Source organism: Pseudomonas gorinensis (assembly GCF_042015035.1).
Taxonomy (GTDB): domain Bacteria; phylum Pseudomonadota; class Gammaproteobacteria; order Pseudomonadales; family Pseudomonadaceae; genus Aquipseudomonas; species Aquipseudomonas gorinensis.
In genome coordinates, this window is the sequence record NZ_CP167125.1 from 3,315,951 (window position 1) to 3,545,946 (window position 229,996).

Annotated in this window: 196 protein-coding genes, 2 pseudogenes and 2 riboswitches (1 of these 200 running past the window's edge); of the genes and pseudogenes, 89 read left to right on the forward strand and 109 right to left on the reverse strand. The window is 61.0% G+C overall.

Annotated elements, in window-relative coordinates; translation table 11 throughout:
• Positions 1 to 93: 93 nt before the first annotated feature.
• Positions 94 to 1,002: a sugar kinase gene (locus AB7933_RS15215; RefSeq protein WP_024075086.1), complete on the forward strand. Its 909-nt coding sequence runs from the start codon at positions 94 to 96 to the stop codon at positions 1,000 to 1,002.
• A gap of 305 nt (positions 1,003 to 1,307) precedes the next feature.
• Here the strand turns inward: AB7933_RS15215 and AB7933_RS15220 are convergent, their stop codons facing one another.
• The 19 genes and pseudogenes from AB7933_RS15220 to gloB form a co-directional block, all read right to left on the reverse strand.
• Positions 1,308 to 1,583, reverse strand: a complete 276-nt coding sequence (locus AB7933_RS15220; protein WP_010564624.1) for a peptidylprolyl isomerase — start codon at positions 1,581 to 1,583, stop codon at positions 1,308 to 1,310.
• A 43-nt stretch (positions 1,584 to 1,626) separates the two neighbouring features.
• The gene (locus AB7933_RS15225; protein ID WP_024075087.1) at positions 1,627 to 4,164 is read right to left on the reverse strand and encodes a PAS domain-containing hybrid sensor histidine kinase/response regulator; all 2,538 of its coding nucleotides are present in this window, start codon (positions 4,162 to 4,164) and stop codon (positions 1,627 to 1,629) included.
• Between the two features lie 143 nt (positions 4,165 to 4,307).
• Positions 4,308 to 6,260 (reverse strand): acetoacetate--CoA ligase, encoded by a 1,953-nt coding sequence (locus AB7933_RS15230; RefSeq protein WP_024075088.1) that lies wholly within the window; start codon positions 6,258 to 6,260, stop codon positions 4,308 to 4,310.
• 192 nt (positions 6,261 to 6,452) lie between these two features.
• Positions 6,453 to 7,226 (reverse strand): 3-hydroxybutyrate dehydrogenase, encoded by a 774-nt coding sequence (locus AB7933_RS15235; protein WP_024075089.1) that lies wholly within the window; start codon positions 7,224 to 7,226, stop codon positions 6,453 to 6,455.
• A gap of 7 nt (positions 7,227 to 7,233) precedes the next feature.
• Positions 7,234 to 8,625, reverse strand: coding sequence for a GntP family permease (locus tag AB7933_RS15240; protein WP_024075090.1), 1,392 nt, complete (start codon positions 8,623 to 8,625; stop codon positions 7,234 to 7,236).
• A gap of 459 nt (positions 8,626 to 9,084) precedes the next feature.
• The gene (locus AB7933_RS15245) at positions 9,085 to 10,482 is read right to left on the reverse strand and encodes a sigma-54 interaction domain-containing protein (protein WP_024075091.1); all 1,398 of its coding nucleotides are present in this window, start codon (positions 10,480 to 10,482) and stop codon (positions 9,085 to 9,087) included.
• Positions 10,483 to 10,604: 122 nt separating this feature from the next.
• Positions 10,605 to 12,176, reverse strand: coding sequence for an ABC transporter ATP-binding protein (locus AB7933_RS15250; RefSeq protein ID WP_024075092.1), 1,572 nt, complete (start codon positions 12,174 to 12,176; stop codon positions 10,605 to 10,607).
• A gap of 10 nt (positions 12,177 to 12,186) precedes the next feature.
• A complete protein-coding gene (locus AB7933_RS15255; RefSeq protein ID WP_024075093.1) occupies positions 12,187 to 13,209 on the reverse strand; it encodes an ABC transporter permease in 1,023 nt (340 codons plus the stop codon).
• Positions 13,209 to 14,270 (reverse strand): microcin C ABC transporter permease YejB, encoded by a 1,062-nt coding sequence (locus AB7933_RS15260; protein WP_024075094.1) that lies wholly within the window; start codon positions 14,268 to 14,270, stop codon positions 13,209 to 13,211. Before AB7933_RS15260 ends, AB7933_RS15255 begins: the two co-directional genes overlap by 1 nt.
• Complete coding sequence (locus AB7933_RS15265) at positions 14,270 to 16,129, reverse strand: extracellular solute-binding protein (protein ID WP_024075095.1); 1,860 nt, start codon at positions 16,127 to 16,129, stop codon at positions 14,270 to 14,272. The genes AB7933_RS15260 and AB7933_RS15265 overlap by 1 nt, the downstream gene beginning before the upstream one ends.
• A 131-nt stretch (positions 16,130 to 16,260) precedes the next feature.
• Complete coding sequence (locus tag AB7933_RS15270; RefSeq protein WP_024075096.1) at positions 16,261 to 16,542, reverse strand: peptidylprolyl isomerase; 282 nt, start codon at positions 16,540 to 16,542, stop codon at positions 16,261 to 16,263.
• Positions 16,543 to 16,798: 256 nt separating this feature from the next.
• Positions 16,799 to 18,169 (reverse strand): annotated as a pseudogene (locus tag AB7933_RS15275) (IS3 family transposase).
• A gap of 711 nt (positions 18,170 to 18,880) precedes the next feature.
• Positions 18,881 to 20,476 (reverse strand): ABC transporter ATP-binding protein, encoded by a 1,596-nt coding sequence (locus AB7933_RS15280; RefSeq protein ID WP_024075098.1) that lies wholly within the window; start codon positions 20,474 to 20,476, stop codon positions 18,881 to 18,883.
• A gap of 1 nt (position 20,477) precedes the next feature.
• The gene (locus tag AB7933_RS15285) at positions 20,478 to 21,497 is read right to left on the reverse strand and encodes an ABC transporter permease (protein WP_024075099.1); all 1,020 of its coding nucleotides are present in this window, start codon (positions 21,495 to 21,497) and stop codon (positions 20,478 to 20,480) included.
• A 1-nt stretch (position 21,498) separates the two neighbouring features.
• Positions 21,499 to 22,575, reverse strand: coding sequence for a microcin C ABC transporter permease YejB (locus AB7933_RS15290; RefSeq protein ID WP_024075100.1), 1,077 nt, complete (start codon positions 22,573 to 22,575; stop codon positions 21,499 to 21,501).
• Positions 22,576 to 24,408 carry an extracellular solute-binding protein gene (locus AB7933_RS15295; protein WP_024075101.1) on the reverse strand — a complete coding sequence of 611 codons (1,833 nt, stop codon included), beginning with the start codon at positions 24,406 to 24,408 and terminating at the stop codon, positions 22,576 to 22,578. It lies immediately after the preceding gene.
• Positions 24,405 to 26,234: an extracellular solute-binding protein gene (locus AB7933_RS15300; RefSeq protein ID WP_024075102.1), complete on the reverse strand. Its 1,830-nt coding sequence runs from the start codon at positions 26,232 to 26,234 to the stop codon at positions 24,405 to 24,407. The genes AB7933_RS15295 and AB7933_RS15300 overlap by 4 nt, the downstream gene beginning before the upstream one ends.
• Positions 26,235 to 26,445: 211 nt before the next feature.
• Positions 26,446 to 27,858: a lytic transglycosylase domain-containing protein gene (locus AB7933_RS15305; RefSeq protein ID WP_024075103.1), complete on the reverse strand. Its 1,413-nt coding sequence runs from the start codon at positions 27,856 to 27,858 to the stop codon at positions 26,446 to 26,448.
• A gap of 98 nt (positions 27,859 to 27,956) precedes the next feature.
• Positions 27,957 to 28,724: a hydroxyacylglutathione hydrolase gene (gene gloB / locus AB7933_RS15310; protein WP_024075104.1), complete on the reverse strand. Its 768-nt coding sequence runs from the start codon at positions 28,722 to 28,724 to the stop codon at positions 27,957 to 27,959.
• A 65-nt stretch (positions 28,725 to 28,789) separates the two neighbouring features.
• On the opposite strand from gloB, the gene AB7933_RS15315 reads away from it, so the two are divergent.
• From AB7933_RS15315 to AB7933_RS15335, 5 genes are all read left to right on the forward strand, one after another.
• On the forward strand, positions 28,790 to 29,548 hold the full coding sequence (locus AB7933_RS15315) for a class I SAM-dependent methyltransferase (protein WP_024075105.1): 759 nt from the start codon (positions 28,790 to 28,792) through the stop codon (positions 29,546 to 29,548).
• An 86-nt stretch (positions 29,549 to 29,634) separates the two neighbouring features.
• A complete protein-coding gene (gene rnhA, locus AB7933_RS15320) occupies positions 29,635 to 30,087 on the forward strand; it encodes a ribonuclease HI (RefSeq protein WP_024075106.1) in 453 nt (150 codons plus the stop codon).
• A gap of 82 nt (positions 30,088 to 30,169) precedes the next feature.
• Entirely contained in the window at positions 30,170 to 30,904 is a 735-nt protein-coding gene (dnaQ, locus tag AB7933_RS15325) for a DNA polymerase III subunit epsilon (RefSeq protein WP_168233117.1), read from the forward strand.
• Between the two features lie 92 nt (positions 30,905 to 30,996).
• On the forward strand, positions 30,997 to 33,252 hold the full coding sequence (locus AB7933_RS15330; protein WP_024075108.1) for an Orn/Lys/Arg decarboxylase N-terminal domain-containing protein: 2,256 nt from the start codon (positions 30,997 to 30,999) through the stop codon (positions 33,250 to 33,252).
• 20 nt (positions 33,253 to 33,272) lie between these two features.
• The gene (locus AB7933_RS15335) at positions 33,273 to 33,827 is read left to right on the forward strand and encodes a GNAT family N-acetyltransferase (RefSeq protein ID WP_041160917.1); all 555 of its coding nucleotides are present in this window, start codon (positions 33,273 to 33,275) and stop codon (positions 33,825 to 33,827) included.
• Between the two features lie 90 nt (positions 33,828 to 33,917).
• Here AB7933_RS15335 and AB7933_RS15340 read toward each other — a convergent pair whose 3' ends face one another.
• Entirely contained in the window at positions 33,918 to 34,826 is a 909-nt protein-coding gene (locus AB7933_RS15340) for a LysR substrate-binding domain-containing protein (RefSeq protein WP_024075110.1), read from the reverse strand.
• A 152-nt stretch (positions 34,827 to 34,978) separates the two neighbouring features.
• Here AB7933_RS15340 and gspG point away from each other — a divergent pair, with 152 nt between their 5' ends.
• Both gspG and AB7933_RS15350 read left to right on the forward strand, forming a co-directional pair.
• Entirely contained in the window at positions 34,979 to 35,425 is a 447-nt protein-coding gene (gene gspG, locus AB7933_RS15345) for a type II secretion system major pseudopilin GspG (protein ID WP_024075111.1), read from the forward strand.
• 103 nt (positions 35,426 to 35,528) lie between these two features.
• Positions 35,529 to 35,873, forward strand: coding sequence for a hypothetical protein (locus tag AB7933_RS15350; protein WP_041161183.1), 345 nt, complete (start codon positions 35,529 to 35,531; stop codon positions 35,871 to 35,873).
• A gap of 63 nt (positions 35,874 to 35,936) precedes the next feature.
• On the opposite strand, the gene AB7933_RS15355 is transcribed toward AB7933_RS15350, so the two are convergent.
• Positions 35,937 to 36,173, reverse strand: a complete 237-nt coding sequence (locus AB7933_RS15355; RefSeq protein WP_027606489.1) for a hypothetical protein — start codon at positions 36,171 to 36,173, stop codon at positions 35,937 to 35,939.
• A 227-nt stretch (positions 36,174 to 36,400) separates the two neighbouring features.
• On the opposite strand from AB7933_RS15355, the gene AB7933_RS15360 reads away from it, so the two are divergent.
• A complete protein-coding gene (locus AB7933_RS15360; protein ID WP_024075114.1) occupies positions 36,401 to 36,958 on the forward strand; it encodes an NADPH-dependent FMN reductase in 558 nt (185 codons plus the stop codon).
• A gap of 55 nt (positions 36,959 to 37,013) precedes the next feature.
• Here the strand turns inward: AB7933_RS15360 and poxB are convergent, their stop codons facing one another.
• Positions 37,014 to 38,738: a ubiquinone-dependent pyruvate dehydrogenase gene (gene poxB / locus AB7933_RS15365; protein WP_024075115.1), complete on the reverse strand. Its 1,725-nt coding sequence runs from the start codon at positions 38,736 to 38,738 to the stop codon at positions 37,014 to 37,016.
• A 77-nt stretch (positions 38,739 to 38,815) separates the two neighbouring features.
• On the reverse strand, positions 38,816 to 40,048 hold the full coding sequence (locus AB7933_RS15370) for an NADH:flavin oxidoreductase/NADH oxidase family protein (protein ID WP_024075116.1): 1,233 nt from the start codon (positions 40,046 to 40,048) through the stop codon (positions 38,816 to 38,818).
• Between the two features lie 71 nt (positions 40,049 to 40,119).
• Between AB7933_RS15370 and AB7933_RS15375 the strand changes: the two genes are divergently transcribed.
• The gene (locus AB7933_RS15375) at positions 40,120 to 40,524 is read left to right on the forward strand and encodes a MerR family transcriptional regulator (RefSeq protein ID WP_024075117.1); all 405 of its coding nucleotides are present in this window, start codon (positions 40,120 to 40,122) and stop codon (positions 40,522 to 40,524) included.
• A 331-nt stretch (positions 40,525 to 40,855) separates the two neighbouring features.
• Here the strand turns inward: AB7933_RS15375 and AB7933_RS15380 are convergent, their stop codons facing one another.
• Positions 40,856 to 41,350: a DUF934 domain-containing protein gene (locus AB7933_RS15380; protein WP_024075118.1), complete on the reverse strand. Its 495-nt coding sequence runs from the start codon at positions 41,348 to 41,350 to the stop codon at positions 40,856 to 40,858.
• On the reverse strand, positions 41,334 to 42,992 hold the full coding sequence (locus tag AB7933_RS15385) for a nitrite/sulfite reductase (RefSeq protein WP_024075119.1): 1,659 nt from the start codon (positions 42,990 to 42,992) through the stop codon (positions 41,334 to 41,336). Before AB7933_RS15385 ends, AB7933_RS15380 begins: the two co-directional genes overlap by 17 nt.
• Positions 42,993 to 43,414: 422 nt before the next feature.
• Between AB7933_RS15385 and AB7933_RS15390 the strand changes: the two genes are divergently transcribed.
• Positions 43,415 to 44,482 carry an ABC transporter substrate-binding protein gene (locus AB7933_RS15390; RefSeq protein WP_024075120.1) on the forward strand — a complete coding sequence of 356 codons (1,068 nt, stop codon included), beginning with the start codon at positions 43,415 to 43,417 and terminating at the stop codon, positions 44,480 to 44,482.
• Here AB7933_RS15390 and AB7933_RS15395 read toward each other — a convergent pair.
• Positions 44,479 to 44,694, reverse strand: coding sequence for a DUF2970 domain-containing protein (locus AB7933_RS15395; protein WP_024075121.1), 216 nt, complete (start codon positions 44,692 to 44,694; stop codon positions 44,479 to 44,481). The genes AB7933_RS15390 and AB7933_RS15395 overlap by 4 nt on opposite strands.
• Before the next feature lie 141 nt (positions 44,695 to 44,835).
• Here AB7933_RS15395 and AB7933_RS15400 point away from each other — a divergent pair, with 141 nt between their 5' ends.
• On the forward strand, positions 44,836 to 51,873 hold the full coding sequence (locus AB7933_RS15400; RefSeq protein ID WP_024075122.1) for an NEL-type E3 ubiquitin ligase domain-containing protein: 7,038 nt from the start codon (positions 44,836 to 44,838) through the stop codon (positions 51,871 to 51,873).
• Between the two features lie 24 nt (positions 51,874 to 51,897).
• On the opposite strand, the gene metH is transcribed toward AB7933_RS15400, so the two are convergent.
• On the reverse strand, positions 51,898 to 55,608 hold the full coding sequence (gene metH, locus AB7933_RS15405) for a methionine synthase (RefSeq protein WP_024075123.1): 3,711 nt from the start codon (positions 55,606 to 55,608) through the stop codon (positions 51,898 to 51,900).
• A gap of 164 nt (positions 55,609 to 55,772) precedes the next feature.
• Between metH and AB7933_RS15410 the strand changes: the two genes are divergently transcribed.
• Both AB7933_RS15410 and nfuA read left to right on the forward strand, forming a co-directional pair.
• A complete protein-coding gene (locus tag AB7933_RS15410; protein WP_024075124.1) occupies positions 55,773 to 58,067 on the forward strand; it encodes a fatty acid cis/trans isomerase in 2,295 nt (764 codons plus the stop codon).
• Between the two features lie 94 nt (positions 58,068 to 58,161).
• Positions 58,162 to 58,746: a Fe-S biogenesis protein NfuA gene (gene nfuA, locus AB7933_RS15415; protein ID WP_003190728.1), complete on the forward strand. Its 585-nt coding sequence runs from the start codon at positions 58,162 to 58,164 to the stop codon at positions 58,744 to 58,746.
• 442 nt (positions 58,747 to 59,188) lie between these two features.
• Here the strand turns inward: nfuA and cobM are convergent, their stop codons facing one another.
• The 4 genes from cobM to AB7933_RS15435 form a co-directional block, all read right to left on the reverse strand.
• Positions 59,189 to 59,935, reverse strand: a complete 747-nt coding sequence (gene cobM / locus AB7933_RS15420; protein WP_024075125.1) for a precorrin-4 C(11)-methyltransferase — start codon at positions 59,933 to 59,935, stop codon at positions 59,189 to 59,191.
• 70 nt (positions 59,936 to 60,005) lie between these two features.
• Positions 60,006 to 60,398 carry a cobalamin biosynthesis protein gene (locus AB7933_RS15425; protein WP_024075126.1) on the reverse strand — a complete coding sequence of 131 codons (393 nt, stop codon included), beginning with the start codon at positions 60,396 to 60,398 and terminating at the stop codon, positions 60,006 to 60,008.
• The gene (locus AB7933_RS15430) at positions 60,395 to 61,099 is read right to left on the reverse strand and encodes a CbtA family protein (RefSeq protein WP_041160918.1); all 705 of its coding nucleotides are present in this window, start codon (positions 61,097 to 61,099) and stop codon (positions 60,395 to 60,397) included. The genes AB7933_RS15425 and AB7933_RS15430 overlap by 4 nt, the downstream gene beginning before the upstream one ends.
• 11 nt (positions 61,100 to 61,110) lie before the next feature.
• Entirely contained in the window at positions 61,111 to 61,299 is a 189-nt protein-coding gene (locus tag AB7933_RS15435) for a CbtB domain-containing protein (protein ID WP_024075128.1), read from the reverse strand.
• Between the two features lie 96 nt (positions 61,300 to 61,395).
• Positions 61,396 to 61,600, reverse strand: a riboswitch (cobalamin riboswitch).
• A 41-nt stretch (positions 61,601 to 61,641) separates the two neighbouring features.
• A riboswitch (cobalamin riboswitch) is annotated at positions 61,642 to 61,841 on the forward strand.
• A gap of 92 nt (positions 61,842 to 61,933) precedes the next feature.
• Here AB7933_RS15435 and cobW point away from each other — a divergent pair.
• The 4 genes from cobW to AB7933_RS15455 all read left to right on the forward strand — a co-directional run bounded on the left by cobW (position 61,934) and on the right by AB7933_RS15455 (position 68,659).
• The gene (gene cobW, locus AB7933_RS15440; protein WP_024075129.1) at positions 61,934 to 62,995 is read left to right on the forward strand and encodes a cobalamin biosynthesis protein CobW; all 1,062 of its coding nucleotides are present in this window, start codon (positions 61,934 to 61,936) and stop codon (positions 62,993 to 62,995) included.
• A 3-nt stretch (positions 62,996 to 62,998) separates the two neighbouring features.
• Positions 62,999 to 66,760: a cobaltochelatase subunit CobN gene (cobN, locus tag AB7933_RS15445; protein WP_024075130.1), complete on the forward strand. Its 3,762-nt coding sequence runs from the start codon at positions 62,999 to 63,001 to the stop codon at positions 66,758 to 66,760.
• Between the two features lie 244 nt (positions 66,761 to 67,004).
• On the forward strand, positions 67,005 to 68,003 hold the full coding sequence (locus AB7933_RS15450; RefSeq protein WP_024075131.1) for an ATP-binding protein: 999 nt from the start codon (positions 67,005 to 67,007) through the stop codon (positions 68,001 to 68,003).
• A 53-nt stretch (positions 68,004 to 68,056) separates the two neighbouring features.
• Entirely contained in the window at positions 68,057 to 68,659 is a 603-nt protein-coding gene (locus AB7933_RS15455; RefSeq protein ID WP_041161184.1) for a vWA domain-containing protein, read from the forward strand.
• A 123-nt stretch (positions 68,660 to 68,782) separates the two neighbouring features.
• Here the strand turns inward: AB7933_RS15455 and AB7933_RS15460 are convergent, their stop codons facing one another.
• Complete coding sequence (locus AB7933_RS15460; RefSeq protein ID WP_024075133.1) at positions 68,783 to 69,733, reverse strand: DUF1853 family protein; 951 nt, start codon at positions 69,731 to 69,733, stop codon at positions 68,783 to 68,785.
• Positions 69,734 to 69,876: 143 nt separating this feature from the next.
• Here AB7933_RS15460 and AB7933_RS15465 point away from each other — a divergent pair, with 143 nt between their 5' ends.
• From AB7933_RS15465 to pepN, 6 genes are read left to right on the forward strand one after another with little or no spacing between them, the layout of a single operon-like run.
• Positions 69,877 to 70,767 carry an NAD(+) kinase gene (locus AB7933_RS15465; protein WP_003217892.1) on the forward strand — a complete coding sequence of 297 codons (891 nt, stop codon included), beginning with the start codon at positions 69,877 to 69,879 and terminating at the stop codon, positions 70,765 to 70,767.
• Complete coding sequence (locus tag AB7933_RS15470) at positions 70,764 to 71,738, forward strand: metallophosphoesterase (protein ID WP_162163607.1); 975 nt, start codon at positions 70,764 to 70,766, stop codon at positions 71,736 to 71,738. Before AB7933_RS15465 ends, AB7933_RS15470 begins: the two co-directional genes overlap by 4 nt.
• Positions 71,735 to 72,604, forward strand: a complete 870-nt coding sequence (locus AB7933_RS15475; RefSeq protein WP_024075135.1) for a rhomboid family intramembrane serine protease — start codon at positions 71,735 to 71,737, stop codon at positions 72,602 to 72,604. The genes AB7933_RS15470 and AB7933_RS15475 overlap by 4 nt, the downstream gene beginning before the upstream one ends.
• A gap of 14 nt (positions 72,605 to 72,618) precedes the next feature.
• Positions 72,619 to 72,879 carry a YeaC family protein gene (locus AB7933_RS15480; protein WP_017528545.1) on the forward strand — a complete coding sequence of 87 codons (261 nt, stop codon included), beginning with the start codon at positions 72,619 to 72,621 and terminating at the stop codon, positions 72,877 to 72,879.
• Positions 72,876 to 73,706 carry a DUF2797 domain-containing protein gene (locus AB7933_RS15485; RefSeq protein ID WP_024075136.1) on the forward strand — a complete coding sequence of 277 codons (831 nt, stop codon included), beginning with the start codon at positions 72,876 to 72,878 and terminating at the stop codon, positions 73,704 to 73,706. Before AB7933_RS15480 ends, AB7933_RS15485 begins: the two co-directional genes overlap by 4 nt.
• A 12-nt stretch (positions 73,707 to 73,718) precedes the next feature.
• Complete coding sequence (pepN, locus tag AB7933_RS15490) at positions 73,719 to 76,376, forward strand: aminopeptidase N (protein WP_024075137.1); 2,658 nt, start codon at positions 73,719 to 73,721, stop codon at positions 76,374 to 76,376.
• 151 nt (positions 76,377 to 76,527) lie between these two features.
• On the opposite strand, the gene map is transcribed toward pepN, so the two are convergent.
• Together map and AB7933_RS15500 are read right to left on the reverse strand one after the other, a co-directional pair.
• Positions 76,528 to 77,283, reverse strand: a complete 756-nt coding sequence (map, locus tag AB7933_RS15495) for a type I methionyl aminopeptidase (RefSeq protein WP_024075138.1) — start codon at positions 77,281 to 77,283, stop codon at positions 76,528 to 76,530.
• Positions 77,280 to 77,483, reverse strand: coding sequence for a ParD-like family protein (locus AB7933_RS15500; protein WP_024075139.1), 204 nt, complete (start codon positions 77,481 to 77,483; stop codon positions 77,280 to 77,282). The genes map and AB7933_RS15500 overlap by 4 nt, the downstream gene beginning before the upstream one ends.
• A gap of 272 nt (positions 77,484 to 77,755) precedes the next feature.
• Between AB7933_RS15500 and ilvA the strand changes: the two genes are divergently transcribed.
• Both ilvA and AB7933_RS15510 read left to right on the forward strand, forming a co-directional pair.
• The gene (gene ilvA / locus AB7933_RS15505) at positions 77,756 to 78,778 is read left to right on the forward strand and encodes a threonine ammonia-lyase, biosynthetic (RefSeq protein ID WP_024075140.1); all 1,023 of its coding nucleotides are present in this window, start codon (positions 77,756 to 77,758) and stop codon (positions 78,776 to 78,778) included.
• A gap of 245 nt (positions 78,779 to 79,023) precedes the next feature.
• Positions 79,024 to 79,293 (forward strand): DUF1652 domain-containing protein, encoded by a 270-nt coding sequence (locus tag AB7933_RS15510; RefSeq protein ID WP_024075141.1) that lies wholly within the window; start codon positions 79,024 to 79,026, stop codon positions 79,291 to 79,293.
• A gap of 61 nt (positions 79,294 to 79,354) precedes the next feature.
• On the opposite strand, the gene AB7933_RS15515 is transcribed toward AB7933_RS15510, so the two are convergent.
• The 10 genes from AB7933_RS15515 to AB7933_RS15560 all read right to left on the reverse strand — a co-directional run bounded on the left by AB7933_RS15515 (position 79,355) and on the right by AB7933_RS15560 (position 95,844).
• Entirely contained in the window at positions 79,355 to 79,624 is a 270-nt protein-coding gene (locus AB7933_RS15515; protein WP_024075142.1) for a DUF2790 domain-containing protein, read from the reverse strand.
• Between the two features lie 99 nt (positions 79,625 to 79,723).
• Positions 79,724 to 80,662 carry a carbohydrate kinase family protein gene (locus AB7933_RS15520; RefSeq protein WP_024075143.1) on the reverse strand — a complete coding sequence of 313 codons (939 nt, stop codon included), beginning with the start codon at positions 80,660 to 80,662 and terminating at the stop codon, positions 79,724 to 79,726.
• A gap of 12 nt (positions 80,663 to 80,674) precedes the next feature.
• Entirely contained in the window at positions 80,675 to 82,156 is a 1,482-nt protein-coding gene (gene xylB, locus AB7933_RS15525; protein ID WP_024075144.1) for a xylulokinase, read from the reverse strand.
• Between the two features lie 136 nt (positions 82,157 to 82,292).
• Positions 82,293 to 83,774 (reverse strand): mannitol dehydrogenase family protein, encoded by a 1,482-nt coding sequence (locus AB7933_RS15530; RefSeq protein ID WP_024075145.1) that lies wholly within the window; start codon positions 83,772 to 83,774, stop codon positions 82,293 to 82,295.
• Between the two features lie 18 nt (positions 83,775 to 83,792).
• Complete coding sequence (locus AB7933_RS15535; protein ID WP_024075146.1) at positions 83,793 to 84,896, reverse strand: ABC transporter ATP-binding protein; 1,104 nt, start codon at positions 84,894 to 84,896, stop codon at positions 83,793 to 83,795.
• 36 nt (positions 84,897 to 84,932) lie between these two features.
• Positions 84,933 to 85,763: a carbohydrate ABC transporter permease gene (locus AB7933_RS15540; protein ID WP_005788583.1), complete on the reverse strand. Its 831-nt coding sequence runs from the start codon at positions 85,761 to 85,763 to the stop codon at positions 84,933 to 84,935.
• A gap of 10 nt (positions 85,764 to 85,773) precedes the next feature.
• Entirely contained in the window at positions 85,774 to 86,664 is an 891-nt protein-coding gene (locus AB7933_RS15545; RefSeq protein WP_024075147.1) for a carbohydrate ABC transporter permease, read from the reverse strand.
• Between the two features lie 134 nt (positions 86,665 to 86,798).
• Positions 86,799 to 88,082 carry an ABC transporter substrate-binding protein gene (locus tag AB7933_RS15550; RefSeq protein WP_173860565.1) on the reverse strand — a complete coding sequence of 428 codons (1,284 nt, stop codon included), beginning with the start codon at positions 88,080 to 88,082 and terminating at the stop codon, positions 86,799 to 86,801.
• 284 nt (positions 88,083 to 88,366) lie between these two features.
• Positions 88,367 to 94,771: a hypothetical protein gene (locus AB7933_RS15555; protein ID WP_143036960.1), complete on the reverse strand. Its 6,405-nt coding sequence runs from the start codon at positions 94,769 to 94,771 to the stop codon at positions 88,367 to 88,369.
• A 167-nt stretch (positions 94,772 to 94,938) separates the two neighbouring features.
• The gene (locus AB7933_RS15560) at positions 94,939 to 95,844 is read right to left on the reverse strand and encodes an AraC family transcriptional regulator (RefSeq protein WP_024075150.1); all 906 of its coding nucleotides are present in this window, start codon (positions 95,842 to 95,844) and stop codon (positions 94,939 to 94,941) included.
• 245 nt (positions 95,845 to 96,089) lie between these two features.
• Between AB7933_RS15560 and AB7933_RS15565 the strand changes: the two genes are divergently transcribed.
• The gene (locus tag AB7933_RS15565; RefSeq protein WP_041161187.1) at positions 96,090 to 96,602 is read left to right on the forward strand and encodes a GNAT family N-acetyltransferase; all 513 of its coding nucleotides are present in this window, start codon (positions 96,090 to 96,092) and stop codon (positions 96,600 to 96,602) included.
• An 85-nt stretch (positions 96,603 to 96,687) separates the two neighbouring features.
• Here AB7933_RS15565 and AB7933_RS15570 read toward each other — a convergent pair whose 3' ends face one another.
• Positions 96,688 to 97,977, reverse strand: coding sequence for a glycosyltransferase (locus AB7933_RS15570; protein WP_024075152.1), 1,290 nt, complete (start codon positions 97,975 to 97,977; stop codon positions 96,688 to 96,690).
• Positions 97,978 to 98,135: 158 nt separating this feature from the next.
• Here AB7933_RS15570 and tpx point away from each other — a divergent pair, with 158 nt between their 5' ends.
• From tpx to AB7933_RS15605, 7 genes are all read left to right on the forward strand, one after another.
• Positions 98,136 to 98,636: a thiol peroxidase gene (tpx, locus tag AB7933_RS15575; protein ID WP_024075153.1), complete on the forward strand. Its 501-nt coding sequence runs from the start codon at positions 98,136 to 98,138 to the stop codon at positions 98,634 to 98,636.
• Between the two features lie 231 nt (positions 98,637 to 98,867).
• Positions 98,868 to 100,166, forward strand: coding sequence for an MdtA/MuxA family multidrug efflux RND transporter periplasmic adaptor subunit (locus AB7933_RS15580; protein ID WP_024075154.1), 1,299 nt, complete (start codon positions 98,868 to 98,870; stop codon positions 100,164 to 100,166).
• Entirely contained in the window at positions 100,163 to 103,264 is a 3,102-nt protein-coding gene (locus tag AB7933_RS15585) for an MdtB/MuxB family multidrug efflux RND transporter permease subunit (RefSeq protein WP_024075155.1), read from the forward strand. Before AB7933_RS15580 ends, AB7933_RS15585 begins: the two co-directional genes overlap by 4 nt.
• The gene (locus AB7933_RS15590; protein ID WP_024075156.1) at positions 103,261 to 106,368 is read left to right on the forward strand and encodes an efflux RND transporter permease subunit; all 3,108 of its coding nucleotides are present in this window, start codon (positions 103,261 to 103,263) and stop codon (positions 106,366 to 106,368) included. Before AB7933_RS15585 ends, AB7933_RS15590 begins: the two co-directional genes overlap by 4 nt.
• Positions 106,365 to 107,930 (forward strand): efflux transporter outer membrane subunit, encoded by a 1,566-nt coding sequence (locus tag AB7933_RS15595; protein WP_024075157.1) that lies wholly within the window; start codon positions 106,365 to 106,367, stop codon positions 107,928 to 107,930. The genes AB7933_RS15590 and AB7933_RS15595 overlap by 4 nt, the downstream gene beginning before the upstream one ends.
• Before the next feature lie 225 nt (positions 107,931 to 108,155).
• Positions 108,156 to 110,252, forward strand: coding sequence for a putative bifunctional diguanylate cyclase/phosphodiesterase (locus AB7933_RS15600; protein WP_024075158.1), 2,097 nt, complete (start codon positions 108,156 to 108,158; stop codon positions 110,250 to 110,252).
• 54 nt (positions 110,253 to 110,306) lie between these two features.
• Positions 110,307 to 111,053, forward strand: a complete 747-nt coding sequence (locus tag AB7933_RS15605; protein ID WP_024075159.1) for an SDR family oxidoreductase — start codon at positions 110,307 to 110,309, stop codon at positions 111,051 to 111,053.
• A 58-nt stretch (positions 111,054 to 111,111) separates the two neighbouring features.
• Here the strand turns inward: AB7933_RS15605 and mapR are convergent, their stop codons facing one another.
• The 3 genes from mapR to AB7933_RS15620 form a co-directional block, all read right to left on the reverse strand.
• Entirely contained in the window at positions 111,112 to 112,521 is a 1,410-nt protein-coding gene (mapR, locus tag AB7933_RS15610) for a GntR family transcriptional regulator MpaR (protein WP_024075160.1), read from the reverse strand.
• 236 nt (positions 112,522 to 112,757) lie between these two features.
• Positions 112,758 to 114,173, reverse strand: coding sequence for a cytochrome c oxidase accessory protein CcoG (ccoG, locus tag AB7933_RS15615; RefSeq protein ID WP_041161189.1), 1,416 nt, complete (start codon positions 114,171 to 114,173; stop codon positions 112,758 to 112,760).
• A gap of 184 nt (positions 114,174 to 114,357) precedes the next feature.
• A complete protein-coding gene (locus tag AB7933_RS15620) occupies positions 114,358 to 114,597 on the reverse strand; it encodes a DUF3203 family protein (protein WP_024075162.1) in 240 nt (79 codons plus the stop codon).
• A 120-nt stretch (positions 114,598 to 114,717) separates the two neighbouring features.
• Between AB7933_RS15620 and AB7933_RS15625 the strand changes: the two genes are divergently transcribed.
• Positions 114,718 to 115,215 (forward strand): MgtC/SapB family protein, encoded by a 498-nt coding sequence (locus AB7933_RS15625; RefSeq protein ID WP_024075163.1) that lies wholly within the window; start codon positions 114,718 to 114,720, stop codon positions 115,213 to 115,215.
• 7 nt (positions 115,216 to 115,222) lie between these two features.
• On the opposite strand, the gene AB7933_RS15630 is transcribed toward AB7933_RS15625, so the two are convergent.
• The gene (locus AB7933_RS15630) at positions 115,223 to 116,053 is read right to left on the reverse strand and encodes a M10 family metallopeptidase C-terminal domain-containing protein (protein WP_051448884.1); all 831 of its coding nucleotides are present in this window, start codon (positions 116,051 to 116,053) and stop codon (positions 115,223 to 115,225) included.
• A gap of 333 nt (positions 116,054 to 116,386) precedes the next feature.
• Complete coding sequence (locus tag AB7933_RS15635; protein ID WP_168233082.1) at positions 116,387 to 116,560, reverse strand: hypothetical protein; 174 nt, start codon at positions 116,558 to 116,560, stop codon at positions 116,387 to 116,389.
• Positions 116,561 to 116,764: 204 nt separating this feature from the next.
• Here AB7933_RS15635 and AB7933_RS15640 point away from each other — a divergent pair, with 204 nt between their 5' ends.
• From AB7933_RS15640 to AB7933_RS15655, 4 genes are all read left to right on the forward strand, one after another.
• A complete protein-coding gene (locus AB7933_RS15640; RefSeq protein WP_024075165.1) occupies positions 116,765 to 118,753 on the forward strand; it encodes an alpha-1,4-glucan--maltose-1-phosphate maltosyltransferase in 1,989 nt (662 codons plus the stop codon).
• Between the two features lie 92 nt (positions 118,754 to 118,845).
• On the forward strand, positions 118,846 to 122,193 hold the full coding sequence (gene treS, locus AB7933_RS15645) for a maltose alpha-D-glucosyltransferase (RefSeq protein WP_024075166.1): 3,348 nt from the start codon (positions 118,846 to 118,848) through the stop codon (positions 122,191 to 122,193).
• Positions 122,190 to 124,427 (forward strand): 1,4-alpha-glucan branching protein GlgB, encoded by a 2,238-nt coding sequence (gene glgB, locus AB7933_RS15650; RefSeq protein ID WP_024075167.1) that lies wholly within the window; start codon positions 122,190 to 122,192, stop codon positions 124,425 to 124,427. Before treS ends, glgB begins: the two co-directional genes overlap by 4 nt.
• Before the next feature lie 51 nt (positions 124,428 to 124,478).
• A complete protein-coding gene (locus tag AB7933_RS15655) occupies positions 124,479 to 125,645 on the forward strand; it encodes a GGDEF domain-containing protein (RefSeq protein WP_024075168.1) in 1,167 nt (388 codons plus the stop codon).
• 3 nt (positions 125,646 to 125,648) lie between these two features.
• Here AB7933_RS15655 and AB7933_RS15660 read toward each other — a convergent pair whose 3' ends face one another.
• The 6 genes from AB7933_RS15660 to AB7933_RS15685 form a co-directional block, all read right to left on the reverse strand.
• Positions 125,649 to 127,835 (reverse strand): GAF domain-containing hybrid sensor histidine kinase/response regulator, encoded by a 2,187-nt coding sequence (locus tag AB7933_RS15660; protein ID WP_024075169.1) that lies wholly within the window; start codon positions 127,833 to 127,835, stop codon positions 125,649 to 125,651.
• A gap of 172 nt (positions 127,836 to 128,007) precedes the next feature.
• Positions 128,008 to 128,859, reverse strand: a complete 852-nt coding sequence (locus AB7933_RS15665; RefSeq protein ID WP_024075170.1) for a CAP domain-containing protein — start codon at positions 128,857 to 128,859, stop codon at positions 128,008 to 128,010.
• 81 nt (positions 128,860 to 128,940) lie between these two features.
• Positions 128,941 to 130,266 carry an MFS transporter gene (locus AB7933_RS15670; RefSeq protein ID WP_024075171.1) on the reverse strand — a complete coding sequence of 442 codons (1,326 nt, stop codon included), beginning with the start codon at positions 130,264 to 130,266 and terminating at the stop codon, positions 128,941 to 128,943.
• A gap of 57 nt (positions 130,267 to 130,323) precedes the next feature.
• The gene (gene lhgO, locus AB7933_RS15675) at positions 130,324 to 131,517 is read right to left on the reverse strand and encodes an L-2-hydroxyglutarate oxidase (RefSeq protein WP_024075172.1); all 1,194 of its coding nucleotides are present in this window, start codon (positions 131,515 to 131,517) and stop codon (positions 130,324 to 130,326) included.
• Positions 131,518 to 131,629: 112 nt separating this feature from the next.
• The gene (locus AB7933_RS15680; RefSeq protein ID WP_024075173.1) at positions 131,630 to 132,340 is read right to left on the reverse strand and encodes a FadR/GntR family transcriptional regulator; all 711 of its coding nucleotides are present in this window, start codon (positions 132,338 to 132,340) and stop codon (positions 131,630 to 131,632) included.
• A gap of 46 nt (positions 132,341 to 132,386) precedes the next feature.
• A complete protein-coding gene (locus AB7933_RS15685; RefSeq protein WP_024075174.1) occupies positions 132,387 to 133,592 on the reverse strand; it encodes an MFS transporter in 1,206 nt (401 codons plus the stop codon).
• 112 nt (positions 133,593 to 133,704) lie between these two features.
• Here AB7933_RS15685 and AB7933_RS15690 point away from each other — a divergent pair, with 112 nt between their 5' ends.
• Positions 133,705 to 134,607, forward strand: a complete 903-nt coding sequence (locus AB7933_RS15690; protein ID WP_024075175.1) for a LysR family transcriptional regulator — start codon at positions 133,705 to 133,707, stop codon at positions 134,605 to 134,607.
• Positions 134,608 to 134,627: 20 nt separating this feature from the next.
• Positions 134,628 to 135,293: a GNAT family N-acetyltransferase gene (locus AB7933_RS15695; protein ID WP_024075176.1), complete on the forward strand. Its 666-nt coding sequence runs from the start codon at positions 134,628 to 134,630 to the stop codon at positions 135,291 to 135,293.
• 223 nt (positions 135,294 to 135,516) lie between these two features.
• Here AB7933_RS15695 and AB7933_RS15700 read toward each other — a convergent pair whose 3' ends face one another.
• Positions 135,517 to 136,110, reverse strand: a complete 594-nt coding sequence (locus tag AB7933_RS15700; RefSeq protein WP_024075177.1) for a TetR/AcrR family transcriptional regulator — start codon at positions 136,108 to 136,110, stop codon at positions 135,517 to 135,519.
• Positions 136,111 to 136,182: 72 nt separating this feature from the next.
• On the opposite strand from AB7933_RS15700, the gene AB7933_RS15705 reads away from it, so the two are divergent.
• Positions 136,183 to 136,782, forward strand: coding sequence for an NAD(P)H-dependent oxidoreductase (locus AB7933_RS15705; RefSeq protein ID WP_024075178.1), 600 nt, complete (start codon positions 136,183 to 136,185; stop codon positions 136,780 to 136,782).
• A 1-nt stretch (position 136,783) separates the two neighbouring features.
• Here AB7933_RS15705 and AB7933_RS15710 read toward each other — a convergent pair whose 3' ends face one another.
• The 4 genes from AB7933_RS15710 to AB7933_RS15725 form a co-directional block, all read right to left on the reverse strand.
• Positions 136,784 to 137,173 (reverse strand): hypothetical protein, encoded by a 390-nt coding sequence (locus AB7933_RS15710; RefSeq protein ID WP_041161191.1) that lies wholly within the window; start codon positions 137,171 to 137,173, stop codon positions 136,784 to 136,786.
• Between the two features lie 32 nt (positions 137,174 to 137,205).
• Positions 137,206 to 138,462: a 3-phosphoshikimate 1-carboxyvinyltransferase gene (gene aroA / locus AB7933_RS15715; protein ID WP_024075180.1), complete on the reverse strand. Its 1,257-nt coding sequence runs from the start codon at positions 138,460 to 138,462 to the stop codon at positions 137,206 to 137,208.
• A gap of 91 nt (positions 138,463 to 138,553) precedes the next feature.
• A complete protein-coding gene (locus AB7933_RS15720) occupies positions 138,554 to 139,108 on the reverse strand; it encodes a UPF0149 family protein (RefSeq protein WP_024075181.1) in 555 nt (184 codons plus the stop codon).
• Positions 139,109 to 139,148: 40 nt separating this feature from the next.
• Positions 139,149 to 140,438, reverse strand: coding sequence for a chloride channel protein (locus AB7933_RS15725; protein ID WP_024075182.1), 1,290 nt, complete (start codon positions 140,436 to 140,438; stop codon positions 139,149 to 139,151).
• 191 nt (positions 140,439 to 140,629) lie between these two features.
• On the opposite strand from AB7933_RS15725, the gene AB7933_RS15730 reads away from it, so the two are divergent.
• Positions 140,630 to 141,442 (forward strand): crotonase/enoyl-CoA hydratase family protein, encoded by an 813-nt coding sequence (locus AB7933_RS15730; RefSeq protein WP_024075183.1) that lies wholly within the window; start codon positions 140,630 to 140,632, stop codon positions 141,440 to 141,442.
• A gap of 5 nt (positions 141,443 to 141,447) precedes the next feature.
• On the forward strand, positions 141,448 to 142,281 hold the full coding sequence (gene nudC, locus AB7933_RS15735) for an NAD(+) diphosphatase (protein ID WP_024075184.1): 834 nt from the start codon (positions 141,448 to 141,450) through the stop codon (positions 142,279 to 142,281).
• Here the strand turns inward: nudC and AB7933_RS15740 are convergent.
• From AB7933_RS15740 to AB7933_RS15750, 3 genes are all read right to left on the reverse strand, one after another.
• Positions 142,249 to 143,028: a TSUP family transporter gene (locus AB7933_RS15740; protein ID WP_041161192.1), complete on the reverse strand. Its 780-nt coding sequence runs from the start codon at positions 143,026 to 143,028 to the stop codon at positions 142,249 to 142,251. The two genes, nudC and AB7933_RS15740, sit on opposite strands and share 33 nt — an antisense overlap.
• Positions 143,029 to 143,781: 753 nt before the next feature.
• Positions 143,782 to 144,498 carry a phosphatidylcholine synthase gene (gene pcsA / locus AB7933_RS15745; protein WP_024075186.1) on the reverse strand — a complete coding sequence of 239 codons (717 nt, stop codon included), beginning with the start codon at positions 144,496 to 144,498 and terminating at the stop codon, positions 143,782 to 143,784.
• Between the two features lie 148 nt (positions 144,499 to 144,646).
• The gene (locus AB7933_RS15750; RefSeq protein WP_024075187.1) at positions 144,647 to 145,573 is read right to left on the reverse strand and encodes a class I SAM-dependent methyltransferase; all 927 of its coding nucleotides are present in this window, start codon (positions 145,571 to 145,573) and stop codon (positions 144,647 to 144,649) included.
• Between the two features lie 204 nt (positions 145,574 to 145,777).
• On the opposite strand from AB7933_RS15750, the gene mdeB reads away from it, so the two are divergent.
• From mdeB to AB7933_RS15775, 5 genes and pseudogenes are all read left to right on the forward strand, one after another.
• Positions 145,778 to 148,456, forward strand: coding sequence for an alpha-ketoglutarate dehydrogenase (mdeB, locus tag AB7933_RS15755; protein ID WP_024075188.1), 2,679 nt, complete (start codon positions 145,778 to 145,780; stop codon positions 148,454 to 148,456).
• A gap of 398 nt (positions 148,457 to 148,854) precedes the next feature.
• Positions 148,855 to 149,214, forward strand: coding sequence for a response regulator (locus tag AB7933_RS15760; protein WP_024075189.1), 360 nt, complete (start codon positions 148,855 to 148,857; stop codon positions 149,212 to 149,214).
• Positions 149,214 to 149,825: a chemotaxis protein CheC gene (locus AB7933_RS15765; protein WP_024075190.1), complete on the forward strand. Its 612-nt coding sequence runs from the start codon at positions 149,214 to 149,216 to the stop codon at positions 149,823 to 149,825. The genes AB7933_RS15760 and AB7933_RS15765 overlap by 1 nt, the downstream gene beginning before the upstream one ends.
• Positions 149,826 to 149,836: 11 nt before the next feature.
• Positions 149,837 to 151,165 carry an ATP-binding protein gene (locus AB7933_RS15770; protein ID WP_024075191.1) on the forward strand — a complete coding sequence of 443 codons (1,329 nt, stop codon included), beginning with the start codon at positions 149,837 to 149,839 and terminating at the stop codon, positions 151,163 to 151,165.
• Between the two features lie 2 nt (positions 151,166 to 151,167).
• Positions 151,168 to 151,584 (forward strand): annotated as a pseudogene (locus AB7933_RS15775) (response regulator); the annotation flags it as partial.
• A gap of 85 nt (positions 151,585 to 151,669) precedes the next feature.
• Here AB7933_RS15775 and AB7933_RS15780 read toward each other — a convergent pair.
• On the reverse strand, positions 151,670 to 152,920 hold the full coding sequence (locus AB7933_RS15780) for a ribonucleotide-diphosphate reductase subunit beta (protein ID WP_024075193.1): 1,251 nt from the start codon (positions 152,918 to 152,920) through the stop codon (positions 151,670 to 151,672).
• A 298-nt stretch (positions 152,921 to 153,218) separates the two neighbouring features.
• Here AB7933_RS15780 and AB7933_RS15785 point away from each other — a divergent pair, with 298 nt between their 5' ends.
• Positions 153,219 to 153,845, forward strand: a complete 627-nt coding sequence (locus AB7933_RS15785; protein WP_024075194.1) for a helix-turn-helix transcriptional regulator — start codon at positions 153,219 to 153,221, stop codon at positions 153,843 to 153,845.
• Here the strand turns inward: AB7933_RS15785 and AB7933_RS15790 are convergent.
• Together AB7933_RS15790 and AB7933_RS15795 are read right to left on the reverse strand one after the other, a co-directional pair.
• Complete coding sequence (locus AB7933_RS15790; RefSeq protein ID WP_024075195.1) at positions 153,833 to 154,213, reverse strand: RidA family protein; 381 nt, start codon at positions 154,211 to 154,213, stop codon at positions 153,833 to 153,835. The two genes, AB7933_RS15785 and AB7933_RS15790, sit on opposite strands and share 13 nt — an antisense overlap.
• Positions 154,210 to 155,175 carry a threo-3-hydroxy-L-aspartate ammonia-lyase gene (locus tag AB7933_RS15795; protein WP_024075196.1) on the reverse strand — a complete coding sequence of 322 codons (966 nt, stop codon included), beginning with the start codon at positions 155,173 to 155,175 and terminating at the stop codon, positions 154,210 to 154,212. The genes AB7933_RS15790 and AB7933_RS15795 overlap by 4 nt, the downstream gene beginning before the upstream one ends.
• 266 nt (positions 155,176 to 155,441) lie before the next feature.
• On the opposite strand from AB7933_RS15795, the gene AB7933_RS15800 reads away from it, so the two are divergent.
• Together AB7933_RS15800 and AB7933_RS15805 are read left to right on the forward strand one after the other, a co-directional pair.
• Positions 155,442 to 155,960, forward strand: coding sequence for a sigma-70 family RNA polymerase sigma factor (locus tag AB7933_RS15800; protein WP_024075197.1), 519 nt, complete (start codon positions 155,442 to 155,444; stop codon positions 155,958 to 155,960).
• Positions 155,957 to 156,874 (forward strand): FecR domain-containing protein, encoded by a 918-nt coding sequence (locus AB7933_RS15805; RefSeq protein WP_024075198.1) that lies wholly within the window; start codon positions 155,957 to 155,959, stop codon positions 156,872 to 156,874. The genes AB7933_RS15800 and AB7933_RS15805 overlap by 4 nt, the downstream gene beginning before the upstream one ends.
• Here the strand turns inward: AB7933_RS15805 and AB7933_RS15810 are convergent.
• The 3 genes from AB7933_RS15810 to AB7933_RS15820 are packed head-to-tail and all read right to left on the reverse strand — an operon-like array spanning position 156,871 to position 159,378.
• Positions 156,871 to 157,581 carry an ABC transporter ATP-binding protein gene (locus AB7933_RS15810; RefSeq protein ID WP_024075199.1) on the reverse strand — a complete coding sequence of 237 codons (711 nt, stop codon included), beginning with the start codon at positions 157,579 to 157,581 and terminating at the stop codon, positions 156,871 to 156,873. The genes AB7933_RS15805 and AB7933_RS15810 overlap by 4 nt on opposite strands.
• Before the next feature lie 2 nt (positions 157,582 to 157,583).
• On the reverse strand, positions 157,584 to 158,411 hold the full coding sequence (locus AB7933_RS15815) for an ABC transporter permease (protein ID WP_024075200.1): 828 nt from the start codon (positions 158,409 to 158,411) through the stop codon (positions 157,584 to 157,586).
• 10 nt (positions 158,412 to 158,421) lie between these two features.
• Positions 158,422 to 159,378, reverse strand: a complete 957-nt coding sequence (locus AB7933_RS15820; protein ID WP_041160920.1) for an aliphatic sulfonate ABC transporter substrate-binding protein — start codon at positions 159,376 to 159,378, stop codon at positions 158,422 to 158,424.
• Between the two features lie 317 nt (positions 159,379 to 159,695).
• Here AB7933_RS15820 and AB7933_RS15825 point away from each other — a divergent pair, with 317 nt between their 5' ends.
• Complete coding sequence (locus tag AB7933_RS15825; RefSeq protein WP_003173733.1) at positions 159,696 to 159,911, forward strand: TOBE domain-containing protein; 216 nt, start codon at positions 159,696 to 159,698, stop codon at positions 159,909 to 159,911.
• A 71-nt stretch (positions 159,912 to 159,982) separates the two neighbouring features.
• Here the strand turns inward: AB7933_RS15825 and AB7933_RS15830 are convergent, their stop codons facing one another.
• The 7 genes from AB7933_RS15830 to AB7933_RS15860 all read right to left on the reverse strand — a co-directional run bounded on the left by AB7933_RS15830 (position 159,983) and on the right by AB7933_RS15860 (position 171,144).
• Positions 159,983 to 164,530, reverse strand: a complete 4,548-nt coding sequence (locus AB7933_RS15830) for a dermonecrotic toxin domain-containing protein (RefSeq protein WP_024075202.1) — start codon at positions 164,528 to 164,530, stop codon at positions 159,983 to 159,985.
• Between the two features lie 101 nt (positions 164,531 to 164,631).
• Entirely contained in the window at positions 164,632 to 165,777 is a 1,146-nt protein-coding gene (locus AB7933_RS15835) for a MalY/PatB family protein (protein ID WP_024075203.1), read from the reverse strand.
• A 153-nt stretch (positions 165,778 to 165,930) separates the two neighbouring features.
• Positions 165,931 to 167,241 carry an MFS transporter gene (locus tag AB7933_RS15840; protein ID WP_024075204.1) on the reverse strand — a complete coding sequence of 437 codons (1,311 nt, stop codon included), beginning with the start codon at positions 167,239 to 167,241 and terminating at the stop codon, positions 165,931 to 165,933.
• A 282-nt stretch (positions 167,242 to 167,523) separates the two neighbouring features.
• A complete protein-coding gene (locus AB7933_RS15845; RefSeq protein WP_024075205.1) occupies positions 167,524 to 168,156 on the reverse strand; it encodes an N-carbamoylsarcosine amidohydrolase in 633 nt (210 codons plus the stop codon).
• Between the two features lie 294 nt (positions 168,157 to 168,450).
• Positions 168,451 to 169,203: a maleate cis-trans isomerase family protein gene (locus tag AB7933_RS15850; protein WP_024075206.1), complete on the reverse strand. Its 753-nt coding sequence runs from the start codon at positions 169,201 to 169,203 to the stop codon at positions 168,451 to 168,453.
• Between the two features lie 10 nt (positions 169,204 to 169,213).
• Positions 169,214 to 170,014: an alpha/beta fold hydrolase gene (locus tag AB7933_RS15855; protein ID WP_024075207.1), complete on the reverse strand. Its 801-nt coding sequence runs from the start codon at positions 170,012 to 170,014 to the stop codon at positions 169,214 to 169,216.
• Positions 170,011 to 171,144, reverse strand: a complete 1,134-nt coding sequence (locus AB7933_RS15860) for an FAD-dependent monooxygenase (RefSeq protein ID WP_024075208.1) — start codon at positions 171,142 to 171,144, stop codon at positions 170,011 to 170,013. Before AB7933_RS15860 ends, AB7933_RS15855 begins: the two co-directional genes overlap by 4 nt.
• A 308-nt stretch (positions 171,145 to 171,452) precedes the next feature.
• On the opposite strand from AB7933_RS15860, the gene AB7933_RS15865 reads away from it, so the two are divergent.
• The 4 genes from AB7933_RS15865 (at position 171,453) to AB7933_RS15880 (ending at position 177,557) form a co-directional block, all read left to right on the forward strand.
• Positions 171,453 to 172,505 (forward strand): 2,5-dihydroxypyridine 5,6-dioxygenase, encoded by a 1,053-nt coding sequence (locus tag AB7933_RS15865; protein WP_024075209.1) that lies wholly within the window; start codon positions 171,453 to 171,455, stop codon positions 172,503 to 172,505.
• Between the two features lie 129 nt (positions 172,506 to 172,634).
• Entirely contained in the window at positions 172,635 to 173,069 is a 435-nt protein-coding gene (locus tag AB7933_RS15870; protein WP_041161193.1) for a MarR family winged helix-turn-helix transcriptional regulator, read from the forward strand.
• 478 nt (positions 173,070 to 173,547) lie between these two features.
• A complete protein-coding gene (locus AB7933_RS15875; RefSeq protein WP_024075211.1) occupies positions 173,548 to 174,033 on the forward strand; it encodes a (2Fe-2S)-binding protein in 486 nt (161 codons plus the stop codon).
• A gap of 2 nt (positions 174,034 to 174,035) precedes the next feature.
• A complete protein-coding gene (locus tag AB7933_RS15880) occupies positions 174,036 to 177,557 on the forward strand; it encodes a molybdopterin cofactor-binding domain-containing protein (RefSeq protein ID WP_041160921.1) in 3,522 nt (1,173 codons plus the stop codon).
• Between the two features lie 45 nt (positions 177,558 to 177,602).
• On the opposite strand, the gene AB7933_RS15885 is transcribed toward AB7933_RS15880, so the two are convergent.
• Positions 177,603 to 178,250: a TetR/AcrR family transcriptional regulator gene (locus tag AB7933_RS15885; protein WP_024075213.1), complete on the reverse strand. Its 648-nt coding sequence runs from the start codon at positions 178,248 to 178,250 to the stop codon at positions 177,603 to 177,605.
• 160 nt (positions 178,251 to 178,410) lie between these two features.
• On the opposite strand from AB7933_RS15885, the gene ggt reads away from it, so the two are divergent.
• Complete coding sequence (gene ggt, locus AB7933_RS15890; RefSeq protein ID WP_024075214.1) at positions 178,411 to 180,135, forward strand: gamma-glutamyltransferase; 1,725 nt, start codon at positions 178,411 to 178,413, stop codon at positions 180,133 to 180,135.
• 109 nt (positions 180,136 to 180,244) lie between these two features.
• Here the strand turns inward: ggt and AB7933_RS15895 are convergent, their stop codons facing one another.
• The 3 genes from AB7933_RS15895 to AB7933_RS15905 form a co-directional block, all read right to left on the reverse strand.
• Positions 180,245 to 180,763, reverse strand: coding sequence for an AAA family ATPase (locus tag AB7933_RS15895; RefSeq protein ID WP_024075215.1), 519 nt, complete (start codon positions 180,761 to 180,763; stop codon positions 180,245 to 180,247).
• Positions 180,760 to 181,323 carry a nicotinamide riboside transporter PnuC gene (pnuC, locus tag AB7933_RS15900; protein WP_024075216.1) on the reverse strand — a complete coding sequence of 188 codons (564 nt, stop codon included), beginning with the start codon at positions 181,321 to 181,323 and terminating at the stop codon, positions 180,760 to 180,762. Before pnuC ends, AB7933_RS15895 begins: the two co-directional genes overlap by 4 nt.
• A 132-nt stretch (positions 181,324 to 181,455) precedes the next feature.
• A complete protein-coding gene (locus tag AB7933_RS15905; RefSeq protein ID WP_024075217.1) occupies positions 181,456 to 183,090 on the reverse strand; it encodes a methyl-accepting chemotaxis protein in 1,635 nt (544 codons plus the stop codon).
• A 230-nt stretch (positions 183,091 to 183,320) separates the two neighbouring features.
• On the opposite strand from AB7933_RS15905, the gene AB7933_RS15910 reads away from it, so the two are divergent.
• Positions 183,321 to 184,151, forward strand: coding sequence for an undecaprenyl-diphosphate phosphatase (locus tag AB7933_RS15910; RefSeq protein ID WP_024075218.1), 831 nt, complete (start codon positions 183,321 to 183,323; stop codon positions 184,149 to 184,151).
• Positions 184,148 to 184,531 (forward strand): DUF1294 domain-containing protein, encoded by a 384-nt coding sequence (locus AB7933_RS15915; RefSeq protein WP_024075219.1) that lies wholly within the window; start codon positions 184,148 to 184,150, stop codon positions 184,529 to 184,531. Before AB7933_RS15910 ends, AB7933_RS15915 begins: the two co-directional genes overlap by 4 nt.
• Here AB7933_RS15915 and AB7933_RS15920 read toward each other — a convergent pair.
• Positions 184,520 to 184,876, reverse strand: coding sequence for an MmcQ/YjbR family DNA-binding protein (locus AB7933_RS15920; protein WP_024075220.1), 357 nt, complete (start codon positions 184,874 to 184,876; stop codon positions 184,520 to 184,522). The two genes, AB7933_RS15915 and AB7933_RS15920, sit on opposite strands and share 12 nt — an antisense overlap.
• Positions 184,873 to 185,781 (reverse strand): LysR substrate-binding domain-containing protein, encoded by a 909-nt coding sequence (locus AB7933_RS15925; protein ID WP_024075221.1) that lies wholly within the window; start codon positions 185,779 to 185,781, stop codon positions 184,873 to 184,875. Before AB7933_RS15925 ends, AB7933_RS15920 begins: the two co-directional genes overlap by 4 nt.
• Positions 185,782 to 185,905: 124 nt before the next feature.
• Here AB7933_RS15925 and AB7933_RS15930 point away from each other — a divergent pair, with 124 nt between their 5' ends.
• Both AB7933_RS15930 and AB7933_RS15935 read left to right on the forward strand, forming a co-directional pair.
• Positions 185,906 to 186,517 carry an FMN-dependent NADH-azoreductase gene (locus AB7933_RS15930; RefSeq protein ID WP_024075222.1) on the forward strand — a complete coding sequence of 204 codons (612 nt, stop codon included), beginning with the start codon at positions 185,906 to 185,908 and terminating at the stop codon, positions 186,515 to 186,517.
• A 241-nt stretch (positions 186,518 to 186,758) separates the two neighbouring features.
• On the forward strand, positions 186,759 to 187,796 hold the full coding sequence (locus tag AB7933_RS15935; RefSeq protein WP_024075223.1) for an alpha/beta hydrolase family protein: 1,038 nt from the start codon (positions 186,759 to 186,761) through the stop codon (positions 187,794 to 187,796).
• Here the strand turns inward: AB7933_RS15935 and AB7933_RS15940 are convergent.
• From AB7933_RS15940 to AB7933_RS15960, 5 genes are all read right to left on the reverse strand, one after another.
• Positions 187,790 to 188,965: an MFS transporter gene (locus AB7933_RS15940; RefSeq protein ID WP_024075224.1), complete on the reverse strand. Its 1,176-nt coding sequence runs from the start codon at positions 188,963 to 188,965 to the stop codon at positions 187,790 to 187,792. The genes AB7933_RS15935 and AB7933_RS15940 overlap by 7 nt on opposite strands.
• Positions 188,966 to 189,300: 335 nt before the next feature.
• On the reverse strand, positions 189,301 to 190,887 hold the full coding sequence (locus AB7933_RS15945; RefSeq protein WP_024075225.1) for an ABC-F family ATPase: 1,587 nt from the start codon (positions 190,885 to 190,887) through the stop codon (positions 189,301 to 189,303).
• Between the two features lie 20 nt (positions 190,888 to 190,907).
• The gene (locus tag AB7933_RS15950; protein ID WP_024075226.1) at positions 190,908 to 192,101 is read right to left on the reverse strand and encodes a tyrosine-type recombinase/integrase; all 1,194 of its coding nucleotides are present in this window, start codon (positions 192,099 to 192,101) and stop codon (positions 190,908 to 190,910) included.
• A gap of 230 nt (positions 192,102 to 192,331) precedes the next feature.
• Entirely contained in the window at positions 192,332 to 193,186 is an 855-nt protein-coding gene (locus AB7933_RS15955) for a DNA adenine methylase (protein WP_024075227.1), read from the reverse strand.
• 377 nt (positions 193,187 to 193,563) lie between these two features.
• Positions 193,564 to 194,430, reverse strand: a complete 867-nt coding sequence (locus AB7933_RS15960) for a hypothetical protein (protein ID WP_024075228.1) — start codon at positions 194,428 to 194,430, stop codon at positions 193,564 to 193,566.
• Between the two features lie 176 nt (positions 194,431 to 194,606).
• Here AB7933_RS15960 and AB7933_RS15965 point away from each other — a divergent pair, with 176 nt between their 5' ends.
• Positions 194,607 to 195,665: a GTP pyrophosphokinase gene (locus tag AB7933_RS15965; protein WP_024075229.1), complete on the forward strand. Its 1,059-nt coding sequence runs from the start codon at positions 194,607 to 194,609 to the stop codon at positions 195,663 to 195,665.
• A 182-nt stretch (positions 195,666 to 195,847) separates the two neighbouring features.
• Here AB7933_RS15965 and AB7933_RS15970 read toward each other — a convergent pair whose 3' ends face one another.
• A complete protein-coding gene (locus AB7933_RS15970) occupies positions 195,848 to 197,911 on the reverse strand; it encodes a DNA cytosine methyltransferase (protein ID WP_024075230.1) in 2,064 nt (687 codons plus the stop codon).
• 47 nt (positions 197,912 to 197,958) lie between these two features.
• Between AB7933_RS15970 and AB7933_RS15975 the strand changes: the two genes are divergently transcribed.
• The gene (locus AB7933_RS15975) at positions 197,959 to 198,516 is read left to right on the forward strand and encodes a hypothetical protein (protein WP_024075231.1); all 558 of its coding nucleotides are present in this window, start codon (positions 197,959 to 197,961) and stop codon (positions 198,514 to 198,516) included.
• Between the two features lie 350 nt (positions 198,517 to 198,866).
• Here the strand turns inward: AB7933_RS15975 and yejK are convergent, their stop codons facing one another.
• Complete coding sequence (gene yejK / locus AB7933_RS15980; RefSeq protein WP_024075233.1) at positions 198,867 to 199,874, reverse strand: nucleoid-associated protein YejK; 1,008 nt, start codon at positions 199,872 to 199,874, stop codon at positions 198,867 to 198,869.
• 120 nt (positions 199,875 to 199,994) lie between these two features.
• Here yejK and AB7933_RS15985 point away from each other — a divergent pair, with 120 nt between their 5' ends.
• Positions 199,995 to 200,633, forward strand: coding sequence for a hypothetical protein (locus tag AB7933_RS15985; RefSeq protein ID WP_144113504.1), 639 nt, complete (start codon positions 199,995 to 199,997; stop codon positions 200,631 to 200,633).
• Here AB7933_RS15985 and AB7933_RS15990 read toward each other — a convergent pair.
• Both AB7933_RS15990 and AB7933_RS15995 read right to left on the reverse strand, forming a co-directional pair.
• A complete protein-coding gene (locus AB7933_RS15990) occupies positions 200,617 to 200,946 on the reverse strand; it encodes a hypothetical protein (RefSeq protein ID WP_024075235.1) in 330 nt (109 codons plus the stop codon). The two genes, AB7933_RS15985 and AB7933_RS15990, sit on opposite strands and share 17 nt — an antisense overlap.
• A gap of 69 nt (positions 200,947 to 201,015) precedes the next feature.
• The gene (locus tag AB7933_RS15995) at positions 201,016 to 201,486 is read right to left on the reverse strand and encodes a hypothetical protein (protein WP_024075236.1); all 471 of its coding nucleotides are present in this window, start codon (positions 201,484 to 201,486) and stop codon (positions 201,016 to 201,018) included.
• Between the two features lie 261 nt (positions 201,487 to 201,747).
• Here AB7933_RS15995 and AB7933_RS16000 point away from each other — a divergent pair, with 261 nt between their 5' ends.
• Entirely contained in the window at positions 201,748 to 202,872 is a 1,125-nt protein-coding gene (locus tag AB7933_RS16000; RefSeq protein WP_024073683.1) for an IS481 family transposase, read from the forward strand.
• Between the two features lie 115 nt (positions 202,873 to 202,987).
• Here the strand turns inward: AB7933_RS16000 and AB7933_RS16005 are convergent, their stop codons facing one another.
• The 14 genes from AB7933_RS16005 to AB7933_RS16070 all read right to left on the reverse strand — a co-directional run bounded on the left by AB7933_RS16005 (position 202,988) and on the right by AB7933_RS16070 (position 212,910).
• On the reverse strand, positions 202,988 to 204,616 hold the full coding sequence (locus tag AB7933_RS16005; protein ID WP_024075237.1) for a YqaJ viral recombinase family protein: 1,629 nt from the start codon (positions 204,614 to 204,616) through the stop codon (positions 202,988 to 202,990).
• Positions 204,613 to 205,419: a phage recombination protein Bet gene (gene bet, locus AB7933_RS16010; protein WP_041160923.1), complete on the reverse strand. Its 807-nt coding sequence runs from the start codon at positions 205,417 to 205,419 to the stop codon at positions 204,613 to 204,615. Before bet ends, AB7933_RS16005 begins: the two co-directional genes overlap by 4 nt.
• A 168-nt stretch (positions 205,420 to 205,587) precedes the next feature.
• A complete protein-coding gene (locus AB7933_RS16015; protein ID WP_024075238.1) occupies positions 205,588 to 205,782 on the reverse strand; it encodes a hypothetical protein in 195 nt (64 codons plus the stop codon).
• The gene (locus tag AB7933_RS16020; protein WP_024075239.1) at positions 205,779 to 205,970 is read right to left on the reverse strand and encodes a hypothetical protein; all 192 of its coding nucleotides are present in this window, start codon (positions 205,968 to 205,970) and stop codon (positions 205,779 to 205,781) included. Before AB7933_RS16020 ends, AB7933_RS16015 begins: the two co-directional genes overlap by 4 nt.
• Positions 205,967 to 206,404 (reverse strand): hypothetical protein, encoded by a 438-nt coding sequence (locus AB7933_RS16025; RefSeq protein WP_041160924.1) that lies wholly within the window; start codon positions 206,402 to 206,404, stop codon positions 205,967 to 205,969. The genes AB7933_RS16020 and AB7933_RS16025 overlap by 4 nt, the downstream gene beginning before the upstream one ends.
• 151 nt (positions 206,405 to 206,555) lie before the next feature.
• Positions 206,556 to 207,329 (reverse strand): hypothetical protein, encoded by a 774-nt coding sequence (locus AB7933_RS16030; RefSeq protein WP_024075241.1) that lies wholly within the window; start codon positions 207,327 to 207,329, stop codon positions 206,556 to 206,558.
• A gap of 442 nt (positions 207,330 to 207,771) precedes the next feature.
• On the reverse strand, positions 207,772 to 208,023 hold the full coding sequence (locus AB7933_RS16035; protein WP_024075242.1) for a DUF1654 domain-containing protein: 252 nt from the start codon (positions 208,021 to 208,023) through the stop codon (positions 207,772 to 207,774).
• 164 nt (positions 208,024 to 208,187) lie between these two features.
• Complete coding sequence (locus AB7933_RS16040; protein ID WP_024075243.1) at positions 208,188 to 208,742, reverse strand: hypothetical protein; 555 nt, start codon at positions 208,740 to 208,742, stop codon at positions 208,188 to 208,190.
• A gap of 72 nt (positions 208,743 to 208,814) precedes the next feature.
• A complete protein-coding gene (locus tag AB7933_RS16045; protein ID WP_024075244.1) occupies positions 208,815 to 209,033 on the reverse strand; it encodes a hypothetical protein in 219 nt (72 codons plus the stop codon).
• Positions 209,034 to 209,783: 750 nt separating this feature from the next.
• Positions 209,784 to 210,110 carry a DUF2388 domain-containing protein gene (locus tag AB7933_RS16050; RefSeq protein WP_024075246.1) on the reverse strand — a complete coding sequence of 109 codons (327 nt, stop codon included), beginning with the start codon at positions 210,108 to 210,110 and terminating at the stop codon, positions 209,784 to 209,786.
• A 108-nt stretch (positions 210,111 to 210,218) separates the two neighbouring features.
• On the reverse strand, positions 210,219 to 210,716 hold the full coding sequence (locus tag AB7933_RS16055) for a DUF4411 family protein (protein WP_024075247.1): 498 nt from the start codon (positions 210,714 to 210,716) through the stop codon (positions 210,219 to 210,221).
• Complete coding sequence (locus tag AB7933_RS16060) at positions 210,713 to 211,846, reverse strand: ImmA/IrrE family metallo-endopeptidase (protein WP_024075248.1); 1,134 nt, start codon at positions 211,844 to 211,846, stop codon at positions 210,713 to 210,715. The genes AB7933_RS16055 and AB7933_RS16060 overlap by 4 nt, the downstream gene beginning before the upstream one ends.
• A 165-nt stretch (positions 211,847 to 212,011) precedes the next feature.
• Positions 212,012 to 212,254, reverse strand: a complete 243-nt coding sequence (locus tag AB7933_RS16065; RefSeq protein ID WP_024075249.1) for a hypothetical protein — start codon at positions 212,252 to 212,254, stop codon at positions 212,012 to 212,014.
• The gene (locus AB7933_RS16070; protein ID WP_024075250.1) at positions 212,254 to 212,910 is read right to left on the reverse strand and encodes a LexA family protein; all 657 of its coding nucleotides are present in this window, start codon (positions 212,908 to 212,910) and stop codon (positions 212,254 to 212,256) included. The genes AB7933_RS16065 and AB7933_RS16070 overlap by 1 nt, the downstream gene beginning before the upstream one ends.
• A gap of 109 nt (positions 212,911 to 213,019) precedes the next feature.
• Here AB7933_RS16070 and AB7933_RS16075 point away from each other — a divergent pair, with 109 nt between their 5' ends.
• From AB7933_RS16075 to AB7933_RS16110, 8 genes are all read left to right on the forward strand, one after another.
• A complete protein-coding gene (locus AB7933_RS16075) occupies positions 213,020 to 213,199 on the forward strand; it encodes a Cro/CI family transcriptional regulator (RefSeq protein WP_024075251.1) in 180 nt (59 codons plus the stop codon).
• A gap of 82 nt (positions 213,200 to 213,281) precedes the next feature.
• Positions 213,282 to 213,704, forward strand: coding sequence for a phage regulatory CII family protein (locus tag AB7933_RS16080; RefSeq protein WP_024075252.1), 423 nt, complete (start codon positions 213,282 to 213,284; stop codon positions 213,702 to 213,704).
• 70 nt (positions 213,705 to 213,774) lie between these two features.
• Complete coding sequence (locus tag AB7933_RS16085; protein ID WP_024075253.1) at positions 213,775 to 214,626, forward strand: BRO-N domain-containing protein; 852 nt, start codon at positions 213,775 to 213,777, stop codon at positions 214,624 to 214,626.
• 1 nt (position 214,627) lies between these two features.
• Positions 214,628 to 215,557 (forward strand): helix-turn-helix domain-containing protein, encoded by a 930-nt coding sequence (locus AB7933_RS16090; RefSeq protein WP_024075254.1) that lies wholly within the window; start codon positions 214,628 to 214,630, stop codon positions 215,555 to 215,557.
• Entirely contained in the window at positions 215,544 to 216,341 is a 798-nt protein-coding gene (locus AB7933_RS16095) for a hypothetical protein (RefSeq protein WP_041160925.1), read from the forward strand. The genes AB7933_RS16090 and AB7933_RS16095 overlap by 14 nt, the downstream gene beginning before the upstream one ends.
• Positions 216,338 to 216,808, forward strand: a complete 471-nt coding sequence (locus AB7933_RS16100; RefSeq protein ID WP_024075256.1) for a hypothetical protein — start codon at positions 216,338 to 216,340, stop codon at positions 216,806 to 216,808. Before AB7933_RS16095 ends, AB7933_RS16100 begins: the two co-directional genes overlap by 4 nt.
• Positions 216,805 to 217,404, forward strand: a complete 600-nt coding sequence (locus AB7933_RS16105) for a recombination protein NinG (protein ID WP_024075257.1) — start codon at positions 216,805 to 216,807, stop codon at positions 217,402 to 217,404. Before AB7933_RS16100 ends, AB7933_RS16105 begins: the two co-directional genes overlap by 4 nt.
• Entirely contained in the window at positions 217,401 to 218,078 is a 678-nt protein-coding gene (locus tag AB7933_RS16110; protein WP_024075258.1) for a hypothetical protein, read from the forward strand. Before AB7933_RS16105 ends, AB7933_RS16110 begins: the two co-directional genes overlap by 4 nt.
• Positions 218,079 to 218,426: 348 nt before the next feature.
• Here the strand turns inward: AB7933_RS16110 and AB7933_RS16115 are convergent, their stop codons facing one another.
• The gene (locus AB7933_RS16115; protein WP_024075259.1) at positions 218,427 to 218,654 is read right to left on the reverse strand and encodes a DUF6555 family protein; all 228 of its coding nucleotides are present in this window, start codon (positions 218,652 to 218,654) and stop codon (positions 218,427 to 218,429) included.
• Positions 218,655 to 218,982: 328 nt separating this feature from the next.
• Between AB7933_RS16115 and AB7933_RS16120 the strand changes: the two genes are divergently transcribed.
• Entirely contained in the window at positions 218,983 to 219,315 is a 333-nt protein-coding gene (locus AB7933_RS16120) for a phage holin, lambda family (protein ID WP_024075260.1), read from the forward strand.
• Between the two features lie 56 nt (positions 219,316 to 219,371).
• Positions 219,372 to 219,809: a proteasome subunit beta gene (locus tag AB7933_RS16125; RefSeq protein WP_024075261.1), complete on the forward strand. Its 438-nt coding sequence runs from the start codon at positions 219,372 to 219,374 to the stop codon at positions 219,807 to 219,809.
• Between the two features lie 50 nt (positions 219,810 to 219,859).
• Here AB7933_RS16125 and AB7933_RS16130 read toward each other — a convergent pair whose 3' ends face one another.
• Entirely contained in the window at positions 219,860 to 220,114 is a 255-nt protein-coding gene (locus tag AB7933_RS16130) for a Pathogenicity locus (RefSeq protein WP_024075262.1), read from the reverse strand.
• Between the two features lie 104 nt (positions 220,115 to 220,218).
• Between AB7933_RS16130 and AB7933_RS16135 the strand changes: the two genes are divergently transcribed.
• Genes AB7933_RS16135 through AB7933_RS16160 form a run of 6 tightly spaced genes read left to right on the forward strand, consistent with a single transcriptional unit; the run spans position 220,219 to position 225,628 of the window.
• Positions 220,219 to 220,842 (forward strand): putative metallopeptidase, encoded by a 624-nt coding sequence (locus tag AB7933_RS16135; protein ID WP_024075263.1) that lies wholly within the window; start codon positions 220,219 to 220,221, stop codon positions 220,840 to 220,842.
• A 31-nt stretch (positions 220,843 to 220,873) separates the two neighbouring features.
• The gene (locus AB7933_RS16140; RefSeq protein ID WP_024075264.1) at positions 220,874 to 221,350 is read left to right on the forward strand and encodes a DUF2280 domain-containing protein; all 477 of its coding nucleotides are present in this window, start codon (positions 220,874 to 220,876) and stop codon (positions 221,348 to 221,350) included.
• Entirely contained in the window at positions 221,325 to 222,644 is a 1,320-nt protein-coding gene (locus AB7933_RS16145; RefSeq protein ID WP_024075265.1) for a phage terminase, read from the forward strand. Before AB7933_RS16140 ends, AB7933_RS16145 begins: the two co-directional genes overlap by 26 nt.
• Positions 222,644 to 224,104 carry a DUF4055 domain-containing protein gene (locus AB7933_RS16150; protein ID WP_024075266.1) on the forward strand — a complete coding sequence of 487 codons (1,461 nt, stop codon included), beginning with the start codon at positions 222,644 to 222,646 and terminating at the stop codon, positions 224,102 to 224,104. The genes AB7933_RS16145 and AB7933_RS16150 overlap by 1 nt, the downstream gene beginning before the upstream one ends.
• Complete coding sequence (locus tag AB7933_RS16155; protein WP_041160926.1) at positions 224,022 to 225,134, forward strand: minor capsid protein; 1,113 nt, start codon at positions 224,022 to 224,024, stop codon at positions 225,132 to 225,134. The genes AB7933_RS16150 and AB7933_RS16155 overlap by 83 nt, the downstream gene beginning before the upstream one ends.
• A gap of 8 nt (positions 225,135 to 225,142) precedes the next feature.
• Positions 225,143 to 225,628, forward strand: coding sequence for a DnaT-like ssDNA-binding protein (locus tag AB7933_RS16160; protein WP_024075268.1), 486 nt, complete (start codon positions 225,143 to 225,145; stop codon positions 225,626 to 225,628).
• 11 nt (positions 225,629 to 225,639) lie between these two features.
• Here the strand turns inward: AB7933_RS16160 and AB7933_RS16165 are convergent, their stop codons facing one another.
• Positions 225,640 to 226,185: a hypothetical protein gene (locus AB7933_RS16165; RefSeq protein ID WP_102643055.1), complete on the reverse strand. Its 546-nt coding sequence runs from the start codon at positions 226,183 to 226,185 to the stop codon at positions 225,640 to 225,642.
• A gap of 159 nt (positions 226,186 to 226,344) precedes the next feature.
• Here AB7933_RS16165 and AB7933_RS16170 point away from each other — a divergent pair, with 159 nt between their 5' ends.
• The 7 genes in view from AB7933_RS16170 to AB7933_RS16200 are tightly spaced (at most 54 nt apart) and all read left to right on the forward strand, a layout consistent with a single transcriptional unit that may run on beyond the window.
• Positions 226,345 to 227,118, forward strand: a complete 774-nt coding sequence (locus tag AB7933_RS16170) for a hypothetical protein (RefSeq protein ID WP_024075270.1) — start codon at positions 226,345 to 226,347, stop codon at positions 227,116 to 227,118.
• A gap of 3 nt (positions 227,119 to 227,121) precedes the next feature.
• Positions 227,122 to 228,099, forward strand: coding sequence for a major capsid protein (locus tag AB7933_RS16175; RefSeq protein ID WP_024075271.1), 978 nt, complete (start codon positions 227,122 to 227,124; stop codon positions 228,097 to 228,099).
• Positions 228,100 to 228,153: 54 nt separating this feature from the next.
• Positions 228,154 to 228,459: a HeH/LEM domain-containing protein gene (locus tag AB7933_RS16180; protein ID WP_024075272.1), complete on the forward strand. Its 306-nt coding sequence runs from the start codon at positions 228,154 to 228,156 to the stop codon at positions 228,457 to 228,459.
• Between the two features lie 10 nt (positions 228,460 to 228,469).
• Positions 228,470 to 228,847, forward strand: a complete 378-nt coding sequence (locus AB7933_RS16185; RefSeq protein WP_024075273.1) for a hypothetical protein — start codon at positions 228,470 to 228,472, stop codon at positions 228,845 to 228,847.
• A gap of 2 nt (positions 228,848 to 228,849) precedes the next feature.
• The gene (locus AB7933_RS16190) at positions 228,850 to 229,242 is read left to right on the forward strand and encodes a hypothetical protein (RefSeq protein WP_024075274.1); all 393 of its coding nucleotides are present in this window, start codon (positions 228,850 to 228,852) and stop codon (positions 229,240 to 229,242) included.
• Positions 229,243 to 229,264: 22 nt separating this feature from the next.
• Positions 229,265 to 229,900, forward strand: coding sequence for a hypothetical protein (locus AB7933_RS16195; protein ID WP_041161196.1), 636 nt, complete (start codon positions 229,265 to 229,267; stop codon positions 229,898 to 229,900).
• Positions 229,897 to 229,996: the start of a phage tail terminator-like protein gene (locus AB7933_RS16200; protein ID WP_024075276.1), read on the forward strand. It continues 320 nt past the right edge of the window; 100 of the gene's 420 nt are visible here — the first part of the coding sequence; its start codon is at positions 229,897 to 229,899; its stop codon lies beyond the right edge, outside the window. The genes AB7933_RS16195 and AB7933_RS16200 overlap by 4 nt, the downstream gene beginning before the upstream one ends.

Consider the following 229,996-nt stretch of genomic DNA (forward strand, 5'->3'; position numbering starts at 1 on the left):
AAGCCCCCTCCCACATTTGAAAGGTGTTCACACGTCAACGTGTGGGAGGGGGCTTGCCCCCGATGAGGCCATCAGCCCCCCGAGACAGCAACCATGACCACCCATCCCCGCATCGCCTTGATCGGCGAATGCATGATCGAACTGCAACACCGCGCCGACGGCAGCCTGCAACAAAGTTTCGGCGGCGACACCCTCAACACGGCGGTGTACCTGCGCCGTGAGCTGGGCGACATCGGCAGCGTCGACTATGTCACTGCCCTGGGCGACGACAGCTTCAGCGATGCGATGTGCGCGCAATGGCAGGAAGAGGGGCTTGGCCTGGGCCGGGTCCAGCGCCTGCCTGGGCGTTTGCCGGGGTTGTACTGCATCCAGACGGATGCGAACGGCGAGCGCAAGTTTCTCTATTGGCGTAATGAAGCGGCGGTACGTGACTGCTTTACCACGCCGGCCGCCGCGCCGATCCTGGCGGCATTACCTGGTTATGACGTGGTGTATTTCAGCGGCATTACCCTGGCGGTAATCGGTGATATCGGGCGCGCGCGTTTGCTCAAGGCCCTGATCGAAACCCGTCGGCGTGGCGGCAAAGTGGTGTTCGACAACAACTACCGGCCGCGGCTGTGGGCCACGGTGGACGTTGCCCGTGAGGCGTATCGCACAGTACTGGCCGAGGTGGATATCGCCTTGCTGACCGAAGATGACGAGCTTGCATTGTTTGGGTACGCCGACAGCGAACAGGTGTTCGCGGCGTACCCGGCGATTGCCGAAGTGGTACTCAAGCGTGGTGCGCAGGCCTGTTTGATCCGTTGCGACGGTAAGCGCTTTGCCGTGCCGGCGCTGAAGGTGGAGACGGTGGTGGATACCACGGCGGCGGGGGATTCATTCAGTGCGGCGTACTTGGCCAGTCGGCTCAAGGGGGGCTCGCCGGAGGCGGCGGCGTTGGCCGGGCATCGGTTGGCGAGCCGGGTTATCCAGGTGCCGGGGGCACTGATCCCCAGGGAGTAAGTGAATGGCCGCCTGCGGCGGATCGGGGGCTTGCCCCCGATGGGCATGGGTATCTACGTAACTTTTCTGCCCCCCGACAAATCTCCCTGTGGCGAGCGGGCTTGCCCCGCGTTGGGCTGCGTAGCAGCCCCAGTAAAGAAGAACGCGGTGCATCAGACACTCTGTAGAGGTTGGTTTTGGGGCTGCTACGCAGCCCAACGCGGGGCAAGCCCGCTCGCCACAACAGCCCTGTCTGCCGCGCGTTCAGCGTTGAGCCAACGTTGTGTAGATACCCATGCCCCCGATGGGGGTCTTAAGTCATAGCCTCAATCGCGGTAAAACACCTGCACCAGGTGATAGCCAAACTTGCTCTTGATCGGCCCGTGAACCACCTTCACCGGCTTCTTGAAGATCACCGCATCGATCACCCCCACCATCTGCCCCGGCCGCACTTCGCCCAAGTCGCCGCCGCGCTTGCCGGACGGGCAGGTGGAGTATTTCTTGGCCAGCACATCAAAGGCTTCGCCCTTGGCGATGCGCTGCTTGAGTTGTTCGGCTTCTTCGCTGGTTTTCACCAGGATATGACGGGCTTGGGCTTTCATGGTTCTCTACCAGGTGTGCGACGGCGCGCGATTATGCCTGAACTCATTCGACCACGCTGATCATGCTGCGGATCTTGGTCGCCAACAGGTCGATGGAAAACGGTTTGGCCACCATGTCCATGCCGTCCTCCAGGAACCCCTGGCGTTCGGCGGCTTTCTCGGCGTAACCGGTCATGAACAGCACGCGCAGGCCCGGGCGATGCTGGCGGGCGATTTCCGCCAGTTGCCGGCCGTTCATGCCGGGCAGGCCAACGTCGGTCACCAGCAGGTCCACACGCAGGTCCGACTCCAGCAGCGGCAGCGCAGCACGGGCGTCCGCCGCCTGGTGGGCGGTGTAGCCCAGCTCGTCGAGCACATTGACCACCAGCATGCGCACGGCGGGGTCGTCCTCGACGACCACGACCGCTTCACCGGCCAGGGCCACTGGCGCTTCGCTCGAGTGCGGCGGCAGGCTGCTTTCCAGGGCGGTGCCGTGCAGCCGCGGCAGGTACAGGCGCACGCAGGTGCCCTGGCCCGGTTCGCTTTGAATGGTCACATGGCCGCCGGACTGCTGGGCAAAGCCATAGATCATCGACAGGCCCAGGCCGGTGCCCTGGCCGATCGGCTTGGTGGTGAAGAATGGATCGAACGCCTTGGCAAGGATCTTCGGCGCCATCCCGGAGCCGTTGTCGCTCACGCCGAGCATCACGTAGTCACCGGCCTTGACCGGTTCGAGGGTGGTGATGTCGGTGCCGTCCAGGTAGCTGTTGGCGGTTTCGATCAGCAGCTCGCCGCCGTCGGGCATGGCGTCGCGGGCATTGATCACCAGGTTGAGCAGGGCGTTTTCCAGCTGGCTGGCATCGGTGTTCACCGGCCAGATATCGCGGCCCAGCTGCACGTTCAGGGTGATATGCGCGCCCTTGGTGCGGCGGAACAGGTCCTCCAGGGAGGCTACCAGTTGATTGGGGTCGGTCGGGCGCCGGTCCAGCGACTGGCGCCGCGAGAACGCCAGCAAGCGGTGGGTGAGGGCGGCGGCACGATGGGCCGAGGCTACGGCGGCGTCGGCAAAGCGGCCGATATCGTCGCTGCGCCCGGCGGCGATATAGCGTTGCATCAGGTCCAGGCTGCCGATAATGCCGGTGAGCATATTGTTGAAGTCATGGGCAATGCCGCCGGTGAGCTGGCCCACCGCTTCCATTTTCTGCGCGTGGCGCAGGGCGTCTTCGGCGCGTTCACGCTCGAACATCTCGTTTTGCAGGCGCTGGTTGGCCTCGGCCAGTGCCTGTGTGCGCTGGGCGACGCGTTCTTCGAGGTTCTCATTGAGGTTGCGCAGGGCTTCTTCGGTGAGCTTGCGTTCGGTTTCATCGATCACAAAGATGTAGAAACCATTGACCGAGCCGTCATTGCTGAAGCGCGGCAGGTACTTCATCAACGCATGGCGCGGCCGGCCATCGTGATGGGGGGTAATGGTGGTGAAACTGCACGCCTTGCCCCCCAGCGCAGCGGTGATCATGTCCTCGCGCCCGGCATACACCTCATCGCCGAGCACTTCGCGGATGCTCTTGCCGTACAGCTCCTGGGGCGTCATGCCGTACCAGTCGAGGTAGGCACTGTTGTTCAGGCGAAAGCGTTGCTCATGGTCAACGTAGCCGATCAGCACCGGCATGGCGTTGATGATCAGTTGCAGTTCGGTCTGGCTTTGGCGCAAGGCCTGTTCGGTATGCTTGCGTTCGGTAAGGTCCAGCGCGGCACCGAGGAAGCGTGCCGGGCGGCCCTGCGGGTCCTTATAGCAGCGCCCGCGCGCGAATACCCAGCGCACCTGGCCATCGGCTTGCAGCAGGCGGTATTCCTCGGCGTATTCGGTGCCATGGGTGATGCAATGCTTGATGCTGCGCGCCACCGTGCCACGGTCTTCCGGGTGCACGCCTTGCAGGTAATCGCTGATGGGCAGGAGGCTCGCTTCGTTGGGGTCGACGCCATGCAGGAAGGCGAAGTGCGCGTCGGCGATAAAGCGGTCTTCGCCGATGTCCCAGTCCCAGGTGCCCACTGCATCGGTGGCGGCCAGCGCCAGTTGCAGGCGTTGTTCAGTGTTGTGCTGGGCCTTGAGGCTGTCTTCGGAACGCTGTTGCAGTTCGAGGGCCTTGCGGCGGCGTTCGTTGGTCTCGATGGCGGTGACCAGGATGCCGGCCACGGCGCCGCTTTCGTCGCGGATCGGGCTGTAGGTCAGGTCGAGCCAGATTTCAGTGTCGCGATGATCGCGTTGCAGTACGAAACGCTGCTCGGTGAACGTGCGCACCTGGCCGCCGAGCACGGCGTCATAGATCGGTGCGGTGAAGTCTTGCAGCTCCGGCCAGGTCGCGTGTGCCGGCTGGCCCAGGGCGCCGGGGTGTTTGTTGCCCGCCAGGCGCGCGAAGCCATCATTGTAGAGCTGGATAAGTTGGTCGCCCCACAGCAGGAGCATCGGCATCGGCGAGTTGACGACGATATCCACGGCGGTACGCAAGCTCTGCGGCCAATCATTGGCCTCACCGAGAGGGCTGCGCGCCCAGTCCAGCCGCGCAATCAATGCAGCGGCTTCGCTGTCGGTGGATGTTCCCTTCATGACAATGCCCTGAGCGTAACGCTTTGAAAATGACAAAGAACAGATTATCCCGTGAGTCGGGAACGGCTGGCTACCCCTCGAAAAGTAGCATGCATTTGGGCGTTGTCTTCAAATGAGTGTCTCAGGGCTGAAACCGTTCCACCTCAAGCCAGCTCAGGACGGTCGCGAAATTGCGCCAGGGCCTGGGGGTTGGCCAGGGCGTCGGTGTTTTTCACCGGCTCGCCATGCACCACGTTACGTACCGCCAATTCCACGATCTTGCCGCTGATGGTGCGGGGGATATCGGTGACGGCGAGGATCTTCGCCGGCACATGGCGTGGCGTGGTGTTGGCGCGGATCACCTGGCGGATTTGCTGCTCCAGGGCCGCATCCAGTTCAACGCCATCGTTGAGGCGCACGAACAGCACCACGCGCACGTCGTCCTGCCAGCGTTGCCCGATGGCCAGGCTCTCCAGCACCTGCGGGACTTTTTCCACCTGGCGATAAATCTCGGCGGTGCCGATGCGCACGCCGCCGGGGTTGAGCACTGCGTCGGAGCGTCCATGGATCAGCAGGCTGCCATTGGGGCGTTGCTCGGCATAGTCGCCCTGGGCCCAGACGCCCGGGAACTGGCTGAAATACGAGGCGCGCAGTTTTTGCTGCTGCGGGTCATTCCACAGGCCGATGGGCATGGCCGGGAAGTGCCGGGTACACACCAGTTCGCCTTTTTCACCGATTAACGGCCGGCCCTGGTCGTCCCACACTTCGATCGCCATCGCCAGGCTCTTGCATTGCATTTCGCCACGGCGCACAGGCAGTACCGGGTTGCCGATCACAAAGCAGGAGACGATATCGGTGCCGCCAGACATCGACGACAGGCACAGCTCTGCCTTGATCTCGCGGTACACATAGTCGTAGCTCTGGGGCGACAGCGGCGAGCCGGTGGAAATCAGCCCTTTGAGGCTGCCCAGGTCATGGCTCAGGCGCGGTTGCAACCCGGCCTTTTCCAGGGTGACGAGGAACTTGGGGCTGGTGCCGAACACGCTGATTTTTTCTACGTCGATCAGGTCAATCAAGCGCTCGGGGCCGGGGTGGAAGGGCGAGCCGTCATACAGCACCGCCGTCGCACCCAAGGCCAATACCGAGACCAGCCAGTTCCACATCATCCAGCCGCAGGTGGTGTAGTAAAACAAGCAGTCCTCGCCGGACAGGTCAGCATGCAGGCCGTGCTCCTTGAGGTGGGTGAGCAGCACGCCGCCGGTGCCGTGGATGATGCACTTGGGCACGCCGGTGGTGCCGCTGGAATAGAGGATGTACAGCGGATGGTCGAACGGCACCGCGACGAATTCAGGTGCGCCGCCGGGTTGGTAGAAGTCACTCCACAGCGCGACGCGGGCCTCGGTCCGATAGTCCTCGACCCGCGCCTGGGGCCGGGCATACGGCACGATGATCAACTGCTGCAGGGACGGCAGGCGTGCGAGGATCTCGTTGAGTTTGGCGCTCTGGTCGATGTCCTTGCCGGCGTAGCGGTAACCGGCGCAGGTGATCAGCACCTTGGGCTCGATCTGGCCGAAGCGGTCGATCACGCCTTGGGTGCCGAAGTCCGGCGATGAACACGACCAGATCGCGCCCAGGCTGGTGGTGGCAAGCATGCCGACCAGGGTTTGCCAGGTGTTGGGCATGCATGCCGCCACCCGGTCGCCCACCCCGACGCCGGCCGCGCGCAGGCTTTTTTGCAGGCCGGCGACGTGGGCGGCCAGTTCGGCGTAGGTCAGTTGTTCGCGCTGGCCGTCTTCGCTGATGGCGACCACGGCGGGGTGATCGTCGCGACGGCGCAGCAGGTGTTCGGCAAAGTTCAGGGTCGCGCCGGGGAACCACTGGGCGCTGGGCATCTCGGCGCCTTCGATCAGCGCCGCGCTGGGCGGGCTGCGAAACTGCACGTCGAAAAAGGCCACGATCGCCTGCCAGAAGTCCGGGCGCTGGTCGATGCTCCACTGGTGCAGGGCCGGGTAGTCGCTGAGCTGCACGCCGTGGCGATCATTGATAAAGCGCCGGAACTGGTCCATCCGGGTGTTACGGATGCGTTCGGGGGAGGGTTGCCAGAGGATCTCGGACATCAGCAAGGTCTCTTGTTCTTGTACAGGTCTTCCAAACGATAGAGTTCCAATGTGGGAGGGGCGGTGCGACGATTCGACTTGCCCACGATAGCGGTGAGTCAGTCACAAATGCATGCGCTGACACTCCCTCATCGGGGGCAAGTCGAATCGTCGCACCGCGCCTCCCACAGTTTAGATCTCCAGTGTCAGGTTTTATTGAGCCAGCCAACCACCATCGATATTCCACGCCGCGCCCCGCACCTGGGCGCCGGCCTCACTGCACAAAAACAGCACCAGTTCGCCCAACTGCGGCGGTGTCACGAACTCCAGCGACGGCTGCTTCTCGGCCAGCAAATCATGCTGCGCCTGTTGCGGATCGACGCCACTGGCCGCGCGGTCATCGATCTGCTTCTGCACCAGCGGGGTCAGCACCCAGCCTGGGCAGATTGCGTTGCAGGTCACGTTACCGGTCGCGGTCTCCAGGCCCACCACCTTGGTCAGGCCGATCACGCCATGCTTGGCCGCCACATACGCGGCCTTGCCCACCGAACCGACCAGGCCGTGCACCGAGGCGATATTGACGATACGCCCCCAGCCCTTGGCCTTCATGCCCGGCAGGCTCAAGCGCGTGCTGTGGAATACCGAAGACAGGTTGATCGCAATGATCGCGTCCCAGCGTTCCACCGGGAAGTCTTCCACCGCCGCCACATGCTGGATGCCGGCGTTGTTCACCAGAATATCCACGCCGCCGAATTCGCGCTCGGCATAGGCGATCATGTCGGCGATCTGCGCCGGGTCGCTGACGTCGGCGGGGTGATGCCCGACCTTGCCGCCGAACGCCTGCACCTGGGCGATCACCGCGCTGGCGTCGCCAAAGCCGTTGAGGATCAGGTTGGCGCCGGCCTTGGCCAGGCTCAAGGCGATGCCCAGGCCGATACCGCTGGTGGAGCCGGTGACCAGGGCGGTCTTGCCGTTCAATGTCGTCATGAAAACCTCACACAATGCCGGTGGCATAGAAAGTACCGATCACCACGAACACCGCGAGGGTCTTGATAATCGTGATGCCGAAAATGTCCTTGTAGGCTTCGCGGTGGGTCAGCCCGGTGACCGCCAGCAGCGTGATCACCGCGCCGTTGTGGGGCAGGGTGTCCATGCCGCCGCTGGCCATGGCCGCGACCCGGTGCAGCACTTCAAGGGGGATATTGGCCGCATGGGCCGCTGAAATAAAGCTCTCGGACATGGCCGCCAGGGCGATGCTCATGCCGCCGGACGCGGAGCCGGTGATCCCCGCCAGCAGGGTCACGGTAATCGCTTCGTTGACCAGCGGGTTGGGGATGCCCTTGAGCCAGTCCGCCAGCACCAGAAAGCCCGGCAGCGAGGCGATCACCGCGCCAAAGCCGTATTCCGAGGCGGTGTTCATCGCCGCCAGCAGCGCACCGCTGACCGCGCTTTTACTGCCTTCGGCCAGCTTGCTTTTGATCGCCGACCAGCCAAACACCAGTACGATCACGATGCCCACCAGCAATGCCGCCTGCACCGCCCAGATCGCGGTGAGCTTGGCGATTTCGGTCGTCACTGGCGTACTCATGCCCGGCAGGCTGAGGCTGTGGGTCTTGCCGTACCACAGTGGAATCCAATGGGTGAACAGCAGGTTCATCACCCCCACCAGGATCAGCGGCGACAGCGCGATCCATGGGTTGGGCAGGGTCAGGTTCTCGGCGGTTTCCGGCTCGTTGCGCAGCTCGGTGCCGTAGCCTTCGCCGGCCCGTTGCGCTTTGTTGCGTTGGCGGGCGAGGTAGAGCATGCCGGCGCAGAACACGAAGATCGTACCGATCAGCCCCAGCCAGGGGGCCGCCCAGGCGGTGGTGTTGAAGAAGGTGCTGGGGATGATGTTCTGGATCTGCGGCGTGCCGGGCAGGGCGTCCATGGTGAATGAGAACGCACCGAGGGCGATGGTCGCCGGGATCAAGCGCTTGGGGATATTGCTCTGGCGGAACATCTCTGCCGCGAACGGGTACACCGCAAACACCACCACAAACAGCGACACGCCGCCGTAGGTGAGCAGGGCGCAGACCAGCACGATCACCAGCATCGCCTGGCGCGTACCGAGCAAGCGGATCGCCGCGGCCACGATCGAGCGCGAGAAGCCCGACAGCTCGATCAGCTTGCCGAACACCGCACCGAGCAGGAATACCGGGAAGTACAGTTTGATAAAGCCAACCATTTTTTCCATGAACACCCCGGTAAACGCAGGGGCGACAGCGGACGGGTCGGTGAGCAGGACAGCGCCGAGGGCGGCGATGGGGGCAAACAGGATAACGCTATAGCCACGGTAGGCAGCCAGCATCAGCAGCGCGAGGGCTGCCAGGGCAATGATCACACTCATGGTGTGTCTCCATCGGATTGTTATTGTTGTGGGTAAAGCTGTGGGGAGGGCTATAGCGAGATGTATGCCAATTATTTAACTTGTTGAAATATATGGGCATTTTTTAATTTTTCGGGCGGGGCCCCAGATTCTGTCTCAATTTGGAGACAAACATAGCTCAAATGTGGGAGGGGGCTTGCCCTAATGCCGTTCAGTTAAGGCTTTTTTGTAGGAGCGAGCTTGCTCGCGAAGAACTTACAGGCGCCGCGTTCATTCAGGAAACACGCGTTATCGTTGACGTTTTTCGCGAGCAAGCTCGCTCCTACAGAAGGCGATGTACGCTTAACTGAACGACATTAGGGCTTGCCCCCGATGAGGGAGTGTCAGTCACTTATTTGTTAACTGATCCGGCGCTATCGGGGGCAAGCCCCCTCCCACAGGGATTGTCTTTGTCTGGAGAATAAAGTCTCTACTTTGAGACTAGGCGATGCCCAGTGCGACCATCTTCTTGTACAACGTCGACCGCCCGAGCCCCAATCGCTTGGCCGCCTCCACCACATTCCCTTCACAGGCCTCGAGCGTCGCCGCAATCAGCTGCCGATCGAACCGCGCTCGCGCCGCCGCGAACGTCTCGCCTTCGACCGTTTTCACTTCGTTGCGGGCTACCGGGCTGAACGTGCCGATCGCCGCGCGAATCTCGGCGGCATTCAATACCTGGTCATCGCTCAACAAGGCTGCCCGCTCCAGCACATTGCGCAGTTCACGGATATTCCCCGGCCACGCATGCTGCGCCAACAACACGAGGGCTTCACGGTCCAGTTCATGCTGGCTGTGCAGTTCTTCGAGGATCGCTTCGCTCAGCGCGGGAATATCCTCCAGGCGCTCACGCAATGGCGGCACCTGAATGGGCAGCACATTCAGGCGGTAGTACAAATCCGCGCGAAACTCACCGCGCTTGATCGCCGCCTCCAGGTCCATGGAGGTGGCGGCGATGACCCGTACATCACTGTGCAGCATCTCGTTGGAGCCCACCGGTTCGAATTCTTTTTCCTGCAACACCCGCAGCAGCTTGCTTTGCAGGGGCAGGGGCATGTCACCAATTTCATCGAGGAACAGCGTGCCGCCCTGGGCGATCTGGAATTTGCCGGGCCGGCCCTTGCGGTCGGCACCGGTAAACGCGCCGGGGGCGGTGCCGAAGAACTCGGCTTCCAGCAGGTCGTGGGGGACGGCCGCGCTGTTGATGCTGACAAACGCCTTGTGCGCACGCTTGGATGCGCCGTGGATCGCCTGGGCCAGCAGCTCTTTGCCGGTGCCGGTTTCGCCGAGCAGCAACACCGGCGACTCGGCACTCGCACTGCGCCGCGCCCGGCGTTTGACGTCGAGGCTGGCGGCGCTGGTGCCGATAAAGTGTGCAAAGTTGTACTTGCTCTGCCGCGAACGCAGCAGCGAGCGGGTGGAGGCCAGTTCCGCCTGCATGCTCAGGTAACGCTCGATCAGCGGCGACAGGTTGCGCAGCTCATCGAACAGCGCAAAGCCAATCGCGCCAATCACCGTGCCGGCATTGTTGTGGATCGGCAGGCGCATCACCACCAGCGGGCCTTTGGGCGTGTCCTGGATATCCAGCAGAATCGGTTGGTCGTTGCGCACCACCTGGCGCAACAGGCTGTTGGAGATCACCCGTTCGCAAGGCTGGCCGATGGCTTCGTCGGCGCTTTTGAGGCCGAAGCGCTTGGCGTAGCGCTCGTTCATCCACACGATATTCGCGTCGCGATCGACAATCACCGTGCCTTCGCTGGACTGCTCGATGATCTCGAACAGCGACTGGATCGCCAGGCCGCGAACCTGTTCGTAATCCTTGAGGTTTTCGGTGATGTTCATGCCGGCAGAATCCTGTAGGAGCGAGGCGGACGGCTAGTCCTTGCTCGCGAAGGTCGTCAACGATAACGCGGTACATCTGGAAGAACGTGGCGTACTTGGATTCTTCGCGAGCAAGCTCGCTCCTACAAGGGGATGTGCGCGGCGGCCAGCAGTTCCTTGGTATAGGGATGTTGTGGCGATTCAAATACCGCATGGCTCGGCCCGCGCTCCACCACCTTGCCATCCTTGATCACGATCATGTCATGGGCCATGGCGCGCACCACCGCCAGGTCATGGCTGATAAACAGGTAGGTCAGGCCGTATTTTTCCTGCAACTCGCGCAGCAATGCCACCACTTGCTTCTGCACCGTGCGGTCCAGGGCCGAGGTGGGTTCGTCGAGCAGTATCAGCGCCGGCTTGAGCACCAGCGCGCGGGCGATGGCGATACGTTGGCGCTGGCCGCCGGAAAACTCGTGTGGGTAGCGATGCCGGCTGGCGGGGTCGAGGCCGACCTCCTTGAGCACCTGGATCACCTGCGCTTCGCGGTCGGCCAGGCTGCACGGTGCATGCACTTCCAGGCCTTCGCTGATGATCTGCTGCACCGACATGCGCGGGCTGAGGCTGCCGTAGGGGTCCTGGAACACCACCTGCATCTGCTTGCGCCACGGGCGCATCTGGTGGTGGTTGAGCGGGTCGAGGGCTTTACCCTGGAAGCGGATGCTGCCGGTGGAGTCGAGCAGGCGCAGGATCGCCTGGCCCAGGGTGGATTTACCCGAGCCCGACTCACCGACGATGCCCAGGGTCTTGCCGCGCTGCACGCTGAGGCTGATGCCGTCCACGGCGCGCAGGTAGGTCTTGCGCTGGAACAACCCACCGCCGAGAGGAAATTGCACGGTCAGGTCGTCCACCTGCAACACGGTCTCGCGCTCCTCGCCGCACAACACGTCGCCCGCCGGCTCCGCATCCAGCAGCAGGCGGCTGTAGGGATGCTGCGGCGCGGTGAACAAGGTCTCGCAGGCGGCCTGCTCGACAATCTCGCCGGCATGCATCACGCACACCCGCTGGGCGATGCTGCGCACCAGGTTGAGGTCGTGGCTGATCAGCAGCATCGACATGCCCAGGCGTTGTTGCAGGGACTTGAGCAGCAGCAGGATCTTGCGCTGCACGGTGACGTCCAGCGCGGTGGTGGGTTCGTCGGCAATCAGCAGTTGTGGCTCGCAGGCCAGGGCCATGGCGATCATCACCCGTTGGCGCTGGCCGCCGGACAGTTGGTGCGGATACGCCTTGAGGCGTTCCTGGGGTTTCTGGATGCCCACCAGGCCCAACAGTTCCAGGATGCGCGCCTGCGCCGCCTTGCCGCCCAGGCCCTTGTGCAGCAGCAGGGTTTCGCCGATCTGCTTTTCGATGCTGTGCAGTGGATTGAGCGAGGTCATCGGCTCCTGGAAGATCATCGCGATGCGATTGCCGCGCAGCTTTTGCAGGGTGGTCGCCGGCGCGCCGATCAGTTCCTGGCCGCGATATTTCACCGACCCGGTGGTTTGCGTACCGGCCTCGGGCAACAGTTGCAGGATCGAGTGAGCGGTCACCGACTTGCCCGAGCCCGACTCGCCCACCAGCGCCAGGCACTCGCCGGGGCGCACGTCCAGGCTCAGGTTGTGCACCACGGTCTGGCCACTGAAGGCGACGCACAGGTCACGAATTTCGATCAGGTTCATCTGCAGTCACTCATGAACGGGGGTCGAAGGCATCACGTAATGCCTCGCCGATAAAGACCAGCAGCGACAGGATCAGCGCCAAGGTGAAAAACGCCGTCAAGCCGAGCCACGGCGCTTGCAGGTTCTGCTTGCCCTGGGCGATCAACTCACCCAGCGACGCGCTGCCGGCCGGCATGCCGAAGCCGAGGAAGTCCAGGGCGCTCAAGGTGGAGATCGCCCCGGTCAAGATAAACGGCAGGTAGCTCAGGGTGGCGGTCATCGCGTTGGGCAGGATATGCCGGCGGATGATCTTGCCGTCGCCCAGGCCCAATGCCCGTGCGGCCTTGACGTACTCCAGGTTGCGCCCGCGCAGGAACTCGGCGCGCACCACGTCCACCAGGGCCAGCCAGGAAAACAGCGCCATGATCCCCAGCAGCCACCAGAAATTCGGTTCGACAAAGCCCGACAGGATGATCAGCAGGTACAGCACCGGCAGCCCGGACCAGACTTCGAGGATGCGCTGGCCAAGCAAGTCGACCCAGCCGCCGTAGTAACCCTGCAAGGCGCCGGCGGCGATGCCGATGCTCGCGCTGATCGCCGTGAGCGCCAGGGCAAACAGGATCGACACCCGTGCGCCAAAGATCACCCGAGCCAGCACATCGCGCGATTGATCGTCGGTGCCCAGCCAGTTCACCGCCGAGGGCGGGCTCGGGGCAGGGCGGGTCAGCTCGTAGTTGGGCGTGTCGTCGCTGAACGGGATCGGTGGGAACAGCATCCAGCCGCCGTCCTGCTTGATCAGCTTCTGTACGTAGTCGCTGCGGTAGTCGGCCTGGAACGGCAGTTGGCCACCGAACTGCTGCTCGGTGTAGCGTTTGAACACCGGGAAATACAGCTCGTTTTTGTAGCTGAGCACCAGGGGCTTGTCGTTGGCGATCAACTCGCCGCCCAGGGTCAGGATAAACAGGCCGATGAACAGCCACAGCGACCACCAGCCGCGCCGGTTCTGTTTGAACCGCTCGAAGCGTCGACGGGCCACGGGAGACAGGTTGAGCATCAGGCGTTCCTCGCGGCGAAGTCGATACGCGGGTCCACCAGGGTGTAGCAGAGGTCGCCGATCAGTTTTATCAAGAGACCGAACAGGGTGAAGATGAACAGCGAACCGAACACCACCGGATAGTCGCGGGACACGGCGGCTTCGTAGCTCATGCGCCCGAGCCCGTCGAGGGAAAAGATCACCTCGATCAGCAGCGAGCCGGCAAAGAACACGCTGATAAACGCCTGGGGAATCCCGGAGATCACCAGCAGCATCGCATTGCGAAACACATGGCCGTACAGCACGCGGCGTTCGCTCAGGCCCTTGGCACGGGCGGTGACCACGTACTGGCGTGTGATTTCATTGAGAAACGAGTTCTTGGTCAGGATGGTCAAGGTGGCAAACCCGCCGATCACCAGTGACGTGACCGGCAATACCAGGTGCCAGAAGTAGTCGGCGATCTTGCCCACGGTGCTCAGCTCGTCGAAGTTTTCCGAGACCAGGCCCCGTACCGGGAACCAGTTCAGCGACGTGCCGCCGGCGAAGACCACGATCAGGAACATGGCAAACAGGAACGCCGGCATGGCATAGCCGATGACGATGGCGGTGCTGCTCCACACATCGAAGTTGCTGCCATGGCGCACCGCCTTGCGAATGCCCAGGGGGATCGACACCAGGTAGGTGATCAGCGTGGCCCATAGGCCGAGGGAGATGGTCACCGGCATCTTTTCCAGGATCAGGTCGATCACCGTTGAACCCCGGAAGAAGCTGTTGCCGAAATCCAGCTGGGCGTAGCTCTTGAGCATCAACCACAGGCGTTCCGGGGCTGGCTTGTCGAAGCCGTACTGTTTCTCGATGTCCTTGATCAGTTTCGGGTCCAGGCCACGGCTGGCCCGCGAGCCGCTGCTGAGGCCTTCGCCGGAGGAACCCCCGACGGCACCGCCGCCGATGCCTTGCAGGTGGGCAATGGCCTGTTCCACCGGGCCACCGGGCGCCGCCTGTACGATCACGAAATTCACCAACAGGATGATCACCAGGGTTGGGATGATCAGCAGCAGGCGCCGCACGATATAGGCAAACATCAGCGCGTCCCCCCGCGTTTTTTCAGCTCGGCATTCATCTGTTCATTCGTCAGTGGCGTGGGGCTGATTTCCCACCAGGTTTCCAAGGCCTCGTCGTTCTTGGCCTCGATGGCCGGGCGCCCGAAGCGGTTCCACCACGCGGCAGAGGTGCCGGGCGGGTAGTAGTTGGGAATCCACAGGTAATTCCATTGCAGCACGCGGTCCAGGGCGTGGGCATACGTGAGCATCTGCGCCTGGGTGTCGGCCTTGACCAGGCCCTTGATCAGCGTGTCGACGGCCGGGTCCTTGAGCACCATGTAGTTGTTCGCGCCCGGGTCGAACGCAGCGCTGGAGCCGAAGTAGTTGTACAGCTCCATCCCCGGCGAGGTGGTGACCGGGAAACCGGTGACGATCATGTCGTAGTCGCGGGTCATCAGGCGGTTGACGTACTGCGAGGAGTCGATGCGGCGGATATTCAGGGTGATGCCGATCTGCGCCAGGTTGCGCTTGTAGGGCAGCAACAGGCGTTCCAGGCCGGCCTGGGCATTGAGGAAGGTGAACTCCAGCGGCTCGCCTTCGGCGTTGACCAATTTGTCGCCTTCGGGCTTCCAGCCGGCCTCTTCCAACAGGGCCAGGGCTTGCAATTGCTTGTCGCGGATCATGCCGCTGCCGTCGGTGACCGGCGCCTTGAACACCTGGGTGAACACTTCGTCGGGCACCTGGCCGCGCAGCGGTTCGAGGATTTTCAGTTCTTCCTGGGTGGGCAACTGGCTGGCGGCCAGCGGGCTATTGGAAAAGTAGCTCTGCTGGCGGATGTACAGGTTGCGCATCATCTGCCGGTTGGCCCATTCGAAATCCCAGAGCATCGCCAGGGCCTGGCGCACGCGGCGGTCCTTGAACATCGGTTTCTGCACGTTGAACACATAGCCCTGGGCCGGTTGCGGCATTTCCTTGGCCAGGTGTGCACGTTGCAGGCGCCCGTCATCCAGGGCCGGGCCGTTGTAGCCGATGGAGTAACCGGTGGCGGAGAATTCGCGGTTGAAGTCATAGGCGCCGCCGCGCAATACCTGGCGCGCCACTTCGGTGTCGCCGAAGTATTCCAGGCTCAGGTGATCGAAGTTGTACAGGCCGCGGCTGACGGGCAGGTCCTTGCCCCACCAGTCTGGGTTACGGGTAAAGGTAATGGTGCTGCCCGAGTCGATCTTGCCGACCTTGTACGGGCCGCTGCCCAGTGGCGCTTCGTAGCCGCCGCCATTGGCGAAGTCGCGGGTCTTCCACCAGTGCTCGGGGAACACCGGCAGGGTGGCGATATCCAGGGGCAGGGTGCGGTTTTCATTGCTGGAAAAATCGAAACGCACCTGGCGCTCGCCTTCGACTTCGACATGTTTCACGTCTGCGAACAGGGTGCGAAAGCGCAGGCTGCCCTGGGTCATCAGCAAATCGAAGCTGTAGCGCACGTCTTCGGCGGTGATCGGCTTGCCATCGGCAAAGCGCGCCTTGGGGTTGAGGTAGAAACGCAACGACAGGCCGTCGTCGGCCCGTTCCATCTTTTCGGCCACCAGGCCATAGACCGTGTAGGGCTCGTCGAGGGAGCGCAGGGCCAGGGGCGAATACAGCCAGCCGTCGACCTGGGACACGCCGATACCTTTGTCGATATAGGGCAGCACATGGTCGAAACGCCCGATCTCGATCGCCGAACGCCGCAGGCTGCCGCCCTTGGGTGCGTTGGGGTTGGCGTAGTCGAAATGGGTGAAGCCGGCAGCGTACTTGGCCGGTTCGCCGTACACCGTCAGGTAGGTTTGCGGGGCCGCGATCACGGCCGTGCTGGCCAGCAGCAGGGCCAGGGCGGAGCCAAACAGAGTCGAAAAAGCCAGTCGCATTATCAGCCTTGAGCGCCGGGTGAAGAAGAATAGGGATTTGTACGCTAACGGCCAGGGCATCGCCAGTCATCCCATGCACAACGGCCCACCAAAAAGGCGGGCCGTTGTTTCAAGCATCAGCGCGGACGGGATCAGTCCTGACGGCTGGTCACTTCCAGCAGGTGATAACCGAACTGGGTTTTCACCGGGCCTTGCACGGTGTTGACCGGGGCGCTGAACACGACGGTGTCGAATTCCTTGACCATCTGGCCTGGACCGAACGAACCCAGGTCGCCGCCTTGGCGGCTGGACGGGCAGGTGGAGTTGGCTTTGGCGATTTCTGCGAAATCGGCGCCGCCTTCGATTTGGGCCTTGAGTTCGTTGCACTTGGCTTCAGTGGCAACCAGGATGTGACGGGCGGTGGCTTTGGCCATGGGAGTAACTCCTTGAATAAAAAGGTGAGCGTACCGGATTCAGGTGGTTATTTGTTGGCAAAGTTCCCTTGGGGTGGTGTTCTCTTGGTGGGTGGGTTGGAGGTTTGGGGGCATATCCGTTGCTGCGGTAACGGCCACCTATGGTTCCGCTCTTACAGCGGGTCACTTTTGGCAAACGCAAACGCCCCAAAAGTAACCAAAAGGTCTGTGCCCCACCACTCGGCTGAAGTGCGCCCCAAAGCTGGACAGCTGTTGGTTAGGCTACAGCGGACCGGGTCCTGTACGCTACAGGGCTCAGTCCGCCAAGCTTCACTTTGATTCGCTTATGGTTGTAGTAATGGATGTACTCATCCAGCCCCGCTTGCAACTGCTCCACGCTTTCAAAGCTTTCCGATAGTAGAACTCTGACTTCAGCGTGCCGAAGAAACTCTCCATTGTGGCGTTGTCATGGCAGTTTCCTTTGCGTGACATGCTTTGCTCCAGCCCTGCTTTTTCTAGCCTCTCCCGTACTTTGGATATCGATAGTGCCAGCCTTGATCTGAATGCAGCATTGGCTTGCCGCCTCAGGTAAGCCTTCAATAGCTTTTTCCAGCATCTCGCCCACCAAGGCATATTGGGGACGTATTGCCGTCTGATAGGCCACGATTTCTCCGTTGTACAAGTCCAAAACTGGGGACAAGTACAGCTTTTTGCCGGCCACTTTGAACTCGGTGACATCCGTCACCCATTTCTGATTCGGTTGCTCAGCCTCGAACTGACGAGCCAAGGTGTTGGGCGACACTTCGCCCATCGGCCCTTTATACGACCTGTATTTCTTAGGCCGCACCGTGCATTTCAGACCCAGCTCCCCATCAGTCGTCGTACCGTTTTACCGTTGATCAGCGATCTTTCTTTACGTAGTTCTAGCGTCATCCGACGGTAACCAAAGCGGCCCTTATGCTCGTTTTGGATGGTCTGGATAGAAGCTTTGATCGAGGAAAATCGGTCCGCAACGCCCATCGCCTTGAGTTGGTAGTAGTACGTACTTCGCGCAAGGCTCACTAGCTTGAGCAAGTCACGCAAGGGAAAGTGTTGCTTAAGCTCACTGACTAATCGGGCTTTTTCTTCTGTTCTTTCTCCCGCCTCATCACCGCCTCGCCTAACTCCCCAAGCTTTTTTAGATAAGCGTTCTCCATCCGTAGGTATTGGAGCTCATCAAGTAACGTCTTGTGCTCAGGCTCAGGGCTGGTGAGTGGGGCAGCGGTTTTGCGTGGTTTAGCAGGTGGTTTAGGCATAGCGGTGCTCAGTCCTCTTTTCCCTGACTCCAGGGCTTCAATACCGCCACTGTAATACTGCTGTTGCCATCTGCCCACCTGAGTGGAATCCCCCAAGTTGAAAAGCGCCGCTGCGCGGCGCAAGAAAGGGAGTCATCCCACATGCGCCGTAGAACAGAGAACTTGAACAAGGCACTGTAACGCTGGCCGGTACTGCTCAAGCTGGCCTCACCGTGTAATCGATAAGCCTCGACCCAACGACGAAGCAAGGTGGGGTCCATTTGAAATTGAGCGGCGACCCGGCGAAACCCTCGGCCTCGCTCAAGGAAAGCGGTGATGGCAGATAGCTTGAACTGCGTGGTGTACTTGCTCATGAAAACGCCCCAGAAATTGGATGGGTGTCCAACTTCTGGGGCGCACTTCAGAGTGTCAGCCACTTATTTGTTGACTGACCCGGCGCTATCGGGGGCAAGCCCCTCCCACATTTGGATCTCCACAGGTCAGAGATCTCCATAGGTCAGGTAGACCTCGGCCTGGTTTTGCTCTGTCTTTTGCTGTCTTGGCGCCGACCGGAGTTGTGCCTGGTGTACTCGGTTAAGTGTGGGAGGGGGCTTGCCCGCGATGAGGGAGTGTCAGTCACTTATTTGTTGACTGACCCGGCGCTATCGGGGGCAAGCCCCTCCCACATTTGGATCTGCATAGGTCAGAGATCTCCATGGGGCAGGTAGACCTCATTCTGCTTTTGCTCTGGCTTTTGATCTTGATCTTGATCTTAGGCGCCCGTTAAACCACGCTGGCCGAACGAAGGCTTGAATCCGTGGGTAACCCGGCAGGACGCCGGGTTAGCCGTCCTGGGCCAGGGATGGCCCATGACGGCGGCCCACGGATTCAAGCCTTCGTTCGGGCATGCCGAGCCTAGGCGAGGCACCGAGTGGTGGGGCAGGAGCCCTTTTGGTTACTTTTGGGGCTCTTTCCAAAAGTGACCCGCCGTAAGGGCGGAACCGCCAGCCGCCGTTACCGCAGCAACGGATATGTACACCAACCCGCCAGTAACCATTACCACAGCAACCGCAATCCCCCCCCGGTCAAACCAAAAACGCCGCCTCCAAAAGCTGCCGCGTATAAGCATGCTGCGGCTCAGCAAAAATCGCCGACGCCTCCCCCTGTTCCACCACCTGCCCATGCTTGACCACCATCAACTGATGGCTCAGCGCTTTCACCACCGCCAAGTCATGGCTGATAAACAGATACGTGAGGTTGTACTTGGCCTGCAAACTACGCAACAACTCCACCACCTGCCGCTGCACCGTTCGGTCCAGTGCCGACGTCGGCTCATCCAGCAAAATCAGGCGTGGCTTGAGCACCAATGCGCGGGCGATGGCGATGCGTTGACGCTGGCCCCCCGAGAATTCATGGGGATACCGATGCCGAGAGTCCGGGTCCAACCCGACTTCCTTGAGCGCCGCGATAATCGCCGCCTCCTGCTCCGCAGGCGTGCCCATCTTGTGGATGCGCAAGCCTTCGCCGACGATCTCGCTGACGCACATGCGCGGGCTCAGGCTGCCGAATGGGTCCTGGAACACCACCTGCATTTCCCGGCGCAATGGGCGCACTTGCTGTTGGCTGAGCCTGTCCAGTTGCTGGCCTTCGAAGCGAATCCCGCCTTTGCTGGCGATCAAGCGCAGAATCGCCAGGCCCAGGGTGGATTTGCCCGAGCCGCTTTCGCCGACGATGCCCAGGGTCTGGCCCTGGGGCAGGCTGAAGTTGATGCCGTCCACCGCCTTGACGTAATCGACGGTGTTGCGCAAAAAGCCTTTCTTGATCGGGAACCACACCTTGAGGTCGTCGACCTCCAGCAAGGGTGGCCCGATCGCCGTGCTGGCCGGTCCGCCGCTGGGTTCGGCGGCGAGCAGTTCCTGGGTGTAGGGGTGCTGGGGCGATTGGAACAGCGTCTCGCAATCGGCCTGCTCGACAATACAACCCTGCTGCATCACACACACGCGATGGGCGATGCGCCGCACCAGGTTCAAGTCGTGGCTGATCAGCAGCAAGGCCATGCCCAGCCGTGCCTGCAACTCCTTGAGCAGTTCAAGGATCTTCAGCTGCACCGTGACGTCGAGGGCCGTGGTCGGCTCGTCCGCAATCAACAACTCCGGTTCATTGGCCAGGGCCATGGCGATCATCACCCGTTGGCGCTGGCCGCCGGAGAGTTCATGGGGCAGGGCCTTGAGGCGCTTGTGCGGCTCGGGGATGCCCACCAGTTCGAGCAGTTCCAGGGTGCGTCGGGTGGCGACCTTGCCGGTCAGCCCCTTGTGCAGGCCGAGCACTTCGTTGATCTGTTTCTCGATGCAATGCAGGGGGTTGAGCGAGGTCATCGGCTCCTGGAAGATCATCGCGATACGGTTACCGCGAATGTGCCGGATGGTTTTTTCCTTGAGGGTCAGCAGGTCCTGGTCGGAATACTTGATGGTGCCGGACGGATGCCGTGCCAGCGGGTAGGGCAGCAGGCGCAGGATCGAGTGGGCGGTCACCGATTTGCCGGAACCGCTTTCGCCGACCAGCGCCAGGGTCTCGCCGCGCTTGATATCGAAGCTGACGTTGTTGACCACGCGGTGGTGATGCTCGCCCGTGACGAACTCGACGGAGAGGTCGCGGATTTCGATCAGATTGTCCTGATTCATCTCATTTCCTCGGGTCGAAGGCATCGCGAGCGGACTCGCCGATAAACACCAGCAAACTCAGCATGATTGCCAGCACGGCAAACGCACTCATGCCCAGCCACGGTGCCTGCAGGTTGGACTTGCCCTGGGCCACCAGTTCCCCCAGGGACGGCGAACCGGCCGGCAGGCCGAACCCGAGGAAGTCCAGGGCGGTGAGGGTGCCGATGGCGCCGGTGAGGATGAACGGCATGAAGGTCATGGTCGAGACCATGGCATTGGGCAGGATATGGCGGAACATGATCGCGCCATTCTGCATGCCCAGGGCTCGGGCCGCGCGTACGTATTCGAGGTTGCGCCCACGCAGGAACTCGGCGCGTACCACGTCCACCAGGCTCATCCAGGAGAACAGCAGCATGATCCCCAACAGCCACCAGAAGTTCGGCTGCACGAAGCTGGCGAGGATGATCAGCAGGTACAGCACCGGCAAGCCGGACCAGATCTCCAGGAAGCGTTGCCCGGCCAGGTCGACCCAGCCGCCATAGAAGCCCTGCAGGGCCCCGGCGATCACGCCGATGATCGAGCTGAGCACGGTGAGGGTCAGGGCGAACAGCACCGACACGCGGAAGCCGTAGATCACCCGCGCCAGCACGTCGCGGCCCTGGTCATCGGTGCCCAGCAGGTTCATCGACGAGGGGGGCGCGGGGGCGGGGACTTTCAGGTCGTAGTTGATGCTCTGGTAACTGAAGGGGATTGGCGCCCACAGTGTCCAGGCGTCCTTGGTCTTGAGCAGTTCCTGGATATAGGGGCTCTTGTAGTTGGCCTCCAGGGGGAATTCACCGCCGAAGGTGGTTTCCGGGTAGCGCTTGAGTGCCGGGAAGTACCAGTCGCCGTCGTAATGGACCGCCAGCGGTTTGTCGTTGGCGATCAACTCGGCGCCCAGGCTCAACACGAACAGGATCAGGAACAGCCACAGCGACCACCAGCCACGTTTATTGGCCTTGAACCGCTCGAACCGGCGGCGATTGAGGGGGGATAGGTTCATCTCAATGCTCCCGGCTGGCGAAGTCGATGCGCGGATCGACCAGGGTGTAGGTGAGGTCGCCGATCAGTTTCACCACCAGCCCGAGCAGGGTGAAGATAAACAGCGTGCCGAAGACCACCGGGTAATCGCGATTGATCGCCGCTTCAAAACTCATCAGGCCCAGGCCGTCGAGGGAGAAGATCACTTCCACCAGCAAGGAGCCGGTGAAGAAAATCCCGATAAACGCCGACGGGAAGCCGGCGATCACCAGCAGCATGGCGTTACGGAACACGTGGCCATAGAGCACACGGTGGTTGGTCAGCCCCTTGGCCTTGGCGGTGACCACGTACTGTTTGTTGATTTCGTCGAGGAAACTGTTCTTGGTCAGCAGGGTCATGGTGGCGAAGTTGCCGATCACCAGGGCGGTAATCGGCAATGCCAGGTGCCAGAAATAATCGAGGATCTTGCCGCCCCAGCTCAGTTCGTCAAAGTTGTTGGAGGTCAGCCCGCGCAAGGGGAACCAGTCGAAGTAACTGCCGCCGGCAAACACTACGATCAGCAGGATCGCAAACAGGAACGCCGGGATCGCGTAGCCGACGATGATGGCCGAGCTGGTCCACACGTCGAAGTGGCTGCCATGGCGCGTGGCCTTGGCGATCCCCAGGGGGATCGACACCAGGTACATGATCAGCGTGCTCCACAACCCGAGGGAGATGGACACCGGCATTTTTTCCTTGATCAGGTCGATGACCTTGGCGTCACGGAAGAAACTGTCGCCAAAGTCCAGCCGGGCGTAGTTCTTGACCATGATCCACAAGCGTTCCGGCGCCGACTTGTCGAAGCCGTACATCTTTTCGATTTCCTTGATCAGCGCCGGGTCCAGGCCCTGGGCGCCGCGGTAGCTGCTGGAGCCGGCAACCGACACCTCCGCACCACCGCCGGCAATGCGGCTGGTAGCGCCTTCAAAGCCTTCGAGCTTGGCGATCATCTGCTCCACCGGGCCGCCTGGGGCGGCCTGGATAATGATGAAGTTGATCAGCAGGATCCCGAACAGCGTGGGGATAATCAGCAACAGGCGGCGAACAATGTAGGCCAGCATTTAATCGCCTCCGCTCGCCGGATCGGCGCTCGTATTCAGGGGGATCGCAGGTTTTTTGTCGGGTTTGGCCCACCAGGTCGAGGTGCCGACGTCATAGCGCGGCGAGACTTTCGGGTGGCCAAGATGGTCCCAGTACGCCACGCGGAAGGTCTTGATGTGCCAATTGGGGATCACGTAGTAGCCGAACTGGAGCACGCGATCCAACGCCTTGGCGTGGGCGATCAGGCTTTTGCGCGAGTCGGCGTCGATCAACTCTTCCACCAGTTGGTCGACAGCCGGGTCCTTGAGCCCCATGTAGTTGCGGCTGCCGGGCTTGTCGGCGCTGGAGGATTTCCAGAATTCGCGCTGTTCGTTGCCAGGTGAAGTGGACTGCGGAAAGCTGCCCACCAGCATGTCGAAATCCCGCGAGCGGATACGGTTGACGAACTGGGAGACGTCGACCCGGCGGATCACCAGGTCGATGCCCAGGTCTGCCAGGTTGCGCTTGAACGGCAGCAGGATACGCTCGAATTCAGTCTGGGCCAGCAGGAACTCGATGGTCACCGGTTTGCCCGTGGTGTCGACCATCTTGTCGTCGACGATACGCCAGCCGGCCTCCTGCAACAGTTGGTAAGCCTCGCGCTGTTGGGCGCGGATCATGCCGCTGCCGTCGGTTTTGGGCGGTTCGAACGCCTGGGTGAAGACTTCGGCCGGGATCTTGCCGCGCAGCGGTTCGAGGATCGCCAGTTCGTCCGGGCCGGGCAAGCCGGTGGCCGCCATTTCCGAGTTTTCGAAGTAGCTGCGGGTACGGGTGTAAGCCCCATTGAACAGCTGTTTGTTGCTCCACTCGAAGTCCAGCAACAGGCTGATGGCCTTGCGTACGCGCACGTCCTGGAACATGGGCTTGCGCGTGTTGAACACGAAGCCCTGCATGCCGGTGGGGTTGCCGTTGGGGATTTCTTCCTTGATCAACCGACCCTCGGCCACTGCGGGAATGTTGTAGGCGTTGGCCCAGTTCTTCGCGCTGAACTCCAGCCAGTAGTCGAACTGCCCGGCCTTCAACGCTTCCAGGGATACCGTGCTGTCGCGGTAATAGTCGGTGATGCGGTTATCGAAGTTGTAGAAGCCTTTGGTGACCGGCAGGTCCTTGGCCCAGTAGTCCTTGACCCGCTCATAGCGAATCATGCGCCCGGCCTTGACCTCTGCCACCTTGTACGGCCCGCTGCCCAGCGGAATTTCCAGGTTGCCCTTGGTGAAGTCGCGGGTCGCCCACCAATGTTTGGGCAATACCGGCAATTGGCCGAGGATCAGCGGCAATTCGCGGTTGTTGGTGCGCTTGAACTTGAACAGCACGCGCAGTGGGTCTTCGGCGACCACTTCGTCGACATCGGCGTAGTAGGTGCGGTAGAGCGGCGAGCCGTCTTTTATCAGGGCCTGGAAGGTGAACACCACGTCTTCGGCGCGGATCGGGTGGCCATCGTGGAAGCGCGCTTCCGGGCGCAGGTAGAAACGTACCCAGCTGTTGTCCGGGGCCTTCTCGATCTTGCCGGCCACCAGGCCGTATTCGGTGATGGGCTCATCCAGGCTTTGCATGGCCAGGGTGTCGTAGATCAGCGGCAGGTTGTCCGCTGGCACGCCCTTGCTGATGTAGGGGTTGAGGCTGTCGAAACCGCCCATCGCGGACTCACGGAAAGTACCGCCCTTGGGCGCATCCGGGTTGACGTAGTCGAAGTGCTTGAAGTCGGCGGGGTATTTGGGTGGTTCGTTGTAGAGGGTCAGCGCATGTTGCGGGGCGGCATTGGCCGCAGTGCACAGCAACAGGCTGCCGAGCAGTGCAGTACGCAAAGACATCATTGGGCTTTCTCCGAAGCTTTCAGCCACCACGCGCTCAGGCCCAGGGTATAGGGCGGCGTGGTGACAAAGGCGAACCGGTTGCGGTACGCCAAGCGATGATAGTTGAGGTACCAGTTGGGAATGCTGTAGTGCTGCCAGAGCAGGACCCGGTCCAGGGCCCGGCCGGCGGCCAGTTGTTCTTCGCGGGTCTGCGCGGCCAGCAGTTGTTCCAGCAGATGGTCGACCACCGGGTTGGCGATGCCTGCGTAGTTCTTGCTGCCCTTGATCGTCGCCTGGCTGGAGTGGAAGTACTGCCACTGTTCGAGGCCGGGGCTGAGGGTCTGGTTGAGGGTGATCAGGATCATGTCGAAGTCGAACTGATCGAGGCGTTGCTTGTATTGCGCTCGGTCAACCGTGCGCAGGCGTGCATCGATGCCGACACTGATCAGGTTCTCGACATAGGGCTGCAGGATGCGCTCCAGGTTCGGGTTGACCAGCAGGATTTCAAAGCGCAGCGGTTGGCCATCCTTATTGAGCAACCGTTGGCCGGACAGCTTCCAGCCGGCTTCGCCGAGCAGGGCCAGGGCACGGCGCAGGGTCTCGCGCGGGATCCCGCGACCATCGGTCTGGGGCAGGCTGAACGGTTGGGTCAACAGGTTGGCTGGCAACTGGTCGCGGTAGGGCGAGAGCATCAGCCATTCATGCCCGACCGGAACGCCGGTGGCCGAGAATTCGCTGTTGGGGTAGTAACTCAAGGTGCGTTTGTAGGCACTGCTGAACAACGTTCGGTTGGTCCATTCGAAGTCGAACATCAGCCCCAGGGCTTCGCGCACCTTGGTCTGGCTGAAGGTCTGGCGCCGGGTGTTCATGAACAGGCCCTGGCTTTGGGTCGGGATCTGGTGGGCGATCTGCGCCTTGATCACGTCGCCGCGGTTGACAGCCGGGAAGTTGTAGCCATTCGCCCAGTTCTTGGCCTGGTGTTCGATATAGATATCGAACTCGCCGGCCTTGAACGCTTCGAAGGCCACGTCACTGTCGCGGTAGAACTCGACTTCGACCTTGTCGAAGTTATAGAAGCCCTGGTTGACCGGCAGGTCCTTGCCCCAGTAGTCCTTGACCCGCTCGAACACCAGTTGCCGCCCGGGGGTGACCTTGCTGATGCGGTACGGCCCGCTGCCCAGCGGTGGCTCGAAAGTGGTGGCCTTGAAATCCCGATTTTTCCAGTAGTGCTGGGGCAGCACCGGTAACTCGCCCAGGCGCAGGATCAGCAATGGGTTGCCGGCGCGCTTGAACACGAAGCGGATGCGGTGACGATTGAGGATGTCGACCCGCGCCACTTCCTGCAGGTTGGTGCGGTACTGCGGGTGGCCTTCGGTCAGCAGGGTGCGATAGGAAAACGCCACGTCATAGGCAGTGATTGGCTTGCCATCGTGGAAGCGTGCCTGGGGGCGCAGGTTGAACACCACCCAACTGCGGTCCTCGCTGTACTCCACCGATTGGGCAATCAGGCCGTAGCTGGAGGTGGGCTCATCGCCGGAGGGCGCGTATTGGCCAGTGCCGACCATCAATGGCTCGTTCAGCTCATTGACGCCGTATTGCAGGAAGTTGGGCGTGGAGACCGGGCTTGAGCCCTTGAAGGTGTAGGGGTTGAGGGTATCGAACGTACCAAAAGCCATGACCCGCAACGTCCCGCCTTTCGGCGCTGCGGGGTTTACCCAATCGAAGTGGGTGAATTTGGCTGGGTACTTGAGCGTGCCGAACTGCGTGTAACCGTGACTCTCGGTAATCGTCGCATTCGCAGCAAAGCTCAAGGCCAGACTTATTAGTAGAAGGAGGGGTCGCTTCAAGTCAGAGATCCGATCCAGGCGGCTTGGGCTTTAAGCTCGGTACAGTAACAGCTTGTTCCGGTTGGAAAAAGCCGGTTGGAAACACTGGAGAACCAATGTGGGAGGGGGCTTGCCTCCGATATCGGTGGATCAGCCAATGAATCTGGTGGCTGACACACTGCTATCGGGGGCAAGCCCCCTCCCACATTGGTTCTACAGTGTTCTTGAGGTATCAGCGCGGCCCGGAAACCACCAGCATCTGCCCCGGCTTCAGCGCCTGGCCAGTGCGTGGGTTCCAGCGCTTGAGATGTTGCATCTCGACGTTGAAGCGCTTGGCGACGATGTACAGCGAGTCGCCTTTCTTGACCTTGTATTGCACGGGCTTCTTGCTGTCGGCCTTGGCCACCAGCTTGCGGGTGTCCTGCATCACCAGGGTCTGGCCGACCTTGAGCTGCTGGCCATTGAGCTTGTTCCAGCGTTGCAGGTCGTGCACGTCGACCTTGTTGGCCTTGGCGATCAGCGTCAGGTTGTCACCCGTGCGTACCTTGTAGGTGCGGGTACGGCCGGCCACCCGTGTGCTCTCGACTTCGTCGAACACCTGCTTCTTAGGACGCATCGCCAGCAATTCTTCCGGCTTCATCGTCGAAAGCGTGCTGGTGAGCAATTGTGCCTTCGAACTGGGTACCAGCAGATGCTGCGGGCCATCCAGGGTGGTGCGTTGCTTGAGCGCCGGGTTGAGCTGGAACAGTTCGTCTTCGTCGATCTCGGCCAGTGCCGCGACCCGGGACAGGTCCATGCTTTGCTTGACCTCAACCACTTCGAAATACGGCGTGTTGGCGATCGGGTTCAGGTTGACGCCGTAGGCCTCCGGGGCCAGCACCACCTGGGACAGCGCCAGGAACTTGGGCACGTAGTCCTTGGTTTCCTGGGGCAGGGGCAGGTTCCAGTAGTCCGTCGGCAAACCGAGCTTTTCGTTGCGCTCGATGGCCCGGCTTACCGTGCCTTCGCCGGCGTTATACGCCGCCAGGGCCAGCAGCCAGTCGCCGTTGAACATGTCATGCAGGCGCGTCAGGTAGTCCAGGGCGGCGGTGGTGGAGGCGGTGATGTCGCGGCGGCCGTCGTAGGCGCGGGTCTGGCGCAGGTTGAAGTAGCGCCCGGTGGAGGGAATGAACTGCCACAAGCCAACCGCATCGCTGCGCGAATAGGCCATTGGGTTGTAGGCACTTTCAATCACTGGCAGCAACGCCAGTTCCAGGGGCATGTTGCGTTCTTCAAGGCGTTCGACGATGTAGTGAATGTAGAGACTGCCGCGTTCGCCGGCGTTCTCCAGGAAGGAAGGGTTGCTCGCGAACCACAGGCGTTGCTGTTCGATGCGCGGGTTGACGCCCAGGCCTTCCTGCAATTGAAAGCCCCGGCGCATGCGCTCCCAGACATCCTGGGGGGCTTCGGGGCTGGGCTTCTCTGAAAGCCAGATAGGTTTTTGCTTGATCTTGGCAGCAAGATTCGGTTTGGGTTGCACGGTGGATTGTGCAGCGAAATTTGTCGATTGGCAGCCCGCCAGAGTTGCGGAGACAGCCACCGCCACGGCTTGAGCCAGGCGGGTCAATGCGTCTGAATGGTTGGATTTACGAGTAGATGACGACATTGGCTGGAAGTAAGTTCCGGGCAAAAATGTCGGGCGATTCTAGAAAGCGCTTTGGTTCCGGTCAACCATTCAGAAATTACGTATCAGATTGCGTTGGCTTAGAACTTATCTTTCCATGCCCTCAAGCTAGCAAATACCTCGGCCCCAGAGCGGTTGTCGCGGCCATTCCGTTCGTCCGCTTTTTGTTTAACGGATGTTTCAGAGGTGCGCAGGAAGGGGTTGGTACGCTTTTCCAGGGCCAGGTTGGAAGGCAGTGTGATCTCGCCACGGGCGCGCAGTTGGTTGACGCTTTCCACCCGTTCGGCGATATCGCGGTTGTGCGGTTCCACGGCCTGGGCAAACTTAAGGTTGCTTTGTGTGTATTCGTGGGTGCAGTACACCAACGTGTCGGCGGGCAGGGCCGCCAGGCGTTCAAGCGAGGCATGCATCTGCTCGGGTGTGCCTTCGAACAGGCGGCCGCAGCCGGCGGCGAACAGGGTATCGCCACACAGCAGCACGCCCGGGTGATAAAACGCGATGTGCCCCAGGGTATGGCCAGGCACGGCATACACGTCGAAATCCCAGCCCAGTACGCTGATGCGGTCGTTATCGTGCAGGTCGACGTCCCGCGCCGGGATCTGCTCGTTGGCCGGGCCATAGACCTTGGCGCCGGTCACACGTTTGATCTGCTCCACGCCGCCGACATGATCATGGTGATGGTGGGTGACCAGGATATCGCTGAGGTGCCACTCGGGGTTCTGCTTGAGCCAGGCCAGTACGGGAGCGGCATCGCCGGGGTCGACCACGGCGCAACGGTGGGTATGGGGGTCCTGCAACAGCCAGATGTAGTTGTCGGTGAAGGCGGGTAGGGCACTGATCTGTATCATTCTTTGATTCGCCAAGCTGAACACATTGGTGCATCTTAGAACGTCTAGGCGAGTTGGAGAATGCAATGACTGATAAAGCGTTCGCCCAGGCCGATCCTGAATGGCTGGCCCTGATCAGCGCAGCCCGGGAGTGGCTGTCGGGTCCGATCGGGCAATTTTTGCTGGACGAGGAACGGCGCATGCTCGAAGACGAGCTGGGTCGGTTCTTTGGTGGTTACCTGGTGCATTACGGTCCTTCGGCCCAGACGCCGCCTGCGGCGCCGCAGGTGCAACGCAATGTACGCCTGGGGGCGCCGTTGCCGGGGGTGGAGATTGTCTGCGAGGAACAGGCCTGGCCGTTGAGCGAACACGCCGCCGATGTGGTGGTGTTGCAGCATGGCCTGGATTTCTGCCTGTCGCCCCACGGCCTGCTGCGTGAAGCCGCCAGCGCCGTGCGTCCAGGCGGCCATTTGCTGATTATCGGGATCAACCCCTGGAGCAGCTGGGGCCTGCGGCATGTATTCGCCCATGACGGGCTGCGGCAGGCACGCTGTATCTCGCCGTCACGGGTGGGTGACTGGCTGAACCTGCTGGGCTTTGCGCTGGAGAAACGCCGCTTCGGGTGCTATCGTCCGCCGCTGGCGTCGACCAAGTGGCAGGGCCGCCTGGCCGGCTGGGAACGTCGGGCGGGTGCCTGGCAATTGTCGGGTGGCGGCTTCTATTTATTGGTGGCGCGCAAGATCGTGGTGGGGCTGCGCCCGGTACGCCAGGTGCTACGCCAGCCCATGGGCAAGCTGGTGCCGATGCCGATGGCCAAGGTCAATCGCAAGCAAAGCGAACCGTAAAACTCTTTTTTGATTTCAGGCCGGGTCACTCGGCCTCGGGATACTGTCGGCCGATGGCCGGCAGCCCGTCTTGATGGATGCAACCGATGACCGATAGCGTAGAACTCTTCACCGATGGCGCCTGCAAGGGCAACCCCGGTCCCGGTGGCTGGGGCGCCTTGCTGGTGTGCAAGGGCGTGGAGAAGGAACTGTGGGGCGGCGAAGCCAACACCACCAATAACCGCATGGAGCTGATGGGCGCCATCCGTGGGCTGGAAGAACTCAAGCGTCGTTGCGACGTGCTGCTGGTGACCGACTCGCAATACGTGATGAAGGGCATCAACGAATGGATGGTCAACTGGAAGAAGCGTGGCTGGAAGACCGCCGCCAAGGAGCCGGTGAAAAATGCCGACCTCTGGCAATTGCTGGATGAGCAATGCAATCGCCATAACATTACCTGGAAATGGGTGCGTGGGCACGTCGGCCATCATGGCAACGAACGCGCCGACCAACTGGCCAACCGTGGTGTCGATGAAGTGCGCGGCTACAAGCAGAGCTGAGGCTGGCTGACGTGTTAACATCGCCCACGTTGACTCACACCACACTGCATACCACACCGTTGAGAGCTGAACCCTGATGGCCATCCGATCTGTTGTACTCGATACCGAAACCACCGGCATGCCGGTGACCGACGGCCACCGGATCATTGAAATCGGCTGTGTCGAACTCATGGGTCGTCGCCTCACCGGTCGCCACTTCCATGTGTACCTGCAACCGGACCGGGAAAGTGACGAAGGCGCGATTGGCGTCCACGGCATCACCGATGAATTCCTCAAGGGCAAGCCGCGTTTCGCCGAAGTGGCCGATGAATTCTTCGAGTTCATCAACGGCGCACAGCTGATCATCCATAACGCGGCGTTCGACATCGGCTTCATCAATAACGAATTTGCCCTGATGGGGCAGACGGACCGTGCGGATATTTCCCGGCATTGCACGATCCTCGACACCTTGATGATGGCCCGTGAGCGTCATCCTGGGCAGCGCAACAGCCTCGATGCCTTGTGCAAACGCTATGGCGTCGACAACTCCGGCCGTGAACTGCACGGCGCCTTGCTCGACTCCGAGATTCTCGCCGACGTTTACCTGACCATGACCGGCGGGCAGACCAGCCTGTCCCTGGCCGGCAACGCCTCCGATGGTGCCGGTTCGGCGGAAGGCTCGGGCAACCGCCCTTCGGAAATCCGCCGTCTGCCGGCCGATCGCAAGCCAACCCCAATCATCCGCGCCAGCGAGCAGGACCTGGCCGAGCACGCGGCGCGGCTGGAAGCGATTGCAAAGTCGGCGGGTGCGCCGGCGTTGTGGACCCAGCTGATGTAGGCGCGGGCTTGCTCGCTCCCGCACAGGACGTTCGCAAGATCGTCCCCGAGCTTCTACCCTTGAGTGCATAGCCCTCAGGACTACAAGCCCTCATGTATAAAGACCTGAAGTTTCCCGTCCTTATCGTGCACCGCGACATCAAGGCCGACACCGTTGCCGGTGACCGGGTTCGAGGCATCGCCAGAGAGTTGGAACAAGAGGGGTTCAGTATCTTTTCCGCGGTGGACTACGCCGAAGGCCGGCTGGTGGCGTCTACCCATCACGGCCTGGCATGCATGCTGATTGCTGCCGAAGGCGCTGGGGAAAATACCCACTTGCTGCAAAACATGGTCGAGCTGATCCGCCTGGCGCGGGTGAGGGCGCCCAACCTGCCGATCTTTGCCCTGGGCGAGCAAGTCACCCTGGAAAATGCACCGGCCGATGCGATGAGTGAGCTCAATCAACTGCGCGGCATCCTTTACCTGTTTGAAGACACCGTGCCGTTTCTCGCCCGTCAGGTCGCGCGCGCGGCGCGTACTTACCTTGATGGCCTGTTGCCGCCGTTCTTCAAAGCCCTGGTGCAGCACACCGCCGACTCCAATTACTCCTGGCACACGCCAGGCCATGGCGGCGGCGTGGCCTATCGCAAGAGCCCGGTAGGGCAGGCGTTCCATCAGTTCTTTGGGGAAAACACCCTGCGTTCGGACCTTTCTGTCTCGGTGCCGGAGCTGGGTTCGCTGCTGGATCACACCGGGCCCTTGGCCGAAGCCGAAGCCCGCGCCGCGCGCAACTTTGGCGCCGATCACACGTTCTTCGTGATTAACGGCACGTCGACCGCCAACAAGATCGTCTGGCATTCGATGGTCGGTCGCGATGACCTGGTGCTGGTGGATCGCAACTGCCACAAGTCGGTGTTGCATTCGATCATCATGACCGGTGCCATCCCCCTATACCTGTGCCCGGAGCGCAACGAACTGGGCATCATCGGCCCGATCCCCCTCAGCGAATTCAGCCCCGCGTCGATCCGCGCCAAGATCGACGCCAGCCCGCTGACCCGTGGCCGCCCAGCGAAAGTGAAGCTGGCTGTGGTCACCAACTCCACCTACGACGGCCTGTGCTACAACGCCGAGCTGATCAAGCAGCAATTGGGCGGGAGTGTCGAGGTGCTGCACTTTGACGAAGCCTGGTACGCCTACGCGGCGTTTCACGAGTTTTTCGCCGGGCGCTACGGCATGGGCACTTCGCGAACCCCCGACAGCCCGCTGGTGTTTACCACTCACTCCACGCACAAATTGCTGGCGGCGTTCAGCCAGGCCTCGATGATTCATGTGCAGGACGGCGGCGCCCGGCAGTTGGACCGCGACCGTTTCAATGAAGCGTTCATGATGCATATCTCCACTTCGCCGCAGTACAGCATCATCGCCTCGCTGGACGTGGCGTCGGCGATGATGGAGGGGCCCGCAGGGCGCTCGCTGTTGCAGGAAATGTTTGACGAGGCCCTGAGCTTTCGCCGTGCCCTGGCCAACCTGCGCCAGCATATTGCTGCCGAGGACTGGTGGTTTTCCATCTGGCAGCCGCCCTCGGTAGCGGGTATCGATCGCGTCGCCACGGCGGATTGGCTGTTGCAGCCTGAGGATGATTGGCACGGCTTTGGTGACGTGGCTGAAGATTACGTATTGCTGGACCCGATCAAAGTGACGTTGGTCATGCCCGGCCTCAACGCCGGTGGCGCGTTGAGCGACTGCGGGATCCCGGCAGCCGTGGTCAGCAAGTTTCTCTGGGAGCGTGGGCTGGTGGTGGAGAAGACCGGTTTGTATTCGTTCCTGGTCCTGTTTTCCATGGGCATCACCAAAGGCAAATGGAGTACCTTGCTCACCGAATTGTTGGAGTTCAAGCGCAGCTACGACGCCAACATCAGCCTGGCCAGTTGCCTGCCCTCGGTGTTTGCCCAAGGCCCCGCCCGTTATCAAGGCCTGGGTTTGCGCGACCTGTGCGATCAATTGCACGCCTGTTACCGTAGCAATGCCACTGCCAGGCACCTCAAGAGGATGTACACGGTGTTGCCGGAAATCGCGATGAAACCGGCCGACGCCTACGACCAATTGGTGAAGGGGGAAGTGGAGGCGGTTTCCATTGATGCCTTGCCAGGGCGCATCGCAGCCGTGATGCTGGTGCCTTATCCGCCGGGTATTCCATTGATTATGCCGGGCGAGCGTTTTACCGAATCGACGCGATCGATCATCGACTACCTGGCGTTTGCCCGGACATTTGATAGCAGTTTCCCTGGGTTTGTCGCGGATGTTCATGGATTGCAACACGAAGATGACGGCAACGGCCGTTGTTACACCGTCGATTGCATCAAGGGTTAAGGATGTTTATGCAAGCTGTAATGAACCCGAAGTATCCAGGGCTCAGTGTGCGGGTCGCCGACGAAGGCTTCGATGCCTACGTATGGGGCAATGATTTCAGTTTTGAGGTCAGCGCCTATGGTGTGCCCGAGATGGGCAAGCGGGTCGATCAATGGGCCGTGGAGCGTATCTTGCCGTACCGCAAGTGCTATGGCATCGACCCGGAAGAGTTCGCCAGCTTTCGCGATGCGCCGGACAGCGCGATCTTCATGGCCTTCCTGGATGACCGTGCGGTGGGGCATATCGTGGTCAGTACCAATTGGAATGGCTTTGCCCATGTCGACGAGTTGGCGGTGGCCTTGCCCGCCCGCCGTCATGGGGTGGCCAAGGCCCTGCTGGACGTGGCGCAGTTCTGGAGCCGCAAGAAAAACCTGCCGGGCATGATGCTCGAAACCCAGAACAACAACCTCGGTGCCTGCCGGCTGTACGAGCGCTGTGGGTACGTGATGGGCGGAATCGACCACCTGCGTTATCGCGGCATCGACCCACAAACCCGGGAGGTGGCGATTTTCTGGTACCGGTTGTTCAAGCAGTAGGCGCGAACGTGCTCGCGAAAAACACACCGGCGTCGCGTTAAGCCTGACTGCCTGCGCCAGCGTTGCAGGTCTTCGCGCGCAAGCTCGCGCCTACAGGGGTTTTGCCTCGCCAGAGAGAAGGCCTTCGGCTTTCTGCGTGACAATCTCCAGCAATGCATTCAACGCCGGTGAGGTTGCGCCATCCCTGAGTGTCAGTGCGTACAGGTTGACCAGGATCGGCGGCGACACCGGGCAGGTATCGAGCCCGGCCTCCCGCGCACCGAATGCGGTGAACGGATCGACAATCGCCAGACCTTCACCGGCCTCCACCATGCTGCGCATCATCTGGTAGGTCTGTACCCGCGTCTGCACCACCGGCAGCGGGCGCAAGGCTTGCAGCTTGGCGTCCAGCAGGCGGCTCAGCGGGTCCTGGCCTTCCAGCCCGATCATCGACTGCCCGGCCAGGTCCTGTAGCGCAATGTACTTCTGCTTGGGTTTCAGCCAGCCATGGGGTGCGAGCAGTTGCAGCTTGCCCTGGGCCAATACGGTGCTTTGGATTTGTGGGTGTTCCGGGTCATGCAGGCTCAGGCCCACATCGGCTTCGTGCAGCAACAGGCTCCTGACGATTTCCCGGGTCGGCTGGCTCGACAGGTTGCACGGCGTGTCCTGGAAGCGGCGGCGCAGCACCGCGATACTTTGCGGCAACAGTTGATTGGCCAGCGGCGGAGTGCACAGGGCGCGCAGTGTGGGGGCGCGATGGTGCTTCAGGCGGCTGGCCAGGCGTTGTATGGGCTCCAGCGCTTCATAGAGGTGGGCGATTTCGGCCTGCAGTTCCAGGGTTTCCCGGGTTGCCTGCAGGCGCCCGCGTACACTGGCAAACAGCATGAAACCCATTTGCTGCTCGGCATCCTTGAGCGTGGCGTCCACATCGCCCACGGGGAGTTGCAACCATTCGGCGGCCGTGCCGAGGTGTCCGGTCTGCAAGATAGCCTGAATCACTTCGATATGACGTAAACGCATGGCCGGAGTCTAGGGTCAGCCGTGCAGGGATTCAATGGCCTGTCAAAAAACAGCGTGAACGTTGATTCGCGTCGACTAACGTTGGCCTTGCGCAACTGCAACAAGCAGGTCATATAACGAGCGTATCAACCGAGAGACAAGGGGGGCTCACGATGCCTGTAGCAATCGCAGTCGGCAATTTGCGCACCCATCGCGGCTTTACGCGGTGGGCGGTGCTGGTAGTACTGGTCATCATCGGCTTGCTGGCCCTGGCGTTGGGGCCGCGGCTGTTTGGGGAGGTGACCCTGATGGAAATTGCCACGGCCAAGGCCCAGGTCGCCGAGTTGGGCAAGGCTGTCGAACAGTTTCATAACGACACGGGGCGCTACCCGACGGATAAGGAAGGCCTGGAGGTGCTTGTCCAGCAGCCTGCAGGCGAGGTGAAGTGGAAGGGCCCTTACATCGACGAGGATCTGCTGAACGATCCCTGGGGGGTTGCCTATCAGTACCACTTTCCGCCGAGCCAGCCCCAGGTCTCGTTCGATCTGTTCTCATTCGGCAAGGACCGGACATTGGGCGGTGTCGGGGATAACAAGGATATTACCTACGGAGACAACTGATTCATCTGGCATTACCCATCGACCTGATTAGAATGGCTCGTCTGATCACTAACGACCAATGCCGGTTACCCGGTACTTACAACAAAAACAGGTCTGGTCTCAAATGCCGATGCCCACGAAATTCCTCGGGGTAACGGCCAGGCAACTGCTGGTCCTGGTGACCGTGGGGTGCGTGGCCGCTTATCTTTTCAGTAATCACGATGACGCCACGCCCGAAAGCCTTGCACGGGTTGCCTTTATCCGTTCCCAGGAACAGGTGAGCGAACAAGTCGGGGCGATATTGGGCGTCACGCTGGTGCGGCAGGTGGTGGCGTATCCCGCGTACGGCTCGCCGGGCTACCAGCGCTTGATGTATGCCGTTGAGGGCGAGAAAGGGCAACTGATGGTGACGCTCAAGCAGATCGAGGGGGATCAGGGGATTGAAGTGACGGAGATTCGCCGTCCGTGATCGCCCGGCCCAGTCAATGCCGTCAATGGCCAGGACTGAGCAGGTACGCTCGGGTGATCAATCTTATGAGGCGAGGGTGGTTTGCGATTCGCGGACGATAATGGTCCCCGACTGGATCAGTTTGAATTCATCGCCTTCCAGTTTCTCTACACGGTCGCCAATGGCCAGCTTGTAGGTGGTGGTGGGTGCCGAGCCAGCCAGGTCGCCTTGCGCCGGGTTGGATTCCTGGAACTCATGCACCGAATACACACGTCCTTCTGCGTCTCTGGCATGAAACTGTCCGACTAATACTGCTGCCATCTGTTTAGAACCTCTGGAGATAAACACTCGATTTTCGGTTCTGTAGACCGTCGTAGAGCGGGGTAGTTTACCTATTGAAAAAAAATACTATTCGCTGATGTTTTCAGATGCGTCCTACGTAAGCAGCTACGAGGCAAACGCCTGGGGATTATCAAAACCCTCTGGTGAACCCGCCGCGAAGACTCTATAACTACAAGCTCCTTTAGTCAGACGTCGGGAAAACCTCAATGAGCAAGGTCTACACGATTGCCGTCCTGGTTGGCAGCTTGAGAAAAGAGTCGATCAACCGCAAGGTCGCCTTGGCCTTGGCCGAACTGGCCCCAGCCAACCTCACATTGAAAATTGTCGAAATTGGCGATTTGCCGCTCTACAACGAGGACATCGACGGGGCATCACCGCCCGCAGCCTACAGTACTTTCCGTCAACAGGTACGTTCATCCGACGCGGTGCTGTTCGTAACCCCGGAATACAACCGTTCCGTGCCCGCCCCGTTGAAGAATGCGATTGACGTGGGTTCGCGCCCTTACGGGCAAAGTGCCTGGAGCGGCAAGCCGGGGGCGATCATCAGCGTCTCGCCAGGGGCAATTGGCGGGTTTGGCGCCAACCACCATCTGCGCCAGTCCCTGGTGTTTCTCGATGTGCCGTGCATGCAGCAGCCGGAAGCCTATCTGGGTGGGGCTGGCAATGTGTTCGATGACGCTGGCGCGGTATCGGAAAAGACCAAGCCGTTCCTGCAGGCGTTTATCGATGCCTACGGCAAATGGGTAGAAAAACAGAGCGCTTGAATCGGCACTGATTATCCAATGTGGGAGGGGGCTTGCCCCCTCTCACAGTACTGGATCAGCGCAACCAGTTGGTCCGCGCCAACTCGATCACCTCATCCCCCCGTCCACTCATGACCGCCTTGAGCATGTACAGGCTGAAGCCCTTGGCCTGTTCCAGCTTGATGCTCGGTGGCATCACCAGCTCTTGCGTGGCGGTGACCACGTCCACCAGCACCGGGCCATCATGGGCCAGGGCGCGGCGCAGGGCCGGTTCCAGGTCTTCGGATTGCTCCACGCGAATCCCCAGGATGCCCATGGCATTGGACATGGCCGCGAAGTCCGGGTTTTTCAGCTCGGTACCGGCATCCAGATAGCCGGCCGCTTTCATTTCCATGGCGACAAAACCCAGCGACGAGTTATCGAACACGATGACTTTCACTGGCAACTTCAGTTGCGCCAATGAAATGAAATCGCCCATCAGCATGGCAAAACCCCCGTCGCCCGACATCGAGATCACTTGCCGGCCGGGGAAAGCGGCCTGGGCGCCGATGGCCTGGGGCATGGCGTTGGCCATCGAGCCGTGGTTGAACGAGCCGATCAGGCGGCGCTTGCCGTTCATTTTCAGGTAGCGCGCCGCCCACACGGTCGGAGAACCGACATCGGCGGTGAAGATCGCATTGTCGTCGGCCAGCTCGCTGAGCAAGCGCGCGACGTATTGCGGGTGAATCGGCCGGCCGGCCTTGGACGGTTGCGCCAGGTCATCCAGGCCCTGGCGAGCTTTCTCGTAGTGCTTCAAGGAGGTCTCAAGGAAGCTGCGATCGGTCTTGCGGGTCAGGCGCGGCAGGAGTGCGCCGATGGTCTCGCTCACATCCGCCGCGATGCCCAGGTCCAGGGTGGCGCGACGCCCCAGCGCCTGCGGGTTGCGGTCGATCTGGATGATTTTCGCGTCAGTGGGGTAGAACTGGCGGTACGGAAAGTCAGTGCCGAGCATGATCAGCGTGTCGCAGTCGAGCATGGCGTGGTAGCCGGAGCTGAAACCGATCAGGCCGGTCATGCCCACGTCGAATGGGTTGTCCCATTCCACATGTTCCTTGCCGCGCAGGGCGTGTACGACCGGTGCGCCCAGGGCGTCGGCGAGCGCCACCACTTGGGCATGGGCGCCGGCACAACCGCTGCCGCACAGCAGGGTGACTTTCTGGCTGCTGGCGAGGATTTCGCCGAGGCGCTGCAGGTCTTGTTCCGCTGGCAAGGTGCGGGGTGCATGCAGGGCCGGCCAGGGCTTGAGCGTGTTCTCGACTTCCAGCAATGACACATCCCCCGGAATCACCACCACGGCCACGCCGCGATTGAGGATCGCCGAGCGCATGGCACGGTGCAGCACGTGCGGCATTTGCTCAGGGTTGGTCACCAGCTCGATAAAGTGGCTGCATTCCTTGAACAGCTCCTGGGGGTGGGTTTCCTGGAAGTAGTTCAGGCCAATCTCGGAAGACGGGATCTGGGCCGCGATCGCCAGCACCGGTACATGGTTGCGATGACAGTCGAACAGGCCATTGATCAAATGCAGGTTGCCCGGCCCGCAACTGCCAGCGCACACCGTCAATTCACCGGTGGCCGCCGCTTCGGCACCGGCGGCGAATGCGGCGACTTCCTCGTGGCGAACGTGCATCCACTCGATGCTGTCCATGGTGCGCAACGCATCGGTGAGGCCGTTGAGGCTGTCGCCGGTCAGGCCCCAGATGCGCTTGATGCCCGCCTGCTCAAGGGTGGTCGCCAGTTGCTGGGCCAGGTTGATTTTCGCCATGAAGAACTCCAATCGTCAGTGAGGGTAAAAGCTGCTGATCAGTAGAGGACAGTTCGATCACGGCGAATGCTCCGTCTTTAATGTGAAGATTGCGTCATGGCTGCGCGGTATTGCCGGGTGCGCCGCGCGATAAACCACTGGTCGCGCAGCAGCGCCAGCCAGGGGGCGACCTTGGCATCGGGCAGGCGGCCACGGCTCAGGCGGCGCATCTGGTCACGCACCACGGCCAGGGTGGCGAGGGCGGCCAAGGGTTTGCGCTGCCAACTGACGGGTTTGAGTTGCGGGTTGAGGTCGCGCCCCTCGTGCCAGTGTTTGATCAGTTGCGGTTCCAGGGTCAGGGCGGTAGCAATGCCGGCCATGGCGATACCGCTGTCCAGCACCTGTTGCACGATGGGCAGGCGGCGAATGCCGCCGGTGACCATCAGCGGCATCTTGGCGATGGTCGCCAGCTCCTTGGCAAACTCCAGGAAGTACGCTTCACGGGCCAGGGTGCGACCGTCCCGCGCTTCGCCTTGCATGGCCGGCGCTTCGTAGCTGCCTCCGGACAATTCCAGCAGGTCGATGGGCAGGGGGTTGAGCATTTCCACCACTGCGCGAGCATCGGCCTCTGCGAATCCGCCGCGCTGGAAATCCGCCGAGTTGAGCTTTAGCCCGACGCAAAAGGACGGGCTGACGCTGGCACGAACCGCGTGGATCACCTCCAGCAGCAGGCGCGCGCGGTTCTCCAGCGAGCCACCCCAGCGGTCAGTGCGCTGGTTGCTCAACGGCGAGAGAAACTGACTGAGCAGGTAGCCGTGCGCGCCGTGGATCTGCACCCCGGTGAACCCGGCTTTCTCGGCCAGGCGTGCGCTGGTGGCGAAGCGTTTGATCACGTCCTGAATGTCGTCCTCGGTCATCGCCTTGGGCTTGGCAAACATCTTCGAAAAGCTGCCCAGGTCCAGTGCAATCGCGGAGGGCGCCAGGGCTTGCTGACCGAGGTTGGCCATGGTCTGGCGACCCGGATGACTGAGCTGTACCCAAAAGTGCACGCCCTTGTCGCGGGCCACGTCGGCCCATTCACGAAAGCTGTCCAGGTGTTGTTCGTCTTCGAGGGCAACGCCGCCGGGGCCGGTCATGGCGCGGCGGTCGATCATCACATTGCCGGTCAGCAGCAGGCCGGGCTCACCGTCCGCCCAGGTTGTGTAAAGCTGCTTGAGTTCACGGGAAGGTGCTTGATCGGCGTCCGCCATATTCTCTTCCATCGCCGCCTTGGCGATGCGGTTGGCGAGGACCTGGCCATTGGGCAGTTGCAAGGGCTCAAAGGGTGACATGAGTTGACTCCGGAGTGGGGGAGGCCTCAGGCTAAGCTTAAAGTTAACTTTAATGTCAAGCGGGTGTTTTGATGAATATTGGTGAGCTGGCAAAGCGGAGTGGGTTGGCGGCGTCGCGTATCCGCTTTTACGAGTCCGAAGGTCTGATCAGCCAAGTGGGGCGCCAGGCCAATGGTTATCGACGCTATGCGCCCGATGCCTTGCAAACGCTGCAACTGATCCAGAGTGCACAACAGGCCGGGTTTACCCTGCAGGAACTCAAGGCATTGATGCCTGCGCCGGGGGAGCACAAGCGTGAGGAGTTAATAGAGGCGCTGGAGCGCAAGGTGGCGCAGATCGAGGTGATGCAGGCGCAGTTGGCTCATAGCAAGGCGCAGTTGCTGGGCGTGATCGAGGCGGTACGGGCGCAGCCGGAAGGCGTGCCGTGCTCCATGGGACAGAAGCAGGTGCTGGCGTCGATCAAGATCGGTGCCTGAAAAAACTCCGATTTGCACCGCCAGGCAGACCCAAATGTGGAAAATCCCACTACCCCGTGGCGAGCGGGCTTGCCCCGCGTTGGGCTGCGCAGCAGCCCCAATAAGAGCGCTGCAGTGTGCCAGGCAGCTCCGGGCCTGTGTTTTGGGGCTGCTTCGCAGCCCAACGCGGGGCAAGCCCGCTCGCCACAGCCACAGCCACAGCCACAGCCACAAGAGTGCGGGCACACCGAGCCTGGGTGAGGTGCCGAGTGGTGGGGCAAGCCCCCTCCCACATTCAGCGCGGGGCATCCGTTAGAGAGTCGTCAGCTCACGGCAATCCCACATTTGAAGCTCAGCGCCGCCGGAACAGCGGCAGCGGCTCATCCGTTGCAGCCTGGTACGTCACCGAGAAGTCCTTGAGGCTTTCCAGCGCCGCGTACGGGTCTTTGTCGGCGCGCAAGGCGAAGGCATCGAACCCGCAGCGGTGCAGGTAGAACAACTGGTCGCGCAACACGTCGCCAATCGCCCGCAGTTCGCCTTTGTAACCGTAACGGTCACGCAGCAAGCGTGCGTTGGAGTAGTTGCGTCCATCGGTAAAGGCCGGGAAGTTCAGGGCGATGACCTGGAAATGCTCCACGTCGTCACCGATTTCCTCGGCTTCTTCATCGGCGTCCAGCCACACGCCCAGGCCGCCATCACGGGCCTTGAGGGCGTGGCCGTGTTCGCGCCACAGGGCCAAAGGCACGATCAGGTCGTCGCAATTGGAAATGCTGTCGAAGCTCGTGTCCTTGGGCAGCAGGTGCCAGGTTTCATCGATGACTTCGTTGTTCTTAATGATTCGCTGCATAGACGCGCTCCTTGAACAGGTCAATGCCGATGCGCTGGTAGGTGTCGATGAAACGCTCATCTTCGGTGCGCTGTTCGATGTAGACGTCGATCAGCTTGCCGATCACCTCGGGCATGGCTTCCTGGGCGAAGGACGGGCCGAGGATCTTGCCCAGGCTCGCATCGCGGCTGGCGCTGCCACCCAGGGACACTTGGTAGAATTCTTCGCCTTTCTTGTCCACGCCCAGGATGCCGATGTGGCCGACGTGGTGGTGACCACAGGCGTTCATGCAACCGGAGATGTTCAGGTCCAGCTCGCCGATGTCGAACAGGTAGTCCAGGTCGTCGAAACGGCGCTGGATCGATTCGGCAATCGGGATCGACTTGGCGTTGGCCAGGGAGCAGAAGTCGCCGCCCGGGCAGCAGATGATGTCGGTCAACAGGCCGATGTTCGGCGTGGCAAAACCGCTTTCGCGCAGCTCGCCCCACAGGGTGAACAACTGGCTTTGCTCAACGTCCGCGAGAATGATGTTCTGCTCGTGGGAGGTGCGCAGTTGGCCGAAGCTGTAGCGCTCGGCCAGGTCGGCCACGGCGTCCAGCTGCTTGTCGGTGATATCGCCCGGTGCAACGCCGGTCGGTTTCAGCGACAGGGTCACCGCCACATAGCCCGGCTTTTTGTGCGCCAGGGTGTTGCGGGTGCGCCAGCGGGCAAAGCCTGGGTGCTGCTGGTCGAGCGCTGCGAGCTCGGCGTCCTGATTGCTCAGGGCCTTGTACTCGGGGTCGACAAAGTGCTTGGCCACACGGTGCACTTCGGCGTCGGTCAAGGTGGTCTGGCCACCGCGCAGGTGCTCCATCTCGGCATCGACTTTCTGGGCGAACACCTCAGGGGTCAGCGCCTTGACCAGGATCTTGATCCGGGCCTTGTATTTGTTGTCACGACGGCCGTAGCGGTTGTAGACCCGCAGGATAGCGTCGAGGTAGCTCAACAGGTCCTGCCACGGCAGGAACTCGTTGATGAACGCGCCCACCACCGGGGTACGGCCCAGGCCGCCACCCACCAGTACACGGAAACCCAGCTCGCCGGCCGCGTTGTACACCGGCTCCAGGCCGATATCGTGTACTTCGATGGCTGCACGGTCCGAGGTCGAGCCATTGATGGCGATCTTGAACTTGCGTGGCAGGTAGGCGAATTCCGGGTGGAAGGTGGTCCATTGACGGACGATTTCGCACCACGGGCGTGGGTCGATCAGCTCGTCGGCGGCAACCCCGGCGAATTGGTCGGTGGTCACGTTGCGCAGGCAGTTACCGCTGGTCTGAATGGCGTGCATCTGCACGGTGGCCAGCTCAGCCAGGATATCCGGCACATCTTCCAGCGCCGGCCAGTTGAACTGCACGTTCTGGCGGGTACTGATGTGGGCATAGCCTTTGTCGTAGTCGCGGGCAATCTTGGCCATCATGCGGGTCTGGCGCGAAGTCAGTTGGCCATAGGGCACGGCCACCCGCAGCATCGGCGCAAAGCGCTGAACATAAAGGCCATTTTGCAGGCGCAGAGGGCGGAACTCTTCTTCGCTCAGTTCACCTGCTAGGTAGCGTCGGGTCTGATCACGGAACTGCTTGACGCGGTCCTCGATGATGCGCTGATCGTATTCGTCGTATACGTACATATAGGTCCTGTTCTCGGCAAATCTGCGCGCACGGCCGCGCACTCCCAACGGAGCCGGCGCACGATACCAGTTTGCGTTTATGCGCAAAAGTGATGTTTGAGTATATGCAAATAACCAAATTGACTAATGAGAACCGTTATCGAGATACCCACATTTGTCATGCGGGCAATCGTGAACTTTACTGTGATCGTGTTTGAGTGCAATCACCTATAAAACTGACAAGAGGCGATGCAATGAGCAATCCGACAAAAGCCCGTAAACCTGACAGTACCGTTGATGCCTGGGCCATTCTGTTTTTGATCATTCTGGTGGTGGGAACTGCCGTGTTCTGGGTCAGCCACCAATAAAGGACCTTGATTGAGCCTCGATTGGTTTGGGCATTGCCACTATCATGGCGGCCTATTTTCGAGGCTCAAACATTCATGTTGAAGGTGTTGATTACGTGTGTCTGGTTGCTGGGATCGACGTATGGGGTGATGGCTCATGCAACGTCGGTGGTGTTTCTCAATCCGGGCATGTCCACGGAAACCTTCTGGGTCAGCTACACGCAATTCATGCAGGCCGCCGCCAAGGACCTCGGCCTGGAATTGCGCGTGCGTTATGGCGAGCGTAATGCCGGCAACACGCTGCTCCAGGCGCGTGAGGTACTGCAAGGCAGCCAGCCGCCCGATTACCTGGTGCTGGTGAATGAGCAATACGTTGCACCGCAGATCCTGCGCATGGCCGAGGGCAGCGGCGTGAAGCTGCTGGTGGTGAACAGCGCGCTGACCCCCGACCAGGTGCAATTGCTGGGAACCCGCAGTGGCATCCGTTTGATCGGCAGCCTGGTCGCTGACGATGAAGAGGCTGGCTACCTGATGCTTCGCGACCTGTTGCGCCAGCATGGCCCGGTTGCGCCCGGTCAATCCCTCGACCTGTTGGCCTTTTCCGGCGTCAAGACCACGCCGGTCGCGCAGTTGCGTGAACAAGGCATGCGCCGAGCGCTGGCCGAGCATCCCGAGGTGCGCCTGCGTCAGTTGGTCTACGGGGAATGGAACCGCGAGCGCGCCTTCGAGCAAGCGACGCAGTTGTTCAAGCGCTACCCGCAGACGGCATTGGTGTGGTCGGCCAGCGATCAGATGGCGCTGGGCGCGATGCAGGCGCTCCAGGCCAGTGGGCGTTTACCGGGCAAGGACACGCTGTTCAGTGCCGTCAACAGCTCGCCGGAGATCTTGCAGGCGCGCCTGGACGGGCGTTTGTCGTCCCTGGTCGCCGGGCATTTCACCGTGGGCGGCTGGGCCATGGTGCTGATCCATGATGATGCAAAGGGCGTGGATATTGGCGCATACGGCGGGCGTGACCGTCAGTTGGCGTTATTCCAATTGATCGATGCCGGCCAGGCGCGGCGCTTGTTGGGGCCGACACCGTCGGTGAATTTTCGCGCGCTGTCTGCCCAGGGCAAGCCGGTGTCCTATCGCTACCCCTTCAGCCTGCGTCTGTTGCTGCGCTAGACGCCGGCCAGGTGCAGCACCAGCTTGACGATCCCAAACAAGGTCAAGGCAAACACCACCGTGAACAGGATGCCCAGAATCACAAAGTGGCTGGGCTTGCCGTGGGTAAAGTCGCGGGCGCGATTCTTGCCGCTCTGTACGCCAAAGGCGGCGGCCAGGACGCTGTGAAGCATCTGTAGAAACGTCGGTGGTTTATTGTTCGAATCGTCCATGAGCTGCCTCACGCACTGGGTTGAATAAGCCATTGCCAGAGCATAGCTCGGCTCTGTATTGGCGGTTAAGTATCTACCCCCAGGCCGCCGAACGGCCGTGATCTTCTGATGTGCTCTTAATGAGGTATCAGGAGTGACACCATGCCGGACCGTTCCAAGGGGCTTCATGTCCCGTTTATCAAGCGTCGTTTGCCTGACTGGACGCAGCACCTTCATAGCGCCCACCTGGAGGACATGACCGACACGCGCGATCTCGCGCAACGCTTTATCAGCGTCTACCCAGACCTGTTCGACCAGGCGTCGCCCATGCTGCGCCAGCGTTTGCTCGACAGCCAGGCCCGCAGCAACACCTCGATCCAGCAATTGGCCAGGACCCTCAAGGACTTCAAAGGCATCACCGAGTTCTGCAAGCCGCTGTTGATCGAGGCCATGCGCAAGAAATTCGGCCAGACGCCGGATGTCGTCAAGACCCATCTATACCATCTGCGCACGTCGAGCCCGGTCGATGCGCAGCCGCTGTTGCAAGCCGCGATGCGAAACTTCGAGGCGAACGAATCATTTGACGAAGTTTCCCTGCAGGAAACCAGTGCACTGGCTCCAGAGGGTTCGTTGGAAAGTGAACGCTATGACGAGACCGATAGGTACCCGTTTGGCAAAACCCGCTACCTCATCCGTAACAAGTTATCAATCAAGCCCGCGGATTTCGCTGGCCTGTGCCGAGAGCTGGATTTGGGCAAGCACTATCAGAACCATCTGCGTGCGGTGTTCCAAACCCCTGGTACGGCCGCCGTCGTGCGTCAGCGGACAATGACGGCAAGCAAGGACCGGCTGCGCGTACAAGCGCACATTGCCAGGATGAAGTTGGACATTGACGAGAGCGTGTACGTTTCGCTGTTGGCGTTCCTCGATGGCACAGGGCAAGCCCGATTTGATGGGAAACCCATGGTTTTCAGTCGCTTGAGTATTCTCGGTTCGACCTTGAGCGACGTGTTCATTATCGGTAACGACTCACGCCAGGCACGAATCGAGTTGCAAAACCCTTGGTACAACCTGATTCCCGGCGTGTGGGTCGCCAAAGGAAGACTGCCTCCCGAGCCCCGATTCGTGGTGTATATCCCTGGGGACCCGGTCAATCCCCTCAAGACTTACGCGTCGGTCAGTGCGTTCGCCAGCGAACTTGGGGTCAAGCTGCGGCACCCCCCTTATCAACGCTTGTTCGCAAGTCTGGTGCCTCATGGAGAGTCGCCAGGATTCCTGCGCCGCCTCAAGAACCAGCTGACGGTTTATCGCTGGAACCCGAATCCGGTCTATCCGGGCCCGCCGTACAATCCCGAAACCTATGCCAACGGGGTCTATGAGCAAGTCTGGAACACCGAGATGAACCTGGCCCTGGAGGAATCGGTCATCGACGGTGAGGTGTTCGGGGCCCGTTATGATTTCCACCTTGCCCGAATCAAATCCAACGCCGGGTTGCTGGCCCGGCCGACCGGTGTCGTAGACCGCGAGGCATGGATAGAGCGGCTCCAGCACTACGCTGAATGGGGCATGAACCTGCTGAACGTGGCGGCCTTCTTCGTTCCGGGGCTGGGCGAGATGATGATGGGCGTCACGGCCGTGCAACTGGGCTACGAAGTCTTCGAGGGCGTGGAGGCCTGGAGCGCGGGCGACGCCGACGAAGCCTGGCAGCACTTCAAGTCGGTGTTGCAGAACGTGGCTTACATGGCTGCATTGGGGGCTGTCGCGAGCAAGGGGCCAGCGGTGCTGCCGTCCCGCTTTGTCAACAGCATGTCGAAGGTGACGACGCCATTCGGCAAGGTGCGTCTATGGCACCCGGACCTTGCGGCCTACAAAAGCAGTGCCTCGCTTGAGGGGCTCACCCCCAATGCGTTGGGGCAGTATCGGCTGGGGGGCAAGACCTATATCCGCATGGAGGGCAATGTCTTCGAAAAGACCTTCGATCCCGAGATCAAGCTATGGAGAATCCAGCACCCTACGGTGCACGATACCTACCAGCCCATTCTGAGACACAACGGCTTCGGGGCCTGGCGCCACACCTTGGAGCGTCCGTTGGGGTGGGATCGCGTCGCGTTGATGCGGCGGATGGGGCCGCATATGGAGCCCTTCACCGACGCGCAACTGGAGCAGATCGCCGACGTCAGCGGCGTCAATGACGATCACCTGCGCCGGTTACATACCGATCATCAGCCGCCGCCACCGGTACTGGCTGAGACCGTCCGGCTGTTCGAGCTGGATCGCCAGACGGATGAGGTGATCCGGGATATCCGCCAAGGTGCGTGCCGGGACGGCCTGTGCCAGTTCATGGTGCCGCTGACGTTGGAGTTGCCGAATTGGCCGGTGGATGAAGTGTTGGAAGTCTTCAGCGGGCCGGAGCCCTGGGGGGCCTCGCAACGTTTCTCTGCGGCGGATGCAGCCGATACGGCAAGGCCCACCATCAAGATCACTCGGGCTGAAGTCGATGCCGGAAAACTGCCAGAGCGCGTGCTGGAAAACCTGGACGACGGGCAAATTGCACGCTTGCTGGGTAGCGAAAACCAGCAGCCGGATGCTGATCGCGTCCAGGTGTTCAGGGATCGTTTGGCCGACCATGCGCAGCGCCGCAGGAAGGCGGTGTTCGATAACCTGATGAGCCGGCAAGCCGCCCCGGACGCTGACACGCAGATCCTTCAGCGCAGCTTTCCAACGCTTTCGCCCGAAGCAGCGCGGCAGGTGTTGAGCCATGCCAACGACGAGGTGCTGGGGCAATTGCGCAGCACCCAGCGGGTTCCCCTGCGACTGGCCACGCAAATACGTGTGCATTTGCATGAAAGCGGCGTAAGCCGGGCATTGATCGGCCTGTCCGTGGAGAGCCTGGCGTCCTCGGCCAGCGATCGCCTGGCACTGCACTGCCTGGAACACCTGCCCGGTTGGTCGGCGGATACACGGGTGGAGGTGCGGTTGCACGGGGTGAGGGGGCCGCTGGTGGACAGCATCGGCGGCGAACAGGCCGCCACGCGCTACTGCCTGGTAAAGGGCGGCGATTTCATTCAAGCGTTCGATGCCCAGGGCAAGGCGTTAAACAGCGTGCCGACGTCCGGGCGCAATCTGTTTGAATCGCTGCTGGAGGTCGTGCCCGCGCCAGTACGAGAGTCATTACAAGGCAAGCCGAGCGAGGCACTGCGCAAGCAGGTGGTCGACTACGCGCTCAGCCATCGTGACGACATGTCTCGGATCATCAAGCGCGACCCGCTCAAACGCGGCGGCGGGCGATTGTTGCGCCGCCCATCCGGCCGGTTCGGTTATGCGGCCAGCGGCGATGTTGCCGGTTTTGCCGATGAAGCCCTTGTCGCCAGGGTGCGGGCGATCTATCCCAATGTCACGGATCAACAAGCCTTGCAGTTTGTCAGGAGCCGCCTCAGCGCGGGTGATACGGACCAGCAGGTTTTTCATCTGTTGGAAAACCGGCGCAGGGAGTTCGAAGGCTTGTGTTCCACATTGGATACCTGGGTTGAAGGTGTCTTGTCGCCTGATCCACGTGGTTCGATACGGACACACCTGCGGGGGATCGCCGATCGGATCATTGACTGCTGGAGAAACGGTCTGTACCGCGGACTGGCGCCAGCGTTCGAGCTGGACATCGCGAGTACATTGTCCGTGCCGAGGCTGGCCGCCGACTTTTCCCATGTGCGCAGGCTGCGATTGACCAGTCTACAGCTTGCCGGCAGCGACCTTGAGCGGATGTTTCCTGCGCTGAAAAGCCTTGAACTCAACGTCATACCCCTGCACATACCGATGTTGGCCGATCAACTTTCGTCGCTCCAGACCCTGACTGAACTCAAGCTCACCTTTTCTGCCCAGGGCGTGGGCGAATCGCTCGCGTTGTCGCAAGCCTTGCAGGGGATGACGCAACTGGAGCGGTTGCATCTGGTTGGCAATATTCCTGAGCTCGATTACAGCACGCTGCCTCGTTTGCGAGCCCTGACGCTGGCGGGGCCCATGGGCCAATGGCCGACCGGGGTTCTAGCCCTGCCGGCCCTGGAGTCGCTGGATTTGTCCGGTGTCGCTGTTCAGTCTTTGCCGAACGAACTGTTCAGCGGGCACGAGGCGTTATGGCGCCGATTGCAGTTGAACTGGGGGGCATTGGAGCCAGAACAATTCACGCGGGTGTTTGACTACGTGCACGATAACCCCGGCCATTTGGTCGAGGAGTCGCAGGTTATTGCACACCACTGTCACCAGCGCCTTGGGGCGTTGGTGCCCAATCATTGGCGCTTTGCTGGCGACGCTTTGGCCGCTTTACGCCGTGAAGGGCTGGAAGGGCGAGGGCTGCTGGATAAGGTTGTGGCATTGGAGCAAGAACACAGCGCTCTGGATGGGGCGCTGGAACAATGGCAGGCCACGCCGGTACGCGTCGACGGGCGGCCAGCATCGGTGCAGGGGCGCAGGGCGTGGGCTGACAGGGTGCGCGCCCTGTGGCGTGACGCGCTGGTTGCTCGCTACGGGGGCGGGGAGCCTGAGGCGGGGCCCTCCCGACTCTTTGACGAGCCGCGTCGCACCGATCGATGGAGCTTGGGCGATACCAGTGGGCTGGGAGACCTGCCTGCGCTGGGCGATGTTCAGTTCACCCAGATACGTGTCCTGAGCCTGGCAAGGGCCAACCTTTCCACGGCGCAAGCCAATGATTTGCTTCTGCATTTTCCCAACCTGGAAGAACTCGATCTGAGTGGCAACCGGCTGACCGATCTACCCCAGGCCCTGGAGACGCAGCAGCGGCTCACCAAGGTGAACCTGTCTGGCAACGAACTGACGATCACCCCCTCGATACAAGCACGGCTCAATCGCCTGACGTCCCTGCAGGGGCTCGACCTGGCGGGCAATCGCCTCTCCGGGCTTAGTGTGAATGCGCTGATGGAGTTGCAGTCCCTGAATGTCAGCCGCACCCAGCTCCGGGCATGGCCGGAAGGGGTGCTGGACCTGTCGAAACTGCGCTTTCTGGATTTGAGCTATAGCGCTATCACGGAGGTGCCCAATGCGCTGTGGACGGACCACGATATCCTCTTGGCGCACACCTCCTTGCGCGGTTGCCGATTGAGCCCGCAAGCCATCACTGCGGTGCAGGCGTTTGCTGAGCGTACCGCCCCGGGCACACCGTCGGCGTTCCTCTATAGAAACCCGCTGGGCATCGACCGCCCCGTGCTCGCTGCCGGCAGAACCGGAGGCGACCCGGAGTTTTTCCCGGAAGAAGTGTCGGAACAACCGGATTTGTTAGTGCCACTGCCTGTAGACGTGCCAGGGCAGTTACCGCTGACGTCGGCCGAACGGCTGCAACGTCTTGATCCCCAGCTTGGCGCGGGCCAAGCCGTTGAGCGGCTGGACGCCTGGTTGGGGCAGGGGATGAGCGCGACGCAAATCGAGGATGCATTGCGGCTGTGGCAGGAGCAGCAGGTGCAAATGATCCAAGGCTTGAATCGCTGGATTGATAACCCTGCGGTGCGCAGTCGTGATGGGTGGGTCAACGCGCCTGATCGTCGTCGTGCCGCTGAGCGTTTGCTGGCGTGCTGGCGCGAGACCCTGCGCGAGGTGCGCAGCGCAGAGGCGGTCGCGAACGATTATGCCCTTGATTTGAGCGGTTTGACGGTGGGCGACCTCCCGGCCCTGCCGATCACATTCAGGCATGTGGGAACGCTGGATTTGAGCAATGTCGGGCTCACGACCGCTTCGGATGCGTTTTTGCGCGCGTTCCCCAGGCTGGAGAGCCTGATGCTCAACGGCAATGACCTGGGCGCGCTGCCCGACGCGGTGACGGGGCTTGAGCGGCTGACCCGGCTGAGTGCCCACCACAATGAACTGAGCGATGCCCCGTTGCTGCAGCGCCAATTGCGCGCCTTGCCGCAACTGCAACAGGTCGACCTGGAAACCAACCACCTGGATAGTTTCGATGTGGCCGGCCTGGACCGGTTGCAGGTCCTCAACCTGAATTACAACAGGCTCAGCGACTGGCCCGCAGGTGTGCTGGAGGCGCCCGCGCTGACCACGCTGGGCCTGCGCAGCAACTACAACATAGAGACCATTCCGGTGGGGGCATTCTTGCCGGAACATAATGCGTTGATGGCTGGAACGGACCTGTCCGACAACATGTTGGAGGAGAGAGAGTTCCTGCGGTTGCAGGAGTATCAGCGCGAAACGGGTCGGGGCTTGGGTTTTACCCCCCACGACATCGACGAGTTGCTTGCAGGCTTCCATTCCGAAGCCGAGGACGATGAGCCTGGTCTTGCGCTTCACCCGGAGAACGAGACGCCGGAACAGGCCAAGGCCCGGTGGTTTACCGGCGGCGCCGCCGACTCCGAAAGGCAGGCGGTGTGGGACACGGTAATGGCACAGGACGCGAGGATGGTTCAGGAGGAGGGGGCGCCTGAGGGCACGCCAGGTGACTTGGCGACTATATTGGGACAACTGCGCCATACCCGGGATTTTCAGCTGGACCGTGTCAATCTCACGGAGCGGGTGTGGAACGTCCTGGAAGCGGCGTATGGCGATCAAGCGCTGCGCGAGCGTCTGTTGGGGATCGCCCGGGCGTCAAGGCATGGTGCGACATGTGGCGATGGCCGGATCTTATTGTTCAATGCGCTGGAGGTCGAGGTGTTTGAGTTCAATGCCTTGCGCGCCATCGACCCCGCCGACAAGGGCCGGGTCCTGCTGAAACTGTCCAGAAAGCTGTTTCGTCTGGCTCAGGTGGAAGCCCAGGCCGAAGCGCGCATCCAGCAGAACCCAGGCATAGATCCCGCGGAAATTCGCCTGGCTTATCGTATTGGCCTGGCCCAGCGCCTGGAGTTGCCGACCCAGCCCAGGAGCATGCTCTACAACAACCTGTCCCGTGTAATGGCGGCAGACTTGGATGCGGCCTATACGGCGATAATCGCCCAGGAACAAACCCCGGCGTTCATCGAGCAACTGACCGTGCGTCAATACTGGGTCAATTACCTGCAGGAAAAGTACCCGGATAAGTTCTCGGCGGTGCAACAGACGCTGGATGACGCCCTCTCGACCTTGGAGGATCAATACGCCGAATTCAATCCGGCGTATTTCGAGGCGTTGCAGGCCCTGCAAAAAACCAATGAGTCGGCCCGGCGCAAACTGTTGAACGAGCTTTCAACCGGCGAAATAGCCGATTTGGGCGACTAACTGGTCGTCAGGCACCGGGCCGGGTCAGTTGTCATACCCCAGGTTCGGTGCCAGCCAGCGTTCGGTCACGGCAAGGTCCTGGCCTTTGCGCGCGGTGTAGCTCGCCACCTGGTCCTTGTCGATCTTGCCCACGGCAAAGTACTGCGCCTGCGGGTGGGCGAAGTACCAGCCGCTGACCGCCGCCGCCGGGAACATTGCGTAGTGCTCGGTGAGGAATACGCCGCTGCGGCCGGCGTGCATTTCGCGGGCTTCAGGGTCGAGCAATTGGAACAACTGGGCCTTCTCGGTGTGGTCCGGGCACGCCGGGTAGCCTGGGGCAGGGCGGATACCGCTGTACTGCTCCTTGATCAACGCGTCGTTGTCCAGTTGCTCGTCCTTGGCGTAGCCCCAGTGTTCCTTACGTACCTGCTGGTGCAGCCACTCGGCGCAGGCCTCGGCCAGGCGGTCGGCCAGGGCCTTGACCATGATCGAGTTGTAGTCGTCGCCGGCGTCCTGATAAGCCTTGGCGACTTCTTCGGCGCCGATGCCGGCGGTGGTGATGAAGCCACCGATGTAGTCGGTCACGCCGCTGTCCTTGGGCGCGACGAAGTCGGCCAGGGAGAAATTCGGCTTGCCGTCGGTCTTGATGATCTGCTGGCGCAGGTGGTGCAGCTTCGCAATTGGCTGGCCATCGTCGCCGTAGACTTCCAGGTCGTCGTCCTGCACCTGGTTGGTCGGCCAGAAACCGAACACCGCGCGGGCGCTGATGAGCTTCTCGTCGATCAGCTTCCTGAGCATTTCCCGGGCATCGGCGTACAGCGCAGTGGCGGCTTCACCGACCACTTCGTCCTCGAGTATGCGTGGGAATTTGCCAGCCAGGTCCCAGGAGATAAAGAACGGCGTCCAGTCGATGTACTCGGCCAGGACGTTGAGGTCGATATTGTCCAGCACCTTGGTGCCGGTGAAGGTTGGCTTGACCGGTGTGTAACTGCTCCAGTCGAACTGTGGCTTCTTGGCGATGGCCGCGGGGTAGCTCAGGCGTTCGGTGCGCGCGCTGCGGTTCGAGGTGCGTTCACGTACGTCGATGTATTCCAGGCGGGTCTTCTCGACAAAGCCGGCCTTCAACTCCTTGGACAGCAGTTGCGTGGCCACGCCCACCGCGCGGGAGGCGTCGGTCACGTAGATCACGGCATCGTTGCTGTACTTGGGCTCGATCTTCACTGCCGTGTGCGCCTTGGAGGTGGTCGCGCCGCCGATCATCAGGGGCAGGTGGAAGTCCTGGCGCTGCATCTCGCGGGCCACATGCACCATCTCGTCCAGGGACGGCGTGATCAGGCCGGACAGCCCGATAATGTCGCACTTCTGCTCCTTGGCCACCTGCAGGATCTTCTCTGCCGGCACCATCACGCCGAGGTCGACGATGTCATAGCCGTTGCAACCGAGCACCACGCCGACGATGTTCTTGCCGATGTCGTGCACGTCACCCTTTACGGTCGCCATCAGGATCTTGCCCTTGGCTTCCGGCTTGTCGCCTTTTTCCAGTTCGATGAACGGGATCAAGTGCGCCACGGCCTGCTTCATCACGCGGGCGGACTTCACGACCTGGGGCAGGAACATTTTACCGGCGCCGAACAGGTCGCCGACGATGTTCATGCCTGACATCAGCGGGCCTTCGATCACTTCGATCGGGCGCGCGAACGACTGCCGGGATTCCTCGGTGTCTTCGACGATGTGGGTGGTGATGCCCTTGACCAGCGCATGTTCCAGGCGCTTGTTCACGTCCCAGCCGCGCCATTCCTCGGTCTCGGCTTCCTTGACGCTGCCGTCGCCTTTGTATTTGTCGGCAATGGCCAGCAGGGCGTCGGTGCCGTCCGGCGTGCGGTTAAGTACAACGTCTTCCACGGCGTCGCGCAGTTCGGTGGGGATCTGGTCGTAGATCTCCAACTGGCCGGCGTTGACGATCCCCATGGTCAGGCCGTTGCGGATCGCATGCAGCAGGAATACCGAGTGGATCGCCTCGCGCACCGGGTTATTGCCACGGAACGAGAACGACACGTTGGACACGCCACCCGAGGTCAGCGCATACGGCAGCTCGTCGCGGATATACGCACAGGCGTTGATAAAGTCGACGGCGTAGTTGTTGTGTTCTTCGATACCGGTGGCGACCGCGAAGATGTTCGGGTCGAAGATGATGTCTTCCGGCGGGAAGCCGACTTCATCGACCAGGATGTCGTAGGAGCGTTTGCAGATTTCCTTCTTGCGCGCTTCGGTGTCGGCCTGGCCGGCTTCGTCGAACGCCATCACCACCACCGCCGCGCCGTAGCGCTTGCACAGCTTGGCGTGGTGAATGAACTGCTCGACGCCTTCCTTCATGCTGATGGAGTTGACGATGCCCTTGCCCTGGATGCACTTGAGGCCGGCCTCGATCACTTCCCACTTGGAGGAGTCGATCATGATCGGTACGCGGGAGATATCCGGCTCGCCGGCAATCAGGTTGAGGAAGGTCACCATGGCCTTCTTCGAATCGAGCATGCCCTCGTCCATGTTGATGTCGATCACCTGGGCGCCGGCTTCCACCTGTTGCAGGGCGACTTCCAGGGCTTCGGTGTAGTTGTCTTCACGGATCAGGCGGGCAAAACGTGCGGAACCGGTGATGTTGGTGCGCTCGCCGACGTTGACGAACAACGACTGGCGGTCGATGGTGAACGGCTCCAGGCCCGACAGGCGGCAGGCCTTGGGGATGTCCGGGATCTGCCGTGGCGCGTAGCCGGCCACCGCCTTGGCAATGGCTTCGATATGCCCCGGCGTGGTGCCGCAGCAGCCGCCGACGATGTTGAGGAAACCGCTCTGGGCGAACTCCTCGATGACCTTGGCGGTTTGTGACGGCAGCTCGTCGTACTCGCCGAATTCATTGGGCAGGCCGGCGTTGGGGTGCGCGGAAACGTGGGTGTTGGCCTTGTTGGACAACTCTTCCAGGTACGGACGCAGCTCGCTGGCGCCAAGGGCGCAGTTCAGGCCCACGGAAATCGGCTTGGCGTGGCTGACGGAGTTCCAGAACGCTTCGGTGGTCTGGCCCGACAAGGTGCGGCCGGAGGCGTCGGTGATGGTGCCGGAGATCATGATCGGCAATTCGATACCGAGCGCTTCGAACACCCCCTGCACGGCGAAGATCGCGGCCTTGGCGTTGAGGGTGTCGAAAATGGTCTCGATCAGGATCAGGTCGGCGCCGCCTTCGATCAGGCCCTTGGTGGCCTCGGTGTAGTTCTCCACCAGTTCATCGAAGGTGACGTTGCGGTAGCCGGGGTTGTTCACATCGGGCGACAGCGAGCAGGTGCGGCTGGTCGGGCCGAGTACACCGGCAACGAAACGCGGCTTGGCCGGGTTCTCGGCGGTCTTGGCATCGGCGATCTTGCGCGCCAGGCGTGCGCCTTCGACGTTCAGTTCATAGGCCAGCGCTTCCATGCCGTAGTCGGCCATGGAGATGCGGGTGGCGTTGAAGGTGTTGGTTTCAAGGATGTCGGCACCGGCATCCAGGTAAGCCTTCTCGATCCCGCCGATCACGTCCGGGCGGGTGAGCACCAGCAGGTCATTGTTGCCCTTGACGTCGCTTGGCCAATCGGCGAAACGTTTACCCCGATAGTCTTGCTCCTCCAGCTTATAGCTCTGGATCATCGTGCCCATGCCACCGTCGAGGATCAGGATGCGTTCCTTGAGGGCTTGGTGAAGGGCTTGCAGGCGAGCGCTACGATCGGACATGGGACTACTCTGGTCAGGCATTACGGAGGGCGTGGATCATAACAAACCTGTGCGGATTTGGAGCATGCCAAGGTTTTGCATGAATATCGTTCATGTTGGCGCGGGTGGCGGATCGGTAGAATCCCCAGGTTTTTTTATTTTGGCTTCAGATCGGGACCAGGCTCATGCCGTATCGTTTCCTCATCAGCATTGCATTGATGCTGCTTGCCACTACCACCCAGGCCCAGGATACCGCCCCGGCGATTTCCTACACCCGCGATATCCAACCGATTTTTACTGAGAAATGTGTGGCGTGCCATGCCTGCTATGACTCGGCCTGCCAGTTGAACCTGGGCAGTGGCGAGGGGGCCGCCCGTGGCGCGACCAAGGTGCTGGTCTACGACGGTGAGCGCAGCCAGGCGACCAAGCCGACGCGGCTGTTCTACGACGCCTTTGGCAAGGCCGCCTGGCAGCGCGAAGGCTTCAGTTCGGTGCTCGACGCCCAGGGCAGCCAGGCGGCCCTGATGGCGCGCATGCTCGAACTCGGCCAGCACCGCGCGCCGCTTGCACCCAATGGCAAGCTGCCGGATGACATCGTGCTGGGGCTGAACCGCGAGAACATGTGCCCCTTGCCCGGAGAGTTCGACGCTTATGCCGGCGCGCACCCCAACGAAGGCATGCCCCTGGCCGTGACCGGCTTGAGCGACCAGCAATACCACACCCTGCAACGCTGGCTGGCCTCGGGTGCGCCGATTGACCAGCAAGGCGTGGCGCCCAGTGCCCAGGAAGCGGCGCAGGTGCTGCAATGGGAGAACCTGCTCAATGCCCCCGGCGCCCGGGAAAGCCTGGTGGCCCGCTGGTTGTTTGAGCACCTGTTTATTGCGCATCTGTATTTCGAAGGCGGTGAGCCAGGGCACTTCTTCCAGTGGGTGCGCTCACGGACGCCCAGCGGCCAGCCGATTGACCTGATCAACACCCGTCGTCCCAATGACGACCCCGGCACTCGTGTTTACTACCGCCTGTGGCCAATACAAGGGGTGATCGTCCATAAGACCCACATCACGTACCCGTTGAGCGCGCAGAAAATGGCGCGGGTCAAAGCCCTGTTCTACAGCGGCGACTGGCAGGTCAGTGCGTTGCCGGGCTACGGCCCTGGCCGCCGCGCCAACCCGTTCGAGACGTTCGAGGCGATCCCGGCGCAGGCGCGTTACCAGTTCATGCTGGATAACGCCGAGTATTTTGTCCGCACCTTCATCCGCGGGCCCGTATGCCGGGGGCAGATTGCCACGGATGTGATCCGCGACAATTTCTGGGCATTGTTCCAGGCGCCCGATCATGACCTGTACATCACCGATGCTCGCTATCGCGGCCAGGCCACGCCATTGTTGGCGATGCCTGGGCAAAATGACGACGTGGGCAGTGTGCTCAGCCTATGGCTCAAGTACCGCGACAAGCGCAACCAGTACGAAGCCCTGCGTCGCGACAGCTATGCCGAACTGCCAGCACCGAGTTGGTCGACGCTGTGGGCTGGCAACGACAATGCGCTGTTGAGCATCTTCCGCCACTTCGACAGCGCCTCGGTCAACAAGGGCCTGATCGGTGAGGTGCCGCAGACGCTGTGGCTATTCGACTATCCGTTGCTCGAACGCACCTATTACCAACTGGTGGTCAACTTTGACGTGTTCGGTAATGTGTCGCACCAGGCCCAGACTCGCCTGTACTTCGACCTGATCCGCAATGGCGCCGAGCAGAACTTCCTGCGCCTGATGCCGGCGAACTCGCGGGATGATTTCCTCGACGATTGGTACCAGAACAGCGGCAAGGTCAAGCTGTGGCTGGACTATGAGTCGATCGACGACGATAAGCCCACCGGCCTGAAGCTTGATGAAAAGGACCCCAAGCGCGACTTCGCCAACCAGCTGCTGGCCCGCTATGGCGACCTCAATGCCGCCCCGGACCCGATCAATCGTTGTGCCGGCGCGTACTGCTCACGGCCGGGGATCGACCCGGCGTTGCGCGACGCCGAGCAGGCCCTGAGTCGCCTGACATCGCGCCCGGCGGCGGGGCTCAAGGTCATTGGGCAACTGCCTGAAGCGACGATGCTGCGCGTCGAAACCCGCAGCGGCCAGCGGGAGGTCTACAGCCTGCTGCGCAACCGTGCCCACAGTAATGTGGCGTTCATGCTGGGTGAGGCTTATCGCTATCAGCCGGGCCTGGATACGCTGACGATCTACCCAGGGGTGCTCGGCAGCTACCCGAACTTCATGTTCAACGTGCCAGCCGAGCAAGTGCCGGAGTTCGTCGCGGCCATGGAGGACGCCAGGGACGCCCAGGGTTTCGAGAAGATTGTCGACCGCTGGGGCATACGTCGCAGTCATCCGCAGTTCTGGCAGTACTTCCATGACCTGTCGACCTACATCCGCGAAACCACGCCGGTGGAAGAAGGGGTGCTGGATATGAACCGCTATGAAAACCTCTGACGTGGCTGTTGAGTCTTTTCCGACAAAATTACTGGGACTTTGTACCTGCGTAATATTTTGGCGTAAACTGCCGGCAAGCCTGTGAGGAGTTTCCATGACTGCCATAACCATTACCGACGCCGCCCACGATTACCTGGCCGACCTGCTGTCCAAGCAGAACACCCCAGGTATCGGTATCCGCGTCTTTATCACCCAGCCTGGCACCCAGTATGCCGAGACGTGCATTGCCTACTGCAAGCCCGGTGAAGAAAAGCCGGAAGACACCGCCCTGGGGCTGAAAAGCTTCACCGCGTATATCGATGCCTTCAGCGAAGCCTTCCTTGACGATGCCGTGGTGGATTACGCCACCGACCGCATGGGCGGCCAATTGACCATCAAGGCTCCGAACGCCAAGGTGCCGAACGTCAACGCCGACAGCCCGGTCAACGAGCGTATCAACTACTACCTGCAAACCGAGATCAACCCAGGGCTGGCCAGCCACGGCGGTCAGGTCAGCTTGATCGACGTAGTGGATGACGGCATTGCCGTGCTCAAGTTTGGTGGCGGCTGCCAGGGCTGCGGCCAGGCCGACGTGACGTTGCGCGAAGGCATCGAGCGCACCCTGCTTGAGCGGATTCCGGAGCTCAAGGGCGTACGCGACGTGACCGACCACACGCAGAAAGAAAATGCCTACTACTGAGTAAGGCGTTCACTGCGAACAAAAAAACGGCGCCCCGTGAGCGCCGTTTTTTATTATTAAAATTCAGTTATTTACGCAATCTATCTAACGCTGAATATCAAGTGTGGGAGGGGGCTTGCCCCGATAGCGGTGCCTCAGTTGCCTCATGAGCAGGCTGACACACTGCCATCGGGGGCAAGCCCCCTCCCACATTTTTTACATTTATTCAGTTAAATCAGTGTGTTGTTGATGATTTGTGAATTAAAAAATCAAATTCGAATGCTGACGCTATCTCCCTGACAAGGAGGGTCAAATGTGGGAGGGGGCTTGCCCCCGATAGCGGCATGTCAGTCGCCTCGTGAGTAGGCTGATGCACCGCCATCGGGGGCAAGTTCCTTCCCACATTTATTTTTTATTTATCCAGTTAAATCAATGTATTGCTTTGGTTTTATGAAGTTAATAGTCAAGGTCGATATAGGTGCGCATGCCCCGCCCGATACAACGACGACTCACTGAAACTGTCACTCGCCAGCACCCGGCCCACCACGATCAGCGCCGTACGCCGAAAGCCCTTGGCGGCGACTTTGTCGGCAATATCGCTGAGTGTGCCCACCGCCCAATCCTGATCCGGCCAGGTTGCCCGGTGCACCACGGCAATCGGGCAATCCGCGCCATAGTGCGGCAGCAGCTCTGCGACGATCTTCTCCAGGTGGTTGACCCCCAGGTGGATCGCCATGGTGGTGCCGTGGCGGGCCAGGCTGTCGAAGTCCTCGCCGGCCGGCATGCGGGTTTTATCGGCGTAACGGGTCAGGATTACGCTCTGGGCGATGTCCGGCAAGGTCAGTTCGGCCTCCAGCAGCGCGGCACAGGCGGCGACTGCGGTCACGCCCGGAATGATCTGGAACGGGATGCCCAGCTCGCGCAGATGACGAATCTGCTCGCCGATCGCCCCATACAGGCTCGGATCGCCGGAATGCACCCGCGCCACATCCTGGCCGTTGGCGTGGGCGGTCTTGATCAGCTCGATGATCTGCTCCAGGTGCAGTTCGGCGCTGTTGACCACCAGTTGCGCTTGATGCCCCTCCAGCACGGCCGCCGGTACCAGCGAACCGGCATAGATGATCACCGGGCAACTGCGGATCAGCCGTTGGCCTTTGACAGTGATCAATTCCGGGTCGCCGGGGCCGGCACCGATGAAGTAGACGGTCATGGAGGATTCCTGTCGAAAAACGGGCGAGCATGAAGATTGCTCATGATCGGAAGACGCAATTATCGATTTTTCAGCCGGCGCAGGCCAATGCAAAGGTGGCCTGGGCGGTTTTCTTGCGGGTGATCAGCAAGCGGGCAGGGCCTGGGGAGAGCTGTTCGGCCAGGGCCAGGGCGGCGCTTTCGGCGATGCCGTAACAGCCGGTGTGGGCAAAGGCGACCGCTGATTTATGGCTCAGACGGCCTTCATACGCGGCCAACTGTTCGGCGCTGAAGCACTGCAATGGCAGGTTCAACCTATGCGCCAGGGCCAGTAACCCCGGCTCGTCCTGTTTGCGGTCGAGACTCGCCAGTGCGGTGATGTGCTGGCGCTCGATACCCGCTTCGGCGAGGGCCGTGTCAAACAGCGCCAGCAGGGCGTGCAATTCGCAGCCCCGCTGGCAACCGAGGCCGACCGCTAGTTTCATGCCGAGTATTGATCGTCGCGGTTGCGGCGAAACAACCAGGCGCTGATCAGGCCCAGGGCCAGCCAGAAGGCGACGTTGGTCAACTGCGAGGCGATCTTGAATTGTGCTTCCAGTGCCTCTGGCGCCAGCATCGAATGCACTTGCGGCTGCGGGGCGCCGATTACGTGAGGCACCACGAGGATCGCCACGCCCAGCCCTTTAAGCAGCCAGTTGCCACCGAACACCAACAGCGCAATACCGGCCGCAGTGGAGGCGGCCGTGCCGATCCACCAGATCTGGCGTTGCGCCAGGTCGGCGGCGGCCGTGCCCGGCAGCTCGGGCGGCAGGCCCAGGGTCGGCGCCAACACAAAGGTCGCGTAGCCGGCCAGGCCCCACAGCAAGCCTTGGGCCGTGCGGGTCGGTGCGCGCAGGGTATAGAGGCCGGCCAGCATCAGGGCGAAGCCGACGGCGACCACCAGGTTGCCGCCGGTGGTCGACAGCACGCGCTGCCAGCCGTCTTCCGGTTCCCAGGCTTCGGCGTCATGGGTGTGCGCAGCGGCGCCAGCGGCATGCTCGTGCACGACTTCAGTCGCGGCCGGGGCCTTTTCGAAGGTTTCCGCCTGCAGAATCAGCGGAGCGACCCAGAAGCTTTGCAGCAGTGTCAGCAGCAGGGCGGCCAGCAAGCCGGTGAACCCTGCGGTTTGCGCAATACGTTTGATCATGTCGGCAGGTCTCAGTGGCACGGGAACGCGGCGCTGTGGCGGGTATCGTGGGCTGCGTTGTGCACCGCCTCGATATGCGAGAACCCGGCGAAATACACCAGGCACGCGCCCAGGATCGAGGCGCCGATGGCGGCGGTCAGGCGTTGGCTGAGGGTGGCGGTACTGCTGGCGGTGTGCGAAGTGCTGCTGATGATCGACATGGCGCGTCCCTATCGTGTTCAGGGTGAAACGAGCGCATGCAAACCCCGCGAGCCGGGCACGCAGGGTTTTAACAGCGCCCGCCCACCGCGGGTTTGTTATCTGATGTTATTCGGGCCGGTCTCCGGGCTTGCGAGGGACACTGGGTCTATAAAGCGTCGCCTTCCCATGCCGTACAGGCACAGTGGATCTGACGCTTCACTCGCTTACCGTTGCGGGGGCAGCACCGGACTGGTCATAAGGCTATGACTCACCGGTTTCCCGTTTCACCCTGTGAAGGGCACCCGAAACAAGGCGTGTAGGAAAGCATGCAGAGCGACGGTAGTCAAATTGACCGAGCCCCTGTAGCCTTGCACCTTCGAGGTTCTTCGGCCCAGGCCGAAGCTAAGAAGGGAACGCGGTTCAAGCCGCGGCTGCCCCCGCAACTGTGAAGGGTTTATCTGACTGCCACGCCACTGCCATTGCGGCGGGAAGGCGCAGCCAGCGCCGGTCGCAAGACCCGCAAGCCCCAAGCCAGGAGACCTGCCTCGCAACCGATTTTCCAATTCAACCGGGCGGGGTGATCCGGTGACGAAATCTGCTGCTGCGCGCCACGCAGGGCCTATCGTCCCGTATGCCCGCCCCCAAGGGCATCCGATGAAAACACTGGCCAAACTTCCCGTCACTATCGTTACCGGCTTTCTCGGCTCGGGCAAAACCACCTTGCTGCGCCACATGCTCGACAACGCCCAGGGCCGTCGCATTGCGGTGATCGTCAACGAATTCGGCGAGTTGGGCATTGACGGTGAGATCCTCAAGCAATGCTCGATCGGTTGCACCGAGGAAGAAGCCAACGGCCGCGTGTATGAACTGGCGAACGGCTGCCTGTGCTGCACCGTGCAGGAAGAGTTCTTTCCGGTGATGCGCGAACTGGTGGCCCGTCGCGGCGACCTCGACCATATCCTCATCGAAACCTCTGGCCTGGCCTTGCCCAAGCCCCTGGTGCAAGCCTTCCAATGGCCGGAAATCCGCAGCGCCTGCACCGTCGACGCGGTGATCACCGTGGTCGACAGCCCGGCGGTGGCCGCCGGCACCTTCGCCGCCTTCCCGGACCAGGTCGACGCCCAGCGCAAGCTTGATCCGAACCTGGACCACGAATCGCCGTTGCATGAACTGTTCGCCGACCAGTTGGCCAGCGCCGACCTGGTGATCCTCAACAAGTGCGACATGATCAGCCCCGAGGACCTGGCCCGCGTGCGCCTGGAAGTCGCCGAAGAGCTGCCACCCGCGGTGAAGATCGTCGAAGCCAGCAGCGGTCGCCTGCCCCTGGACGTGCTGATCGGCCTGGGCGCTGGCTCCGAAGAGCATATCGACGGCCGCCACAGCCATCACGATCATCACCATGACGGTGAAGACGACCACGATCACGACGCGTTCGACTCCATCTCCATCGACCTGCCCCAGGCCGATGAGGCACTGTTGCTCGACGCGCTGACCCAGTTGGTGGTGCAGCACGGCATCCTGCGTGTCAAAGGCTTCGCGGCGATTCCGAACAAGCCGATGCGCCTGCTGATCCAGGGCGTGGGCACGCGTTTCGACAAGCACTTCGACCGCGCCTGGGGGGCCGACGAGGCGCGCATCACGCGCCTGGTGCTGATCGGCCAGGCGCTGGACGCGGCGGGCCTCGAAGCGCAATTGCGCGCAGCGCTCAACGTTTAACCCATGCACCTGCTCAGGACTCAACCCGGCGGCTTCGTCGCGGACGACAATATCGCCGACCTGGGGCAAACCCCCGCCGAGCTGGTGATTCTGTGCAGCGGCGATTCCAGCCTGGCGCTGCTGGCCGAAGCCGCCCAGCAGTTGCCCGAGGACTACCCGAGCCTGCGCCTGGCCAACCCCATGCAGGTGCAGAACCACGCCTCGGTCGATCTGTATGTCGATGAAGTGCTGCGCCATGCCAAGGTCATCCTGATTTCGCTGCATGGTGGCATCGGGTATTGGCGCTACGGTATCGAGCGCCTGGTGGCACTGGCCGAGCGCGGCGTCACGTTGATCCTGGTGCCCGGTGATGATCGCCCGGACCCGGAACTCAGTGGCCTCAGCACCGTGGCCGCTGAGGCACGCGACCGCTTGTGGCAGTACCTGCGCCAGGGTGGCCTGGGCAATGCCCTGGATTTTTATCGCTGCCTGGCCAGCGCTTATCTGCAGCGTGACTACGCCTGGGCCGAGCCACACACTCTGCCGCGTACTGCGATTTATCACCCGCATCAAGCCAATGCCCGCCTCAATGATTGGCAAATGGAGTGGCACCCGGAGTTTCCGGTGGCGGCGGTGCTGTTCTATCGCTCTCATTTGCAGGCGGCCAATACCGGCTTTATCGATGTGTTCTGCCAGCGTTTGCAGGCAGCGGGCCTTAACCCGTTGCCGGTGGCGGTGGCCAGTTTGAAAGAGCCCGGCTGCCTGGCGGTGGTCGAGGATTGGCTGGATGAAGTCAATGCGGCGGTGATTCTGAACACCACCGGCTTTGCCCAATCCAGCCCCGAAGCCCCCCATCTACGCCCGTTTCGCCGCAATATCCCGGTGATCCAGGCGATCTGCGCCCAGGACAACCAGCCCGGCTGGCAAGCCAGCGAACAGGGCCTCGGCCCGCGCGACCTGGCGATGCACATTGCCTTGCCGGAGCTGGACGGGCGGATTATCAGCCGGCCGATCAGCTTCAAAGACCTGGCCTGGCGCAGTGAGCGCAGCCAGTCGGACGTGGTGTGCTACCGCGCCGCGCCGGAACGTATGGACTTTGTTGCCGAACTGGCGCGACGCTGGGTCGAACTGGCGCGGGTGCCGAATGGGGATAAGCGTATCGCGCTGATCCTGGCCAACTACCCGACCCGTGATGGCCGCATCGGCAACGGCGTGGGCCTGGATACCCCGGCCGCCGCGCTGAATATCCTGCGCGCCCTGCACAGCGAAGGTTACCCGGTGCCGGAGACGCTTCCCGACAGCGGCACGGCGCTGATCCATGAACTGCTCGGCGGTGTCACCAACGACCTGGACAGCCTCGACCTGCGCCCCTGCCACCAAAGCCTGGGGCTGGACGACTACGCGGTGATGTTCAGCCGCTTGCCCGAGGCCAACCGCCAAGCGGTACTGGCGCGCTGGGGCTCGCCCGACAACGACCCGATGTGTCGCGACGGCCGCCTGATGATTGCCGGCCTGCGCCTGGGCCAGACGTTCGTCGGTATCCAGCCCGCACGCGGCTACCAGGTGGACGCCAGCGCGGTGTATCACGACCCGGACCTGGTACCGCCGCATGCTTACCTGGCGTTTTACTTCTGGTTGCGCCACACCTACGGCGCCCACGGCGTGATCCATGTCGGCAAGCACGGCAACCTGGAATGGCTGCCGGGCAAGGGCGTGGGGCTGTCGGAAAACTGCTGGCCCGACGCGTTGCTGGGCCCGCTGCCGAATATCTACCCGTTTATCGTCAACGACCCGGGCGAGGGCGCCCAAGCCAAGCGCCGCACCCAGGCAGTGATCATCGATCACCTGATGCCGCCGCTGACCCGTGCCGAAACCTATGGGCCGTTGCGCGACCTGGAGCTGTTGGCCGACGAATACTACGAGGCGCAATTGCTCGACCCGCGCCGCGCCCGTGAGCTGCAAAAAGACATCCTCAAACTGGTGCGCGAAACCCGCATCGACCAGGAACTGGAACTGGACAGCGACGCCGACGCGGCGATCTGGTTGCCGCGCCTGGATACCTACCTGTGTGACTTGAAGGAATCGCAGATACGCGATGGTCTGCATGTGTTTGGCGAGTCGCCCGCAGGCCGCTTGCGTATCGATACCTTATTGGCGTTGCTGCGCATCCCGCGTGGCGACGGGCGTGGCCCGCAATCGAGTTTGCTGCGCGTATTGGCCAAGGCGTTCGAGCTGGGTTTCGATCCGCTGGACTGCGCCTTGGCCGAGCCGTGGACCGGTCGCCGGCCCCAGGTCCTGCAAACGATCGATCCACAGTCATGGCGTACCGCCGGCGACACCCGCGAGCGCCTGGAGCGCTACGCAGCGCGCTTGATCGAGCAGGCGCTGGAAGGCCCGCTCGAACAGTTGGAAGAACCGGGTTGGGAGGCTGTGAAAGCGGTCATCGAAAGCCTGCGCATCGTCGTGGCGCCGCGCCTGGATGCTTGTGGCCCCGCCGAAATGCGTGGCCTGCTGGATGCCTTGAGTGGTCGCTTTGTGCCCGCCGGGCCCAGTGGCGCGCCGAGCCGGGGGCGCCTGGACGTGCTGCCCACCGGGCGTAACTTTTTTACCGTGGACGTGCGTAACCTGCCGACCACCACAGCCTGGCGCATCGGTTTTCAATCGGCCAACCTGATTCTCGAGCGGCATTTGCAGGACCATGGCGACCACCTGCGCCAGCTTGGCCTGTCGGTGTGGGGCACCGCCACCATGCGTACCGGCGGCGACGATATCGCCCAGGCCATGGCGCTGATGGGCGTGCGCCCGGTGTGGGCCACGGGCAGCCAGCGCGTGGATGATTTTGAAATCCTGCCGATCAGCCTGCTGGATCGCCCGCGCGTCGACGTCACGCTGCGGGTTTCCGGGTTCTTTCGCGATGCCTTCGCTAACCTGATCCGCCTGTTCGACGCAGCGGTGCAGGCGGTGGCGGCGCTGGATGAACCGGACGACATGAACCCGCTGGCGGCCAAGGTGCGCAGCGAGCGTGCGGCGTTGCTTGAGTCGGGCCTGGACGAAGAGGCGGCGGCGAAGCAGGCTGGCTGGCGCATCTTTGGCGCCAAGCCCGGTGCCTATGGCGCGGGCGTGCAGGGTGCGATCGACGGCCGCCTGTGGCAAAGCCGCGAGGACCTGGCCGAGGTCTACCTGAACTGGGGCGGCTATGCCTACGGCGCTGGCGATGAGGGCACCGCCGCCCGCGAGCAGTTCGCCCAGCGCCTGAGCCAGGTGCAGGCGGTGTTGCAGAACCAGGACAACCGCGAGCATGACCTGCTTGATTCAAATGACTACTACCAGTTCCAGGGTGGCATGCTTGCCGCCGTGGAAACCCTGAGTGGCGACAAGGCCGCCAGCTACCATGGCGACCACAGCCAGCCGGATTTGCCCAGGGTGCGTACCTTGAAGGAAGAGCTGAACCGGGTGATCCGTTCCCGCGCTGCCAACCCCAAGTGGATCGAAGGCGTGAAGCGCCATGGCTATAAAGGTGCGTTCGAGATGGCGGCGACCGTGGACAACCTGTTTGCCTTCGACGCCACCACCGCGTTGATCGACGATCACCAATACGCCTTGCTCGCCGACGCCTACCTGCTCGACCCCGATACCCGGGCGTTTGTGCAGCAGCACAACCCGGATGCCCTGCGCGACATGACCGAGCGCATGCTCGAAGCCCAGCAGCGGGGCATGTGGCAGGCGCCGGGGGCGTACCGTGAAGCCCTGGAAAACCTGTTGCTGGATATAGAAGAAGACAGTTAGAACACGAGATGCCCTTGCTGTGGCAAGCCAGGCTGTTGTGGCAATCGGGCTTACTGTGGCGAGCGGGCCTGTTGTGGCGAGCGGGCTTGCCCCGCGTTGGGGCGCGAAGCGGCCCTGACAGGTTCGCCGCGCCCTGCCAGGGATAACGCCGTGTTATTTAGATGGGGGCGGCTTTGCCGGCCCAACGCGGGGCAAGCCCGCTCGCCACAAGATGCCTGCACAGCAGAATTAATAGAGAGCCCGGATGACTGATATTCCCCATTTTCCGCTGTCCGCCGTGGTCGGCGCCGAAAACCTGAAACTGGCGCTGTGCCTGACCGCCATCGACCCCAGGATCGGCGGCGTGCTGATCGAAGGCCCGCGTGGCATGGCCAAGTCCACCCTGGCCCGTGGCCTGGCAGACCTGTTGGCCAGCGGTCAGTTTGTCACCTTGCCCCTGGGCGCCACCGAGGAACGGCTGGTGGGCACCCTGGACCTGGACGCCGCACTGGGCGAAGGTCGCGCGCAGTTTTCCCCTGGCGTGCTGGCCAAGGCCGATGGCGGTGTGCTGTATGTCGATGAAGTCAACTTGTTGGCTGATCATCTGGTCGACCTGCTGCTGGATGTGGCGGCCAGCGGCACCAACCTGATCGAACGCGATGGTATTTCCCACCGGCATTCGGCGCGCTTTGTACTGATCGGCACCATGAACCCGGAGGAGGGCGAGCTGCGTCCGCAGTTGCTCGACCGCTTCGGTTTCAACGTGGCGTTGAGCGGGCACACCTTGCCGGCCGAGCGCGGGCAGATCATCCGCCGTCGCCTGGATTTCGACAGCGACCCCGCTGCGTTCTGCGCACAGTGGGCTGAACCGCAGGCAGCCTTGCGCGAGCGTTGCACCCAGGCGCGGGCGCGGCTCGACAGTATCCCACTGGATGACCCGGCGTTGGCGCAGATTACCGAGCGCTGTTTTGCCGCAGGGGTCGATGGCCTGCGCGCCGACCTGGTGTGGCTGCGTGGCGCACGGGCCCATGCGGCGTGGCGTGGGGCCTCCGCCATCGCCGAGGAAGATATCGACGCCGTGGCCGAATTTGCCTTGCGCCATCGTCGCCAGGGGCCATCCGCACCGGCCAGCCCACCCCATGAAGGTCCGTCAGCAAGCCACACGGACACCGCACCCGGCCAAGGTCAATGGGGCGACATGCCTGCACCGGCCCTGCCCACAGGCGCTCGCCGAGAAGTACCCACCTGGCCAAAAAAGCCCTAGGCATCCGCCCTCGACCTGGCACGGAGGCGGATGCGCGACCCAAGGCGGGGCGACTGGAGAAAGGCCGGCACGGCAAGGCGCGCGCCGCCAGGCAGGGCACGATCAACTGGCCGGGCACCTTGCTCGGTGGTCGGCCGCAGTGCCGTGACGACCTGCTGTTTCACCTGCGCAGCCGTTCGGCCCATGAGTTGTGGCTGGTGATCGTCGATGCATCGGCCTCCACTCGGCGGCACCGCGCGTTGACCGATGCCAAGGGCGTGCTGGCGCAACTGTTTGATGACGCTTATCGACAGCGCGCACGCATGGCATTGCTGACGGCCAGCGGGCAGTCGCCCAAATGGCAGGTGCAGGGGCTCAAGGCGGCGAAAAGCCTGGCAGGCTGGTTGGAGCAATTGGGGGCAGGCGGGGGGACGCCGTTGCTGGCGGCGTTGACCGAGGCCAGGCATTGGCTGATGGCGCGGCGCAAGCGTTATCCGGCTGAGCAGCAGCGCGTGCTGGTGATCACGGATGGGCGACTCAAGGACATTGCTGGGTTGCCGTTATTGGCGTGTGCGGGGTTGCTGGTGGATATCGAGCGCGGGCCGATCAGGTTGGGGCGCGCCCAGGAGTTGGCGGTGGGGTTGCAGTTGGAGTATCGGCATATCGATAGGTTGTAGTGCCTGGGTCGCCGCTATCGGGGGCAAGCCCCCTCCCACATTTGACCGAGTACAGGCATTTGGAATGCGGTCAGTGTGGGAGGGGGCTTGCCCCCGATGAGGCTCTCACAGACACCCCCCAATCTATCCGCCAGCCCCCGGCACATTCGGCCAAAGATCCGCCACCAGAAACAAGCGCTCGGCTTCCTCCCAATCCTCTCCGCTCTGCACCAGCCGTACCAGCAACTGCGCCGGTGCCATCGGGTTGAGGTCCGTCAGCCATCCCTGCATCTGTTCCTCGCTCCATACCTCACTTCCAGGGTAATGCGCCGGCGCCAGCCACGCGTGCCGGGGCAGGGGTTGCCAGCGGCCGGGTGGGCGGGTGCTGACAAAGTCGCGCCAATCGCGCTGGTGCAGCCAACGCCCACGCAGATGCTGGGGGTGGGCGCCGCGGGGCGGTTCGGCCTGGCCCGGCCAGGGATACAGCAGGTAGCCGCCGAGCCATAAATGCGCATCGAACTGCTGGATATCCAACGCCGACAACGCTTGGCGACTTTCCGGCCGTGCCGAGATCGGCAATTGATGCTGGGCCAGGTGCGCCAGCTTGCGGTCCAGCCGATCATGACAGCCTGGGCCCAACCATTGCGCGGTGTCCAGGCCATCGCCGTCCTGCGGGCCGAGGTAGAGCTTGATCGCCAGTTCCAAGTGGTGCACGCCTTCGCGGTCGCGCAGCAGCATGTCCAGTTCGCCCAGGGTATGCCCGGCGCGGCGGATCGGCAGGTTGGCGGCGAGCAGTTCCACGCCCGGCGCATGCTGCACGGCGAACTGCCACAGACGCTCGTAGTACAAGCCCAGGCGCCGGGTGCGTGACAGGTTCAACCAATGCTGCAAGGCGCTGCTGTCTTGGTCCAATTGCCGCAGCCACTGTTCGAGGCGGTCGGGCGCCTGCACCCAGTCACTGCCCGCCAGCGGATGGCGTTGCGGCCAAGGCGTTTGCGCGAGCATCGGCGGGGCGAGCATCACCCATGCCAGGTCGCGCACCTCGGGGTGGCGCAGTTGGCGGGGTAGGTTGTGCAAGTCGGGGAACAGAGTCATGGTCCGAGCATAGCCTTTTACGCTGGGTCAGGTGGCTGAGAAGCGTTGTCATCAAGGTTTCACGGCGACAAAGGATTTTGCCTGAAGCAGCCTTTCGCCCATAATCGTTCTTTTTTGCCACACCCCAAGCCCGCAGGAGCCCCATGGAGCAATTTCGCAATATCGGCATTATCGGTCGCCTGGGCAGTACCCAGGTGTTGGACACCGTCCGCCGGCTGAAAAAATTCCTGCTGGAACGCCACCTGCATGTGATCCTCGAAGACACCATCGCTGAAATCCTCCCCGGCCACGGCCTGCAGACCTCGTCGCGCAAGATGCTTGGCGAAGTCTGCGACATGGTCATCGTGGTCGGCGGCGACGGCAGCTTGCTCGGTGCCGCCCGGGCGTTGGCGCGGCATAACGTGCCGGTGCTGGGGATCAACCGTGGCAGCCTGGGTTTCCTGACCGATATCCGCCCCGATGAACTGGAAGTGGAAGTGGCCAAGGTGCTCGATGGCCATTACCTGGTGGAAAACCGCTTCCTGCTGCAAGCCGAAGTGCGCCGCCACGGCGAAGCCATCGGCCAGGGCGATGCCCTCAATGATGTGGTGCTGCACCCCGGCAAGTCCACGCGGATGATCGAGTTCGAGCTGTATATCGACGGCCAGTTCGTCTGCAGCCAGAAGGCCGACGGCCTGATCGTCGCCACGCCCACCGGTTCTACCGCCTATGCACTGTCGGCGGGCGGCCCGATCATGCATCCCAAGCTCGACGCCATTGTGATCGTGCCGATGTACCCCCATATGTTGTCCAGCAGGCCGATTGTGGTCGACGGCAACAGTGAGCTGAAAATCGTGGTTTCCAAAGACATGCAGATTTACCCGCAAGTCTCCTGTGACGGGCAGAACCATTTCACCTGCGCCCCCGGTGACACCATCACCGTGAGCAAAAAGGCGCAAAAGCTGCGGCTGATCCACCCGCTGGACCACAACTACTATGAAGTGTGCCGTACCAAGTTGGGCTGGGGCAGCCGCTTGGGGGGTGGAGGCGACTGATGCTCGATCCCGCGCGTAGCTACGACCTGATTGGTGACGTGCACGGTTGCGCTCATACCCTTGAGCACTTGCTCGACCTGTTGGGCTATCACAAACAGGCTGGCACCTGGCGCCATCCGTCGCGTATGGCGGTGTTCCTCGGCGATATCATCGACCGTGGCCCACGCATTCGCGAGGCGTTGCATATCGTCCATGACATGACCGAGGCCGGCCAGGCGTTGTGCATCATGGGCAACCACGAATTCAATGCGCTGGGCTGGACCACGCCGGCGCCACCCGGCAGTGGCAAGCAGTTCGTGCGCGAGCACAACCCCCGGCACGAGCGGTTGATCCACGAGACCCTGACCCAATTCGAGCATCACCCCGCCGACTGGCATGACTTCCTCGGCTGGTTCTATGACATGCCGCTGTTTGTCGACGCCGGGCGTTTCCGCGTGGTGCATGCGTGCTGGGACGACGGGTTTATCCAGCCGCTGCGCGCAACCTTCCCCGACGGCTGCATCGACCAGCATTTCCTGCAGGCCGCGGCCGTGCCGGGCAGTTTTGCCTGCAACGCGTTCGACCGCCTGCTGCGCGGTACCGACATGCGCCTGCCGGATGGCTTGACCCTGACCGGCGGCGACGGGCTGACACGTTCGTTCTTCCGCACCAAATTCTGGGAGGACGACCCTAAGACTTACGGCGACATCGTGTTCCAACCCGATGCCTTGCCAGAGCCGGTGGCACGCACACCGTTATCGTCCAGCCAAAAGAACTCCCTGCTGCGCTACGGCGTCGACGAACCCTTGCTGTTCGTCGGCCATTACTGGCGCAGCGGCAAACCGGCGCCGATCCGCCCGAACCTGGCTTGCCTGGACTACAGCGCGGTGCTGTACGGCAAGCTGGTGGCCTACCGCCTGGACCAGGAAACCCGCCTGGATCCAGGTAAATTCGTATGGGTGGACGTTGAGCGACCCGAGGTGATTGTATGAGTGCCGTGCCCGTATTGCGCTTGCCCCTGAGCGTCGACCTGGGCGGTTTCGTCAAACTGCTGCAACGCATGCAGGTGCCCCATCGCGTCAGCGAAGAAGCCGGCGAGCAGGTGTTGTGGGTGCCCGAGACCATCAGCGACGACGTGCGCGTGCTCTACGAACGCTTTCCTGCGGGCGACCCGGACCAGCAATTGGATATTCCTGAGCAGGCGCCCGTTTCGCGTCCAGGCTTTGTCCAGCAATTGCGGCATAGCCCGGTCACCGCCTTGGTGCTGCTGGCAAGCATCATTGTCGGCGCGGTGACCTTGCTCGGTGAAAACCTGCAAGCCATGAGCTGGCTGACGTTCCTGCCCTTCCGGGTGACAGGCGAATACATCCAGTTCACGCCATTGGCCGATTCATTGGCTTCCGGCCAGTGGTGGCGGTTGATCACGCCAATGCTGATCCACTTCGGCATCCTGCACCTGGCCATGAACGGCATGTGGTACTGGGAACTGGGGCGGCGCATCGAAGTGCGCCAGGGCGGCATCAACCTGCTGGGCCTGACCCTGTTGTTCAGCCTGGTCTCCAACTACGCGCAATACGCCTATGGTGGCCCTGGCCTGTTTGGTGGGTTGTCCGGCGTGTTGTATGGTCTGCTCGGGCATTGCTGGATCTTTCAATTGCTGTCGCCCAACCCGGCTTATCGCTTGCCCCGTGGGGTGCTGGTGATGATGCTGGTGTGGCTGGTTCTGTGCCTGTCGGGGCTGGTCTCGATGATCGGTTTCGGTGAAATCGCCAACGCTGCCCATGTTGGCGGCCTGGTTATCGGTTGCCTGACGGGTTTGCTGGGCGGCTTGTACAGCCGCCGCAAATCTTCTATTTGATAAGGAAGAGCCTCATGTCCTCTTTTGCTGAAATGATCGAAAACATCACCCCGGATATCTACGAGAGCCTCAAGCTCGCCGTGGAAATCGGTAAATGGTCCGATGGCCGCAAGCTCACTGCAGAACAGCGTGAACTGTCCCTGCAAGCGGTGATCGCCTGGGAAATCCAGAACCTGCCCGAAGACCAGCGCACCGGCTACATGGGCCCGCAGGAATGCCAGTCGAAGTCGACCACTGTGCCGAACATCCTGTTCAAGTCGGATGCGATCCATTGATTGAAATCGGTCGCGGTGCAGTCAGCAAAATGTCGGCGCAACTCGGTGAGCCGACCGTTCAGTACGCGTTTCGGCTAGGCGATACCGAGGTGCCGGTCAACCCGTTGATCGGCACCCATGTACGCCTGGAGTATCTCGGCGCCATCCATTGCAGCCATTGCGGCCGCAAGACCAAGACCAGCTTCAGCCAGGGTTATTGCTACCCGTGCATGACCAAGCTGGCCCAGTGCGACCTGTGCATCATGAGCCCCGAGCGTTGCCATTACGACGCCGGCACCTGCCGTGATCCCAGCTGGGGCGAACAGTTCTGCATGACCGACCATGTGGTGTACCTGGCCAATTCGTCGGGGATCAAGGTCGGCATCACCCGCGCCACCCAACTGCCCACCCGTTGGCTCGACCAGGGCGCCAGCCAGGCGCTGCCGATCATGCGGGTTGCAACACGCCAGCAGTCCGGTTTCGTCGAGGACCTGTTCCGCAGCCAGGTCGCCGACAAGACCAACTGGCGTGCGTTGCTCAAGGGTGATGCGCAATCGGTCGACCTCAAGCAGGTACGCGACGAGCTGTTTGCGTCCTGCGCCGAAGGCCTGCTGGGTTTGCAGGAACGCTTTGGTTTGCACGCCATCCAGACCATTGCCGACATCGAACCGATCGAAATTCGCTACCCGATCGAGCAGTATCCGACCAAGATCGTCAGCTTCAACCTGGACAAGAACCCGATTGCCGAAGGTACGCTGCTGGGGATCAAGGGCCAGTACCTGATCTTCGACACCGGCGTCATCAATATTCGTAAGTACACGGCCTACCAGCTCGCCGTGCATCAGTAAAAGGATCCCCTCATGCGCACCGAACAACCGAAGATGATTTACCTGAAGGACTATCAGGCGCCGGATTACCTGATCGAAGAGACGCACCTGACCTTCGAGTTGTTCGAGGACCACAGCCTGGTCCACGCGCAACTGGTGATGCGCCGTAACCCCGAGCGCGGTGCCGGCTTGCCGCCGCTGGTACTCGATGGCCAGCAGTTGGAGCTGCTGAGCGTGAATCTGGGCGACCGTGAACTGACCGCGGCCGACTACCAACTGACCGATAGCCACCTGACCCTGCAGCCGACCGCCGAGACGTTCACGGTCGACACCAGCGTGCGCATCCACCCGGAAACCAACACCGCGCTGGAAGGCCTGTACAAATCCGGCAGCATGTTCTGCACCCAGTGCGAGGCCGAAGGGTTCCGCAAGATCACCTACTACCTCGACCGTCCGGACGTGATGAGCACCTTCACCACCACGGTGATCGCCGAGCAACATCGCTATCCGATCCTGCTGTCCAACGGTAACCCCATCGCCAGCGGCCCCGGCGAGGATGGCCGCCACTGGGCGACCTGGGAAGACCCGTTCAAGAAGCCGGCCTACCTGTTCGCGCTGGTAGCCGGTGACCTATGGTGTGTCGAAGACACCTTCACCACCATGACTGACCGCACCGTGGCGCTGCGTATCTATGTCGAGCCGGAAAATATCGACAAGTGCCAGCACGCCATGACCAGCCTGAAAAAGTCCATGCGCTGGGATGAAGAAACCTACGGCCGTGAGTATGACCTCGACATCTTCATGATCGTGGCGGTCAACGACTTCAACATGGGCGCCATGGAGAACAAGGGCCTCAATATCTTCAACTCCAGCGCCGTGCTGGCGCGCGCCGAAACCGCCACCGACGCCGCGCACCAGCGGGTCGAGGCGATCGTCGCCCACGAATATTTCCACAACTGGTCGGGCAACCGCGTGACCTGTCGCGACTGGTTCCAGCTGTCGCTGAAAGAAGGCTTTACCGTATTCCGTGATTCGTGCTTTTCCGCCGACATGAACTCGGCCACGGTCAAGCGCATCCAGGACGTGGCTTACCTGCGTACCCACCAGTTCGCGGAAGACGCCGGCCCCATGGCCCATGCCGTGCGCCCGGACAGCTTTATCGAGATCTCCAACTTCTACACCTTGACCGTGTACGAAAAAGGCTCGGAAGTGGTCGGCATGATCCATACCTTGCTCGGCGCTGAAGGCTTCCGTAAAGGCAGCGACCTGTATTTCGAACGCCATGACGGTCAGGCCGTGACCTGCGACGATTTCGTCAAGGCCATGGAAGACGCCAACGGTGCCGACCTCAGCCAGTTCAAACGCTGGTACAGCCAGGCCGGCACGCCACGCCTGGCGGTCAGCGAGTCTTACGACGCCGCGGCAAAAACCTACAGCCTGACCTTCCGTCAGAGCTGCCCGGCCACCCCAGACAAGGTGGAGAAACTGCCGTTTGTGATTCCCGTGGAATTGGGCCTGCTGGACGGGCAGGGCGCCGGTATCGCGTTGCGCCTGGCCGGTGAGGCGGCGGCGGGCGGTACTTCGCGTGTGATTTCGGTGACCGAAGCCGAGCAGACCTTCACCTTCGTCGATATCGCCGAACAGCCGTTGCCGTCGTTGTTGCGTGGCTTCTCGGCGCCGGTGAAACTGAGCTTCCCGTACACCCGCGATCAACTGATGTTCCTGATGCAGCACGACAGCGATGGCTTCAACCGCTGGGATGCCGGCCAGCAATTGTCGGTGCAGGTGTTGCAGGAACTGATCGGCCAACATCAGGCGGGGCAGCCGCTGAAGCTGGATCAACGCCTGATCGATGCACTGCGCAGCGTGTTGAGCGATGACAGCCTGGACCAGGCCATGGTCGCGGAGATGCTCTCGTTGCCGGGTGAAGCCTACTTGACCGAAATCAGTGAAGTGGCCGATGTCGACGCCATCCACGCCGCCCGCGAGTTTGCCCGCAAGCAACTGGCCGACCAACTGTTCGAAGGGCTGTGGCTGCGTTACCAGGCCAACCGTGAGCTGTCCAAGCAAACCCCGTACGTGGCCGCGGCCGAGCATTTTGCCCGTCGCGCCTTGCAGAACATCGCGCTGTCGTACCTGATGCTCAGCGGCAAGCCCGAAGTACTGGCGGCGACGCTGGACCAGTTTGATACCAGCGACAACATGACCGAACGCTTGACCGCGCTGGCGGTGCTGGTGAATTCGCCATTCGAGGCGGAAAAAGCCAAGGCGTTGGCGGTATTCGCTGAAAACTTCAAGGACAACCCGCTGGTCATGGACCAATGGTTCAGCGTGCAGGCCGCCAGCGTCTTGCCCGGCGGGTTGGCGCGGGTCAAGGCGTTGATGGAGCACCCGGCATTCACGATCAAGAACCCGAACAAGGTGCGTGCACTGATTGGCGCGTTTGCCGGGCAGAACCTGATCAACTTCCATGCGGCGGATGGCTCGGGCTATCGCTTCCTGGCGGACCTGGTGATCCAGCTGAATGCGTTCAACCCACAAATCGCTTCGCGCCAGTTGGCGCCGTTGACTCGCTGGCGTAAATACGACAGCGCGCGGCAGGCGCTGATGAAGGCGGAGCTGGAACGTATTCGTGGCTCGGGTGAATTGTCCAGTGATGTGTTTGAGGTGGTCAGCAAGAGCCTGGCGTAACGCGCGGGTTGGTTGACAAAAACGGCCCACCGATTGCTCGGTGGGCCGTTTTTTTTGCGTGCGGTCCAGTGGGCTGAAGGGCTGTTGGTTTGAATGTGGGCACTGAGTATTGGCTGACACACGCTGTCCAGGCCGCCCCACAGCTTATGGGTCAGTCGGTTTTTTGCAGGGTCAGCACCTCGAACCCGTCCCGTGTCACGGCGACGGTATGTTCCCACTGCGCCGACAGGCTGTTGTCCTTGGTCACCACCGTCCAGCCGTCTTTCAGGCTGCGCACTTTGGCGCTGCCCTGGTTGAGCATCGGCTCGATGGTAAACACCATGCCTTCTCGCAGTTCCAGCCCGGTGCCGGGGCGGCCGAAGTGCAGGACCTGCGGCTCTTCATGCATCTGCCGGCCAATGCCGTGGCCGCAGTATTCACGCACCACGCTGTAGCCGTTGGCTTGCGCGTGGCTTTGGATCGCATGGCCGATATCGCCCAGGCGCGCGCCTGGCTTGACTTGGCGGATGCCGGCCCACATGGCTTCGAAGGTCATTTCAACCAGGCGCCGAGCCTTGGGGGGGACGTTGCCAATCATGTACATCTTGCTGGAGTCGGCGATGAAGCCACCTTTTTCCAGGGTGATGTCGATGTTGATGATGTCGCCGTCCTTGAGGATGTCCTTGGCACTGGGCATGCCGTGGCACACCACTTCGTTGATCGAGGTGTTGATGGAGAAGGGGTAGTCGTATTGTCCGAGGCTGGCCGGGCGGGCCTTCAAGTCGTTGCGGATGAAGGCTTCGACCGCCGCGTCCAGCTCCAGGGTGGAACGGCCGGCGATGACAAAACCATCGAGCATGCTGAACACCTGGGCCAGCAGGCGACCGGCTTCGCGCATCACGGTCAGTTGGGCAGGGGTCTTGATCATTGGCTGCGGCCTCGGATCAGGTCGGGCTTGTCCAGCAACAGTTTGTTGATCAGCTCGTTGTACGGCAGGCTGGGGTTGAGCTCGGCCAGCAGGCCGATCTTGATCCAGAACTCGGCCTGGGCGTTGATGGAACGATCCATCGCGGCGCTGGCCAGGCGCAGTTGTTCGTGCAATTGGTCGGTGATCTTGACGATGCCCATGTTGTTCACTGTGTTGATTGAATATATGAAGCGTATACGTTTCGTATATTCTGAGTAAACCCCCACGCGCTAAATGGTGTTGGGCCATTGACTTGCCCTGCACCCGCCGGGTAATTTCGATACATGACATTTCAAACCCTTCGCAGCCAGCCAAGCATTATTACCGCCATTCCTCATTTGGCGGGATAGCGCACGGCTGTACCCAAACCCGCCCTAGAGGCGGGTTTTGTTTTTCCGTCTCCAGGGCCCTTTAAGCAAGCCAGGAGACACCCATGAGCACCTGCACAGCGCCCCACACTGCCGACACGGGATTGCTTGAGCACTATGTGAAGAAGATCCTCGCCGCCCCGGTCTATAACCTGGCGCTGCGCACGCCGCTGCAAGCCGCCCCGGCGTTGTCGGCATTGCTGGGCAACCAGGTGCTGCTCAAGCGCGAAGACTTGCAGCCGACCTTTTCCTTCAAGATTCGCGGTGCCTACAACAAGTTGGTGCAACTGAGCGATGAGCAGAAGGCTCGCGGCGTGGTGACCGCTTCGGCGGGCAACCACGCCCAGGGTGTCGCCCTGGCAGCGCGCGAGCTGGGGATCCAGGCACGCATCGTCATGCCGTGCAGTACGCCGGAATTGAAAGTGCTGGGTGTGCGCTCCCGGGGCAGCGAAGCGGTGCTGCATGGTGCGAGCTTTCCATTGGCCCTGGCCCATGCGCTGCAACTGGCCGAGACGTCCGGTTGCACCTTTGTCTCACCGTTCGATGACCCGGACGTCATCGCTGGCCAGGGCACCGTGGCCATGGAGATCCTGCGCCAGCAGCAGGGCGCGTTGGACGCGATCTTCGTGCCGGTGGGCGGCGGTGGCCTGATCGCCGGGATCGCGGCATACGTCAAATACCTGCGGCCACAGGTGCGCATCATCGGCGTCGAGCCGGAAGGTTCGAGTTGCCTGTTGGCCGCCCTGCGCGCGGGCGAGCGGGTGGTGCTGCCCAGTGTCGACGGGTTTGCCGACGGCACTGCCGTGGCGCAGATCGGCGCATATGGCTATGAAATCTGCCGGGATTGGGTGGATGAAGTCATCACTGTCAGCAACGATGAACTGTGCAGTGCGATCAAGTTGATCTATGACGATACCCGGTCCATCACCGAACCCTCCGGCGCGTTGGCCGTGGCGGGTATTCGTCACTATGTCGGCCAAAACGGCGTGCGTGGGCAGACGCTGGTGGCAATCAACTCGGGCGCCAATATCAACTTTGATAGTTTGCGATATGTTGCTGAAAGAGTGGCTGCGCAGGCGGCTGTTTAATCCGAAGGCCAGGGTTAAACGTTTAATCGAAGCTGTTCGGCGATGATCTAACTCGTGCGATCCGGACTTGCACAAAGTTATACAAAATGGCGCCTTGCTTATGAGGAAAGGTTACAACGGCATTGGATTTTGCCGAGTACGCTTGGAAGTTGTAAGCGTCTGCCAGGGTTGGCAAGACGTGGCAGGCACGCGCCTGCCAGGCCTATAACAATTGTTGGCAGTCTCATAAAAAGGAGAGGTTGGCCATGCTTTCAGATTTAGAACTTCGCAGCATTATTGAAGGAAGTTTTCTGCCTAAACGGTGTGAATGTATCAAAGCCGAAGATGCTTCGTTGACGATCAAGGTCTATGACGACCGTGACCGCGACCGCGTGGACTTGGAGGTCAAAGGTATAAACGCCGACAAACTCGACAGCAGTCGCGCAATTTGCAACCTGATTACTGGATTACGCGAAGACCTGAAGCAGTCACAGGCACCGGTCCTGCAAAGAGCCGCTGGGCGCAGTCACTTCTGATAGTTGGACATGAACGCTGGGCCTGGTGATTGCCAGGCCCAACGCTGTTTATGCCCGCCCATCAATTCTGGAAGTCGCAGGCTTCGGACAGTTTCCGATAGCTGACATCTTCGACTTTGCCCGCCTTGTCCACGAACTTGATATCCGCGTCGATGACCTTGCAGTCATCGGTCGGGGCTTCGTTCATGGCCAGGACCTTGGCGATGTTCATCGGCATGCCGTAATGGTAAGGCACGGGTTTGGCCGCGGCGTCTTGATCGTCGGCCTGGGCCAGACCCGACACCGCTGCCAGCGCCAGTGCGCCGCCGAGCATGAATGTACGCAGTTTCATGGTGGTTCTCCGCAAGTGGATACACCGTTACCCTCGGCTTGCGGGATTAACCATCGATTAATTTCTACTTCGCTGACAAAACCTTCATGAATGCGTGGTTCAGCCCAGTTGGTGGCGATACGGCAGGTCCGGCCCGGTCTTGCCGCAGGTCAACGCTGCGGCGCGGATGGCGAAGCCGAGCATGGCGTCGATCTGCGCGCGGGTCAGCTGTTGCAAGCCCTCGACCGAATCCAATTGCTGTTCGGTCAGCCAGGCAATCAGCGCGGCCTGGAAGGTATCGCCAGCCCCCACGGTATCGGCCATCACCACCTTGACCGCCGGCGCGGACCAGTTGCCATGCTGGCGGCTGAACACGCTGGCGCCATCGCCGCCACGGGTCAGGAACACCAACTGGCAACGGTGTTGCAGCCAGCCTTGCAGCACGCTTTCCGGCGATTGGTCGGGGTAGAGCAGGTGCAGGTCTTCATCGCTGACCTTGATCAGGTCGGCGTACTTGACCAGTTCCGCCACGCGTTCGCGCCAGAGCTGGATGTCGGGCTGCGGGTTAAGCCGCACATTCGGGTCGAGGCTGATCAGGCGCTTGCCGCTTTCGCGCTTGACCAGGCTCAGCAGGGTGTCGCCAATCGGCTGTACCACCAGGGAAAACGAGCCGATATGCAGGCCGCGTACCTCATCACCGAGGACCGGCAAATGCGCGACTTCCAACAGCCGGTCCGCGCAGCCTTCACCCCGGAAGTTGTACTGCGGTGAGCCATTGGCGCCCACCGCGACCATCGACAGGGTGGTCGGCGCGGCGAATTCCACCAGGAACTGTTCGCTTACGCCTTCGTCTTTCAGCACCTGCAATAAGCGCCGGCCGAGGAAGTCGGTGGACAGCCCGCCAAACAGCCCGGCCTCGATGCCCAGGCGGCGCAGACCCACCGCCACGTTGAACGGCGAACCGCCAGCAATCGCCTGGTAATTGACCCTGGAAGCCTGCCCGCTGGCATCCTCCTCACTGAAAAAATCAAACAGCGCCTCACCGCACACCAGATACATAGTCGTTCGCTCTTAAAGGGTTGCCACATGCTGTTGATAGCGTTCGTAAGCCTGTTGGTAGGCGCTGACACTGGCGGCCACCGGCAGGGTACGGCTGGCCGGATCGACACTCACGCATTTGTCGCACAGGCTGGCCAGGGATTCGCCGGACTGGCTCCATGCAGCCTGGATCGCCGCGCCCAGGGCGGCGGCTTCGCTTTGTTCGGTGCAGATGACTTCGGTGTTCATGATATCGGCGACCATCTGCCGCCACACCGGACTTTTCGAACCACCGCCGATCAGGCGGATGCTTTGGCTTTGCAGGCCGGTCTGGCGCAGCAGGTCGAGGCCGTAGCGCAGGCCGAAGGTGGTGCCCTCGACGACGGCGCGGCACAGGTTGGCGCGGGTCAGGTTGGTCATGGTGAGGCCGTGCAGGCTGCCCGTGGCATGGGGCAGGGCGGGCACGCGTTCGCCGTTGAGGAACGGCAGCATGCTGACGCCGTCGGCGCCGATGGGCGCCTGTTCGACCAGGGCGTTGAACGTGGCCAGGTCGAGATCGAACAGTTCGCGAATCACCCCGGTGGCATTGGTCAGGTTCATGGTGCAGATCAATGGCAACCAGCCGCCGCTGGATGAACAGAAGGTTGCGACCGACGCCTGCGGGCTCACATTGGGCTGGTCGGCAAAGGCATACACGGTGCCCGAGGAGCCCAGGCTCATGGTGATCACGCCGGGCGCGATATTGCCGGTGCCGATGGCGCCCATCATGTTGTCGCCGCCGCCGCTCGAAACGATGGCCTCGGGGTTGATGCCCAGGCGTTCGGCGATGGCGGGGAGGATCGTGCCAATGGTGTGGTCGGCTTCGATCAGTTCCGGCAAGGCCGCTTCCAGGCGCCCGCTGGGGTCGATGTGCTTGAGCAACGCCACATCCCATTCACGGGTGCGCACGTTGAAGTAACCGGTGCCCGAGGCGTCGCCGTATTCCGCGACGGCGCGGCCGGTGAGCCAGTAGTTGAGGTAGTCGTGGGGCAGCAGGACGTGGGCGATGCGCGCGAAGATGTGCGGGTGCTGCTCAAGGGTCCACAGCAGTTTCGACACGGTGTAGCCCGGCGCAATCGCCACGCCCAGGCGTTCCAGCGAGCCGCTCTCGCCGCCCAGGTAGGCCAGCAGGCGCTGGTTCTCCGGCGCGGTTTCGGTGTCGCACCACAGCTTGGCCGGGCGCAGCACCTGGCCGCTGTCATCCAGCAGCACCAGGCCGTGCTGCTGGCCGGACACGCCGATGCCGAGGATGTCCTGGCCGTCCACGCCGGCCTGTTGCAGGGCGCGGTGGGTGGCCTCGGTAAAGGCGTCGAGCCACTCCTGGGTGTGCTGTTCGCGACGGCCATTGGCGCCGCTGATCAGCGTATGTGCGGCGGCGCCCAGGCCCAGGACCTTACCGCTGGAGGCGTCGAGGACGATCGCCTTGGTGCCTTGGGTGCCGCAGTCGATGCCGAGGAACAGGTTTTGCTGGGTCATGATGGTTTGCTCAGCATTATTGTTGGATTGTAAATGCGCTTTAAATATGGGAGGGGGCTTGCCCCCGATGGCGGTGTTTCAGTGTAAATGTTCTTTACTGACCCAGCGCTATCGGGGGCAAGCCCCCTCCACAGTTTTAAGCCGGTTGCTTCAGAAGCTGTTGCAGGGTCGCGGTGACGCCGTGGTCGCGCAGGCTCCCATAGCACCGCTCGAACGCTGCCACAAATTCAGGCGAGTTGGGAATAGCCTTGCCGAAAATCTCCTCCACGCCCAGCAACCGCTGACTGATCAGCCCCTCGTCACTCACCAGGCCTTGGCAGAACTCCGCGCGCGGATCCGGGATCTTGTAGCTCACCCCATTCTCATCCACGCCCTTCAAATACAAGGCCCAGGCAGCGACGACCAGCGCCGCGCGCTCCGTCTCGCGCCCATCGGCAATCAGGCGGTTGATGGTCGGCACGGTGAACTTGGGAAATTTCGACGAGCCGTCCGAACACACCCGTTCCAGCTGATCGGCAATCGCCTGGTTGGAGAAACGATCCACCAGGGTCTGCTTGTACTCGGTCAGGTCGATCCCCGGCACCGGCGCCAGGTTCGGCGTGACGTCGAGGTCCATGTACGTGCGCATATACGCGACGAACAGCGGGTCATTCATGGTCTCGTGCACAAACCGATAGCCTTTGAGAAAACCCAGGTAGGTCAAGGCCAGGTGGCTGCCATTGAGCAGGCCGATCTTCATTTCCTCATAGGGCGTCACGTCGTCGGTGAACTGGACGCCGACCTGTTCCCAGGCCGGGCGGCCGTTGACGAACTTGTCTTCCAGCACCCACTGCACAAAGGGTTCGCACACCACTGGCCAGGCATCGTCGATGCCGTGCTCGTCGTGCAGTTGCAGGCGGTGGGCGGTGCTGGTCATTGGCGTGATGCGGTCGACCATGGCATTCGGGAAGCTTACGTTGGCCTTGATCCAGTCATGTAGTTCGGCGTCGTGCAGGGCGGCGAACGCCAGCAGGGCCTTGCGCGTCACGGCGCCGTTGTGTGGCAGGTTATCGCAGGACATCACCGTGAAGGCTGGCGTGCCGCTGGCACGGCGTTGGGTCAGCGCGGCGCAGATAAAGCCGAACACGGTTTTCGGCGCTGTCGGGTGGGCCAGGTCGTGCTGGATCTGCGGCAAGTGGGCCATGAACTCGCCGTTGCTGTCGTCAATGCAGTAGCCGCCCTCGGTGATGGTCAGCGACACGATACGAATGGCTGGGCTGGCCAGTTTGTCGATCAGCGCCTGGGCACCGTCTTCGGCCAGCAGCATGTCGCTGAGGGAACCGATCACACGCACTTCGGTGTCGTCGGTATCGCCCAGTTCATACAGGGTGAACAGGTAGTCCTGGCCGGCCAGGTCGTCGCGCGCCTTGCGGTCCTCGGCGCGCAGGCCGACACCGCAGATGCTCCAGTCCAGGCCAACCCCGGTGTTCATCAGCGCATCGGTGTAATACGCCTGGTGCGCGCGGTGGAAGCCGCCGACACCAATGTGCGCGATGCCCTGGGTGGTGCTGGCAATGTCGTAGGTCGGCAGTTTCACGTGCGGCGCCAGCCGGTTGAGGTTCTGTTTGTTCAGCTTCATAACGAAATACTCGCGAAATCAGGCGGCAGCGCGCAGTGGGCGGGCCACGGCCACGCCATCGGTGTCGAACAGGTGGCAGTGCGCCGGGTCGAGGTGCAAGTGCAGGGTCTCGCCATATTGGCTGGCCATGTCACCGCGAATCCGCATGGTCAGCGGTTCGCCGTTGGTGGTGTTGACGTGGCAGAAGGTGTCACTGCCCAGGCGTTCGCCGACATCGGCGGTGACGGTCAGGCTGGTCTGCCCTTGCGTGGCGATTTCCAGGTGCTCCGGACGAATACCCAGGGTCACCGCACTGCCTACGCTCAGGCTGGCGCCGCTCAGGGGCAGGCTGATCAGGGTGCCGGCATCCAGTTGCACGTCGCAGCCCTGGCCGTCGACGCGAGTGACCTTGCCCTTGAGAAAGCCCATCTTCGGTGTGCCGAGAAAGCCCGCCACAAACAGGTTGGCCGGCTGGTGGTAGAGCTCCAGCGGCGAGCCGACCTGTTCGATGCGGCCACTGTTGAGCACCACGACCTTGTCGGCCAGGGTCATGGCCTCGACCTGGTCGTGGGTCACGTAGATCATGGTCGCTTGCAGTTCTTTATGCAGGCGCGCCAGTTCCAGGCGCATCTGTACGCGCAGCGCGGCGTCGAGGTTGGACAGCGGTTCGTCGAACAGGAAGATCTTCGGGTTACGCACAATCGCCCGGCCAATCGCCACGCGCTGGCGCTGGCCGCCGGACAGTTGCTTGGGCTTGCGCTCCAGCAACGGGCCCAGCTCCAGGATGCGCGCCGCTTCGTTGACCTTGCTCTCCACCAGCTTCTTGTCGACGCCGGCCAAATCCAGGGCAAACGACATGTTCTTGCGCACGCTCATGTGCGGGTACAGCGCGTAGGTCTGGAACACCATCGCCAGGTCGCGCTTGGCGGGGGTGACTTCGGTGATGTCGCGGCCATCGAGTTCGATGGTGCCTTCGCTGACTTCTTCCAGGCCGGCGATCAGGCGCAGCAGGGTCGATTTACCGCAGCCCGAGGGGCCGACGAAGACCACGAATTCCTTGTCGTGCACTTCCAGGTCGATGCCCTTGATGATGGAGAAGCCTTCGAAGCCTTTTTGCAGATTCTTGATTTTCAGGTTGGCCATGGGATGGGCCTCCTCTTTTAATTTTTATGGAAACCGTTATTTCACGGCGCCGAAGGACAGGCCGCGCACCAGCTGTTTCTGGCTGATCCAGCCGAAGATCAGGATCGGCGCACAGGCCAGGGTCGACACGGCAGACAATTTGGCCCAGAACAAGCCTTCGGGGCTGGAGTAGGAGGCAATCAGCGCGGTCAGCGGCGCGGCACTCGACGAGGTCAGGTTCAACGACCAGAATGCCTCGTTCCAGCACAGGATCAGCGACAGCAGCACGGTGGAGGCCAGCCCGCCCTTGGCGATCGGCAGCAGCACCCGCACCATTTCCTGCCACAGGGTGGCGCCATCGAGGCGGGCGGCTTCGAGGATGTCTTTCGGGATGTCCTTGAAGTAGGTGTAAACCATCCACACCACGATCGGCAGGTTGATCAGGGTGTAGATGATGATCAGCGCGATGCGCGTATCCAACAGGCCAAAGCTCTTGGCCAGCAGGTAGATCGGCATCAGTACGCCTACCGGGGGCAGCATTTTGGTCGACAGCATCCACAGCAGGGTGCCTTTGGTGCGCTGGGTTTCATAGAACGCCATGGAGTAGGCGGCCGGTACCGAGATCAGCAGGCACAGGGCCGTGGCGCTGAATGAGATCACCACTGAGTTCCAGGCGTAGGCGAAGTAGTTGCTGCGTTCGTTGATGTGCAGGTAGTTCTCCAGCGTCGGCGTGAAGATGAACTGCGGCGGCGTGGCGAACGCGTCGATTTCGGTCTTGAAGCTGGTCAGCACCATCCAGAAGATCGGGAAGAAAATCAGGATCGCGATGGCCCAGGCCAGGGTGCCGAGTAACAGGCTTTGCAGGCGGCGGGATTGTTGGAGTGTCATGGCGCGGCCCTCAAGGCTTGTCAGTCAGGTTTTTGCCGATCATCCGCACCAGGATGATCGCCGCGATATTGGCGATGACCACGGCAATCAAGCCGCCGGCCGAGGCCATGCCGACGTCGAACTGCACCAGCGCCTGGTTGTAGATCAGGTAGGCGAGGTTGGTCGAGGCGTAGCCGGGCCCACCGTTGGTGGTGGTGAAGATTTCGGCGAATACCGAAAGCAGGAAGATGGTCTCGATCATCACCACCACCGCAATCGGGCGGGCCAGGTGGGGCAGGGTCAGGTGCCAGAAGATCGCGATGGCGCCGGCCCCGTCCAGGCGCGCCGCTTCCTTTTGTTCCTGGTCGAGGGACTGCATGGCGGTCATCAGCAGCAGGATCGCGAAGGGCAGCCATTGCCACGACACAATGATGATGATCGACAGCAGCGGATAGTGCGCCAGCCAGTCCACCGGTTCGGCGCCGAAGAACTTCCACACGGCCGCGAGAATCCCCGACACCGGGTGGAAAATCAGGTTCTTCCAGATCAGCGCACCGACGGTGGGCATGATGAAAAACGGCGAAATCAGCAGCACCCGGACAATGCCACGCCCCAGGAACTCACTGGCCTCCAGCAGGGCACTGATCAGCACGCCGAATACCACGCTGATCAGCAGCACGCTGCCTACCAGCAACAACGTATTGGTGGCGCCGGGCAGGAAGCCCGAGTCGGTGATGAAGTAAGTGAAGTTTTCCAGCCCCACGAACTGGTTTTCGCCAGGGTAGAGCAGGTTGTAGCGGATCAGCGAAAAGTACAGGGTCATGCCCAGCGGCACGATCATCCACAGCAGCAGCAAGGCCACCGAGGGGCTGACGAGAAACCAGCCGGGGTTGGCCAGGCGGTTTTTGGTGGGTGTATTCATGGTGATCAGGACCGATTAGAGACGGGGGCGCAAAACCCCTGTAGGAGCGAGCTTGCTCGCGAAGGTATTTCAGGCGCATTGCGGCGTCGGATGTACCTTTTTCGCGAGCAAGCTCGCTCCTACAGGATCGGGGGTTACTTGGGGTAACCGGCCCGCTTCATTTCACGCTCGGTGGTGGTCTGCGCGGCGGTCAGTGTGGCATCGACCGTTTGCTGGCCGGTCAACGCGCCCGAGAAGAACTTGCCGACCTGGGTACCGATCGCCTGGAACTCAGGAATGGTCACCAGTTGGATACCGATATACGGCACCGGCTTGAGGGTCGGCTTGGTCGGGTCGGCGACTTTCAGCGACTCCAGGGTCACCTTGGCGAACGGCGCGGCCTTCATGTACTCGTCGCTGTAGGTCGACTTGCGGGTACCTGGCGGTACGTTGGCGATGCCGTCGGTCTTGGCCACCAGTTGGCTGTATTCCTCGGAAGTCGCCCAGGTGGTGAAGGTCTTGGCGGCGTCCTTGGCCTTGGAACTGGTCGGGATGGCCAAGGACCAGGAGTACAGCCATGAGGTGCCTTTGTCGGTTTTTTCGTGCGGGGCAAAGGTGAAGCCCACATGATCGGCCACTTTGCTTTGGGTCTTGTCGGTCACGAACGAGCCGGCGACGCTGGCGTCGACCCAGATTGCACACTTGCCGCTGTTGAACAGCGCCAGGTTTTCGTTGAAACCGTTGCTGGAAGCACCCGGCGGGCCGGATTTTTTCATGTTGTCGACGTAGAAGGTCAGCGCCTCCTTCCACTCAGGGCCATTGAATTCCGGCTGCCACTTCTCATCGAACCAGCGCGCGCCGTAACCGTTGGCCAGCGTTGTGATCAGCGCCATGTTCTCGCCCCAGCCGGCTTTGCCGCGCAGGCACAGGCCGTATTGCTCTTTGCTCTTGTCGGTGAGTTTGGCCGCGTATTCGCCGATCTGGGTCCAGGTCGGATGCTCAGGCATGCTCAGCCCGGCATTTTTGAACAGGTCGGTGCGGTAATAGGTGATCGAACTTTCGGCATAGAACGGCAGGGCATACAGCGAGCCCTTGACGGACAACCCGTCACGCACGGAAGGGAACACATCGTCCAGGTTGTAGGAGGCCGGAAGGTCTTTCATCGGTTCCAGCCAACCCTTGGCGCCCCACAGTGCAGCTTCGTACATGCCAATGGTCAATACATCGAACTGCCCGCCTTGGGTGGCGATGTCGGTGGTCAGGCGTTGGCGCAACACGTTTTCTTCCAGCACGACCCAATTCAGCTTGATCTCCGGGTGCGCGGTCTCGAAGGTTTTCGAGAGCTTTTGCATGCGGATCATGTCGCTGTTGTTGACGGTGGCAATGGTCAGGGTTTGCGCGCCGAGGCTGACGGCGCTGAGGGTCATGCAGGTAGTCATGCAAGTGGAGACAAGCAGTGCTTTTGCTGGGAACTTCATCGCGCACTCCATTTCTGCGCCCAGGGGCTACAGAAGGACAGTTATTGTTGTTGTGTCTTCCCGCAAGGAGCCAGGAAGAGTGTGCGTTGATTACAGCCCTCAAACGGGGTGGTGACAAATCCTTGGGAACACTGGGACTGATACTTTTTTGCACTCGATCTCGGCCTGGCCGTTGAGCCGGACACTTTTACGGAGTCCTGGCACTGCGCATTGCGCAACAGTGCCAGGTACTGGGCATTAAGAGGTCACGCTCGCAGCGGGCGTTTTTGGAGCGTGGTCAGCTCGTAGATCCATTGTGGGTACGTTGGGTTACGCCAACCTTTGTTGGTGTAGATTTTCAGACCGTTTGCGTGCCACTCGGACATCTTTTTCCTCAGCCGCCCGGTGTACTCGGACGCCTTGCATGAAATGTCGGCCCAAGGGTCTACGATCCAGGCATCTTTCCATTCGGCCTGTGAAAAATTGACGGTGCTTTTGCCTGCTGAAGGGGGGCCTCCGACTACCGTAAACACATGGTCCCCACCCTCGACATACCACGCTTGTGCTGTACCTCCGCTTTTTTTGATGATTTGAGCTGCCGATTCAGCCATTTCGTGACAGTTTCCAGCGCCGAACTTCAGACTGGATTCAACCGCTGGCCGATGGTTGTCGCGCATCCAAGAGATGATGGTATTGGCGACGTCTTCTCGGTACCGATCATTAAGGTCGTTGGGCGTGTGCTTGTTAGCGGAGCCGATGGCTGTGGCGTTGAAATGTGAGTCCACGGTTTTTTTTGCGTTTTCGGCATAAAACCGGTTTTGCTCCTCGACAGGCAGGTTCGCAAAATTCTCCGCTTTGGTTAATGGTTCGATGCTCGTCGCTTTGAGCACGACCGTGTCGTTGGCGTTTTTCAGCCTATTGATGAGTTGATAGACAAATTCGCGTTTTTTCTCCGCGCTGAACGTCGCAATAGTCGTTCTCAGTTTTGTGGCTTCGGCGTGTGTATAGCCGGCGGCTTCGAGTTTTGCGAAAGCCGAGTCCAGGGTGGGTAACGCGACGAACGCTTTATTCAAGGGCGCGCCAGTCAGTTTGAGCAAGTTTTCGGTTTCCGCAGTGTGTGCCTTGATCAGCACGTTTTCAAAAGCCGATGCCTGTTGGCCGATTTTTTTGAAGTTGAGCACCGTCGAGGTTGCATCAAATTCGCTGTAGTAAAACGTTAGAGGATCCGCTTCTACAGTGAGGTAACGCTTGGGTCCTCCCGACTGCGTTGCCAGCAGGGAAATCGTTCCACGCAGCTCGCGCTGGTCGTTGCTCAGGCTGCTGATCGGGCCGAGTTTGACAATTCGCGTATTTTGCTCAAGGTTCGCCAGGGTGCTGGTTCCGGGAAAACCAAAGTGCGGGTCCTTGATGATTGTGCCGCGTGTCACTGGTAGATAATCGACAGGTACTTGCAATGTTCGTGGCGTCAGCGAATGGACACCGTCTTGTTCTACTACGTCGAATAAACGGCGTTCAAAAACGATCGTTGGGCTTTTTCCGGCGATAGCGGGTGAAGGGTAGAGACGTTTGTGTTCAAGGGCTTGAACCAACTTGGCGGTGTTGCCGCTGAAGTCCGAGACGATGTTTGAAAAACACAGATCATTTGTCCCACGTTTGACTCTTGGCCCTGCCGGGCAAAAGGCTTCCATGTCTTGTGGGGTGTTGAAATGATCCGCTGATTCAAGATCGGTAATGACATCAGGTTTCTTGGGGTCAAAGCGATACACCCTGTCCCCAACCCTCAGGTCGGTGTGGGTCGCTCTGTTTATCACCTGTGGGTTTTCTGAAAAGAGCGCTTCAGGCATCAAGATGCTTTCGCCGTCAGGCGAAGTCTCGCGCTTCAGTACGATGGATGTGTCCGAGCGGAAATCTGATAGTGCTGGCCCGTAGGCTGACAGGGTTTTGGGGTCGTAGGCATGCCATTGGCCATCCTGGAATAGCGCAGTCGCCTTGATCTGTTGTTCTGCGGTGCCGGTTCGCGTCACTGCGCCATCGGCCAGGTTGGCCGCTCTTCCAGACATCCCGGCCGAGGCCTCGGCAAGGTGGCTGCCCTGCATGCGGGCGAGTGCGCTGAGAGATGCCGAGGTGTTGGCGGCGGTCATGTCCTTGAGTGCGATGCTTTCGGCGCCTTCAGCGCCAAACTTCCCAATGAACTTGGCAGAGGTTTTGGCCGCCGCCCACGCCGCGCCGGATTTAGCGACGCGCCACAATTTCCCGGCACCTTCAGTGGCTGCGTAGAGGGCGACATCAACAGCCAGGTCACCTGCAGCTTTTACAAATTCACCGTGGTAAAGGTCTTCCAGGCTGGAGCCGCCAGGCAGGGCACGTAAAATGCCCTTGAAGAAGTCACTGGGTTCTACGCCGTTCTCAACGGGATTGTTAAATCCTCGGTGGAAGCTGATGAAATCACTTTTGTGCAGGTACACCGCGTCAGTCAACGCCGTGGCCACGGCCTCCATTCTTCTGTTGCTGTAGGGGGGAGATGATTCCTGGCTGGGGCTCTCCTCGTCGAACGTGATTTCACGCAACAAGGGGTTCTTATCGGTGTCGTCAGGCACCACCTGGATGAAGGGTTTAATGGCCGTCAGTGCAACGTTGGCGGTGGCACCTGGGTTGGGGGCGGTGCCGTTTTTTAACGCGTCCACGTCAATGCCAAGTTCAACTGTGTGGCCCTGTTTCGTTGAAGGATTGATGTTTGGAATCTTGACGATTTGCCCGGTTGCCGGATAGACCGCGAAATACCTTCTTACGCCCTTGTGGTCGGACGTTATCACCACGCCGTTGCCGACGCCTTCCACCTTCAAAAAGTCCAATGTGCCGAATTGGAGGCTATTGCGCTTGTCAAAAGGCAGCTTGCTGAGCATGTCTTTGAACAGGGAAATCGTATTGAGCCTGCGCGGGGTAAAGTCTTCCTGGATGGCTTTGTCGAATTGCGCGTTGATGTCCGGCAACTCGTGGGCTCTGTTGCGCAGGTCGTCAACGTTCAGGCCTGTTTTGTAGGTACTCCAGCTTTCACCCAGACGGCCCGCCTCATAGACCTCGACGATGCTCGCGTTAATTCCGGAAAAGAGCCCGCCAGCCACCTTTTCCCATAGGACCGGGCTCTCAAAGTCGATGGCTGAGCCAAACGTTTCTCTCAATGCCGCCAGGGCCATGGCCCTTCTGCTCGGCGGTGTGAAGGTTCGCAGATAACGCTTGGCTTGCGAGGTCTCGTTGATCTGTGCGTTGAGTTTTTCTTGGCTGTCGTTCAGCTGTTCGAGGCTGTATTGGTCGCTGTCATTTTTCACCAGGTGATTATTGATGATTGCCCAATCAATTATCGGGTTCAGTTGGGCAATGGCCTGCAACTGGGTTTCAGACGGTGAAATAGGATTGATCTTGTGGAGCTCCATGACTTTCTGGAAGGTCATGCTCGCGGTAGCGCCCGCGGCGATCCGTTCGATCCGGTTGACGGCTGTGTTAAAGCCGACCCACTCGGGGGAGCCCAGGGTGAGGGTCTGCGGCACGTCTTTTACCAGCAGGTGCGGTGCTGCCCCCGCTAACAACACCTTAGCCATGGCCGGTGCGAGGCTGGCCGGGACCTGCTTGGTGTCAATCAAGTGTTGCTTGAACTGCTCGACAATGGTGTCGGTGCCTTGCCCCCAGTTCCCAGAGGCCATGAGGTCGAAACCCGCCACGCTATTGCGCTGGGTGCCGGCCGTGGGGTCAAGCTCCAGCACCAGCGCAGTCAATAGCCATTGCTTCAGGCTGGTAGAGGTTTCAGCGCTTTTCATCTCGGTTTGCAGGCGGGTGGCAAACTCGAGGGCGGTGTCACTGGAAAGCAGCTGTTCCCGCGCTTGGTCAGGGTCGCTGCTCAGGTTCGGGACACTGGCACTCAAGAAACCGACCAGGGAACCATGGCTGCCAATGGACTTTTTCACGAACTCGGTTACCGCCACACGCTGCTCAGTACTCAACGGTATGTCTGTGGACAGGAAACCCCATAGATTGCCAAAGGACGGCGCCTGCGGAATTTCGGTCTGCAAGGCCCGCAACAAGTTATCGACCTGTGCGGCCGATATGGCGCCGTACCAGCCTTGGTCCGAAAGAAACGCCTGGACGGTCGTGGTGCCCTTGGGCTGGTGGGAGGAGTCCGGGTCCACCGTGAAGCCCGTGGTCTGGTCGTTATCGACATTCCCGTGTTTGAGCTGATGGATCAGCGCATATCGATCGTTACTGTCGCCCAGTGCGGTTCTCTGGCGGTTCAGCCAGTTCACGACTTTCTGCGGGTTTTCAACCGGTGTTGGAAATTGCTGCGTGCGGCCCATCAGCTCCGTGTGTCGTGCGAACGCCTGGCTGCTGTAGTCGTTGCTGATGCCATAAAAACTGCCCACCCATTCGAAGGGCATGCTGTTGTCGGGCTGGTTCAGCGCGATGGTTTTTCCAGGGGGGCTGAATGCGGCCGCAGCGTTCAATACCGGTGCAAGCACATCGAAATGCTCAGGGTACTTTTGCGCGAAGTCAGTGGCGGTAAAGCGCTGCTCAAGGCCATTGACCTTACCGATCAAGGCGTTGTCCGTGGGGTCAAAGCGCAGGGAGGTCAGGTCGATGTTCTGTTTTTGGACCCATTCGGTAAACCCACGTCCCTTCAGGGCCTTGTCCAAGTAAGCCCGCCACTGTCCGATCAGGCTGTTGGCCGGGATCGATTCAAGCATTTTCGACTCTGCTTGGCTCGAGTCGCTCTTGAGCTCAAGCATTACGCCATGCACCGCGACAGCCAGTGCTCTTTCGGTGCTGGCCAAGGCGTCTTCGGGCGTGTCCGGGCTGTGTGCGGGGGGCGCGAGGGGCGTAGCGCTGTCGTTTTCCTGCAGGCGGGACTTGACCTCGACCGCCAGGGTTTCAAGTGGCGAAAGGTTCAGCGTCTTTGCGCTGAGCGGTAGGGCGACTGCCTGCTGCTTCTCCCGCACGCTACGCGAGCGAGCATCGTCAGCCGAGGGGGAGACCAGCGCCTTGAAGCCGTTGTCTCGGATGATTTGCGCACTTCTGCTCAGATTGGCTGCACGTGATCGTTGTTGCCAGCCATCCTGAGGGAAGCCATGGGGTGGCAGTGGTTCTTCGCCGTAGAAACGCAGTACTTCCGGCAGCGTTACAGGGTTCGCACCGGGGTAATCAACGTAGTCGCCCGAGCCTGTCGCCATCTGCTTTACCGCGGGTTCCACGTCTTGCCAGACAGAGGCCCAATCTGAAATGGCGTTGACAGGGAAGGTGGTGTCGACACCCTTGACTTTACCCTTCAAGGTCCCGTCGTCCGAGTTGATTTGGATGCTCGACAGGTCAAGGTTGTTCGCGCGTACAAACGTGGTAAAGGCGCTGCTGTTCAGTGCGTCCTTGAGGTTATTGCGGGCCAGGTTAAAGGTCGAGTACTCGGGCAGTTCGTCTATCGTGTACGCAAACGCCTGCCCCAGTGCCTGGCTGCACAGGCGGGCCAGGGCCTGATCGGCGTCCTTGACCTTTTGTATCGCCGGCACCGACGCGGGTATGAAGCCTGCCAGCAGCCGGTTCAACTGTGGCGTGGGCAGCTCCGCAACCTGTTGCTTGGCCTCTCTTTGGCGCTGCTGAACCGGGGCGAATTGCGCCGCGTAGTAACTGTCGGTGTTACTGATCGAACTGAAGTTTTGCTCTTTGAGCAATTGGTCGATCGTGAATAATCGGTCGTCACTGTTGAAGCGGCTTTTGCGCACTAAATAAAAGGCCGCGACATCCTCCGCGGGTGCATGCCCGCGGTCGTGGAAACGGATGTCCCCGCCCAGTTTTTTGGCCGCGGCTAAAACGGCCGATGAAGCGGCGGCCCAATCGGGATCTTGCGCCAAAGAAAAGCTGACGGTTTGCTTGTTCTGTAACCCGCTCAGGTCTCCGTTGGTGTTGATGACCAGGCTGGAAACATCAATACCCTTGGCTTGGGCAAAGGTCTTGAACGGTTGCGCGTCGAGCGCGTCAGCCAACGCGTTCCAGGCCAGGCCGAATGTTGAACCGGGCGGGACGGCAATCTTTTCCTCTCCAAAGCCGGAGCTTCGGGTTGCATCGACCCATCGGCGGATCAAATGATTGGCGAAATTGATCGACAATTGCCGGTCGCCGTCTTCAACCAGGGCATTGGCGAACTGAGTGGTTGAGGTGTTGTCGGTGTGTTGCGCGGGATCTGGGTTCTGCAGTTCCCGACGTGCTCGTGACACCACAGGGGAAGGGAGCGAGGCGGGTTGCGATGGGGTTTGGAGTATGTCGTGAATGAGCTGGGCGTAGGTTTTCTGCGGATTCAGTGCGCTGGGCTGGTTCAGGTGTCGCTCGACTTCATCGTGCAGTATTTCGCCTGTGAGGGGCGGACGGCTGTTGTTTATCAACTGGCTGATCTGCGCGGCCAGGCTCGGTCGTTCTTCTGTCATCGCGTAGCTGAGCAGGTGCACGATGCGCTGCCGGGCGTGTGGCGGTATATCGCCGGCCTGCACGGGCGCGAGGAGAGCCTGGTGGTTGTTCATCTGATTATTAAACAGCGGGATGACTTGCGAGGCCATTGAGTACGCAGGTTTTGCGGCGGCGCTCATGTCGTTTGAGCCGGTGATGGTGGCGGGAGCAGGTAACCGCTGAACGTTGATCATGAGTAGCCCTTTTACCTTTGCGTTGATAGACAAGGCATCACCCATCGAGTGAAAGAGGAGCGATGTCTTCGCTAAGTGGCCAGGGGCTTGGTCCAGTTCCAGTGACAGGGTGTGGAGGGATTACTTCAAGGGATTGCTGTGTAATCGTTTGTCTATGCGCAAAGAGCTCAAGCCAGGTTTTGTTCGGTGAGCCGCTGCACCGCCAGGCGACGGTAGTGGGAGGGGGTCATGCCCTTGAGCTGTTGGAAGCGTCGATTGAAGTTGGAGATGTTATTGAAGCCGGATTCGAAACACACATCCGTGACGGCTTTATCGCCATCGGCCAGTAACTCGCAGGACTTGCTGATACGCAAGCGATTGACGAACTCGATAAACGTGCGACCGGTGGCCTGCTTGAACACCCGGGAAAAATACGTCGGCTTCATGCCCAGGTGTTCCGCCACTTCCTCCAGCGGCAACTCCCGCGCGTAGTGGGCAAAGATGTAGTCCACCGCGCGGTTGGTGCGGTCGATGCTGTGCTCATCGGCCAGTTGCGGCGTGGTCACGCCGGACAACAACTGGTAGTCCTCGCACGCGCTCAGCACGTCCAGCAGGATAAAGAAGTGCCCCAGGCGCGCCATGCCTTGGGCGTCCTCAATGCGTTGCATCAGGGTCATGGCCTGGGCGATGGTTTTTTTGCAACGAAACTCGATGCCGGACTGCGCCCGTTCCAGCAGCGGTGCCAGGGTCTTGAGTTCGGCGAAAATAGGGCTGCCGTTCTCAAACAGTTCATCGGTGAAGTTCACCAGCATGTCGCGCTTGGGCACCACCTCGTCTTCCTCCACCTGGCTGATCCAGTTGTGGGGCAGGTTGGGGCCGGTGAGGAACAGGCTTTCCGGGTAGAAATTGCCGATGTAGTCGCCGATGAACACTTTGCCGGAGCTGGCGATAATCAAGTGCAGCTCGTACTCCTTATGGAAGTGCCAGCGTACCAACGGGCAGGGGAAACCATGCTGGCGATAGATGATGGACAGGCCGTTGTGATCGTCCATCAGCTCGTAGGAAGGGTCGGTGATTCGCGTTGCTCGGGTCATGCTGCCGTCGCTTTATTGTGGTTGCGATTCGAATAATGCCCCCTTGTGTGTTGTCGCTGCCAGCGGCAAGTTGATCGGAGCATCTCTGAATGCCGTTTTTGGTGATTGGCTACTTAATATATTTAACTGGGCTGTGATATTAACAAAAGCGTTTGCAGGCAGCCGTTGTGCTGATCGAGAGCGGCATGGCCGCTGGGATCAAAGAAGATTTTTATGTGAAACAGAGCACGAGTGAGGGTGTGGTTATGATTCGTGATGCACTACCCAAGGACGCGAAGAGCATCGCCAATGTTCATGTCAGTAGCTGGCAACACGCTTATCTCAGTCTGATGCCGGCTGATTTTTTGTCCTCGCTTACTGCAACGTTGCCTAAGAGGGAAGCTTATTGGGCTCATGCAATTGAAAGCAAAGAGTCTGACGTTTTAGTTTCAGAGGTGGATGGGAACGTTATTGGTTGGATTTCAGTGGGGCCTTGCCGTGATGAAGATAAGTCTGGCGCCGAAGCGGGAGAGGTCATGGCTATCTACGTCTTGGCAGAATACTGGGGCAAGGGTATAGGCGCCCAATTATGGGCGTCAGGTTTAAAGCGTTTGGTTGATCAGGGTTACAAGCTTGTTACCTTATGGGTTTTAGCTGAAAACGAAAGGGCTGTGCGCTTCTATCAAGGGCTCGGAGGGCAGGAGGAGCTTGGCAGCCGTCGCACGCTCGTCCGTGGCGGGGTGTCCCTGGAGGAGGTGAGGTACGTCTGGGCGCGTTAGGGGGCAGGGATGCCCGATTCAACTTGCCGCGCAGCGGCGGCAAGTCAGAGTCACGATGTTCATGTTCTTTGCGCTGCTCGATTCCCTAGAGGTTGCGGTTCTTCGCCTCGATCCACTGGGACATGTACTGCGTACTTTTATGCGCGTGATGGCGCAGCATGCTGCCGGTAAAGTTGTCGCGGCGATGGGCCGCAAGGTTGCGGCGGCATTGCTCCAGGCATGCCACCAAGGCCGGTCCGTGGAGGGCCTGGTCATAGCGCCGGGCCAGGAGCTGGCGCCCCTGTTCCTGGGCCTGGGTCCAACGCTCGCGGTCCTGATAAAGGGCCACGGCGGCGGCGGCCAGGGCCGGGGCGTTCTGCTCGATCGCGCCGGGCCAGGGCTGATCGTCGCCCATCGCTTCGGCGCCGATCGGTGTGGTGACATTCGGCGTGCCACACAGCATCGCATCCGCCAGCTTGCCCTTGATCCCGGCGCCAAAGCGCAGGGGGGCCAGGCAGATACGTGCGGCACTCATCACCTGCAACGCATCTTCGGCCCAGTTCATCACATGAAACCCCTGGGCCGCGTTGTGCAGGGCGGTGGCCTTGGGCGGGGTGTAGGCCCCGTAGATATGCAGTTGGGCGCCCGGCAGTTGCTGGCGGATCAGCGGCCACACGCTGTTTTTCATCCACAACACCGCATCCCAGTTCGGCGCGTGACGGAAGTTACCGATACTGAGGAAGTGCGCGCGGTCTTCAAAGGGCGCGAAGGCCGCGGTCGGTGGCTGCATCATCAACGGGCACCAGTGGAGCAGGGCGGCGGGCACCTTGAACTGTTCGATGAGCAGGCGGATTTCCACGTCGGAAATCATCAGGCTGATATCGCAGCGGTAAATCGCCGCGATTTCACGCTTGGCCAGGTCGGTGTCGGCCATCAACTGGAATTCCTGTTTCAGCGCCGGGGTAAACAGTGCACTGAAGTCTTCGCCGTCGGGATGGGCCTTGAGGTGGTCCCTGAGGCGCTGGTGGCGCGCGTCGCGCAGGCTTTGCAGGTCGGAGGTCTCCAGCACGCGCAGGGCGTGGGGGCAGCACTTCTCCACGCGCCAACCAAACTGTTCTTCCATCATGAAACGGTCGAACAGCACGATGTCCGGGGCCAATTCGCAAATAAAATCGTCGAAGCTGCTGTTATTGAGCTCAATCGCGCATTCGGCGATGCCCAGCGCAGCCAGGTCGGCTTTGTGCTCGCCCAGCGCTGCGGGGCTGCTGAAGGTTATATCCCAACCTTGCGTAAGAAAAGTCTCGAGGATCTGCATCATATGCCCGCCCGCTGCCGAGGAGCGTGGCTCCGGCCAGACATAACCAATGACCAGGACTTTGGTAGCGGGCTGATTCATTAACAACGGTTTCCTTGGAGGGCAGGCGCAAAGCGCGCAATTAAACCACAACCGCGAGACATGACAATTTGTGTCTGGCGGTAGGTAGCCACAGCACTTTGTGGTTAACTTCCGCCTCTCGAATTCGTTTAATCAAACCCAGCATAAGGATTCCGTCCATGGCTCAAGTCACCCTTCGTGGTAACCCCGTCCAAGTTGAAGGCGAACTGCCGCAAACCGGCTCCAAGGCGCCAGACTTCACCCTGACCGCCGGCGATCTGTCGGATGCGACCCTGGCCACCTTCGCCGGCAAACGCAAAGTGCTGAACATCTTCCCAAGCGTCGACACCCCGACCTGCGCCACCTCGGTACGCAAGTTCAACGCCCAGGCCAACGAGCTGAACAACACTGTCGTGCTGTGCATCTCCTCCGACCTGCCGTTTGCCCAGAAGCGTTTTTGCGGCACCGAAGGCCTGGACAACGTGCAGAACCTGTCGGACTTCCGCAACGCTGATTTCGCCGTTGACTACGGCGTTTCGATTGCTGACGGCCCCCTCCGGGCCCTGACCGCCCGTGCCGTCGTCGTGTTGGATGAAAACGACACTGTGCTGCACAGCGAATTGGTCCCTGAAATCGGCCAGGAGCCAAACTACGAAGCAGCCCTGGCTGTTTTGAAGTAACTGTTTCGGCGCATTACTGTCGTTACGCAGTAACACGCGCGGCACATAATTGCGGCCTGGCCTAGTCCAGGCCGTTTTTATTTGCACGTCAGATGCTTAGGGAAATAGCCGGCGGACTAAGCTCAAAAGTTAAAAGATGTAAGCCCAAGGTAAATAGCCGGTAAAGGCGCTTTTCTTAACGCGCCCCAGTGCTTATCTTTCAGCCTCCCAAAGAAGAAGCTCTCGCGCCCAATGGTTGATCACTCCATGCAATCCACCCCCCGTAACTCCCGACGCTGGCTGTTCGGCCTGCTTGTGCTGCTGGTTATCGCCGGTCTGTGCTGGAAATTCTGGCCGGGTGGCGCTGCCCATAAAGATGCGCCGGCCGCACGCACCAGCAAGACGGGCATGGCACGCCCAGGCTTCGGTGGTTCCACTGGGCCGGTGCCGGTGCGCGTGGCACCGGCGGTGCTGGGGGAATTCCCGCTGTACTACAAGGCATTGGGTACGGTCACCGCGCTCAACACCATCAATGTACGCAGCCAGGTGGGCGGCCAGTTGGTGAAGATCGCCTTTGAAGAAGGGCAGATGGTCAAGGCCGGCGACCTGTTGGCGGAAATCGACCCGCGCAGCTATCAGAACGCCTTGCTCCAGGCCCAGGGCACGCTGATGCAGAACCAGGCCCAGTTGAAGAACGCCCAGGTCGACGTCCAGCGTTACCGCGACCTCTACGCCCAGGACAGCATCGCCAAGCAGACCCTCGACACAGCCGAAGCGCTGGTCCTGCAATACCAGGGCACGGTCAAGACCAACCAGGGCGCGGTGGACGACGCCAAGCTCAACCTCGAATTCACCAAGATCCGCGCGCCGATCAGCGGGCGCGTCGGCCTGCGTCAGCTCGACGTCGGTAACCTGGTGGCCGCCAACGACACCACGGCGCTGGCGGTGATCACCCAGACCCAACCGATCAGCGTGGCCTTCACCCTGCCGGAGAGCACCCTGGAAACCGTGCTCGCCCGTTACCACGCCGGCAACAAGCTGCCCGTGGAGGCCTGGGACCGTGGCGATGCGAAGCGCCAGGCCACCGGCGTGCTACAGAGCCTGGACAACCAGATCGACGTCACCACCGGTACCCTGAAGTTCAAGGCACGTTTCGATAACAAGGACCAGGTACTGTTCCCCAACCAATTCGTGAATGTGCATCTGCTCGCCGATACCCTGCACAACGTGGTACTGGCGCCGTCGGCCGCGATTCAGTTCGGCAACAACGGCACCTTTGTCTACAAGCTCGATGGCGATAAGAAGGTCAAGGTCCAGCCGTTGGTGGTGGGTGACAGCGATGGCGATAACACCGTGATCAAGGAGGGCCTGGTCGCCGGCGACCGGGTGGTGCTTGAAGGCACCGACCGCCTGAAGGACGGCAGCGAAGTCGAAGTGGTCAACGACAGCAGCCAGGTACCGACCACGCCGACCGAGCACCTGCAAGGCAAGCCTGCTGCGAAAGGGGAGACCGGCGCTGACGCCGGCAAGGCGCAAAAGGTCGGTTCATGAACCTCTCGCGGCTGTTTATCCTTCGCCCGGTCGCCACCACGCTGAGCATGCTGGCCATTGTCCTGGCCGGCATCATCTCGTACCGCCTGCTACCCGTCTCGGCCTTGCCCCAGGTGGATTACCCGACCATCCGCGTGATGACCCTGTACCCTGGCGCCAGCCCGGACGTGATGACCAGCGCCGTCACCGCGCCCCTGGAGCGCCAGTTCGGGCAAATGCCCGGCCTGACCCAGATGGCGTCCACCAGCTCCGGCGGCGCCTCGGTGCTGACCCTGCGTTTCAACCTCGACATCAATATGGATGTCGCCGAGCAACAGGTGCAGGCCGCGATCAACGCCGCCACCAACCTGCTGCCCAAGGATTTGCCGGCACCGCCGGTGTACAACAAGGTCAACCCGGCGGACACCCCGGTGTTGACCTTGGCGATCACCTCCAAGACCATGCTGCTGCCCAAGCTCAATGACCTGGTCGATACGCGCATGGCGCAGAAGATCGCGCAGATCAGCGGCGTCGGCATGGTCAGCATCGCCGGCGGCCAGCGCCAGGCGGTGCGGATCAAGGTCAACCCCGAGGCCCTGGCCGCCAACGGCTTGAACCTGTCGGACGTGCGCACCCTGATCGCCGCGTCCAACGTCAACCAGCCCAAGGGTAACTTCGACGGCCCGACCCGGGTGTCGATGCTCGATGCCAACGACCAGTTGGTCTCGCCCCAGCAATACGCCGAACTGATCCTGGCCTACAACAATGGCGCACCGTTGCGCCTCAAGGATGTGGCGCAGATCGTCGATGGTGCGGAAAACGAACGCCTTGCTGCCTGGGCCAATGAAAACCAGGCCGTGTTGCTGAACATCCAGCGCCAGCCGGGCGCCAACGTGATCGAGGTGGTGGACCGTATCAAGGCCCTGCTGCCGAGTATCACCGATAACCTGCCGGCCGGCCTGGACGTCACGGTCCTGACCGACCGCACCCAGACCATCCGCGCGTCGGTCACCGACGTGCAGCACGAACTGCTGATCGCCATTGCCCTGGTGGTGATGGTGACCTTCCTGTTCCTGCGCCGGGTCAGCGCCACGATCATTCCCTCCATTGCCGTGCCGCTATCGCTGGTCGGCACCTTTGGGGTGATGTACCTGGCCGGTTTCTCCATCAACAACCTCACGCTGATGGCCCTGACCATCGCCACCGGCTTCGTGGTGGACGATGCCATCGTGATGCTGGAGAACATTTCCCGCTACATCGAGGAAGGCGAGACCCCGCTGGTAGCCGCGCTCAAGGGCGCCAAGCAGATCGGGTTCACCCTGATTTCCCTGACCCTGTCGCTGATCGCCGTATTGATTCCGTTGCTGTTCATGGCTGACGTGGTCGGGCGCCTGTTCCGCGAATTCGCGATTACCCTGGCGGTGGCGATCCTGATTTCCCTGGTGGTGTCCCTGACCCTGACGCCAATGATGTGCGCGCGGCTGCTCAAGCGGGAACCCAAGGAAGAAGAACAAAGCCGTTTCTACAAGGCCAGCGGCGCCTGGATCGACTGGCTGATCGGCGCCTACGGGCGCAAATTGCAGTGGGTGCTCAGGCACCAGCCGCTGACCCTGCTGGTGGCCATCGCCACCCTGGGCCTTACGGTAGTGCTGTACCTGGTGGTGCCCAAGGGCTTTTTCCCGGTGCAGGACACCGGGGTGATCCAGGGCATTTCCGAAGCGCCGCAGTCGATATCCTTTGCGGCCATGAGCCAGCGCCAGCAGGAGCTGGCCAAGATCATCCTGGCCGACCCGGCGGTGCAAAGCCTGTCGTCCTACATTGGCGTGGATGGCGATAACGCCACCCTCAACAGCGGCCGCTTGCTGATCAACCTCAAGCCCCACGGCCAGCGCGACCTGAGTGCCGCCCAGGTGATCACCCGCCTGCAACCGGAAATCGACAAGCTGGTGGGCATCCGCCTGTTCATGCAGCCGGTGCAGGACCTGACCATTGAAGACCGCGTCAGTCGAACCCAGTACCAGTTCAGCATGTCCTCGCCGGATGCGGAGTTGCTGGCCCTGTGGAGCGGCAAGCTGGTGCATGCCCTCCGCCAGTTGCCGGAGCTGACCGACGTCGCCAGCGACCTCCAGGACAAGGGCCTGCAGGTGTACCTGGTGATCGATCGTGATGCGGCCTCGCGCCTGGGTGTCAGCGTGTCGACCATTACCGATGCGCTGTACGACGCCTTCGGCCAGCGGCAGATTTCCACCATTTACACCCAGGCCAGCCAATACCGCGTGGTCTTGCAGGCCCATTCGGGCGAAACCCTGGGGCCGGATGCGCTGAACCAGATCCATGTGAAGACCACCGACGGCGGCCAGGTCCGCCTGTCGAGCCTGGCCCGGGTGGAACAGCGCCAGGCCCAGTTGGCGATTGCGCATATCGGCCAGTTCCCGGCGGTGATGATGTCATTCAACCTGGCGCCCGGCGTGGCGCTGGGCAAAGGCGTCGAGCTGATCAACCAGGTGCAGAAGGACATCGGCATGCCGGTGGGCGTGCAGACCCAGTTCCAGGGCGCCGCCCAGGCGTTCGAGGCGTCGTTGTCGAGCACCTTGCTGCTGATCCTGGCGGCGGTGGTCACCATGTATATCGTGCTCGGCGTGCTCTACGAGAGCTACATCCACCCGATCACCATCCTTTCGACCTTGCCGTCGGCAGCGGTGGGGGCCTTGCTCGCGTTGCTGCTCAGTGGCAATGACCTGGGCATGATCGCGATCATCGGCATCATCCTGCTGATCGGCATCGTGAAAAAGAACGCGATCATGATGATCGACTTCGCCCTGGACGCCGAACGCAACCAGGGGCTGGACCCGCAGACCGCGATCTACCAGGCGGCGCTGTTGCGCTTCCGGCCGATCCTGATGACCACCCTGGCGGCGCTGTTCGGTGCGGTGCCGTTGATGCTGGCCACCGGCTCCGGCGCAGAACTGCGCCAGCCCCTGGGCCTGGTGATGGTTGGCGGTTTGCTGGTGAGCCAGGTGTTGACCCTGTTCACCACCCCGGTGATCTACCTGTACTTCGACCGCCTCGGTCGTCGCTGGCGCAAAGAGCCGCAAAGCCTGGAGCCGGTTGAGTCATGAACCTGTCCGGACCTTTCATTCGCCGGCCGGTCGCCACCATGCTGCTGAGCCTGGCGATCCTGTTGCTGGGCGGTGTCAGCTTTAACCTGCTGCCGGTGTCGCCGCTGCCGCAGATCGATTTCCCGGTGATCGTGGTCTCGGCCAGCTTGCCCGGCGCGAGCCCCGAGGTGATGGCGTCGACCGTGGCCACGCCGTTGGAGCGCTCCTTTGGCGCGATTGCCGGCATTACCACCATGAGCAGTTCGTCGAGCCAGGGCTCCACCCGGGTGATCCTGGCGTTCGACTCCGACCGTGACATCAACGGCGCGGCGCGGGAAGTGCAGGCGGCCATCAACGCTTCGCGCAACCTGCTGCCCAGCGGCATGCGCAGCATGCCCACCTACAAGAAAATCAACCCGTCCCAGGCACCGATCATGGTGCTGTCGCTGACCTCGGATGTGTTGCAGAAAGGCCAGTTGTACGACCTGGCCTCGACCATCCTCTCGCAAAGCCTGTCCCAGGTGCCCGGCGTGGGCGAAGTGCAGATCGGCGGCAGCTCCCTGCCGGCGGTGCGTATCGAACTTGAACCCAAGGCTCTCGACCAGTACGGCGTGGCCCTGGACGATGTGCGCAACACCATTGCCAACGCGAACCAGCGGCGCCCCAAGGGCTCCCTGGAAGACAGCGAGCGCAATTGGCAGATCCAGGCCAATGACCAGTTGGAAAAGGCCAAGGACTATGAACCGCTGCTGATTCGCTACCAGAACGGCGCGGCCCTGCGCCTGAAGGATGTGGCCACGATCACTGATGGCGTGGAAGACCGCTACAACAGTGGTTTCTTCAACAACGATTCGGCGGTGCTGCTGGTGATCAATCGCCAGTCCGGCGCCAACATCATCGAGACCGTGAGGCAGATCAAGGCCCAGCTGCCGGCATTGCAGGCGGTGCTGCCGTCCAGCGTCAAGCTGAGCCTGGCGATGGACCGCTCGCCGGTGATCACCGCGACCTTGCATGAAGCCGAGATGACCCTGCTGATTGCCGTGGGCCTGGTCATCCTGGTGGTGTACCTGTTCCTCGGTAACTTCCGCGCCTCATTGATTCCGACCCTGGCGGTGCCGGTGTCGCTGGTGGGGACGTTCGCGGTGATGTACCTGTACGGGTTTTCGTTGAACAACTTCTCGCTGATGGCGCTGATCCTGGCGACCGGCCTGGTGGTGGACGATGCCATCGTGGTACTGGAGAACATTTCCCGACATATCGACGAAGGGGTGCCACCGATGAAGGCGGCGTACCTGGGCGCCCAGGAAGTCGGCTTTACCTTGTTGTCGATGAACGTGTCGCTGGTGGCGGTGTTCCTGTCCATCCTGTTCATGGGCGGCATCGTTACCAACCTGTTCCGCGAGTTTTCCATCACTTTGTCGGCGGCGATCATTGTGTCGCTGATTGTCTCGCTGACCCTGACGCCGATGCTCTGCGCCCGCTGGCTCAAGCCCCATGTCAAAGGCCAGATGACCGGTTTGCAGCGCTGGAGCCAGAAGATCAACGACCGCATGGTCGCCGGCTACGCCACCAGCCTCGACTGGGTGCTGCGCCACCGCCGACTGACCCTGCTCAGCCTGTTGCTGACCATCGGCATGAACGTGGCGTTGTATGTCGTGGTGCCGAAAACCTTTATGCCGCAGCAGGACACCGGCCAGTTGATCGGCTTCGTGCGCGGGGATGACGGGCTGTCGTTCAGCGTGATGCAGCCGAAGATGGAGACCTTCCGCAAGGCGGTGCTCAAGGACCCGGCGGTACTCAGCGTGGCCGGGTTTATCGGCGGGAGCAACGGCACCAACAACGCGGTGATGCTGGTGCGGCTCAAGCCTATCAGCGAACGCAAGGTCTCGGCGCAAGCGGTGATCGAGCGCTTGCGCAAGGATGTGCCGCTGGTGCCGGGCGGGCGCCTGTTCCTGATGGCCGACCAGGACCTGCAATTCGGCGGCAGCCGTGACCAGACCACTGCACAGTATTCCTACATCCTGCAAAGCGGTGACTTGGCCGCGCTGCGCCTGTGGTACCCGAAAGTCGTGGCCGCCCTGCGTGAGCTGCCCGAGCTGACCGCCATCGATGCCCGCGAAGGCCGCGGCGCTGCCCAGGTCACGCTGATCGTTGACCGCGACCAGGCCAAGCGCCTGGGCATCGACATGAGCATGGTCACGGCAGTCTTGAACAATGCCTACAGCCAGCGGCAGATTTCCACCATCTACGACAGCCTCAACCAGTACCAGGTGGTGATGGAGGTCAACCCGAAATACGCCCAGGACCCGATTACCCTGAACCAGATGCAGGTGATCACGTCCAGTGGCGCGCGGGTGCCGTTGTCGACCATTGCCCACTATGAAAACAGCCTGGCAGACGATCGCGTCAGCCATGAAGGCCAGTTCGCCTCGGAAAACATTGCCTTCGACATGGCGCCCGGTGTGACGGTGGAGCAGGGGACGGCCGCCATCGAGCGAGCGATCGCCAAGCTCGGCTTGCCTGAGGATGTGATTGCCAAGATGGCCGGCACCGCCGACGCCTTCGCGGCGACGCAGAAGGGCCAGCCGTTCATGATTCTCGGCGCGCTGGTGGCGGTGTACCTGGTGCTGGGCATCCTCTATGAAAGCTATATCCACCCGCTGACGATCCTCTCGACCCTGCCGTCGGCCGGGGTCGGTGCGATGCTCGCCATCTACCTGACGGGCGGCGAGTTCAGCCTGATTTCCTTGCTGGGCCTGTTCCTGCTGATCGGCGTGGTGAAGAAGAACGCCATCTTGATGATCGACCTGGCCTTGCAGTTGGAGCGTAACGACGGCATGGACCCGCTGGAGTCGATTCGCAGTGCCTGCCTGCTGCGCTTGCGGCCGATCCTGATGACCACCCTGGCCGCCATTCTCGGCGCCTTGCCCTTGCTGCTGGGCGCTGGTGATGGCGCGGAAATGCGCCACCCACTGGGCTTGACCATCATCGGCGGCCTGGCCTTCAGCCAGATCCTGACCCTCTACACCACCCCGGTGGTTTACCTTTATCTAGACCGCGCGCGCCACCGTTTCAACGCCTGGCGTGGCGTGCGTACCGATGCTGCCCTGGACACTGCGCTATGACCGATTCAACCCACACCCATGCACGGCGGGTTTCCGACACGGCACCCACCCCTGTAGGAGCGAGCTTGCTCGCGAAAAAACGGCAGGCCCCGCGTTCATTCAGGCTCGGCGCGTTATCGTTAACGACCTTCGCGAGCAAGCTCGCTCCTACAGTGGGGTTGGCGTTGTTGCTCAGCGCCTGCGCCGTCGGCCCTGACTACCATCGCCCGGAAGTCATCGAACCGGCGCAGTTCAAGGAGGCCCAGGGCTGGCGCCAGGCCACGCCGAGCGATTCCCTGGCCCGTGGCGCCTGGTGGGAGCTGTACGGTGATCGTCAACTCAATGACCTGGTGCAGCGCCTGAACAGCTCCAACCAGACCGTGGCCCAGGCCGAAGCACGTTTTCGCCAGGCCCAGGCCCTGGTGCGCAGTTCCCGTGGCGCGTTTTACCCCACCGTTGACCTGAGCGTCGGAAAAACCCGCGCGAGCCAGGGCTCTGGTAGCAGCAGCGCGAGCCTCAGCAGTTCCAGCAGCGGCATCCGCAACACCCTCAACGCCCAGCTGGGCGTGAGCTGGGAAGCCGACATCTGGGGCAAGTTGCGCCGCGGCCTGGAGGCCAACGAAGCCAGCGCCGAAGCCAGCTCGGCCGACCTGGCCGCGATGCGCTTGAGCCAACAGTCGGAACTGGTGCAAAGCTACCTGCAATTGCGGGTCATGGACGAGCAGACCCGTCTGCTGCAAGCCACCCTGGACACGTACCAACGCTCCCTGCAAATGACCGAAAACCAATACCGCGCCGGTGTCTCCGGCAAGGAAGCGGTGGCCCAGGCGCAAACCCAGCTCAAGACGACCCAAGCCAGCCTGATCGACCTGATCTGGCAGCGCGCGCAACTGGAAAACGCCATCGCCGTGTTGATCGGTGAGGCACCCGCCAACTTCAACCTGGCGGTGAGCAAGGACATCCCGGCATTGCCGCAGATCCCGGTCAGCCTGCCTTCGCAATTGCTCGAGCGTCGCCCGGACATCGCTTCGGCCGAGCGCTCAGTGATCGCTGCCAACGCCAATATCGGCGTGGCCAAGGCCGCCTATTACCCGGACCTGAGCCTCAGCCTGGCCGGCGGGTACTCCAGCAGCACCTATGCCGATTGGATCAGCCTGCCGAACCGCTTCTGGTCGGTCGGGCCGAAACTCGCCATGACCCTGTTCGACGGCGGCCAGCGCTCGGCGGAAGTGGACCGCACAGTGGCTTCCTATGACGAAACCGTGGCCAAGTACCGCCAGACCGTACTGGACGGGTTCCGCGAAGTGGAAAACTACATGGTCCAGCTCAAGGTGCTGGAAGACGAGGCCGTGGTCAGCAACGAAGCCCTGGAAGCCGCGCGGGAGTCGTTGCGCTTGACCCAGAACCAATACAAGGCGGGGCTGATTGCCTATCTGGATGTGGTCACTGTGCAGGCCACCGCTTTGAGTAACGAGCGCACTGTGTTGACCTTGCTGCAGTCGCGATTGGTGGCGAGCGTGCAACTGATCGCCGCACTGGGCGGTGGCTGGGATGGGCAGACGTCGATTGCCGAGAAGGAGTGAGTGCGCAAGGCAGGACAGTGAGCCGCATTTTGGCAGCGATAATGTGGAGGCTAAGCAGTAGGCATGACGGCAAGAATCGATCGGCGTTGAGCCGGTAGATTGGCGTCAAAATGCCACTGATGGCTCTCTGATAATTAATCGAGTGCCCAAGAATTATTCTCGCTACAATCGCCCGCTTTGCCACTTGGCACGGGCCTCTCCGGCCCGTTGCGCACGAGAAATTGCATGCTTGTCGGTAGTTATTCCCCCTCCCTGGTTGTGATCTCCCTGTTCGTTGCGATCCTCGCGTCCTATACCGCGCTGGACCTCAGTGGCCGCATCGCCACGGCCAGCGGGCGCGCGGTTTATCTATGGATAGCAGGCGGGGCGCTGGCCATGGGCGTGGGGGTGTGGTCCATGCACTTTATCGGCATGTTGGCGCTGCGCCTGCCGTTTGCCCTGGGATTTGACCTGGGCATTACCGCGCTGTCGCTGTTGATCGCGGTGTTGTCCAGCGGTTTTGCCTTATGGCTGGTGAGCCAGCAGCACCTGCCCGCCTGGCAGCTGGTGTTTGGCGCGCTGGTCATGGGGATGGGCATCGCCAGCATGCATTACACCGGCATGGCCGCGATGCGCATGACGCCGGGCATCGACTACGACCCCGGCTTGTTTGGCGTGTCGTTGCTGATAGCGGTGGTGGCGTCCGGCGCGGCACTTTGGATCGCCTTTAACCTTCGGCGCAATACTCCCTACGTACGCCTGGTACGTGGCGGGGCGGCGGTGGTAATGGGGTTTGCCATTGTTGGCATGCATTACACCGGTATGGCCGCGGCACGCTTTGCCGATGACAGTTTCTGCGGCGCCGCCTTGACCGGCTTGAGTGGCAAGGGCCTGGATAACCTGGTGTTGGTGACGACCTTGGCCGTGCTTGCCATTGCATTGCTGACCTCGCTGCTTGATGCGCGCCTGGAAGCCCGCACCGCCATACTCGCCGACTCCCTGACCCTGGCGAACCAGGAACTGACCCACCTGGCCCTGCACGACATGCTCACCGGCCTGCCCAATCGCACCTTGCTCGCAGACCGTATTCAGCAGGCGATGCAGGCCGTTAAGGAGCAGGGCGGTTGCTTCGCCCTGATGTTTATCGACCTGGATGGCTTCAAACCGGTCAACGATGCCTTCGGCCACCACTTGGGAGATCAGTTGCTGCGCGAGGTCGGCCAGCGCCTGCGTGAAGACCTGCGCAGCCAGGACACCCTGGCGCGTATCGGCGGGGATGAGTTCGTGCTGCTGGTGCAACTGACGCAGCCGGATGATGCCCTCGGCCTGGCTGAACGCCAGGTGTCGTTGATCAATCGCGCGTTCCAGGTGGCCGAGCATGCGTTGAAAATCTCCGCCAGCGTCGGCATTGCCCTGTACCCCGGCAACGGCGGTAACCCCCAGGAGCTGCTGATGAACGCCGATGCCGCGATGTACCACGCCAAGGGCATGGGCAAGAATGGCTACAGCTTCTTCGATGTGTCGATGAACACTAACGCGCGCAAGCAGCTGCAGTTGTTGCAGGACCTGCGCAATGCCCTCGAACACCAGCAGTTCCGGTTGTATTACCAGCCCAAATTCGACGCCGTCAGTGGTCTCCCGGTAGGGGCCGAAGCGTTGCTGCGCTGGGAGCATCCGCAGCACGGTTTGCTGTTGCCCGACACGTTTATCGAATTGGCGGAAAAGACCGGGCTGATCATCCCGATGGGGGAATGGGTGCTCAATGAAGCCTGCCGCCAGATGCGCGAGTGGTACGGCCAGGGCTACGAGGGGTGGCGCATTGCCGTTAACCTCTCGGCGTTGCAGTTCTGCCATGGGGGGCTGGTCCAGAGTGTGGCGGCGGCCTTGGAGCGTCACCAGTTGCCGGCCAACAGCCTGACCCTGGAGATCACCGAGACCACCGCCATGCGCGATGCCGATGCGAGCATGACGGTGTTGCAGCAGCTTTCCGACATGGGGGTCGATCTGTCCATCGATGACTTTGGCACCGGCTATTCCAGCCTGATGTACCTCAAGCGCCTGCCGGCCAACGAACTGAAGATCGACCGTGGGTTTGTACGCGACCTGGAGCACGACAGCGACGATGCCGCCATCGTCTCGGCCATTGTCGCCCTGGGCCAGGCCCTGGGCCTGCGGATCGTCGCCGAAGGCGTGGAAACCGATGCGCAGCAGCGTTTCCTGACCCGCCTGGGCTGTGATTCCCTGCAAGGTTATCTGCTCGGACACCCGCTGCCGGCTGACGGCTTCATGGTCGGCATCCAGCGCGTCGAAGACGCGTTGGCGCCTGACAAAAGCCGTAGGTGACAGTTAGTATTGGATTCATGCATAAACATCAGGTTGAAACAGGGGACCGCACGCATGGACAAAGTCGTCATCATCACCGGGGGCAGCCGTGGGATTGGCGCCGAGACGGCATTGCTGGCCGCTCGCGAGGGCTATCGCATCTGCATCAATTACCAATCCGACGAGGACGCCGCGCACCGCGTGCTTGAACAGGTTCGGGCCCTGGGCGCCCAGGCGATTGCCGTGCGGGCGGATGTCAGCATCGAAGATGAAGTGATCGCACTGTTTCATCGCGTCGACGCCGAACTGGGCCGGGTCACGGCGTTGGTCAACAATGCTGGCACCGTGGGGCATAAATCGCGGGTGGACGAAATGTCCGAGTTTCGCATCCTGAAAGTCATGAAGACCAATGTGCTTGGCCCGATCCTGTGTGCCAAGCATGCCGTGCTGCGCATGTCGCCCAAGCATGGCGGGCAGGGCGGCAGTATCGTCAACGTGTCATCGGTGGCCGCGCGGCTCGGCTCACCGGGAGAGTATGTCGATTACGCAGCCTCCAAGGGCGCGCTCGATACCTTCACCATTGGCTTGTCGAAGGAAGTCGCGGGCGAAGGCATTCGTGTCAACGCGGTGCGCCCCGGCTATATCTTTACCGACTTCCATGCCTTGAGCGGCGACCCGAATCGGGTCAGCAAGCTGGAGTCTGGCATCCCCATGGCCCGGGGCGGGCGCCCGGATGAAGTGGCGGAAGCGATTATCTGGTTGTTGTCGGATAAGGCTTCTTATGCCACGGGCACATTTGTCGACCTGGGCGGTGGCCGTTAAGCGTCAGCGCAATCAGCTCGGAAGTCGGCGCAGGTTCATTACTCCGCCGGGTTCCTGCTCAGAATGACCTTACGATCCGGCCTAACGTCTCCATCGCCTTTTCCGACGCCTCGGTCCATGGGCTGCCATAGTTCAAGCGAATGCAATTGCGGAAACGCTGGGTTGCCGAGAAAATCGGTCCCGGCGCAATGCTGATGCCCTGGGCCAAAGCCATCTGGAACAATTTCAACGAGTCTGTCTGCTCTGGCAGTTCCAACCACAGGAAGTAGCCGCCGGCCGGCTGGCTGACCCGTGTCTGCGCCGGAAAGTAGCGTGCAATGGCGGCAAGCATGGCGCTTTGCTGTTCTTCCAGGGCATAGCGCAATTTGCGCAGGTGCCGATCATAGCCGCCGTGTTGCAGGTAGTCGGCGATGGCTGCCTGGGCCGGCATCGACGGGCAGAGCGAGGTCATCAGCTTCAAGCGCTCGACCTTCTGCGCATAACGCCCGGCCGCGACCCAACCAACCCGGTAACCCGGGGCCAGGCTCTTGGCGAATGAACCGCAGTGCATCACCAGGCCCTCGGTGTCGAAGGCCTTGGCCGGTTTCGGTGCCTGTTGCCCGTAGTACAGCTCGGCGTAGACGTCGTCTTCGATCAGCGGCACCTGGTGACGGCGCAACAGCTCCACCAGTTCCTGTTTCTTCGACTCTGGCAGTGTGGCGCCCATGGGGTTCTGGAAGCTGGTCATGGTCCAGCAGGCCTTGATCGGGTAGCGCTCAAGGCTTTGCGACAACGCGTTAAGGTCAATACCATCGCGTGGATGCACCGGGATCTCCACCGCCTTGAGCTTCAGGCGTTCCAGCACCTGCAGGCAGGCATAGAACGCGGGGGCTTCAATGGCCACCAGGTCACCCGGCTCGGTGACGGCCTGCAGGCACAGGTTCAGGGCCTCCAGCGCCCCGTTGGTGATCAGCAGTTCTTCCATGGGCAGCATCAGCCCGCCGACCATGTAGCGCAGGGCAATCTGGCGTCGCAATTGCGGGTTGCCCGGCGACATGTCGGTGACCACCAGGCGCGGGTCCATCTCACGGCTGGCGCTGGCCAGGGAGCGGGCCAGGCGTGGCAGCGGGAACAGCATCGGGCTGGGGAAGGCTGAACCGAAGGGCACGGTGTTCGGGTCCTTGATGGAGTCGAGTACCGAGAACACCAGTTCGCTCACATCGACCTCGGTGGACTCGTGGACCTGCTCGCTCACCACCGGCTCGGAAAACGGGCTGGGTGCATGGGTATTGACGAAGTAGCCAGAGCGCGGACGCGCACGGATCAGGCCCCGGCGCTCCAGCAGGTAGTAGGCCTGGAAGACGGTGGATGGGCTGACGCCGTAGGTCTGGCTGGCATAGCGCACCGAGGGCACCCGTTGGCCGGGGCCGAGGACGCCGGAGCGGATCAGTTCGGCAATGTCGTCGGCGAATTTTTCGTAGCGTTTCATTTTGGCCTTAAACACGTGTTTTATATGAGTGGAGATCCGATTGGGAGAGCCCTGATGCCGTACATCGCCTTCTGTAGGAGCGAGCTCGCTCGCGAAAAACGTCAACGATAACGCGTGCTTCCTGAATCAACGCGGCGCCTTTGAGTTCTTCGCGAGCAAGAACTAGGCGTCCCCCTCGCTCCTACAAAAAAGCCCATCTCCCACATTTGATCTTTATCATTCTCGGTACCGAGGTCTCAGCGGTTGAGCGGCGCCACGAAGCGGCTATCGGCCGCACTGTAGATCCAGGGTTCATCCACATCCGACACCTTGAACCGCAACGTCTGCGAACTGCTCGCCGGCTTGTCGGCCAGCAATGCCACCGATACCGGCACATCGCTGATTTCCCCGGGTGCCAGGCTGATCTCGGTCTTGCCCTGCAGTTGGAAGCCCTCGGCGTCCACCAGCTCCAGGCGGTAATCCTGGCGCTGCTGCGTCTTGTTGATGACCTTGAGGCTGTAGATGTTTTCGATCAAGCCCTGGGCGTTCTCGCGGAACATGCCACGATCCTTGGTAACGTCCAGCGACACCATCGGCCGTTGCACCAACGCCACCACCAGCGCCGCGATCATCACCAGCAGCACGGCACTGTAGCCGATCAGGCGCGGCCGCAGCAGGTGAGTCTTGCCACCTTGCAGTTGATGTTCGGAGGTATAGCTCACCAGGCCACGGGCATAGCCCATTTTGTCCATGATCGAATCGCAGGCGTCGATGCACGCCGCGCAGCCGATGCACTCCATTTGCAGGCCGTCGCGGATATCGATGCCGGTGGGGCAGACCTGCACGCACAACTGGCAGTCGATACAGTCGCCCAGGCCGACATCCGCCGGTTTCACCTCGCGTTTGCGCGGGCCGCGGCTTTCGCCACGGGCCACATCATAGGAGATGGTCAGGGTGTCTTTGTCGAACATCACGCTCTGGAACCGGGCGTAGGGGCACATGTGCATGCACACGGCTTCGCGCAGCCAGCCGGCATTGATGTAGGTGGCTGCGGTGAAAAACAGCACCCAGAACAGGCTCACGCCCCCCATCTGCCAGGTCAGCAGTTCGGTGGCCAGCGGGCGAATGGGGGTGAAGTAGCCGACAAAAGTCAGCCCGGTCAGCATACTGATGCCCAGCCACAACGTATGTTTGGCCGAGCGCCGCGCCAGTTTATTCAGGCTCCAGGGGGCCGCTTGCAGCTTGATGCGCTGGTTGCGTTCGCCTTCGGTGATTTTTTCGCACCACATGAACAACCAGGTAAAGGAGCTTTGCGGGCAGGTGTAGCCGCACCATACGCGGCCGGCAAACACAGTGATCGCAAACAGGCCGAAGGCGCAGATGATCAGCAGCGCCGACAGCAGGATGAAGTCCTGGGGCCAGAAGGTCGCGCCAAAGATATGGAATTTGCTTTCAGCCAGGTCCCACAGCACGGCCTGGCGACCGCCCCAGTTCAGCCACACGGTGCCGAAGAAGGCCAGGAACAGAAAGCCTGCACCGCTCACGCGCAAGGTACGAAACAGGCCGGTAAAGCTGCGGGTGTGAATCAGGTTGTCGCTGGATGCGGCCTTCACCTTCTTTGGGTGCGCAGGTGCATGGGGTTCCACGGTTCGGACGGGGATTATTTCGCTCATGGTCATTCGCTCATCAGCCTCCATCAGGCGGATGAACTATGCCCGTCGCTCTGTTTGCATAACAGGCTCAGGTATGGCGATAAAAAGCGGATCAGATACGTTGGTGGCCTAGCGCTGCGACAATGTGCTGCACCCCGTGGCGCCTGGGGTGCAGGCTTGATTTGGCGATGCTGACGCAGATCAATTAAATCAGCGAACCAGGCTCTTCGGCCTTGACGTGGTTGCGTGCATCCGTTGCACCCTCGACCGTCAGGGCGTCGGCCTCGGCTTCGGTGATATAGATCCGCTGGCCGGCCAGGTCCACGTAAGACATGGCTTTGTCGTTGTCGGTGAGAACCTTGACTCGGGTAGCCGGCACGCTTTGTTCCTGGCCGTTTTCATCGAGCATGAAATAGCACAGATGGTTTTCGATACGTACGGTCATGCTGATCTCCCTTTTCATAGGCTATGAAGGTTAGGGGCATGCCGTCGGCAGTGGTTCCAGGCAACTGACTGGCGGTCGCTGCGGTCCATGCTTTATCGACCCCTATACAGGACAGTTTCCATGGACGCTTGGTGGCACGAAGTCTGGCAAACCCTGCAAGCCGAATTCGCCGATATTACCGATGCGAAGCAACTCACCCAGATCACAGTACGCTTGTTGATCGCCGCGCTCCTGGGCGGAATCCTCGGTTTTGAACGTGAGTACAAGGGCAAGGCGGCCGGGGTGCGCACGCACATGCTGGTGGCCCTGGGCGCCGCGCTGTTCGTGTTGGTGCCACAGATGTCCGGCAACCAGGCGGATGCCATGAGCCGGGTGGTGCAGGGGGTGATTGCCGGGATTGGGTTCCTGGGGGCGGGCACTATCCTCAAAGGCAAGGAGGACGAGGAGGGCCAGCACGTCAAGGGCCTGACCACCGCCGCCGGGTTGTGGATGACCGCCGCCATTGGGGTGGCGGCGGGGATGGGGCGCGAGTCGACGGCGGTGCTCAGTACGTTACTGGCCCTGGCGGTGTTCAGCGTGATGCCGAGGATCGTCAAGGTCTTTGAGAAGGATCAATGACCACCGCTCAGCTCAACAGGTCGGTTTCCTTCAATTGCCCAAATATCTTTGCGACAAACGCCGGCTCCGACGGGTTACCTGAAATCACGAGAACGCTCGTGTTGGTGGTGGGGGAGTACTTCAGCTGCATTTCCCCACTGGCCCCGGATAGTTGGTGGACCCATTGCAATGGTTTATTGAGTTGTCTGCGAATACCTGAAACGTCCAGTTTGTCTTGACCGTGCACGAAATCCCGGACTTCGCTGGGGGCGTCGAGGGAAGACTCCTGGATGCTGGTGTAACGGTAGATATTGGGCCGAACCGTGCACGGTTTGTGGGGGGTGTCAGTGGGTATGCGATTCTCCAGATCAGTGGGGTGTGGGAACTTCAACGACCCGATTGCTTTTCTCACCAGCGCGGAAATGGAACACAGGGACGTCGCCCTGGCATTTGCTTGAGCAAGGTTGTCCTGGATATCCAGCAAAGGCTCGTGCTTTTTACTGGCAAAGCGGCGCACGAGATCAAATCGGCTTTCAAGCGGGGCGGTCATTAATCTGTACTTCAGGTCGAACAGGGCCGACTCGACATGGTTCCGATAGCTGTCGACCTGCTCAGCCTCGAAGGGAGACAGGACAGTGTCGATCGCATCTTTGCTCAATTGAGATTCGACCTTCTCGAGGACCTTGACGTTGTCGTTTGCATCGGGCCCGGACAATAAGGTGCTGATCTTGTCGGTCGTCAATAGCGTGCCAATTTTGTTGAAGGTGTCTATAGACCCTCTGGATGTTGGATCACGCAGCATGTGTTCAACCGTGCTTCGGTTTACCTGGGCACCCAGGTCAGTGAGGCTTTGCTTCATCGTTGCCGTGCTTGAAGGGGCCGGCTCGGGGTTGTCGGGTCGCTTGGGTTGCCTGGCGTGGTTCGGGCCTGAGCGGAGCAGGGCCTCCAGGGCTTGCGCGGTTACGACTGAAGACGCGGGAGGGAGGCCCCGTTCCGCACGATGCTGGCTTGGAGGGAGTGCGGAGTGGGGCGTCGGTATTTGATGGATGGCTGACATAATGTGTCCTCGCGAGTGCTTGGGTAAGCGAGTCGTCTTGGGATGACGTCTATGCGCGGTCAGTATCACCAATGTCCATTCAGACGAAGTAAGGACTTCACCGTTCGAGCCAGTAGGGTATTTCGCTTGTTAAGGTCAGTTCCCAGAGGTACTCGACATCACGGGGGCGATCGTCGTCGGTGGCTCCTCCACCGGCGGTGGCTCGTTTTCAGGTGGTTCTTGTTCTGGAATGGGCTCAGGCTCTGTGGGCGGCAGCGTCGGGTTATCGATATTCGGGTCGGGTGTTTCAGCCGGGATCGGGATATTCATCGGTATGGCCTCGTTTGTGCTTTGCTCTAGCGGTGGACATCGGGTGGGGGGAATTGATTCCCCGCCCAATGGCGGCATATCCGCCTGAACTTTTAACCAGGGTGCAGGCTCGGACCTTATACGGCCCTGCTCAGGGAGAGCGGCGCCGTATCAGAATTCGGATCAAGCAAAGAGCGTCCACAGGGCGTAAGGGGAAGATGCTCGATGACTGCTGAAACACTGGCTCCAAAGGAATCCTTATTGCCGTTGTCCCAGGCGCTGTTGTTGCCCAGGATCGCGATTGAAAGCACCACCCCCGTGATTGATGGCGGCGAATTTGCCGTAAAGGCCGTGGTGGGCCAGCGTGTCAATGTCACCAGCAAGGTGTTCGCCGATGGGCACGACAAGCTCGCCGTGCTGATCCGCTGGCGTGCGTTGCACGAAGAAAGCTGGCACAGCGTGGTCATGGCCGATGTGGGCAACGATGGCTGGGAGGGTGCTTTTAGCGTCGTCCAGCAGGGGCCCCACGAGTATTGCATCGAAGCCTGGATCGATACCTTCGCCAGCTTCTGCTACGAACTGCGCAAGAAACACGAGGCCGGGGTGCCGGTCAGCCTGGAGTTGCAGGAAGGCCGCAGCCTGGTGTTGCAGGCCGCCGAACGCAGTGACAACGAGCTGCGCGACCGCCTGATGCTGCTGCACCACGAACTCTCCGGCCTGCTGGAAACCGAGCAGGTCGCGCTGTTTTTGCACGAAGACAGTGCGCATCTCATGACCCAGGCCGACCACCGCGCCTACTTGAGCATCAGCACCGTATACCCGATCGATGTGGAGCGCGAAGCCGCACAATTTGCCAGTTGGTACGAACTGTTTCCCCGTTCGATCACCGACGATCCCGCACGCCACGGCACCTTCAATGATGTGCACTCGCGGCTGTCGATGATCCATGACATGGGCTTCGATGTGCTGTACTTCCCGCCGATCCACCCCATCGGCCGCAGCCACCGCAAGGGCAAGAACAACGCGCTCACGGCCGGCCCGGATGATCCAGGTAGCCCCTACGCGATCGGCAGCGAGGAGGGCGGCCACGAAGCCATCCACCCGCAACTGGGCAGCCGCGATGACTTTCGCCGCCTGGTCAAGGCCGCCGCCGAGCATGGCTTGGAAATCGCCCTGGACTTTGCCATCCAGTGCTCCCAGGACCACCCCTGGCTCAAGCAGCACCCGGGCTGGTTCAACTGGCGCCCGGACGGCACGATCAAATACGCGGAAAACCCGCCGAAAAAATACCAGGACATCGTCAACGTCGACTTTTACGCCGCCGATGCCATCCCCGGCCTATGGACCGAGCTGCGGGACATCGTGGTCGGTTGGGTGGAAGAGGGCGTGAAGACCTTTCGCGTCGACAACCCTCACACCAAGCCGCTGCCGTTCTGGCAATGGCTGATCAGTGATGTCAGGGCCAAGCACCCGGAAGTGATCTTCCTCGCCGAAGCTTTCACCACCCCCGCGATGATGGCGCGCCTGGGCAAGGTCGGATACTCCCAGAGCTACACCTATTTCACCTGGCGTAACACCAAGGCCGAACTGAGCGAGTACCTGACGCAGTTGAACCAGTCACCGTGGCGCGAATGCTACCGGCCGAACTTCTTCGTCAATACGCCGGACATCAACCCAGGCTTCCTGCATGAGTCCGGGCGTCCGGGCTTCTTGATCCGCGCCGTGTTGGCCAGCATGGGCTCGGGGCTGTGGGGCATGTATTCAGGTTTTGAACTGTGCGAAGCCGCGCCGGTACCGGGCAAGGAAGAGTACCTGGACTCGGAGAAGTACGAGATCCGCCCACGGGACTTCACCGCGCCGGGCAACATCATTGCCGAGATCGCCCAGCTCAATCGCATCCGCCGACAGAATCCGGCGTTGCAGACCCACTTGGGCCTGAAGCTGTACAACGCCTGGAACGACAACATCCTGTACTTCGGCAAGCGCAGCGAGGACGGCAGCAACTTCATCCTGGTGGCAGTCAACCTCGACCCCTTCAACGCCCAGGAAGCCCATTTCGAGTTACCGCTCTGGGAGCTGGGCCTGCCGGACGATGCGCAGATCCAGGGTGAAGACTTGATGAACGGCCATCGCTGGACCTGGTACGGCAAGAACCAGTGGACGCGGCTGGAGCCGCAGATGCCGTTCGGGATCTGGCGTATCACCACCTCCTGAGCCTGGCGAAGATCAACAGCTGGGAGGGGGCAAGCCCCTCCCACCTTGACCGCGTTCAGTTTGCAAGAATTTCAGTATTTCAGGAGTTTCCAATGGCGAAGAAACCCAAGGCTGCCACCTTTATCAAAGACCCGCTCTGGTACAAGGACGCGGTGATTTACCAGGTTCACGTCAAATCCTATTTCGACTCCAATAACGACGGCATCGGTGACTTTCCCGGGCTGATCGCCAAGCTCGACTACATCGCCGACCTCGGTGTGAACACCATCTGGCTGCTGCCGTTCTACCCTTCGCCACGCCGTGATGACGGCTATGACATCGCTGAATACCGTGGGGTGCACAGCGACTACGGGACCATGGCCGACGCCAAGCGCTTTATCGCCGAAGCCCATAAGCGCGGGCTGCGGGTGATCACCGAGCTGGTGATCAACCACACCTCCGACCAGCACCCCTGGTTCCAGCGCGCGCGCAAGGCCAAGCCCGGCTCGGCGGCTCGCGACTTCTACGTATGGTCCGATGACGACCAGAAATACGATGGCACGCGGATCATCTTCCTCGACACCGAAAAGTCCAACTGGACCTGGGACCCGGTCGCCGGCCAGTACTTCTGGCACCGCTTCTATTCCCATCAGCCGGACCTCAACTTCGACAACCCGCAGGTCATGAAGGCCGTGCTGTCGGTGATGCGTTACTGGCTGGACATGGGGATCGACGGCCTGCGCCTGGACGCCATCCCGTACCTGATCGAGCGTGACGGCACCAACAATGAAAACCTGCCGGAGACCCACGACGTCCTCAAGCAGATCCGCGCCGAAATCGACGCCCATTACCCTGACCGCATGCTGCTCGCCGAAGCCAACCAGTGGCCGGAAGACACCCAACTGTACTTCGGTGACAAAAAGGGCGATGACGGTGATGAATGCCATATGGCCTTTCACTTTCCATTGATGCCGCGCATGTACATGGCCCTGGCCCAGGAAGACCGCTTTCCGATCACCGACATCCTGCGCCAGACCCCAGAGATCCCCGCCAACTGCCAATGGGCGATCTTCCTGCGCAACCACGATGAGCTGACGCTGGAGATGGTCACCGACAAAGAGCGCGACTACCTGTGGAACTACTACGCAGCCGACCGGCGTGCGCGGATCAACCTGGGCATTCGCCGGCGCCTGGCGCCCTTGATGGAGCGCGATCGCCGTCGTGTCGAGTTGCTCAACAGCCTGCTGTTGTCGATGCCCGGCACGCCGACCCTGTATTACGGCGATGAAATCGGCATGGGTGACAACATCTACCTCGGTGACCGCGATGGCGTGCGCACGCCGATGCAGTGGTCCATCGACCGCAATGGCGGCTTCTCGCGCGCCGACCCGGCCAGCCTGGTGCTGCCGCCGATCATGGACCCGCAATACGGCTACCTGTCGGTCAACGTCGAAACCCAGGCCCAGGACCCCCACTCATTGCTCAACTGGACCCGGCGCATGTTGGCGGTGCGCAAGCAGTCCAAGGCGTTTGGCCGCGGCAGCTTGAAGATGCTCTCGCCGAGCAACCGCCGCATCCTCGCCTATACCCGTGAATTCACCGGCGACGATGGCCGCACGGAAATCATCCTGTGCGTGGCCAACGTATCGCGTAGCGCCCAGGCCGCCGAGCTGGACCTGTCGGCCTTTGCCGGCATGGTGCCGGTGGAGATGCTCGGCGGGAATGCCTTCCCTCCGATCGGCCAGCTTAATTTCCTGCTGACCCTGGCGCCGTATGGCTTCTACTGGTTTGTGCTGGCAGCGGAAAACCAGATGCCCAGCTGGCACGTGGAACCGGCGCAGAGCATGCCGGACTTCACCACCCTGGTGCTGAAAAAACGCATGGAAGAATTGCTGGACGCCCCTTGCCGCGCCAGCCTTGAACAACAGGTGCTGCCGGCCTGGCTGCCGAAACGGCGTTGGTTCGCCGGCAAGGACACGGCCATCGACAGCGTGCATATCGCCTACGGCGTGCGTTTCGGCGACCCGGAGCACCCGGTGTTGCTCAGCGAGATCGATGTGACCAGTGGCGGCCAGGTCAGCCGTTACCAGTTGCCGTTCGGCTTCCTCGGCGAAGACCAGTTCACCAGCGCCTTGCCGCAGCAATTGGCCCTGGCCCGTGTACGCCGGGTGCGCCAGGTGGGACTGGTCACCGATGCCTTCAGCCTGGAGCACTTTATTCGCGCGGTGATCCAGGGCCTGCAGGCCGGCAGCGTGCTCAACTCCAGCGAGGGCGACCTGCGCTTCGAGGCCACTTCCCATCTGGCACCCTTGCAGTTGGCCGAGGACGCCCAGGTACGCTACCTGGCCGCCGAGCAGTCCAACAGCTCGGTGGTGGTCGGCGAGAGCCTGGTGCTCAAGCTGATCCGTAAAGTCAGCGCCGGGGTACACCCGGAGCTGGAGATGAGTGCCTACCTGACCGCCGCCGGATACCCGAATATCTCGCCGCTGCTGGGGTCGGTGATTCGCCGCGATGCGGCCGGTGACGACAACCTGCTGATGATTGCCCAGGGTTACCTGAGCAATCAGGGCGATGCGTGGAGCTGGACCCAGAATAATCTGGAGCGCGCGATTCGCGACGAACTCGCCGAGGCCATCTCCGAACAGGAGCAGCACTACAACGCCCTGGGTGAACTGGCGGACTTCGCCGGGTTGCTCGGCAAGCGCCTGGGGGAAATGCACCTGGTACTGGGAGCGCCCACCACGAACAAGGACTTCAAGCCCGAAGCCACCACGGTCAAGGACACCCAAGCCTGGGCCAAGGATGTGGGGGCGCAGATCGACCGCGCCCTGCAATTGCTCAAGCTGCATCAACACCAATTGAACCCGGCCGATCAGGCGCTGGTCAGTGCTTTGCTGGACCACAAAAAAGCCATCGCCAGCCACGTACAGACCCTGGCCAAGGCCACGGTGGGCGGCCTGCGGATCCGCGTGCATGGTGACTTGCACCTGGGCCAGGTGCTGGTGGTCAAGGGCGATGCCTACTTGATTGACTTTGAAGGGGAGCCGGCGCGGCCGCTGCATGAACGCCGCGGCAAGCACAGCCCCTATAAGGATGTGAGTGGCGTACTGCGGTCGTTTGATTACGCAGCGGCCATGGCCCTGAATGGACAGGGGGTCGATCACTCGCCCGAAGCGGATACCGCCCGCAAGCGGGTGACCGACCGTTACCTGAACGAGGCGCGCCAGGCATTTATCCAGGCTTATCAGGCAGCCACGGCTACACTGGGCCATGACTGGCAGGATGCCAAAGGCCAGGACGCGGCGCTGACGTTGTTCAGCCTGGAGAAGGCCGCGTACGAAGTGGCCTACGAAGCGGAAAACCGCCCGACCTGGTTGCCGGTGCCCTTGCAGGGCTTGCATGGCCTGCTGAGTGGGCTTACACCTAAATCGAAAACTGCACGCGGTGGGGAGACGTCATGAGCTTTACGAGTAAAGAACCGCTGCAACCGAAGTTGACAGCAATGCCGGCGTCCAAGGACGTCGAAGCGCTGGTGCGCGCCGAGCACCACGACCCCTTTTCCATTCTGGGGCCCCATGATGACGAGCAGGGCGGGCAGTTTATCCGCGCGTTCCTGCCGGACGCCTTGAGCGTCCAAGTGTTGAGCAAAGAGGGCGGCGAGCCCCTCGCCACTCTGGAGGCGAACCAGGTGCCTGGGTTGTTCGTCGGGCATCTCGCGACACGCCAGCCTTATGTGCTGAAGATCCAGTGGGCCGGCGGTGAGCAGATCACCGAAGACCCGTACAGCTTCCAGCAATTGCTGCTGGGGGAAATGGACCTGTACCTGTTTGCCGAAGGTAATCACCGCGACCTCAGCAGTTGCCTGGGCGCCCAGGTGACCACGGTCGATGGCGTGCCGGGCGTGCGCTTCGCCGTATGGGCACCCAACGCGCGGCGTGTCTCGGTGGTGGGCGACTTCAATATCTGGGACGGTCGCCGCCACCCGATGCGCCTGCGTCATCCGTCGGGCGTGTGGGAGATTTTTATCCCGCGCCTGCAAGCGGGTGCGGCGTACAAGTACGAGATCCTCGGCGCCCACGGTATCCTGCCGCTCAAGGCTGACCCGATGGCCCTGGCCACCCAGCTGCCGCCCGACACCGCGTCCAAGGTCGCCCCGCCGTTGCAGGTGGATTGGCAGGACCATGAGTGGATGCAGGCGCGCACAGAGAAGCAGCGGCCCACCGCGCCGCTGTCGATCTACGAATTGCATGTGGGCTCCTGGCAGTGCGAGCTGGACGAAGCCGGTGAAGTGGCGCGTCAGTACGGTTGGCGCGAGCTGGTCGAGCGTTTGATTCCGTATGTGCAGCAACTGGGGTTTACCCATATCGAACTGATGCCGATCATGGAGCACCCGTTTGGCGGTTCCTGGGGCTACCAGGCGTTGTCGCAGTTCGCACCGAGTGCCCGATTTGGTTCGCCGGAAGATTTCGCGTATTTCGTCAACGCCTGTCACCAGGCCGATATCGGCGTGATCCTCGATTGGGTGCCGGCGCATTTTCCGACCGATACCCATGGCCTGGCGCAGTTCGACGGCACCGCCCTGTACGAGTACGCCAACCCGCTGGAAGGCTTCCACCAGGATTGGGACACGCTGATCTATAACCTGGGCCGCACCGAAGTCCACGGCTATATGCTGGCGTCGGCGCTGCACTGGCTCAAGCATTTCCACGTCGATGGCCTGCGCGTGGATGCGGTGGCCTCGATGCTCTACCGCGACTATTCGCGCAAGGCCGGCGAGTGGGTGCCCAACCGCCATGGCGGCCGCGAGAACCTGGAAGCCATCGACTTCCTGCGCCACCTCAACGACGTGGTGGCCCTGGAAGCTCCGGGGGCACTGGTGATTGCCGAAGAGTCCACCGCCTGGCCCGGTGTCAGCCAGCCCACCCAACAGGGCGGCCTGGGGTTCAATTACAAATGGAACATGGGCTGGATGCATGACTCCCTGCATTACATTCAGCAGGACCCGGTGTACCGCGCCCATCATCACAACGAGCTGAGCTTCGGCCTGGTCTACGCCTGGTCCGAACGCTTCATCCTGCCGATCTCCCATGATGAGGTGGTACACGGCAAGCACTCGCTGATCGACAAGATGCCCGGCGACCGCTGGCAGAAATTCGCCAACCTGCGCGCCTACCTGAGTTTCATGTGGATGCACCCAGGCAAGAAGCTGTTGTTCATGGGCTGCGAATTCGGCCAGTGGCGCGAGTGGAACCACGATCAGCAACTGGATTGGTACCTGCTGCAATACCCGGAACACCGGGGGGTACAGAAGTTGGTGGGCGACTTGAACCGCCTGTACCGCGAGGAGCCCGCGCTGCACGAGCAGGATGACGCGCCCCAGGGGTTCCAGTGGCTGATCGGCGATGACGCGATCAACAGTGTGTACGCCTGGCTGCGCTGGAGCAAAGACGGCAAGCCTGTGCTGGTGGTGGCCAACTTCACCCCGGTGCCACGTGAGGGATACAAGGTGGGCGTGCCGTTTGCCGGGCGTTGGAGCGAAGTGATCAACAGCGATGCCGACACTTACGCCGGCTCCAATTACGGCAATGGCGGTGGCGTGTTTACCGAAGATGAACCGCGCCACGGACAACCGGTGTCGTTGTCGTTGAATCTGCCGCCGTTGGGGGTGCTGATTTTGCGTCCGCAAGCCAGTTAAAGGCTCTACCGCACTGGATTCAGTTGTCCGCGCTAGTGGCAGGATGCCACAATGGCATCTTTGTTGCGGCAGTCGAATCGGGCGGGTTTCATGAATGGCCTTGGGCGTAGTCAGGACGAGGATTGCTTTATAGAAGAGCAGGTGCGAACTGACCGTTTGCACCAGCTGTTTCGCCAATCTTTTGCTGCGATTTTCGGCAGTTACTTCGCTGCCGTCATGCTCTGCTGGGTGTGCTGGGATCGCTTCGATCATCAGGTCATGATGGTCTGGCTGCTGGTGTTGGCGGCTTCGTCGCTGCTGCGGGTCAAGATGTTCATGGACTGGTTTCGCTGCCCCGGCAGCGAACGCACCCCGGACCGCTGGGAGCGGCGTTATTGGATCACCCTGTGCCTGTCTGCCGGCGTCTGGGGCGTTGGAGCCTTTGCGGTGATGCCCACCGACGATCGGCTGTCCCAGACCCTGGTCATCCTGTTTACCGTGGGCATGTCCGTCAGCGCCGTGTCCTGTTACTCGGCCTATCGCTACATGACCATGGCCTCGGTTGGCCTGGTACTGTTGCCGTCGACGCTGTGGCTGCTGTTCCAGCCATCGCCGATGCAGGTGGGGATGGCGCTGGCCGTGCTGGTGTTCTCATCGTTTGTGGTCAGCGCCACGCGTAAAATGTCCGACGCCCTGGAGAAAGCCTTTCGTCTCACCCGCGAGATGGAGCGCGCCCACACGATTTCCACCCACGCCGCACAGACCGACGAATTGACCGGCCTGATGAACCGCCGCGCATTTTTCGAACATGCCCAACAGTTGTACGCGCAGTGCCGGTATCACCAGCAGCCCCTGTGTGCGCTGATGCTGGACATGGATCACTTCAAGCAAATCAACGACACCTATGGCCACCAGGCGGGGGACCAAGTGTTGCGCCAGATCGGTGGGGTGATCAGCGCCTCGTTTCGCCAGGCCGACGTCTATGGTCGGCTGGGCGGGGAAGAGTTTGCGGTGCTGCTGCCCAACACGTCATTGGAAACCGCGCTGGATATCGCCGAGCAGTTGATCAAGGCGATCGCCGGCCTGGCATCGGACCCGGTCCAGGGCTTGACCGCCAGCCTCGGGGTGGCGTCGACCCACAACCAGGATCAGGACCTGCACGGCCTGATGAATACCGCTGACAAGGCGCTGTACCGCGCCAAGGCCCTGGGCCGCAATCAAGTGGCCGTGGCGGAGTAGGGCTCAGTCCTTGAGCATGGCCTTGGCCAGCACTTGCGCCACTTGGTCGGCGGAGTAGGGCTTGGCCAGGAATGCAAACCCTTCATAGCCGTTGTCTGCCAGCTCGTCGCTGTAGCCAGAGGTGAGCACCACGGGCAAGTCCGCGCGGCGCTGACGCAAGACCTTGGCCATCGCCACGCCGGTCATGCCGGGCATGACCACATCCGAGAAGATCGCATCGAATGCCCTGGCATCCGGGCCGGCCAGGGCCAATGCCTGTTCGGCATCGGTGACCCAGGTGGTCTGGTAACCCAGGTCCTGAAGGATCTGGTTGGCGAAACGGCCAACCTCCAGGTTGTCCTCGACAATCAGGATATTGCGCAGGGTGCTGGTGTCGAGGGGTGTCGGCTCGGCGGGGGCGGGCTCGTTCCCGGTCAGCTGCGGTTCCGCTTCGGGCAGGTAAAGCGTAAATACCGTGCCCTCGCCAAGGGTGCTGGCCACATCGACGTTACCGCCGGACTGCTTGGCGAAACCGAACACCTGTGACAAACCGAGGCCGGTGCCTTTGCCGACGGCCTTGGTGGTAAAAAACGGCTCGAAAATGCGCTCCAGAGTGTCGCCGGCAATACCGCTGCCCGTGTCGGCCAGGGACACCGCCACAAACGGCTGGCGCGATTCGGCATCGCCGCGGATACGCGGCAAGGCGGGCAGGCGCGCGACGCTCAGGGTCAGGGTGCCTTGGCTGTCCATGGCATCGCGGGCGTTGAGGGCGATATTGATCAATGCCGCTTCAAACTGGCTGGAGTCCACCCGCACATGGCAAGGCTGCTCGGGCAGGTTGACGCGAACCTGAATGCGCGCGCCGGTCACGCTTTCCAGCATTTCAGCGATGTTCTGCACACGCTGGCCTACGTCGAAGACTTCCGGGTTCAACGGTTGGCGGCGGGCAAAGGCGAGCAGCTGGCTGGTCAGCTTGCTGGCGCGTTCCACCGTGTCGGAAACCGCGCTCATATAGCGTTGGCGGCGTTCCTCGGAGAGCCCGGGTTGGCGCAGAAAGTCCACCGACGAACGAATGATGGTCAATAGATTGTTGAAGTCATGAGCGACACCCCCCGTCAATTGGCCGATGGCTTCGAGCTTTTGCGACTGACGCAGGGCGGCTTCGGTTTGCGTCAACAGCCGTGTACGTTCTTCCACCCGTTGTTCCAGGGTGGCGTTGAGCTCTGTGAACGCGGCCAGGCCTTCGCGCACGGCGGCGTTGGCGCGTACGCGTTCGATATGCGCCCACGAACGCTCGGTTACCTCGCCCAACAACGCCAGGTCATAGGCTGACCAGTCCCGCTCGGTCTTGTTGTGCACGGCCATCAGGGCGGTCAAGCGACCGTTCTTGATCAGCGGCATGCAGATCGTGGCCGCTACGCCCAGCGCCTGGAAACTCAGGGATTCATGGGCGGGCAGTTCGACCAGGTGATTGCGGATCACCAGCGGCTCACCGGCGCGCAGATGCTTGACCGCCGTGTGCCCGAACGCTTTGAGGCTGTAGTGCCCGGTGATGCTGGGCGAACCGGGTGCGGTCCAGTTGTCGCGGATGGTGAAGCCGTCTTCGTCGGCGTCCATATCGGCGTAGGCACAAATGGACACCTGCAGGTGCTGCGCCAGCAGGCGGGTGGTGGCCGTCATGATGGTTTCGGCGTCGGTGGCGTTGGCCACCGCGTTGCCGATGGCATCCAGCACCGTCAGGCGGCGAGAGAGGAACACCGTTGCGGTGGTTTCCGTCACGGTGTCGAGCATCCCCACGACCCGCCCCTTAGGGTCACGGATCGGGCTGTAGCAGAACGTGAAATAGGCCTGTTCCGGCGTGGCGCTGCGCTCGATCACCAAGGGGAAGTTTTCGATATAGGTGGCATGGCCCTCGAAGGCGGCGTCGGCGATGGGACCGATCTCATCCCAGGCTTCGCTCCAGATTTGGCTGAACGGGCGGCCCAAGGCATAGGGTTTATTGCCGAGTATGGGGACAAACGCGTCGTTATAGAGCGTGATCAACCGAGGCCCCCAAATGATGGCTTGGGGGAAGCTGGAAGCGAGGCACAGGGCAACGGTGGTCTTCAATACATCCGGCCACAGCTCAATTGGCCCGAGGGTCGTACTGGCCCAATCATGCTGGCGAATCCGCTCAGCCATGTCGCTGCTGCTTTGCAGCCAATTCATCATTGGGAAAACACCTTGTCTGCCAGAGTCTTATAGCGCGCCCGAACGTGACAGGCGCCAAGCTACTGACCCGGTTAATCGCCGCCAGTTCAGCGCAAGTATCCCTTAGATGGCGATTTGATGCTGCCCCTGTTTGAACGCGGCACGAGCGTCGGCGGGGGCCGTTGCCCAAACCTTATTGCGAGCCGAATAAACCGGTCCAGTAAATCCCGGCATCGCTCTTCGGATCCATCGCATAGGCGGCGCCCAGTTCGCGAAACTGCGGGTTCATCAGGTTGGCGCAATGGCCGGGGCTGGCGAGCCAGCCATCCACCACCTTGCGCGGCGTGTCGAGGCCGGCGGCGATGTTTTCCCCGATGTTCTTCGCGATATACCCGGCCAGTTCGGCGCGGTCGCCTGGGGTGCGGCCGTCAGGGTCGAGGTGATCGAAGAAATTGCCGTTGGCCATGTTGCGTGCATGGCTGTTGGCCGCATCGGCGAGGTTGGCGTTCCACGACAACGGGGTGGTCGCGTTAAAGGCCTGGGTGCCACACTGGCGCGGTTGTTCACGGGCGGCGTTGATCAGGTTCAGCAGTTGCTTGCCCTCGGTCTGCCAATCGCCCCGGCCGCTGGACAGCAGGGGGCGGGCGAGGACGATGCGCCAATCCTGGCCGTTGTTGCTCACGCCGATGTCGACGAACTGCGGGTCCAGGACCACGCGGCAGAAGCTTTCACGCACAGCCTTCATGGCCGCCTGGGCATCCTTGGGGCCGGACAGGCTGATGGCTTGCACATTCACCATCGGGTACGCCGCCCGTGCCAGCGCCTGTTGCAGGTCGCCGACATTGCTGGCGGGCAACACCAGCCGCGTATCGTTGGCCAGCGGCGGCAGTTCCTGGGAACCCTGGTCACCGCAGCGTTGCACCTGGCTGCGGTACGCGTTGATCTGTTGTACCAACTGACTTTCTTCATTCGCCATCGCGCTGGCGCAGAACACTACACTGGCGGCCAGCGTCGTAAGACCCATCATCAATGACAGAACGCGCATGGACGTTACCCTTGAACTTGAAAGTGCCCATGATGCGCGATGTGGGGGCGTCCATGCACCCGTTGGTCCGAACTTTTTTCCTCAGTTTTTGAATGCCGAGTGTTTACGACCCTGGTCACACAAGGCAAACACCACCACCAGCAGCGCGGAAATGGCGAGGATAATCACCACGCCATCGGTGGAGTGGGTCGCTGATGCTGCCACCATCGACAGTGCGCCCAGCGGGGCCAGGCCGCCCGCGATGGCGGTGCCGATTTCGCGTCCGGTACCGAAACCCGAGGAGCGGGTCTGGGTGGGGAACTGTCGGCTCAGGAACGAGCCCTGCGGCGCAAACATCATGGGCGCGAGGAGGCCGGTACCGACGCCGATGGCGATGTAGATCATCAGGTTTTCACCTGTGTTGAGCAAGGCCAGGAACGGGTAGGCGAACAGCAGCGAGAGCAACCCGCCCAGTATCAGCACGGTCTTGCTGCTCCACTTGTCGCACAGCCAGCCGAAGCAGGGCACGGCGACGATGGCAATCAGGCTGGCAATGGTCACCGACAGCGAGGTGACGTGGACATCCACGCCCTTGAACTGGGTCAGGTACGCCAGGGAGAAGGTCTTGAAGATGTAGCTCAGGGCGTTGTAGCCAATGGCCACGAAAAACACCACGGCCAGGCCCTTCAGGTCGTTCTTGAACAAGGCTTTGAGAGGCGACGCCTTGGCCTTGTTCGCTTCCTGGCTCAGTTCCTTGAACTGCGGGGTTTCCGGAATGCTGTTACGCACCCACAGGCCCACACCCACCAGGACGATGCTGCAGATGAACGGAATGCGCCAACCGCCGGCCAACAGGAACTCGTTGCCGTTGATCGTCAGCAGGTACACGGTGAGCGACGACAGCAACAAGCCGAGGTTCAGGCCCAGGGCCGGCCAGGCGCCCTGGCTGCCGCGTTTACCCTGCGCCGCGTGTTCATAGGAGGTGACCGCCGCCCCTGACAGCTCGGCGCCTGCGCCCAGGCCCTGGATGATGCGGATAAACACCAGCACGATCGGCGCCCAGATGCCGATGGAGGCATAGCTGGGAATCAGGCCGATCAGCGTGGTGCACACGCCCATCAGGCAGAAGGTCAGCACCAGCACTTGCTTGCGGCCGAACTTGTCGCCCAGGTAGCCAAACAGGATGCCGCCAAACGGGCGAGCGATGAAGCCGATGGCAAAGGTGGAGAAGGCCATCAGCGCGGCGGCTTTAGGGTCGCTGTTATCGAAGAAGATCTTCGAGAACACAATCGCCGCCATGGTGGCGTATAGGTAAAAGTCGTACCACTCCAGCATCGAGCCAAAGATGGTGGCGGCGGCGACTTTGCGCAGGCGCTTGCGGGTTTGTGCGGGCGTTTCGGTGCCGGGGATGGAGGCAGATGCCGTCATGCTGGACTTCCTTCTGGGTCTTTGTAGTTATTGTCAAATGGACGTGTATTGCAGGGGTTACTCGGGCTTGAACAGGCGGTCGGCGATCATGGCGCCGATTGGCATGGCTGACGTGGCGGCCGGCGAGGGCGCGTTGCAGACGTGGAGCATTCGTGGGGTCTGGGCGAACAGGAAGTCGTGCACCAGGCTGCCGTCGCGCATCACTGCCTGGGCGCGGATGCCGGCCTCGTAGGGCAGCAGGTCGTCGAGGGTCAGCGATGGGCAGTACTTGCGGCACTGCTCCAGGTAGCCGGACTTGAACAAGGAATTCTTCATCTCGGCGGTGCCTGAACCGAGGTTTTGCCAGAGGGTTTTCCAGAAACCGGGGAAGCTGGCGTACTGCGCCACGTCACGCCAGTTCACCGAGAACTTGCGGTAGTTCTCACGGCCCAGGCCCAGCACCGCATTGGGGCCGACGGTCACACTGCCGTCGATCATGCGCGTCAGGTGCACACCGAGGAACGGCAGCTCCGGGTCGGGAATCGGGTAGATCAGGTGGTTGACGATGTTGTTTTTCGCCGCCGGCAGACGAAAGTATTCGCCGCGAAACGGGATGATCTGGTGGTCGATCCTGACCCCGGCCAGGCGCGCCAGGCGGTCTGACTGCAAGCCTGCGCACACCACCAGATGGCGTGCTTGCCAGGTTTCGCCGCGGGTGCTGACGGTGACTTTGTCGCTGTCCTCGTGGATGGCCGTCACGGTGCGCTCCAGGCAGATCTCCCCCCCGCTGCGGCGGATGACCTGGGCCATGGTCTCGCATACCTGGCGGTAATCGACGATGCCGGTGGCGTCAAGAAACAGCCCCCCCAGGCCGACGATGTTCGGTTCGCGTTGGCGCAACTGGTCCGCGTCCAGGCGCTCGACCTTCATGCCATTGAGTTGGGCGCGGGCATACAAGGCTTCCATCCGCTGCATTTCCAACGGGCTGGACGCCACCAGCAGCTTGCCGCATACCTCGAACTTGATCCCGTGTTCGGTGCAGAACTGTTTGGTGGCTTCGGCGCCGCGCTTGCACAGGTCAGCCTTGAGGCTGCCTGGCGCGTAGTAAATGCCTGCGTGGATCACGCCGCTGTTATGGCCGGTCTGGTGTTTGGCCAGCACGGGCTCTTTTTCCAGGATCACCAAAGACGCGCCGGGCTGGCGCTTGAGCAACTCCATTGCCGTGGCCAGGCCGACGATGCCGCCGCCGATGATGCAAAAGTCGTGAATCATTGCGTGGGGGACCTCACAGTGCACATTTCAGTCTGCTTATCAGGTTGTCAGACTAATGTTTTTGTTAAAAAAATGGCGTGTCGAGGACACGCTATAAACGGGGTGGAATCGGTCAGTTGGTGGTGGGCAATTCCAGGCTCAGGCGCCCGGCGGCAGCGCGCAGGTGGGCCTCGGCACTGGCGGCGGCGCGTTGAGCGTCACCGTCGGCAATGGCTTGATAAAGCAACTGGTGTTCCTGGGTCGCATCCGCGGAGCCGGTGACAAAACGCGAGGCCGAGTTTTCCCAGGCAGTCTTGCGTGCGCTGGCCAACTGGCTGCGCAAAAAGTCATGGAAGGCCACGAAGTAGTCATTCTTGCTGGCGTCGGCGATGGCGCGGTGGAATTCCACGTCAGCCAGGGCGGCGGCTTCGAAGTTGTCGCGATGCTCCTGCATGGCCTGCAAGGCGCGTTGCATGCGTTGCAGGTCGGCGTCGTCGCGGCGCCGGGCGGCAATTGCGGCGGCCTGGGTCTCGATCCACAGGCGCACCTCGAACATCTGCGCCAGGTCGGGAAGACGGCCATTCGGCTGCGGAAAACGGAACACCGTGCCGGCCGGGGTTTGCGAAATGAACGAGCCCAGCCCGCGGCGCGCGGTGATGACGCCGTCGGCCTTGAGCTGGGCGATGGCCTCGCGCACCACCGAGCGGCTGACGTTGAGTTGCTCCGCTAATTGCTGTTCGGTGGGCAAGCGCGATTCGGGCGGCAATTGGCCGGAATCGATTTCTGCGCGGATGGCGCTGACAACCCGTACGACAAGCGAATCGGGGCGCTGGAGCTCAAGCATGGGACAACCTTGGTAGTCAGGTTGTCAGACAATAGTCGTTACGATTTTATCTTGTCAACAGGTGAGTGCGGTCGACACCGCGCCACCTTGCAATCGCACAGGCCAGCAGCATGAGGCCGGCGGCGACGAAAAAGGTCGCATGCAGGCCCTCCGTCACCGATTGCACGGTCCCATGGACAACGTCGGGGGTCGCCCGCGCGAATACCGCGCCCAGGGCCGAGGCACCGAAGATCAGCCCGAGGTTGCGTGACAGGTTGAGCAGGCCCGAGACCGTACCGCGGCGCGCGCTTTCCACACCGCTCATCACTGCGGTGTTGTTGGCGGCCTGGAACAGGCTGTAGCCCGCCGTCAAAATCACCAGTGAGCCCAGGTAGGCGACCAGTCCCGACGCCAGTGACAGCAGCAGGGCGCCACCGAGCAGAGTGCCCAGCCCCGCGAGCGTCATGCGCTGGCTGCCCAGGCGGTCGGTGAGTTGGCCTGCCGGTACACCGGTGAGCGCTGCGACACAGGGGCCGACGGCCATGGCCAGGCCCATCGACTCAGGGGGCAGCCCCAGGCCAAGGGACAGGTAAAAAGGGCCGACCACAAAGGTCGCCATGATCACCGCGGCGACCAACGCACTCATCGCCAGGCCGGCACACAACGCCCCGGCTTTCAATGACGACCCTGCGCTGGCGGCTGGCCGCGCCCGTTGCTGATCAGCCGGCAAGTAGCGCCAGGCGAGGGCGGCCGCCAGTAACCCCAGGGGCGCACCCACCAGGAACAGGGCCTGCCAGCCCCACACGCTGAGCAACATGCCGCCGACGCTGGGGCCCATGGCCGTGCCCACCGCCGACATCGTGCCGAGCAAACCCATCGCGCGTCCGGTGCGTTCCGCGGGCACCGTATCGCCGACCAGGCCCAGGGTCATCGCCATCATGATCGCCGCGCCCAGCCCCTGCGCGACCCGCGCGGCAATCAACCCATGCAGGTCGGGCGCGACACCGCACAGCCCGCAGGCGAGCGCAAACAACAATAACCCGGCGAGCAACAACCGCTTGCGGCCCAGGCGATCGCCCAGGCGTCCGGCGCTGACAATCACCGCGGTGATCGCCATCAGGTAGGCCAGCACCACCCATTGCACGGCATGGAATGACGCATCGAACGTTTGCGCCAGGCGCGGCAGGCCGACATTGGCAATGCTGGTGCCAAGGGACGCGAGCAACATGGACAGGGACAGGCTGGTAAGACCGCCACGTGAGGAAGTGTGCATGGGAGATTCCTTGAATGAACGCAACTGTCACAAATCTACGGCGTGGCCTAACATGGCGGAAGACGCATGAGTTGCACTGAATACCTGCGTCAAACGCCTGATAGGAGCGCTGATGCCCGACCTCAACTTGCTGGTCACCCTGGATGTGCTGCTGGCCGAAGGCAGCGTCGCCCGCGCGGCCCAGCGCCTGGGCCTGAGCCCTTCGGCCATGAGCCGCGCCTTGGCACGCCTGCGGCAAACCACGGGCGACCCGTTGCTGGTCCGCGCGGGCCGAAGCCTGGTGCCGACGCCACGGGCGCTGGAGTTGCGTGAACAGGTCGGCCGCCTGGTGCAGGACGCCCAGGCCGTGTTGCGCCCCGTGCAGTCCCTGGACATGGGCCAGGTGACACGTACGTTTACCTTGCGCACCAGCGAGGAGTTTGTTGAAAGCTTTGGCCCGGCGCTGCTGGCCCGTCTCGATCAGCAAGCCCCGGGTGTGCGCCTGCGCTTCGTCAACAAGACCGATAAAGACAACCTCTTGCTGCGTGAAGGCAGCGTCGACCTGGAAACCGGTGTGGTCGACCCCACCGCCAGCCCCGAAGTGCTGACCCAGGCGCTGTTTCGCGATCGCCTGATCGGCGTGGTGCGCAGCGGTCATGCCCTCAGTCAGGGCGACGTCAGCGCCGCACGTTTTGCCCAGGGCCGCCATGTGTATGTGTCCCGGCGCGGTCAGGCGCGCGGCCAGATCGACGACGCCCTCGAAGCGCTGGGCCTGGCTCGGCAGATCACCAGCATCGTCGCCGGTTTTTCCACCGCGATTGCCCTGGCCCGCAGCACCGACCTGATCGCCGCCGTTCCCGAGCGCTACACCGCCGACCGGCGCGACCTGTTCTGTTTCCCACTGCCACTGGCGCTGCCGACGTTCACTGTCGCGATGCTCTGGCACCCCCGCCTGGACGCCGACCTGGCCCATCGCTGGTTGCGCAGCTGTTTGCGCGAGGTGTGTGCCCAGCAGGTACAATCCGCGCTGCCTTGACGTGAAACCCAGGAATTTGCATGTTCAGCCTTACCCGCTACACCGCGCCGTGCCCCGAGCCGATCAACAGCCAGATCCTGCAGATGGTGGTGGACAACCTCACCGACATCAGCAGTGTGGCACTGCCGCCGAGCAACCTGCTCTACACCATCTACCAGTACGCCATTGGCTTTGAGGTGCACCTGTACCTGGAGGCGTTGGGTGGATCGAAGGGGATTGCGGTCGAGCTGGTCGTGGCGATGGAAGACGAACAGGTGATTGGCTTTTGCCTGTATTTACCGATGAAAGATGACCCTCAAGCGTGTGGTATCGCGTTCATGGCGGTGCAAGCCGGTTTTCGGCGCCAGGGCGTGGCGCGTGGAATGCTTCAGGACGTGCTGGCGCGCTATCCCCATGCCGAACTGGCATGTGCGGTGGAGAAGGTACCGGTGTTCGAAGCCATGGGTTTTCAAGTGCGAGCCGCGCGTGACACCCAGGTGCTGATGAACACCCGCGGCTACGCCAGCGATGGGCTGATGGGCGTGCTGGATGTAGCGTCTATCTACAGCTCGCTGGAGGTGCGGCAGATCCATACCTACCTGCTGCAAAAGCACGGCAAGCGCGCGATGGTGGATGCCGAGAAACAGCGCGATCGGCACCTGGATCAACTGGCGCGCAAGGTCCAGTTGTTTGTTGCGGGGCGCTAGCCTGGGCCGGGTTGGCTATTTTTTGTGGCGAGCGGGTTTGCGCTAATGCCGTTCAGTTAAGCGTACATCGCCTTCTTTCTGTAGGAGCGAGCTTGCTCGCGAAGAACCTCAACGATAACGCGTGTTTCCTGAATCAACGCGGCGCCTGTGAGTTCTTCGCGAGCAAGCTCGCTCCTACAAAAAAGCCTTAACTGGACAGCATCAGGGCAAGCCCGTCCAGTCTTCAGCTCCGTGAGCGACTGACCATCGCCAGAATCGTCGCCAGCAACTCCTGTTGCGCCTCTTCACGGCTGATTTCGCCACTGGCGGCTGCGTGGGACAACGCTTCCGCGGCACCCAACATCGCCCGCAATCCTGCCTGTGATACCTGGCCAAAGGGCGCCAGCGCGGCGCGGCATTTGTCGAGAAAGATCGCCTCGTATTTGCGCTTGAGCGCTTCCAGCTCCGGCGAGCTGCTCAGTGCCGCAATCACCCCCGGAATTTCCCGGCCCTGCAATAACACGCAATCGACATAGCACGAGGCAATCACCCCTGCGCGCTCTTCCAAGGTCGTGCTGCTGGCGTCGAGGGCCTCGGCAAACACCTGGGTCTGACGCCCGTCGAAGTCTTCATACAGCGCGGCGAGCAACCCGGCGCGGGTGACGAAATGGTCGTAGACCACCGGCTTGGTCACGCCCGCCAGTTCCGCCAGGCGGCCCAGGGTCAGCGCTTCGGTGCCTTCCTCGCGCACCAGTTGCCAGGCCACATCCAATAATTGGCGCAGGCGATCTTCACGGGACAGGCGACGACGTGGGGCAGGGGATTCAGGGCTTGACATGCTTATATACCAAAAGTAACTTATCCGCGTTAACTTACTAAAAGTAGATTAAACCGAAAGGGAGTCAAAGTCATGCACGCACTCATCGTCGTTGCCCATCACGACCCACAATCGCTCACCCACGCCGTGGCCGCGCAGGTGGCTGCCGGGCTGACTGCGGCGGGCCACAGCTTCGAAATCGCCGACCTCGCAGCCGAAGGCTTCAACCCGCGCTACGCCGCCGCCGATCACCTGGTGCACCGTATCCGCGCTACGCCGCCGGCCGACGTATTGGCCGAACAAGCGCGCATCGACCGTGCCGATGCGCTGGTGATAGCGTTCCCAATCTACTGGTGGTCCATGCCGGCGTTGCTCAAGGGCTGGGTCGACCGCGTTTTCGTCAACGGCTGGGCAATCGACTACGGCCCCGCCACGCCCGTGGTGAAAAAGCTGCACCACTTGCGTGTGCACCTGCTGGCCCTGGGCGCCGCCGATGAAAGCGCCTTTGATCGACATGGCTATGCCAAGGCGATGCGCACGCAAATCGACTACGGGATCTTTGATTACTGCGGGGCCCAGGTGGTGACGTCGGAGCTGTTGCTGGAGTCGGAAGATGGCGCGGCGACCGCGCATCTGCAAACGGCCAAGGCGGTGGGGCAGAGACTGTTCGAGGCCGAGACGGTTGCCGGTTGATTCAACCTTCGCGAAACAGATCGTGGGCGTCCAGCAGGCGGTAGGCAATTTCCGGGTTTTTCTCCAGGCCCCGACGAATCGCCGCCGGGATCGATTGTCGGGTCTTGCGGCACATGCCGGGCAGTTCGTCGATCACGATCTGAATCCCGCGCATGCTCTTGACCTCGGTGTGCCCCGGCGCGATGTGCACGCGAATGCCCAACAGTTCGTACATCCGCTGCTGCATACGTTCCAGGTCTTGCAGGTTCTGCAGGTTTTCAAGGCGTTCGAGCAGGCGTTTTTCTTCCTGGCGGGTCAGGCTGAGAATGCGCAGGTCGGCGCCGGGGGCTTGCAGCAATTGTTCGCGATCGCAGACGCAGGCGCCGGGTGGGCAGGGTTGGCGAATCGTCATGTTCATTCCCTCCCCATTCCGACGCGTTTTCCTCAGTAAGTCAGCGCCACACCGAGGCTGCCCAAGGCCTTCCAGTACTCAGGATAGGTCTTGGCCACGCAGTCCGGGTCTTGAATCCTGATGCCCGAGACCTTCAGCCCGGCGAGGGCAAAGCACATGGCAATGCGATGGTCGGCGTGGGTGTCGATCAGGGCGTTGCACGACGTGCCGGCCAACGCCGGGTCGGCGGCGACCAGCAAGTCGTCGCCTTCAATGCTCGCCAGGCCCGGACGAATCTCGTTCAGGCCGTCATGCAGCGCCTGCACCCGATCACATTCCTTGACCCGCAGGTTGGCCAGTTCGGTGAAGCGTACCGGGGTGTTGTTGAACGCGGCCAGCACGGCCAGGGTGGGGATCGCATCCTGCATCTGCGAACCGACCACCGTGGCCTGCATGTGCGGGAACTGGGCAATCACGGCCTGGGCCTTGGCGTCCGGCTGGGTGAAGTCCTGCGCGGCCACGCCGATGTCGATGCGGCCGCCGGTCAACACTTCGGCAGCCCACAGGTACGTGGCGGCGGAAGCATCGGGCTCGATCAGGTAGTCATGGGCGGTGTAGCCGGTGGGGGCCACGCGCCAGGTCGTGTCGTCGACCACCTCGACCTGCGCGCCGAACGCACGCATGCAGTCCAGGGTCAGGTCCACATACCCACGGGCGCCGATATCCTTGCCGGTCAGCGCCACTTCAATCGGCGCTTCGCCGCAGGCTGCGAGCATCAGCAGGGCCGAGACGTACTGGCTGGACAAGCCGCCATCGATCTCGAAGCGCTTGGCCTGGACCTTGCCGACGCCGTGCACGGTCACCGGGGGGCAGCCGGTCGGGCTCTCGACCTGGATGCCGTTCTCACGCAGGGTCGCCAGCAGCGGGCCGATCGGGCGTTTTTGCATGTAGTCGTCGCCGTCCAGCACCACGGTGCCTTGCACGGTGGCCACGGCGGCGGTGAGGAAGCGCATGGCGGTGCCGGCGTTGCCGAGGAACAGCGGTTGCGCCGGCAATTGCAGCTTGCCTGAACCGGTGACCACGAAGGTGGTGTCGTCCGGCTCATCGATGATCACGCCCATCTGGCGCAGGGCCACCGACATGTGCCGGGTGTCATCACTCTTCAGTGCGCCGCTCAGGCGGCTGGTGCCGGTGGCCAGGGCCGCCAGCAGCAGGGCGCGGTTGGTAATGGATTTGGAGCCGGGGGGCGCGACCTTGCCAGTGAGGGGGAAATTGGGCGGTGTAACGGTCACGGTTTTCTGCGAACTCAAGGTACAAGGCTCCTGATTCAAGGCAAGGTGGTACGGAGTGGCCGACGGGCGGACCCGAATAATCGGGCATAGACGCCACGCTTGTCGAGGCTTAGCGCTGGGCGAGCCAGTAATCGTGCAGCGCCCGGGCGGCCGGTTCGATTGCGCTGGCGCGCTGCTGATGGGCCTGTACATCGAGGTCGGCCGGCAACTCGAAGTTGTCCTGTTCGGCGCACCAGGAGATTTTCTCCAGGTTCGCGGCCTGTTCAGCGGGCAGGTCCGGCCAGTTGCCGATCGCGGCACCGCGGATATAGCCAAAGCACCATTCTTCGGCGAGGGTCACGGTTTGCCCCTGATGCTCGGTGTCATCGAAGCGCGCCTTGAAACCCTGGGCATCGGTGGCCAGCTGTGTGGCGAGGGCGTTCATATGGCGTACGCACAGTTCGAGGAACTGCTTGGCTTGCTCGGCGCTTTCCCAGTCCGGGTTTTGCCCACCCCAGATCGCCGGGAACCATTCGGCGATATCCACCTGCGCCGGGCTGGACACCAAGGCCGTGAAGTAGCCGTCGAGCTCAGCCAGGTTCAGCACCGAATGGTCATCGCCGTACTGGAGCAGGGTGTCTTCGATAAATTCGAAATCGGCGGGGGTGAGGGGTTGGGTGAGCATGGGCATGTCCTTAAACGTCGAGCGCCGCTGATGGGGCGGCTTAAAGCGCGCAGGATGGCGCTTGGGCCGGCTTTTTTCCAGCACTTTCCCAGCGTTGGCACAGCTTGCTCACGCAGACCGCACCCACCACCGCGAGAATAATCGGTACCAGGAAGTCATGCTCGATACGGGTGAATTCCGCCACCAGCACGATCGCTGTCAGCGGCATGCTCATGCTGGCGGCCAGGAAAGCGGCCGCGCCGATGATCGCGAAAGCCCCCAACGGCACCCCTGGCCACGCCAGGCTCCAGGCGCCGCCGAGGATAATCGCCAGTAGCGCGCCGTTGGCCAGGCCGGGCGTCAACAGCCCGCCCTCGGCTCCGGCGCGCAGGCTGCTGGTGGTGATCAGCACCTTGACCAGCAGCAACAGCGCGGCCAGGCCGATCGTCAGTTCATTGTCGAAGCCCAATTGCGCCGGGCCTTTGCCATTGCCGAGGATTTGCGGCAGCAGCATCGCCAGGCCGCCGATGAGCGTGAAATTAATCAAGCACAGCACCGGCAGGCGCCAGCCGCGCGCGGCGTTCGCCCGCGCGGCGCCGGTCAGGCGCGTGAAACCGTAGGCGGCCATGCCAAACAGCGGCCCGCAGACCACGGCCCAGGCGATCAATGCCGGGCTCAGGACAAAATGCGGCACCACGTACTGCGCCTCCGCTCCCAACCCGATCCAGGCCACGGCCGCACCAATGGCCGAGGTCGCCAGGGCGATCAGCGCCGCGGGCCAACTGAACGCGCCCACCAGCACCTCCAGCACAAACACCGCGCCGCCCAGCGGCACGTTGTACACCGCCGCCAGGCCCGCGCCCGCGCCACAGGCAACGATCAAACGGTGCATGTCCGGGGTCAGCCGCGCGCGTTGCGACAACCAACTGCCGGCCAGTGCGCCGACCTCGCGCGGCGCCACTTCACGGCCCAGGGGCGATCCCAGCGCCACGGTGACGATCTGCAACAGGGCGTGGGCGAGGGTGGTCTTGGGCGGCATGATCGGCATCGTGGGTGACACCGCCTGCTTGATGCTCACCAGCGGGCGACCATAGCGATACACGGCCCACCAACCCAGGCCGGCGACCAGGCCGCACACCACCAATACCTGCAAGCGCCGCTCGGGGGGCGCGGCAGTGACACCCCGCAGAAAGGTTTCATGCCCGACCAGGCTGTCGAGGCTGTAGCCGTAGGCCAGGTGTTGAATGCCATGCAGCAGCAACGCCAGGAGCATCCCGCCCAGGCCGGCGCCAATGCCGGTGAACACGACCACCAGGGCCAGAATCAACGATGAGCGAAACGTGGACGGCATAAACGACTCCAGACAGTGCCCCAGAGTGTATAGCCGATAAACCGTCGGGCCTGGATGAAATGTATCGGCGTGCCGTCAACCCTGCGCCACTGCATTCAATGGCTTTTACCAGTCCTGTTTTTGGCCGATGCGCCCTTGTGCACCCTTGTTATAGTCTGGCCTTTCTCAATCGCCAGCCAGGGATCACTGCCATGTCCGAATACCAAGCTTTCGTCGTCGAACTCATCGGTAACGTTGCCCATGTGCAGATCAACCGCCCGGAAAAGATCAACGCGATGAACGCGGCGTTCTGGACCGAGATCATCGATATCTTCCAATGGGTGGAAGACACCGACGCCGTGCGCGCCGTGGTACTCAGCGGTGCCGGCAAGCACTTTTCGTCCGGTATCGACCTGATGATGCTGGCCTCGGTGGCCAATGCGTTCGGCAAGGACGTGGGCCGTAACGCACGCCTGCTGCGCCGCAAGATCCTTGAGTTGCAAGCCTCGTTCAACGCCGTCGACAACTGCCGCAAGCCGGTGCTGGCGGCGATCCAGGGTTACTGCATTGGGGGGGCCATCGACCTGATCAGCGCCTGCGACATGCGTTACGCCGCCGAGGACGCGCAATTCTCCATCAAGGAAATCGACATCGGCATGGCCGCTGACGTCGGCACCCTGCAACGCCTGCCGCGCATTATCGGCGACGGCATGCTGCGTGAGCTGGCCTATACCGGCCGCGCGTTCGGTGCCGAGGAAGCGCGCAGCATCGGCCTGGTCAATCGCGTGTATGCCGACCAGCAAAGCCTGTTGGCCGGCGTCCTGGAAATCGCCCATGAAATCGCCGCCAAATCGCCGATCGCCGTGACCGGTACCAAGGCCATGATCAGCTACATGCGTGACCATACGGTCAATGACGGCCTGGAATACGTTGCCACCTGGAACTCGGCTATGTTGCAATCCAACGACCTGCGCGTGGCCATCGCGGCCCATATGAGCAAGCAGAAACCCGAATTCGTGGATTGACTGACATGACCCCAGGCTGGATTACCACTACGCTGCTGGACAACCAAACCCCCGGCGGCTGGGCTGTCGTCCGCAGCCGCGACGGCTTTTTGCATGACACCAACGGCCCGCTGTTCCCACGGGAATGGCTCAAGCGCCAAGACCTTTCGGTGTTCGCCGAACACGGTATCGGCCACCTCGACGGCGAGCCGGTGTACCTGCTGGAGCTCAACGCCGCCAGCGAGGTCCCCGGCTGCAGTTGGCAGGGCCTGCGCGGCTTCATGTTGCAAGGTGATCACCGGCTTTACAAAGTGTTGGGCTATGCCGCGCAGATCGGTACCTGGGCCCGGGAACACCGGTTCTGCGGGAGTTGCGGGCAGGCCATGGTCCAGGTGCCCCGTGAGCGAGCGATGTTCTGTGAGGCCTGTGACCTGCGCAGCTACCCGCGTATCTCGCCAAGCATGATCGTGCTGGTGACCCGTGGTGATGAGATCCTGCTGGCGCGTTCGCCACGCTTTGTGCCTGGGGTGTACAGCACGTTGGCGGGGTTTGCCGAACCGGGTGAGTCGGCCGAAGACTGCTTGATCCGTGAAGTGCGCGAAGAAGTGCAGGTGGAGGTGCGCAACATCCAGTACATGGGCAGCCAGTGCTGGCCGTTCCCTCACTCGATGATGCTGGGCTTCCATGCCGAGTACGCCGGCGGCGATATCGTGCCCCAGGCTGACGAAATCGAGGACGCGCAGTGGTTCAACATCCACGACCTGCCGCCGTTGCCGGCGTCACGCTCGATTGCGCGCTACCTGATCGACCTGTACGTCGCGCGTCGCTTAGGCCACGCTGAACCAGTGCTGCCAGGCTAGGCGTACAGTCAGGCCAAGGACCACGGTGATAAACACCGGGCGAATGAATTTGGCGCCGCCGCTGATTGCGCTGCGTGCGCCAAAGAATGCGCCGCACATCACCGAGATGCCCATGGCCAGGCCGACGATCCAATCCACCGAGCCGTTGAAGATAAACACCGACAGCGCCGCCGCGTTGCTGACGAAGTTCATGCTGCGCGCCACGCCGCTGGCCTTCACCAGGTCGATGGGGTGCAGCAGCATTGTGCTCACGGTCCAGAACGCGCCCGTACCTGGCCCGGCTACGCCATCATAGAAACCCAGGCCAAAGCCTTGGGTGCTTTGCCATTTCTTCTTGATCGGTGCATCGGCATCCAGCGCAGCCTTGGGTGTGCCGCCGAATAACAGGTACAGGCCACAGCCAAAGACAATGACCGGCAGCATCTTGTTCAGGGTTTCGGCGGGCAGGTAGTGGGCGACCACGGCCCCGGCCAGTGCGCCGACCAAGGTGCCGACGATGGCGTGCACCCATTGGCGCGGGTGGAACAGCTTGCGTCGGTAGAAGGTGAAGCTGGCGGTGGCCGAGCCGAAGGTGGAACTGAGCTTGTTGGTGCCCAACACCAGGTGGGGCGGCATGCCCGCGGTGAGCAGGGCCGGGGTGGTGAGCAACCCACCGCCGCCGGCGATGGCGTCGATGAAGCCGGCGATAAAGGCCACGACGGCCAGAATGGCGAGGGTGGTGAGGTCTACGCTGAGTTCGAAAGGCATTGGGCAGGGCTTAATGGTGGCATGGCGCAGCAAAAGCGCTGTGCGAAGGGCCGCCATCTTACCTGCCTGAGGTACGCAGAACCAAATGTGGGAGGTGGCTTTCCCGATGAGGGTGTATCAGTGACAGATAAGCTGACTGACACACCCTCATCGGGGCATGGGTATCTACACAACTTTGGCATGGCCCTGAACCTGTGGCGAGGGAGCTTGCTCCCGTGACTGCTCGGGGGGCGACGGCTATCTAACGGATGCACCGCGACCTAAATGTGGGAGGGGGCTTGCCCCCGATGGCGGGCTCTGGGCCGACCATTTTTTTGGATTGGATCAGGTACATATCCATTGCTGCGGTAACGGCAACTTAGGGTTCCGCTCTTACAGCGGGTCACTTTTGGAAAAGAGCCCGGGATGCCGGCCCAGCCAAAAGTAACCAAAAGGGCTCTTGCCCCACCACTCGGCACCTCGCCCAGGCTCGGTGTGCCCGCAATCCGACATTGATTTGGGGGGCCGCCGCCACGCGCCATCCATGGCGCGGGGCGGCTAAACCGGCATCCCTGCCGGTTTACCCCCCAAATCACTGTCGAATTGCGGCCAGCGTGGTTTAACGGGGCGCCTGAGATCAAGATCAAGATCTAAAGCAAGATCAAGAGCGGCTCGCTTCGCATCGTGGTTAGCGTTGGTTGCTACACAGTTGTGTAGATACCCATGCTCATCGGGGGCAAGCCCCCTCCCACATGTTTTACCGTGCCCGCTTGGCTATTTGTGCGTGCCCAGCCACTCCAGCGCCGTGCGCCAGATGCAAATCCCGAGGAAATACGCCGACATCAGCGACCACAAGCCGAATGTCCACGGGTTGGTATTGGGGTAATCCACCACCATCAAAAAGCTGCACAGCAACCAGATCGTGGTCACCGCGATGTTGATCGGCATGAAGCGCTTGACCCGGAACGGATGCAAAAACTTCATCGGCGTCACGGTCAGCAGCGCCAGGCCGATCACGGTCAACAAGGTCACCCAGGCGTCTGGCTGGATGATATACACGCAGAGGGCAACCACATTCCACGCGGCCGGGAAGCCGACGAAGTAGTTGTCCTTGCTCTTCATGTTCACGTTGCAGAAGCAGAACAACGACGACACCAGGATCACCGACACCGTGAACAAGTGGGTGAAGTCCGGCAGGTCGATATAGCGATAGATAAACAGTGCCGGGATAAATACGTAGGTCAGGTAGTCGATCACCAGGTCCAATACCGAACCGTCAAAGCTGGGCAGTACTGTGCTGACATTCACCCGCCGAGCCAGCGAGCCATCCACGCCATCGACCACCAGCGCCAGGCCCAGCCATAGCAGGCAAGCCTTGGGTGAGTTTTCCAGCAGCGCCAGGGTGGCCAGGAAGGCCAATACCACACCGGTGGCGGTAAAGCCGTGGGCGCCCCAGGCTTTCAGTCTGGCTACATGCAGGGTCGATATCACGGGCGGTTCTCCAAAGGTGAAACGGGGCAGCCGACGGTGTGACACCGTCGAGTCTGGCCAGGGAATGCAGGTATCGACCGGGAAGGGGGGGATAAGGTTCACCGCCCCGGTGTATTGCCTAGCGTAGCAAGCGTAGGACGATTCAGCATCAGCCCTGGCGGAACACCAGCGCTTTCAGGCCACTTTGCGCGTCGATATCCGGAAATTCCGGCGGGTTTTGCAGCCGTTCGATAAAGCGCAGGCCCGGTGCTTCGCGCGTGACGCTGTCGATCAGGAAGTCTTCGCCGAACGCCGGATCGTTCATGCATGCCAGCACCGTGCCCTGTGCCGTGAGCAAGTCTGGCAGGCGGCGCAGCACACGCTGGTAGTCCTTGGTCAACAGGAAGCTGCCTTTCTGGAAGGACGGCGGGTCGATGATCACCAGGTCGTAGGGGCCGCTATTCGTCACCTTGGCCCAGGACTTGAACAGGTCGTGGCCGAGGAAGGTCACTTTGCCCAGGTCATGACCGTTCAGCCGATGGTTGTCGCGGCCACGGCTGAGGGCGCCACGGGCCATGTCCAGGTTCACCACATGCTCGGCACCGCCTTCGATGGCGGCCACGGAGAAACCGCAGGTGTAGGCGAACAGGTTGAGTACCCGCTGGCCCTTGGCCTGCTCACGCACCCAATTGCGACCGTAGCGCATATCGAGGAACAGACCGCTGTTCTGTTTTTTCCCCAGGTCGATCAAATAGCGCAGGCCGCCTTCGGTGATCGTCAACGCGTCGACGGCTTCGCCGAACAACCATTCGGTGGTGCTTTGCGGCAGGTAACGGTGTTGCAAGGCGACGCTGCGCACGCCGTACCGCGCCCATTCGAAAGTGCCCAACCACTGCTTCAAGGCATCCAGCTGCGCCGTTTCCGGTTCCTTGAACAGCGCGACCAGCACCACCCCTTGCAACCAATCGACCGTCAGTTGCTCCAGGCCCGGCCAGCAGCGGCCACGGCCGTGGAACAGGCGGCGGGTTTCTGTGGGCGCGTCGGCCAGGGCCGTGAGCAGGTGGGCATGCAGCGTGGCGAGTGCGTCTGGGTTCATCGTTGAGCGTCATTCATTGAGCGGGCGGCATTTTAAACACAGTTGCGGTTTTTTTGTGAGGGATGGACACGGCGCTGGAGCACAACGTGCTGGGAAAAATCTGATTGGCAGTGATTCATGCTCAAAATGCGCGCTGCAGCGCCTGAAAATAGGCAAAAAATCCTCCGTCGCCGACATAAACTGGAAAAAAGCCCGGAGGTGCCCATGAATGGTTTCGCGAGTGCAGTGAATCACACCGCAGTGGACGACGAAGAACTGAGCGAATGGCGCGATGCCCTGGCCTCACTGGTGGCCAACGCCGGCCCCGCGCGTGCACGGCAGATCCTTGACCTACTGGCCCGCGAAGGCCGTGCCCCCCACATCGATTGGAAACCGCGCCACGGCACGCCCTATGTCAACAGCATCAGCGTCGACCAGCAGCCGGCATTCCCCGGTGACCTGGCCACCGAGGAGCGCCTGGCCTCGTTGGTGCGCTGGAATGCCTTGGCCATGGTCGTGCGCGCCAACCAGGCCTATGGCGAGCTCGGCGGCCATATCGCCAGCTACGCCAGTGCGGCGGATTTGTTCGAAGTGGGCTTCAACCACTTTTTCCGCGCACGCAACGACGGGTTTGGCGGCGACCTGGTGTTCTATCAACCTCATTCCGCTCCCGGTATCTATGCGCGCGCTTTCCTTGAAGGGCGCCTGAGCGAACAGGACCTGGCTCACTATCGCCAGGAAATCGGCGGGGCCAAGGCCGGTGCGCGGGGGCTCTCCAGTTACCCTCATCCGTGGTTGATGCCGGACTTCTGGCAATTTCCCACCGGTTCCATGGGCATTGGCCCGATCAGTTCGATTTTCCAGGCGCGCTTTATGCGCTACCTGCAGCATCGCGGCTTGCAGGACACCACCGACCGCCATGTGTGGGGCGTGTTCGGCGACGGCGAGATGGACGAACCGGAAAGCATGTCGGCCCTGACCCTGGCCGCCCGCGAAGGCCTCGACAACCTGACCTGGGTGGTCAATTGCAACCTGCAACGTCTCGACGGCCCGGTGCGCGGCAATGGGCGGATCATCGATGAACTGGAGGCCTTGTTCGGTGGCGCGGGCTGGAACGTGATCAAGCTGGTGTGGGGCTCGGACTGGGATGCCTTGCTCGCCAACGACGCCGACGGTGCGCTGGTCGATACCCTGTCGCACACCGTGGACGGGCAATTCCAGACCTTCGCGGCCAAGGACGGCGCCTATAATCGCGAACATTTTTTTGGCCAAAGCCCATCCCTGGCCGCTCTGGTCGAGGGCATGAGTGATGAACAGATCGACCGGCTCAAGCGTGGCGGCCATGACATGGTCAAGATCCACGCCGCCTACCACGCCGCGCGTCGGGTCAAGGGCAAGCCCACGGTGATCCTGGCCCAGACCAAAAAGGGCTTCGGCATGGGCGAGGCCGGGCAGGGCAAGATGACCACCCACCAACAGAAGAAGCTTGATCGCGAAGCACTGATCGCCTTTCGCAATCGCTTCCAACTGCCCCTGTCGGATGCGCAGGCCGAATCCCTGAGTTTCTTCAAGCCGGCGGATGACAGCCTTGAACTGCGCTACCTGCACCAGCGGCGCCAGGCCCTGGGCGGTTATGTGCCCAGCCGCCGCCAGCTTGCCGCGCCGGTTACCGTGCCTCCCGTGACGGGGTACGCCGGTTTTGCCACGGCCGCCGACGGCAAGGAAATGTCCACCACCATGGCCTTCGTGCGCATGCTGACCAACCTGCTCAAGGACAAGGCCCTCGGCCCGCGCATCGTGCCCATCGTTGCCGATGAGGCGCGGACGTTCGGCATGGCCAACCTGTTCAAGCAGATTGGTATCTATTCCAGCGTCGGCCAGCGCTACGAGCCGGAAGACATTGGCTCGATCCTCAGTTACCGCGAAGCCACCGACGGGCAAATCCTCGAAGAGGGCATCAGCGAGGCCAGTGCCATCAGTTCCTGGGTCGCGGCAGCCACCAGCTACTCTGTTCACGGCCTGCGCATGTTGCCCTTCTACATCTATTACTCGATGTTTGGCTTTCAGCGTGTGGGGGACCTGATCTGGGCCGCCGCTGACCAGCGTGCCCGCGGCTTCCTGCTCGGCGCCACCGCCGGGCGTACCACCCTGGGCGGTGAAGGCTTGCAGCACCAGGACGGCAGCAGTCACCTGACCGCCGCCACGGTGCCCAATTGCCGCGCCTACGATCCGGCCTTTGCCGGCGAGTTTGCGGTGATCCTCGACCATGGCATGCGCCAGATGCTCGAACACGACGTAGACGAGTTCTACTACGTGACCCTGATGAACGAAAACTACCCGCAACCGACTCTGCCCCAGGGCGTGGAGGGCGCAATTATCAAGGGCTTGTATCGCCTGGAAGGCGCCAGCGCCGCTCAAGTACGCCTGCTGGGCTCCGGCACGTTGTTGCGCGAAGCCCAGGCGGCGGCGCAGTTGCTGGCAGATGATTGGCAGGTGGCGAGCGAGGTGTTCAGCGTCACCAGCTTCAGCGAACTGGCCCGCGAGGCGCGCGAGGTGGAACGCTGGAATCGCCTGCATCCGCTGCAGGCCGCACGCACCAGTCACCTGGCAGACTGCTTGCCCACGGGCGCGCCGGTGGTGGCGGTATCTGACTACGTGCGGGCGGTGCCGCAGATGATCGGTTCGTACCTGGACTCCAGCTACACCGTGCTCGGCACCGATGGTTTCGGACGCAGTGATACACGGGCGGCGTTGCGCGATTTCTTTGAGGTGGATCGTCATCACATTGTGCTGGCTGCACTCACTGCGTTGGTAGAGCAGGGCAGTCTGGAGCCGCGGGTGTGCCAGCGGGCGATTGAGCAGTATGGCCTGCTGCCGGAGCGCGTCGCTTCCTGGGCCTCCTGAACAACGCAGAGCAAGTGGGAAGGCTGAGCCAACAGTCACCTGTGGCGAGCGGGCTTGCTGTGGCGAGCGGGCTTGTTGTGGCGAGCGGGCTTGCCCCGCGTTGGGCTGCGCAGCGGCCCCCTTACAGGCGATGTGTTTTTAACTGACACACCGCAGTGCCCTGGTTTTGGGGGCCGCTTCGCAGCCCAACGCGGGGCAAGCCCGCTCGCCACTATATAAGGTGGACGTCCCAGATCATTGATCATCGACGCTATATCGCAAAACACTCACGCAATATCAGGATTTCCTGATGGCTCTTTGCTATTTGTCACGCTAGAGTGCTTGAAAGAATAAAAGAAATTGTAGTTTCTTCGGCCGCGACTGAAGCCGTAGGACACTTCATAAATGTGGAGTGCACCATGAAAGTTCTAATCGCCGATGACTCATCCATGTCCCGCAAGTTGGTCTTGCGTGCCCTGCCAGAATCACTGACCGAAGATGTCCGCCAAGCCTGTAACGGCTCCGAGGTGATGGAGGCCTATCACGCGGGCTTGGTCGATTTGCTTTTTCTCGACCTCACCATGCCCGTCATGGACGGTTTCCAGACCCTGGAGGCGCTCAAGCGCGAAGACGCCAATGTGGTGGTCGTCGTGATCAGCGCAGACATCCAGCCCCGGGCCAGGCAACTCGTATTCAACCTGGGCGCTGCTGCCTTCGTGGCCAAGCCTGTTACGGCTGAAGCTCTACTCGAAGCTTTACACCTCATAGGAGTGCTTTGATGGAAACCTTGGCCGAGCTCACCGAAGACCAACGCGATGCCCTGCAGGAACTGATGAATATCGCCATGGGGCAGGCGGCCGAGCGACTGGCCCTGCTGACCAATACCATGGTCACGCTTTCGGTTCCTTTTATTCACCCGCTGATCCGGGAACAGAATAACCTGGCGATTCCGGAGCATCTGCGCCGAAGCTTCATGATCGTCACCCGCCAGTCTTTCCTCGGGGAGTTACGCGGAGAAGTGTTCGTGTGCTTTGGCTGCATGGGGGCAGATGAACTGGCCGAACTGCTGGGCTACAAGGGCGGCGGTCTGGACCAGCAGGACGAGCTGATGCTCGATGTCACCAACATTCTGACCGGCGCCTGCATCAGTGGCCTGGCAAAACAGGTGGCGACTCAAGTGAGCTATGACGCGCCATCCATTCTCGTCCACAGGGATCAGGAAGCGAACGCACTGGATGAGTTGAACCTGAATGAACACCTTGCGATGGTGTTGGAAATCCGCTTCGAGGTTGAGGCTCATCAATTCTCCTGCGACTTGCTGATCTGCATCACTGAACGTACAGCAGGCGTTGTCGTTCGGGCCATTGATCGTTTGCTGGACGAGCTTTGAAGGGACCTCTCATGACAGACAGCAAGGCAATCTCCCGGGAAACCCTTGAGTCGATGCTCACGGCCATCAACATGGGTGTGCTGCTCGTCGATAAGGACTGCAAAGTGCTGTTCTCGAACCACTTCATGTCCATCAACAGCGGCCGCAGCGCCGAAGAACTTGTTGGCCGTACGCTGTTCGAAGCCTTTCCTGAGCTACCGGAGGTCTGGACCCGGCAGAAGATCAACAGCGTCCTCACTCTGCAAAACTTTGCTTTCACTTCGTGGCAGCAACGGCCGCACCTGTTCAATTTCGAAAGCACCCGGCCCATCAGTGGACTGGTTCGGCACATGTACCAGAATTGCACTTTCTTCCCGGTGCAAGACGCCGATGGCAGCAGCCTGGGCGTGGGCTTAGCCATCAGTGATACGACCGACACCGCTGCCCGTCAACTCGAGCTGACGCACCTGAACAAGCTGCTGGAAGAGGAAAAGGGCGCCCAGGCGCTGCTGATCGCGCGGCTCGAAGATGCGCAGGCGCAGTTGCTGCAGTCCGAGAAGATGGCGGCGATAGGGCAACTGGCTGCGGGGGTGGCCCACGAGATCAATAACCCGATCGGCTTTGTCTGCTCCAACGTCAACAGCCTGCGTCGTTACCTCGTGGACATTTTCGCGCTGCTCGAAGCTTATGAGCAGGCGAGTGACGAAAGCCATGCCGATGCTCATCCCGAGCTGGCGGCGATGCGTGACAAGGTGGATTACGACTTCATGCGTCAGGACATCGACGAACTGCTTGTGGAATCGGTCGACGGTCTCGACCGGGTCACTCGCATCGTCAAGGACCTGCGCGAGTTCTCCCATGTCGACAGTTATGAATGGCAGTTGGCCGATCTGCACAAAGGGCTCGATAGCACCCTTAACGTTATCTGGAACGAGATCAAGTTCAAGGCCCAGGTGATCAAGTGCTACGGCGATATCGAGCCTATTGAATGCATGGGCTCACAGATCAATCAGGTCTTTCTGAACTTGCTCATCAACGCAAGCCACGCTGTGGGGGCCGACGGCCAAATTACCATCAGGAGTGGAAGGGAGGACGGCGGTGTGTTCGTTGAGATCGCCGACAATGGCCATGGTATCCCCCTTGAGATCCAGAACCGGATATTCGAACCGTTCTTCACCACCAAGCCGGTGGGCATGGGCTCGGGCCTGGGCCTGTCGTTGTCGTATAGCATCATCGTCAAGCACCATGGACGGCTCACCGTCGAGAGTGAGCCGGGTAGGGGAAGTTGCTTCCGGGCGTGGTTACCATTACGCCAGCCCCAGGTGCAGGCCCTCGCTACTTCTGCCGCCGAAGGACGCTGATCATGAACGCCCCCACTTCCTGCGTAAAACGCTACACCGTCATGCTGGTGGATGATGAAGAAAGTATCCTCAACAGCCTCCGGCGCCTGTTGCGTGGCAAACCTTATGACTTGCTGTTGGCGACTAATGGCGCGCAGGCACTGAGTCTTTTCGAACAGCACTCTATCGACTTGATCGTTTGCGATGCGCGCATGCCGTTGATGGACGGTCCGACTCTGCTCCGCGAGGTGTATAGGCGCAATCCAGAATGCGTGAATATCCTGCTCACCGGCTATGCCGACATGAGCATGATTACTCAGGCAATCAGCGATGGGTACGTTTACCGCTATATCAGCAAACCCTGGAATGATGACGAGCTGCAGCGCACGCTCGACCAGGCTCTCGAGATGCAGAATGCGCTTCGTAACCGCGACAGCCTGGCGTGAAATGTCGCACCACTGGAGTACGACATTTCACGGTTCTTGACAGCGTTTCCGTCAAGTTGAACATGGCCCAGGGTAGGGCTTAGTCCCAGCTCAGCGCGCCGCCGGTCTGGTACTCGATTACCCGGGTCTCAAAGAAATTCTTCTCTTTCTTCAAGTCCATGATCTCGCTCATCCACGGGAACGGGTTAGTGGTCCCTGGATACTCTTCCTTCAAACCAATCTGCGACAGGCGACGGTTAGCGATGAACTTGAGGTAATCCTCCATCATCGCCGCGTTCATACCCAGCACGCCGCGCGGCATGGTATCGCGCGCATATTCGATCTCCAGCTGCGTCCCTTGCAGGATCATCTGGGTCGCTTCTTCCTTCATCTCGGCATCCCACAAATGTGGGTTTTCGATTTTGATCTGGTTGATCACATCGATACCGAAGTTCAGGTGCATCGACTCGTCGCGCAGGATGTATTGGAACTGTTCGGCGACGCCGGTCATCTTGTTGCGGCGGCCCATGGACAGGATCTGGGTGAAGCCGCAGTAGAAGAAGATGCCTTCCAGCACGCAGTAGTAGGCGACCAGGTTGCGCAGCAGTTCCTTGTCGGTGTCGACGGTGCCGGTTTCGAACTTCGGATCGGAGATCGAACGGGTGTACTTCAGGCCCCAGGCGGCTTTTTTCGCCACCGATGGGATCTCGTGGTACATGTTGAAGATCTCGCCTTCATCCATGGCCAACGATTCGATGCAGTACTGGTAAGCGTGGGTGTGGATCGCTTCTTCGAAGGCCTGGCGCAGGATGTACTGGCGGCACTCCGGGTTGGTGATCAGGCGGTACACGGCCAGGACCAGGTTGTTGGCAACCAGGGAGTCGGCAGTGGAGAAGAAGCCCAGGTTGCGCATGACGATGCGGCGCTCGTCGTCGGTCAGGCCTTCGGGGTTTTTCCACAGGGCGATGTCGGCGGTCATGTTGACCTCTTGCGGCATCCAGTGGTTGGCGCAGCCGTCGAGGTACTTCTGCCAGGCCCAGTCGTACTTGAAGGGCACGAGTTGGTTGAGGTCGGCGCGGCAGTTGATCATGCGTTTTTCGTCAACAGCGACGCGGGCGGAAGCGCCTTCGAGTTCGGCGAGGCCTTCGGCGATGTCGAGTTTGTCCAGGGCCGCCTTGGCGCGCACGATGGCGGCGGAGTCACTGGCGGTGACGGCGCGGGCTTCGATGGCTGCAGCGGCGCCGGCACCGTCGAGGCGGTCCATGTTGGCTTCGCTGGCGTGGCCGGCGTTGGCGCCCTTGATCACCGCTGCACCGGTGTCCTCGTTGTCGACTTCATCCCAACTCAGCATCGAAATACTCCTTCCTGGTCTGTTCTGACGGCATGTGAACCCGTCCAAAAATAGGTGATTTGCAGGCTACTAGGCATTGAAATACTGCGCGTAGTGTGGTCGATAAATACCGATGCTGCACACTATGTAGTGGTCTGTTTTGTTTGTGGGCACACTATATGGGGTGTGGTTCCAGTGGTCAACGGACAAGATGTGCGGTTTTCGGTCGCTGCCCGGTGCCCATTGGATGTCGCGGGCTGTGAAGTGAAGGGCAGGGTTCAAATTGACGCCCTGTCCAGGACTGGATATGTTGTCTTGCATGAAAAAGACCTCTCTCCAAGACACCACCCTGATCAGCCAGCTCGAACAGATTGCCGAAGGCTTGAGCAAAACCTTCAGCCCGTTCTGCGAAGTGGTGCTGCACGACTTGCGCGACCCGCAGCACGCGATCCTGGCCATCCATAACAACCTCTCCGGGCGTGCCCCCGGTGACCCGGCCACCGAGTTGGGTCTGGCACGTATCGCCGACCCGGACTACCCGCAGGTCATTGCCAATTACCAGAACCAGTTCGCCGATGGGCGCCAGGTCAAAAGCACGTCGATCGGCATCAAGGACGCTCGCGGCCAGTACGTCGCCGCCCTGTGCCTGAATGTCGACCTCACGCTGTTTCGTGGTTTGCAGGGCCTGCTGGAGCAGTTCGGTTCGGTCAGTGGCGACAAGCTCGGCGAGTCTCTCGATCCCTCCGGCGCCGATGCGATCCGTGCACGCATCGACCAGTTCGCCGCCCGCCTGGCAACCACGCCGCGCGCGTTGAAGACCGCAGATCGACGCGTGTTGATGCAGGAGTTGAAAGACTCGGGTTGCCTCGACATTCGCCGTGCCATGGAAACCGTGGCCTCGCACCTGGGTGTGTCGCGCGCGGCGGTCTATACCTACGCCAAGTAGCGCGCCAGCGCTTCGATCTCGACCTGATAACCGTGGTGCAATTGAGGTACCGGCACCACGGCGCGGGCAGGGCGGTGCTCGCCCAATGCGGCGGCGTAGAGCTGGTCGAATTCAGCCCAGTGCTGGACCCCGACCACATACACCGTGACTTTCACCAGGTCCTGTGGCGAGCCGCCCGCTGCCTTCAAGATGGCCAACAGGTTCTCCAGCGCCACCTGGGCCTGTGCGGCGAACGACGCCTCGGGGTGATGGCGCCCATCGGCGCTCACCGGCAGTTGCCCGGAGATATACAGGGTGCCGGCGTGACCGATCGCCTGGGCGTAATGGCCGGCCGGTTTGGCCGCACTCGATGTCTGGATGATCTTCATGGGGCCTCGCGGAGCAGGGCGGCGTATCGCTCGATATCCACGTTGCCGCCGGTGACGATAATGCCCACGCGCTGGCCCTTGAACCGCTTGCCCAGTTGGCGCAACGCCGCCAGGCCCAGGCAGCCGGTGGGCTCCACCACCATCTTCATGCGCTGCATGAAGAACTTCATTTCTGCCACCAGTTGCGCGTCGGTGACGGTAAGAATGTCGTCCACCTTGTCGCGGATGATTGGGAAGGTGCAGTTGCCCAGGTGCTGGGTCTGGGCACCGTCGGCGATGGTCGCGGGGGTGTCGATATGCACGATGCTGCCGCTGCGAAACGAGCGTTGGCCGTCATTCCCGGCCTCGGGCTCGACACCGTAGAGCAGGCAATCGGGTGCCAGGGCGCGGGTACTCAGGGCGGTGCCCGAGAGCATGCCGCCACCGCCCAGGCCCACGAACAACGCATCCAGCGGGCCGGTGAATTCCAGCAACTCCTTGGCCGCGGTGCCTTGCCCCGCGAGTACATCAGGATGGTCATAGGGTGGGATCAGGGTCAGGCCGTGCTCTGCGGCCAGGGTACGGCCGATCTGCTCGCGGTCCTCGCTGAAACGGTCATACAGCACCACGCTGGCGCCATAGCCCCGAGTGGCCGCGACCTTGGCGGCGGGCGCATCGGTGGGCATCACGAGGGTCGCTGGTATGCCGAGCAGGCCCGCCGCCAAGGCAATGCCCTGGGCATGGTTACCCGAAGAAAACGCCACCACCCCGGCCTTGCGCTGCTGCGGGTCAAACTGCGAAAGGGCATTGAACGCGCCGCGAAACTTGAACGAGCCACCCCGTTGCAGGTTCTCGCACTTGATGAAGACCTGGGCGCCGGTCTCGGCGTCGAGGGTGCGTGAGGTGAATACCGGGGTGCGATGGGCGAAGCCTTCCAGGCGTTCAGCGGCGGCGATGACGTCTTGGTAAGTGGACGTGAGCATGAGACGGGCCTTGTTGGAGTGTCTGGATAAAATATCCATAACAAGACAAAGAGTAAAGTTTCGATTGTACGCACCGGCGTGTTCGCGCTCGGGCTTCCCTGATCTTTGGAGGATCGGCATGGCGCACAGGGGGCCAAAACGTGACTTGCCGCGCCAGAACGCTGTAACGCTCTAAACCCAATGTTGAAAAGATCATGGTGTCACGGCAGGATATTAAATAGAATGAATCTCATTTGAGACTCAATCGCGCCGTGCAGGTGGTTGCCATGAATGATGCTGTTGTCCCGACGCACGCCCCCGAACTGACCCTGTCGAGCCTGTACCGTGAGCATCGCGGCTGGCTGGAAAGCTGGCTGCGGCGGCGCCTGGGCAATGCCTGGGATGCAGCGGACCTGAGTCAGGACACCTTTTTGCGGGTGCTCGCCAGTGCCCAGCCGATTGCGCAGATGCAGGAGCCACGGGCTTATCTGGTGACGGTGGGCAAGCGCCTACTGGTCAATTTTCATCAGCGGCGCAGCCTGGAACAGGCTTACCTGAACGCCCTGGCGAACCTGCCCGAAGCCTGTGTGCCGTCGCCCGAGCAGCGCTGGCTGGTGCTGGAAACCTTGCAAGCCCTGGATGAACTGCTCGACGGCTTGCCGGTGCTGGTGCGCCGCGCGTTTCTCTGGAGTCAGCTCGAAGGCTTGGGTTATCGCGAGATCGCCGAGCGGCTGGAGGTGTCGGAGCGCACGGTGAAACGCTACATGGCGCAGGCGTATGAGCATTGCCTGTTGGTGGACCTGTGAACCGTGAGATTGCGCGCGCCGCTGCCCAGTGGCTGGCGCTGCTGGAATCCGGCGCTGCCACCGAGCGCGATCACGTCGCGCTGCAGCACTGGCGTGACAGCCACCCGCAGCATGAACAGACCTGGCAAAAAGCCCAATCCCTGCGCCAGCGCTTCAGTGAGTTGCCCCAGGCATTGGCGATGGCCAGCCTCGACCGCCCGCAACCGGGGCGGCGCGTGTTGCTCAAGCGTGCGCTGGGCGTGGCGGCGCTGCTGCCGACCGCCTGGTTGATCAGCCGCCAGTTGCCTATCGAGGTCTGGCGTGCCGACCTGCACACCGCCACCGGCGAGCGCAAGCGCCTGTCCCTGGCCGACGGCGCCAGCCTGCAGCTCAATACCGCCACCGCGGTGGACGTGGACCTGGCGCAACGGCGTATCACCTTGGTGGAAGGGGAACTGGCCTTGAACGTGCCCGGCGCGGCCGCCCTCACGCTGGACACAGGCTACGGGCAACTGCGGGTCAGCCAGGCCGAGGTGTGTGTGCGGCAACTGGCCGCTGGCTGCCGGGTGTCGGTCCTGAAGGGCGCGGTGCAGGTGCGCGACTTGAGCGGCAGGTTGGCGACGTTGCCGGGTGGCCAGCAGGCGCCGTTGAACGCTGGCGGACTGGGTGCATGGGCGCCGTTTGACGTGCTGCAATTGGGATGGCGCGACGGTGTACTGACCGCCCAGAACCAGGCGCTGGGGGACTTTTTGCGCGAACTGGCACGTTATCGGCCAGGTGTGTTGCGCTGGGATCCGAGCCTGGAGACGTTGCGGGTCACGGGGAGTTTTCGCCTGGATGACACCGACCGCGTCCTCAACCTGCTGGCCTCGACCCTGGGGCTTGAGGTGCAGGCGCGGACACGGTATTGGGTAACGTTGCGCAAGAACGCCTAGATCACATGAGCGCGCTGCAGGTGCGTCAGCGACAACGCCTTGAGCTGCGCCAACAACGGATCACGCCGGTCCCTTGGGTGCGGCAAGTCCACCGCCAGTTCCTGGCGAATGCTGCTCGGCCGGTTGTCCATCACCAATACCCGATCACTCAGGTAGAGCGCCTCATCCACATCATGGGTCACCAGCAACAAAGCAATGGCATGGTGCGCAGCCAGTTGCAGCAACAGGTCTTGCAGCTTCATGCGGGTAAACGCATCCACCGCGCTGAACGGCTCATCCAGCAAGAGCACCTGTGGTCGCGAATACAAGCCGCGTGCGATCGCCACCCGTTGCGCCATGCCCCCGGACAGTGCCTTGGGCAGCGCCTGGGCAAAGCCCGTGAGGCCGACTTCCTCGATCAACTGCGTCACCCAGGCCCGGTCGTAGTGCTGGTCGTCGCTGAAGCCGATGTTCTGTTCCACCGTGAGCCAGGGCATCAGCCGGGGTTCCTGGAACACAAACGCCACTTCACCTTCAGGGCTGCGCAACTCGCCCTGGAAGTCGGTTTCCAGCCCGGCGACGATGCGCAGCAAGGTACTTTTGCCGCAACCGCTGGGGCCGAGCAGGCTCACGGCTTCACGCGGCTGCAGGGCCAGGTGCACATCTCTCAAGACCGTGGTGCTGGCGAAGTTTTTACGCGCCACGCGAATATCCAATAAAGGTTGCATGCCTATCGCTCCGTGCCTTGGCCGTTGAAGGTGTCACGCCAGGCCAGGCAGCGTTTCTCCAGGGTGGCGAGCAAGCCATCGCTGACCTTGCCCAATAGCGCCAATACGATGATCGCTGCGAGCACGATGTCTGGCCGTGAGGTTTCCCGCCCATCGCTGAGCAGGTAACCCAGGCCCTTGGTGGCTGCGATCAACTCGGCTGCCACCAGGAACATCCACGCCAGGCTCAAGCCGCTGCGCAACCCGGTGAACAGACCGGGCAGGGCGGCAGGCAACAGGATGCGACGTACCAGGCGCCGTCGGCTGAACCCATACATTTGCCCGACCTCCACCAGCTTGCGGTCGATATCGCGTATTGCCGCGACGCCATTGAGGTACACCGGGAAAAACGCGCCGATCGCGATCAGCACGATTTTCGAGGTTTCATCGATGCCCAGCCACAGCAACAACAGCGGCACCCAGGCCAGGCTGGGGATCGAGCGCAAGCCGGCGAAGGTCGGTTCCAGATAGGCTTCGGCCTCACGGCTCAACCCGACCCAGGCGGCGAATCCCAGGGCCAGGCTGGCGCCGATGGTAAACCCGAGCAACACCCGGCCGAGGCTGGCGCTGATGTGTTTCCACAGTGCGCCTTCGGCCAGGTCCGTCAGGGTCACGGCAATCTCGCTGGGCGCCGGCATCTGGTAGGACGGCAGCCAACCCACGCGTACCACCGCCTCCAGCACCAGTAGGATCAGCACCGGCAACACCAGGCCCTTGAGCCGCCTTGGCCAGGCACTGCGGTTGATCGCCACGGGCGTGGCCAGGGGGAGTGCTTGGGTTTTGCTGGTCATCACGGGTTCCTCAGTGGCCGAACGAGGTGTCGATCAACTGGTCGATCACCTGGTCCACATTCACGCCTTTGCGCACCAACGCTTCGGACACCAGGATCGGTGCGGCAGCCTTGGACGACAGCACATCCTTGCTGCTCAAGAACGGTGTACTCAGATCCGTACGCGACAGTTGCAGCTTGGCCACTTCCAACGGCAGGCCGGACTCGTCGGCGAGCAGCTTGGCGAACTCATCCGGGTGCTTCACCGCCCAATCCCGGGCCTTTTCATAAGCGCCGAGCACTTTGGTGATGGTCTGTGGATGCTCCTTGGCGAACTTCTCGGTCACGCTGACGACGCCGTAACTGTTGAACGCCTTGTTGCGGTACAGCAGGCGCGAACCGGCCTGGATTTCGCTGGCGGCCATGTGCGGGTCGAGACCGGCCCAGGCGTCCACGTCACCTTTCTCCAGGGCCGTGCGGCCGTCGGGGTGCTGCAGGTGCACCAGCTCCACATCGTCCTTCTTCAACCCGGCTTGTTGCAGGCTGCGCAGCGTGAACAGGTAAGGGTCGGTGCCTTTGGTGGCGGCGATTTTCTTGCCCTTGAGGTCGGTGACGCTCTTGAATGGCGAGTCCTTGCGCACCACCAGGGCGGTCCATTCGGCGCGACTGTAGACGTACACCGATTTGATCGGGCTGCCGTTGGCCCGGCTCAATACCGCCGACAGGCTGGCGGAGGAGGCAAAGTCCACGCCGCCGCTGTTGAGGTATTCCAGGGACCGGTTGCTGCCCTGGCTCAATACCCAGCCCACCTTGGAGTGCGGCAAGGCTTGTTCCAGCCAGCCGAAATGCTTGAGCACCAGGCTGACGGGCGAATAGTAGGCATAGTCCAGGTTGACTTCGACAGGGTCGGCTTCGGCGGCCTGGGCCAGGGGTTGCAGGCACAGGACCAGCGCGCAGGCGCCGAGTAAGCGTTGAGTGAAGGGTTTCATGGAACAGCTCCGGCAAGGCGTTGAGAGAGGGCTTTTCTTATATTCATAAAAATGAAATGGCATGTTCCATCATGCTTTTCAGGAATATGCAGTCTCTGTGCCATCTCGTTTGCACGCGTATTTACGGGGCTTCGAAGGGCCAAGGCTGTTGTGAGAGGGGCAAACTGTTGATCAAGTGTCGGTGGTGCAACAGCTTGTATATTTCCAAATAGAATAAATAAAGAGTTATATATTCCTTTTAATGTCTTTGCGGTTGGCGCATTTTGAGGGCCTGCGCATTCGTGCGGATTGACCCAACAGCCAAAAGGAAAGCCGACATGACCATTAAAGCGATCAACGTGCGCAACCAGTTCAAGGGCGTAATCAAGGAAATTCTGCTCGGGGAGGTGGTCTCTGAAATCGACGTGCAAACCGCGTCCGGGATTGTCACCTCAGTCATCACCACTCGCTCGGTGCGGGACCTGGAATTGAAGGTCGGCAGTGAAGTGATCGCGTTTGTGAAGTCGACCGAAGTGTCCATCGCCAAGCTTTGACCCACTGCACCGGTGACGGTAGCCGGCGGTGCTGGCCACCATCGCCGGTGAAAGGCGTGTGGCTGAACCTCTCAATCGATGCGGTCGAAGATGGCGCGCAGCTCTTCGGGGGGCAGTACCCCCTTGCCGGTGCCTTCGATCAGCTCGAAGGTGCCATCGGCGTTGACAGTAATACCCGCTGAGCTGGCAATCGTCACCGTGACCCCCGGCCGCTCCTTGAGCAACGCGTTGAGGGGCTGCTGCCCATTGAGCGTTTGTCCGATAACCGTGGCCAACCCCTGAGTGGATTGGGTGTTGACCCCGCCGACCAGTATCACGCGCCCCCCTTTGTTCAATGACGCCAACAGGTTGTCCAGCAGTTGCTGGGCGTTGCCATCGCGCAGGCCCAGTTCCAGGTTGCTGCCGGTCAGGTGCATCAGCGTACGGGTCTGGTAGGTGCTGCCATTCCAGTCGCTGAGTACCGCCAGCGCCGAGCAGTCGCTCAGGCTGCGGGTCGACAGGGGGGCGTGGTTATTGCTGAGGGTGGTCGATTCGCCCATGGCCACGTGGACAGGGGCGGCCGGTTGCAATGATGGCGGGCGTACTGCCGGGACCTTCGCGTTCCGGGGGCGCGACAGCTCGTAAGGGCGCTTCGGTTGCTTGACCAGGGTGTCGATCCAGTCCGGGTCGAGGGGGCTCATATTGGCTTGGCCGCCTTGACGAATCTTCAAGCCGGCGGCGTCCCATTTGGCCATGGTGGCCTGCAGTTGCTGCGTGTACTCAGACGCAGGGCAGGCGATGTCCGCCCAAGGGTCGACGACCCAGGCATCGGCCCAGGCTGGTCCGGCGAAGTCGGTTGTCGCGCTGACCGGGCCGGGTGGGCCGCCGATCACGGTGAACGCGTGCGCGTCGCCCGCGCGCCATTCTGCCGCCTTGCCGCCACTCTTGCCGATGATGTCCCTGGACAGCAGCGCCATTTCGCCGCAGTTGCCGGCACCGGTCTTCATGATCAGGTCGGGGCCGTTCGGCGCGCGCAAGTCGGCGGTACGGCGCAGCCAGTTGAGCGTCATGTCAGCCGCATCCGCCCGGGCCAGGTCATTCGCCGAACGCAGCTGGTTGCCAGGGCCGAGCCCGGTAGCCTTGAGCGCTTGCTGGACCTGGGCCTTGGCGTTCTCGGCGTAAAACCGGTTCTGCCGGGCGGCGGGCCAGCGGGCAAAGTCCGCCGGTTTTTCCAGCGCTGAAACCTGCTGTGGCCGCAGTGCAACGTCAGGCGGGGTGATGGCTTTGGCCCGCTGCAGCTGGTAGACCACTTCCCGCTGCTGCTCATCGGTCAACGCTTTGCACAGCTGTTTGAGTTCATCCACATCGGCTTTTGCATAGCCCGCCGCTTCGAGCTGCGGGTACACGCCCTTGAGCTTGGGCAGTGCGATGAAATCGGCATCCAGGGCCTGGGTGCTGTGGTTCAAGCCCAGGAACTGTCGGTAGCCTTGCACCAGGTCCAATTCGGTGGGGCTGCACTTTTTGAACGTGATATCGCCGGTCTGTTTTTTGTCCAGCGGGGCATAGTAGAACTCGGCGGTGTCCGCTTCCACGACCAGGTAGGGCTGGGTACCGCTGGTGACGACCACGGCCCTCAGTTGACGCTGGTCGTCAACGGCTTCGCTGATCTTGTTCAGCTTGACCACCCGCGTCTGTTCCGCGAGTGGCCCCAAGGTGTTGCCTGGATAGAACCCAAAGCCCGGGTCGGCCACGAGCTTGCCGCGGACCTGGCGTTTATAGGTGATGCGCTTGGCGTCGTTGACCGGCACCAGTTGTGAGCCGATGTCGGTTTCAAGCATTTTATGCAGGCGTTTTTCGTGGATCACCCAGCGGTCCTTGCTGAACAAACTGGGCTTGGAGGGGAACAGCCGCACATGCTCCAGGGCCTGCAGCTGTGCCTTGGGCTCGGGCAGGTCGTTAAGGATTTTGGCGAAGCATTCGTCGTTGGCGCCGCGCCGGACACGCCGCCCCGCCGCGGGGGCCGGGCAAATCGCCTCGAAATCGTCCAGGGGCTGGGCAGGCTCCTGCGCTTGGAGGTCGGTCAGCTCCCCAGGCCGGGAGTCTCGATAGCGATAGATCCTGTCACCGTCGATCAGGTCGTAGCCGTTGGTTCGGGGCAGGGTGTAGGCATTCGGCGTCAGGGCGTGGTCAATCACCTGGGCGCGCTGGCCGTCTGAAAACACTTCGTTGCGCAGCGGGAGGACGGCGGGGCGTTCGCGCGGCAGTTCAAACGGGTCGCTGGCCACCGGGTCCGTGCCGCCCGCGACAGCGAACAACGTATTGAGCACACCGTCCAGCGCCGCGGATGCGCCCTGCCTGCGTTCCGCCTGGGTATCGCCGGAATAGGCTTTCTCTGCGCCCAACGCCGTTTCTGCAAGACCGGTGGCGGCGGCGATGCCCACGACCACCGGCTCGCCAATCACCGCCAGCTTGGTCACCAGGCCCGCCGCTGCGGTCACATCGTTCAGCCAGGTATCACGGGTCACCTCGCTGTTGGATTTGATCGCGATGTCCGTATCGCTGGTCATGCGTTTGCGGGCCGCGTCCGTCATGGCGCTGAATACATCGCCCTGAATGCGCACATTGGCTTGATCGATCACGGTGCCTTCGAGATTGTCCCAGTACCCGCTGCCCAGGTACTTCAAGGCGCGGTCCACGCCTTTGTTCGATTGATCGTCGCCGGTGAAAAACGTCTTCAAGCCTGTCCAGAAACCGTTGTCGTTGTCCTGCCGATCTCTGAGCGAAAAATGTGATGCCAGCGCCTTGAGCTTATCGGGGTCCTTGCCTTGCTCGGCGACCCATTGGTCCATTTTTTCCAGGGAATCGAAGCGAAGAAAGGCCGGTTGATGGCCTGGAATGTAGAGGATCTGCACGCCGTCGCGACGGTCGCGCACCGATCGATACGCCTCGTCGTGGCCGGTAAAGCGCAGGATATCGCTGGATTGAAAGCCGTTGATATCAAACACGTGGGTCGACACCTTGACCGGAGCCGTCGCCTTCAGCTGTTCGACGGTCAGGGGCCGATGCTCCTTCAGTGGCAGGTTGGACGCGGCTCCCATCACCCACTGATAGTCGTCATGGGTAAACCGCTGCTCAGGCGGCATTTTCTCACGTTCGGCCGGCGAAGCCTTTTCGTACGCCATGCGTTGCTGGCGCGCCTGGGCGACAAAATTGCCCTTCAAGGCCATGCGGTAGTCGTCGCCATGGTCTTTCCAGAAGCGCGCCTGCCGGGTCGCCGTGAGTTCCTGAAAGTCGGTTTTCCAACTCTCATGCATCAGCCTTGACGGGGTGAGCGGGAACTGATTATGCACGCCATAACCGCGTTTTTTGCTCTCGCCGGTACCCACCGTATAGAGCCCGGCATCCTGGTCGAGCACGCCCGGCGTCCAATCCTGCTCGCCGAAGTTGCTCAGCAGCGCGTCCGGCAGGCGCTGGGAGCGTAACGGCTCTGTGCCCAGGTGTTCCCAGCCGGTGACGGTGGGCGCCGAATCCGCGTTGTAGAAGCGATTGAGGAACACGGTGTCGGCATCGACCTTGCGCCCAGTCAAGGTGAAGATGATCTCTTCGGCCCACTTCTTCGCCTCGTTGCGCACGTTGGGGAGCGCGTTCTGCATGGACTGCAAGCGCTGCGCGTAGCGGGATTTTTCGCGCAGGTCCACAGGGTTTGGCGGCCCGGCTGCTTTCAGGTCGCGTAGCAGGCGCTTCAACTGACCGGATGTTTTGGGTGGGCGCCTGCCCGACGCCTGGAGCACCTGTGCCAGGCTGGCGCGAGCGGCCATGCCGTTGTGGTGCTCCTGGCTGTAGGAGGAGCCTGGATGCACGCTGATCTGGCTGCTGTTCAGGCCTCGCGCCAAGGCCAGGAGGGTTTCTGGCGGCGCGGGCAGGCCAGCCAGCAGTCGGGTCAGGCCGGCGATCAGGTGATGTCGGTCATGGCTGTCACCGACCACGCGCTGTTGTGCGGCCAGGGCGGCCGCGCCGCGCAGGGGGTCAGTGTCGGTGATGGGCGCAAACGTCTGTTTGCGGGCCGTGGTGTTCAGCGCATTCGAGTCAGCTTGGCTGATGCCATAGAAGCGCAGCACATCCTGGGCGCTGGCCACGTCGTACGGCTTGGACGGGTAGTCGAGCAGTCGTCCGCTGGAGGGCGGCCAGAAACCCAGGGCTTGTACCGCCTGGATCAGCGGCCCGGCCACTGCCGCAAAGCCGGAGTGGTCGTCCAGGCTGAAGGTCTTGGCTTGGCCATCGACGGTGACTTCCAGGGTATTGGGCCCGGGGTGGAACTGTACGTTTGACGTTGAAATGTTATTGGCCTTCATCCACTGCTTGAAATCTGGCGTGCGCAGGGCATCGTCCAATTGCTTCAACCAGAGCCCCAGGGTGGAATGGGGCGGGACGTTGAACAGTGAGTCCGGGCCCGAAAGCGGATGGTCGAACGGCGTGGGGCCGAGGCTTTGCACCAGTTGGCTGTCGCCCTGGTGCCTGAGCGTTTCGCGGCTCGACGGCGGCGAAATGGTGTAGGCCGGTTGATTGCGGGGAGCCTCCCCTGTGTAGGAGTTAAGGACGAGCACAGGGGGCAGGGCGGTGTTCTGGATTGATTGCGTCATGGGATGGCTGGCTCCGCGAACGTTTCTACAACTGGACTGGCCCCGCCAAGGCGTGGACCTGATCTGTGTGGGAAACGTCGGTGTTGCGGTTCCAGCCGATTTCAGCGGTTTTGTAAGCTGCGCTCCAGGCGTTGAATACCCTCTTCGAGCATCGCTCGGGGGCAGCCGAAGTTCAGGCGCACGAACTGCTGGCTGTCATCGCCGAATTCGATACCGGCGCTCAGACCGACCTTGGCCTGTTCGAGGAAGAACTGCTGCGGGTCGTCCAGCCCCAGGGCGCTGCAATCCAGCCAGGCCAGGAAGGTGCCTTGCGGTGCATGCATCACCACGCCGGGCAAGCGGGTTCGCACCGCCTCAAGCAAGTAGTCGCGGTTGCCTTGCAGGTAGTGCACCAGCGCCGCCAGCCAGTCGCTGCATTGGCTGTAGGCCGCGCGGGTGGCTTCCAGGCCCAGGGGGCTGACACTATCGACCATGCCGCAACGCGCGTGGTTGAAGCGTTCGCGAATCTCGGCGTTCTGCACCACGGCAAAGCAGGTCTTCAGGCCGGCCACGTTGTAGGCCTTGCTCGCCGACATCAGGGTGATCGTGCGCTGCGCGATCTCCGGGCTGAGGCTGGCGGTGGGGATATGGCGACGCCCATCGAAACACAGCTCGGCGTGGATCTCGTCGCTGATGATCAGTGCGCCCTGTTCCAGGCACGCGGTGGCCACGGCCAGCAGTTCTGCGCGGGGGAAAACCTTGCCCACGGGGTTGTGCGGGTTGCTCAGCAGCAGCGCGCCAGCGCCGCTCAGCGCCTGGCGCAAGGCGGGCAGGGGCGTGAGGTATTCGCCGTCGATGCAGTCGAACGGCACTTCGATACGGGGCAGGTTCCAGTGCCCGGGGGCCAGGCGAATCGGCCGATAGTTGGGGGTTTGCAGCACCACCGGTTGGCCGGGTTGCACGAAGGCGTGCAGGGCCATGTTGAACCCCGGTTCGACGCCGGGCAGGAACAGCAGCTCTTCGGGTTGCACGCGCCACGCGTACTTGGCCCACAGGTCGTCGACAATCGCCTCGCGCACATCCGGGCCGGCCACGCTGTAGCCGAGGATCTGCTGGTCGAGACGCTCGCGCAGGGCTTGCAACACCGCCGGCGGCGCGGCGATGTCCATGTCGGCGATCCACATTGGCAAGACATCTGGCGGGTAACGGTTCCACTTGGTGCTGCCGGTGCCGAGGCGGGGGTGGATCGTGTCGAAATCAAAACTCATGGGGGGCTCGTGTCGGAAAAGGCGGGGGCAAGAATGGCGCTGATTCTAGCGCCATTCATTTGCCGATGCGCAACTTGCCGCAGGTGTTCAGTCGGTCAGTCCCCAGCGTTTCAGAAAACCTTGCAGGGTGATTCATCCGAGAAAGTTGGGGTATCAGCGATTCACCAGTTTCGCCGGCAAGGCGATGACCAGGAAGCTGCTGAGGATCAGGCAACCGGCGAAGAACCACAACGCACCCGCGCTGCTGCCGGTGACGTCGATCGCCACGCCCATCAAGGAGTTGCTCACCAGGCCCGCGATGTTCGCCACCGAGCAGGCCAGGGCGAAGCCGGTGGCCGCCGCGGTGCCTTTGAGAAAGGTCGCCGGCAGGCTGAAGAACACCGGCACCGCGCCGATGATCGCCGCCGAGGCAATCGCGAACAGCACCACGGTGGCAGCCACGTTATGGGTGAAGAAGGTGCTGGTGGCCATCGCGGCTGCGCCAATGAAAAACGGCACGATGATGTGCCAGCGGCGTTCGCGGTGCTTGTCCGAGCTGGCGCCAATCAGCAGCATGCCCAGCAGCGCGGCGACACTCGGCAGCGCGGTGAGGATGCCGATATGGAAGGTGTCGGTGACCCCGGCGTTGCGGATAAACGTTGGCATCCAGAACCCCATGGCGTAGGCGCTGAGCAGGATCGAAAAGTCGATCCCGCCGAGCATCCACACCTTGAGGTTGAAGAACCCGTCACGGAAGCTGTGCTTGCTGCCGGCACCGTCGGCGTCATCCTTGCGCAGCTCGCGTTCGAGCAGGGTCTTTTCCTCGATCGACAGCCATTTGGCTTGTTGGTAGCTGTTGGGCAACGCCCAGAACGTCAGGACGCCGAGCAGCACGCTGGGCACTGCTTCGATCAGGAACAGCCACTGCCAGCCACGCAGGCCCGCCATATGGTCGAAGTGCCCCATGATCCAGCCGGACAGCGGGCCGCCGATCACGCTGGACAGCGGCAGGCCGATCATGAACAACGCAATGATGCGTCCGCGCCGGTGCGTGGGAAACCAGGTGGTCAGGTAGTACAGCACCCCAGGCAAAAAGCCGGCTTCGGCGGCACCGAGCAAAAAGCGCAGGATGTAGAACTGGGTGGTCGAGGTGACCAGCATGGTGCAGGCCGAGAGCAGGCCCCAGGTGATCATGATGCGCGCGATCCAGATCTTTGCGCCGACCCGCTCCAGCACCAGGTTACTCGGTACTTCAAAGATGATGTAGCCCACGAAGAACAGGCCGGCCCCGAGGCCGAACGCGGTTTCGCTGAACTGCAACTGGTCGAGCATCTGCAGTTTGGCGAAGCCGATGTTGATCCGGTCGAGGTACGCGGCCAGATAGCAGAAGCACAGGAACGGGATCAGCTTCCAGGTGATCTTGTGGTAGAGCGTGTTGACGGGATCGGCGACCGTGGTCGCGGGTGCTGCATTCGCAATGGGCATTGGGGTGTCTCCTGGCGGTGACTTATGGTTTTTATGCTGCCGCTTTGTTCCAGCACTTCGGCGTGCTGTACAAGCGACGTCCAAAGGCAGTGTCAGAAGACTGAGGGGGTCGGGTTGGCCTTTACCGGTGGCAAGGGAGCCTGCTCCCGTCGAGCAGCCCCAGAGTGCTGGGAGCGCTGCGCACTCCAACGCGAGCAAGCTCGCTCGCCACCGGTAAGGTGCCTGGCTTCAGGCCTCAGTTTTTTCAAGACCGCGCTCTACGGCGCAGTTCTTAGTAACGTCTTATTGCTCCCTGAATTTGCTCATCGCCTCCTGCTTGCTCACCACGTCGCCGTACTTGCTGTCGATATCGAACAAGTTGGCTTCATGGGGCGCCGGGTGTCGATCGCCGACGCACTCGCGCACGACGATGGTGCGAAACCCGTGTTGCACCGCGTCCACCGCCGTTGCACGAATGCAGCCACTGGTGGAGCAGCCGGCCAGTACCACTGTGTCGATGCCCTGGGCGTGCAGCATCGGGGCCAGGCTGCTGCCGAAAAACGCGCTGGCGTATTGTTTGGTGATCACCACTTCATCGGCCTGGGGCACGACCTCGGCGCAGAACGCAGCGAGGGGGTTGCCTTCGACCATGTCCTTCATCACTGGGGCCTTTTTTACCCAGATACCGCCGTCGACGAAATGGCCGGGATGGTAGCGGATATTGGTGTGCACCACCGCAATCCCGTGCTTGCGCGCGGTGGCCAGCAGCTCGACGCTCTCAGCCACGGCAGTCACCACGCCCGGCGCGAACAACGGTGCGCCTTCGGTGGTGTAGCCCTGCATGAAGTCGATCATCAGCAAGGCGGCTTTTTTACCGAAGCCGATGCGGTTGCCCCAGACGCCCTGGTAGTTGGCGTTGGCGGATTGTTCGCTCATCGTTTCAATCCCTCATATTTGGACAGTGCACTTACCCTGTGGTGATGGAGTTTGTTGGGGTCAGCTCGCCTGGTGTGGTGAGCCAGCCTGTAGTGGCAAGTGGACCTGTTGTGGCGAGCGGGCTTGCCCCGCGTTGGGCTGCGTAGCAGCCCCAATAAAGTCGCCGAGTTCTTTCTGAAAAAACCGTGGCGCCTGGGGTTAGGGCCGCTTCGCGCCCCAACGCGGGGCAAGCCCGCTCGCCACAACAAGCCCGCTAGCCACGACAGGTCAGCTCGCCACTTCTCCATCTGCGCTTCAGTACGCGCCGGAGAGCAAGGCGCCGGCGCCGGGAACGATGGGTTCCAGGTCCAGGGCCTTGAGCATGGCGTAGGTGGTGGCAATGGCGGCGGTGAGCACTGGCTTGCCGGTTTGTGCTTCGACCTTGGCCACCACCGGCAGCGACTGCATCTGCACGCAGGCCGACAGCACGATCACATCGACGCCTTGCAGGTTCATTCCGGCGACAATGGCCGGCAGGTTGGCCGGATCGTGACGGGCCACGTCGAGGTTGTCGGGGATCTCCAGGGCGCGCCAGTCCACCACCTCGAAGCCTTCTTCGCGGATGTAGTTCACCACCAGTTCGGTCAGCGGCTTCATATAGGGCGCGACAATCGCGATGCGCTTGGCGCCCATGACTTTCAAGCCTTCGATCAGCGCCCCGGCACTGGTGATCACGGGGGCGTTGGCGTCGTTATCGGCGGTGGCCTTGCGCAGGCGCTGTTCGGAGTTGCGGTGATAGCCCAGGCCCATGGCCATGATCGCCACCAGGCACGCATAGCCCAGCACGTCGACCTTGGCGTCGGACAGTTCGACGGCGCAACGATCGGATTCGCCGTCCATCGCCGCCAGTTCTTCCTTGCGCACTTGCTTCATGCGCATGCGGCTGGAGTGAAAGGTAAAGCGCTCGGGGCGGATCGCCTGGCGCGCGGTGAGCATCGCCGGGATCTCGGTTTCCATGGTGGTGTTGGAGCTCGGCACAATCTGGCCAATGCGGTAAAGCTTCTGCATGGTGGTGTCCTTATTGTTGTAGGAGGAAGTCGCCAAGGGCGTGGAAGAAGCCTTCGAGGTCGTCCCACGGAATCATGTGCCCGGCATTCGGTACGCGGGCGACCTGGATGCTCGGTTGCAGGGCCTGGATTTCCGCGATGTCGTCATCCAGGATCACGCCACCACGCCCGGCCACCATCAACAGGGCCGGGGCCTTGAGGTGCGGCAGGTCTTGGTGGAAGTCCACCGTGTGGAAGTCATTGAAGGCACGCACGATGGCCGGTTCAAAGCAGGTGTGCAGCCACTCGGCGCGCAGTTGCAGTTGCGCGTCGGTCCAGGTGGCGCAGAAGGCGCGCATGGCCTCTGCGTCCATGCCGATCAGGGATTGGCGGATCGAGTCGACGTACCACGGCAGTTTGCTCGGGTATTCACGCCGGCCGGGGCCGGACACTGGTGGGTCGATCAGCACCACACGGTTGACGCCCCTGGGGTGCTTGACCGCGCTGCGTACGGCAAAGCGCGCGCCCATGGAATGGCCGACCAAGTGGTAGCTGTCCAGGTGGAGTGCGTCGGCAAAGGCGCCAATGTCCTCGGCGCAGGTGTCTGCGCTGTAGTCCAGCCCAGGTCCGGTGGAGGACAGCCCACGCCCGCGCACGTCCAGCACGTAGGTGTCGAAGTGTTCGCCCAGGCGTTCGGCGACGAACCCCCAGGTGATTGCAGGGCTGGTGATGCCCGGGATCAGGATCAGCGCCGGCCCTTTGCCGCCGTAGCGCAGGTAATGCTGGCGAATGCCATTGGCCTGCACGTTGCCGCCATAGAGGAGGGTGCTCACGCGGCCACCCCCGATTTCAGCTCCTGGGCGTACAGGTCATAGCCGTAGACCCAGGCCGGATCTTCCTGGGTGCGCAGCCAGGTGTTGGCGTTGGACACGGCCTGCACGCGGGACGCACGTTCCTTGCGGTTGGCTTCGTAGAGCTGGAAGGCGGTGCGGTAGTCGCTGATCCCGGTTTCCTGCAGGCAGCGGGTGAGCATGGCGGCGTCTTCGATGGCCATGCCCGCGCCTTGGGCCATGTGTGGTTTCATCGGGTGGCAGGCATCGCCCAACAGCACAAGGCGGCCGCGGCTCCACAGCGGCAACGGGTTGCGGTTGCGCAGCGGCCATTTGGTCACGCTTTCGGTGGATTCGATCAGCGCCTGCACGGTGGGGTGGTAACCCTTGAACGCCTCGAACATCTCTTCGCGGCTGCTGTCGACGAAGGCACCCTGGAAGTCCCATTCGGCATGGGGCACACCGGTCACGTAGTAGTACTCGTCGCGCTTGCCGGTGGTGTAGTAGACCATCATGTGACGGTCTTCGGTCCACCACTTGATGCAGTCCTCGAACGTGAGGTCGTACTTGGCCAACTGGTCGCCACGGATCAGCGCGCGGTGCGCGACCCAGCCGCTGTACAGCGGTTTTTCCACGCCGAGCAGTTCTTCGCGGATCTTTGAGTTGATGCCGTCGGCGCCGATCACGATATCGGCGTAGGTCACTTCGCCGTCGGCAAAGGTCAGGCGCACCTGGGTATCGGTTTCTTCAAGGGTTTCCAGGCGCTTGTTGAAGTGCAGGGTGCCGGGCTTGAGGGTGGACATCTGCAAGGCGTGCAGGTCGCCGCGGTGCACGGTGATATAGGAAGCACCGTAGCCGGTGAGGGGGATGCGCGAGAGGTAGTCGCCGGTTTCGCCGCAACGGCTGAACCAGTGCTCGGGGTGCGAGCCCATCAGGTCCAACTGCTTCTCGATGCCCATGCGGCGGAAGATTTTCATGATGTTGGGGCCCATGTGGATGCCCGCGCCCAACCGGGAAAATTCCGGTGCCTGCTCAAAAACGTCCACGTCGAAGCCGGCTTGTTGCAACAGGGTGGCTGCCGCCGCGCCACCCAGGCCGGCACCGACGATGGCGATTTTTTGTGTGCTTCCCATGGGGCGTGTTCCTCTCTCTTTTTGATTTTTCGGCGGCATCTTTCCGCAAGGTTTTTAAAGTGTATACGCTCATTTTTTGAAATGGGAAGTCCATCGTTGAAAATTTATTTTTGGACGTTAATCGGCCTGTGTAACGCTTGGTAGCCATTAAGTATTAGGTTTGTGTGGGTTGGTAACGGTTTGGCGCGGCGCTTGCAGTCGGCCTGCAATTCAGGTCTTATCGTTATTAAATGGCGTATACGCTATAAAAATGCACTAGAGTGAAGCGCAATGCCTGAACTTGGTGCAACCCAACAGGAGACAGGAAAATGCCGGTAAGCGATTGCGAACTGACCCAGATGTTTGAACATGTGCTGCGGTTGTCGAAGGTCGATGCGACCCAGAGCGTGGCCGTGCTCAAGAGCCATTATTCCGACGCGCGTACCGTGCGTGCCGCAATGGACGCGGCGCAGCGCTTGGGCGCCAAGGTGTACGCAGTGGAATTGCCGTCGTTCAACCATCCACGGGCGATGGGCAATGACATGACCGCCTACTGCGGTGACACCGCACTCACCGGCAATATCGCCGCCCAGCGTGCGCTCGAAGCCGCCGACCTGATCGTCGATACCATGATGCTGCTGCACTCGCCGGAGCAGGAGCAGATCCTCAAGACCGGCACGCGCATCCTGCTGGCTGTGGAGCCGCCGGAAGTGCTGGCGCGCATGCTGCCCAGCGAAGACGACAAGGTGCGCGTACTGGCGGCCGAACAGATGTTGAAGAAAGCGCGTTCGATCCACGTCAAATCCCGCGCCGGCAGCGATTTCCGCGCCGCCTTGGGGCAGTACCCGTCAGTGACTGAATACGGTTTTGCCGATGAACCTGGGCGCTGGGACCACTGGCCGAGTGGTTTTCTGTTCTCCTGGCCTAACGAAGAAACCGCCGAGGGCGTGCTGGTGCTGGACATTGGCGACATCCTCCTGCCGTTCAAGACCTACACCCGCGAGAAGATCACCCTGGAGATCGAGAAGGGCTTTATCACCGGGATTCATGGTGGTTTCGAGGCCGAATACCTGCGCGACTACATGAAGTACTTCAACGACCCTGAGGTGTACGGCATCTCCCATATCGGCTGGGGCTTGCAGCCGCGGGCGCAATGGACCGCCATGGGCCTGCATGACAAGAACGACGGCATGTGCATGGATGCGCGGGCGTTCTATGGCAACTTCCTGTTTTCCACCGGGCCGAATACCGAGGTGGGCGGCACGCGCAAGACGCCGTGCCATATGGATATTCCGCTGCGCAATTGCGACGTGTACCTGGATGATGAGGCGGTGGTGATTGCGGGGGATGTGGTGGCCCCCGCAGCGTCCTTGGCTCGCTGAAAATCCCGTGTGGGCAGGGGGCAAGTCCCCTCCCGCATTTTTGAGTGCTTTCAGGCGATGAGTGCCTTGAGTCATTTCGGCATCCCCGCCATCATGCCTTCCCATCGCCAACCACCCACCGAGTCCGCCGTGCCTGATTCCTACGTCTTTTCTGAACAAGTTGGCCACCTGTTGCGCAAGGCCTACCAGCGCCACCTGGCGATCTTTCAGCAGAATGTCGGCGATTCGCAGCTCACTGCTGTGCAGTTCGTCACCCTGTGTGCGCTGCGCGATCACGGTGCAAGTTCCCTGACTGAGCTGGTCAAGGCCACGGCTGTGGACCAGGCGACCATTCGCGGGATTGTCGAACGGCTCAAGGTGAAGGAACTGATTACCCTGGAGCCCGACCCGCAAGACAAGCGCAAGGTGGTGGTCAACCTGTCTGGCGCGGGCGCCGAACTGGTCGCACACACTACGCCGCGCGCGGCACAGATCAGCGAGTTGACCATGAGCAACCTCAACCCCGCCGAACGGGTGGCGGTGCTGTTCCTGCTGCGCAAGATGATCGACGATCCCCAGGACTGATAGCGGCCTGGAGCCGGGCTTGGTTTGGTTAGCGGGCCCGTAGTGGCAAGGGGACCTTGTTGTGGCAAGTGGGCCTGTTGTGGCAAGGGGACTTGTTGTGGCAAGGGGACCTGTTGTGGCAAGGGGACCTGTTGTGGCGAGCGGGCTTGTTGTGGCGAGCGGGCTTGCCCCGCGTTGGGTGGCGAAGCCGCCCAATAAAGTCGCCGAGTTCTTTCTGAAAAACCGTGGCGCCTGGGGTTAGGGCCGCTTCGCGCCCCAACGCGGGGCAAGCCCGCTCGCCACAACAAGTCCCCTTGCCACAGCACAACCAGCCCACTTGCCACAGAGGATGCGTCCACCCCCTTGGCATCGTTTTTGCTCTGAGTTGATGTAGCAGCCACTTCATGAGTCAAGTGTGTCGCGAGGCCCCAGGTCCGTGACGCTTTTTTTTGACTGTTTCATGTAGTGACTACTTCATCAATGGAGACAGGCGAAGCGAATGATCAGCCCCCACATCACGGTAGCGCTTGAGGTCAACGGCCAACCCAGCGAAGTCAGCGCCATGGCGGACACCTCGCTGCTACTGGTGTTGCGCAATGACCTGCAACTCAACGGCCCCAAGTACGGCTGCGGTTTGGGGGAGTGCGGCGCATGTACCGTGATCATCGATGGCGTGGCCGCGCGCTCCTGTGTATTCCCGCTGTCGGGGGCGGCAGGGCGCAAGATCGTCACCCTTGAAGGCCTCGGCACGCGCCAGGCGCCGCACCCGGTGCAGCAGGCCTTTATTGATGAGCAGGCCGCCCAATGCGGTTACTGCCTCAACGGCATGATCATGACCACCAAGGCTTTGCTTGACCGCAATCCCAACCCCAGCGAAGCCGAGGTGCGCAATGAGTTGTCGGGCAACCTCTGCCGCTGTGGCACCCATCTCGAAATCCTCCGCGCGGTGCTGCGTGCCGCCCGCCTTATGACCGTGGATCGATGACCATGACCGATACTCCGCTTTCCCGTGACCAGTGGCTGGCCAAGGCCGGCGTGCTGCTGATCGTCGATGATGTGCTACCGCCTTCCGGCCCGGTGGCCAAGGGCGGGACGCCCACCGTGAAGCCCAAGGAACTGGGATTGTTTATCGCCGTGAACGATGACGGTCTGGTGTACGCCTTCAACGGCCATGTGGACCTGGGCACCGGTATCCGCACCGCGCTGGCGCAGATCGTCGCCGAAGAGCTCGACCTGGACCTGGACCAGGTGAGGATGGTGCTCGGCGACACGGAGCGCGTGCCAAATCAGGGTGCGACGATTGCCAGCGCGACCTTGCAGATTTCCGCGGTGCCGCTGCGTAACGCGGCGGCCGAAGCGCGGCGCTTTCTGTTGGCGCGGGCCGCCGGGCGTTGGGGCGTGAGTACGGCGAGCCTCAAGGTGGAAGCGGGCGTGATTCATGCGTCAGACGGGCGAACCCTCACCTATGGCGAGCTGGTCTGCGGCCAGCGCGATCAGTTGCGCGTCAGCGGTGATGCCCCCTTGAAGGCCCTTGAGGATTATCGCCTGGTGGGCAAGGGCGCCGAACGGGTAGACATCCCCGGCAAGGCCACTGGCGAGTTGACCTATGTCCATGACATGCGTGTGCCCGGGATGCTCCATGGTCGGGTGGTGCGCCCGCCGTATGCAGGGCTGGATTGCGGCGACTTTGTCGGCAACAGCCTGTTGAGCGTGGATGAGTCCTCCATCGCGCATATCCCCGGCATCGTCGCGGTGGTGGTGATCCGTGATTTTGTCGGGGTGGTGGCGCTGCGCGAGGAGCAGGCGATCAAGGCCGCCGAGGCGCTGCAGGTGCACTGGAAACCGTGGAACAATGGGTTGCCGGATATGAGCGATGTTGAGCAGGCGATCCGCGACAATCCTCGCCTTCGCCGCACGGTGCTCGACCAGGGCAATGTCGACGAAGCGCTCGCCAATGCCAGCCAGCGCATGCCGCGCAGTTACCTGTGGCCATACCAGATGCACGGCTCCATCGGCCCATCCTGCGGCGTGGCGGATTACACGCCGGCCGGCAGCCGCGTATGGTCCGGCAGCCAGAACCCGCACCTGCTGCGCGCTGACCTCGCGTGGTTGTTGGCCTGCGATGAAGCGCTGATCGAGGTGATCCGCATGGAGGCTGCCGGCTGTTACGGGCGCAATTGTGCCGACGATGTGTGTGCCGACGCGCTGCTGCTGTCGCGCGCGGTGGGCAAGCCGGTGCGCGTGCAACTGAGCCGTGAACAGGAACACCTGTGGGAGCCCAAGGGCACCGCGCAGCTGATGGAAGTGGATGGCGGCCTCAACGCCGACGGCAGCATTGCCGCCTACGATTTTGAAACCAGCTACCCCTCGAATGGCGCGCCGACCCTGGCGCTGTTGTTGACCGGTCGTGTCGAGCCGGTGGCGGCGATGTTCGAGATGGGCGACCGCACCTCGATTCCACCCTATGACATCGAGTCCATGCGCGTGACCATCAACGACATGGCACCCATCGTGCGGGCTTCGTGGATGCGCGGCGTATCGGCCTTGCCCAACACCTTCGCCCACGAATCCTATATCGACGAACTGGCGTTCGCTGCCGGCGTGGACCCGGTGGAATACCGCCTGCGTTATCTCAAGGATGAGCGCGCCATCGATCTGGTCAAATCCACCGCTGAACGCGCCAACTGGTCGCCGCGCACTGCGCCGATGCAGACCGCCAGCGAAGACCACCTGCTGCGCGGCCGCGGCTTTGCCTACGCGCGCTACATCCATAGCAAATTCCCAGGTTTCGGTGCGGCCTGGGCGGCGTGGGTGGCGGACGTGGCGATCGACAAGCAGACCGGCGATGTGTCGGTGACGCGGGTAGTGATCGGCCATGACGCAGGGATGATGATCAACCCGGCGGGCGTGCAACATCAGATCCACGGCAACGTGATCCAGTCCACCAGCCGCGTACTCAAAGAGCGCGTGACGTTTGAAGAGTCGACGGTGGCGAGCAAGGAGTGGGGCGGTTACCCGATTCTGACCTTTCCCGAAGTGCCGCAGATCGATGTGATGATGATGCCGCGCCAGGATCAGCCGCCCATGGGCGCTGGTGAGTCGGCCTCGGTGCCCAGCGCGGCGGCGATTGCCAATGCGATCTACGACGCCACCGGGATTCGCTTTCGCGAGTTGCCGATCACCCCGGAACGTGTGCTGGCGGCGTTGAATGCCGGCACCTTGGGGGAGCCCGCCAAGTCGCCGGAAAAACGCCGCAAGTGGTGGTTCGGTGCGCTGTTCGCCACCCTGGGCGCGGTGCTGGCCACGGCCTGGCCGTTTCACAGCGAGATTGCACCCATTGAGCCGCCCAGCGCCGGCACCTGGTCCAAGGCCACGCTGGAACGCGGGCGTTTGCTGGCGGCGGCAGGGGATTGCGCGGTGTGCCATACGGCGCCTGGTGGAGCGGCCAATGCTGGTGGCCTGGCGATGCAGACGCCGTTCGGCACGCTGTACAGCAGCAATATCACCCCGGATGTCGAGACCGGCATTGGCGCCTGGTCATACCCCGCGTTCGAGCGGGCGATGCGCGATGGGATTGGCCGTGACGGACGCAACCTGTACCCGGCGTTTCCCTACACGGCGTTTCGCAACATCAACGATGCCGACATGCAGGCCCTGTACGCCTACCTGATGGCCCAGGCGCCGGTTAGCCAGGCGCCGACGCCGAATGCCATGAGGTTTCCGTTCAATCTCCGGCCACTGATGGCGGGGTGGAATGCACTCAATCTGCGTCGCGGTGAAATCACCCCGCAGCCTGAACGCAGTGAGCAATGGAATCGCGGCAATTATCTGGTGAACGGCTTGGGGCACTGCGCGGCGTGCCATTCGCCGCGCAATCTGATGGGGGCAGAGAAGGGCGGCAAGGCGTTCCTGGCCGGTGGCATCGTGGACGGCTGGGAGGCCCCGGCGCTGACGGGGCTGTCGAAGGCGCCGACGCCGTGGACCGAAGATCAGTTGTTCACGTATTTGAGTACCGGTTATGCCGATGCCCATGGCGTGGCGGCGGGCCCGATGGGGCCGGTGGTCAGTGAGTTGTCGAAATTGCCCAAGGCGGATATCCGTGCGATGGCGGTGTACCTGGCGTCGCTGAAGGGCGAGGCCGTTGCTGACGTGCAGGTGGCGACCAGGGTGCCAAATCCCAATGGCCGGCGTGTGTTCGAGGGCGCGTGCAAAGCCTGCCATGCCGATGGCCTGGGGCCGAAATTGTTTGGGGTCAGCCCGTCACTGGCGACCAATACCAATGTGCACAGCGATCGGCCGGACAATTTGATCAAGGTGATCCTGCAAGGCATCAACAACCCGGCCACACAGGATCTGGGCTATATGCCGGGCTTCAAGGACAGCCTGTCGAACACTCAGGTGGCGGATCTGGTGGCCTATCTGCGCGGGCGATTTGCGCCGAATGCGCCAGGCTGGGAAGGGCTGGAACAGAAGGTCGCCCACCTGCGCGCCAACCCTGGTACGCACTGACACTATTGTGGCGAGCGGGCTTGCGCCCACAGGTGGGTCCGGTTTCTACAAGGGGGGCGGTGTGACGCCCCGGACCACCAGGTCACTGATAAATCCCAGCCAATCCTGCTGCGGCCCTTTGTTCGACAAATCCTCCCCCAGGAACGAGCTGAGGGTATGGCGGTTGGAGTTATAGAAGTAGCACAGCGAGGCGATCATCAAGTACACGTGCTTGAGGTCGACATCCTCGCGGAACACGCCCTGGGCCTGGCCGGCTTCGATAATCGGCCGCAATACGCCAACCGCTTCGCCTGACAGCCGTCGCATCTCACCCGACTGCCGGGCGTGCTTGCCCTGGTGCAGGTTCTCGATGCTCAGGATCGCCACGAACTCCGGGTGCTTGACGTAGTAGTTCCAGATAAACCCCACCAGGTCGCGCAGGGCCTGCACGGGTGTGTCGAGGTTCAGCTTGAGTTTGCCTTCGGCTTGGTTGAATTGCTCGTAGGTGTGTTCCAGCACGCAGACGAACAGGTGTTCCTTGCTGCCGAAATAGTAATAGATCATGCGGTCGTTGGAGTCGGCCTCCTTGGAGATGGTATCGACGCGCCCGCCGGAATAGCCGTCGCGGGTGAACACCTTGACCGCCGCCTGGAGGATGCGCGCGCGGGTCTGGTCGGCCTGTTGTGCCCGAATGCCGGTCTTCTTGATCACCATGTCAAAGTGCCTCGCACGACAGTTTGGGCGCGGAATATAGCATGGGGATTTTCCGCTCCGTTCTGTGACCGACAAGTTCTGTAATAAAAACGCCATTGCGCTGGGGATTCAATCCGCGCCGGGCTATTTTGGTGCATCTCAATAATTAGAGTAGCCATGGATGAAATACCAACCCTTCAGCCGCACATTAATTGCCACTGCGCTGGTGTTGACGGTCAGCGGCGTGCACGCCGCCTCCCAGGCCCCGGTGGCCGGTGAAAATGGCATGGTGGTGACCGCCCAGCATTTGGCCACTCATGTGGGCGTGGATGTACTCAAGGCTGGCGGCAATGCGGTGGATGCGGCCGTGGCCGTCGGCTACGCGTTGGCGGTGGTGTATCCGGCGGCGGGTAACCTCGGCGGTGGCGGCTTTATGACCGTGCAACTGGCCGACGGGCGCAAGACCTTCCTCGACTTCCGCGAAAAAGCCCCCTTGGCGGCCACCGCCGACATGTACCTGGACAAGGACGGCAACGTCGTTGACGGCCTCAGCGCCAAGGGCCATCTGGCGGTCGGCGTTCCCGGCACGGTGTCGGGCATGGAGCTGGCCTTGAGCAAATACGGCACCCTCAAGCGCGCCCAGGTGATTGCCCCGGCGATCAAGCTGGCGGAAAACGGCTTCGAACTGGAACAGGGCGATATCGACCTGCTGCACACCGCCACTGGCGAGTTCGAAAAAGACAAGGACCTGCGCGCGATCTTCCTGCACAACGGCCAACCGATGCAGGTGGGCCAGAAGCTGGTCCAGAAAGACCTGGCCAAGACGTTGAAAGAAATCTCTGCCAAGGGCAGCGACGGCTTCTATAAAGGCTGGGTGGCCAAGGCGTTGGTGGATTCCAGCCAGGCCGGCAAAGGCATCATCACCCAGGCTGACCTCGACAAGTACAAGACCCGCGAACTGGCGCCTATCGAGTGCGACTATCGTGGCTACCACGTGGTCTCGGCGCCGCCACCGAGCTCCGGGGGCGTGGTGATCTGCCAGATCATGAACATCCTCGAAGGCTACCCGATGGCCGACCTGGGCTATCACTCGGCCCAGGGCCTGCACTACCAGATCGAAGCGATGCGCCATGCCTATGTGGACCGCAACAGCTACCTCGGCGATCCGGACTTCGTGAAGAACCCGATCGAGCATCTGCTCGACAAAAACTACGCCACGAAACTGCGTGACGCGATCGAGCCGAACAAGGCCGGCGACTCCCAGGCGATCAAGCCCGGCGTATCGCCCCATGAAGGCAACAACACCACTCACTACTCCATCGTCGACAAGTGGGGCAACGCGGTGTCGGTGACCTACACCCTCAACGACTGGTTCGGTGCCGGCGTGATGGCGAGCAAGACCGGGGTGATCCTCAACGATGAAATGGACGACTTTACCGTCAAGGTCGGCGTGCCGAACATGTATGGGCTGGTGCAGGGTGAAGCCAACGCCATCGCACCGGGCAAGGCGCCGTTGTCGTCGATGAGCCCGACCATCGTGACCAAGGACGGCAAGGCCGTGATGGTCGTCGGTACGCCGGGTGGCAGCCGCATCATCACCGCCACCTTGCTGACCATCCTCAATGTCATCGACTACAAGATGAACATCCAGGAAGCCGTCGACGCGCCGCGTTTCCACCAACAGTGGATGCCAGACACCACCAACCTCGAAACCTTCGCGGTGAGCCCCGACACCCAGAAGATCCTCGAAAGCTGGGGCCACAAGTTTGCCGGGCCTCAGGATGCCAACCACCTGGCCGCGATCCTGGTGGGTGCACCGTCGCTGGAGGGCAAGCCGGTGGGGAATAACCGCTTCTATGGGGCCAATGACCCGCGCCGTAATACCGGGCTGTCGCTGGGCTACTAACCGCTGCAACTCCCTGTAGGAGCGAGCTTGCTCGCGAAGAACGTCAACGATAACGCGGGCATTCTGGATTGATCCGGTGCCCCTGCGTTCTTCGCGCGCAAGCTCGCTCCTACAGTATCTGTTTGACTGCCGCGAAGGCTTTGGCGCGGCGCGCTTCCCAATCCCCTCGAATCACCACCACCGCCTGTCGATGCTGCTGCATCCACTCAAGGCCATCGTTGAAAAACGCCTGGCGGTCGGCCAATTGCGGTTGGCAGCGCTGGCCATCCGCAGTCCATTCCACATCCTCCGGGGATAGCAGCAGGTGCAGGTCGTAGTGCCGGGCCAGCAGTTCGTCGTCGAGCCACGCCGGGTAGTCGCCGAACAGGGTCTGGCTCCACAGTTTGTTGGTCAGCAGGTGCGTGTCGAGGATCAGCAGGTGCGGTTGTTCGGCGCGGGCGGCGTCTTCCCAGGCCAGTTGGCCACGAGCGATGGCCGGAATGTCGGCCAGGCGGGTGTCACGCTGATGCTGGTCGATGAAATAGCGCACGTATTCCCCCACCATCAGCCCGCCGAAATGGGCTTGCAGTTCGCTCGCCAGCCAGCTTTTACCGCTGGATTCGGGGCCGGCCAGTACCACTACTTTCATGCGTGCAACGCCGGGTCGGCGCGCCATTCACGCCAGCCTTGCACGGCGATCACCGTGAACAAGGCGTAAAGCGCGGCGGTGAGGTAGAGGCCTTTGTAGAGAAACAGCCCGACGAAGATCACATCGAGGGCGACCCACAGCGGCCAGCACTGCACGCGCTTCTGCGCCATCCACATCTGCGCCACCAGGCTGAAGCCAGTCAGGGCGGCATCGAGCCAGGGTTGGGCGGCGTCGGTCCAGTGGGCCATGGCAGCGCCGAGCAGCAGGCTGCCGACCGCACCGATGGCCAGGCTGGTCATGATTGCAGGCCAGCCCAGGCGGGTGACCTGGCGGCCTTGCCTGACCTCGCCGGCGCGGGTCCACTGCCACCAGCCGTACACCTGCAAGGCGGCGTAGACCACCTGCAGCAGCATGTCGGAGTAGAGTTTCACGTCATAGAACACCCAAGTGTAGAGCAGCACCATCACCAGCCCGATGGGCCAGCACCAGGGGTTTTGCTTGACTGTCAGCCAGACAGCGATCACCCCCAGGGCGGCGGCGAACAGTTCAAGCCCGGACATGGTGGTTCCTTGGGAGAGTGGGAGAGGGCCGGGATTGTAACCAGAGGCAGGCAATCTTCAAAACACCGGAGGGCAAATGTGGGAGGGGCGGTGCGACGATTCGACTTGCCCCCTCCCACAGGTTGAACGGCGCTAGACCTTGAATTGGCGCAGCAAGCCTTCGAGTTGCTCGCTCAGGCTACGCAGGTGCGCACTGGCCACGCTGGACTGTTCTGCCGCCAGCGCCGTGCTGTGGGACAGCCCGGCGGCCTGGGTCACGTTCTGGTTGATGTCTTCCACTACGTGCGCCTGTTGCAGGGTGGCGCTGGCAATCGAGGCGTTGAGGCCGTTGAGGTTTTGCAGCGCCTGACCGATGGCGGTGAGGCTGGCACCGGCCTGGCCGGCCTGTTCGATGGTCAGTTGCGAGGCGCTGTGGCTATCGCTGATGACCTTGACCGCGGCTTCCGAGTGACCTTGCAGGCGCTCGATCATCGCCTGGATTTCAGCCGTGGATTTTTGCGTGCGCTGGGCCAGCAGGCGCACTTCATCCGCGACCACGGCAAACCCGCGCCCTTGCTCGCCGGCCCGCGCGGCTTCGATCGCGGCGTTCAAGGCGAGCAGGTTGGTCTGGTCGGCGATCGAGCGGATCACTTCGAGCACGCCGCCGATCTGGGTGCTTTCACTGGACAGGGTACGGATCACTTCCACGGCCTGGCTGATGGTGGTGGACAGTTGGTCGATCTGTTGCAGGCTGCTGTCGATATTGACTTGGCCCTGCTGTGCCTGGGCCTGGGCGTCGCGCATTTCACTGGCGGCGTGCTCGGCGTTTTTCGCCACGTCCTGCACGCCGTAGGTGACTTCATTGATCGCGGTGGCCACCAGCTCCATCTGCTGCGACTGTTGCTGGCTGCGGTCATGGGCCTGGGAGGCGTTGTTGCCCAGCTCGGTGGACGACTGTCCCAGGGCATTGGCGCAGACCTGCAATTGGCTGACGACCTGGCGCAGCTTGGCGGTAAAACTGTTGAAATGCTGGGACAACTGGGTGACTTCGTCCCGGCCGTGGGTGTCGAGGCTGCGGGTCAGGTCGCTTTCGCCGCTGGCGATATTGCCCATGGCGTTCACGGCTTCCTGCAATGGCCGCACGATGCTGCGCACGATCAGCGAGACCAGCAGGGCCATGACCACGGCGATGGCCAGGCCGATGCCCGACGCTTTCCACACCTGCACATTGAACTCGGCCTGGACATCATCCACATACACGCCGGAGCCGATGATCCAGCCCCAGGGCTCGAACAGTTGGATATACGAGGTCTTCTCAACCGGTGCGTCGGACCCCGGCTTCGGCCAACGGTAGCTGATGATCCCGGCGCCCTTGGTCTTGGCCAGGCTGACGAACTCGTTGAACACGGCAAAGCCGTCCGGGTCGCGGATCGCCGAGAGGTTCTGGCCATCGAGCTTGGGGTTGGCCGGGTGCATGATCATCACCGGCGTCAGGTCGTTGATCCAGAAATAATCGTCATGGCCATAGCGCAAACCGCGCACCGCGCTCAGGGCTTGTTTTTGCGCAGCTTCGCGGGTCATGACGCCGGTGGTTTCGAGGCTGTGATAAAAAGTCAGGATTCCGCTGGCGGTCTGTACCACGTTCTGGGTCTGTTGGCGCTTGGCCTGATAAAGGTCGCCATGGATCTGCTTGAGCATCAGCAAACCCAGGGTCAGCAGCATCAGCACGGCGACTATCAGGATCAGCCAGAGGCGCCGGCTGATCGACATATTGCGCAAACTGTTCATCGTCCTGTCACTCCGTGCTTTTTATAATTGTGGCCGTCGCATCGACATTTCCGGCTTGTCTGATAGGCTTTCGGCCTGAAATTGGAAAACCTGAGTACTGCCTGATTTTTCACAGATTTTTTGCAGACCGGCGTTGAATCTCAACACCGGGCACTTTAGTGCGCTCGTTGTCAGTGAACCATTAAAAAGACTAGCGAGGCTTGCCGTAGCGCAAGACCTTTGGGGGAAGTATGGATTTGTGGACCGCCGCACAGGCATTGATACTCGGCGTGGTGGAAGGACTGACAGAGTTCCTGCCCATCTCCAGCACAGGCCACCAGATTATCGTCGCCGACTTGCTCGACTTCGGCGGCGAACGTGCCATGGCGTTCAATATCATCATCCAGCTCGGCGCGATCCTCGCGGTGGTCTGGGAGTTTCGGCGCAAGATTCTCGACGTGGTCACCGGCCTGCCGACCCAGCGCAACGCCCAGCGATTCACGCTCAACCTGTTGATCGCGTTCCTGCCGGCGGTGGTACTGGGGGTGATTTTCGCCAACCTGATCCACCATTACCTGTTCAACCCGATCACCGTGGCCACGGCGCTGGTAGTGGGCGGCATCGTCATGTTGTGGGCCGAGCGCCGCCAACACGAAGTGCATGCCGAGACCGTCGATGACATCACCTGGAAAGACGCGCTGAAGGTGGGCTTTGCCCAGTGCCTGGCAATGATCCCCGGCACCTCGCGTTCCGGCTCGACCATTATCGGTGGCCTGCTGTTCGGCCTGTCGCGCAAGGCCGCCACCGAGTTCTCGTTCTTCCTGGCCATGCCGACCATGGTCGGTGCGGCGGTGTATTCGGGCTACAAGTACCGTGACCTGTTCCAGCCGGCCGACCTGCCGGTGTTCGCCATCGGCTTTGTCACCTCGTTCATCTTCGCGATGATCGCGGTCAAGGGCCTGCTCAAGTTCATCGCCAGCCATAGCTATGCGGTGTTTGCCTGGTATCGGATTGCCTTCGGCCTGCTGATCCTGGCAACCTGGCAGTTCGGTTGGATCGACTGGGCAGCGGCCAAGGCATGACGATTCAACACCCGCGCCTGAAGGCGCTGATCTTCGCGTTGTTGTGCGCGGCGCCGCTGTTGGGGTCGGTGCTGGTGTGGCAGCGCGGTGAAACGGTGATCCCGCTGGTGGCCTATGGCGTGGTCAGCGTGGTGGCGTTCTTTTTGTACTGGAACGACAAGCGCAAGGCGCGCACCGACAGCTGGCGCACCCCGGAAAACATCCTGCACGCCGTCGAGCTGGCGGGTGGCTGGCCGGGGGCGTTGATTGCCCAACAGGTGTTCCGCCACAAGACGCGCAAGGTGTCTTACCAGGTGCTGTTCTGGGCAATCGTGCTGTTGCACCAGGTGTTCTGGCTGGATCAGTTATTCCTGGGCGGCACCTTGGGTTCAATCCTCTAGCAACAACCCGATCTGCGTGCGCTTGGGCAGCTTGCTCACCACCAGCTGGTGGGAGCGCTGCAACAAGCCACGCAACTCCTCGGCGCCCAACGGGTAGGGCGTGTTCATGATGATCCACTGTGCGCGTGCCAGGTAGGGCGCCGGGTGGATGCCTGGGCGATCCACGTGGCCGAGGAACAGGTCTTTGTCGACCTTGAACGCCAACGAGTCACCGCGCAGGTGCTGCACGGCGAACATCTTGTTGCCGGCGATCGAGAACACCCGTACGCCGCCCCACTTGTAGTCTTCCCGAGCGCCCGGCAGGCTCAGGCAGAAGTGTGCGACTTGTGCTTCGGTCATGTTCATAGCAAGCGGTCTCCACAGTCTTTGAAGCCTTCTTCCAGGTAGTCGATCCAGGCACGAATGGCCGGCAGTACGCCGCGCCGATGCGGGTACACGGCCTGCAGCCAGCCGCCTGGCAGCGACCACTGTGGCAACAGCTGTACCAATCGGCCGCTGGCCAATTCCTCTTCGCAATACATCATCGGCAGTACGGTAAAGCCGAGCCCCATGATCGCGCTGGCCTTGCGCACGATAAAGTCGTCGATGCCCAGCCGCGCCTCCATCACCAGGTCCTGGGGATTGCCCTGGGGGTCGAGAACGCGCAGGTGCACCATGCGGTCGGCTTCCAGTGCGCCGAGTACCGGCAGTTGCTTGAGGTCATCAAGGTCGTTGACCTGCCGGCTGCGCATGAACTCGGGGCTGGCAACCAACACGGTCTGGGCCTGGCGCAGGCGCTTGGTCACCAGCAGCGGGTCTTCATCGCCCAGCTCGCGCACGCGCAGGGCCACGTCAATGCCTTCGGCTACCAGGTCCACGCGACGGTTGACCAGGGTCATTTCCAGTTGCACCAACGGGTGGGCGGCGAGAAACCCGGCGACCAGTTCCGGCAGGATATGTTGGGCCATGCCCACCGGGCAGCTGACACGCAGGCGCCCGCGGGGTTCGCTGGACATGCTGGCCACGGCCTCATCGGCCATTTCCGCTTCCAGCAGCATCGCCTGGCAATGGCGCAGGTAGCGCTCGCCGACGGCGGTGAGGGTCAATTGCCGCGTGGTGCGTTGCAACAGGCGCGCGCCCAAGCGTTCTTCCAGCTCGGCAATGCGCCGCGACAGGCGCGATTTTGGAATTCCCAGCAGGCGTCCGGCTGCCGCAAAGCCGCCGGATTCGACGACTTTGGCGAAATAGTAGAGGTCATTGAGGTCTTGCATGATGGGCCTATTGTCCTGTCAGTGGGACGAACTATCGCATTTCAACCACCTTATCGGCTATTGGTTTCATGCGTAGGCTTAACACCATCTAATCCTTACCGCTGACCTTATTTGGAGCTTTCCCATGAAACTGTTGCATATCGATTCCAGCATCCTCGGTGACAACTCGGCTTCCCGTCAGCTCACTGCCGGCGTGGTCAAAGCCTGGCAAGCGGCTGAGCCGGGTGTGGAAGTCACCTATCGCGACCTGGCCAACGAAGGTATCAGCCACTTCTCCGGCGCGACCCTGGGGGCCCTGGGGACTGCCGCTGACCTGCGTGATGCTGCGCAAAAACACGAGGCTGACCTGAGCGCATCGACCCTGGCTGAATTCCTCGCCGCCGATGCTGTTGTGATCGGTGCGCCGATGTACAACTTCACCATTCCGACCCAGCTCAAGGCCTGGATCGACCGCATCGCGGTTGCCGGCCAGACCTTCCGTTACACCGAAGCCGGCCCGGAAGGCCTGTGCGGCAACAAGAAAGTCATCATCGTCTCCACGTCCGGTGGCTTGCATGTTGGCCAGGCAACGGGTGTAGCCCATGAGGAATACCTCAAAGTCATGCTGGGCTTCCTCGGTATCACCGACATCGAATTCGTCCGTGCCCACGGCCTGGCGTACGGCGACGACGCTCGCAGCAAAGCCCTGAACGACGCCAACGTACTCATCAACGAACAATTGTTCGCCGCCGCGTAAGGCTTGTGTAAATTTCGCCGTTGACCGGTTTCAATCCGAAGCCGGGCGCCTAAACTCTGTATTCTGATCGCCTGAAAAGTGATCGGAGTACGGAGTTTTTTCGTTTGCGCGCAGTCTTTACTTTGGCCCAGGTTATGCAGCATGGGTATCTCACTCGGTGCGAGTACCTTGAACCATGGACTTTTCAATCAGACATGCCGCGGGTGTTGAGCGTGGTTGCACAGCAAAGGTGGACATCCTCATGATGCGTCTTTGTGCTGTTTTGGTTCTTTCCCTGCTCGGCGGCCTGGTTTCAGTGCACGCCGCACCCGCCCCGCACCCGCATTGGAGCGTGGGCTTCCATCGCATGACGTTTCTCGATCCGCTGGATCTGCAGCCGATGAAAGCCGTTGCGTTCTACCCCTCCACCGACGACGAGCACAGCACGCAGCTGGGGCCTTATCGCGTCGCCGCCACCGAAGATTCCAAGATTGCCATCGGCCGCTTCCCGATGTTGATGCTGTCCCACGGCAACACCGGCACGCCGCTGGCCCTGCATGACCTGGCCACCTCCCTGGCGCGCAAGGGCTTTGTGGTGGTGGCGGTGCTGCACCCCGGCGACAACTACAAGGATCACAGCCGCCTGGGCACGGTCAGCAACCTGTATGGGCGGCCGATCCAGATTTCCGAAGCGATCACCGCGACCCTGGCGGACCCCATGCTGTCACCGTTCGTCAACGTCGATCAGGTGGGGGTCATTGGTTACTCGGCCGGTGGCGAAACCGCTTTGATCCTGGCGGGCGCCAAGCCTGATTTCGACCGCCTGCGCCGCTATTGCCAGGAGCGCCCGGAAGACCGCGATGCCTGCACCACCAAGGGTGAACTGGTGGTAGACCGCGATGACCTGCAGCCGCAATCCGATCCGCGTATCCATGCCTTGATGTTGATGGCGCCGCTGAGCTTGATGTTCGGCCGCCACACCCTGGCCGATGTGCATGTGCCGGTGCTGCTCTACAGCGGCGACGGCGACAAGCTGGTGGCGGTGGACAAGAATGCCGCCGCCCTGGCGCGCAAGCTGCCGGAACCGCCGGACTTCAAGCTGCTGGCCGGGGCAGGGCACTTCGTATTCATGGCGCCGTGCGACAGCGATCAGTTGGCGTTGATGCCGGCGATCTGCACCGACGCCGATGGGGTCGACCGCGAAGGCATTCACCGCGACCTGATCTCCGAGGCCGGTCGCTTTTTCAGTCACACCCTGGGGCAGTCCACCCGCGCCGGTTTGCAGACGGCCGATCAGTAAGCGCGGCGCTTGAGCAGCAGGGTCACGCCCAGCGCCGTGACTGACAACAGCGCCGCGCAGAAGAAGATCCAGCCGTAACCCAGGTTCAGCGCCACGGCGCCCATCAACGGCCCGGCAATCGCCAGGGCCAGGTCGAAAAACACCGCATAGGCACTCAGCCCCGCGCCCCGGCTGCTGTTGGGCACCTGCTTGATGGCTTCCACGCCCAGCGCGGGGTACACCAGCGACAGACCGAAGCCGGTCAGCCCCGCACCGATCAGTGCCACGCCAGTGGACGGCGCAAGCCACAGCAGGGTCAGGCCCAGGGTCTCGATGATCATGCAGGCGATCGCTGCCCTGAAGCCGCCAAACCGGCTGATGGCCGAGATAAACACCAGGCGCGAGACAATAAAGCACACACCGAATACCGTCAGGCAGTAGGCCGCGCCTTGCCAGCCGCGATTGAGGTAATACAGGGTGATAAAAGTGGTCAGGGTGCCGTAGCCGATCGAGGCCAGGCACAGGCTGGCGCCAAACGGTGCGATACGCCCGAATACTGCCCAGAACGGCAGGCGCTCGCCACGTACCACCGGCACCGAAGGTTTGTTGCGGATCAGCAACATGCCCAGGGCTGCCAGCGCCGACAGCGTGACCCCTAGGCTGGTATAGCCGTACTCGGCAACCATCACCACGCCCAGCGGCGCACCGATGGCAATGGCGCCATAGGAGGCGATGCCATTCCAGGAAATCGAGCGTGCGGTGTGCTCGGCGCCAACCTGGCCCATGCACCAACTGATGGTGCCCACGCCGATCAGGCCCTGGGCCACGCCGAGCAACAAGCGCCCGGCAATCAGGACGCCCAGGCTCAGCGCCGGCAGGCTTTCCATCAGTGTCGCGACAAACGTCAGCACGCCACTGACCAGGATACCGGCCAAGCCCAGCACGATCGCACGCTTGGTGCCCACGGTATCGGACATGCGCCCAGCCATGGGGCGGCTGAGCAGGGTGGCCAGGTACTGCGAGCCGATGGTGACCCCGGCCACCACGGCACTGAAGCCCAATTGCTCATGCACATAGCCTGGAATCACCGCAATCGGCAGGCCGATGCAGATAAAGGCAATGAAGGTGTAGAAGACGATGGAGACGATCTGCAGGGTGATCGACAATGAGCTGGGGGTGGCGGCAGGCATGGGTGCTCGTTCGCGGGCGGGCGGTGAGCGCATCATGGCAAGGGCTTGGGGGAAAAGGAAGCAGCCTAACTAATTTGGCTGATGAATAGGCTTGCCGGGGGCAGCGTGAGTTTGCTGTGGCGAGCGGGCTTGCTGTAGTGAGAGGGTTCGCTGTGGCGAGCGGGCTTGTTGTGGCGAGCGGGCTTGCCCCGCGTTGGGCTGCGAAGCAGCCCCAATAAAAAAACCGCGTTCTGCCAGGCAAAACACGGTGTTTGGTTTTAGGGCCGCTTCGCAGCCCAACGCGGGGCAAGCCCGCTCGCCACAGCGAGCCCGCTCGCCACTTCAGGTCGCTGCTTTTAGAACACCACGCCTTGGCTGCGCAGGTAGTCGTCGTAGGTGCCGCTGAAGTCGATCACGCCGTTGGCGCTCAACTCGATGATGCGGGTGGCCAGGGACGATACGAACTCACGGTCGTGGCTGACGAAGATCAACGTGCCGGGGTAGTTTTCCAGGGCCAGGTTCAGCGCCTCGATGGATTCCATGTCCAGGTGGTTGGTCGGTTCATCCATGATCAGCACGTTCGGCTTTTGCAGGATCAGCTTGCCGAACAGCATGCGGCCTTGCTCACCACCGGAGATGACCTTGACCGACTTGAGGATCTCATCGTTGGAGAACAGCATGCGACCCAGGGTGCCACGGATCACTTGCTCGCCTTGGGTCCACTGGCCCATCCAGTCGAACAGGCTCATGTCGTTTTCGAAGTCACTCGCGTGATCCTGGGCGTAGTAGCCCAGTTCTGCGGCGTCGGTCCACTTGACGCTACCGGCATCCGGGGTCAGTTCGTTGACCAGGGTACGCAGCAGGGTGGTCTTGCCGATACCGTTCGGGCCGATGATCGCCACGCGCTCGCCGGCTTCGACCTGGAAGCTGAAGTCCTTGAACAGCGGCTTGCCGTCGAAGCCTTTGGCCATGCGATCGACGATGACTGCCTGGCGGTGCAGCTTTTTGGTCTGTTCGAAACGGATGAACGGGCTCACGCGGCTCGAAGGCTTGACCTCGGCCAGCTGGATCTTGTCGATCGCCTTGGCACGGGAAGTCGCCTGCTTGGCTTTCGAGGCGTTGGCCGAGAAGCGGCTGACGAAGGATTGCAGTTCGGAGATCTGCGCTTTCTTCTTGGCGTTGTCCGACAGCAATTGCTCGCGGGACTGGGTCGCCACGGTCATGTACTCGTCGTAGTTGCCCGGGAACAGGCGCAGCTCGCCGTAGTCCAGGTCAGCCATGTGGGTGCACACGCTGTTCAGGAAGTGACGGTCGTGAGAGATGATGATCATCAGGCTGGAGCGCTGGGTCAGGATGTTTTCCAACCAGCGGATGGTGTTGATGTCCAAGTGGTTGGTCGGTTCGTCGAGCAACAGCACTTCAGGATCGGAGAACAGCGCCTGGGCCAGCAATACGCGCAGTTTCCAGCCAGGGGACACTTCGCTCATCGGGCCGAAATGCTGTTCCAGGGGAATGCCCAGGCCCAGCAGCAGCTCACCGGCACGGGATTCGGCGGTGTAGCCGTCCATCTCGGCGAATTCGGTTTCCAGCTCGGCCACGGCCATGCCGTCGTCTTCGCTCATTTCCGGTAGCGAGTAGATGCGGTCGCGCTCGGCCTTGACCTTCCACAGCTCCTCGTGGCCCATGATCACGGTGTCGAGCACGGTGAATTCTTCGTAGGCGAACTGGTCCTGGCGCAGTTTACCCAGGCGAACATTTGGTTCCAGCATGACCTGGCCGCCGGACGGATCGAGATCGCCGCCGAGGATTTTCATGAAGGTCGACTTGCCGCAACCGTTGGCACCGATCAGACCATACCGGTTGCCGGCGCCGAACTTGACCGAGACGTTCTCGAAGAGCGGCTTGGCGCCGAACTGCATGGTGATGTTAGCTGTGGAGATCAATTACTTTACCTATCAATAGCTTAGAGTGCGCTTATTTGAACTGGGACCAATTTGGGACCAATTTGGAGCTTTTCCATTTCGCCCCAATCTGAGCTTGAGTTGATCCAACGCGCATAAGTCGAGAGCAGCATCTGCACGCTATGGCCGAGCTGCTGGGAGATGAAGGCGGGGTTCATGCCAGACATAATGCATATTGTCGCATAGGTGTGACGACAGTTGTATGGCGGCCGACGACGGATGTTCAACGCCTTCAGCGTCGGAACCCATTGCTTATGCAGATCCGACGTCTGCTTCACGTACTCCGAATTCTTTGATGGCGGGAAAATGAAGGGAGTTTCCAGCACTTTCCCTTTGCCATTTTTCCGACGTTCCGCGTACTCCCTGGCAAATTTCAGGGCATGCAGGGCGCGGTCATTCAACAAAACGAAGCGGTCACTGCCCGTTTTCGTGCGCTCAACCACTTCCCCCAAGGCGATCCCGCGGCACACGTGGGCCGTCCTCTTCTCTTCGTCTACCGCATCCCAGCGCATCGCCAGCGCTTCAGATAGACGCATCCCTGTGAAAAACACAAACTCAAAAAATGCCGCATAAATCGTACTGGGCCAGTGATCGTGCTCGTACATCTTCGCAATGATCTGGTCTGCTTCTTCCAGCGTGAAGGGGTCAATCTCCTTCTTGCTGCGCTTGGGCAGCTCGAGGATTGCCGCTGGATTCTTCGGGATCAGCTCCTCGGACACGGCTGAATTCAGGATGGTGGACAGCTTCGAGATGGCGTTGCGCTTAACGCCCGGCGACTTCCACTCATTGGCTGCCATGACTCGGCGGAGCAGGGTAGTGGTGATCAGGTCGATCCTTACCAGGGCCAGGCCGGGCATCCAGTACCTGTTCAGCGCTCCCTTGTAGTTCCCCTTCGTGCCGGCCACCACCTCACGGCTATCCAGCCAGAGTTGTGCATACTCGCCGAAGTTGATCTTTCCGCCGGCGAGGTTGCTGGAACTGGGGAAAAGCTCGGCGTACTTGTCGTCGTCGAGCAGCCCCAGCTTAATCAGCCCCTTTACCTGATCAACAACCTGTGAGGCAGACTTGATTCCTTTCTGTGTCGGGGGATAGGGGAGCGTTTCACTCCGCCGGCTGCCGTTCCACATAAATCGGATGCGGATCGATCCGTGGTGGAGGTCCATTCCTGCGGGCAAACCCATTGGCTTTCGAGCCATTCGTAGTATCTCCTGATGCTGTACAAAACGCGGCTGCCTTGCTTGTTCCAGACGCCGAGGGGGATTTGGTTTCGGGCTCGCTTGGAGCGTAGGGCGGCGAGGGTGGTGCCGAGGATTTCGGCCATTTTCGCCTCGGGGACCTTGTCGCCCGTGATGCCGTCGTTGAGCTGTTCGGCTGCTGACATTGTTCTCTCCGCGCCGCGCTGGGCGGCAGAAGGTGGGTTAGAGGGTCAGGCCCTTTCGCAGAGATCCAGGCCGATCTGGCTTACGCGATCGACACAGGCGGGGTTTAGCCAGATGCATTCGGTCCGGTTCGCGGTGCCGCGCCCGGCGCTGATGCGGGCGGATGTGCTGTAGCTGGCCCAGCCGGGCAGCAACTCCGAGTACAAGTCGCTCGGGTATCCCGAAAGCACGACCATTCCTTCTAGCTCGAGCAGGACGCCGAGCAGTTCACGGTGGGCGGTGTCGTCCATCTCGTGTTTGTAATATCGACCGCTGGATGCGCCCTTGTACCTGGTGTCGTGCACATAGGGCGGGTCGACGTAGTGCAATGTCTGCGGCCCGTCGTGCGCATTGATGACCTCAATCGCGGGCCGGTTTTCGATCAGCACTCCGCTCAGTCGCTGGCCAACCTCGGCGAGTTGCTCGGGGTAGGTCGCCCAAAGAGACTGGGCGGTGCCGTACTGACGCTTGGTATCGATGCGAAATCCGGTTACGCCCTTTGTGGCGCCGGCCGAGCCGAACCCCATTTGCGCCCTGATGATTGTTCGTCTTGCGCGCTCGATTGGTTCGGCGCTCGACTCCCATGACAGCTCGAACTCTTCGCGGGAGTAGGGCGTGAATACCAGGCGCTCGACGAGTCCCGATCGCGAGCCCTGATCCTGCAAAACCCTGAACAGGTTCACGATGTCCCCGTCGAGGTCGTTGTACACCTCGGCATACGATCGAGGCTTTTGCATCAGGACGCCGGCGGCGCCGCCGAACGACTCGACGTAGCAAGTGTGCGGCGGGAAATGTTGCAACACCCACGGTGCAAGCCGGAACTTGGCGCCGTGGTACCGGATTACCGGGGCGGTGATGGTCATAATTATTTTCCAGGCGTTCGCCCGCCGCTCACCGGCAGGCATGTAGGGGAATTGGTTTATCGCCGCTATAGCGGCTTCTTTTGAAGGGAGGATTTATTTGAAATCGACCCTGGACTAGATCCAGAGGTGTGCTAGAAATGATGTGTCGCGCTTGTATTTCAGATATGTGTTGTTGAAGTGCTTATCCGACTGGCGCTCTATCAAGTCATTGGAGCGCGCTCTTCAAGCAGTGGGCAGTGAATCAGTGGACCGAAGTAGTTAGCTGAGAGTTAAACAACTCCCTTCCTCTGGGCTAGTAACTCAACGCCTTGGTCCGCTGGTCACATCCTTGCCCAGTCGCTCGTAGATGAAGACGTAGGCGAACCAGAGGATGGCGATCATGGCGTCACCCGCTTGAATTCGACCACCCAGACCCACGGGTTGGCATTCCAGTCGCCGCCAGTGGACTCCCACAACTCCCGCCAGGCGGCCGGGTACCAGTCTCGGTAATTCGGTGATACGTCATCGCTTGCCAGTTCCGGGGGGCATTGCAGGCCTTCCGCACGGATATCGGCGCGGCTGATGTCCTGCAACCGCTCGACGCGCACGTCGGTGATCTCCAGCAGGATGCGGCAGGCAGCCCGAGGCATGTGGATGCTGGGCGTGTACTTCAGGCCGAAATCTTTCCGTGCCTCGTCGCTGTGTGACCCAGGGCGGCAGTCGGCAGCGTACGCGTAGCGCTGGAGAGGGCCGTCCGGGTCTGGTCGATGCTCAACACCGGTGCCGCGCAGGTCGATGAACGTCTCGCGCACCCACAGCCGGTCGCCTTTCCGGCCGTACGGGCATCCGCCGTACATGGCAAGCTCAGCGGCGCATTCTTGTTCAGTCGCGCCAAAAGCGGCGAAGCCATAGCGTGGATGGTCTTGAACGACGGCAATCCACTGATGCTCCGGTGAGTCGGACTTACTACGGCTCGGGATCTGATTGCCTTTGACCGGGCGGCGCGTGACTGTCTTTTGTCCGGACAGAATCGCGCGAACCATTGCACCGTTGAAAAGAATAGGCCGCTCTTTATGGAACGGCTCAGGCGCCGGACGCGGCTTCGCCATTTTCGCCTGGCATCGCATGCAGCTTACAAGTTCACGGTTGTGGGTGCCGTCCCACTCAACTTCGGATTCTTCGTTCAGCCCGCAGGCCGAGAGCGACCAGCGCTCATTGTCCTGGGTGCAACCTGAGTCGACGATCAGGTGGTTTTTCCTGGCCATGGGTCGTCCTTGCCGCTATAGCGGCTGACTTTGAAGGGGGAGAGGATTAGTATGCAGGCATCGCACATCGGTGGATGTCACACCACATTTAGCCTTTGGCTGACTAAGTGGTGCTCCTCAAAGGGAGCAAAGCTAATAACTTACACTTAGCGAAACTAATGAGGGGAAGCATTGCAATGCAAGGAAAGGAACTCAGGGCGGAGTTTGAAAAGGTTAGGGGTACATACGACTCTTTTTCTGAAAAGGTCAAAGAATTAATCAAAGGTTTTTTAGAAGTTCAGAGTGTAACCGTGCATTCAGTATCATCTCGATGCAAAACACTCGACAGCCTTGAATTGAAGGCGCAGAAGAAAATTGATAAGGGCTCCGAGTACGCTGATCTAAAAGCCGTCACAGACTTGGCGGGCGTGCGGGTCATTACTCACTTTGCCAGTGATGTTGATCAAATCGCAAAAATTGTCGAGCATGAATTCAACGTTGACTTTGCCAACTCCATCGACAAAAGAGTTGCGCAGGAGCCAGACAGATTCGGCTATACATCCTTGCATTACGTAGTAGAGTTGAACTCTGAGCGATTGTTTCTTTCTGAATACTCAAAGTTTGTGAATGTTAAGGTCGAAATTCAGATTCGCTCAATTCTTCAACACGCTTGGGCGGAGATCGAACACGACATCGGTTACAAGGCGAATGAGGAGGTTCCGAACGAGGTGAAGCGGAAATTTTCTCGACTCTCCGGTCTGTTAGAGCTTGCAGATGAAGAGTTCATGGACATCCGGAATAAAGTCGATGAATATGCTGAAAGTGTGCGAAATGCGGTCGGTATTGAGCTTGGGAAAATCGCCATCGATAAAACGTCACTGGATAGTTTTGCTGTTTCAAATAATGTCGTTGTTGCCTTGGATAGAGAGATTGCGCAAATTCTCGACGCTACGATAAGTGAACCCTATTTCTTACCGCAAGAGTTTGAAGTGTTTAAGTTGTTCGGGGTCAATACCCTTGATCAGCTTGAGACAATGTTACGTACTCATTACTCGGACGTGTTGTTGCGAGCTAATGATATTGCGAGCAATAGTGACGATATATCTTTTAATCTTGCTTCGGGTATTTGTATTTTCTATTTGTTTCAGGTTGTTGCAGGAAAGACTCAAGATAGGGGGTGGATTGAAAGGTATGTCAGTACGATGGGTCTAGTGGATGATCCTAATTTTATAGAGTACTTGATGAAGTTCACCTGATTTGTTGTGACTAACAAGTTTTCTGCGCTTAGGCAAATTAAATCCTTGGAATAAATCAGCCGAGTTCGGAATCATCAACGTTGGGCCCCGTCTTAACGTCAAATTCACGGTGGATCGGTAGGTTTTTCGGTGGGCCTACGGCGTCCTTTGCCGGGCCATGCCCGGGCGGTGGAGTGGTGCAGTTACGCTGCGTGTGCTTGGCGTTGCTCGGCGCGCCATGGGTCGTTGGCGCGTGCCAGCGCAGCCATCGGCGGCGGGCTGACGCTGTTGCCGCACATGTGCACCTGCTGAGTCTTGGTGAACGGCTTGCCGTCGGCGCCGTGGCTGATGATGTAGTCGGCCGGAAAGCCCTGGGCCTTGTACAGCTCAGCCGGTTTCAGCATCCGCAAGCAAATGTCGACAATCACGTAGGGCGTGCCCTTGACCATCACGGTGACCATGGCGAGGCGGTCCTTGGTGGTGATCGTCGGCGTGGGCGAGTCGCAAGCGCTGATGTTCTCGGTGCCGTAGTAGCTGATCAGGAACGCCGCGACCCGCAGGGCACCCGCCTCATGTTCCGGTGACAGGGTGAGCGACACCAGTGAACTCTTGCCGCCGCCACCGGCGGTGATGGTCGGCGCCGGATCATCCAGGCCCTGGCCCACGCTGCCGCCGAATGCCCGCTCCATGAATGCCCGCTCCATGAATGCACTGACCAGCCCGTGGTGCTGGCCGCCGGCGCTGACCGTGTGCAGTGGGTCTTTTACGTCCCGCGCATCGCAGTTACCGCGCAGGTGCACCAGGTTCGCCACTGCGAGTTGCTGTTGGCTACCGGTGTTGGTCACCGTGGTCATGGGTTCGTGCATGCCCTTGGCGTGCGTGGTGTTGAATCCCCCGTTGGCCTGGATCATCACCGCGGTGCTGACGGATTGGCCGCCGCCGCTGGCAGTGACAGTACCGATCGGCCCGCAGATGTCGTTCACCCCGTGGGAGCGGCGCTTGTTTGCGCCAGAGCCCTCGCCGTGCCCTGCCTGGACGATGCAGGCGGAAGCCAGCGCGCGGTGGTTCTGGGTCATTAGCGTGCCCACCGGCTGGTCCATGCCCACCGGCTTGCTTGAGTACTCCGGGCCACCGGCCCCAACCATCAACGGGCTGATCAGCGTCAGCTCGCCCCGGTTAGCGCAGGTCACCGTCGGTAGAGGGTCGAGAGGGTCATTGATGCGATCGCTACCCTGATGCGTTGCCGGGGCAATCACAGGGCTGACCACGGAGAAGGCGCCGCCCTTCGGATAGGAGGTAATCGTGCGCAGCGGCTCGACGGCCGACTGCACCGTCTCGCCTGACCAGTTGGCGATCGGCACAATGAACGGCGCTGCGCTGTCGATGACGAACTTCTTCATGCCCTTGGCAACGCGCCGCAGGGTGGCCGGGGCCAGGTCCTTCTTGCGGCCGAAGATGCTCTTGCCCAAGTCGGTGAAGTCGATGCAGTCGGCGGCTGTTTTCCACTTCTGCTGACCCTTGGTGGGGTTCTTGGCGTGGGTTGGCTCAGGCCACACAATCGGCTGCCCGTCGCACCGGGCGATCATGAACAGGCGTTCCCGACTGGTCGGCGCGCCGAAGTCGCAGGCCTTGATCACCTTCCACTCAACGACGTAGCCCATGCCTTCCAGCAAAGCCACGAAGCGGCGCCAGGTGCGGCCGCGCTGCTTCGGATCCGGGATCAGGAATTGTTGGCCCACCGGTACGACTTCGCCAGGTGCAGCAATAGTGCCGTCCAGCTTGACCACGCGGCCTGTTGCCTTGTCGCGCTTGGCGATCAGTCGGCCCCACTGCAGGATCTGTTTAACGTTCTCCAGGCTGATCACCCGGGGGCGTTTCTTGCCTCCCCACTTGAGCCCAATCCACGAGAGGTTGCGGATCTCGCGCTTGCGCGGTTGGCCGCCGGCAGCCTGGCTGTGGTGCGTGCAGTCAGGCGACATGTGGAACCAGCCGACGGCCTTGCCGCCGCACTCGGTGTCCGGGTCACCCTCGAACACGTCGGTGGTGAAGTGCTTCGCACCTGGGTGGTTCACGGTGTGCATGCTGATCGCTTGCGGGCTGTGGTTCTTCGCCACATTCACGGTGCGGCCCAGGCCCATTTCCAGGCCGGTCCCGGCGCCGCCTCCACCGCAGAAGAAGTCGACAACGATCTCATCGTCCTGAGGGTTGAAGCCGAGTCCGTATTGGGTTTTGAAATCGAAGGGGTGTTTCTTCTGTTGTGCGGACATAGTGGATCCTCGCCGGTATAGTTCCGGGATCTACAGGGGAGTGGGTTATGGATTTTGTTACGGCATGGCAAGGCTTTTTAAGCTGGGTAGAGCTTCACCCTGGCTTGGCGTCATGGGTGCAGGCATTTGGATCGATAATTGCAATTGCCGTTGCAATTCGACTGGCCGGGAGTGAAAGGCGCTATAAGTCCGTACTAGATAAAAAGGCTCGCATTGAGGCTATAGAACGATCCATTCAGGCTAGCGAGTTCGCACTGAAAGTAGCTAAAAACACATTTGAGTTTTTTACGTGCAACTCAATTGCAAGAAGCATGATTCCTCGATTTATGCGAGTTATTGATCAGGCATCGAGCTACGTTGATGAAGCCCGAGCAGGCCCTTTAGTGGATAGTCAAATTTCAGCCGCGGTCATGGAAGTGAAGAATGCACTCGTTGACATCAAGAGCCTCACATCTTCTTGGGCGGATAACGAGGACAATGATTACTCCCATGAGATCGAGTTTTTTGATGCGAACATCAGGCGAATAACAAATGCAACAATCAACCTTCTGGAGATGCAGACCGACGCTCGAAGAAGACTGAAGTGGTGGTGGCCTTCTGACTAGAATATTTGGGCGAGAAAATCTGCGCCTGCCCCGCCGGCTAGCAGGATTCGTTGATATGGGGTATTACGGGTGACCGGCATGGAGCCGGATCAGGGGTGAAAATGGCATTCGATAAACGAACCCAAAGGTTCATCAATGGGCTCGACTCGGCAAAGTCAAAAGCCGCGGCAGATGGCATCGAACTGACTTCGGACGAAGCTGCGAAGGCTGCGATGAAGAGAGCCCTAGGCGCGAAGAAAGGGAAAGCCCGAAAGAAGAAGGGCCGCGGCGGATCGCCGTTTCTGCCAGGTAGTTTCGAAAGCTCATCCAGGTAGGCGCCGCCCATTAATGGGGCGGCGCTGCAGTTGGGATCAGGCACCCGCGCGCTTGAGCTGCTCTGTCAGTTGAGTGGGCAGCCCGCGCATTGTCAGCGTGCCGCCTGCTTCGTCGAACTTGATCTTGTCGCCCAGCAGATGCGCTTCGAAGCTGATTGACATACCCTCAGCTCGGCCGGTGAAGCGCCGGAATTTGTTGAGGGTCTTCTTGTCCGGCGGTAGGGTCTCCGAAATTCCGTAGTCCTTCGCCTTGATGAAGTCGTAGAAGCTCTTGGGCCGGTCTTCGTCGATCAGGCCCGATAGCTCGTCGAGGGTGATCGGCTCGCCCAACTTAGCCTGGGCCATGGAGTAGCTGACCAGCGTATGCGTCTTCTCGCGGGCCGCATCTTCGACCATGTCCTCGCTATCAACGAAGTCGCTGAACGCCTTCAGTAGCGTGCGGGTTTCGCCCGGGGCATCGATCCCTTCCTGGCAGCCGATGAAGTCGCGGAAGTATTCGTTAAGCTTCCGGACCTGTTTGCCCTTCAGGTAAGAGATGTACTGTTTCGACTGCTTGTTGGTCTGCCATTCGCTGATGTTGATGCGTGCGGCCAGGCGGATGTGATCTAGGTCCAGGCGCTTCATCGTCATCAGGGCCAGCTCTTCGGTCATGGTCACCGCTTCGGTTTCCTGCACCAGGGCAATGACCAGGTAATCGGTCAGGCCTTGTTGGTAGTGGCAGAAGAGGGCGTGCCCACCGGTGGTGAGGTTCGACTCCTCCATCAGCTTGGTCAGGTGTTCGACGGCGATGGTGCTGAACGCCAGGAAGTCGGTGACGCCAGCCAGGTACTTGCCGAGCCAGCCGCTGAAAGGGTAAGCGCCCGATTCCTGATGAAAGAACCCCCAGCCCTTGCCGGCGGTGGCGTTGTAGCTTTCATTGAGTTGGCTCATCAGGTCGTCGCGGGCCTGACTCTCGACCTGCTCGGATACACCCAGGAACAGAACGGCCGGGCTGCCGTCGGGCTTCTTGTCGATCTTGTGGATGACGCTATGGCGTACAGGCATTTCGTTTACCTCAGGTAAGCGCTGCCCTCCGGTTACCGGATGCAAGCGCCGATTATTTAAATTTGGTGTGAGTGCGCAATGATGGCTATATGATTTCCATCATTTTTGAGGGGGCGGAACGTGACTATCAAAGGACTTCTTGAATCAAGTGCTGTGTTCGCGATAAGGGCTATGTGGATTGCCCTAATAGTTGTTCCAGCAAGCTGGATTCTCATTGAAACTTTATCCAAGGTTTTTTCTTTGTCAGGTCCAGAGAGCACTGCTGCCGCCGCGTGGACGCAGGGCATAGGGTCGATCCTGGCGATCATTGGGGCGGGAATATTTCCGTATTGGCATCAGTCTCGCGTCGAGAGTCGAAAAGCGGATCGACTGAGGAGCATAGTTTTGATGTTAGCCAGAAATCAGCAAGAACATCTGCGCTTGCTACACAGTACTTTGTTCAATGCCCAAGAAGACTTTGGACACAAGACGATCAGTCCCTACATTGAAAATGAGTGGCCAATGAAATGGCCCGCACATACTGAAGCGCTTCGTGCAATACCGATTGCAGATCTAGATGCAGGGCAGGTTTACATGGTAAATGAGCTAAAGGTGGGCGCTGATTACGCCTGGAGAATTTGTAAGGATTTAGAGAACTGGAATGTTCTGGGTGATCGTGAACGCTCAGTTATTGTGCGACTTAATCACTACTGGGAGATGGCTAGATTGACAGTTGCATTGCTTGATAAAGGCCGTGAGCCTATCAGTTCGGCTCGATAATTTCGTCGCCGGGATCTTTCTGGATGACGAGAAGGCTTTTATTGAGAAATTCCCGCGCCACCTTTTCCGAAGGTTCGAAAACGTGGCGCGGTGGATTGAGTAGTGGCTGGCACCTGGTGGCGCCCATGGCGTGAAGGTGATGAATCATCAGCGTCATCGCCTCACCTTGCTCAGTAATGCCTGACCACTCCATCAGGTCGGCCAGTGCCTGGCGGGTGCCGGGGCGAACCCTGAGCCTCAGTTCTTCCTCGGCAAGTGCCACACGCTTCCTGGCAGACTTGGCCGAGCGTTCTTTCTGGGGTACTGCTGCCATGGCCTACCTCTTCTATTCCGCTGGCCGGCAGTGCGAGCCAGGTTTGACGTTTGCGTTGCTGGATGCGGGCTATGCGGCGCATGAATCAACCTTCACCTGGTGCCAGGCGCCGACGGCTTCGAAGATCCGAGCGGCGTGCGCTTCGTCCAGCGATATCGCTTCGGGAATGGCGATCCAGCCGGAAGCCACCATCTGGCTTTGGTTGGCCTCGTCTCGCAGTTTCTTATAGCAATGCTCGATCACGTCTTCCAGGTGGTCGGAGAGGTAAACGCCATCTGGCGCTACCTCCACCGACTTGCTGTAGCGGTCACCGCGGGCGTCGATGCAAAGCGCGCTGAGGTAGATCGTCCACCGGTGGGGGATACCGCAGATGGCCTGGCCAATCTTCCCCGGCGCGATGTTCTTCAGCGACTTGTAATTGATCATGCCCTGGCGGCCGCTGGGGTCGATATTGACCACCGCGACGTGATTGGCAGCCAGCAGCGACCGGCATGAACGGTCAATGCGGGCTTTGAGGTTGTGCGGCTTGCGCTTGCTCATAGGGCCTCCGCGAGTTTGCGCAGCGCCTTACGTTCTGCCGCTGTGATAGGCGGCTTGCGGCGCTTGAGGATGGTTTCGGGGTCGATCTTTTCCGAGCGCTTGGCCGGGTCTGGATTGATCGCCGGACTATCGCCAATGGTGAGTTTTCCGCCAGCGGCAAGGTGCCGTTGTACCTGACTGTATGGACCGGACACATGGTTGACGGGTGTGCGGGGACATGGTGGACACTTTTCGGCGAGCCAATTTCGCCGGAAAGCCATCATGCCCTGGGACACGAGAGATGCCATGAGCCTGAAAGAAGAGTTTGTTGCCTTAGCAGGGCAACCCGGCAGCAACAAACGAGAACTATGCCGACGGTTCGGTATCAGTCCGCAGACGGCTTACAAGTGGCTTAACCGCTACGCGACGCTCGGCCATTCAGGGCTGCAAGATAAATCCCGAAAACCGGCTACCAGCCCCAAGCTGACCACGCCGGCCCTGGAAGCGCAGGTCATAGCGCTCAGACAAGACCATCCAGCATGGGGTGGGCGCACGATCAGCAGCCTCTTGAAAAAGCAGATTGCTCCCAGCACCGTTACCAATGTCCTGCACCGGCACGGGCTGATTCAGCCGACTACGAAGGAGCAAGAGGCAAAGCTGAGGTTTGAACACGAGGCGCCCAACAATCTTTGGCAGATGGATTTCAAAGGGCATTTCCCGACGCAAGAAGGCAGATGCCATCCCCTGACTTTACTGGACGACCATTCACGTTTCAGTTTGGCTATTCAAGCTTGTGATAACGAGCGTGGAGCCACGGTGAAAGAAAGGTTGACCGAGGTATTCCAGCGCTTCGGATTACCGGCTCGCATCAACGTTGATAACGGACCGCCTTGGGGCTCTCCACGTAACCCTGGTGAAATCACAGAGCTGAGTATCTGGTTGATTCGTCTGGGTATTCGGATCAGTTTCAGCCGCCCTTACCACCCACAAACCAATGGAAAGATTGAGCGTTTCCATCGCTCACTCAAGGCCGAAGTACTTGAAGGGCGTCAGTTTTCCACGCTCAAGGAAGCTCAAGCAGCATTTGATCGGTGGCGTGATGTTTATAACCTGCAACGGCCCCATCAGGCGCTGGACTACAAGGTGCCTATGGACCGGTATAGAGCCAGCCCATGGGCTTATCCGCAACAGTTACCAACCTTTGAGTACGGACCGGACGACGTATTAGCCAAGGCTTATCACAGCCGTTTTCGTTTTCAGAAACGCTACTTCAGCATCGCCAAAGGTTTGGCTGGGCATCACATCGCAATACGGCCCAACACTGAAGGTGATGGACTGTTTGACGTGTTTTTCTGCCATCACTTCCTACGAACGATCGACGTGAGCAAACCTGACTATGGTCCATAATGTGTCAACCATGTCCCCGCACATGTGTCCACCATGTGTCCGGTCCATACAACCTGACTGGAAAGCTCCAGCGCTTTTTCGCGCCGGAACTCGATGTCTGATTTGAGGTTGCTGATCATGCTGCCGCCTTGGCGAGTGTCACCCCGGCCATGCTGAAGGTTGATCCCTGCGCCGCGACCATCGCGTCGAGCGCTTCCCAGTTGACCGAAAGGACGCTGATCGGCGCTTGACCATATGCCACGGCTTTCACCAGGGCCTCGAAGTCCGTCACGTTGGCCTGCAGCGTTACCTGCCCCACCGCTTGGCTCGATACTGGCTTTGCGGCCTGGGCCACGGGGGCCGTCGTCTGGATCGGCGCGGCGCGGACAGGCTCTGGTGTCGCCGCTTTCTCTACGACCGGCTCTGGCTTGATGGCTGCCAAGCGTTCCGCTTCCTGCTCTTCGGCGATACGCTTCGCTTCGGCCTTTTCTCGCTCCACCTTCTGGTGTTCGGAGATTCGGAATTTGATCAGCGTCACCAGGTCGTCGTTGGCCTTGGTAACCAGTTGCTGCACATCGCTGAACAAGAAGGCGTGATCAACGGCGAGCTCAGCCAAACTGGTCAGGTTCAAACGAATGCTATCGGCTGCTTGGCTTGCGTCGATCTTCGCCCGGGCCAGCTCGGTATCAACTGCATCCTGAAGGCTGGCGATAGTGCGCTTGCTCTTCATGGCGCCGGCGAAGTCCGAAACGACATGAGGCAGCGTGACTTTGCCAAGGGTCTTGTTGATTGCGGCTATGTGATCCGCCAGAGCGCGCTCGGCTTTTTGCTTGATGTTGGTCTTCACCAGCAGCTCTTGAGCCTTCACCAGCTTGTCGACCTTCAGGCGCGTCTCGCGGGCATGCGCACTGATGCGATCCAGCGACGAAAACAGCTCGTCGATGCTTTGGGTCTGCGACAGGGCCTGTTTCTTGGCAGCAGCGACAGCCTCCTCAACGTCGCCGCACCACTTGACCGCCTTCTTCGCGTCGGCGAAGTCCTGGTCCGTAGAGAGTGTGGTTTTCACCGAGTCGATGACCGCCAGGGCCGAATCTTCAAACACCTTCAGGTTGCTGGCGGTGACCATGCCGGTCAGCTCGATGCGCAGGGCTGGCAGCTCATCAGGTGCCTTGCCGACGACGATTGAAGGTGTGTCGGCCATCTCGAAGTTGGCCAGGTCTGCCTCGAACTGTTTCCAGCCTTCGAGCAACTGGGCCGCTCGCCCAGCGACGGGCCGGTACTCCATGTGCACGAAGTTTTCCGGCGTGCCATCCGAACAAACAAAGATCACTCGCTCGGCACCGCTCACCAGCAGTTGCTGCTCAAGCTGCCAGTAGTAGTGCGGCGCCAGATCGCCAGCTTTCACCTGGGCCACGACCGACTCATTCCACAGCTTGTGCTCGAACAGGGTCTCTCCGAGCATCGTGGCGCCGTCCATGGAGGCGAGCAGGTTGCCCTCGGTAGCAACGATCGGATAAAGCTCTTCGCCGATCAATGCCTCGGTCAGTGGGCGCGCCAGGGCTTCGGTTGCATGTCCCTTGTCGAAGACAAACTGCTGAGAGGGTGTGACGTCTGGCGTGATGCCCGTCTTCTTGGCGATCAGCAGGTCGGTGCGGGATTGGTACTTCGAGGCGCCCATCATTGCTGGTGCTTCTGAAGCGGTGCGGTACTGAGCGCGGAGGGCAAGCCACTCGGCGGAGCCTTGAGCTACGTTGTGAATTTTCATGCTGCGTCTCCATCGAGGGCTTTGAGGTTGGTGATTGTTTCGATCTGGTCATCGCGCAATGAGTACTTACTGATGACGTTGGAAATGATGTGCTCGGGGCTGGTGCGACCGGCGTCGATAAGCGGCTGCCACTTTTCGATGTTTTCAGCCAGCAGTTCGTCGGGATAGGCAGGCTTGGCGTCCGATTTTGGTGGCGCCTGCCGCGCCGGTGAGACGTCTTTGGCGGCGTCCTCGAATGTCTTGCCTTCCATCTCGTCTGCCGTTGGTGCAGATCCGACTTCGGGGAATGCTTTGCGCAGGGCCTGTGCCTCGGCGCACTTTGCAAGCTGGGCAAAGGCTCGACGCTTCCACATGGCGTTGGGCGCCGCAGTGTCCTTGCTGGCTGTTGCGTAGTTTTCGATCCAGCGCTCGTTGGCTGTGTATTCGGCCACCAGGCCGTTGCTCATCTGCCGCTTGACCGTCACGCGGCACCATTCGGGATACGTGACTTCTACACCACTCAACTTCGCAGTCACTGGAGGGCCATATTCTGGTTCGCTGATCCCGGCGTATTGGCCGGTGCGCGCCGCTTGAATGCGGTACAGGCCGATGCCTGGCATCACCGTGTCCTGCATCTTTTTTGTCTTGGAGTTCCAGATCGGGACGATGTGCACCGGCTTCAACATCGGGTCCAGGTGCGCGGCCTGGCAGTAAGCCAACACCATCACGACTGAGTTCTTTTCGGCGCCGGGGTAGAGGCTGCTGCTCAGCACTTCAACGAGCGCGGCCTCCGACATCGCAGGGGTGTTGTCGTCCTGCTTCATTACTGCGGACATGGGGATTCCTTGCCGCGATGCTCGCAGCGATTGAAGGTGTTGGTTATTGAGTGATTCGATCAGCGAGGGCGCTGAGCAATATCAGGAAGATGCAGAGGGAGAGGGCAGAGAAAGAGCCGCGCCAGATAAGCATGCGCCTGGTGCGCTGGTGGGGAGTCAAGGCCGAATCCTCACCGCGATGCGACCGCCCTTCATGGTTGGCGCCAGGCGCTTCGGTAGATCCCGCACCAGGTCCTCACGCTTGCGGCCGATGAGCTCGTTGAAGGGAAGGCCGAAGCCCAGGATGGCGATGCGGCGCTCGATGTCGTCGAGCTGTTCGTCGATCAGCGATTTAACAGGTGCGGTGGTCATGCTGCCTCCTTGCGGCGCCGGCTGGTCTTCAGCAGCCAGGCGCTGTAGTGGTGGAACTCTTCGGCGTTGATGGCGCCGGTAGTGAAGTGGCGGACAATCAGGCCTTCAGCCAGCGACTCGGCCAGGTCTGTTGTGTCCGGATGCTCAAGCTCTAGCAGGGCGGTGGTTATCGCGACGTGCGGGCTCATAGGCCGGCATCCACGTCGTCTTCTGCCTCTTCCCGCTCTGCTGCTACCGCGTCGGCGGCGTAGGGCCGGAGCAGGTCCATGGCGAACCTTTCAACCGTTTCGACTGGGCGCTCATTGCCCAGCAAGTCCGCTGCATGGCTGCGCGCTTCACTCTGGCTACCCAGGATCGCTGACAGGAACAGGCGGGCGAACGAGTCACGCTCGTCAAGTCCGTCGATCTGGCGCTGATTCAGGATGCCTTGCAGGTAGGTGCAGAACCGATCAAACGTCACCACCTGCGGCTGGCCGTGGCGGCGCTTCCACTTGATGTCGACACCGCACACCAGGCGCTCCGCCGAATGCTCAAGCCAATCGGTTACCTCGTTGCTCTCGCTGATCTCTGGAGGCAACTGAGCGTCGTAACGCTCCTGGCATATCTTCAATGCTGCGTTCATAGTCGCCTCCAAAGTGGCGAGTTGTTCACCTGTATTCGTCAACACTCATGCCTCCCGCTGGTTGCCGATGGGCGCGGGGGAGGAGTGCTGACGTAATAGAGGTGGGGAAGGAAAGGCGCCGGTCTTTCCCGGCTGTCATGGCGCTGGTTGTTCAGTCGTACAGGCCATAACTGAAATCGTGCTCGTCGCAATCGATCACCAGCTTGGCACCACCGAAGTAGAGGGCCGCAGTGAGCTTTTCCCACTTCTTGTAAATCATGAAGTTGCGGCCAATGGGTGCGCCGTCCAGCTTCGCGCTGTAGACCTCACCGAAGTCGTAGCCCCGCTCGTTCTGGCCTTTGACGCTGATGCTGATCCGATTGGCCAGCTCCCATTCGGTGCGCTTGGTACCAGAGGAGTATCGAGATGACGAACTGCGCTCTTCCGGCTGTGGGTCAAAGTAGATGTGCATGTGCTTGCTGCTGCCGATGTAGTCGTTTTCAGCTTCGCGAATGGTGATGTGCGGGCTTTCCCATTGCTCGTCTGTTGCGCGCTCTTTGTTTTCTTCGATGAAGGCATTCAGCAAATCGCTCAGGTTTACGAATTCCGGCACGATGTCGTCTTTCAGCGCATCGTCGATAGCTGCTTGCGAACGACGAAGCATTTCGCCAGTAACGCCAGAAGACTCCCACTGTGTTTTCAATGCGGTGGCGATCAGGTCGTTGTAGCGAGTCAGCTCAAACAGATCGCTCACGTTGGATGGCAGCGCATCTTTAATGGCTTGGCTGACCAGCTTGCCCATGTCGCTGTAGCTGCGGAAATTGTCTTTGATGATGTCGGTGAACATGCTTTCCACATGCTTATCGATGATTTCTGCCGGCTTGGCGCCGTCTGTGAATCGGGTTACGCCATCCATCAGCATGGATTGAAGTGTTTGCTCGCTCATTTGGTGCTCCGTGCTTGATCGGTTGTTTTCCCAATGCACCCGACCGAACTGCAGTTGGGTGCATCAGTGAAAACTTCCGCCGTAACCCGCTACTGGCGTCGGTCACCGGCTTGAATCAAATGTTCTTCCAGCCGCGGGCCTTTCGGCTTGTTCTCCCGCTGGATAACTGTTCTTGGCGCTTTACGCTGCACGCCCGGGTCAGTTGCCAACCCTCTGAACCGTTTAGGCCGGCTCATCGCTGCCTTTGAATCTGGGCCGGTGGTGATCCGGCAAGGGGTGTCGCTAAAGAGCGGTGCAGGTTTAACTGCCGACCGGCGTTCTTAGTTGCTGGCTTGAGTTGAATTTAAGCAAGCTGAAATTAAGGTGTCAAGCATGCTGAATAAAATAATTCAGATTGCTGAAATTTACGGGCGATAAAAAGCCCGCTCACTGGCGGGCTCATTTAGTAATCGCAGTACTCGCGCCAGCCGATCCTTACGGCGCCATCATCCAAATGCTCGATCCTTATGCCGGCGGTGTCGCCGATGTCTTGGATGACTTGGTGCCAAGCTTCAGGGCTTTCATCGTCGAGTCTGGAGACTTCAACCAACTGAATTCTCTGCACTCGAGGAGAGGCGATTATGCGTTGCAGACGACGGCCGACAAGCTCGTAGGAGTTCCGTGGTTTGGATGTTGGGGAGGGTGCCTGAATCATGCTTCGCTCCTTGCTAATACTGTATGTGTATACAGTATTGCTGCTGCCATATGATGGCAATAGAGCGACAAGAAAATTCATGCATAAATGCATATTTTGCAGCTGTGCTTTCTGGCAGGCATGAAAAAGCCCGCGCTGAGCAGGCTTGAGCTTGATCAGGAAGGCTACGCGTCAGGTGCCACAATATGGATATCGCCGAGTAGGTCGCTCACTGAGCGGATGTTTTCGCGCGCACCTAGGGCTTCAGCCTCAGATGCAAATGGTCCAACAGCAACGAATTTCGCCGAGCCCTTGGTGGTCGGAAGCCCCAGGCGCTTCACTGACCGGGTTGCCTCCGCGTGTGCCCATGGCTCGCATTCCACCCGTACAGTCCATCCTGACATCAAGGGTACATGCGCGGACAGTGCTGGGAGTACGTCACCACCGCAATGCTTGCACTTGATGGCTGCTCTTTTGATGGTCTCTGCACAGAGCGGGCAGGGGCGTGTATCTGTCTCGGCCGCGGCTTGTGGCGAAGTGGATTTGCCGCCGAGAAGCACCATAAGCAAGCCCGCGAGGGCAATCATGCCGCCAACGATCGTATGGATCTGTCGGTCGGCCATAAGGCCCATATTGTTCACCCGGCCGCCGGTACCAGTAGGCACGGACACATCCATGCTCAGCGCAAAGACCAACCAGCAAACGCCGACAATAATCGCGAATGTTCCGAATCCCTTCATTGATTAACTCCCAAAATTGAGCCTGCACTTTACCATTCGTGGCGTACAGCCACCATTTGGGGAGGAGGGCGTTCAATCTGGCCCATGCGCCTTCAGCCTGGCCAAGCCCTGCTTGATATGCCCGGCGTTCTCTCCGATCGCCTCCAGGGCGCCGCGCACATTCTCGCCGATCTTGGCATGGCCTTGGCTTTCGACGAGCAGCGTCAACTCCATCAGCGCAGCTTCTAGGGCGAGCTGGTTCTCATATATGCGTTCCAGGGTGTCTGTAAGGGAGTATTCGGGCGAGGGCATCGCTTGGTCTCCAGTAGATGGCATGGAAAGCATAGCCGCGGGCAAAAAAATGGCCCGCTTATGTGCGGGCCTAAAGGGAATTCTTCAAAGGAGTAGGGCGACTTTGCACTCTGTCCTGTAAATGCCAGGTGAAAAGGATGTCGAAAAAGCAGAAAGCCCGCACGGGGCGGGCTCTCTGTAACAATTGGGGTGCTGATCCCTTTTCAATCGCCAGGATTGCCAGCGCAATGGTGGCGCGACGAAGGGCAGATACAAGAACCTTCAAGTAGACCTATCCGGCGATCCCTCCTTTGGACATATCGATCTCAAACGCAATTTCTTCAGCGAGTTTTTGAACGCTTGAGCTGTCTGCAAGCTTGGCCAGGTTAATACCTGTCGTACAAAACATCGCGTCATACTCGGGCTGCCTGACGAAGACGGTAGCTGTCCATCCGTTGATCAAAATGCAATCTACCTGGTGTCCTGGCAGACTTCGTTCTAGATCCTCTCTCAGCGATATCTTCTTCCAACTGTGCATGATGGTGTACTAGCGTGGCAGTGATGCACGATTGACATGTTGCTGCTGAAAAAGTGCCAGCGTCAGATGCGAGACGCCCAGCGCTAGCCTGGCATTTTGTAATCAAATCTCAGACAAAGAAAAGCACGCGATGGGGAGTGCGAGCTGAAAGGGATGATCGCTAGGAGCTGGGGTAACCATAAGCGCTTGACTGTGAAAGAAACCCTTCACAGCGTCCAGCTTGATGACCGATATCAGATCGAAGTCGCTATCGCCTGGGCCAGCTGCATGTCTGACATGAGCGGAGAAGGATAGGTCGACTGGTAGTATCTGGATGCCTGCTCAAACTCCGCGCCGCGAATCTCGCCATCCGAACCAATGAACGCCAGAGCGTCAGTCTTGGCTGACTTGAAAATCTCAGGCGGCTCGGTCGTGAGAGATGTGGTCGCTCCAATTAAAATGGTTGGCGCGGAAATTGTGAGAAATATCGCAGCCGCGATAGGGTTGGCGCCATCACCTGATACGGCCTGCGTGCTGACCGATGCCAGTAGGGCTATCGCCAGTGTCTTCCATGAGTCCATTCTTCGATGCTTCCATTGCGATCAGAGGGCGCCACCATAGCAGGGCAGGGGAACCGCCAGATACAAGAAACCCGGCGCGGGACCGGGCTTGGGGAGTCTAAATTAAAACTAAGGCCTCTCGATAACAAGCCTGGCCTGGAGTACGTCTAGTAGGTCGAATGATGTGATGTAGTTGACATCAAAATCCTTGCAAATATTTGGGATTTTAATTTTTTTGCTATTGTCGGGGGCTAAAACCTCATGAGTCACAATGGTTTTACCGGTCGTGGCTGCTTTCGCAATTAACCATGGATCTGCACCACCTAAGAAACGAATCTTTTCAGGATCTGTAGGGAGCTTCATACTCATTACATGCTCAGCAATTCGCCCGAAAAACTCCTGAGTAGCCTTGTCGTCAATTGTATCGAACTGCGCTTGACGTATCTTTACCCAATCCGATAGCTCATCACCATAATCGGACAATTCCTTGTACACCATGGTAATGCTCGATAGTTGTCCTAGCTGAAAAGCCGTATCGAGCCAATCCCAAAAGCCAGGACAGAAATTCATTCGATAGTGAGCGTTTTTAGCTTGTATATAAGAGTTGGCATCTAGCAGGTAGCTCAAAATCCAAGTTCCTTCTTAGAATATTCAGAAATCTTGTGTGGCTTTATTCCCATCAGCCTAGAGGCATCCCTGAATAGCATACGGCCACTCAATGCCTCACTCGCCACGGCTTTGGCCAGAGTTTTACTGATTCGTCCAGTCTGTAGTCGCGAGTAGGGCGGAGCTCCATCTTTATTTCTGGCTTTGTGCGCTGCTATTTTGCCACCAATGAAATTACTGTAATCAGCTTGGCTGATGAACCCCAGCGTCAATGCGCGCCTAGCAATCACCCACTCACTGACATGGAATGTCCGTGTGATGAAAGGGAGGTTATCTTTCCAATCCTCAAAATGCTTCCAGGCAATACGAAACTCACGTTCTGGCGCCAGCAGTTCAGCGGCAACTGCATTGCAGAATATCTCTTCTCTATTGTGCGTTTGTGGTTCTGCGTCAGATACGCCAGACTTCCCAATCCAGATATGCGTAAGCTCGTGGATGAGAGTGAAGAGTCGGGCCTCGGGGCAATCGGCAGTATTGACGAATATTACAGGAGCTAGAGCGTCGCTCATCGCAAAGCCGCGAAATTCATCAACCGATAGAGGTCTACTCGTATTGTTGTTTACAATACTATTGCGCATAACCAGAATTCCGATGTTTTCTATGCTTTGAACCAGCTTAGAAAAATAATCATCGAAAGTTCCGCGTTTTGGCATTTCAGGTATTCCCAACTTCTCCCGCATGCTAATCACAACTGCGGGAATTCCATCGTTAATACTTAGGATGCCAACTACTTCGTTTTTCTCATATCCCTGGGAAGTTAACCAGCTACGGTACCAATCTTGTCGTTCCATCGCCCAACGGATTGTGTCTCTGAGAGCGAGACTATAGCTTGGCTCTCGACCGTTAACGGTTCGAAGGTCGGGTAGAGGCAGGTCTTCAACAGGCGGTTTTGCTAGATACAAATAGCCAAAAGGGATGTGGGTATGATGCGCGTAGTTCATGGCTTGGTTAAAGGAAGGCCGTTTCGCTCCGTCTTCCCAAGCAAGCACATTGTCCTCAGCTGTCCCGATACTTTTCGCAAGCGTGCCCGCGCTGATTCTTGCCCTGGAACGAGCCCATCTCAGTATTTCTGGGTTGATTAGCGCTTCCATGTGCGAAACCTTTCTTTAGACATTACACAAACACCTAGCATGGGCCTGACTCTACGCGACATAGACGGACTCTAAAAGCTATTCGTCACCGATGAGCCAGCCCGTTCATCGTGCAGCTCGCGCGCCGCACCTGCTAAGGCTTAGCTCTCGTGATTTGCCCCGCCCTCACCTCATCCGCACTCCATAGAAGTGGTTCAGCATTATCAGCTCAACCACAGCCACGAAAAAGCAGAGCACCACGAAGCCAGGACTGAATACCCGCTTGCGGTTGGATGAGCTGCCGTCCGGCCAAATGCCAGCTTCGGTTGTGAAAACCACCATGAGTGCCAGCAGAGCATAGGTCCACACCTTGCTCCAGAAGCTCTGCTCTCGCCATGAGGTCGATGGCTTTCCAAGGGCGGATGGCATCAGTAAAACTTCTGCAGCGCCTGGACAACTACGCCAACGATCCGGCAGTTTTCGTCTACCGCCTCAATTGGGTAGCTCGGATTCAGCGGTTTTAAGAACAGCCGACCACCATCGCTGACCAGCTTCTTAAAAGTGGCTTCGTTGCTGTCTGGGAGCTTGGCCACGACCAGCTTACCTGGTGCGACCTCAGCCTCGGTGTCCACAAGGATCAGAGTGCCTTCGGTGATGCTCTGGCCGGCGGGCGCCGTCATCGAGTCACCTTTAACCTTCAGCCAGAACGCCGTGCCCTTGGAGTCGTACTCCGAGAACTCATAGCTGTCCGAGAATCCGGCTGGGTAGGGCTCAACAGCTTCTGCCCAGGCGCCGGCGGCAACCCAGCTGATTACTGGGTAGCGGAATGATTTGGTGGGTTGCGCAGCGGGGGAGACGTTCGATTCGGAAGTGTCCCGCTCATCACCCTCGCCTATAGCCAGCCACTCAGCTCGGAATCCAGTCGCTTTTGCCAGTGCGTAAAGGTTCTCCGGCCTGAGGCTTTTGCTCTCGCCGGTGATCCACTGCGTGACGGCAGAATTTGCAACGCCGCAAAGCGATGCAATTTCTCCTTTCTTTTTACCGCTGACCTGTATGGCGCGGGCGATGCGTTCGTGTCTTTCCATGGACTCAATATTAAGCTAGCTGAATTTAAGCATGCAGTAGGCAGAAAACATCGTTGATGCTATAACTTAAGCATGCTTAAATTAGGGCAGGCTCGAACGAGGATTCGCAATGAATACGCATGAAGTCGCCGAATTCTTCGGCAGCAAGACAAAGCTGGCCCTGGCCCTGGGTATCCGCCCAAGCGCAGTGACCATGTGGGGAGAAACGATTCCCGAATCCAGGCAGTACCAGATTCAGGTTCTCTCCAAGGGCAGATTCAAGGCAGCAAAGAAGGCTCAGGCCGCCTGACACTCATGTCCGCCGATCCATTGAGCAAATGATCGCTTCTGCATCGGCAGGGCGCCACGGAAACAAATTTGAGGTTTTACGAATGGAAGACTTTTTGGATGCATGCCAGGCAGCAGTGAAGGGCAACGAGCCCAAATCCCTGGCTGCAAAGATGGGTGTTCCACACGTTGGCCTGCTTCAGCGCGCAAACCCGGACAATGAAGCTCACCACCTGACCGTGGAGCATCTGTTCGGGATATTGCTGCACACCGGAGACATGCGCCCGCTGATCACGCTTGCCGGGGAGTTCGGTTTTGAGTTGGTCGCAAAGACCGAGCCGAAGCCTCAGGCGCTCACCAAGTCGCTGATCAACGTCGCGAAGGAGGTAGCTGACCTGACCATCGCCGTGCATGAAGCGCTGGACGACAACCACGTAAGCACCTTCGAGAAGAGCCTTATCCGCCAAGAGATCAACCACGTTCGCCAGAGCCTGGACGTGATGGATGCATCGGTAAAGGCCGCCTGAATTTCAGACACAAAAAAGCCGGGGCGCAATCCCGGCTTTTTCAACAGCAACACAACTTGTGGAGCGAATCATGCACCAAGCCAACCAAACGATCAATAGCCCCAACATTCCCGCACCACGTTTTTCGCAATCTGAAAACGTGGCGCGCAATTCCTCAGTGATTCCGTTCGACTTCGACGGCGCCGCGATCCGAGTCATCACCGACAAGCTCGGAGATCCGTGGTTTGTTGCCCGCGATGTCGCTGACGCCCTCGGCTACTCCAAACCGGAGAACGCCGTGGCCCGTCACTGCAAGGCCGCGACCACTACCCCGAAACAGGGTGGTGGTTTCATGACCATCATCCCAGAACGGGACCTGTACCGGCTGGTGATGAAGTCCAAGCTTCCGGCCGCCGAGAAGTTCGAAGAGTGGGTGGTGGGCCAGGTGCTGCCGAGCGTCCGCAAGACCGGCTCGTTTTCCGCCCAGGGCCCGAACAGCTCCAAGATCGTCGGCGAGCTGGCAATCCTTGAGTGCTTCGACCGCCTGTTGAAGCCGGCGCCCTCCAGCAAGATGCTGATGCTCGCCAAGATCGCTGCCAACAACGGCCTAGACGCCAAATTCCTCTCAGGTTACGCCGTGGATGCCGCTCCCGACGCCTCTGGCGGTTCTTCCATGCCAACGAAGGCCATTACCGCCCTGATCAAAGATAACGCCATTGCCATCACGCCACGCGCCTTCAACCTTGCTCTTGAGGCCCACGGCTTCCTCAAGGTCCTCCAGCGCAAAAACTCCAAGCAGGAAATGGTGGACTTCTGGTCTGTGACCGAGAAGGGCATGGCCTACGGCAAGAACCTCACCAGCCCTCAATGCCCCCGCGAGACGCAGCCTCATTGGTACGTGGATCGCTTTCTTGAATTGGCCGCAAAGGTCGGGAAGGCTTGATATGAGCATGGGCCTTATGGTCGCCGCGATGAAACTTCGCGTCGGAAATCCGTTGCGCAAGCTGGTGCTAATAAAGCTGGCCGACAACGCTAGTGACATAGGCGAGTGCTGGCCGTCCTATCAGCACATTGCTGATCAGTGCGAGATCAGCAAGCGCTCTGTCATGAACCACATCACAGCCTTGTGTGACGCGGGATTGCTGCGCAAGGAAATCCGGAAGGGTGGCCCAAAGGGGAATTCGTCAAACGTTTACTTCCTAACCCTCGACGGTGGTGGTGCACCTCCTGCACCAGGGGTGGTGCAGCAGATTCACCAGGGTAGTGCATCAGGTTCACCCCCTAGTGAATCTCCTGCACCAGGGGGTAGTGCAGCAGCTGCACCCAGAATCAGTAACTCTCTTGAACCAGTCATAGAACCGGTCATTGAACCAATTGCACCCCCGGCTCCTGCCGAGGTTGTGCCGGCTCAGTCCCGCGGCTTGGTGCTGGTGGTTGATCGCACCGATGCCCCACGGGTCGAGATTCCCGCCGACATGCCTGGCCCCAAAGACCAGACCTGCAAAACCTTCAAGGTCTGGGCGAACTACGCCATGGCCTACCGCAAGCGCTACAGCGCCTGGCCGGTGTGGAACGCCAAGGCGGGCGGCCAGCTCGGCCAACTGGTCGACCGCCTCGGTGCCGATGTCGCCCATCACGTCGCCGCGCACTTCCTGAAAACCAGCGATGCCGCCGTCTTGCGCAAGTGCCACAGCCTCAACGAACTGCTGGCCAACGCCGAGAGCTACCACACCCAGTGGGTGACCGGACAGCGCATCAACGGCACAACCGCCCGCCAGATGGAACGGACTGAGGCAAACCTTTCCGCAGCCGAGCAGGCCGCCCAGATGGTTTTGGCCAAACGCCAAGCAGGTGACCGCAATGAATACCTCTGAAATGAACGACCAGCAGGTTGCCGGACTGGCCGCTGCAATCTGCGCAACGGCCGAGGCCATGGGCCAGGAAATGAACCCAGGCACTGCCGCAATGATGGCCGAAGATCTTTGCTCCTACCCGGTCCCCGTCGTCAAAGCAGCGCTGAAAGCGTGCCGCTTCGAAGTGAAGGGCAAGCTGGCAATGGCTGACATCCTGCAGCGCGTCCAGACCTCCGACGGCCGCCCCGGGAAGGACGAGGCATGGGCAATCGCCATGACCACCAACGACGAGTACGAAACCGTTGTCCTGACCGACGAAATCCAGCTGGCCCTGGCCGCTGCGAAACCCATCTTGGATGGCGGCGACAAAATCGGCGCGCGCATGGCCTTCATCGACGCCTACCAGCGGTTTGTGGGCCAGGCCCGCGAGGATGCGAAACCAGTCAACTGGCATGTGTCAGTGGGCTTCGACGCCAACCGCCGCATCCAGGCTGTGACCAAGGCAATGGAGCTGAAGCGCATTCCCCACGAATACGCCCAGAAGTACCTGGCAGACCTTAGCGTTGAGCCGATCACCGAGGATGGTCGTGCCATTGCAGGTCTGCTCACCGGTGCCGTCACCCGGGCAGAGCCGGTGCTTCGCCAAAAACTGGAGATCGTGAAGAGCTCGATGCTGGAAATGCGGAAGGCCAGCGAAGAGCGAAAGGACGAGATCCGGATTGCAGCGGCCAATGAGTTGGCTGATCGCCGAGCCCTGCTGATTAAGCAGGCGCAGGAACTGGAAGAGAAGAGGGCGGCGCAATGACCGACAAGATCAGCGTCAACTGCCAAGCCAAGCTCACTGAGGCCATCACATGCCTGACCACCATGTACCGGGACAAGAGGTTTGTGGTGGTCTCCCTGCGCCCGGGCAAGGACCGCACCCTCGACCAGAACCGGCTGTGGTTTGGGATGTACAAGCGAATCGCCGAAATGACACAGATCGGCGACGCCGCGGATGCCCGTCGGTACTGCAAGCTTCACTTCGGCGTGCAGATCCTGCTGAACGAGGACGCTGGGTTCCAGGCCGAGTGGTACCGCGTGATGCGTCACCTGCCATACGAAACGAAGCTGGCCATGATGGGCGAGTGCCATTTGTTTGGCCCTGATGGCTTCCCGGTGACCAGCCTGTTCAACCGCGCCCAGGGCATCAATTACACCGACCGCATCGCAGCCTACTTCACAGGCCAAGGTGTGGTTTTCACTGATCTACTCAGCAAGGAGGCTGCATGATCGCCAAGCAACCAAAACCGAAGAAATGCCGTGTTACGGCGTGCGGTGCGTCATTCGTCCCATTACGCCTGGGTCAGGCTGTGTGCAGTCCTGCATGCGCAATCCTCGATGCACCGAAGAACCAAGATAGGGCCCGCAAGGCAATTGCCCAGCGTGAGCGCCGCGATATAAAGGTTCGCAAGGAGAAGCTGAAGAGCAGGGCGGATCATCTGCGCGAGGCCCAGGCCGCCGTGAACGAGTACGTGCGCCTGCGTGACGCGTGCCTGCCATGCATTAGCTGCGACTCGACGCCGAACGACAACGACCTCATGACCGGCAGCCGGTGGGACGCTGGGCATTACCGATCCGTCGGCGCCTGCCCGGAACTGCGCTTCGAGCCGCTGAACATCCACCGCCAGTGCGTGAAGTGCAACCGCAACCTATCTGGCAATGCCGTGGAGTACCGCATTCGCCTGGTGCTGCGTATCGGCGCCGAGAAGGTGGCATGGCTGGAAGGACTACACCCGCCTTGCAAGTACACCGTAGAAGAGATCAAGGCCATCAAGGCCAAGTACCGGGCAATGACCAAAGAACTGAAAAAAGGGGAAGCCGCATGAAGCTGATCAACGCAAGGCAGGTATGGACCGAAGCACAACACGAATCGAACGCGTCGATCAGCGCTGTGGCCATCGACAAAGCCCAGTCGGCACCGATCAAGAAGGGGCAGCGCATGCGCCGCGCCGAGGCCGTGTTCGCTGCACTGGGGGATGACAAGGAGGAACGCATCCAGGTTGTGCGGCAGAAGATCAGCATCAGCGAAACGCGCGGGACGCCGCTGGGCAGGTCCACTGCCCGCGCTGCTCACCTAGCTATGATCGGAAAAGTGCTACGCGCCATCGACACACTTCCGTTCCAGGTGCAGCAGTTCGGGCACTACCTGTACCACCCGGCGATGAACATGCGGCACCTGCTGAATGCGGTGCTGCTGATCACCGCCAAGGCCGCGCTGCCAGACCTGACTTCGGCCAAGCGCGTTAAGGCGCAATACCTGGTCACTCTGGCCCTGCAATCGTACAAGGGGGAGGTGCACGGGGCTGCGGAGTGGGGGCCGGCGCGGGTAGCCGCTGAGATGCTGACATTCTTCGGCGTCACCATTGACCCAAAGAACTGGACGCGTGACTGGCTCGACCTGTGGGAATCCCTGAAAGAAGTGATAAAGGAAGTGGATATTCAGGCTCAACAACCGCTATGGCAGGTGATCCACGCGGAAAAAGATCAAGAGGCGGCATAATCATGTTGACATGACGGGGTTTTGCGCGTACTTTTCCCATAGTGCACAAGTAACGCGAAACGCACACGAAACCCTGAACCCGGCCATCGCGCCGGGTTTTTTATTGCCTAAGTTTCACTGCAGCCAGGGCAGCCTCACGGAAGGCCTGGACGCTGATAAGCCGGTAGTGCAGCGCTATGGAAAAACACCGGCAGCCCACGCGCTCTGTTCACACCTGACTTCCAGAGTGGCGCGAGACCAGATCAGCGAGATCGATGCATTGGGGTGTCGACGCTGGGATTGTCTTCGGCTGACAGCGGGAAAGACCGCGCATCTATTCAGGGCCTATACGCTTGCACGAGGCCCAAGCTAACCAGCTTTGTTCCAGCGAACCTGGGTAACGCCTAGTTTCCCAGCCTCAAGCAGCATTGCGTCTCTCGATAGGCAGCAATCTATGCGGCCATCTGATCCTTGGCCCGCGTGACTTGCAGCCAGGCGAATTGCTTCTTCTTCGCTGAACTCTGTCGCAGTCGTTATGAAATGCTCAGGCTCTCCGTTCCTCATGTAATGAATGGCGTAATAGGCGTGGTTTGTCATTGGAGCCTCTTGGCCGAAGCCATACCCAAAAGGGTCGATTCTAAGTATCTGGAATTCAGAGAGGTCTGCCGGGATATGAGGCCGAGAGAGATGGTTGCGCCTGAACTGCGGGTTGTTCTATTCGTGTGCTTGTTAAATTATGACCACTGCGCTTACGGTTCGTGCGTTTTACGCTGAATCTATATTTTCATGGCCTCGACATTGATCGGGGCCTTTTCGTTTTTGGCCCTACCACATCCATCGCTCTGAGCTGGGGCTGCTGGGGCTGATTCAAATCTGCAGGTCATGGCCTGTCATATTCATAACTCCCTGACGGGGAGGAACCGAGATGTCCAACATGCCAGACAAACCAGACACATGGGCGATTGCGCTTGCGTGGTTTAGCCAGCATTCGCCAATCCTCTATGCGGCTGTGCTGTCCTGCGCCATGGCCGTCCTGCGCATCACCTACGGTGGCGGCACGCGGCGCCAGATGTTGGTGGAGGGCGCGATCTGTGGCGGCCTTACCTTGACCATCATCAGTGGTCTGGATTTCTTCGGTCTGCCACAGAGCATGGCTACCTTCGCAGGTGGCTGGGTCGGCTTCCTGGGCGTAGAGAAGATCCGGTCGATAGCTGACAGGGTGACTGACTTCAAACTGCCCAGTCGCAAGGTTGATTAATCCGCGCCACGTTTTCGAATGCGCCAAATCGTGGCGCGCAATCATGAGGGTTTCAGATGACGACCATTGCCTACAAAGACGGCGTGATCGCCTATGACTCCCGCTGCACACGTGGCACGACCATCACTGATGACGACTGCGAGAAGCTGGAGACGGTGAAGGGTGTGCATTTCCTTTGTACCGGTGCGACGTGCGATTTCGACGCACTGATCGCAGCCTATTTCGGTACTACTGCGTCGGCGCCCGTCGAGGCATCCGGATACGCGGTAGATGGCGGCACGCTCTGGCTGATCGGCCACGACGATAAGACGGGCTTCTGGAAGAACAGAATCAGGCTTGATCGTGCGGACGCTATTGGCAATGGATCGCCATTCGCCCTTACCGCAATGGACATGGGCGCAACTGCTGCTGAAGCCATTGAGATGGCCAAGAAGCGTGACACCTGTACCGGCGGACTGGTGAGGACGCTGAAAATCGGTATCGGATCAAATTAAGGATTCCCCATCACAACCAAGCAACCCGACTGGGAGGCAATCGAAAGCGCCTACCTGGCCGGGATTTGCTCTGCAGAGCTCTTCGCAAGCTCCACTGCAGCGGTGATGGCCGCTCTGGCTTGAGGGCTGTTCTTCCAGCAAGTCGAGCCTAATGCCGCGGATGCTTGAGCCAGGATGTCACCAACATCCGATTTTCGGAGTTCTGCGAGCGATTCGATACCCATTTGCTCAAGCCGAGTAATGACGGTTGGCCCTACGCCTTTGAGCGCGAGCAAAGCGGTTCTTTCATCTGATGAAAACGGCATCGTAAATTCCTTTTTTTGGCGATGAGTCCACGGAAGTGTGCCCGACGCTAGAGGGGGCCTCAATAGCCCGGCGTGCTCGTTTTGAGAATCTCCAAGGAGGGCGTGTGAACAGACCAGTGCCGCCAGCATCACTGCTTGAACTGTCCGACCTATCTGACTTCGGCATTCGACTGACTCCGGCCCCCGAGGTATGGGACTGGCTCCAATCCGAGATCCTCGCCGACACCGGCACCATTCACAACGAAGACCACGCTCACCTACTAGATGCAGACATCCGGGTGATGTGGGCGTCGTCGAGCTTCGAGAAACAGGGCCGCACAGTTCTGGGCCAGGCCGAACAGGTAGCCTTCCGTGCCGGTGGCTGGCAGAAGGCCCGGATGGAGCAACAGATGCGTGATTGGTTCGGCGATGTGCCGGCCTTCATCATCACCCTGGCTGCTGACTACTGCGCCCAGTGCAGCGACCTTGAGTTCTGCGCCTTGATCGAACACGAGCTGTATCACCTGGCTCACGCGACCGACAAGTACGGTCAACCAGCATTCACCCAAGACGGTGCACCAAAGATCAAGCTGCAGAGTCACGACGTCGAAGAGTTCGTCGGTGTGGTCCGCCGCTATGGTGCGAGCCCTGACGTTCAAGCGTTGGTGGATGCTGCAAACAGTCCTGCTGAGGTGGGGAAATTGAACATTGCGAGGGCCTGCGGAACCTGTCTGCTGAGATCGGCCTGATTCTTGACAGGCTCTAGACGGATGAGAATTTATGGCAGCCCTGAAAAATGAGGTGAAGAGCTTCATCGTTCAGGCGCTGGCGTGCTTTGACACCCCATCCCAGGTGGTGGAAGCCGTCAAGAACGAATACGGGGTTGTGGTGAGCCGCCAGCAGGTGGAGACGCACGACCCAACCAAGTCCGCGGGTAAGGGGCTGGCGGTGAAGTGGGTGACGCTTTTCCACGACACCAGGAAGCGGTTCCGAGAAGAGACCGCAGAGATCCCGATTGCCAACCGCGCGTTCCGGCTTCGTGGCCTGGGGCGAATGGCTGAGAAGGCCGAGAACATGCGCAACCTGGCGCTCACCGCTCAGTTGTACGAGCAGGCCGCCAAAGAGGTGGGCGACGTCTATGTGAACCGCCGCCTCGAACCTGAAAAACCTCTGGGCTCCCAAGCGGACCAGCAGCACGCCGTTGCTGAGTACACCTTGGAGCCTGATGAGAATGTCCCCGCTACCCCGTACCTTTGACCCGCCGGTAAAGCTGACGCCCAAACAGGCGAACATTTACTGCTGGGGGTTCCAGCCAGAGGCCCGCTTCCGTGATGCGGTGTGCGGCAGGCGGTTCGGCAAGACGTTCTTGGGCAAGGCCGAGATGCGCCGCGCTGCACGCCTGGCTGCTGAGTGGGGCGTGAGCGTTGAGGACGAGATCTGGTATGGCGCGCCGACCTTCAAACAGGCTAAGCGGGTGTTCTGGCGGCGCCTGAAGCAGGCCATTCCCGAGGCATGGCGTGCACACCGTCCGAATGAGACTGAATGCTCGATTACGCTCAAGTCCGGCCACGTCATGCGCGTGGTGGGGCTCGACAACTACGACAATCTGCGGGGATCAGGTCTGTTTTTCGTCCTGGTGGATGAATGGGCGGACTGTCCATGGGAGGCATGGGAAGAGGTCCTGCGCCCGATGCTCTCGACCTGCCAATACTCAATACCGGGCATCGGCATGCGAAAAGGTGGCCACGCGCTGCGCATCGGCACGCCAAAGGGCTTCAACCATTGCTACGACACGTTCCTTGATGGCCGTCCAGGCCATGAGCCCGATCACAAGAGCTGGCTGTACACCTCGCTCGACGGCGGCAACGTTCCGGCTGAAGAGCTGGAAGCTGCCCGCCGCAAGATGGACCCTCGGACCTTCCGGCAAGAGTATGAGGCCAGCTTCGAGAACTACCAGGGCGTTGTCTACTACACGTTCAATCGTGAGGCGAACCGAACCAGCGAGACGATCAAACGCGGTGAGGCGCTGCACATCGGCATGGACTTCAACGTCATGAAGATGGCCGCCGTGGTGCATGTCATCCGCGACGACCTGCCATTGGCCCTCAGCGAGTTCTCCGAGGTGCGCGACACACCGGAGATGATTGAGAAGATCAAGCTTCGCTTCCCTGATCACAGCATTGCGATCTACCCGGACGCCAGCGGTCAGAACACAAGCAGCAAGAGCGCGAGCGAGTCTGATCTGTCATTGCTCAGGAAGGCCGGTTTCACCGTAGTGGTGGATTCGACCAATCCAGCGGTGAAGGATCGGGTCAACGCTATGTGCGCGATGTTCGCCAACACGTACGGCGAGCACCGGTACCTGGTTAACGTCGACCAATGCCCGAAATACACGCAGTGCCTGGAACGGCAGATCTACACGGAAAAGGGTGAGCCCGACAAGAAGGCCGGTTATGACCACTTGGTGGACGCCCCCGGTTACTTCATTGCCAAGCGGTACCCGATCAAAACACGCACAGGCGGAACACGCCGAATTGGAGGCTTGGCCTGATGCCAGTGCAATCGACAAACCCCGACTACGACGCGCACATCGCTGAGTGGGAGATGATGGACGATGCCCTCGAGGGTGAGTGCGCCGTTAAGCGCAACGAGCGCAACCTGCCCAAACCGAGCGGCATGGTAGAGGCTGAAAAGCTCGACGGCGCTGGCAACAAGTACCTGTACGAGAATTACACGGCCCGCGCCCAGTATGAGCACTGGGTGCGGGACTCACTGCGCTCAATGATGGGTCTGGTCTCGCGGCTGATCCCGGAAATAGAACTGCCCAGTGGCCTAAAAGGGTTGGAGGACAACGCCACAGCCGACGGCTTCGGCCTGAAGCAGTTGTTCTTCCGGATGGTGCGCCAGGCTATTTCCCATGGCCGGGTGCCGCTGGTGGTGAACATCGATGACCGCGGCGAGCCGTACTTCTCGACGTACGCCACACGCAACGCCATCAACTGGGACACCGCTGATCAAGGCGGCCGGCAGGACCTGGTGCTATCTGTGTTCCGCGAGTTTCGCAAGAAGGGCGGCGATCGATACAGCCATGACTGCGACACGGTGTTCCGTGAGTTCTTCATGCTGGACGATGTTTGCCACACGGCGGTGCGAAATGAAGGCGGTGAGCTGGTCGAGGACGAGAAGCCGCTGGGCACCACCGGTACCGACAACCGCTTGGTCAAAGGCCTGCCATACCTGCCCGTGATCTACTGCGGCTCGACCGACAACTCGCCGGAAGTCGACGAGGTGCCGCTGCTGACCATGGCGCGCGCCGCGTTGAAGTCATACCAGATCAGCGCTGACTACTTCAGCTCTCTGCATCAGACCAGCCACCCGCAACCGTGGGTTTCTGGTCTGGATGAGGCTGTAGAGCTGAGTGTGACTGGCCCTTCGGCAGCATGGGACCTTGGCCCGAACGGCAAAGCTGACTACCTGGAGTTCAAGGGCACTGGTATTGAAGCCAACCGCAAGGCCATGGATGACCAGAAGAACGCCGCGCTTGAGGCTGGCGCCAAGGTCATGGACGTGGGCGGTACCGAGTCGGGCGAGGCGCGGAAGACCCGCCAGAACGACCAGCACGCCACGCTGCACAGCATCGTCATCACAGTGGCCGAGGCGGTGGAGCAGGGGCTGCGCTACGCCGCCGAGTGGAAGGGCTACGACCCTAAACAGGTCAAGTTCAAGGTGAACCCTGAGTTCGTGACCCCGGTGGTCGACGCCCAGGTGCTCGCCGAGCTGCTCAAGGGTGTGATGGCCGGCACGATCAGCGCCGACACCTACTGGCAGTACCTCACCACCGGCAAGCTGCCGGAGCGCCCATACGAAGACGAAGCCGAACTGATCAGCGATGAGCGCGAGTCGGCCGGCATTAACTTGGATAAAGACGATGCCGACGACAAGCCTGGCGCAGGCGGACAGCCAACTGCTGGAGCAGACGACCCGCCACTCGGTAATGCTGGAGCGGCTTAAAGCTGGCGAAGTAAAAAAGTTCGAGAAGTACCTGCGCCAGATCGACAAGCTGGTGCGGGAGCAACTGACCCGCAAGGAGCTGACCACCTACAGCCGGGACCGCCTTGAGCAGTTCCTGGCGCGGGTGGACGGCAAGCTGCTGGACATCTACAAGGCCTACGGCGACCTGGTGCAGGCCGATCTGGTCGAAATCGCGCTGTACGAGTCAACATTCGAGGCGAATAGCCTGAGCAATGCACTCTCCATCGACGCGGTGGTGCCGACAAACACGGTGATCCGTGCGGCGGTGTTCTCCTATCCGCTCCAGGTAAAGGGCATCGACGGCGGCAAGCTGCTGAAGAGCTTTGTCAGCGGCTGGACGCGAACCGAGACGATGCGCGTCACGAACACTATCCGGCTCGGCTTCGGCCAGGGGCAGACCAATGCCCAGATCATCCAGGCGATTCGCGGCACCGCTGCGCAGAACTTTACAGACGGCGTCCTGGCGGTGAGTAAACGCAATGCTGCCTCTGTTGTGCAGACAGCAATCCAGCACGTGGCCACCACGGCGCGAATTGAGACGTTGAAGGCCAACAGCGACGTGGTGCTGGGATATCGCTGGGTATCGACGCTCGATCGCAAGACCTCGCAACAATGCAAAGGTCTGGACGGTATGCGCTTCGACCTGGGCAAAGGCCCGCTGCCGCCGGCACATATCAACTGCCGGTCAACCACGGTGCCGACCACCAGGCTTTCGGAGATGTTCGCCAAGGACGCCACGCGCGCCTCGGTGGGCGATAACGGCGGGACCCAGGTCGACGCAGGCCTTAACTATTACGAGTGGCTGGCAACGCAACCGGCGGGCTTCCAGGATCATGCTCTCGGGCCAGTCCGGGGCAAGTTGTTCCGCGATGGCGGCCTGACGCCGGAGAAGTTTGCCAAGCTGCAGCTCGACAAATCGTTCAAGCCGCTGACGCTGGCGCAGTTGAAGGAGGCAGAGCCTGACATGTTCATCCGAGCAGGCGTTACACTCGGCGCTCAACCAGGTTGAGATAGCGCATGCAGATCATCGTTGAGGACGGGAAGGGCAGGCCAGACGCGAATAGCTTCGTGCCGCTGGAGAAGCTGACCTTCTACCGCGACTACTACGGGTTCCGGATACCTGAAGCAGAGGCAGACCAGGTCGAACTACTGCTGCGCGCCGCTGACGACATCAACGGACGCCAGTGGAAAGGGCGCAAGGCCAAGTCGCAGCAGGCAATGGCCTGGCCTCGGCGTGACTGCAAGATCGAATACCAGACGCTGTCCGAGACGTTCGTGCCCTTTGAGCTTGAGTGGGGCCAGGTGCGGCTGGCGGTCGAGCTATACGCTTCCGAGCAAGGCTTTCAGGTCGAGGAGCCGACGCATTGCACAGAGCCCAATGGCCGGTGCGCGCTGCTTAATCGCGATACACCCGGCCTTCGCATGCGCCCGCCGCCATATGCCCCGAGCAGGACGCAGTTCGCGGACTTTCTCGTAATGCGAGGTCTTCTAGTAGTTTCCTGAAGGGGCCAAGCTCACTTCACCCAGTGAAATGGCTCGATTTTGTTGAATAATGGAAGCTTCCGACCGCGCATGAACTCGTCGCCCTGATCTGCAATGTAATCCAGCGCAAGGACCGGACGGTAATATCCGGGAAAATCACGCTTAGAGCGACGGAAAATGCCTGTTTGTTCAAGCGCATCAACTACATCGGAAGTTGCTTGCATCGTGTTTTTGTACGGTGAGTCTTTCGGTAGAAACTGCGTTCTTAACAAATATTCAAGGGAGCCCAGTTGGTTGTTTTCAAACTTATCCAAGGTTTGCTGTCGAGCGTTTATCGACATGCTGATTATGGAGGCCCGGCGGCAAAAATCGACCAAACGAATCAGATCGATTTCGGCGCCTGGGCCGCCATATGGAAGCCGAATTTTGAGCCCGTCTGAGCTGATCAGGCTAGATGCAACAGTCAATTCTTCAGGTATGTCTTTATCCTTTATCAGGTCAAGATAGGCTTGGTAGGGAAGCACAGCGAAAACCGGTTTTTCCTGATCGTTCAATATGAATTGGACATTTTTACTCATGACTATTTCCTTTATTTGGTTTGTGTATATAAGATAAACCAAATAAATGAAATTATCCATAGACGTTGCTAAATCTTTTTCTTACGTCTTCGAACCTCGGCTGAGCCGGGGTTTTTTTATGCCCGTCAGGCGGGCCAACCAAGTCCCCAGGGGATACCTATGCCATTTGAATTTGACCCGGCCGCCGCTGGCCTCACCCTCGACGCAACTCAGACCGCAGCCCTCCAGGAGGCGCTTGGCGGAAAGGTTCAGGAATACCTGGACAAGGAAGTAACCGGCCTCAAGTCCAAGAACCAGGAGTTGCTGGGCTCGAACCGGACCATCAAAACCGAACTGGACAAGCTGAAGGGGCAGTTCGAAGGCCTGGACATCGAGGCGGTCAAAGGACTGCTGGCTAAGGTTGGCCAAGACGAAGAAACCAAACTCATCGCCGAAGGCAAATTGGACGAGGTGATCACCCGCCGTACCGAGCGCCTGCGCAGTGACTACGACACCAAGCTGGCCGCAGAGAAAACCCGTGCGGACAAGGCCGAGCAATTCGCCGCCAAGTACAGCGACAAGGTGCTGGCTGATTCAATCCGCGCTGCTGCCATCAAGGCCGGCGCGCTCCCTGAGGCTGCCGAGGACATCATCCTGCGCGCCCGTGGCACTTTCAAACTCAGTGAAGACGGTGAGGCAATTGCCACCGACCGTGACGGCGAGGTCGTTTACGGGAAGGACGGGAAAACCCCGCTTTCGCCGCTCGAATGGGCGGAATCGCTGCGTGAAACAGCAACACACCTGTGGCCAAGGGCTCAGGGTGCCGGGCAGACCGGCGACAACGGTGGCAAGGCCACGAAAAAGTGGGGCGAGTACACGGAAACCGAACGCGCTGCGATCGCCCGTGACAACCCCGAGCTATTCAAGAAAATCCAGGCCACCAAAGGAACCTAATTCATGCCAACTACCCAACTGACCGACATCTTCGTCGGTGACTATTACGCCTCCCTGGCACCGGTCAACAGCCCGGAAAAGACCGCTGTGTACGAGTCGGGCATCGTGACCCGCTCGCCTGTGCTGGACGCGATCGCCTCCGGCAGCCAGGGCACCGCCGAGATCAGCTACTGGCAGGATCTCAACGCTGATGAAGCCCCGAACATCAGCAACGACGACCCGAACGACCAGGGCGAAGTCGGCAAGGTCACCCAGGACAGCATGCGTGCCCGGGTTCTGTATCTCAACAAAGGCTACGGCGTTACTGACCTGACCGCTGAACTTGCGAACAGCGAGCCTCAGCAGCAGATCCGCAACCGCTTCGGCACCTACTGGACTCGCCAGTGGCAGCGTTACACCCTGGGCGCGGCTCGCGGCATCATCGCCTCGAACATCGCGAACAACGGCGGTGACATGGTCATCGACGCAGGGGCGACCATCAGTGCGAACGCGTTCCAGGACGCTGCTTTCACCGCCGGCGATGCTGCCGACCAGTTTGGCGCGATCGGCGTGCACTCGGTGGTGATGAACCAGATGGTCAAGCAGGACCTCATCGAGTACCTGCGTGACTCCGACGGCAAGATCATCCTGGCCACCTACCTCGGCAAGCCAGTGTTCATGGACGATGCCCTGGTGTATGGCGCGGGTAAGTACCTGTCCGTGTTCTTCGGCCAGGGCGCTTTCGGTTACGGCGAAGGCACGCCGAAGGTGCCGGTAGAGCTGGAGCGTAAGCCTGGCGGCGGTAACGGTGGTGGTGCCGAAGTGCTGTGGGAGCGGAAGACCTACATCCTCCAGCCTGCCGGCTTCAGCTGGAAGGGTTCCGAGGCTCAGAACCTCAGCCCAACCGCGACTCAGTACGCCGCTGCCGCGAACTGGCAGCGCGTGTTCAGCCGCAAGCAGGTTCCGTTCGCCGCTGTGATCAGCGGTACCACCACGCCGTAATTCGGCCCACACAGCCTGGCGCCGTATGGCGCCGGGATGCTTTTGAGGTGACCCATGAAAGTGATCTACACGAACAAGCCGGGCAAAGAACGCGGCGTGTGCTACCGCCTGCTCAGCGAATTCTTCGGTGTCATCGGCTCCGCTACCGAGGTGGTGGTCGATGGCGATGCCCCGGACATCTACGGCGCCTACCAAGCGGCCGGCATCAAGGTGTCCGACGGCAAGGAGCCAGAGAGCAAAGAAACCGACCCTCTGAAAATGAAGGTCCCCGAGCTGAAAGAATGGCTGACCGAGAAGGGCATTGCCTTCGACCCGTCCGCCAAGAAAGAAGACCTGCAGGCCCTGGTGCCGGCGGAATAAGGACAAGCACATGACCGATTACATCACCGTTGCCGATGTTGACGCCCAGCTCGGTCCTGACTGGGCCGGCACCGGTGATCCGGTCCTTGCTGTGACCATGGCCAATGCCTGGCTCACGGCCAAGATTAAGCGGGCTGTTCCCGATCCGGTTCCGGCCGAGATCAAAACAGCCGGCGCCCAGGTCGCCAAAGAGGCGGCGGCGGGCAAGCTGTACACGACCACGCAGAAGGAAGTGCAGAGCAAGACAGTATCGGCTCAGTCCGGTACGTCCGTGAGCAAGACCTACGTGGCAGGCTCTACCGATCAGTCGGCGGGCGTGAACTTCGCCCTGGCCCTGTTGGCTCCGTGGATCACGCGCTCCGGCGTGATGATGCTGAAAAGGATCTGATCATGGGCATGCGCGAAGAGATCCAGGCCGAACTGGCTGAAGCGTTCGACGACCCCGATGGCCTGGCCGACGCGGTCAAGCCGTTGACGGGCTTGCGCAAGGTTGCGGGCGAGTATGACCCTGACCTGGGAGGTGAAACTCCAGACACCACCGTCACTTACATGGGGCGCGGTGTTCAGGGCAGTTACCTTTCCAAGGAAATCGACGGATCCCTCATCCAGACCACCGACAAGAAGCTGCTGGTGCTGCAAAACGAACTCTTCGTGTCGGAGGCCGGTGTGCCGACGGCGGTACCGGCTGCCCCGGCCATCGGCGATATCGTCAACGGTCTGCGGGTGATGAACGTGTCTGCGGACCCTGCTGATGCTACGTGGACGGTGCAACTGAGGAAGTGACGTGGCGAACAAATACGCGAGCATGAACGGCAGCTTTGCCGAGAACATCCGCGATTTCGCCGAGCGCGCCCATGCTGGTATTGACGCAACCATCCGCGAGATCGTCATCGAGATCGGCAGCAGCGTTATCCGCATGTCACCGGTGGGCAATCCAGAGATCTGGGCTGCTAACGTCGTTCTCCGTCAGGCGAACAAGCGGGCCGCCGATGACTACGACTTCAAGGTCGCGGTGCGCAACACGATCATCAACCTCAACGAATCAAACTTCACCAAAGCTGGGAAACTGCGGCGCGGGGTGAAGTACGCCAAGCCCCTGACCAAGACTGAGCGCGACCAGAACTTCAACGTGAACGGCCTGGTGGCCGGCAAGGATTACGTGGGCGGGCGGTTTCGCGGGAACTGGCAGTTTTCCATCGGCGTGCCGGCAGAAGGCACCCTTGACCAGGTCGACCCGGCGGGCGGCGTAACGCTGGCCAAGCTGAAGTTGCAGGTGGAATCACTCACTGCCGGCCAAACTGCCTACATCGTCAACAACCTACCCTATGGCGTTCCATTGGAATATGGGCACTCCAAGCAAGCGCCCGGGGGGATGATCCGAATCACTCTGGCCCGCTTCCAGCAGATCGTCGACGAAGCCACAAGGAACAACCAGGTATGAGCCACGCCATTATCGCGTCGATCTACGAGGCCAAGTTGCTTGCCTGGAGCAAGGCGCGGGCAGAGCCCATCAAGGTCGTGTTTGAGAATATCCAGT

Bases quoted from the DNA above. Each gene is read 5' to 3' on its own strand.
- AB7933_RS15630 (WP_051448884.1), bottom strand. From the start codon at position 116,053: ATGAAGCAAAGCCTCACTGACCTGGGTGCCCAGGTAAACCGAAGCACG.
- AB7933_RS15895 (WP_024075215.1), bottom strand. From the start codon at position 180,763: ATGAAAGTAGTGGTACTGGCCGGCCCCGAATCCAGCGGTAAAAGCTGG.
- AB7933_RS15920 (WP_024075220.1), bottom strand. From the start codon at position 184,876: ATGAACATGACCGAAGCACAAGTCGCACACTTCTGCCTGAGCCTGCCG.
- AB7933_RS15375 (WP_024075117.1), top strand. From the start codon at position 40,120: ATGAATATTGGTGAGCTGGCAAAGCGGAGTGGGTTGGCGGCGTCGCGT.
- gloB (WP_024075104.1), bottom strand. From the start codon at position 28,724: ATGATACAGATCAGTGCCCTACCCGCCTTCACCGACAACTACATCTGG.
- AB7933_RS15270 (WP_024075096.1), bottom strand. From the start codon at position 16,542: ATGGCCAAAGCCACCGCCCGTCACATCCTGGTTGCCACTGAAGCCAAG.
- AB7933_RS15510 (WP_024075141.1), top strand. From the start codon at position 79,024: ATGCTTTCAGATTTAGAACTTCGCAGCATTATTGAAGGAAGTTTTCTG.
- AB7933_RS15315 (WP_024075105.1), top strand. From the start codon at position 28,790: ATGACTGATAAAGCGTTCGCCCAGGCCGATCCTGAATGGCTGGCCCTG.
- AB7933_RS15835 (WP_024075203.1), bottom strand. From the start codon at position 165,777: ATGAGTTTTGATTTCGACACGATCCACCCCCGCCTCGGCACCGGCAGC.
- AB7933_RS16105 (WP_024075257.1), top strand. From the start codon at position 216,805: ATGATCGCCAAGCAACCAAAACCGAAGAAATGCCGTGTTACGGCGTGC.
- AB7933_RS15480 (WP_017528545.1), top strand. From the start codon at position 72,619: ATGTCCTCTTTTGCTGAAATGATCGAAAACATCACCCCGGATATCTAC.
- AB7933_RS15340 (WP_024075110.1), bottom strand. From the start codon at position 34,826: ATGCGTTTACGTCATATCGAAGTGATTCAGGCTATCTTGCAGACCGGA.
- AB7933_RS15975 (WP_024075231.1), top strand. From the start codon at position 197,959: ATGGATTTTGTTACGGCATGGCAAGGCTTTTTAAGCTGGGTAGAGCTT.
- AB7933_RS15800 (WP_024075197.1), top strand. From the start codon at position 155,442: ATGAATGATGCTGTTGTCCCGACGCACGCCCCCGAACTGACCCTGTCG.
- AB7933_RS16195 (WP_041161196.1), top strand. From the start codon at position 229,265: ATGAACGGCAGCTTTGCCGAGAACATCCGCGATTTCGCCGAGCGCGCC.
- AB7933_RS15450 (WP_024075131.1), top strand. From the start codon at position 67,005: ATGACTGATATTCCCCATTTTCCGCTGTCCGCCGTGGTCGGCGCCGAA.
- AB7933_RS15780 (WP_024075193.1), bottom strand. From the start codon at position 152,920: ATGCTGAGTTGGGATGAAGTCGACAACGAGGACACCGGTGCAGCGGTG.
- AB7933_RS15810 (WP_024075199.1), bottom strand. From the start codon at position 157,581: ATGCAACCTTTATTGGATATTCGCGTGGCGCGTAAAAACTTCGCCAGC.
- AB7933_RS15605 (WP_024075159.1), top strand. From the start codon at position 110,307: ATGGACAAAGTCGTCATCATCACCGGGGGCAGCCGTGGGATTGGCGCC.
- AB7933_RS15600 (WP_024075158.1), top strand. From the start codon at position 108,156: ATGCTTGTCGGTAGTTATTCCCCCTCCCTGGTTGTGATCTCCCTGTTC.
- AB7933_RS15710 (WP_041161191.1), bottom strand. From the start codon at position 137,173: ATGACGATTCGCCAACCCTGCCCACCCGGCGCCTGCGTCTGCGATCGC.
- AB7933_RS15545 (WP_024075147.1), bottom strand. From the start codon at position 86,664: ATGAATACACCCACCAAAAACCGCCTGGCCAACCCCGGCTGGTTTCTC.
- AB7933_RS15460 (WP_024075133.1), bottom strand. From the start codon at position 69,733: ATGACTCTGTTCCCCGACTTGCACAACCTACCCCGCCAACTGCGCCAC.
- AB7933_RS15465 (WP_003217892.1), top strand. From the start codon at position 69,877: ATGGAGCAATTTCGCAATATCGGCATTATCGGTCGCCTGGGCAGTACC.
- AB7933_RS15350 (WP_041161183.1), top strand. From the start codon at position 35,529: ATGCCGATGCCCACGAAATTCCTCGGGGTAACGGCCAGGCAACTGCTG.
- AB7933_RS15330 (WP_024075108.1), top strand. From the start codon at position 30,997: ATGTATAAAGACCTGAAGTTTCCCGTCCTTATCGTGCACCGCGACATC.
- AB7933_RS15635 (WP_168233082.1), bottom strand. From the start codon at position 116,560: ATGAATATCCCGATCCCGGCTGAAACACCCGACCCGAATATCGATAAC.
- AB7933_RS15230 (WP_024075088.1), bottom strand. From the start codon at position 6,260: ATGTCCGAGATCCTCTGGCAACCCTCCCCCGAACGCATCCGTAACACC.
- AB7933_RS15240 (WP_024075090.1), bottom strand. From the start codon at position 8,625: ATGAGTGTGATCATTGCCCTGGCAGCCCTCGCGCTGCTGATGCTGGCT.
- AB7933_RS15410 (WP_024075124.1), top strand. From the start codon at position 55,773: ATGCCGTATCGTTTCCTCATCAGCATTGCATTGATGCTGCTTGCCACT.
- AB7933_RS15785 (WP_024075194.1), top strand. From the start codon at position 153,219: ATGAAAAAGACCTCTCTCCAAGACACCACCCTGATCAGCCAGCTCGAA.
- AB7933_RS15790 (WP_024075195.1), bottom strand. From the start codon at position 154,213: ATGAAGATCATCCAGACATCGAGTGCGGCCAAACCGGCCGGCCATTAC.
- AB7933_RS15500 (WP_024075139.1), bottom strand. From the start codon at position 77,483: ATGGGCATCGTCAAGATCACCGACCAATTGCACGAACAACTGCGCCTG.
- AB7933_RS15905 (WP_024075217.1), bottom strand. From the start codon at position 183,090: ATGAACAGTTTGCGCAATATGTCGATCAGCCGGCGCCTCTGGCTGATC.
- AB7933_RS16025 (WP_041160924.1), bottom strand. From the start codon at position 206,404: ATGAACGCAGCATTGAAGATATGCCAGGAGCGTTACGACGCTCAGTTG.
- tpx (WP_024075153.1), top strand. From the start codon at position 98,136: ATGGCTCAAGTCACCCTTCGTGGTAACCCCGTCCAAGTTGAAGGCGAA.
- mapR (WP_024075160.1), bottom strand. From the start codon at position 112,521: ATGAAACGCTACGAAAAATTCGCCGACGACATTGCCGAACTGATCCGC.
- AB7933_RS15995 (WP_024075236.1), bottom strand. From the start codon at position 201,486: ATGAGCAAGCGCAAGCCGCACAACCTCAAAGCCCGCATTGACCGTTCA.
- AB7933_RS16145 (WP_024075265.1), top strand. From the start codon at position 221,325: ATGTCCCCGCTACCCCGTACCTTTGACCCGCCGGTAAAGCTGACGCCC.
- AB7933_RS15685 (WP_024075174.1), bottom strand. From the start codon at position 133,592: ATGCACACTTCCTCACGTGGCGGTCTTACCAGCCTGTCCCTGTCCATG.
- ccoG (WP_041161189.1), bottom strand. From the start codon at position 114,173: ATGAGCGAAATAATCCCCGTCCGAACCGTGGAACCCCATGCACCTGCG.
- AB7933_RS15955 (WP_024075227.1), bottom strand. From the start codon at position 193,186: ATGACCATCACCGCCCCGGTAATCCGGTACCACGGCGCCAAGTTCCGG.
- AB7933_RS15750 (WP_024075187.1), bottom strand. From the start codon at position 145,573: ATGAACCCAGACGCACTCGCCACGCTGCATGCCCACCTGCTCACGGCC.
- AB7933_RS15660 (WP_024075169.1), bottom strand. From the start codon at position 127,835: ATGATGAATTGGCTGCAAAGCAGCAGCGACATGGCTGAGCGGATTCGC.
- AB7933_RS15235 (WP_024075089.1), bottom strand. From the start codon at position 7,226: ATGACGACATTGAACGGCAAGACCGCCCTGGTCACCGGCTCCACCAGC.
- AB7933_RS15515 (WP_024075142.1), bottom strand. From the start codon at position 79,624: ATGAAACTGCGTACATTCATGCTCGGCGGCGCACTGGCGCTGGCAGCG.
- AB7933_RS15815 (WP_024075200.1), bottom strand. From the start codon at position 158,411: ATGACCAGCAAAACCCAAGCACTCCCCCTGGCCACGCCCGTGGCGATC.
- gspG (WP_024075111.1), top strand. From the start codon at position 34,979: ATGCCTGTAGCAATCGCAGTCGGCAATTTGCGCACCCATCGCGGCTTT.
- AB7933_RS16155 (WP_041160926.1), top strand. From the start codon at position 224,022: ATGCCGACGACAAGCCTGGCGCAGGCGGACAGCCAACTGCTGGAGCAG.
- AB7933_RS15820 (WP_041160920.1), bottom strand. From the start codon at position 159,378: ATGAAACCCTTCACTCAACGCTTACTCGGCGCCTGCGCGCTGGTCCTG.
- AB7933_RS15865 (WP_024075209.1), top strand. From the start codon at position 171,453: ATGCCGGTAAGCGATTGCGAACTGACCCAGATGTTTGAACATGTGCTG.
- AB7933_RS15555 (WP_143036960.1), bottom strand. From the start codon at position 94,771: ATGATCAACGTTCAGCGGTTACCTGCTCCCGCCACCATCACCGGCTCA.
- AB7933_RS16170 (WP_024075270.1), top strand. From the start codon at position 226,345: ATGCCATTTGAATTTGACCCGGCCGCCGCTGGCCTCACCCTCGACGCA.
- AB7933_RS15390 (WP_024075120.1), top strand. From the start codon at position 43,415: ATGTTGAAGGTGTTGATTACGTGTGTCTGGTTGCTGGGATCGACGTAT.
- AB7933_RS15380 (WP_024075118.1), bottom strand. From the start codon at position 41,350: ATGCAGCGAATCATTAAGAACAACGAAGTCATCGATGAAACCTGGCAC.
- glgB (WP_024075167.1), top strand. From the start codon at position 122,190: ATGAGCTTTACGAGTAAAGAACCGCTGCAACCGAAGTTGACAGCAATG.
- AB7933_RS15260 (WP_024075094.1), bottom strand. From the start codon at position 14,270: ATGTTTGCCTATATCGTGCGGCGCCTGCTGCTGATCATCCCAACCCTG.
- AB7933_RS15580 (WP_024075154.1), top strand. From the start codon at position 98,868: ATGGTTGATCACTCCATGCAATCCACCCCCCGTAACTCCCGACGCTGG.
- AB7933_RS15795 (WP_024075196.1), bottom strand. From the start codon at position 155,175: ATGCTCACGTCCACTTACCAAGACGTCATCGCCGCCGCTGAACGCCTG.
- AB7933_RS15925 (WP_024075221.1), bottom strand. From the start codon at position 185,781: ATGCAAGACCTCAATGACCTCTACTATTTCGCCAAAGTCGTCGAATCC.
- ilvA (WP_024075140.1), top strand. From the start codon at position 77,756: ATGAGCACCTGCACAGCGCCCCACACTGCCGACACGGGATTGCTTGAG.
- AB7933_RS15770 (WP_024075191.1), top strand. From the start codon at position 149,837: ATGACAGACAGCAAGGCAATCTCCCGGGAAACCCTTGAGTCGATGCTC.
- AB7933_RS15370 (WP_024075116.1), bottom strand. From the start codon at position 40,048: ATGTCACCCTTTGAGCCCTTGCAACTGCCCAATGGCCAGGTCCTCGCC.
- mdeB (WP_024075188.1), top strand. From the start codon at position 145,778: ATGAATGGTTTCGCGAGTGCAGTGAATCACACCGCAGTGGACGACGAA.
- AB7933_RS16085 (WP_024075253.1), top strand. From the start codon at position 213,775: ATGCACCAAGCCAACCAAACGATCAATAGCCCCAACATTCCCGCACCA.
- AB7933_RS16165 (WP_102643055.1), bottom strand. From the start codon at position 226,185: ATGAGTAAAAATGTCCAATTCATATTGAACGATCAGGAAAAACCGGTT.
- AB7933_RS15705 (WP_024075178.1), top strand. From the start codon at position 136,183: ATGCACGCACTCATCGTCGTTGCCCATCACGACCCACAATCGCTCACC.
- AB7933_RS15280 (WP_024075098.1), bottom strand. From the start codon at position 20,476: ATGAATCAGGACAATCTGATCGAAATCCGCGACCTCTCCGTCGAGTTC.
- AB7933_RS15360 (WP_024075114.1), top strand. From the start codon at position 36,401: ATGAGCAAGGTCTACACGATTGCCGTCCTGGTTGGCAGCTTGAGAAAA.
- AB7933_RS15255 (WP_024075093.1), bottom strand. From the start codon at position 13,209: ATGCTCAACCTGTCTCCCGTGGCCCGTCGACGCTTCGAGCGGTTCAAA.
- AB7933_RS15425 (WP_024075126.1), bottom strand. From the start codon at position 60,398: ATGAAACTAGCGGTCGGCCTCGGTTGCCAGCGGGGCTGCGAATTGCAC.
- AB7933_RS16050 (WP_024075246.1), bottom strand. From the start codon at position 210,110: ATGGACTCATGGAAGACACTGGCGATAGCCCTACTGGCATCGGTCAGC.
- AB7933_RS16150 (WP_024075266.1), top strand. From the start codon at position 222,644: ATGCCAGTGCAATCGACAAACCCCGACTACGACGCGCACATCGCTGAG.
- AB7933_RS15620 (WP_024075162.1), bottom strand. From the start codon at position 114,597: ATGACCGTACGTATCGAAAACCATCTGTGCTATTTCATGCTCGATGAA.
- map (WP_024075138.1), bottom strand. From the start codon at position 77,283: ATGATCAAGACCCCTGCCCAACTGACCGTGATGCGCGAAGCCGGTCGC.
- AB7933_RS15540 (WP_005788583.1), bottom strand. From the start codon at position 85,763: ATGACACTCCAACAATCCCGCCGCCTGCAAAGCCTGTTACTCGGCACC.
- treS (WP_024075166.1), top strand. From the start codon at position 118,846: ATGGCGAAGAAACCCAAGGCTGCCACCTTTATCAAAGACCCGCTCTGG.
- AB7933_RS15935 (WP_024075223.1), top strand. From the start codon at position 186,759: ATGATGCGTCTTTGTGCTGTTTTGGTTCTTTCCCTGCTCGGCGGCCTG.
- AB7933_RS15965 (WP_024075229.1), top strand. From the start codon at position 194,607: ATGCAAGGAAAGGAACTCAGGGCGGAGTTTGAAAAGGTTAGGGGTACA.
- poxB (WP_024075115.1), bottom strand. From the start codon at position 38,738: ATGGCGAAAATCAACCTGGCCCAGCAACTGGCGACCACCCTTGAGCAG.
- rnhA (WP_024075106.1), top strand. From the start codon at position 29,635: ATGACCGATAGCGTAGAACTCTTCACCGATGGCGCCTGCAAGGGCAAC.
- AB7933_RS15875 (WP_024075211.1), top strand. From the start codon at position 173,548: ATGATCAGCCCCCACATCACGGTAGCGCTTGAGGTCAACGGCCAACCC.
- pnuC (WP_024075216.1), bottom strand. From the start codon at position 181,323: ATGTCCGGGCTTGAACTGTTCGCCGCCGCCCTGGGGGTGATCGCTGTC.
- AB7933_RS15475 (WP_024075135.1), top strand. From the start codon at position 71,735: ATGAGTGCCGTGCCCGTATTGCGCTTGCCCCTGAGCGTCGACCTGGGC.
- AB7933_RS15760 (WP_024075189.1), top strand. From the start codon at position 148,855: ATGAAAGTTCTAATCGCCGATGACTCATCCATGTCCCGCAAGTTGGTC.
- AB7933_RS15295 (WP_024075101.1), bottom strand. From the start codon at position 24,408: ATGATGTCTTTGCGTACTGCACTGCTCGGCAGCCTGTTGCTGTGCACT.
- AB7933_RS15845 (WP_024075205.1), bottom strand. From the start codon at position 168,156: ATGAGCGAACAATCCGCCAACGCCAACTACCAGGGCGTCTGGGGCAAC.
- AB7933_RS16090 (WP_024075254.1), top strand. From the start codon at position 214,628: ATGAGCATGGGCCTTATGGTCGCCGCGATGAAACTTCGCGTCGGAAAT.
- AB7933_RS16035 (WP_024075242.1), bottom strand. From the start codon at position 208,023: ATGATTCAGGCACCCTCCCCAACATCCAAACCACGGAACTCCTACGAG.
- AB7933_RS15385 (WP_024075119.1), bottom strand. From the start codon at position 42,992: ATGTACGTATACGACGAATACGATCAGCGCATCATCGAGGACCGCGTC.
- AB7933_RS15840 (WP_024075204.1), bottom strand. From the start codon at position 167,241: ATGCCCATTGCGAATGCAGCACCCGCGACCACGGTCGCCGATCCCGTC.
- AB7933_RS16000 (WP_024073683.1), top strand. From the start codon at position 201,748: ATGCCCTGGGACACGAGAGATGCCATGAGCCTGAAAGAAGAGTTTGTT.
- AB7933_RS15530 (WP_024075145.1), bottom strand. From the start codon at position 83,774: ATGAAGCTGAACAAACAGAACCTCAACCGGCTGGCGCCGCACGTGAAA.
- AB7933_RS15520 (WP_024075143.1), bottom strand. From the start codon at position 80,662: ATGTATCTGGTGTGCGGTGAGGCGCTGTTTGATTTTTTCAGTGAGGAG.
- AB7933_RS15940 (WP_024075224.1), bottom strand. From the start codon at position 188,965: ATGCCTGCCGCCACCCCCAGCTCATTGTCGATCACCCTGCAGATCGTC.
- AB7933_RS16015 (WP_024075238.1), bottom strand. From the start codon at position 205,782: ATGACCACCGCACCTGTTAAATCGCTGATCGACGAACAGCTCGACGAC.
- AB7933_RS15395 (WP_024075121.1), bottom strand. From the start codon at position 44,694: ATGGACGATTCGAACAATAAACCACCGACGTTTCTACAGATGCTTCAC.
- AB7933_RS15215 (WP_024075086.1), top strand. From the start codon at position 94: ATGACCACCCATCCCCGCATCGCCTTGATCGGCGAATGCATGATCGAA.
- AB7933_RS15990 (WP_024075235.1), bottom strand. From the start codon at position 200,946: ATGGCAGCAGTACCCCAGAAAGAACGCTCGGCCAAGTCTGCCAGGAAG.
- AB7933_RS16115 (WP_024075259.1), bottom strand. From the start codon at position 218,654: ATGACAAACCACGCCTATTACGCCATTCATTACATGAGGAACGGAGAG.
- AB7933_RS15400 (WP_024075122.1), top strand. From the start codon at position 44,836: ATGCCGGACCGTTCCAAGGGGCTTCATGTCCCGTTTATCAAGCGTCGT.
- AB7933_RS15880 (WP_041160921.1), top strand. From the start codon at position 174,036: ATGACCGATACTCCGCTTTCCCGTGACCAGTGGCTGGCCAAGGCCGGC.
- yejK (WP_024075233.1), bottom strand. From the start codon at position 199,874: ATGCCTGTACGCCATAGCGTCATCCACAAGATCGACAAGAAGCCCGAC.
- AB7933_RS15960 (WP_024075228.1), bottom strand. From the start codon at position 194,430: ATGGCCAGGAAAAACCACCTGATCGTCGACTCAGGTTGCACCCAGGAC.
- AB7933_RS15655 (WP_024075168.1), top strand. From the start codon at position 124,479: ATGGCATCTTTGTTGCGGCAGTCGAATCGGGCGGGTTTCATGAATGGC.
- AB7933_RS16075 (WP_024075251.1), top strand. From the start codon at position 213,020: ATGAATACGCATGAAGTCGCCGAATTCTTCGGCAGCAAGACAAAGCTG.
- AB7933_RS16065 (WP_024075249.1), bottom strand. From the start codon at position 212,254: ATGCCATCCGCCCTTGGAAAGCCATCGACCTCATGGCGAGAGCAGAGC.
- AB7933_RS15950 (WP_024075226.1), bottom strand. From the start codon at position 192,101: ATGGCTCGAAAGCCAATGGGTTTGCCCGCAGGAATGGACCTCCACCAC.
- AB7933_RS15885 (WP_024075213.1), bottom strand. From the start codon at position 178,250: ATGGTGATCAAGAAGACCGGCATTCGGGCACAACAGGCCGACCAGACC.
- nfuA (WP_003190728.1), top strand. From the start codon at position 58,162: ATGACTGCCATAACCATTACCGACGCCGCCCACGATTACCTGGCCGAC.
- AB7933_RS15535 (WP_024075146.1), bottom strand. From the start codon at position 84,896: ATGGCCAACCTGAAAATCAAGAATCTGCAAAAAGGCTTCGAAGGCTTC.
- AB7933_RS16175 (WP_024075271.1), top strand. From the start codon at position 227,122: ATGCCAACTACCCAACTGACCGACATCTTCGTCGGTGACTATTACGCC.
- AB7933_RS16185 (WP_024075273.1), top strand. From the start codon at position 228,470: ATGACCGATTACATCACCGTTGCCGATGTTGACGCCCAGCTCGGTCCT.
- AB7933_RS16060 (WP_024075248.1), bottom strand. From the start codon at position 211,846: ATGGAAGCGCTAATCAACCCAGAAATACTGAGATGGGCTCGTTCCAGG.
- AB7933_RS15930 (WP_024075222.1), top strand. From the start codon at position 185,906: ATGAAACTGTTGCATATCGATTCCAGCATCCTCGGTGACAACTCGGCT.
- AB7933_RS15245 (WP_024075091.1), bottom strand. From the start codon at position 10,482: ATGAACATCACCGAAAACCTCAAGGATTACGAACAGGTTCGCGGCCTG.
- AB7933_RS15850 (WP_024075206.1), bottom strand. From the start codon at position 169,203: ATGCAGAAGCTTTACCGCATTGGCCAGATTGTGCCGAGCTCCAACACC.
- cobN (WP_024075130.1), top strand. From the start codon at position 62,999: ATGCACCTGCTCAGGACTCAACCCGGCGGCTTCGTCGCGGACGACAAT.
- AB7933_RS15695 (WP_024075176.1), top strand. From the start codon at position 134,628: ATGTTCAGCCTTACCCGCTACACCGCGCCGTGCCCCGAGCCGATCAAC.
- AB7933_RS15670 (WP_024075171.1), bottom strand. From the start codon at position 130,266: ATGACGGCATCTGCCTCCATCCCCGGCACCGAAACGCCCGCACAAACC.
- AB7933_RS15565 (WP_041161187.1), top strand. From the start codon at position 96,090: ATGATTCGTGATGCACTACCCAAGGACGCGAAGAGCATCGCCAATGTT.
- AB7933_RS16190 (WP_024075274.1), top strand. From the start codon at position 228,850: ATGGGCATGCGCGAAGAGATCCAGGCCGAACTGGCTGAAGCGTTCGAC.
- AB7933_RS15725 (WP_024075182.1), bottom strand. From the start codon at position 140,438: ATGCCGTCCACGTTTCGCTCATCGTTGATTCTGGCCCTGGTGGTCGTG.
- AB7933_RS16030 (WP_024075241.1), bottom strand. From the start codon at position 207,329: ATGAGCGAGCAAACACTTCAATCCATGCTGATGGATGGCGTAACCCGA.
- AB7933_RS16160 (WP_024075268.1), top strand. From the start codon at position 225,143: ATGCAGATCATCGTTGAGGACGGGAAGGGCAGGCCAGACGCGAATAGC.
- AB7933_RS15335 (WP_041160917.1), top strand. From the start codon at position 33,273: ATGAACCCGAAGTATCCAGGGCTCAGTGTGCGGGTCGCCGACGAAGGC.
- AB7933_RS15830 (WP_024075202.1), bottom strand. From the start codon at position 164,530: ATGACGCAATCAATCCAGAACACCGCCCTGCCCCCTGTGCTCGTCCTT.
- AB7933_RS16005 (WP_024075237.1), bottom strand. From the start codon at position 204,616: ATGAAAATTCACAACGTAGCTCAAGGCTCCGCCGAGTGGCTTGCCCTC.
- AB7933_RS16120 (WP_024075260.1), top strand. From the start codon at position 218,983: ATGTCCAACATGCCAGACAAACCAGACACATGGGCGATTGCGCTTGCG.
- AB7933_RS15860 (WP_024075208.1), bottom strand. From the start codon at position 171,144: ATGGGAAGCACACAAAAAATCGCCATCGTCGGTGCCGGCCTGGGTGGC.
- pepN (WP_024075137.1), top strand. From the start codon at position 73,719: ATGCGCACCGAACAACCGAAGATGATTTACCTGAAGGACTATCAGGCG.
- cobW (WP_024075129.1), top strand. From the start codon at position 61,934: ATGAAAACACTGGCCAAACTTCCCGTCACTATCGTTACCGGCTTTCTC.
- AB7933_RS15305 (WP_024075103.1), bottom strand. From the start codon at position 27,858: ATGTCGTCATCTACTCGTAAATCCAACCATTCAGACGCATTGACCCGC.
- AB7933_RS15560 (WP_024075150.1), bottom strand. From the start codon at position 95,844: ATGACCCGAGCAACGCGAATCACCGACCCTTCCTACGAGCTGATGGAC.
- AB7933_RS16045 (WP_024075244.1), bottom strand. From the start codon at position 209,033: ATGCCCTCGCCCGAATACTCCCTTACAGACACCCTGGAACGCATATAT.
- AB7933_RS16100 (WP_024075256.1), top strand. From the start codon at position 216,338: ATGACCGACAAGATCAGCGTCAACTGCCAAGCCAAGCTCACTGAGGCC.
- AB7933_RS15220 (WP_010564624.1), bottom strand. From the start codon at position 1,583: ATGAAAGCCCAAGCCCGTCATATCCTGGTGAAAACCAGCGAAGAAGCC.
- AB7933_RS16080 (WP_024075252.1), top strand. From the start codon at position 213,282: ATGGAAGACTTTTTGGATGCATGCCAGGCAGCAGTGAAGGGCAACGAG.
- AB7933_RS15595 (WP_024075157.1), top strand. From the start codon at position 106,365: ATGACCGATTCAACCCACACCCATGCACGGCGGGTTTCCGACACGGCA.
- AB7933_RS15585 (WP_024075155.1), top strand. From the start codon at position 100,163: ATGAACCTCTCGCGGCTGTTTATCCTTCGCCCGGTCGCCACCACGCTG.
- nudC (WP_024075184.1), top strand. From the start codon at position 141,448: ATGACCCCAGGCTGGATTACCACTACGCTGCTGGACAACCAAACCCCC.
- AB7933_RS15915 (WP_024075219.1), top strand. From the start codon at position 184,148: ATGACGATTCAACACCCGCGCCTGAAGGCGCTGATCTTCGCGTTGTTG.
- AB7933_RS15970 (WP_024075230.1), bottom strand. From the start codon at position 197,911: ATGTCCGCACAACAGAAGAAACACCCCTTCGATTTCAAAACCCAATAC.
- AB7933_RS16130 (WP_024075262.1), bottom strand. From the start codon at position 220,114: ATGCCGTTTTCATCAGATGAAAGAACCGCTTTGCTCGCGCTCAAAGGC.
- AB7933_RS15225 (WP_024075087.1), bottom strand. From the start codon at position 4,164: ATGAAGGGAACATCCACCGACAGCGAAGCCGCTGCATTGATTGCGCGG.
- AB7933_RS15570 (WP_024075152.1), bottom strand. From the start codon at position 97,977: ATGAATCAGCCCGCTACCAAAGTCCTGGTCATTGGTTATGTCTGGCCG.
- AB7933_RS15720 (WP_024075181.1), bottom strand. From the start codon at position 139,108: ATGCTCACCCAACCCCTCACCCCCGCCGATTTCGAATTTATCGAAGAC.
- AB7933_RS15430 (WP_041160918.1), bottom strand. From the start codon at position 61,099: ATGATCAAACGTATTGCGCAAACCGCAGGGTTCACCGGCTTGCTGGCC.
- AB7933_RS16095 (WP_041160925.1), top strand. From the start codon at position 215,544: ATGAATACCTCTGAAATGAACGACCAGCAGGTTGCCGGACTGGCCGCT.
- metH (WP_024075123.1), bottom strand. From the start codon at position 55,608: ATGTCCGATCGTAGCGCTCGCCTGCAAGCCCTTCACCAAGCCCTCAAG.
- AB7933_RS15640 (WP_024075165.1), top strand. From the start codon at position 116,765: ATGACTGCTGAAACACTGGCTCCAAAGGAATCCTTATTGCCGTTGTCC.
- AB7933_RS15550 (WP_173860565.1), bottom strand. From the start codon at position 88,082: ATGACTACCTGCATGACCCTCAGCGCCGTCAGCCTCGGCGCGCAAACC.
- lhgO (WP_024075172.1), bottom strand. From the start codon at position 131,517: ATGATTCACGACTTTTGCATCATCGGCGGCGGCATCGTCGGCCTGGCC.
- AB7933_RS15825 (WP_003173733.1), top strand. From the start codon at position 159,696: ATGACCATTAAAGCGATCAACGTGCGCAACCAGTTCAAGGGCGTAATC.
- AB7933_RS16110 (WP_024075258.1), top strand. From the start codon at position 217,401: ATGAAGCTGATCAACGCAAGGCAGGTATGGACCGAAGCACAACACGAA.
- AB7933_RS15590 (WP_024075156.1), top strand. From the start codon at position 103,261: ATGAACCTGTCCGGACCTTTCATTCGCCGGCCGGTCGCCACCATGCTG.
- AB7933_RS16180 (WP_024075272.1), top strand. From the start codon at position 228,154: ATGAAAGTGATCTACACGAACAAGCCGGGCAAAGAACGCGGCGTGTGC.
- AB7933_RS15690 (WP_024075175.1), top strand. From the start codon at position 133,705: ATGCCCGACCTCAACTTGCTGGTCACCCTGGATGTGCTGCTGGCCGAA.
- AB7933_RS15285 (WP_024075099.1), bottom strand. From the start codon at position 21,497: ATGAACCTATCCCCCCTCAATCGCCGCCGGTTCGAGCGGTTCAAGGCC.
- AB7933_RS15435 (WP_024075128.1), bottom strand. From the start codon at position 61,299: ATGTCGATCATCAGCAGCACTTCGCACACCGCCAGCAGTACCGCCACC.
- AB7933_RS15355 (WP_027606489.1), bottom strand. From the start codon at position 36,173: ATGGCAGCAGTATTAGTCGGACAGTTTCATGCCAGAGACGCAGAAGGA.
- cobM (WP_024075125.1), bottom strand. From the start codon at position 59,935: ATGACCGTCTACTTCATCGGTGCCGGCCCCGGCGACCCGGAATTGATC.
- AB7933_RS15250 (WP_024075092.1), bottom strand. From the start codon at position 12,176: ATGAACCTGATCGAAATTCGTGACCTGTGCGTCGCCTTCAGTGGCCAG.
- AB7933_RS15625 (WP_024075163.1), top strand. From the start codon at position 114,718: ATGGACGCTTGGTGGCACGAAGTCTGGCAAACCCTGCAAGCCGAATTC.
- AB7933_RS15740 (WP_041161192.1), bottom strand. From the start codon at position 143,028: ATGCCTTTCGAACTCAGCGTAGACCTCACCACCCTCGCCATTCTGGCC.
- AB7933_RS15290 (WP_024075100.1), bottom strand. From the start codon at position 22,575: ATGCTGGCCTACATTGTTCGCCGCCTGTTGCTGATTATCCCCACGCTG.
- AB7933_RS15765 (WP_024075190.1), top strand. From the start codon at position 149,214: ATGGAAACCTTGGCCGAGCTCACCGAAGACCAACGCGATGCCCTGCAG.
- AB7933_RS15265 (WP_024075095.1), bottom strand. From the start codon at position 16,129: ATGCGACTGGCTTTTTCGACTCTGTTTGGCTCCGCCCTGGCCCTGCTG.
- ggt (WP_024075214.1), top strand. From the start codon at position 178,411: ATGAAATACCAACCCTTCAGCCGCACATTAATTGCCACTGCGCTGGTG.
- AB7933_RS15700 (WP_024075177.1), bottom strand. From the start codon at position 136,110: ATGTCAAGCCCTGAATCCCCTGCCCCACGTCGTCGCCTGTCCCGTGAA.
- AB7933_RS15730 (WP_024075183.1), top strand. From the start codon at position 140,630: ATGTCCGAATACCAAGCTTTCGTCGTCGAACTCATCGGTAACGTTGCC.
- xylB (WP_024075144.1), bottom strand. From the start codon at position 82,156: ATGACCCAGCAAAACCTGTTCCTCGGCATCGACTGCGGCACCCAAGGC.
- AB7933_RS15680 (WP_024075173.1), bottom strand. From the start codon at position 132,340: ATGCTTGAGCTCCAGCGCCCCGATTCGCTTGTCGTACGGGTTGTCAGC.
- AB7933_RS16140 (WP_024075264.1), top strand. From the start codon at position 220,874: ATGGCAGCCCTGAAAAATGAGGTGAAGAGCTTCATCGTTCAGGCGCTG.
- AB7933_RS16020 (WP_024075239.1), bottom strand. From the start codon at position 205,970: ATGAGCCCGCACGTCGCGATAACCACCGCCCTGCTAGAGCTTGAGCAT.
- bet (WP_041160923.1), bottom strand. From the start codon at position 205,419: ATGAAGCAGGACGACAACACCCCTGCGATGTCGGAGGCCGCGCTCGTT.
- AB7933_RS16070 (WP_024075250.1), bottom strand. From the start codon at position 212,910: ATGGAAAGACACGAACGCATCGCCCGCGCCATACAGGTCAGCGGTAAA.
- AB7933_RS16040 (WP_024075243.1), bottom strand. From the start codon at position 208,742: ATGAAGGGATTCGGAACATTCGCGATTATTGTCGGCGTTTGCTGGTTG.
- AB7933_RS15665 (WP_024075170.1), bottom strand. From the start codon at position 128,859: ATGCGCGTTCTGTCATTGATGATGGGTCTTACGACGCTGGCCGCCAGT.
- AB7933_RS16125 (WP_024075261.1), top strand. From the start codon at position 219,372: ATGACGACCATTGCCTACAAAGACGGCGTGATCGCCTATGACTCCCGC.
- AB7933_RS15910 (WP_024075218.1), top strand. From the start codon at position 183,321: ATGGATTTGTGGACCGCCGCACAGGCATTGATACTCGGCGTGGTGGAA.